Source organism: Nitrosospira briensis C-128 (assembly GCF_000619905.2).
GTDB lineage: Bacteria > Pseudomonadota > Gammaproteobacteria > Burkholderiales > Nitrosomonadaceae > Nitrosospira > Nitrosospira briensis.
The window spans coordinates 2765280-2995965 of the sequence record NZ_CP012371.1 but is presented as its reverse complement, the minus strand read 5'-3'; the positions used below and the strand labels follow the sequence as shown (position 1 = coordinate 2995965).

Sequence of the window (230686 nt, the reverse complement as noted above, 5' to 3'; positions counted from 1 at the left end):
TTGGCGCGGTGCTGCAAGCGGAGATCGGAACGGGACCTACGCCCCTCTTGACCACCACCAGTAACGCGGCGGGTGGCGTAGCACGAAGCTGGGCGAAAATTGATGATCTTACGCAAGAAGTAAACAATGCACGCATTTACGATGGCGTGCATTACCGCAATTCTGGAGAAGTGGGCACTGCCATGGGCCGGCAGATCGGCGAACTGGCCGTAACGAAGTATTTGCAGCCGCTCAAGTAGAGCGGTCAGGACGAATACCGATTAGGCGGCGGCGTCCTGCGGAAGGAAGTAACGCCGCCTGACATGCAATCCCCAGGCTACACTACAGCCTACAGCCCAGGTTGCAGTAGCGGGTGCCCATGCCCTGCATCAGGGCTTGCAATTTCAACCTAAATCCGGCAGTTGGACGGGGTGAAGTGTACGGTTTTTGGGGTGCAGGGCAAGGCGCAACGACGCGGAATGCGACCGCGCAGGGCGGAACAGTGCCTTCCGCAGGAAGGTGCGACCCCGAAGCTGGATGCGGGCTCCCCTTGCGTGTGAAGCGCGATCGCGGCATCCCCTGCGCTGCCCGATCCCCGCTGCGCGGGGTCCCTCGGGCGACGCTTCGGGGCGCCGTTCCATTCCAAGGAGTTGCAACGCAGCCATGTATCCCAAAAACTGTGCAATTCACCCCGTAGCGCCCTCACCCGGAAGGCGAGCGTCAAATAATATGAAATATTGTTATTAATCATGACGCCGATCTGTTAAATGAGCGGTCAACTACTGGATTTAGGTTCAACACCTCAGCCTATGCGTTCGGCCCATTGAAAGATAAATTTCGTAAACTCGCGCTGGATGCAAACTCCCTGAATCGGCCTAGGCCCTGCCATAAAATAGCAAAGTTTTTTCTTGACATTTTGGCAATAATCCACATCCGGCCACAAGCAATATGCAATCGGTACAATTACCCAAAATTGCCTTGGACAAACCTGCTTGAGTGGTAGCCCCCTGCTCAAGCCGCTGATAAAAAATGTATTTCTGTAAAGATTAAAAAATAGCCAAAAACAGAAACATTGTTACATAAAGACCACTTAGTCATCATGCTCATAGGTTATCAACAAACTTATCCACAGGAAATGTGGACAACAAATTAGCTCGCCACACTACGCCATACCGCTTGGACCCGCTATAGCTCGCGCTGCCGGCTACTAATGCCGGGGAACCAAAGTGAATCATCTCTGACTAACTTATTTATATGCCCTATCTCAGCGTTGAAGATGGAACAAGGCGAGTTTTTTCTATTGCTGATTCTTGTAAGGAGAAAAAAGTGAAAAAACATAACGATCCGGATGGTCCCACTGCCGTTACTGCTTTGCTTGATCATGGGGCGGAAGTTTTTACGAAAAAAAAATTCACGCACTCTCAATCAAAGGCCCGGCAGCATGGAAACGAAATAAAAAATGACCGGCAAGAAAAAATGCTAGCGATCAGATCAAGGGCTGCCCAGGAACAATTGAACCAGGAGTAGCCGTAAACTGGCAAAGCGGCAAGCATAAGCTTTATAACGGCGGCATTACACCGCCGTAAGTCGGGTTGGAACACTGTGCATTCTTGTCTTCTGCAATTTCAGGCAGGAATCCTATTACAACGCGGTGCATACTCCATTGGTCTTCAGTGGAAAAAATCTCTTTCCAGAGGCAGCTCTCTACGATTACATCGGTCAGAACTTCAACTCACGCGGATATTCTTGAACTGCCACGGGTCACTCCTATCCACGTCTTCGCTGAATAGCCATCCTCTATCGCATAGAGGGGTCCAATCGGTATACACACCCAGAATTTCGCCGAGATAAGGTCGCGCGATCTTCAAAACGACCTCATGGTCAATGTCGTCGGGTTCGACCACACCCGCATCCGGATTTTGAAGCACCCAAACCATGCCGGCCAGAACGCCCGCCACAACCTGCAAGCTTGTTGCATTGTTGTGTGGCGCCAGTCGCCGCGCTTCCTGTATCGACAAACGTGAGCCGTACCAGTAGGCGCCCTTGGCGTGACCCATGAGCAGGACGCCAAGTTCATCCATTCCGTCTTCTATTTCATCCCGAAGGATTCGCTTGCTGGACTGCGAGCGCCAGTTCCTGCCTGCCAGTTCGTGGATGGAAAGCACGGCGTCGTCACAAGGAAGGTACGCGTAATGCACCGTTGGACGATAAATTACTTTTTCGTTTTCTTTCAACGTCAGATGATCGGCAATGGAAATGGATTCGCTATGCGTAATCAGAAAACCCTGGTAAGCGCCACCGAATGGAACCCAGCTGCGCACCCGTGTAGCAGCGCCGGGTTGATTAAGGTAAATGGCCGCATCACAGCCAAATCCATGACGTGCGCCGTCTTGGGGCCAATGGCGCTCATGACTTCCCCACCCCAGTTCTGAAGGTTGAAGGCTCTCGCCCACGAACCCCTCGACCGACCAGGTATTGATAAACTCATCGTCACGCTTACACAGGTTGGTAGTCTGGGTATCCCGCTCGGCGATATGGATCGTTTTAATTTCAAGGCGAGAGGCCAACTCGGCCCAATCTCCAGGGTTTACCGGCTTCTTTACTGTCAAGCCGGTATCCGCGGCGATGTTAAGCAACGCCTGTTTGACAAAGGCTGAAGCAAGGCCAGGGTTGGCGCCGTGAGCCACGAGTGCCGTGGGGCCTCCACGCTTTTCGCGTGCAAACGCCAGGGCTTTTTCGCGCAATGCATAATTCGAGCGCATCGATACCGATATCGATTTGTCGGTATAACCACCCAACCACGGCTCAATACAAGTATCAAGGTATAGTGAACCACGCTGCGAGCACAGCTCGATCAAGGCAAGGCTGGAGACGTCCACCGATAGGTTGAGCAGGAAATCTCCCTTGCTCAGCCAAGGCTCGATTACGGCAGGGTAGTTTTCTTCTGTCAGCACATGAAGCGTAAATTCCACGCCGAGTTGCCGCGCAATATCCCGGCCACTCGCATCGGCGGAAATTATCCTGACCTGTTCAGGACGTATTTCGAGATGTTGAAACAATAGCCTGAGCAAGGCTTGTCCTATGCTGCCGAAACCTACCATTATCAACTTACCGTGCAAACGCCCGTATTTTTCATACCCTGTCTTTTCCATGCTAAGATTTTCCTGTGCTTCTTTGAACATATTCTCCCTCTTTCGTTGGCTCCTGCTGGGCAAACATTTCCCATTGGACAAACTCGATAACCGACCAAACAAAATCCCAATCGCGCGCGCTCGCTTTGGCCCTGTTTTGCCTTATTGCCCGGCCCAGCAGGAACTGCACGTCGCAGATTGGGTCAAATTGATATTTTAGCGCTTCGTATTTCTTTTGGAGGAGAGCGGCAAAATGACCAATTGTATCCTGCCACAGCATGAAAATCATACTCATCCGCATGGTCCGGAATGTGGTCATACAGGTATCGTGCACAACGGGCACGTCGATTACCTGCATGACGGGCATCTGCATCACCCGCACGGCAGCCATATCGATGAGCATGTGATAGACATAACCACGGCCAATCCGGAAAGTTGCACGCCCGAACATCAATGCGCAGGCCATGCGCAAGGACATGTACATGGGCCTGGCTGCGGTCATGAAGCCGTGCCACATGGCAAGCATATCGATTATCTGGTCGATGGCCACCTTCATCATCCGCATGATGGTCATTGCGATGACCATGGGGCAGTTACGGTGGCCTGATCGGGGAACCGCTGGGCAAGCCACCCGCGGGTCCACTGGTGGGGCTCATTCGACGATGGGAATTCTATATCGGAACAGGTAAGGCTTTATGAGCCCGCTTCGGCTTCGTTTCGGCGGGTGAAATTTGCCTTGGCGGGCCGTTGCTTTACTTTATTCCCCGGTGGGTAAATCCTGCCCTGCCGATTGCGGCTGATCGCGGCGGGTGAAACCCGCCTTACGGATTGTTGCTGATTGCGGTGAGAATCTGCGGTAGTGAAGCCTGCTCTATGACCGCTGCCTTATCCCTGTGAGTGAATCCTGCTCTACCGATTGCGGCTGATCGGCGGGTGAAACCCGCCCTACTGGGTCGTTGCGGCGGGTTGTTGTTTATCCTCGAGGATAAGTTCCTCCTTGCTGGTTTGTAGGTCGGGCTTCGCCCGACATTGTCATCAACGCAGGGTGAAGCAGCTCAATCTCGTAAATATCCCGGCCTTGTTGCGGCGGTGAATACGCGCTGTAGCTGGAAATGACCGAAGGCTCCAGATAGCCCGTGACCTGCTCGAGATCCGCTAGTCGCAGACCTTGGCGTACAAGGTAAGCAATATAGCTATGCCGGATCGCTTCGGCGGTAATTTGCTGGGGGTCAGGTAAACCCGAATCGACTGCTGCACAGACTAATGCGGCGGAAAGATCGATGTGCGTCCCTGGGTCATCCGGGTTCCATACCGGATGACCTCCTGACTGCATGAGCGACGATTTAATGGGATTGCTTAGAGGAATGACTCTGGGCGACCTTCCTGCAAGATTGATGGCTGCGGCATCCGGATCGATCTGGTCCGGCGTCAATGATGCAGCTTCGTCGATGGTCAATCCGCTGAGCAATAAGCCAATCAGTTGTTTTCCCTTTAGATTGGCAGCGTTGAGCAAAATTCTTAACTGATGACTGGAAAGCTCCCGGCACCCCGGACCTGCCAGGGCATTGTTTGTTTTTTGCCCCAGCTGACCCGCCACGGTGCCCAGCGCGGCATGAGGATGTTCGATTAATGGGGCAGCGGGAGCCGGATGTCCCTGCACGCCAAAAACCGCAACAAGCGGCTGTTGTTCTTTTTTTTGCGTTGCCAAATATTCGAAAACCCATACGCCGAAGAGCCCTAGCAATAGTGAGCCCACAATGGCTATCAAAGCATCCCGGCTATAATTGGGCCTGAGCGGTTCCACCGGTTCAAAAGCCCTGCTAATGACCGTTACCTGGGGATATTTATCTTTGCGGCCGGTTTTGACTTGCACCAACCGCTCCTGCGCGTCCCGGTAAAGCGTCTCCAAACCTTCCAGATCGGTTTTCAAGGCGTCGTGCTCAGCAAATTTGGACGTGAATGCCGATGCTTCCCGTTTATGCTCGCTCAATTGAGCACGAATTTCTCTAACAGTTTGTTGTGCGGCCGCAAATGCCATCTCGGCATCATTCAATGCGACGCTTGCACCATATTTACGTTTATTATTGACCGCCGCCTCCAGTTCCTTGATTTGTTCCGGAATGGATTTCAAATCGGGTTGCAGATTTAAATACTCCCGCGTAAATTTTTTATCGAGTTCCGCCAGCTTTTCGCGCAAGTCCTGCAAACGCGATTCAAGATCGACCAGGCTGCCCTTCTCATCATCGGGCACCACCGCCTTTCCCCGGGCAATGGCGGTCTGGATGGAATTCAGGTTGGCCCTCGCCTTCACTTCATCTTCACTGGCCTTGTTGAGAGAATCGTTCAGGCCTTTAAGGCGGGCTGCTGCTTCATTTTCTTCACGTTCCGTGGAAGAGATATCGTGATTCTTTCGGAAAGCCTCCAATTCCAGTCGGGTAGAGCTGACCTTATCAGCCAGGCGCTTTACCTCGTCCTCCACAATATGTTCGGTATCGGTTGTCAATCTTTTGACTTCTTCAGTCCGCGCATCCAGGTACACATCTATCCACGTATTAATGAGCAGCGGCAAGAACTTGGCATCCGGTCCTTCTGCCTTTATCTCAACGAGATTGGTTTCAGCGATGGGTTCGACATTCAACAGATTCTGAATATCGGGCGCAGTCAGCCGTTGCAGAGACTTGCCTGCTGACGAAGCCTTGAGTCGCGACACAGTCTCTGCAGCAAGCTCATGCCGCAGAAAAATCTGTCGTTGAATAGCGACATGCTGAATATCCGCCTCGCTGCTTTCACGGTCTATCGCAGTCATCGCCGAGGTCAGCAATGTCGCGCCGCTACCGTAAATGGCCGGTCGGCTGTAAACATAAGCCAGGCTTATCGCGATGCTGATTAGAAATACCAGGCCGAAGATGCTGAATCTGCGGGATCGGTACCAGGGATGCTCATCCGTGTCGGCAGCGGCACGGAAATCAGGAGTAAAGCGCGAATCGATTCTGTTTTTCATAAACCGGGTTACATCCAAAAATTGGATACAGAGAACGCAATCCGGATTTCAATGGATAGGCAAAATAATAGCCGGATATGTTCAGGAATAGCAATCAGGTAAAGATTCGGTAAACCCATCTCACGCTGCAAGCAAAAGACGTGCTAACGCTATATTGAGGTCAGGAAAAGTAAAATTCATCTTATTGTTTCCTGGCGGCGCGTGTCCATCAATCAAAATTACGAAGAGAGGGTCAACAGATCAAACGACACATTGCAACCTCATTACTTTCATGTCAGGCGTTCTCATCAGTTCCGCGAAAACGCGAACTTATAAAATCTTGTGCCACAAATGCAGCTTCCGTTCGGTTCCGCACGAACGAAACCCGATCCGTTCCCGGACAATGTGCGCAATTCGAAAGATGAAGCTTTTCATATTACTGTAAAAGTTTCGTTTTAAGCTGAAGACGTAGCTGGAGCGGTATACGCTTTTCGAAAGCGGGCAAAAAAATATTGGAAGCCCTAAAACGCCCTTCGTCCTTTTTGGCGAACAACCGCTTCGGAAACTTATTATGGTTTATTCAGCTTTTTATTTACTCCCTTCAGGGGCGCACAATGAAAAAACATGATGATCAGGATGTGTTCGGCATAGCTTCTGCATTGTTCGATCACAGGTCGGCAGCCTTCCGACAAAAGATGTTCAGGCATTTCCAGTCGAGTGGCCACCAGCATTGGATAAGTATCGAAAAAATACCGGAAAGGAAAAAACACGAGAGCGCCATACTGCATAAAGAAAGCGCTTGACTGAAGCCTGCTGGTGATCCCGCATCTTGACCTGAATTCGGGCATTCCCGTCATGACTACGCTGCCGGCGAGCTATACCGCCGGCAAGGCGGATGCACTTGAAACCTCGGATTATGCGATGATTCCGTGATTGGAAAATCTGGATGAGTCACGGGACACTCCCGGTCTTTCTTTTTTACATTTATATTTATTTAATCCAATGCCCTACCCCAAGGCATCGATGCCCGCAGTGTTCGTGGGCCACGGCAATCCGATGAATGCGATCTCCCGCAACCGGTATACCGAAGCGTGGTCTGCTATCGGCGCCTCGCTAATCCCCAGACCCAAAGCTGTTCTCTGCATCTCGGCACACTGGTACGTGCCGAAAACAGCAATCACGGCCATGGCGCATCCGCGGACTATTCACGACTTTGGCGGTTTTCCCCCCGAGCTTCATCAAGTTCAGTATCCCGCGCCGGGATCCCTCGAGTTCGCGGCGGAAGTCGCGGATTTGCTGATGCCAGTTGCGGTCATGGACACCAGCTGGGGTCTTGATCACGGCGCCTGGTCGGTTCTCATGCATATTTTTCCCGATGCCGATATTCCCGTCGTTCAGTTGAGCATAGATGAAACCCGGGAAGCAGCCTGGCATTATGACACGGCCCGACGCCTGACATCGTTGCGCGATCAGGGGGTGCTTATCCTGGGCAGCGGGAATATCGTACATAATCTGCACGCATATGCATGGGGAAAGCACAATGTAGAACCATACGATTGGGCTGTCCGGTTTGAGAATGTCATACGTGAGTCGTTAAGCTCAGGCGATGTCGATTCGCTCATAGCGTATGAAGAACTTGGGCAGGACGCATTGTTATCGGTACCCACCCCGGAGCATTATCTTCCTTTTCTCTACGTCCTTGCACAACGCCGGAAAGATGAGAAAATCAGTTTCCCGGTGGAAGGATTCGATGGCGGCTCAATTTCCATGTTGGCCGTAAAGATCGGCTAACCAGGATGTTTCATAAATTCGCGTGATGATTGCGCAGGATTTTGTTTTGTAGGGAGATTTTGTGAAAGAGTGGCGTAGTTATTCATACGCCCGACTGAACGGAATTTTCATACGAAACAAAAGACCAGCAAGGACGCGCGTCAAATTATGAAACATCCGGGTTAAGATCAGCTGGATCGTGATATGACAATACCATCGGTTTCAGGTTTTCAAAGGCGGCCGTAATGGTATGCCGCTGTCTTTTCCTGTCGGCGCACGCGCTCTCGTATCGCGTCTTCATACTCCGCAAATCCCTTGAGTGCGTGGGATTGCGTTGATCCTTGCGTAGCCTCCAGCAGTGCATGCGCCCCAAGCTGCGCGGATTCAATCGCCAATTCAATTCCCATCCCGCTGAGCGGATCTGGCGCATAAGCAGCATCACCAACAGCGATCCAGCCTTCTCCCGACATCCTGTCGAATACCTTGGCGCCAGCCATACGGCCGGATATTTGTATATTTCCTGAAGTGGTCGACAATAGAGGTGCGAGCAGCCGAGTGTTGCAAAGCTCACGGACAAAAAATTCCTTCAGGGAGGCAGGCCTTTTTTTAACCTCATCGCGATCAGTACAAAAACCGGTGAAGTAAGTGCCGTCCCCGGCGGGCAATGCGTACCACCAGCCGTTGTCCGTGCCCTCGACATAAAGCGTATTTCCGTGTGATTGGACTGACCCGCTACCCGGCGTTCGTAAAAATGTCATCAAGGCAATTCCCGATGGTTCGGCTACGGGTGATCTATCGACAAACTGTGCGGCTACGCGGCCAGTAGCAAGGATCAGAAAACTGGCGGATGCATGACTTTCGGCCTCATCAGCGGTGGTTCCGGCCGAGCGCATCAGGAGATGCCACTGATCTCTGCTGCGCTCAATACGCATAACTTTGGCATCGTCAATGATGGACACACCCGCCGTGCAAGCCAGATGACGCAGTGCTCGGTCGAAAAGCGGGCGCGCTACCGCGACACCGGCACCCCATGGGTTAAACATTGCGTTAAATGTAATGGGCTCGGGCGTACCCCATAATGATATCGTCTCATGGACTTCTACCCCGAGCGACGCCTTCTGGAAAAAATCGGGGCTATAGCGTTCAATAAGGTGACGCGCGTGGCCAGACACGAGTTCGATGCCGCCAGCGGCATAACCGCCCCAATGTATAAGACTCACGCGCGCGCCGCCGCGCGCGAGCATGAGCGCGCATATCGCACCAGCCGGTCCGCCGCCGACGACAACGATATCCATACTCCGGCTACGCCCGGGCATGCGCTGCAACGCTGGTTGCCGCACTTGAGAACCCAGGTTCAACGATCAACCTGTTATCCACGAAAGGAGCTGTAGCTGTATTGAAAATCATCATTAGATACATACTGGAAAAGACGATTTAACGTCTGCATCGAGAACAAGGATTTGCTCTGACGCATCAATTGCGCAAGCGTATACTCATACTGTACTAACGTGATTTTATATGGAAGAATTCATTAGAGGAGCAGGCTTCCCTTCCAGGAGACAGGATATGTTTCCCCTTCGGTGAGGATCGTACTGGGCCGCAGCAGAATACCGCGTCAAATTTCAACCTGCCATTATGAAAGAGGATATCGACCATGAGTCCGGATAAGAGAATGCAAAATCATCGCGTCATGTTGAGCCGCCGCATGATATTGAAAGCATCGGCTGCAATATTCGCCACAGGCATATTGCCATCGGCCACTGCGGTTTTTGCGCAACCAGCTCTGAACCGGACACAAGATCAGATCCTTGGCCCCTTTTATCCCATCATGAGCAAGCCCGATCGCAGCGGAGACCTGACTCGGGTACCGGGCGGGTCGGGCCGTGCAAAGGGGCAGCCTCTTATTGTTACCGGATGTGTGCGAAATCCTGCAGGCAAGCCCGTGGCAGGCGCGGAGATCGAAATATGGCAGGCCAATGCTTTCGGCCGCTATGCGCATCCCGACGATACGAACCCGGCACCGCTCGATCCGAACTTCCAGGGTTTCGGGGCGGTAACCACCGGTGCCGATGGCCTCTATCAGTTCAAGACAATCAAACCGATACATTATCCCGCGGGAATCACCGGAATCAGGCCGGCGCATATTCATTTCGACGTTAAAGGCCGCCACGACGTCCTCGTAACGCAGATGTACTTCGAAGGCGATCCATACAACGACAAGGATCCATACCTCCAGAGCACTCCCGACCCCGAAGCGTTGATCGTAAAGCTGCGCTCACCGACAACAGAGGAACCTGAGTTCATGGTCGCGGTATTCGATATTGTATTCAGAGGTTGATGTCGCTAGCCGATTACGGATACCCGAGCCTCGGCCGGTTGTATAGCAAAGAAATCAATCGTAAGTCTTACGTATGCATGACCTTGAGAATTTCAATGATTATTGCAATCCATAGGACGTGAAATACCTCGGTCATCTTTCGACGCACGATCCTTTTTATACCTACCTTCGTAACGATATTGTTCCTCTGCTGGGCGTCGGCATGAATTCTCCCGACTTCCGTGTATATCGGCTACCGGCTTCCAATCACGTCTACCTCTACGAAGACCGCCACAGCCACACCCGTATTATCGGAAAATTTTTTGGCGGCGTCGCCGGCTTTGGGTCGGAGGCCGCCTTTCATCGAATGGAACGGGAATTCAATAACCTGAATTATCTCCGAAGCATTGGCTTTAATGGCTATCCGCATTACGTCGCGCGCCCCTTGGGGCGAAACGCCGATCTGAATAAGGTTTTGGTAGAAGAATTCTGCTACGGCACGCCGCTTGCGGACTTCATCGTCAAGGCGATTCGCGAAAACGCTCGAGATATTCTTTTTCAAAAACTTGCTGCACTCGCTTATTTTCTCGCCACGCTGCACAACCGAACCGCGCAGGATAGTAAAGTAGATTTCAACAAAGACGGTGTATATTTTGATCGCATTATGGAACAATTGACCAATGCCCAACGAGTTGGACGGGACGAGGCTTTGGAGTTTTACCGGTTCAAGGACCGGTGGCGGGAGAAAGCCTGTATGTGGGAAGACCAGCAGGTTCTTGTTCACAGCGATGTCACCCCAGCTAATATTCTCTTTGGCGACGGCCCCTGGGTGATCGTTATCGATCTGGAACGGATGAAGTCGGCGGACAGGGTTTTTGATCTTGGGAGGGTGGTCGGAGAACTCCAACATTTCTTCATGCAGAGAACCGGTGATAAATGGCTGGCCGAGCCGTTTATCGGACACTTTTTATGGGAGTATGCCTGTCACTTCCCTGATCGGGACGCCGCTTTCGGCGCTATCACACGGCGTACCCCTTTTTATTCGGGGCTCACCCTTCTGCGCATTGCCCGTAATGCATGGATCGATAAAAAATATAGCCGGCGATTACTGGATGAAGCCAGAAAAACGTTGAGGTAACTTACGATGATAAAAGGCATTTTATTTGATCTTTACGGCACGCTGATCGATATCGAGACCGATGAGTCGATGGAGGAAATCTACCGCGCGATTGCTCACTATCTGACCTACCAGGGCGTATATTTGCACCGCTGGGAAGTAAGGGACCGCTACTATCAAATCATGAAGCAACAGAAGGAAGCGCGCGGCGAGGAATATCCGGAAATTGATGTGGAAGCTATATGGAACGAGTTACTCATACAAGAAGGCATCCGATCAGGGTCCATCCGGGGGCAGGTAGCCAAGGTTATTTCCCATATTTACCGCGGCATATCCTGCAGTCGCCTTCAGCTATATCCCAACGTCAAGCAAGTGCTGAATGAATTGCGGATGAATTATCGCCTGGCGCTCATCTCCGATGCCCAGTCTTGTTTTGCGCTGCCTGAAATCCGTGCCGTGGGGCTGGAAGGCTACTTCGAGTCTACCGTTATCTCCAGCCATTATGGTTTCAGAAAACCTGACTCCCGTCTTTTTCAACGAACTCTCGGCAACATGAACCTCAAGCCGGCAGAAGTGATCTGGGTGGGCAATGACATGTTCCGGGACATCCATGGAGCGAAGTTGCTCGGCATCAAGAATATCTTCATTGATTCCAACCAGGGCGCAAAATCCTATAAGGATGTGACTCCGGACTACCGTGCCCAGCAATTCACGGACGTTCTAAAGGGCGTGGCAATGCTGAGGTAAGCAGCGCTACTATTAGCCTGGATACCTGAACTTCAATCGGTTAACGAAAGGTGCTGAAAGTGTAAAATCGCTGTCACTCGGTATGAAAACACTACAGCTGTGTTCCGCACCCTCATCGTTTATCTTGAGATTGGCGAATATTGCTTTATCCACAGGTCGTGTCACCCCAATCTGGGACGTTTCTGTGTTTAGCTTATAACCGACCGGTAAAATCCTCCGGGGTTCCGTGCCTTCGAATTTTGAGACGGCACCCCGCGTGAGAAAAGAATGCCGTACTTCCGGCCGCACCCGGGATTGTGAAGAACCGGTCTTTGTCCATTTGACATTCAGCAGAAACTCTTCATTGCGCGGCAAGGGATAGCTCGGGGAAGCCCAGCAGCTGAGCCCTTCCCGCTTTTGCATGCAGGCAGACCATTCCTCCACAGCCTTCATGGCGACCGGATGCCCGACAGCTGCCTTCTGCATGAAAAACTCGGCTGCCTGGGATGAATCCACCGCTGAATTCTTCGAACAGTAGCCGCTCTTCCACTGCATGAATCGCTCTTCGTTCAAGACCAGGCCCGATGAGCCTGCCCCGGAGTTCGCACCGGTGCTCGTTCCGCCATCGTCAAGGGTGAAGAGACCATATGAAAGACCTAACGAGCCATCATCCGCGGATCGACGCGCGCGCTTGATTGCGGTCAATGCTTGCTCGAAATTGGAGGAACATAATTCGGCGTATAGCGACCGGTCTCTCAGCCGAGCGTCGATTCGGGCATATTCGCTGTAGAACCCATTCGTAAGAATATTATGACAGGCGCTTCCAGCGGACGCGCTTCCCGGCAAGATGAAGACAGTAAACGAAATGGATAAAATGAAGGCAATGACGGCATTCCGGTTTTTCATGATGTTCCTCCACGGCAGTACGCATAGTATAGCTAAGATGGGCCTCCTGGATAAGATAGGAACCGTCGACCCCGGAGTCGTTTTTATGGCCGGCTCAATCAAGAAAGCAGGTCGCTTCCTTTTTTCGCACTCGTTATATGATGTTTCTTGCTCCATGGGGAAGAAATCCATAGAGTTGCAGCGAATTGCAAGCACTTTAATACTCCGCTTTGTTAGCCATCACACAGAAAAGCGCTTTGCTCTTATGCTCAACTTACAAGCGGAAGCCCCGCCATTATTCCATGGTTGGCAAGATGACCGGAAGAGTCACGTATCATCTACAGGAACGTTTTCATCTCCAGAGTGGCCTCCGCATTTTTGATACTCGATGATAAAGTTCCTTTCCTGCTCAACCGTAATATGACGAGTCGCAACCCATGGCTCATCGTTTTGCTTTACGCCGCCTTTTCAACGCTATGGATTGTCGTTGCGGGCTATTTGATCTCGCTCTCCCTCGATGATCCAGTTTTGCGGAGCCGTGCCTATCTCGCGAAAGAACTGATTCTTGTCGCGATCAGTAGCGTCATGTTTTATCTGCTGCTTAAGTGGGGGCGAGGCACCGCCACTCCTTTAGGCGTACCCGTACCTGATCCCGGAAACGTCTCGCCAAATCGGTTATTGCTGATATTTTTTTCGCTGGCCATGGTCGCACCCTTGGTCAGCATCGGCATCGTCAAGGTATATGAGCCACAAATAGAGCGGGATGCATACGCAGATCTCCAAACTATCGTTGACCTTAAAGCAGAACAGATCGAGCTCTGGCTCTCCGAGCGGCATGGCGATGCAGAAACCTTAGCGATGAGCCAGGCGCTCATCGAGCGGATAGTGAATCTGAAGCACGATACGAATGAGCATTTGCAACAGCTGATCCGCAACCGGCTGGAAGCGGTTCGGCAGGCTTATAGCTACGAGTCTGTGCTGCTGATGGATACGAGAGGCCAATCTCTCCTGACGTTAGGAGAATCGCATAAACTGGCCCCCATTACCAAGAGGCTGGTGTCTACTGCGTTGCAGACCCGCCAGATACAGAGCAGTGACCTGTTTCTGGACGAAAGTGGAGAAGCCCGGCTGGATATGGTGGTGCCTCTGGTTCACGATACGATAAGCGACGAGGCTGTGGCGGTGGTCATTTTGCGTGCGGATCTCGGGCAATTTCTGGTCCCGCTGGTCGAAAAATGGCCGGGCCACAGCCGCAGCGCGGAAACATTGTTAGTCCGCAAAGAAGGTGAAAATATCACCTATCTGAATAAATTGCACTACCCCGGCGGCTCCGGGGCGACTGCGCCGCAACGCCAATCGTTAGCCGCAAGAGAGGACTTGCCTGGCGCCACTGCAGCACGAGAAGGCCAGCGTGGGACGGCGAGTGGAACCGACTATCGCGGCGAGCCGGTCGTTGCAGTCTATCGGCCAATTTCCGGCTCTGGCTGGCAGCTGCTCGCAAAAATCGATCATAGCGAAGTACTTGCCCAATTATGGACCCTGGTGTTCTGGGTCAGCGTGGTAATCCTGATCGCGATGGCTACAGTAGGCGTAATGCTGTTTCTGCTCTGGCGTCAGCAGCAGCGCGCTCATCAACTGGCGTTGATTGTCCGTACCGCCGAGCAAGACCGCCTCCTCAAGTATTTTTATGAATTGCCATTTATCGGTATGGCAATCATCTCTCCCGATACCAGGCGCTGGCTGCGATTCAACAACCAGTTATGCGAAATGCTCGGTTATTCCCGCGAGGAGCTTGCCGAAAAGAATCTGGTTGAGTTGACATATCCGGCGGACATGGAAAAAGACATTGCCGATCTGGAACGTGTCCTGCGGGGAGAGTCGGGAGGCTATGCGACGAACAAACGCTTCATCCGCAAGGATGGTTCGATTGTGATGGCCAACATGGATGTCAAATGCGTGCACAGAAATAATGGCGAAGTCCATTATGTTGTCACCATGATCCGCGATGTCACGGAGCAGGAGCGGCAAAAGACTGAAATTCTTGCGGCACGAAGTCAGTTGCAAGCCACGCTGGATGCCATACCCGACCTGCTATTCGAGCTCGATCTCGACGGTTGCTGCCATGCCTACCATTCCGCTCGCACTTACCTGCCCGGTTCTCCTGTTGAAGATCTGCTTGGCAAGAAAATTTCAGATGTCCTTCCGCCGGGCGCGGCCGATATTGTCCTGTCAGCATTGCTGGAGGCCCAGAAAAAAGGACTGTCCTCCGGCAAGCAAGTGGAACTGGAGCTTTCAGGAGAAAAAGGCAAGTTGTGGTTCGAACTCTCCGTTTCCCGAAAGCAGTTGAGTGCCGAGCTGGAGCCTCGCTTCATTGTTCTCGCGCGCGACATCACCGAACGCAAGGCATCCGAACAGCGCATCATGCAACTCGCTCACTACGATCCTCTCACTGCGCTTCCCAACCGCGTGTTATTAGCGGACCGGATGAAGGTCGCGATTAAACGTGCCGAACGGCGTTCTGGCCGACTCGCTGTGCTATTCGTGGATCTCGACCGTTTCAAGCCGATCAACGATTCGCTTGGGCACGATATTGGCGATCATTTGTTGAAAGCCGTCGCAGAACGCATGCAAGCTTCAGTGCGTAGCGTTGATACGGTAAGTCGGGTCGGGGGCGATGAATTCGTTGTTCTATTGAGTGAGATTGAAACGGCAGAGGATGCGGCACGTGTTGCGCAAAAGCTTATTTCTGGATTATCGCAGCCATATCTGATCGAAGCGCATGAGTTGCTGCTGACTGCAAGTATCGGCATTTGCATCTATCCGGATAATGGCAAGGAATCCAATATGCTATTACGTAACGCAGATGCCTCGATGTACACCGCTAAGGAGGCCGGCCGGAACCGTTATCAATTCTACTCACATGACATGACGGCGCGGGCAATCGAGCGACTCAGTCTCGAACACGATCTGCGAGGCGCAGCTGAACGCGGTGAACTATTTTTGGTGTATCAGCCGCAAATCGAGCTTGCGACAGAGCGAATAATCGGCGCAGAGGTACTGATGCGCTGGCAGCATCCTACGCGCGGGCTCGTTTCGCCGATTCGATTCATTCCGGTCGCAGAGGACAGCGGCTTGATTCTCGCGATCGGAGAATGGGCGCTGCGCGAATCCTGCCGGCAGGCCCGGATATGGCGCGACCGGGGGTTACTGGATATATGTATCTCGGTCAACGTTTCGGCGGTCCAAATCCGGCAAACCGATTTCGTAACCACCGTTGAGCGTGCGCTCAGGGATATAGGATTATCGCACGGCAACCTGGAGCTGGAACTCACCGAAAGCGTAGTGATGCAGGGGGTGGAACCCACCCTGGGAAAATTACGGGAACTGGACGCGCTTGGGGTAAAGGTCGCGATCGATGACTTTGGCACCGGCTACTCGAGCCTCTCATACCTGCGGCAGTTTACGGTCGCCAGATTGAAGATCGATCAGTCCTTCGTAAGGGATTTGCCGGGCAATATCGACGCTGAAGCCATCGCAGCGGCGATTGTGGCCATGGGTCTCAGCCTCGGCTTGCGCATTATTGCCGAGGGCGTGGAGACCGAAGCGCAGGCGGAATTTCTGCAAAGCGTCTTATGCAAGGAAGGCCAGGGTTACCTGTATGCCTGGCCGATGGCAGCTGACGAGTTTGAAGCATGGGTAGCGGCGTGGCAGAGCCGAACGGACAGGAAGTCGCACGTAGTCTGAATCGAAGAAGCAAAGGCGCATTGAAATCCACCAGGATCAGTCGAGTGGCCCGTATTGCGGCTTGGTTGCTCTTGCTTAATCCTTCCCTTCCCGATTCTCGGTCTTCTCCTTTTTGATTGGATTCTGCAGTGTATAACCCTCTTCATTTGCCTTGTAGCCGCCATAAGCCCCTACGCCTGCCGCTGCCAGCAGCCAGCAGCCTGACAGCATGGGTACAGTCAGAAAAAGCGTTACCAGATAAAACAATCTCCGTACTTTCATTAGCGATCTCCTGAGTTAAAAATGCTGATTTTGTGGTCCCGCTTAAAGCCGTGTATCGCTAAAATCATAAGTGAATAAGCGTTGAAGTCTGTGCGGTTGCAAACGTTTGTCATCGTGTATGCGCAGTATACTAGAATATAAACGGGTCCTTATTACCCTTCCTATAATCCTGTTACCGCCACCATCGCGTACGAAGCGCCGCCGACTCGACCATATAGCTATGATATGCGAAAGACGATTTCATGATTCCAGATGAAACGAGGGTCGGGTCATGGCGGTCTTACTCCATCATGAATCTTGTCAATGACAGGCGCAAGCCGGAACGATTACGCAAACCGCACGCAGAAGCTGTAGCCCCTGCGACCCTATCGAAAAGTTCCCAAAGGAGAACGGTTATGAAAGTATCCGAGCTTAAAGATGAATTGCTCGATTACTGGGCGGCGAAAGCAAATGGTGCAACGGACGTGCACGTAATTGATTCGTACTGCGTCATCAATCATGTTCGCTGGGAACCGTCGCGCAACTGGTCGCAAGGTGGACCCATTATAGAAAGAGAGGGCATAAACCTCAGCCATAGCCTGGAAGCCGGTTCGGAGCACTGCACTGCCTATATGAGATCCGGAAGAAACCGGCAAAAGGGACTCACGCCCTTGATCGCCGCCATGCGGTGCTATGTCGATTTCAAGTTCGGCGAGGAAGTTGAGGAGTAATGCCCGAACTGTGATTCAGAAGATCGGGGCAGCTCGAAGCAGGGATGCTGTGCGACACGTGCGCATGATGCGATAACATATGGCAAACGTAAAACTGAAAGAACATTTGCGCGAGGCGTCGCAGTCTACGCGAATTCTGGCCGCCCAGGCATTTTCACGAGCGGCGGGGGCTCCGCTCGTGCACGGTAACAGCATCCGCCTCCTCAAGGATGCAAGCGAGAATTATCCCGCGTGGCTTGAAGCGATTCGTTCGGCGGAAAAGAATGTCCACTTCGAGAATTATATTATTCGTGACGATAATATTGGCCAGCAGTTTGCCGATGCGCTGATCGCAAAAGCAAAAGAAGGCCGCCGGGTAAGAGTTCTATACGACTGGATGGGTGCCCTGACCGAAACGTCGGGCAGCTTCTGGCGGCGCCTCAGCGATGGCGGTGTCGAGGTGCGCTGTTTCAATCCACCACGCTTCAACAGCCCGTTGGGCTGGGTAAGCCGGCTTCACCGAAAGTCGCTGTCCGTGGACAATCGTGTCGCATTTGTCAGCGGATTATGCGTCGGGCAGATGTGGGAAGGTTATCCCGAACGCGACATTCCGCCGTGGCGCGATACGGGCATCGCAGTGCGCGGGCCGGTCGTGGCCGATGTGGTACAGTCATTTTCCCGCGCCTGGGCTGAGGCTGGACCCGAAATCCCGGCCGACGAGCTGCCGGACCAGAAGTCAATTCCTATGGAAGGCACGGTCGACATGAGGGTGCTTGGCCACGTCGCCGCCACCGCTGGATTATACCGTCTCGAACAGCTGATAACGGTGTTGGCGCAAAAAACGCTCTGGCTTACCGATGCCTACTTTGTGGGCACTACAAGCTACGTGCAGGCGCTGAGAGGCGCGGCGATGGATGGCGTGGATGTCCGTTTGCTGGTGCCGGGATCGAGTGGCGACCTCAAGTTCTTGCGGCCGATATCACGTGCGGGTTATCGTCCTTTGCTGGAAGCCGGAGTGCGTGTATTTGAGTGGAATGGATCGATGTTGCATGCCAAGACAGCCGTCGCGGACGGCCGCTGGGCGCGCGTCGGATCAAGTAACCTCAATCTGGCCAGTTGGCTCGGCAATTGGGAATTGGATGTTGCCGTGGAAAACCTGGGATTCGCGCATGAGATGGAGCAGATGTATCTTCAGGATCTGGACAACGCTACAGAAATCGTACTCAGTGAAAAGGACCGTGTCCGTCCTGTGGCGGAACCCGAACCTCTCCCCAGGTTTCAACGCATGGTTACGGGTAGTAGTGGCAAGAGCGGAAGTGCGGGAAGGCTTACTGCTGGTGCGATCCGGGTCAGTAACACCGTCGGAGCAGCCATTACCAACCGCCTTGTCCTCGGCGCGGCCGAGGCGAAAATCATGCTTTCTGGCGGCGCTGCGTTACTGCTTCTGGCCGTACTTGCATTGGTAGAGCCGCTGCTGCTGGTGATTCCTTTCGCGCTGATCGCTGGCTGGTTCGGTATTTCGCTGCTGATCCAGGCGTACCAGCTACACAAAAGCGGAAAAAACGGTAGCGCATCCGATGTGCTATCCAACAGAATGAAGGACAACGTAGTCGAGATTCCGGGCTTGCGCCGCGAATCCGCTGTCGAGCCGCCGCCTCAAAAACCGCGCGACGCGCAAGAGGAACCTTGAAGCAAGCTTACCGGGAATCCAGCAGACAGACCAATCCATTCATTCTCATTTTCTTAAAAGACAATTCCGCCTTCCAGTCTTTCATTCCTTCATAATGAAAAACCGCATCCACCAACCGGTGCAATGAGATTGCGACGTTACATTATCGACTAACGGTTTTCACCCGCTCTCGTCTGATTATTTCATCGATCAATGTCTGGAATTGCTCTCGCGCCTCTTGCTTGACGAACACATCCCCCACCATTGGAGGAACCCATACGCCAGGAACTAAAACCGCACGATAGATGATGCGTGTTTGCCCTCGTTCTGGCAGCAGTTCCGTAGTCTCCTCCATTTTCCGCATATTGCCGCTGATCATGCGTTCGTGGATTCTCTCGAAGGGGACCAGCTTTATTTCTCGGACGGATTCGAATGAGAAGACAATGAAACCGTATTTCGTGATACTTTTTTGCGCAACATGACAATGATTGCCTGTTCTGCCGGTGATTCTACTGGATAGAATACCGGGATTAAACTGGGGTATGTTTTCGAAATCGGTCAGTACCGCCCATACCTTCTGGGGCGCGACCGGAACGACAAAATTGACGTCAATGGTGATCTGGTCGCCATCATTCCGCACGTCGACCCTGATATTTTTATCGTGGGGCTCGAGCGCCTGCTTGACCGGATGCAAAGCCTGTACTTTTTCCCTCCCGGGCTGCGTCTCCTCTTGCGCCCAAGCTGAATCTCCAAGAACCAGATTCAAGAGAATGGCGGCGAAAGTACCTTGGAATTTATTCATCGTTCAGAACCCGTAGTTCTGCGTTAGCGTTTATTATTCGCCGATTTTTGCAAAGGAACAATATTTTTTTGTGATGAGAATGAGCGAGAATATTGACCGTAGGGTACGGCATACCGGTTTGCCCCGCTATGAATTTTTCCGGCTTCGCTTCCGTGGCCTACAATAGCAAAACGACGGGCTCTAAAATTAGCCATAAGCACACCGCCAATCTCAGGAGGTCCCATGAGTCTATTCCACCCCGGCATCGACCAAGCACTGCCGTCCGACGCCAGCACCGCCATATCAGAGGCATCAAGAACGGTACAAAGCCCTCTTACCCTGGTCATGACCATTCGCTCACCTGAGGATTTCCAGGTTCTTCATAAGCGAATAAAAGAAATTCAATCGGCCCCGCCAGAACAAAATCCCATCTGGGTTGCGCTCGATAAACTCAAGATCGTACATTTCGCGCGTTTTGTGTTCCTCGAAAATAATACCAAGCTGGCGATAATTACGACGTACGATGGCTCGTTCGACGACTACCTTAATGAGTTCATCGACGAGATTGGCGACGTGTTCAACGTGCTTCTCCAGCACATGAAGGATGCGCCGCACTTACCTGTTCAACGCAATCGCGGTGCTTTCCGGGACTATATAAAAGCCAACGATCTGGGCGGCATCGCGCCTTTCTACAGCGCCTACCCACAGGCAACAGTGCTGGATATCCAGGCTGCGCTCAGTCAGACCTGAGCGCAGCCCTGCCAACCCTCTATTTACAACACCCTTTACAATGACAATGCCTGACTTGCCATACGAAGACATCCAGGGTTTCATCCTCCGCACTTATGCGATGCCGATCCTGCGCGTAATTGCCTTGAAGGTAGAGCAAGCGGAACCTGCCAGGCGATTTTTGGGGGGACTGGTCAATGGAAGTAACGGAGCCCCCGCCGGTGCCGCCGATGTCGCGCCCAAGCTCGCTACCGCCACGGATTGGACGGTAAAACCGCAGTATTGCCTCAATGTCGGGCTCACCTACACAGGCCTTGCCGCGCTTGGGCTTCCCGCTTGTTCGCTTGCATCTTTTCCGGAGGAATTCGTGGCAGGGGCGGTGGGCCGTGCCGAACGGGTGGGAGATACAGGAGAAAGCAGCCCGGTGCATTGGAAGGACCCATTCGCCAGCCCCGATCTCCATATCCTGCTGCTCCTCTTCGCCCAGACGGAGGATGTGCTGGCGCAGGTCACCGCCCAGCTCAGGGCGGCTTATTCGCACGGCGCAATGTCCGAGCTTTCCGTACATGAAGCCCGCGGCCTGCCTGAAAGCAAGGCACACTTCGGGTATCGCGACGGTTTCGCACAGCCATCTATCGATGGCGGGCTTCCCTCGGCGATGCCGGACGTACTTCCAAAAGCGCCGGCTGGAGAATTCATTTTCGGCTACCCCAGCCAGTACGCTGACTTTACCTATCCGGTGCCGGTCCCTGCCGCGCTTGGTCAAAACGGGAGCTTTGCGGCGTTTCGCATTCTGGCCCAGGACTGCCACGGCTTCGAACAGTTTCTGGCAGACGCTGCCCGTCAAACCGGACTCGACCCGGAGTTGATAGCCGCCAAGCTCTGCGGCCGCTGGCGAAATGGCGTTCCGCTTTCCCTTTCGCCTCATTCCGCCGACGAACAAATCCCCATGGAGCAGCGCAACAGTTTCGACTACGTACCCAGCGACAGTGTACCGGATGCATTCGATGATGCTCGCGGCTACCGCTGCCCGCTGGGATCGCATATCCGCCGCATGAATCCGCGCAGCTCCGTGGTGGCCGGAAACAGCGGCCTCAAGCATCGCATTATCCGCCGCGGCCTTCCCTATGGCCCCCCTTATGACCCGGCCAATCCCGATGATGGAATCGAGCGCGGGTTACTGGGTCTGTTTATCGGCGTAAGCCTCAAGGATCAGTTCGAATTTCTGATGTCCGACTGGAGCAATAAGGGAAGCTTTGCGCCAGGCTTGCGCAATACAAAAGATCCCGTCATCGGGAACAATTCGGCATCAGACGCAACTTTTCTCATTCCCACGGAAAATAAGAAGCCTCCCGTCGAGCTTACCGGACTTTCCCGTTTTGTCACCTGCCGTGGCGCAGCTTATTGTTTCCTCCCCAGCGCCACCGCACTTCGTTATATTTCCGCTTTACCCGACATGCCGCTTTCCTGACAGGACAAACAGCCTTTATCTGTGCATTGGAAAAAAAGCTCGCGAGGGCCTGAAACTTGGCCTATACCCTATTTCAGGCAGTTTCGGCAGTAGCGATGATCCAACGCGAATAAGCGGGCCGACTCGCTATAGCTAGGCGATTTGCTCAATGACCTGATGTGTCCAACATTAAGGGAAGATAGGCTGGAAAGGCTGCCCCGAGAGCGATCAATAAGGGCCATATGATATGAAACCCTATATCGTTCAGAGTTTCTCCAGAAACTCCTGGAGGACAACGGCTTCATTGCACTCTTCGTCCTTGGCGCCATACATCAGTGTGACCTTTCCTTTTTTTACCTGTTCTTTGAGCAGCGCGACCTGTTTATCGTTTTCCTTGAGTTCCGCCCGATAACGCGTCTTGAACTCGGTCCACTTGTCGTGGTCATGAGCAAACCACTTTCGAAGATCGGTGCTTGGCGCAATTTCCTTTAACCAGATATCGACACTTGCTTTCTCTTTTGTCAACCCTCGAGGCCAAAGCCTGTCGACCAGGATGCGCACCCCATCTTCTTTCTCCGGCGGTTCATAAACGCGTTTTATGTCGATATTCATCTGTGGCTCTTCTCCGCAATAGTCTGCCGATAACTCACCGGCATGGCGCTGCCGTTACCGACTTAAATCGTAATAACGTCTGGATAAGCAAGGTATGATATCGTTCAAGCACAGCTTTGGTTCCAGCTAACCAGAAAGGCAGCAATGCAACGCTCCATTTCTGGTACGACGCACAGATGAGAGGCCATGCATGCAGGGCTGGACGACAGTCGTCGCCGCGGATCTCATGTTATCTCATACTCATGTCGGTCTCAAGAACCAAGGCTGTTCTACTCCAGGCCTTACCGTGAAGAGGTATGCGTTTTGATTGGATGACATCAATGATGGAAACAAAGGTTCACTGTAGTTCGCCATTGCCCAGGCGCTGGCTTGATAGACGGTATTGAAGGGGTAAAATAATCTGGCAAGGAGGAGAAATGCTGAAAACTGGATTTGCCGTGGAAACGGTTGCGCTGGCATTGCTGTATGTTGCGTTTTGCACGCCCGTCAAAGCCGAACTCATCGGTGAGGTGGACACCGCCTTTCGATGGATGGGAAAGGATGACCGGGTGGTCATGGAAGCGTATGACGACCCCAAGGTTCACGGCATAACCTGTTATGTTTCGCGTGCGAGGACGGGAGGTCTAAAAGGTACGGTGGGTCTGGCAGAGGATAGAGCCGAGGCGTCCATTGCGTGCCGACAAGTAACAGAGTCGATCCATTTTCCCGAGAAAATCCCCAGGCAGGAAGATGTATTCACCGAACGCATGTCTATTTTATTCAAGCGCCTGCATATCGTGCGCGTCGTCGATTCCAAGCGCAACACGCTTATTTACCTGACCTATTCCGATAAATTGATTGAAGGCAGTCCGCAAAACAGTATTACCGCTGTTCCCGTAGCACGCAATAATCCCATTCCGGTCAAGTAGGGTTCCGGGGGTTGGCAATAATTCCGGATTGTGAGCAGACGCATTAAAAACTGCCCCGGGAAAGTACTACGGGAGTAATTGCCGAGTTCAATACCCCCCACGCCACGACCGGCATCTTCAGAGAATTACCGCTTCGATCTCACACCAATAAGAATGAGACGCGTTACCATACGTGCGCTACCGTACGGACTCATCATTAATTCATGCATAGCATTGCGTATTGATGCCGCGCACACCCAAACAAAACCAGGCGGCAAATATAAAAACCGGTGCGCGCGAACCAGCTGAGCGGTTGAGAAAGCGATCACAATCCATAATTTATTATTTTAAAGGAGGCACTCCATGAATACAGTTCTTCGTACGCGATCCACCCTGGCCATTGTTGCGTTAATAGCCGGCACGCTGGCTGGGGGCATAGGATTCGCGACCGCTGGCGAAATCAAGGTCAATCTTAGCGGCGATCAGGAAGTCCCCCCTGTCCAGACCTCCGCATCCGGCAGCGGCACGATAACGGTCGAGGACGACAGATCTGTCAACGGCAAGATAACCACTTCCAATTTAAAGGGCACAGGCGCACATATCCATGAGGGAGCGGTTGGCAAAAATGGGCCGGATATCATCACGCTCAAGAAGAGTTCCGATAACGAATGGTCCGTTCCCGGTGACGCAAAGTTGACCGACGCCCAATATGATGCCTACAAGGCGGGAAACCTCTATGTTAACGTTCATAGCGACGCGAACAAGAGCGGGGAGATACGTGGGCAATTGAAACGTGACCTGGGTACCGGCTCCCGCTAATCGATCCGGGATTGTTGGATTGCCCTGTCAGCAGGCAGGGTAATCATTGAGATATGCCTAGGGGAGAGAGACTCACCATGACAAAATATTTTCAAACCGGATCGTATAGAACCGGCCGGCCCCATGGGCATGAGCCATACCCCGGCAAGCCGGTACAGGATCCCCCTCGCCCCATCGATCCCGATAAACCACGAGAAGATCCCCAACCATTCGACCCGGATAAGCCGGTAGATCCTCGACCGTATGATCCCGACCCGACGCCGGGAGACCCGATCGTCGATCCTGCGGATGAGCCTCTACTCCAGGCATAACGCTGAATAGTCTTCAGCGTTATGCCTGGCTCGCATCTGAGCAAGCAATGCCGGCAGGCGTCCGGTTCTTTTCTCAGCAAGGCTGAGAGCGGCAATCGAAGCGTTTCAAACAAATTGAAGCACCTCAAACAAATCGAAGTGCCCCAAGCAAACACAAATCCGACCTTCATTTCAATGTGATGCCCTCCCGGCTCTTGTCAACTTGAGCTGTCGTGACCAGGCTGGCATGATTACCCCATGCATTGCGGATATATGACAACACCAGCGCAACCTCACCATCATGCAGGGTCTGGGCGAATGGCGGCATGCCGTAAGGACGTGGGTTGCCCATGGTGGCCGGAGGATAGCCGCCATTGAGAACACTGCGAATTGCGTTGATCGGGGGCGTCATTGTGACACTCCGGTTGCCCGCCAGAGGTGGGTATACACCTGGAGCGCCCTGACCCGAAGCGCCATGGCAATCCTGGCAGTACTTCTCATAAATCGTGGCACCTTGCCGAAACCAGGCCTGTACCTGTTCTGTCATGGCTGGACCGTTATTGACGGCAAGTGAATTGCTCTCGGGTAATGACTGTAGATAAACGGCCATCGCACGCGCATCCTCTTTTGTCAGATGCTGGAGGCTTTCCATGACAACCTCCGCCATGGGACCCGAGGTGGTCGCTTGCGGCGAAACACCCGTTGTGAGCAGTTGGATGATTTCGTCGATACGCCAATGGGTGAACCCTGCTTCCACGCGTGAGGTAAGGGACGGCGCATACCAGTTTGACCCCATGATCTGCCCGCCTCCCAGCGCATCATCGCCAGCCGTAGCGCCCAGCGGATTGCGTTCCGCATGGCAGGCGTTGCAATGGCCTAGCCCCTGCACCAGGTAGGCGCCCCGATTCCACTCGGCGCTTTTTCCAGGCTCAGGTTGATAGACACCGGGCTTGAAGTATACGGCCCGCCAGACACTCAACAACAATTGATAGTTGTAGGGAAACTTGATCTGGCTCGGCGGGTTGCGTTGCGCGACGGGTGCAAGCGTCTGCAGATGAGCGAAAATCGAATCGGAATCCTCGCGCGTAATTTTTGTATACTCGGTATAAGGAAATGCAGGGTATAAAGGCCGTCCATCGCGTGACTTCCCCTCATGCAGCGCTTTCCAGAAATCTTCTTCGCTCCAGTGCCCGATACCGGTTTCCTTATCCGGGGTGATATTAGTCGTAATGAATGTACCGAAGGGTGTGGAAAGGCTGCGGCCCCCTGCGTAAGCCGACCCACTCTGGGCCGTATGGCACCCCATGCAATTACCTGCGCGCGCAAGGTAGGCCCCACGGCTCAGCGATTGCTCGGTGAATATCGTCTTCGGGGCATTTGCTGCCTTTCCTGGAGGCGACGCGCCGATCAATGTAAACGAGGTACCCATAGCAGCGAGACCCGCCAGGCCGACGAGTAAGGCTATTACAACAGCGATCCTCCGTTTCATTGAATGGTAGCGCTTTGAACGATGCTGCCGCAACGCCTTGCCATTTCAACCGGAAGCGTAGCAGCCGGGCCACTATTCTCCGGAACGGACTGGGCAGCCAACCATGCCGCGACTGCATTCGTCTCCTCCGGAGTAAGCCGCTTTGCGATTTCCGACATGCAATCCGCAGTCTGCCCACGTATCAGCCCCCCATTCTGCCAAGCGCCGAACTGGGCAATCATGTAAATGCGCGGAAGACCCAGCAAACCCGGAATAAAAGGCGCCGTACCCATCAGTTCGTTACCGTGGCATTGAACGCAGGCAGGAATTTGCCGTGCAGGGTCTCCCTGATGGATAAGCTGCCGGGCGAGCTTGATTTCGGCCGGTGACGCAGCCATGCGCTCGGGTGGCGGGAAAGGCTGTTTAAGCGCCGAAAAATAGGCAGCCATTTCCAGCAGATACTGGTCGGTCATATTTGCAAGCAGCAGGGTCATGGGACGGTAATAACGCAGCCCATCCCGGAAACTGCGCAACTGGTTAAAAAGATAGCCTTTTGGCTTGCCTGCGATACGTGGATAGTAGGCATCCCGCCCTACCCTGTCTTCGAGGCCGTGGCAGGCAACGCAGGGCTTAACCCGCTCCGCCATGGTATCGGGCACGTCAACCGGTGCAGGGGTGGGGGTGGGGACTGCTTCCGCGGCATTGGCGAGCCCGGCAGCAAATAAGAATGTCGCTAAAATAAGTCGTCTCATGAACCGCTGTATGCTGACCTCTGGAATTTCACTGATGAGACTATGACAGTCTGCCAAAGTTGCCGCAAGGGCTGAGGCTCAGTTTGTCCAGAAATGCGGGTAGCTCAGGCAAGCGGGCTCAGGCCCGTCCTATCGCTGCTTGAGACGTTTTCTCTGTATCGGGAATCCGATGCGGGCGGGAAATTCGCTACAGCCGAGCCTGCTCGCGACGTCTGCTCCGGCAAGTTTTTGAGGGATTTAATCCAGACTATCGTGTTTGTTAAATGGTAGGGAATAAGCGGGTCAGGCACAATAATTTTGGAGGTTTTATAGTAATACCTAACCAGTTCGAGCCTGCCCCGGCACATTCGAATCCTGGTCATTTTTTGTTGGGGCAGAAACCTGTCTAGCATGGCAGACATTGAGTATGTCATCAAAACAACGCTGCCGTTGCTTGCGTCGAAACGACGGTCGTCAATGATGAGGAACCATAACCGGGCTCAAGCCCGGCGGCTGCTAGCGCGGCTCAACCGCGGGAAATATTTGAGTACCGGAATGATGTTTCTGGCTCCATGAGATGATGGCAGACAGTACAGGCTTCAGACTCTCGCCCTTCTCGGTCAGGGAATATTCGTAACGTACCGGCTTCTGCTGATAGGCTCGACGCGTGATAAGGCCTGCGGCTTCCAATCTTTTCAGCCTGTCGGCAAGGATATTTGAAGCGATTTTTTCGGCTGACGATATCAATTCCAGATAGCGGCTCTTGCCTAAAATCAAATCCCGGATAATAAGCAGCGTCCATTTATCACCAAAAATATCCAGCGCATGGGTGATGGGGCAGCACGACCTTTCAAAAGCGACTTTTCCTTCCACCGTCTTGTCATCTTTCATAACTTGCCTGCAGGAAAAATTGGCGAGTCAATAATATAGTATAGTTACTTGCATTTTGCAATACTGTAGGATAAGCTTCGTTAGCTTGCTTATTGCAAGCAATATTGGAGGATAAAATGTCAAACCAATTATCTCGTAGCCAGCGCCAGGCACCCATCCATGAATCCCTTCAGCCGTTATTAATACATGGTTTGAAAGGCATCGAAAAGGAAAGCCTCCGAATCAACCGGGAGGGATCCATATCACTATCCTCTCATCCGATCGAGCTAGGTGCCGCGTTGACTCATCCGCACATAACAACCGATTATTCCGAGGCTTTGCTTGAGTTGATCACACCGGCATTACCGGATGGAAAGGAAACGTTGGATTTTTTGACGGACTTGCATAAATACATCTGCGCAAACATTAATGATGGCGAATTATTGCTGGCAGCAAGTATGCCTGTTGGCGCCCTGCAAGACTCGGCGATTCCTATCGCGAGATATGGCTCCTCCAACGTAGGAATGATGAAGCACATATATCGCCGTGGTTTAGGTTACCGCTATGGTCGTTGCATGCAGGTGATCGCCGGGATCCATTTTAATTACTCGCTTCCTGAACAATTCTGGCCGGAATATCAGCAGTTCAAGAAGCATACGGGTGACCTGCAATCATTCATCACCAACGCTTATATGGAAATGATCAGGAACCTGCAACGCTACGGCTGGCTCATCCTTTATTTGTTCGGATCTTCTCCGGCGGTCAATAAAAGTTTCGTCGACAGCCGTCACTCTACTTTTTCCCATACCTTGGAGAAATTTGACGAAACCTCATATTACAAACCTTTTGCAACTTCGCTGAGGATGAGCGAGATTGGATATGTAAATCCGGTTCAGGCAATGTTTCATATTTCCTTTAATAGTCTCGATGAATATATAAGGGATCTGGCCAACGCGACAACGATATCCTATCTGGATTACGAAAAAATCGGGGTGAAGACAGGCAGTCAATATCGGCAGTTGAACACTAATTTCCTGCAAATCGAGAATGAATATTACACCTCAGTACGGCCGAAACAGCCTACTAGGCCCAATGAAAGACCACTCAAGGCCTTGGGAAGCAGAGGGATCGAATATATTGAAATGCGATCCCTCGATATTGATATTTTTGAACCTGCAGGAATTTCGATCGAAACGACGCGGTTTCTTGAAGCGCTCAGCCTGCATTGTTTATTTCGTGGAAACTCGGGCCATGGCTTGAAGCAGCATGAGGAGGTTAACAATAATGCGTTATCCGTCGCCAACCAGGGAAGATATCCAGCGCTGAAGCTATCCGACAACGGACGGGCGGTCTCCCTGCAAGATTGGGCGTTGAGCCTGTGCGAAGAAATGCAGGAGGTTTGCGAGGTTCTGGATAAAGGGAATGACCATAAACCGTATACCCAGGCATTACGCAAACAGATGGAAGTTGTTCGTCACTCCGAGCTGACTTCTTCAGCGAGAATACTGTCGGTAATGCGGGACCAGAAGCTATCGATTACTGAACTGGTGTTGCAAAAATCGGATGAATACACACATTATTTTCAGAATGCAACACTGGAGACCTCGGTAAAGAAAAGCTTAGATTTCCAGGTCGAAGCGTCGCTGGAACAGCAGAAACGACTGGATACAATGAGCGAGATCCCGTTCGAGAGGTATCTGAATAACTATTTTTCTGGAGATGCCACTGCGAATGAAACCGGTTTGCAAGATTCTAAAAAAATATCTGATTCAGGATTGGAACAGCTGCTGGATGAATCGCGGGCAGGTCAAAAAAGCAAAGCAAGAACCGAAATAGCGCGACGGACGGGCTGAAGCCGCCGTTGCAAGCAGAACGCAGAGAAAGATTTACGCCAAGCGTACCCAGGAGTTTCCCGGTCACCCCTCGTTTGAAATAGCGCCTCGTGAAATTCCTTCTTCTATGACCTCGGCAATTGGTATGAATGGATTTCTTACCCTGCTCTACAAGGAGCTACTACGATTCTGGAAAGTCGGATTCCAGACTGTATTTGCGCCTATGCTGTCTACCTTGCTTTATCTGCTGATTTTTCCCATGCGCTGGAAGAACGTGTGCAGGCTTATCCCGGCGTAACCTACACCGTTTTCCTGATTCCGGGACTGGTGATAATGGCTATGCTGCAAAACGCATTCGCCAATTCCTCATCCACCCTGATTCAATCTGACGGTCTCCGGCAATCACATCTTCATGCTGCTATCGCCGCTTTCCTATCAGGAAATATTCATGGCCTATGTACTGGCATCGGTGGTTCGCGGCCTATTGGTTGGACTGGGTATCCACGTGATGACGCTGGGATTTTTTGAACTTCCCCTGTATTCGTTTCCATGGGTATTCATATTTGCCTTGATGGGCACCGCGTTGCTGGGTGCCTTAGGCATTATTGCGGGGATATGGGCAGAAAAATTCGAGCAACTTGCCGCGCTGTAAAACTTCGTCGTCCTGCCGCTGACATTTTTATCGGGGGTATCTATACGATTCCCTCATTGCCGCCATTCTGGCAAGGATTGTCATATCTGAATCCATTTTTCTACATAGTAGACGGGTTTCGCTACGGCTTCTTCCGCACCTCGGATGTACAACCCTACCTCAGCCTCGGGACACTGACAGCATGTTTCCTGGCGGTATCGTGGCTGACATTGCGGATTCTGAAGACAGGATACAAAATCCGGCAATGATCCGTCGGTGGTTTTGCTTGCCTGCTACAAGTCGGGATCGGTCTATCGAATTATGGGATTGGCTGAGGGATAGCGCGGTCGATCAAAAGCTGTATTCCCTGCATTGTGCAGTCGTGTCTCATAACTGTCCGCAGAGAAAATTATAGGTAAATAAAATAAGCAATAGTGACTTGCAGTTCGCAACACATTAGGATAAGCTTTCGTTACTGGTTAATTGCAAGTTGATGCGGCATAAATAACTTTGGAGCACTGATGGTAATACTTTATCAGTTGGAACGTACGTGGGGTATTCCGAATCTCAGCCATTTCTGCTGCAAAACAGAAACTTATCTAAGAATGGCGGACATTGAATATGCTGTTAAAGCGACGCTTCCGTTATTTGCGCCGAAAGGTAAAGTGCCTTATATCGAAGATGGCGATCTCAAATTAGCGGATTCGCGTTTTATCGTACGACATCTTAAAACCCAATATAAAGATCTGGATGCGGACCTGACCTCGGCAGAATCGGCACTATCGCTGGCGATGCAGCGGCTGCTTGAAGAACACCTGTTCTGGGCGACAATGTATTCGAGATGGCAGTATACGGACGCAAATTGGCAAGTGAACAAGAAAGCAATTTTTAGTGTCTTGCCCCCCGTTATTCGCGATGTGGCGGCAATCTATTATCGCCGCAGGATCCAGCGCCAGATTTTGGGGCATGGGACGGGGCGGCATAATGCCGGAGAGATTTTTGAGCTCGGTATGCAGGATATTGATGCGTTGTCGGCATGCCTCGGGAACAAAAAATATTTCCTGGGAGATAAACCTACCAGCCTGGATGCCAGCGCCTTCGGATTTCTGATCAATACCTTCGGCTGCCCGATCGAGTCACCACTGAAGGAATATGGCTTGACGAAGGATAACTTGAGAAATTATGTCGAGCGAATCAAGCTGCAATATTTCCCCGACTTGCAGCCGGCTTAGCATTACGTTGGAGCATGGGGGAAGAAACAACTCCACCCCCACCTTACACAAGATACTTTGCCATCGGCGAGATAACGGCGCCAGTGGACAGCTCCGCCGTTCATGACCCCTCTCCCGACTCGATTCCATTTCCAACTCGCACAAGCCGGCCCTTGCGCCTGCGGATAAGCGTTATTCTGCTATTCTGAATCATGAACAACACGATTCCTGCAGATGGAGGCATGAATGTTCGGCTCAAATATACTGGAAGTGGCAATCGGTATCATTTTCGTTTACTTGCTCCTGAGCCTCATATGCACGGCCCTTAATGAGGGGATCGCGTCGCTCATCGACAAGCGGGGAAGAAACCTCATGGGAGGAATTAAAAATCTTCTCAACGATCCCGAGTTCACCGGGCTGGCGCAGCAAGTCTACAACCACGGACTGATAGGCGGCATTTCGCAGTATGCTTCCAACCCGAACAAAGTGACCCGCTTGCCCTCCTATATGTCCGGGCAGAACTTCTCGCTGGCGTTGCTGGATATTCTTGGCGCACGCGGCGTTATCGCCAGCAAGTACGGCGATCTGCTTGCAGCTGCCGAAAGCGCGGACGACGCCTATGGAAAAGCTCTCGAAGCGGCAGCCGGAACGCCTGGCAATCCCCAGCTCGCCGAAACTGCCAATCAGGCGAAGGCCGCTCAGGAGCAAGCCCAGGCAGCGCTGGAGAATATCGCGAACCAGGCAAAGGCGGCATACGATAAAGCCATGCAGTCCGCCAAAAGTGCCCCGGAAGATGCCAGCCTTGCCAACATCGCAACACAGGCGAAAAATGGGGCCGACACGATAAACGCCGCGATTAAAATGCTCGATGCGCGGCGCGCCGCAATCGCATCCGCCAAAAACCCCAGGGAAGCGAGACTGCTCCTGACAGCAGGCACTACTTTGAAAGAAGCGCTGGCCTTCGCCCGTACTTTCGCGGCCCAGTCTCCCGATCCATTGGGCAATATTCAGGAAGGTCTGAAAAGGCTGCCCGAAGGAGACACAAAAGAAACCCTTCTTGTCCTTGTAGACAAAACGCGGCGCGAAGTCGCTGCTGTCGAACACCAGGCGGAAGCGTTTCGGAAAAATCTCGAAGGCTGGTTCAACAATGCCATGGAAAGGGTGGGCGGCTGGTACAAGCGCTGGACCCAGCGTGTGTTGCTTTTTCTGGCGGCCGCCGTCGTTATTGTTTCCAATGCGGATACGGTCATGCTCATTCAGCGGCTTTCGACGGATAGCGCCTTGCGCGCGTCACTGGTCGCTGCGGCGCAAGATGCCGTGAAGACCCAGCCCGCCTTGGAACTGTCCACCCATCCCATGGAAGGGACCACATCTCAGCCCGCGAAATCGCCACCTGTCGAAGCAAAAAATAACAATCCGGGCTTGCAAGCGGTTCTTAAAACAGCAGAGAGCATCAAGTTGCCGGTAGGATGGTCATCTGACGCCAACGACGCGGGATATTTTCGAAGCCCCGAGCGGACGTGGAATTACGCAGGCTGGGTGTTTTACAAGCTGTTCGGCCTGCTGGTTTCCATTCTTGCCGTATCGATGGGCGCTCCCTTCTGGTTCGATACATTAAGCAAATTCGTCAATTTGCGTAGCGCCGGGACTCCGCCTGGCGAAACCAGCAAAAGTGCCCGCCAGCCCACCCTGTAAATCTCAGGAAATATGATTTTTGGATTATTACGCGATGCGATACAAAACAAGCGATGAGAGATCGGAGGCTTTCCATGCCCATACTCATTATCGTCGAGGAACCGGATGATTGGCCTCTGGAGATTCCGGATGTAACAATCGTATCGGCGCGAACATATCTGACTGATTCAGGTTTTGCTGTAAACCCTGGTGCCGGCCACACCCACCGTTCCCTGAATCGCTCTACCAGAGTTTTCAACCTTTGCAAATCCTACCATTACCAGAGCTCGGGCTATTATGTTTCGCTGCTTGCAGAGGCACGTGGCCATAAACCACTACCCAACGTCGGGGCGATCGAGGACTTGCAATCCCAAAACCTGGTGCGCCACCTTACCGAGGATCTGAGCGCCTTGATTCAGCGTATGCTCGCGCCGCTGACAATGAACGATCTCGAACTCAGCATCTATTTCGGCCGCACCATGGATAGTCGTTATAACAGGCTCAGCCACCAGCTTTTCAATCTGCTACAGGTACCGCTCCTGTCCGTCCGCTTCGAGCGCCATCGCAACCAATGGAGCCTGCGCAGCGTACGGGCGATTGCCGCAAGCGATATACCCGCCTGCCACCAGGAGTTTGCAGGGTTTACGGCGACTGAATACTTCAAGGTCAAGGGTCGCAAGCCATGGTCGAAGAAACACATTTCTCGCTTCGATCTCGCAATTCTTCACGATCCGGATAACCCGGAGCCCCCTTCCAATGCAAAAGCATTGCAGAAATTCAAGGATGCCGCCGAGAAAATGAGCATGCGGGTGAAATTTATTACCCGCGCCGACATCAGCCGGTTGCCTCAATTCGACGCGCTGTTCATCCGCGACACAACCTTTGTCAATCACTATACTTATTACTTCTCGCGGCTGGCATCCGCAGAAAGACTGGTGGTGATCGACGATCCCGAATCCATCCTCAAATGCAACAATAAGGTCTATCTGGCCGAACTCCTCGCTCGGCACAATATACAAACCCCCAAAACGTTGTTGGTGCACCGGGGCAATATCGCCCGCATCATCCCTGAGCTCGGTCTTCCCTGCATACTGAAGCAACCGGACAGTTCATTCTCGCGCGGGGTGGTAAAAATCGAAACAGAAGCCGAACTGCTGCCCCGGATAACCGAGCTGCTGGCCAAATCGGTACTCGTTATTGCCCAGGAATGGCTGCCTACCGAATTCGACTGGCGGATCGGCATACTCGACCGGAAGCCATTATTCGTGGCCAAATATTACTTTCCCCCCGGATACTGGCAGGTCATCAAGCGCGACGCGCAGAAACGCAAAATAAGCGAAGGTCCCACCCAGGCCATCCCGCTGAACGAAGCACCGCAAGAAGTAGTCGGAATTGCACTCAAATCGGCTAATCTCATCGGTGATGGCCTCTATGGCGTGGATATCAAGCAATCCAGTAACCGCTGCTATGTGATCGAAGTCAACGACAATCCCAATGTGGACGCCGGCAACGAAGATGCCGTGCTCAAGGATGCACTCTACCGCGAAGTGATGGGTGTTTTTCTGAAGCGTGTCGAAGCCCGAAAACGAGGCTATAAAAGCGCCAGCGGCGTAACCTGACGAGAATTTTTACGATTTTCCTGGAGCCTGGCCGCGTAGCCGGGTTGCGGGATCACGCGGCGCTAATCCAGACTGCTCAAGCTCCGATCAGAGTCAGACAGCCGTGCCCGATCGTGAGGCTGATCAAAGTCCAGGATCGGCCCAGCCGGCACAATACCGTTGGGATTGATAGTTGGATGGCTGCGGTAATAGTGCGCCTTGATGTGCTGCATGTTCACCGTCTCTGCAATGTTGGGCCACTGGTATAGCTCGCGGGTGAAACCCCAGAGATTCGGATAATCCGTCAGGCGCCTGAGATTACATTTAAAGTGGCCATGGTAGACCGAATCGAAGCGAATCAGCGTGGTGAAAAGCCGCCAGTCGGCTTCCGTGAGGCGACCGCCCACAAGATAGCGCTGATGTGACAGACGCTGATCGAGGTCGTCCAGGCATGCGAATAAAACCCCGACGGCATTCTCGTAGACCTGCTGATCGGTGGCAAAGCCGGCCTTATAAACCCCATTGTTGACATCGTGATAGACGCGGCCGTTAGTCTCGTCGATTTGCGTCAACAGCGCTGCCGGCGCAAAATCTTCTCTTATGGCGCCAACGCCATCAAAGGCGAATTCAGCATGCGGATAATCTCGCCTGATTCGTTGTTGACGATAGTGTTCCGCTGCAAATCCCACAGCACCGGCACAGTCACCCTGCCGCTATATTCCGGATCGGCGCGCAGGTAGACTTCATAAAGATGGCGCGCATTGCCGACCGGATCAGGCACCACGCCGGGAGCCTGCTCGAACGTCCAGCCGTGATCACCCATGTATGGATTGACTATGGAGATGCTTATCGCGTCGCCCAAGCCTTTCAGCGCGCGAAAAATCAGTGTGCGATGCGCCCATGGACAGGCCAGCGAAATATAGAGGTGGTAGCGGCCCGCCTCGGCGGGAAATCCGCCCTCACCACTTGGGCCGGGACTGCCATCCGGCGTGATCCAGTTGCGAAACTGGGCATTCGTGCGAACAAAACTGCCACCCGTCGATTTGGTGTCGTACCATTCGTCCACCCATTTACCTTTGATGAGCAAACCCATCTTGTACCTCCTCCATTTCGCCGATTTGATGTGTAGCAGTGTAACGTAAGAGAAGATGGTTTGCGAAGGGCTGGAAGATCAGCCGGCAGTACGTCGATGTTCACCTCCAGGTGCTGAAAAATGGACCAACAAGGCTTGACGCGGTACGCGTCGCTCCATGGTATGTTGCCCTGTATTTGAAGCGCAGCGAGAAAACGAAACAACGAGATCTTTCAGACTTGAGAAAGAAGGAATTGCTGATACTGGATAAGGAAAATAAACTATGGCTGGGTTTCGCACAAAAGAAAAATGCAAGAAAGGTAAAGTGATTTAATTGATTATCGAGTATCACGCGGCGCGGTTCGCGTATTACTGTCGAGAATCCGATGGCCTGGACAATCGAGGTGAACGGATTAACGGAGGTTTCCATTAGAATTAATTCTAATGGAAACGACGGATTGATTTTGGTAGCACAATAATAGAAAGGTATCAATATCGTGAAGTAGGTCGGGCTGCGCCCGATGCCAGTTTACGATCGTCGGGCGCAGCCCGACCTACTTCTGGCACCAACCTCCTGGTCGGATTAACGCAGCGTAAGTCGCGAAGGCACGTAAACAGCTGGGCACATTCGCCATCCATGAAGACGACAACAGCGCAATATCTGATTCTATTGTGTTGAGGGATAAGATGGTTCCAACTTGACTGCGGAGCGTAAAAAGCTCGCTCATATGGCTTCGCCGGTCCAGTCGACAAGCAAGGCGGCGATTCCGCACACAGCGCCGATAAGGCAAACCGCTATCCATCCGCCCCAAGCCCAGGCGATTCCCGCAGTGGCCGCGCCAGCCGCCCCGCCGAGGAAGAAAAGACCCACGAAAAGGCCGTTGAGCCGGCCGAGCGCCTCCGGCTGGAGAAGATTGATGACCCGGCGGCCGAGGTTGTGGTCACCGATGACGCCGATATCGAGCAAAACCGCACCCGCACCCATGAGAAGAAGGGACAGGAGCGGCGGCTCGGCATGCGACGACCCGGCCCATCCCGCAAGCGCGAAGGCCACCACTATCAGGAGATGGGATGCGATCGTTCCCGATTGCGTCCAGCCGAGATCGCCCGCTCGTCCGACAAGCGGCGTCGCCGCGGCGCCGACCGCGCCGACGAGTGCGAACAAAGCGATTTCACCTTGGTCGAGTTCGAACGGCGGTTGCATCAGCCTGAGTGCGACAGCAGTCCAGAATAGGCTGAATGCGGCCATGGTCAAGCCCGCCGTGAGCGCTCGGCGCCGCAGCACAGGCTCCGCGCGCAATAGATGCCAAAGCGAGGCGATCAGCATTGGATAAGTCGAGCGTGCCGTCGGCCGACGCTTGGGCAGGCGCGCAGCAAGCGTGAATGTGAGCATCGCCAGGGCGAAAGCGCTCACACCGTAAAAAACGCGCCATCCAAAGGCGTCGGTAATGACGCTCGCAAGCGGCCTCGACAGTACAATGCCAATCATCAGCCCACCCATGACGTCTCCGATAACGCGGCCGCGTTGCTCCGGCGGCACCATGGACGCGGCAACGGGGACCAGAATGTGGATAGCGGAACACGCAGCCCCAAGAATGAAAAGAATCGCCAGCAGCAAAGTCGCGTTTGGAGCGAAGGCGGTTGCAATCGCGCTTATTGCCGCGCATCCGAGCATCCGGACGATCAGCTTGCGATTTTCCAGGAGATCGGCCAGCGGAACCAAAAGGAAGAGGCCAACGGCGTAGCCGAGCAAGGTTGCCATAGAGACGAGCCCGCCGCTTGCATCGGTGAGACCAAGCGATGGACCGATCAGGCCGATCAAGGTCTGCGGAGCGTAGAGATTGGTGACGATGACCCCTACCGACGTCGCGAAGAGTGCCGTGAGGGGCCCGGTAAGCAGTATTTCTCCTCTGGTCGAGGGATGGACGGCAGTCTCGCGCGGCGTTATGGGCATAGAGGCTGTTATTCTGATGGACGGTCACGGTTTGCCAAAACCAGCCCTGGCAAGATCTGATACGGTTCGCCGCTGCGTGTCGGATGAACGCTATCAGGCAGGTACAGTTGGGGAAGGCTTCAATCGATTTTTGGCTCCGGCACGGATTCCCGGCCGTAATCGAAGTCAAGCCTCGCCTTCCGCACCCCCTGCGCGACGTCGACTGTTCTTAATTTCAATGAAGCTGTTTCCCGCCAATCGACAGCTTCCTGTTCAATTCTTCACCGCTGGTAATCATGTTAATTCTGCAACATGAATGTTTCATACTCCAGGCGGTTGAATTTATGCGAAAGGATAAAGAGGCTGAGAAACGCGGACAGCGTTACCGAGGCGGCAAATCCATAACCGAAAGTTTCCGCGCCAAGGTGCAATGTGGCAAAGGTGAACAGCAGGTTCGTGATAAAGAAACACGCAGTGATGATCAGCACCTCGCGGCGGGCGTCGAGATAGAACAGCACGTTGAGTATCGCCATCAACAGCACCTGCACACTGACTGCAACGACATCGATATAGAATAAATGTATATATAATGGGGAAATGCCCACCGCATGCAGCAGCTCCCTGCCCCATAACAGGCACAGCACGACCGTCAGGCCCTGCACTTTGAAAATCTCGTAGATTCCCTGCCGGGCAGCGTAAACCATCCGGTCCCGCCTATATTCAATATGCATAAGCGTATCGCCTTCACGGACTGCGCGGTAAAAACGCTCATGCTGCTGTGCGAAATCAGCCTCCATGCTCACCAGAAATACGGCCATGCCGGGCAAAATGAACAGATAAGCCAGAAAAATGGGGAGATCGTAAATGATGGAAGCACGCAAGGGTCCGATGACTGCCTCGGAAGTATGCGGCACAAACCAGAATATGAACTTGTCGACCCAGACGGCCAGATAATAAAGGGTACCGACAGCAAATAAACTATAGAAACTCCTGCGTTGGTTGAGAAAATCAAACTTGAGCAGCGTGCTTCCGGGATATTCGCGGACAATGTGGTGCAGGAATGAAAACAACAGGTAGGCATGGCCGGTCAGCACGCCCAGCAATAGCCCATTCAGTTCCCAGGGCGATGCCGCAAGCGCTACGGCGATGCCGAGCAAATAACCTTTACCCAATGTCTGGACTATGCGGCGATAGGCCTTCATTCCCGATAGAAAAATAAGCGTGATCCACGCGCCGCTGAGTACGACAAAATTGCTCAGTAATAACAAATTCTGGAAAAATGGTCCGGTAAAAAACCAGAAAATGGCAGGCGCAGCCCACAGAAAGCCGCCCACCATGGTAATCGAAAGAACGCCAAACAAGTTGGGTAGCACCTCAGCCTGGGCGCTTGCATAAGCCCGATCGGCGACAAAGCGCGTAAACATCAACTGCATGCCACCGGTCCAGATTAATGAAGTCGCCATAAGGTAGGTTACGCAGATCTGGAAGGCATTGACTTCCCGCTGGGCAACCCCCAGCGCGACGGCAAGAATGCCGATCATCATGATGCTCAGAATAGATAATACCCACGGGCCGCCGCTGACCAAACCCGCATAGCCGTAAGCGCGCAATACCGACCAATAGCTGTCGCGCTCCAGCATTTTGCGAATTTCAAGACCGATACCGCCCATATTCAAGCCACTTTCACAGGTTTAGCTGAATCCGTCACGGAATCCAATGCTTTCACATAAAGATTCCGATAGGATGAGAACATCAGCTTGTCATCATAATAGCGCTTCACGCGCTCAAGCCCAGCCTGTTGCGCCGCGTGCCATCTGGCGGTGTCATTGAGCAGTTCGAGCGCCGCTTTCGCCGTTCCCTCGGGGTCGGCGATGAAAACCACACTTCCCGCCGCGCCGAGGGCGCGGTCTTCCTCGCTGTTTCCCTCAATAAGCTCGCGGCATGAACCTACATCGGTGGCGATACACGGAACACCGCTGGCAAACGCCTCCAGTACGACCAGGGGCAACGCTTCGCTGATCGAGGTCAATACCATCAGACCCAACTGCGGAAGAATTTCAAGTACGTTTTGAAAACCCATGAACCTGATGTGATTTTGTAAACCGAGGCTCGATGCCAGTTCCTTGCACTCATTCACATAGGATGGATCTTCATCTTCCGGGCCGGCAATCCATCCTTCCGCATCGGGCCGCTCATTGACCAGCATGCGCAGTGTCCGAATAAATGTCTTGATGTCCTTGATGGGCACCACACGGCCGATCAATCCCAGCACCGGCGGAATTTTTTCAGGCCGTTTTTCAAACGCAACCCGGTAGCGCTGCAGATCGATTCCGTTGGTAATGACGAGCGTTTTTTCCGCCGCCGCCCCATCCGCAATCTGCCTCAGGCGATTGCCTTCGTACAGGCTGACGATGGGCGATGCTTGCGCGTAGGCCATGCGGCCGATCTGTTCATAAAATCGTATCCAGAGGCCACGGATATATCCCATTTCATCATGCAGGGTGTTACATACGTCGTCATTGTGATCCTGAATCCATGTGGCTTGCGCCAAATCGATTTTCCGTTCCTTTGTATAGATACCGTGTTCCGTCAGCACGAAGGGAATATTGCGGCGCAGGCGAATCATCGCACCCAGCAATCCCGCATACCCTGTCGAGATGGCGTGTACAGCGCGCACTGGCGGCAGCCCGGCCGCAATATCCGCCAGTACGAACAGAGGCGCGTGCATGGCGCGTATCGCCCAGAAATAGGCAACAAACGAGGGTTCCGTGCAGCGCTCGCGGTACTGCCGGGTGATGTAATCCCATGAAGCTTCGCTATAGAGAAAATCCTCGTGACTGATGCCACCGGCGGAACCCAGGCGGGAAAACGCTTTTGTCATTTTCTCGACTGGCATTGTCGACGACTGGCGCATGTGCGCATGCAGCTCGTCCATTTCCGAGAAAGCCCTGCGATCGCCTTTCCGCGCATTCGGTTTAAGCGGTTTATCCTGGTGCAGCAAATAATGCGTTTCAACGTGCGTTACGTTGGGCGGGAATTGGTACTGCGCGGGACCATACATTTTCCTTTCGCCACCGATAAAAATAACGGCAAATTTGATTTCCGGCAAACCAGTGATGATCTGGTGCACCCATGAGGATACGCCACCCCGAACGTATGGGTAGGTACCCTCCAGTAACAGGGCGATATCGGCCACCGGATCTGCCACTGATCCTGCTCCTGCCGACGTCCCGGCTGCCTTGGCTCGAACGATGTCATTCATTTGTTCCACCACGCCCTTACCAAAGCCAGTTCGTGCCCTCTCTCGCCGGGCCGCGTCAGCGTCGATAAATAAACCTTCACTTCCGGGAATCTTCGCTCATTGAAAGCTATTTCGGCAAGCCACGGTAGGATTTTCTGCTCATCCGTTCCGCCAGCTCGCGCGTTGGCAAACGCTTTCCCAGCGAGCACGAGATCGCCCGATTCCAGCAAAATACGCCCGTATAAAAGCCAGCTATCCGCATCGGACATAACGGATGCGCCAGGTTTATCCGCAATATCCGGCACAGTTGGTGCACCAGGCGATGATGCATCGCCTGGTGAGGCAAATACAACTTCCATATGGTGCCGTGCGGTTTGCAGCCAATGCTGCTTCACGGCACCTTGTACCAGACGGTGATATACCAGCTCCCAACATAAAGCAGCAATCGTTTTATGGCAGGCATTGCGCATGCGCACCGGAACGTCCGGCAGTGTTTCAGTCAGGGCCGAAATATGATCGGTCAGTTTTTTTTCGCTGCTGTCTCTCATGGCGTAAGCCAGCAATCGCACATCATCGACGGGATCGCAGGTCGCCTTCGACCAGATGGTCATGGCTTCGCGCGGCGCCATATGCCGCGTCGCCATCACCGCCTTCAGCCGCTTCAACGGCCGTCCGGCAAAATGCACAATCTGGCGCAAGGCGCCTTGGCTGTAGGGCGGTATCGGGAAAATGACAGGGGGCGAAAACGGCAGTTCAGGTAATGCAACAATCTTTATATTGTGGGAAGAACGGCTGCGCGGACGTTGTAAAGCGCTGGTGATGCTCCACAGTACACCAAGCGCACCGAGGACCGGCAAAATCCATATAAAGGCAACCAGAAAACCCAAGCTTCTTCTGGCGGGCAGCTTGTAACGGCGCGGCAGCAATTGCCAGAAACCCCGCGCAAGAAAATAGGATGAAACAGAGTGGGATAACACCGCCGCCAACACTATCCAGTTCGCTGCCCAATTTGCTATCCAGGCACTTGCACTCAACCAGAGCAGCAAACCAGCCAGTACCTCGGCTGACACCCCCCATCGCATGGGCAGCCGATACATCAGTGCGGCTCCAGAGAACGAATCGTTTGCGGATCGATGTCGCCAATGGCTATCAGGTCGCTGGTTACTCGTGCAAGAATATCATCCGCCCGCTGCATCCATGCTCGCGCGTTCACGGTATCGGTCAAGGGCAGCAGAAGCCAGATGACCGGATTTTCCTTGTCTTTAGCCATGCACATCAGGTCGACAGCACGGACTGAAGACGGCAGTTGCCCATAAACGCTCATGATATCGCCGGGAGCGCCAGACAACCGCAGGAGCGTTGCATCGAGCTTGAATCTTAAAAAATCCTGATGCACACGCTCGAACGAAGCAATAAAGCGTCCGACAGAAGAATTGGCTGTGCCAAAACGAAGATGGTCGACGCCGTGCGCCGCAAGCACCGCAATAAGTCTTAAATTATTTTCTTGAAAAGCGAAGAACGGCATGGATCTCACCACCAGCAGCGCGTGAATTTCGCCGGTTGAATCAGCCAGAGGAATAGCGGCCAGTAACTGGTCCTGATCCATGGCATATTCGTTTATCAGGTTGACTGCCGCCAGCTCGCCGCTCTCAAGCGCGTGCGTCACCACAGAGTCATCGTCATTTATCGAAAAATTTCCGCCGATGCACGCCAGAATTCTGCCCGTATCGATCCGGTCCGCTGCTATCCCCACGATGCATGCTTGCGTCAGGGCACCGTATTCCGCTATGAACTCGATAAGCCGCTGTAACGAAGATGGGCTCAATCCATCAATGGCATCGAGCGTCGATTGCAGGTTCATGATGCCTTCACGCAGCGAAAATCCGCTGTTGGCGACAGTCTGCTCCAGACGATCATGCGACAGGCGTAATAACTGATAACTGCGCGTGAATTCCTCCAGACGTTCGGCGCGATATTGATAGGCACCCTCCAGCCGGTGTAACCGGCGTCCCCACATATCGCGAAACTCTCCCGCCACCATCGCAACGACTACAATGCCAATTGCCCATGGCAATGGAAAACCGGTCGCAATTTGCCACTGCTGATTGATAGCCACGCCTAATATTGCCAATATGAGCAAAGCACTGACAAAACCATAGACGAATCCATACCGTAACCCTGCCAGCAAAGGAGCGAGAAGCGGCCACGGAAACCCGCCATTCAGCCGGAAAGGATCATGCTGCTGGGTAATGAACGACGCCGCGATCACAATCGCGGTTAGTACAAATGTCTCGAACCAGCCACCCCAGGCCGAGACGGACGTATTGACATTGATGACCTCAATGCCTTCCAGCCAAGGTTTTTTCATGGTTTGGCAGGCTCCTTATCCGGGCTGGGCGTCATCTGCAATTCACGGATTTTTGCCAGGGTTTCACGACATACCTCCAATTCGGTATTTAAAGAACTTTGATTAGGCGCTGCTTCCCCCGCGAGCCATCGATTGGCCCGATCAACGTCATCTATGGATAACGGCAATATTTTCGGGGAAGAAGGACCGCCTGGCTGCTGCTCCAGATGAGTGGAAATTGCGGATAATTGAGCAGAAACCGCCGGATGATCCTTATTTTTCACCGCATCGGCGAATGCCTCCCATGCTGGCGTTTGCAGCCGCTCGCGCTCGCGCCGCAGTGCAAAATAACGCGCGTTATCCAGCGTTTTTGTAAAACCCCAGCGCTCGCGCATCGATTGCCATTTTTCCAGGTTATCCGCATTGCCGGACTGCGCCAGTGGATCTTTCAGTCCACGAAAGTATTCGGCCAGGCGTGGGGGATATTCCACCGCGGTTTGGGCGAAACGCTGTGAAGCGAACATTTGCAAGGTGCTGAAGCGGACCTGGTTTGCGTTGGCGAGGCAACCCGACCATTCCATATTATCGGCTAATATCAATGTCCACAAAAAATCCCGAGGCCTCGTTTCCAACGATCCCAAATACCGCGCCGCTGCCTGAACGGGTTTGCCCAATATTTGCTCCGCCGCTGCCAGGGCTTCGGTCAACGGCGGGTTTACCACCGATTGATTCCCGGATGGGTTACGGTACGGCCGAACGATGGCCTCAAGCAACACCTGATCGACTTTTTTGTCGGACAATAGCAGCCAGATCATTGCCTCGGTAACTTCAGGGTCAGGACCTCGCAGCCGCAAGAGCTCCCGCAACGACTGACGCGCCGCGTCTCGATCTCCGCTTGCCATTTTCCGCATGGATCGGAAATACCAGTAATCCGGTGCCTGCGCTACTGAAGGAAGTGATTCGGCCAGGGAGAGCCAATGATCGAGCTCTTCCAGATTTTTTCGCTTCCATGAAAAACGCATGAGCCGCTGCAAATCTTCTATACGCCGTAGCCGATCCCATCCATAACGCGCAAGTTGCTCGCTTTTTTTATCGTCGCGATGGCGTACCGCCAGACGTTGCAGGTGATCGAGTATCTCCACGTCGTTTGGCCGAAGCGCCAATGCCTTTTCGTAGGCTTTGCTTGCATGGGTATCCTGGCCCAACTGCGTAGAGACTCTAGCCAGTAATAACCAGTACGCTTCGGCATACGCTGGATCAGGAGATTTGATTCCATGAAGCAGCAGATCGAAGCTTTTTTGTGTTTCCCCCGCTTCTTCATATACCCGAGCCAGCGCCAATTGTTGCTGTCCATCTCGCGTATCGGGCATTTCCTCATACACTTTGAGCGCCGCACGAGGCTTGCCCTGGAGAATCAATAAATCCGCCAATGCTTTCATTGTCGGCGGAGGATTATCAAAGCGCTCCGCATGCCGCCGCAATTGCTGTTCCACATGCGAGGGCTGCGCAATGCTGAGACCGGCCTTGACGTAAGCCGCCGCTTCGTCCGCGGTCAGCCTGCGGCGCGACATGGCAGCCTCGAGCAATTTTACCAGCGCATCGTAATCCGGTTTCGCCTGCGCAAGTGCAAATGCTCGCGTCTCCGCCTCGTTATCGGCCTTACGAAGCGCGAAAGACAGCCATAGAGCCAGCGCATCGTCTGGTTGTCCATTCCAGTCATAAATATGGGCAAGCAACCGGTGGCGATCGCTGCCGAGCACCAAGGATGATCGCAGCACTGCCGCGCGAGAGAGACTTTCACCCAACAAACCCATCGAAATTTGCAATCGTATAACACGTTCGGCCAGCGCGAGGTCTCCCGGCAATAATTCGCTCGATTTTTTCAGCCAGGCCAATGCATGTTCGCGATCCTCGAGCGGCTCGGCAATATTGGCGCCCAGCAACAAAAGTTCCGCATCGCCCTTGACACTGTCAGGGCCGGAAGTACCGCCGTTCAGCACTTGCACTGCGGCCTTCAACGCCTCGCGATCGATACCCGCCTGAAGATAGGCGCGCAAGCAGGATCTCGCAATTTCCTTTTTCTTCGCCGAGATTCGTTCAATCACAAACGCTTTGCACAGATTGCGGGCGGCCAGCCTGGGTTGATTGGCCGCTATACGCTGTTTTGCGGCGAAAACAAGCCAACGCGCTTTCCTTTCGCCAGATTCATTTCGCCGGACAGGCAGTTGCTCGAAGATTTCGGCCAATACCGAGGGCTCCCCAAACTGCTCCGCCAATACTACCACCTGGTCCAGTTCGTCGTCATTATGCGAAATGCGTAAAAGTGAAGGGATGAGTTCAGCGATGCGGGATCGCAACGACGCTTCGACATCCTTGGCGGGATGCCGGTAAAGCTGCTGCAGCGACAGTTTTAGCTCCGCCATGCGGATTTCATAGGTGAGGTTCGATTCCGGAGCGTGTCGCAAAGGATCGATAGCAAGAACAGCCTCGTCAGTCATGCCCGCCTCTGTCAGCACCTGAACGAACGACAAACGCAACGGAGCGTTCCCGGGATCCGACTGGACAAGAACGCGAAGGTAAGCCACTGACAAGGCGTCTTTTGCCGAGAGATTGGCCGGGTCCCTGAATGCAGGCTGCCGTGGAAACAAAACCCAGAAGGCAATCAGCAATACCGCGCTCAGGAACATTAGCGCAGGTGCGTTTAGCAAGGATTCTCGCTGCGTTTCAACACTCAAGCTGAAATTCCCCGGATGCGTTGTCTGCGGGTACCGCATATATGGAATGCGGGCCTTCACGGCGAGGGGTCAAGGGCTTGCCACCCATGCTCAGCGCGCACGATATCGGCACGCTGACAGCCAGCTCCCCGCGTGCTTCAAACAATAGCGTAGCTGAACCATCGGAATTGACATGCCAGGATTTCAGCGGCGCACTGGCATCTATCAGCCGCAAGGCTGAGCTCGCATCCCGCTTGCTGCGCCTCTGGCTGAGGACGGCATAATTGCGCGCCAGATAAATATAGCGGTCCGCATTTCGTTCGGAATACCCAACAATATCAGCCGAGATTTCCGGTTTCATTTCGGAGACAGGTAATCGTACCGTCCTGAGCGCATCTCCAAAGAGCATCCAATCGCCTTCAAGATCGCGCGCAATGCTTGCTGTTTGAAAAGCCCTGCCACGCTGGACGTATTCATCAACCCAGATGCCAAGCACCTTCTCTTTACGCTGCTCATCGGCCAACTGATCCAGAAGCTCCGCCCCTCGTGCGTGCAATAGCGCATCAGCATTGATCGATATGGATGAAGCACGCAACCGGCGCCCAAGATCGAGTTGCCGGTTCCAATCGCTGACCCTGCCGAAATTCAGCGCTTCCCCATACCAGAGTTGCGCGAATAACGGCTCGGCGGTCAATGGCGTCAACACTTGCGTGCCCCATTCGGTCGGACGCAGCGCCGGGGAAAGATCAGCGAAAGATAATGACCCGCTCTGCCAGCGCAGGCCGCCTCCACCATAATTGGGCAGGTTTTCTTTTTTTGCGGCTGCCAAGGCTGCCGGTCCCGGCTTGCCATCGCCAGACCAGATAAGCAACAGCGGCGAGCTGGGCGCTATCGATTGCAGGAAGGGGATGGTACCCACGGTTTCGCGCGTTATATCCGCCGCATAACCTTCCATGAACACGCTATAGCGGTAAGGCTGCTGATCGGCATCTGTCTTCCCCTCGAACACACCCCAATAAAAAGGATGGCTGTAGGTGTGGCTCGCCAATCGAACCTGCGGCATGGCAGCCAACTGTCGCAATTTGCTACGCTGATCTTCACTGCTCACTTCTGCTTCTATTACACCCAGCGTTACCGGCGCACTGTTTTTTTCGATCCACGCCCGAAGCCGGCCGATTGCTTCAACGCCATACTCGTCTTTAGCAAACAGACGGTCGCCGCGCACTTCGATAATACCGAGACGGCGCCCGTTTTCGGTGGTCATATCAAACACAGGCTGTACCGGCAGGCGCAATGCAGCCTGAAAAAAAGAAAAAGGGTCCAGCAGCCATTCATGGCGGCCCGATGCGTTCTCAGTTAAAATGTGAGGGTGTAATGCGTATCCTCCCCATGTGCCGACTGAGACCGGATGAAACAGCTGCTCTCCGTCGCTCAACGTCAACCACGCCTGGTTACGATCGCGAACGCGAACGCCGGGCGTACCGCTTCCCACCACCGGCGCTGCGCTCGGCCGGCCCAGGTGCTCGTTGACGTCGCCGAGTTTGAGCATGCTGGTGGTGGGTTGCAGCTCCCCCTGATAGCCGATCAGATCGCGGCAGGCAACACCCGCCGGCAAATGACCCATGAATACCACCGGCAAACCGGCATCCACTTCTGTTTTCAAACGTGCGCACACGTTCTCATAGCGGCCCGTACCGTCCGCGCCATCTTCGCCCAGCCATGCGACGACGCCGGCATAACGGCCCACGAGCGGTTCGATGGGCAAAGGAAGTTGATCGACGTACCAATAGTCCAGCGCTAGGCCAAGATATTCCAGGGGCATGGCCGCATGCTTGAATAGCTCATGATCCATCTGTTGCGCGGGCGTGCCGTTAATGACTGCGAGTAATTTGCGCGGAGACAGGCGCAGGCGGCCCTGCCCCAGCCAAGTCAGGTCGCCATTGGCGACCCACGGCATGAACCCGAGCTTGACAATTTGACGCGCCGTTTTTTCAGCATCAACCCAATTGCCCGGCTCGACGTAATCAAGCACGGTAATCGGTACGTTAAATTCATTTTGCGCACGCTTGAGCTGGTTGAGAAGCCATTCCCGATTTTCTTCCTTGGTCGGCGCATGCTTGCCAGTCACAGGATCAAAGCCGTGAAAAAGAGATTCGGCAACCATGCCGTCCGCGTATTGACTGGCGCGGTCCAGTACTTCAAAGCCCCGATTGAGTATCAGCTTGCAGCCGGGAAAACGGCGCTTTACCTCCGCAAGCAACGCAACCAGTCCTTTTTCCTGTTCCTCGCGTTGCTTGCCTTCGCTCGTCACAATCAGATAGCTATCGACGGTATCGAGGAAAAACGCGCGGTACCCATCCTGCCATAGACGACCAAAATGGTGCTCCAGCAAATATTCGTGCCAAGCGGGATCGTTCATATTCATCACCAGGCTATCCCATGCCGGGTTGACGCCAATCGACCATTTTGTTTTGATGCGCTCCATGTCCTCGCTATTGCGTGCAATTTCGCCGAATGAAACATAAGCAAATATCAGCGAATCCAGATTCAGCAATGCTGTTTTCTCATGCGGCAGAATCTGGCTCGGTTGTACGACAATTTGGTCAAAGTGGCGCAAATCCTCGACGGGCGGCCGACTGCCATAGTAAAACGCAATATCGCGCTGCTCGAGCACATCAGCGAATACCGCGGATGTCATTAACAGAAACGGCAGCAAAAACTGCCAGATGCAGAAACGGAAAGATAATATTTCGCTGTTGAGCATTTAAGTCCCTTTGCTAGCGTCAGGGGAACAGTAAAAACGAAACAGAGCTGATCTGCAATAGCCGATCTGTTCCACTCTGCTAGCAGCTTTGATGCCGGCTGAGCCTTGACAACACTGGATTTGATGTAGCAGTTAGCAAAACTTGTTGAGATATCCTTGCAGATCCGGATACCCCTTGCTGGATGGGCTCCTGGCATTCCCCGACGGGAATGATTTGATGGTGTTGCCTTGGCGATCAAATTGCCGGGTACTTTCGCCTGGCAATCCCGCCAGCAATGACGCCCGTGCGGTATGGCAACAAGTATTTACCGGTTCGCTGCCCGTAAAAAGGACCCATGGCGATACCAGGTGCCTGGGCAGTAGATCCCACTTGGCCATTCGCGCCACTTCATAGCGGGACTCGGTTGCATGATGATGAAAAACCCCCATAAAGTTGTCCCGTTCATTAGCTTAGTGAATAAGGTAGCGGCGTGATCTCCAGCGATGGGCCAGCCAGCGATTTCCAGTGAACCGCTGCGGCCTCGACACTACTTGTCTGAATGACCGCCAGCACGTCGAAGCCGCCATCAGGGGAAGGTGATGCGTTGACTATCATGCCGATGGATTGTTCCCCCATATCAGCGCCGAATAGCTCGTCTCCGGCCTCAACCGGGTTTTCAGATATCCCCGGCCGGATATTCGCCAGATACATGCGACGTTTGATTTTACCTAAATATTGACTGCGAGCCACGATTTCCTGACCAGGATAGCAACCTTTTTGAAAACTCACGCCGCCGATGGCCTCCAGATTTGCCATTTGCGGCACGAACTGCTCCTGAGTGGCGGGTGTAATGATGGGAATACCGGCTTTGATTTCCAGCCAATCCCAACAGGGTGCGCCCACCGGTACGGCGTCCCTGCTCAGACCTTCCCATATTGCGGGGGCCTTTTCCGGCACGATGGCCAGTTCAAATCGATTTTGCGCAAGGCGAATTATGCTCACTGATTCGCCATGAATCACTCCAAGATGGGAAGCGGGAACCTCACCCAGATTTTTCCGCACCAACGCCTCGGCATGGTTTCCCGCCACACCCAAGCACACCAGATCATCGCTGGCATCGGCAAGCTTTACTTTAGCGCGCAACACGTACATGGCCAGACGCTTCTGTATGCCGGGCCGCACTACCGCGGGCAACTGCATGACGTAACCACCGCCATTGCCGATACTCTGGCTCCAGATCAGGAAACTCGCCAGCAACCTGCCTTTCGGATTGCAATAACCTCCATAGAGCGCAGCGGAAGCATTGACCTGCTTTACGTCGCAACTCAACTGCCCTTGCAGGAAGGATTGCGCATCCTCTCCCGAGAAGTGGATCAGGCCAAAGTGCGAAAGATCGCTTAATACCGTAGCAGACCGGGCACTCTCAAGTTCGGCCGCGTTGTCGCCAAAGCCGACGACGCGGTCATCCTGGATAATGGCGCCATGGTTGCGCAGATATGCTTGCCAGATTAGGTTCATGCAGAACGATTTATGGCTGTGGAAAGTGTTAATTATAAAGCATACGCTCCGGATGAGCGGCAAATCGCCAGGAATGAGATAATTCGATCATGGCTGACTTCATGCCTTCGCCTCTTCCCCCGCTGCTGGTTGTCCGGCTCAAACCTTCCAGGCGCCTTGCCGCGATGCTGAGTGTCGCCCATTTCGCGGCGATCGGCCTGCTATGGCCGCTGATATTACCCATATCGGCCAAACTCGCGGGATCCGCCATGCTGGTCGTCAGCCTTGTTTTCTACTTGAGGCGTCACGCTTTGTTACGCTCGCCGGATTCGGTGATGAATATCGAATTATCGGAAGAAATGATTTGCATGCTTGAAACACGATGCGGCGACCGCATCGTTTGCACACTGCTCGGCAGCAGCTTTGTCGCGCCTTATCTGACGTTACTCGAACTGAAGCCGCTAAAACGCCAGGAACCCACCAAATTACCTCCCCCTTCAACTTGCCCGAGACGACGGCAAAGATTTTTCGCGCGCAGTATAGTGATTCTACCGGACGGAGTAGATGCGGAGCAGTTCAGGCAGTTGCGAGTGCTGTTGCGGTGGAAGTGGAAAGATCCTACGGAAAAAAACCCGGCAGGCCCGGGTTGAAGCTTACCGTTCTAATATGTAGCAAGCATGCTGTATTCAACCGAATACCAAGCCATGGTCCCCAACGGCTGGGTACTCGTCAACTGTTGGCGCTGCCATCAAGCCCGCGTTCCGGAAAATGCCCGCTGCTTGATAAGGCAGAAGCTACGGCTTGAGTCATTCCAAACAAGCGGGCTAAGCGTCATCCGATGTGCTGGTTTAAAATCCAGCGGACTAGAAAAAAACCAGCGAGGCGCTGCCGCTCAGACGTGTTACCGTATAAAAGTCTCGTTGTCCGCTAATCGGTATGATCGAGAACTTGTGTATAGTCGTTATACCGAAAGTTTTGACGGGTATCGTCTGCTCTCCCGGTATCTGCACATGCGGCAGCAGGATGCTGAAAGTAGTCCCACCGGTATCGACAGTCATGCGGATGGTTACGCTGACAAGAATGCCGACCTCAGTCTCGACACTACGAATCTCATCCCCGCTGAAGCTGAGCGTCTGCTGCCGGTCCTGGTAGGTGAAACGCGGCTTTCCATCAAAACTGGTGGTCGAGTATGTAACATGGAGATGCTTACCGCTGAGTTGATACTGGTTTGGAATCTGGATGACGGGCTGATCCGGTTGCATGGATAACTCCTTCATTAAAATTAACCCCGCTCGAGACGACGACAATAGGCCGCGTTAAAGGAGGATTAGCTGATCAATATGCAACGTAAAGGCGTTGGCTGGAGATGCCGGCTTTGCCGACTCCCATTGACAATATAGATCACGACATTCAAAAAGCAAGGAACGAAAGCAGATCAACGAATCGAGAATGCGCCGGTGATTCAGGTAACGCCGGTAGGTACAGTATCACTTTCAATTGCTCTGGATCTGCTCGAAAATTCCACCCTTGGCGAAGTGCATTTTCTGTGCCTTCTGCCAGTCGCCAAAAATATCGTCGACGGTGAACAGCGCCAGGCGAGGGAACCGATCCAATGGCTCACTGTGTCGGGGCTCACGTACTGATGGATGGTGCGCAGTTCGTGTCGCACATGCGCGTGGATGTATAGCAACTCGATTGCGACTGGTTTGTTTTCTCCGGTCATAAGGTATTCGGTCCGGCAGGCATCGGTGCGCTGTTCGGCAAAAACAAGTTACGCAACACTTCTCCTCCGTGGCAAGGCGGCGGGAACATGTCAACTACCAGATTAGGTTGAATAACATGAATTTTCAGCAATTGCGCATCATCCACGAAACAGTTCGGCAGAACTACAATCTCACCGAAGCGGCAAACGCCCTGTTTACTTCGCAATCCGGCGTCAGCAAGCATATAAAAGACCTGGAAGATGAACTGGGCGTCGAGCTGTTCATACGCAAGGGGAAACGGCTGCTCGGATTGACCGATCCGGGGAAGGAACTGGTGAAGATAGTCGAACGCATCCTGCTTGATGCCAAGAACGTCAAGCGTCTAGCTGAGCAATTCAGCAACCGGAAGCAGGGGCGGCTAACCATTGCAACTACGCATACTCAGGCACAGTATGCCTTGCCACCGGTGGTGACCCAATTCAAAAAGGCATTTCCTCAGGTGCATCTCGTCCTGCATCAGGCCAGCCCCGGCGAGATCGTATCGATGTTGCTCGACGGCCATGCAGATATCGGCATTGCCACGGAGGCGCTGGAGAGCGTCTCGGAGCTGGCGTCCTTTCCCTATTACTCATGGCATCACGCTGTCATCGTGCCGCACGGACATCCCTTGGAATCTGTCCATCTCCTTACCCTTGAAGCGATTGCCGAATTTCCTGTTATCACATACCACGAGGGTTTCACGGGGCGGACAGGGATCGACCAGACATTCGCAAAGGCAGGTCTGGTACTCGATATCGCCATGTCGGCACTGGACGCCGATGTCATCAAGACTTACGTCGAACTCGGGCTGGGGGTGGGCATTGTCGCCTCCATGGCATTCAACCCCACGCGGGATACGAAGCTCAACCTGCTCGATAGTTCGCACCTGTTCGAGAAAAATACGACCAATATTTCCATCCGGCGCGGCCACTACCTGCGCGGCTATGCTTACCGCTTCATCGAGCTGTGCCTGCCATCGCTGACGGAAGCGGCTATCCGCACAGGCGTCAAGCCCGAGGTGGACATAGAGCTGGGCACCTGAATTGAACCGCTTGCTTCCTACTCCCGGTCTCCGTTACATAACTTCGACCAGAACCTTTACTCTGGTTATTTCATTCATGCAGTATGGCGCAGTGCAAGGTAGGGCATGCGCCAAAACAAATTACATGTCGCCCCCCAGAAACCCGCCGCTCTGATGATTCCATAGCCGCGCGTAGAGGCCATTGAGCGCTATGAGGCTTTGATGGTGGCCTTCTTCTACAATACGACCCTTATCGATCACGATCAGGCGATCCATTGCCGCGATAGTCGACAAGCGATGTGCGATTGCGATCACTGTCTTACCCTGCATCAATCGATACAAGCTGGACTGGATGGCGAGTTCCACTTCAGAGTCCAGGGCGCTGGTCGCTTCATCGAGCAGGAGGATCGGCGCATCTTTCAGCATGGCACGCGCTATCGCAATCCGCTGGCGTTGACCACCCGAAAGCTTTATTCCCCGCTCGCCCACATGTGCGTCATAGCCTTTACGCCCCATGGGGTCGGTCAGCCCGGCTATAAAATCGTGTGCTTCGGCTCTTTTCGCAGCGGCTATCATATTCTCATCGCTCGCATCGGGTAGGCCATATGAAATGTTGTCCCTCACCGAGCGATGCATGAGCGCAGTATCCTGCGTGACCATGCCGATATTGGCGCGCAAACTGTTTTGGGTAACATATTTGATGTCCTGGTCATCGATCAGTATGCGCCCCTGCTCGATATCATAAAATCTGAGCAGCAGGTTTACGAGGGTGGATTTACCTGCGCCTGAACGTCCAACCAGTCCAATCTTTTCGCCTGGCCTGATATGCAGCGAGAGGCGATCTATCACGGGTGTATCTCCTCCATAACAGAAGAGCACCTCCTCAAACCTGATATCGGCATTACTGATGCGCAGCGGTTTTGCATCGGGATAATCGGTTACCAGATGCGCGCGGGATAAGGTATTGATGCCGTCTCGCACAGTGCCGACATGTTCGAATAGCGCCGCCATTTCCCACATGACCCAATGCGACATGCCGTTGAGCCGTAGCGACATTGCACCGACGACAGCAACCGCGCCGACGCCTATTTCACCCTTTGTCCATAACAGCAACGCCACGCCAACCGCACCGATGATAAGCGCCGCGCCCATGATCTGATTAACCGTCTCGAAGCTGCTGATCAATCGCATCTGGCTATGCACCGTTTTCAGGAACTCCTGCATCGCCGATTTTGCGTAACTCGCTTCCCTGCCCGCATGTGAGAAGAGCTTGACCGTGGCAATATTGGTGTAAGCGTCACTGATGCGCCCCGTCATGAGAGAACGTGCATCGGCTTGGGATTGAGAAACCCGGCTCATACGCGGAACAAAAAACCACAATGTGAAAATGTAGAGAATTAACCACGCCATAAAAGGCAGTAACATCCAGACATTAAAATTACCGACCACCGCAACCAGCGTAAAAAAGTAAATCGTTACATAAACGAGGATATCTCCCAGGATAAAGCAGACGTCACGCAGTGCGAGAGCGGTTTGCATGACCTTGGCCGCTACGCGGCCAGCAAATTCATCCTGATAAAAGTTCATGCTCTGATTGAGCATCAGCCGATGGAAATTCCAGCGTAGCCGCATCGGAAAATTCCCCCCCAGCACCTGGTGCTTAATGAGATTTTGCAATCCGACCAATATGGGGCTTGCCGCCAATATCCCGGCAAACAGAAGAAGCGTGTACCGTTCCTGTTGCCATAGCAGAGAAGGCGGAATTTCACTGAGCCAGTCAACCACCTTCCCCAGTATCGCAAACAATATTGCTTCGAACGCGCCTATGGATGCGGTAAGCAGGGTCATGGCGACAAGATACCGCCTTACGCCATCTGTCGCTTCCCATACGAAAGATGAAAAGCGTTTTGGCGGAATCCTGTCCTGGGAATCGGGATAGGGATAAATCAGTTTCTCAAAGTAACTAAACATTTAAAATCATCCCATAACAGCTTTAACAACAAGCCTCTGGTCGCTAAAACGCATTAAATTTGATATTCGGCTGATGCATCGCTACATTAAAATACGGTGATGACCATCGCAGCCTGAAGCTGAAACAAAATATACAATAGCACCGATTCTCCGATGCAATATCCGATCAACGATCGCGGCACCGCCCAACCAGGCTGGATGGCATGCGATCAAGGAAGTGGAACCTGGAGCATACATGCCTGGTGCCTATGCACATCTCACGCTCGTCAATCTGATCAGGGAACCGGTCCGGCTCGAAAGTCGCGGTTTAACGCCTGAGGCAATCGTTCCGGTACTGGATTACTTCCGCTTTTGCGAGCTTGGCGCGGTCAGCCCGGATTATCCCTATCTGGATATCGCTCATCCCGATGCCTGTCAGTGGGCAGATCGAATGCATTACCAAAAAACCGGCGATATGATCAAAGCAGGAATTGATCTTATTAGAAAGCTGGAAGGCGCATCGCAGCAGAAGACATTTGCCTGGCTACTGGGATATACGAGCCATGTCGTGGCGGATGTGACGATTCATCCCGTCATCGAACTGAAAGTAGGCGAATATCAAAAAAACAAGGGCAAGCACAGAATCTGCGAGATGCATCAGGATGCCTACATATTTCAGCGATTGAATATCGGTGAAATAGGTTTGGGCGAGCATCTGGATTCGGGAATCTGGGGATGCTGCGATAAACCCGACAGCGGAAAGCTCGATCCGATCATCGTTAGGACTTGGCAGCGCATGCTCGAGACCTGCTATTCCAACCCATATCAAAGTAATCCTCCGATCATCGACAATTGGCACGGCGCATTCAAGTTCATCGTTGACAAAGCGGAAGAAGGCGGTGCACTTCCCCCTTTTGCGCGACATGTTGCCGCCAATCTCGGCTTGACCTATCCGGCGATAGCTGATCTCGACAATCAATATCTGAAGAGTCTGACCACCCCTCTCGGACCGATGAATTATGATCAGATATTCGAACGGGCGATGGAAAATGTCCTTACCGCCTGGGCATATATTGCCAGTGCCGTGTTCACGAAAGATGACACGTACCAGACGGCATCGGTCAACTGGAATCTGGATACCGGAAGAGACGTTGACGGCAACTATGTTTATTGGAAGAGCCACGCATGACCAGAATCACTGTTGCCAACGCCATTGGCGTTATGATCACGATTGGTTTCCTGGCGGCCTGCACCTCCAGTCAGCGAGGCCCCGATAGTGAGGAAATGTACGTCAAAGCCTCTGCACTGACAAAACTATCGGCTGCGGTAGAGTCGACGGTGCGTTACAAGAACCCACCACCTGACCTTGGCGACAGTGAATTGCTGGAACTCGCCACCCGACATGATCCGGTGCTGCTGGAAAATTTCCGGGGCTATAAGCTCAGGGTGCTGCGGCAGGAACGCCACTCGGTTGTGCTCATATGCGATGCGACCGGTACCCGTGCGCTTCTGGAAGACGCAGGCTGTTCCGGCCCGATGGATCGCGAACGCTGGATGGGAAAGACGGAGCCATGCGAGTTCTCGATCGATACTGAACAGATTTGTGGCGGAAATTGATATTCATATTTATTTATGCCACGCCAGGGCCTAGCCTAAGGCAATGAACCAATTGATATTCCCTGTGTCGCATAAGCTTTCTCTTTTGCTAACACTGGGACGAACAATGCAAGATATTATTTTTGGTTTGCTTTGGCTTTGTCGGTGTAGATTCGATTTAAACCATGAAGGAGATAAATCATGAACTACGTTGATGGATTCGTTGTCGCAGTGCCTACGGTCAACCGGGAAACCTACCGGGAGCATGCCGCAAAGGCTGCCATAGTATTCAAGGAGTACGGCGCGCTGAACGTCGTCGAGTGCTGGGGCAATGACGTGCCTGAGGGCAAGCTGACGTCCTTTCCGATGGCGGTCAAGTGCCAGGCGGACGAGACGGTGGTGTTCTCGTGGGTGACGTGGCCCTCGCGCCAAGTGCGCGATGAAGCCTGGAAGAAGGTGATGGTCGACCCGCGAATGCAGCCTGAGGCCAACTCAATGCCATTTGACGGCAAGCGCCTGATCTATGGTGGATTCGAAGTGATGGTAGAGGCGTGACATAGCCGTTTGTATTAAGCGCTCTCTGCTACTTTAAGAACGACAATAACCGTGATAAGTATGGTTTGACCTGCTCCCCGTAATTAGTACATGGTGCAGTAGAATCCTACGTCATGAAGCTAATGAAAGGGGCAGGTCCACTACCGCTTTACTACCGTATCCTTTGCTTCCGGCAGTAGCTCCGGATAATCCCGGCTGTAGTGCAGACCACGGCTCTCATGCCGCAGCATGGCGCTTTGCACGATAAGGTCAGCGGTATCCACCAGGTTGCGTAGTTCCAGCAGATCGCTGGTTACACGGAAATTTGCGTAATACTCGTTGATTTCTTCATGTAGAAGACCGATTCGATTTTGTGCGCGTTGCAGACGCTTGGTAGTGCGGACAATGCCGACGTAGCTCCACATGAAACGCCGCAATTCGTCCCAATTGTGGGAGATGACGATCTCTTCATCTGCATTGGTAACACGGCTTTCGTCCCATTGCGGCAACTCAACGGCGGGCGCTGGTGTCTGCCCGATAATATCATTGGCTGCCGCCTGGCCGAACACCAGGCACTCCAGCAGCGAGTTGCTTGCCAGCCGATTGGCGCCATGCAGACCGGTATGGGCAGTTTCGCCGATCGCATAAAGATTATCCATGTCGGTTTTGCCTTTCCGGTCGGTGAAGACGCCACCACAGGTGTAGTGAGCGGCGGGCACAACAGGAATCGGTTGCACGGTGATATCGATGCCGAATTCCAGGCAGCGCTTATAAATGTTGGGGAAGTGCTCTTTCAGGAATTTGGCCGGCTTGTGGGATATATCGAGATAAACGCAATCGAGTCCGCGTTTTTTCATTTCGAAATCGATTGCGCGGGCGACAATATCCCGCGGCGCAAGCTCCGCGCGTTGATCGTGCCAGGGCATGAACCGCGAGCCATCGGGAAGCTTCAGCAAACCGCCTTCGCCACGTACCGCCTCACTGATGAGAAATGATTTGGCATGAGGGTGATAAAGGCAGGTGGGGTGGAACTGGATAAATTCCATATTGGCAACGCGGCAGCCAGCGCGCCAACCCATGGCGATGCCATCGCCGGTAGCGGTGTCGGGATTGGTGGTGTAGAGATAAACCTTGCCGGCACCACCAGTCGCCAATACCGTGTTATTGGCACCGATGGTGTAGACCTGTCCGGCTGCGCTGTCCAGCGCATAGGCGCCATAGCAGCGGTTGCCGTTATGATCTGCGCGGCCCAGTTTCGCGCTGGTAATGAGATCGATCGCGACATGGTGCTCAAGCACGGTGATATTGGGATGGGTACGTGCCTTCTCGATCAGGGTCAACTGCACGGCCTGCCCCGTCGCATCCGCCGCGTGGATCACGCGCCGTACGCTGTGACCGCCCTCCCGGGTCAAATGATACCCGGTCCCGCTGCCCTGATTTCGAGTGAACGGAACGCCTTGGCTGATGAGCCACTGGACGGCCCGGGGTCCTTCTTCCACCACGTATCGCGTAACGGCTTCGTTACAGAGTCCCGCGCCTGCGATAAGCGTGTCCCTTATGTGGGCTTCTGGCGAATCTTCCTCCGACAAAACCGCGGCAATCCCCCCCTGCGCCCACCCACTGGCGCCGTCCAGTAGCGCACGTTTGGTAATGAGGCCCACCTTGTTGGTTTGCGCCAGATTCAGCGCCAGAGTGAGGCCAGCCAGACCGCTGCCGATGATCAGAGTGTCGAAATTGAGCTGTGGCAATTGAGCAATTGAGTATTCTTGTTTTAATTCCAATGAATGCAATAATAACAGACCTGCCGCCAGTCTTTATACGCATTATGCCACCATGCTTTGCGGCAGGGCAGCGACATGCCGACTTCACCCAAGCTTCCGCACCGACGAATGGGAAAGTTGGAACGGGCTCCTATAGCAAACATCGGAAAGGACGCCCCACTGAGGATTATTTTATATGGCACGCATGGCTGACGAACCCCTGTTCGATTTGCAGGGTGCTGTGATGAATTGCATACTGGACTTCGAGTGTATTTCTGATCTCGTCCATGAATGTGTCGCCAGGATAACCCTCAGGCATTACCAGGTGAACGGTCAATGCGCTTTCTGTCGTGCTGAGACCCCATACGTGCAAATCGTGTACATCCGTTACGCCGGGTTGGCGCCGTAGATAGGCGTCGATAGCGGCGATATCGATGTGCGCCGGTACCGCGCTTAATATCAACTGCACTGAATCACGAAACAAGCCCCAGGTACCATAGATGACCACGGTGATGATGATCAGGCTGATGACGGGATCGAGCCAGAACCAACCCGTTAAAACTATTGCTATGCCTGAAACCACTACGCTTGCGGAAACCGCAGCATCCGCCGCCATGTGCAGGTACGCACCCCGGATATTCAGATCGTCCTTGCTTTCCTTCAAGAACAGCCACGCGGATAAGCCGTTGATGATCACACCTGCAGTTGCAACCACGGTTAGGGTCAGGCCGGATATGACGGGAGGCTGCGAGAAACGGTGAACCGCCTCCCAGGCAATCGCACCGCAGGCCACAAGAAGCAGCGTGGCATTAGCCAGCGCAGCCAGAATGGAAGTACTGCGCAATCCATAAGTGTAGCGTTCGCTGGCCGCTTTACGCGACAGAATGGCGGCGCCCCAGGCGAGTACAAGGCCGAGCACATCCGATAAATTGTGACCTGCATCGGCCACTAAAGCCGTGGAGTTGGCGGCAAAGCCATAGCCGAACTCAACCATTACGAACGTTATATTTAAAACGATGGCAATCGCAAATATGCGTCCGTTGTCATGCGGGTTCGCGTGCCGATGACCGCCATGCCCAACCGGTGAAGGCGATCCGGAAGAAGTATGCTCATGCTTGTGGTCGGAGTAATTTCCCATCATGCTCCGCTTGGATGAGAAGGATATGTGTCGGCATATCGCCGGGCCGGCATTAATACTGCCCGACCTGATATTACTCCCATCCGATATGCGCCGGGCTTACTCATGAAGCGTTGATCGAAACAGGTTGGGCCTCCGAATGACCGATTAAGTGAACTCACGCAAATGTGCACACTCGCTGCTCCCTTCCCCCGATTTTAAACCCGGATAATTCATTAAAGACACGAGATGATGGCAAGACAGGTTGCGAGACAGTTTTTGTCGGTTGAGAGAAGTCCATAGCTGACCTATGGACGCCGCACAGGTAGCGAAAATGGCCGCAAACTGACCGCCAGCACTCGCCTAGGCTCGCAGAGCCGCTTAATGAATTATCTGGGTTAATAGCAAAGGCTATGTCTGCTATCGTACAGAACACACCGCGCCGCGCGTGCATATTATCTTCCTGCACCGATTTTCGCCTTGGCCACATGGAAGCCGCTTGACGAGCAAAAAAGGAGATGTCTTACCATGCCTACCGATAATAGCCACGACATGCAAGCATGCATCGATGCATGCAGCCATTGCCACCAGATCTGCCTGCAAACCGCCATGAATCATTGCCTTGAATCAGGCGGAAAACATTTGGAGCCCGAGCATTTCCGACTCATGATAAACTGCGCCGAAATTTGCCAGACGTCGCTTAATTTCATGCTGAGCGGTTCCAGGCTGAGCAATCATGTCTGTGGCGTCTGCGCCACAATTTGCGATGCTTGCGCGGAAAGTTGCGAAAAACTGGATGGGATGGAAGAATGCGCCCGCGCCTGCCGCAAATGCGCGGAAAGCTGCCGAAGCATGGCAAGCTAGCAGCCTGTCGGACTTGAAGAATCGCAGCGAAAAAGTGACTGGGTGAGAACAGATTTTACGGATTTTGAAGGCCAATAGTTATTCTATTGGCCGAAAAAGCAGCGAAATATGAACCAGCCAGACCCTTTTGCAGCCGATTTCCTTCAAGTCCGACAGGCTGCCAGAGTCACTGATTCTCGCAACCCTCACTTTCACATCGGCGGAATGCCGGGTTGAAGTAGCACTGTGAGCAGCAAGTACCCCGGGGTTGTGCTTGATGCGATGCAGATTGACATCGAGCGCAGTATTTGAACCACGACCCTTGTTTGGTTATGTCGTTTTTATGCAGTACCTGGGCAAGAGTGAGGACACCGATAAAGTGAAACCCGGCAATTGAAGCAGCCTTTCCATTCCCTTCGGTCCCTCAATTTAACTTTTGAACTGTTATTGAGTTCGTTTCTTATATTATAAAACTGTTCGGAATTGCGCCATGAACTCTGCCATATCGAATAACCATATTTTCAGCTGAACTAATTTATATTATGCGTTGTCTGTTCACACAGGCCACCGATAGTGTGTCTGCGCGTAATACCCAGATGGACCCTTGAACGAGTATACTTGACTGGGCTGCCTCGTAATGCAGCAGTCACAAGTATAAAAAACACAAATTCAGGGATTAGGTGGCATGGGTGACCGGGAAATCGATCAGCAGCTGGTGGAGCGCGCGCAACAGGGAGACAAACGCGCGTTCGATCTGCTGGTGATCAAGTATCAACGCAAACTCGCACGATTGCTATCGCAATTTATCCGCGACTCTGCGGAAGTGGAGGATGTGACCCAGGAAGCCTTTATAAAAGCTTATCGCGCGTTACCGTCGTTCCGTGGAGACAGCGCGTTTTATACCTGGTTGTACAGGATTGGTATTAATACGGCAAAAAATTTTTTGGTGGCTCAAGGTCGGCGTGCGCCGACGACCACCGCCGGCTTCGATAACGAAGATGCAGAAGGCTTTGAGGAGGGCAGTCATTTACGGGAGATGAACACGCCGGAAAGCGAACTGACAAGCAAGCAGATCGCGCAGACGGTTAATCAGACCCTGGAGGAACTGCCTGAAGAATTGCGTACGGCAATTACGCTGAGAGAAATTGAGGGGCTGAGTTATGATGAAATTGCTGTCATCATGAATTGTCCCATCGGTACGGTCCGGTCGCGAATATTTCGTGCCCGGGAAGCGATAGCGGAAAAACTACGGCCCCTGCTGGGGACCGGCAAAGATAAGAGGTGGTAGCATGCAAGATAAAATATCAGCGTTGATGGACGGCGAGCTGGATCCTGAAGAGGCAACGGTAGTCGTCGATCAATTCAGAAAAATGGATGGCTTACGCGAGCAATGGGCGCTTTATCATCTGATCAGCGATTCGCTGGGACAATCCGATGTGAAACCTTTCGATATCACACGTCGCGTCGGTGCAAGGTTGGCTTCCGAACCGGATATACGGGCTGTGCTCGCACCGCGCTCGTCGATGAAACATAGGCCGATCGCCTACGCTGCCGCTGCCTCGATCGCGGCAGTAGCCGTCGCAGGATGGATGAGCCTGCAAACGATGCAACCTCCGGAGGTGGCACGGCAAAATCTGGCGGAGAACAATCCGGTTCCTGCAACCGCTATTCCGGCGGTTCCGGCAGCGGTGTCGGCCCCAGCGCAAATTAATGATTACCTCCTTGCGCACCGGGAATTTTCGCCGAGTACCTCGGTGCATGGCGTAGCGCCTTATATGCGTACGTCCGCGGAATCGCACCAAAATTTTGCCAGATGACACGGGTCGCGCTGGCTACCCTATTGCTGTTATGCGCCAACGTTCAACCTGTATTTGCACAACATCCATCCAGTTCCTCCCCAGAGGCACTAAACTGGCTGCAAAAGATCGCTGCCGCGCCTCGCCAGTATAACTACGTCGGCACTTTCATTTATTCATCCGGCGACCACATCGAGACCTCTCGCATCATCCATTTCGTGAATGAGGACGGCGAGCAGGAAAGAAGCGAAGTGCTGGATGGCGCACCCCGGGAAATCATCCGTAATAATGATGAGATGAGGTGCTATTTGCCGGAAAGCAAGACCGTTGTCACTGAAAAGCGCTGGCTTCGGAAGGTTTTTCCGGCACTGCTGCCTCAGCCCCTGAATAATCTGGATGAGAGCTATATTGTCAAAAAAGGTGGGCAGGAACGCGTCAGCGATTACCTTTGCCAGGTAATCGAACTGGAACCCAGGGACGACAAGCGCTATGGTCAGAAACTATGGGTGGATATCCATACCGGCCTGCTACTTAAAGCCGCGGTAATGGATAAGGGCCACGTCGTCGAACAGTTTGTTTTTACCGCCTTGAAAATTGGCGGCAATATAGATAAAGAACTGTTGAAATCCAAATATGCCAAGAAAGCTGCCGAGTGGCGCACCACCAATCTCGTATCGTCCACGGTGGGCCGTGGCAAACTCGGCTGGCAGGTAAAGGATCCGCCTCCGGGATTCAAAAAGATCATCGAAATGAAGCGTCATCTCTCAGGAAAACCTGCGCCCGTGGGACATATCGCGTTGTCGGATGGTCTTGCCGCGGTATCCGTGTTCATCGAGCCAGTTTCCGAGGATTCCCCCCCGCCGAATGACGGGCTTTATCACAGCCGTGGTGCAATCAACATCTATAGCCGCACGGTGGCGGATAACGTCGTAACAACGGTAGGTGAAGTTCCGCCGGCCACCGTCATGCAAATCGGAAACTCGGTAAGCAGAAAGGCCGATTAGAAGCGGGGATGGAATCTCAACACCGCTTGAGTTGTATTCTGACGCACGCTGATAACGAACCACGAACCGGAAAAATGTGCTCGGAGGTCTTCGCCCAGGTTACCTGTCATCAAGCTCAGGTATGGATAACAGCTGTGGTGAGTAAAAATGCCCCGCCTATACCGTTTGATTCCTGAGCCTGTTACGAAACCGTTTCTGGCGCGCCAGACTGAAAAGTTCGGTATGATAGTCTTGCAGAAGCTCAGCTATTATCTCGAACGGATGGTTTATTCGCTTTTATCCTATGGAAGACAGAGAATGATACGCAAATTTATTCTGATGACGCTGATTGGATTGTCAACTGCCGTTTTCGCACAGACCCGGGAATTACCCGATTTTACCGGTCTCGTCGAAAAAGAAGGCCCTTCCGTGGTGAATATCAGCACGGTGCAAGCGCCCAGCATGATTTCCAATCGGGATTTTCAGGGAATGCCTAATATTCCCGAGGATGACCCATTTTTTGAATTTTTTCGCCGGCACATGCAGCCCTATGGCGGCGCACCCAGGGACTTCGAATCGAAATCGCTCGGTTCGGGTTTCATCATCAGTTCCGATGGCTATATCCTGACCAATGCGCACCTGGTGGATGCTGCCGATGAAATTACGGTAAAGCTTACCGACAAGCGCGAATTCCGCGCCAAGCTGATTGGCGCCGACCGGAAAACCGATATCGCGCTTCTCAAAATCGAAGCCAGCGGCTTGCCCAAGGTAACTCAAGGCGATCCGGGCAAATTGAAAGTCGGCGAATGGGTAGTGGCAATCGGCTCGCCCTTCGGCTTTGAAAACAGCGTGACCGCCGGTATCGTCAGCGCCAAGGGTCGCTCCCTGGCACAGGAAAATTTCGTACCTTTCATTCAGACGGATGTGGCGATCAATCCCGGCAATTCGGGTGGGCCATTATTCAACATGAATGGTGAAGTGGTAGGTATCAACTCCCAGATTTACAGCCGTACCGGTGGCTTCATGGGCTTGTCATTTGCCATTCCCATCGACGTAGCCACGAATATTTCAAACCAGTTGATCGCCACAGGCAAGGTGAGCCGTGGCCGGATTGGCGTACTGATCCAGGAAGTAACCAAGGAACTCGCGGAATCCTTCGGATTGCCGAAACCTGACGGCGCGCTGGTCGCTTCCGTACAAAAGGGCGGCCCCGCAGATAAAGCGGGAATGGAAGCGAGAGACGTCATTTTGAAGTTCGACGGTAAACCCGTGACGGCTGCAGGTGATTTACCGCGCATTGTAGGCGCCACCAAGCCAGGGGCGAAGGTGCCGGTGCAGGTTTGGCGTAACGGCGCTACCAAGGAAATGACGGTGACGGTAGACGAAACGCCACCAGATGAAAAACCGGTGGGCCGGGGCGGTAAACGGGGTAAAGCGCCGGATACATCCAATCGTATCGGGCTCAGCTTGAGCGAGCTCAGCGCAGACCAGAAAAAACAGCTGGAAGTGGACAACGGTCTGCTGGTGGAAGACATGGTGCCAGGCATCGCCAGCCACGCCGGCGTTCGTCCCGGCGATGTGATTCTCAGCATTAATAATCAGGATGTTACCACTGTTGAGCAATTCAATCAGCTGCTCAACAAAACCGGAAAAGGGCGTAACATCGCACTCCTGGTCAGGCGTGGCGATACCGCAACTTTCATTACGATGAAGCTCAATGGCAACGACAGCAAATAACCCGGCCGCTTCCGATACCCGTCGCGATCCATTTGAGCTGGTGGTATATAGCCGGGAGAATTGCCATCTCTGCCAGGATATGATCGCCGCCCTGCGTGAATTGCAAGTGCAGCTTTCTTTTCACCTTGAAGTGGTGGATGTGGATGGTGATGAAGCGCTACGGTCGCGTTTCGGCTTGAAGGTTCCGGTACTGGTAGCGGAGGGGGAGGAAATTTGTCACTATCACCTCGATCCTGTTGCGCTTGATGCTTATTTCGCCAAAATTCGCCAGCAGTCTATCGGACTTGAAGAACCACAGCGAAAAAGTCACCGGATGACGACAGACTTTAAAGGCCAATAGTTATTCCATTGGCCGAAAAGCGGCGAAATATGGACCGGCCAGACGCTTTTGCAGCCGATTTCCTTTAAGTCCGACAGGCTGCTAGAATGCGTATTCTTGAATAATCGGGGTTGCCGGGTCCTCGCAGGACGTGCGAGGATCGATACCATACATTTTCAAGAGGGCACAGTAGTGCCCTTTTTAGTTGTTTATAATCCCGCCATTCCGATCATCATCCTCTTTGATTCCATCCCCGACTCCCTGACCGCTGATGCAGCACATTCGTAATTTTTCCATCATTGCCCATATCGACCATGGTAAATCCACCCTCGCCGATCGCATCATCCATTTGTGCGGCGGCCTGTCGGACCGTGAAATGGAGCAGCAGGTACTGGATTCCATGGACCTGGAGCGCGAGCGCGGAATTACGATCAAGGCGCAGACAGCCGCGCTGGAGTACAAATCGCGTGACGGTACTCATTATCTTCTGAACCTGATCGACACACCGGGGCACGTCGATTTTTCCTACGAAGTATCGCGGTCGCTGGCAGCCTGTGAAGGCGCGCTACTGGTGGTGGATGCTTCGCAAGGCGTAGAAGCCCAGACCGTTGCAAATTGCTACACTGCCATCGAGCAGGGGGTGGAAGTCGTGCCGGTACTGAACAAGATCGATCTACCTGCAGCCGAACCAGCGCGCGTCATTGAAGAGATAGAGGATATTATCGGCATCGACGCCCAGGATGCGCTGCATTGCAGCGCCAAGACCGGAGAGGGCGTACTGGATATCCTCGAAGCGGTTATTGCACGTATCCCACCACCCAAAGGTGATCCTGCTGCGCCGCTGAAGGCCCTGATCATTGATTCCTGGTTCGATAACTATGTTGGCGTAGTGATGCTGGTGCGGGTACTGGATGGGATACTCAAACCCAGAGACAGGATATTGCTGATGGCCAGCAAGACTGTCCATCTATGCGAGCAGGTCGGCGTATTCACGCCAAAGTCAAAAAACCGGGAATCTCTCGGTGCGGGCGAGGTCGGCTTTATTATTTCCGGCATCAAGGAATTGAAATCGGCCAAGGTGGGAGACACGGTAACTTTGGCGGAACGTCCCGCCAGCCAGCCGCTGCTTGGCTTCAAGGAGATAAAACCCCAGGTATTTGCCGGCCTTTATCCGGTGGAATCGAACCAGTACGAGGCTTTACGCGACGCATTGGAAAAATTGAAGCTCAATGATTCATCGTTGCAGTATGAGCCAGAAACATCGCAAGCCCTGGGTTTTGGTTTCCGCTGCGGTTTTCTCGGCCTGCTGCATCTCGATATCGTGCAAGAAAGGCTGGAACGGGAATACGGCATGGATCTCATTACCACCGCCCCGACAGTCGTATATCAGATAGTGATGCGCGACGGCTCCATAACTGAAATCGAGAACCCGTCAAAACTGCCTGATCTGTCGAAAATAGAGGAAATCCGCGAGCCGATCATCACTGCTACCATCCTCGTTCCACAAGAGTATGTGGGTGCGGTCATTACGCTTTGCATCAGCAAGCGCGGAACACAGAAAAACATGCAATACATGGGCAGGCAGGTGATGCTCACCTACGAAATGCCGCTGAATGAAGTCGTGATGGATTTTTTCGATAAGTTAAAATCCACAAGCCGCGGGTATGCCTCGCTGGATTACGAGTTCAAGGAATTTCGAACTTCCGATCTGGTCAAGCTGGACATTCTCATTAACGGCGAAAAGGTGGATGCGCTGTCACTCATTGTGCATCGCGCCAGCAGCCAGTACCGGGGACGGGAACTCGCGCAGAAAATGCGCGAATTGATTCCTCGGCAAATGTTCGATATTGCGGTACAAGCCGCCATCGGTGCGCATATCATCGCGAGAGAAAGTATCAAGGCGTTGCGCAAGAATGTGCTTGCCAAGTGCTATGGCGGGGACATCAGCCGCAAACGCAAGCTGCTCGAAAAACAGAAGGCCGGAAAAAAACGAATGAAGCAGGTCGGGAATGTCGAGATTCCCCAGGAAGCCTTTCTGGCTATTCTGCAAGTGGGCGACAAATAGCAAACAATGGGCATCCGTATTGAAAAGGCCTGTATACGCCAGCCGGAGCAGTTTTTGCCTTCAATACGGCGCCAAATACTACCACTCGGGGACGCAGAATGAACTTTCCTCTCATCATGCTGATACTGCTGATAGCAACCGGCGGTATCTCGTTGCTCGATCGCTTCGCGCTGCGCCGCCACCGCGCGCCGGAAGCGCAAGGACCTTGGTGGGTGGAGTATCCCAAAAGCTTTTTTCCCGTGATCCTGGTCGTCTTCTGTCTACGATCGTTTCTGGTGGAGCCTTTCAAAATCCCATCCGGCTCGATGATTCCAACCCTGTTGGTAGGGGATTTCATACTGGTGAACAAATATACTTATGGCATCCGGTTGCCAGTCGTCAATCTCAAATTATTGGACGTAAAAGAGCCGCAACGTGGCGAAGTAATGGTGTTCCGCTACCCGGAGAACCCCTCGATGGACTACATCAAACGCATCATCGGGGTTCCGGGCGATACCGTCACCTATCACCACAAGAGGCTCGCTGTAAATGATATTCCAGTTAAAACGCAGCCGGACGGGGAATATACTTATGTGGAATCCGGCCTGAATTACGTTTACAGCCGTCGGTTCAGCGAATCAGTGGGAGATCACAGTTATAGGATTCTCATCAATTCAGAAGTTCCCCCCATACAGCTTGCCGGCGTGCGTCCGTTCCCCCACCATGAGAATTGCAGCTACAATGACAATGGTTTCACTTGCAAGGTGCCTGAAGGCAATTACTTCACCATGGGCGACAACCGGGACAGCAGCAGCGATAGCCGGTACTGGGGATTTGTTCCGGAGCGCAATATTGTCGGCAAGGCATTCATGATCTGGTGGAATTTCAATGATCTCAAGCGTATCGGGTTATCGATTGACTAGCCGGGGCCAGGGCGAATCACGGCGCGTAAGTTGTGCCATACGATAACGCAGCGGCAGTGCGGTCATCATCCGGATCAAGGATTGCATAAAACTTGCAGGATATGAACAGTGATGCGCTCTGCCGGAAAATCGGCTACATCTTTAACCGGCCGGAACTGCTGCGCCAGGCACTGACTCATCGCAGCCATAGCCTTCCGCACAATGAGCGCCTCGAATTTCTCGGCGATAGCGTACTCAACTGTGCCGTCGCAGGATTGATATTCAGGCATTTCCCGGATCTTACGGAAGGTAATTTATCGCGGGTCCGGGCCAACCTGGTCAATCAGCAAGCGCTGGCCGAACGAGCCCAGATGCTTGAATTGGGAAAGCTGATCAGATTTGGCGATGGAGAACTCAAAAGCGGCGGAGAGCGGCGCCCTTCTATTCTCGCCGACACATTGGAGGCGGTACTCGGCGCGATATACCTCGACGGAGGCTTTGCGCAAGCCGAGAAAGTCATCACAGCGCTTTTCACCCCCTTACTGAAAGGACTGGATGCGCAAACGCTGGGAAAAGACCCTAAAACGCTTCTGCAGGAATATCTTCAGAGCCTCAGGCTGGCGCTGCCGCAATATTCTGTTATCGCTACGACCGGCGAAGCTCACCAGCAGCAATTCAAAGTGGAATGCATGATTGTAAAACCTGACATTCGCACGGTGGGAGAAGGTACCTCCCGGCGGAGCGCGGAGCAGGAAGCAGCGAAACAAGCCTATGAGCAGCTTCATTCGCGCCGTTAAGCAAACTGCGGATAGCGCAGGAAATTCCTTATGTTTTTTTTGCGCTGCACGCTCGCCCATCACCGGCTCTCCGTTTCCCTTTAACCATTTCCCGCATGAATATCGACCTCGACCATACTACCGATCCCAACCATAGCAGTGGCTATGTCGCTATCGTGGGACGCCCCAACGTCGGCAAGTCGACGCTGTTGAATAGCCTCGTCAGGCAAAAGATCAGTATCACATCAAGAAAATCACAAACCACGCGCCATCGCATCAACGGCATTCTTACCGACGCACGGTCCCAGTTTATTTTTGTCGATACTCCCGGCTTTCAGACTCGGCATACGAATCGTCTGAATAGCGCAATGAATCGTATCGTTACCCAAAGCCTGCGCGATGTGGATGCGGTGATATTCGTTATTGAGGCGATGCGTTTTGATGATCGCGACAAAATGGTCGTTAAGCTTCTGCCTGAAGACCGGCCGGTGATTCTTGCTGTCAATAAGGTAGATCGGATGATCGACAAATCGCAGATGCTTCCCTTTCTCGAAAAAATGTCAAAGGAGTTCCCTTTCGCCGCAATCGTTCCGGTAAGTGCTGAGCGAGGAACACAGCTATCGGCACTCGTAGACACGGTTCGGCCCTATTTGCCGCAAAACCCGCCATTGTTCAGTGAAGATGAGGCAACCGACCGCGATGAAAGATTCATCGCCGCCGAGCTGGTTCGTGAAAAATTGTTCAGGCTGCTGGGTGAGGAAATTCCTTATTCAACCAGCGTCGTCATCGATCAATTCAAGATGGAGGGAGAACTGCGCAAAATTGACGCCTCCATCATCGTGGACAAGGCCAATCAGAAAGCGATCATCATTGGCAAGGGCGGGGAAAAGCTCAAGCTGATCGGCACCACCGCGCGCAAGGATATGGAGGAGAATTTCGGTGGTAAAGTATATCTCAAGATCTGGGTAAAAGTTAAAAGTGGCTGGGCCGACGACGCGCGGGTTTTGAAAACCCTGGGGTATGCGTAAACCCGGTTGACGAACAATGATCCTAAATCCGGTAGTTGACCGCTCATTTAATAGATCAGTGTTATGATTAATAACAATATTTCATATTATTTGGCACTTACCTTCCGGGTGAGGGCCGCTACAGGGTGAATTGCACGGTTTTTGCGGCACATGGCAGCGTTGCAACTCCTTGGAATGGAACGGCGCCCCGAAGCGTCGCCCGAGGGGACCCCGCGAAGCGGGGATCGGGCAGCGCAGGGGATCCCGCGATCGCGTTCCACACGCAAGGGGGTGCCCACATCCCGCTTCGGGGTCGCACCTTCCTGCGGAAGGCACTGCTCCGCCCTGCGCGGTCACATTCCGCGTCGTTGCGCCTTGCCCTGCACCCAAAAACCGTACACTTCACCCCGTCCAACTACCGGATCTAGGATGATCGCGGATAAACAGCGTCAGGACGCCCAGCCCGCATTCGTGCTGCATACTTACCCGTACCTTGAAACCAGTCTCGTGGTGGAGGCCTTCACACGCAATTTCGGGCGGGTGCCACTGGTGGCAAAGGGGGCCAAGCGTCCTAAATCCGCCTTCAGAGGTCTATTGCGGGCTTTTCAGCCGCTGCAGCTCAGTTGGGGTGGAAAAACAGAACTGCGCACGCTGCATAAAGCCGAATGGCAAGCAGGCCAGATGCCGCTGCAGGGGACAGGCCTGATCTGCGGTTTTTATCTCAATGAGTTGCTGGTGCGCCTGTTGCACCGTAACGATCCGCATGAACAGCTATTCATATATTACCAGGAGGCGCTGTCCGCGCTGAGCAACGGGAAAGATTACATTCCCATACTGCGGCGCTTTGAACAACGCCTGCTGCAAGAGCTCGGCTATGCCCTGACACTTGATCACGACGTCGCCTCCGGCAATCCCATCGATGCGAATAAAGATTACTGCTATGAAATCGAGCGCGGGCCGGTACCGTCGAATGGGCATCGCTGCGATCAGGGTTTGCAATTGGGCGGTAAAACGCTTCTGGACATGGAGCGGGGCGATTATTCCGACACGCTGACACGGCAACAGAGCAAAGCACTGATGCGCTATATACTCAATCACTATCTCGGCGACAAACCGCTCCATACGCGCCAATTGCTGAAAGACCTTCAACAACTATGATATGTTACTTGGATAATCGCTCCTGCTTGCGCCAAACTCAACGCATGTGAACGCTTGAAACCAGCAAGCCGGAGCGCTCCATACCGAGAAAGCATGAATGATCAACTTGAAGCGGGAAAAAATAGATGCAACCGAATATCGAGGCATTTCTTGATCCAGCGACGGGGACGCTTAGCTATATTGTCTTTGACGAGTCTGGTGGAACCTGCGCAATCATTGATCCCGTGCTGGATTACGACCACAGATCGGGCAGAACGAGTACTTTATCCGCAGACAACCTGATTGCGTTCGTGGAAAACCAGCGATTGACAGTGGAGTGGATTCTCGAGACGCATGTACACGCCGATCATCTGACTTCAGCACATTATCTCAAAAATCAACTGGGCGGAAAAACCGGCATCGGACGTGAGGTGCCAAAAGTGCAACAGATCTTCAAGGAAATATTCAACCTTGGGCCGGAATTCTTGCCGGATGGCAGCCACTTTGACCATCTCCTGGCGGATGACGAAACCTTCGAAATCGGTAAATTGAGCGCAAAGGCAATTTCAACCCCTGGTCATACGCCTGCCGACCTGTCTTATCAGTTCGGCGACGCCATCTTTGTCGGCGACACGCTCTTCATGCCCGATCTCGGTACGGCACGCGCTGATTTCCCCGGAGGGGATGCGCGCCAGCTATTTCGGTCGATACGCAAACTGCTGGAACAGCCGCCGGAGACCCGGTTGTTCATGTGCCACGACTACCCACCCCCCATCCGCCAGGTCCGGTGGGAGACTACCGTCGCTGAACAGCGTGTGCATAACATACATGTGCGCGACGGCATCTCCGAAGACAGTTTTGTCGCCATGCGCGAAGCGCGTGACGCTACGCTCGATATGCCGACGCTGTTGCTTCCATCGGTCCAGGTCAACGTGCGGGCGGGAGAAATGCCGCTGCCGGAAAGGAATGGTGTTTCATATTTGAAAATACCGTTGAACGTAATCTGACAAATTGAGAGTAAACGCCTGCGCAATACGCCTATATCCTTTATCCGTCCTTGGCAATAGTAGCGAATTTGTTCAATGGCTGATTCAGTACCCGTATAGATAGTAGATAGGCCTCATGCGAATAAAAGATACACCGCCAGCAGAACCCCCACCACGGCGATAGATACCGATAGAAATGATGTAAGCCATGGTATGGCCAGTTCGGGCAAGTCCTCCGGTGGAAGAGAACGCACGTAAAGCCTGTGATTATGGAAAGCTCCCAGGATAACTGCGGAACCGGCCAACACAAGAATAACGCCAAGCGCGTCGGAAGACCAATGAGGCGCCGCTGCCAAAATTCCGGTTGAGGATGCCATGAGGTTCAAAAATAACCCGAACCTGGCAACCACAAAACCGAGCGCTGTTATAGTAAGCCCTGTACGCACCCATGCTAGAAGTGTGCGCTCAGCCGCGAAGAAAACTCGTGGATCCGACATTTTTTAGCTCACCCTCTTCCCTGCGGTTTTCCGAACGGTTCAATTTTATAGCGGCTCCTTGGAACCAAGCTATATCTCATACTCCTTTACCACCGTTACCGGAATTGCGCACGAAGCATGTTGTCCTCCCAGTACAGTCTACTATAGTATAGTGAGTTTTTATTTGAGCAGCATCGCCCAGACCTTTGTAAAACGCTGGGCCTGTACAGGTTCATCGGCAACCTTGTTCAGCCCCTGGTTTTTGCCAGCAGCCGGTCAGCGCTGTGCCTGCAAGCAAAGGTTTTTCCTATGCGCTGATCGAGTGATTGGCGTAATACAGTGGCAAAATGCCCAACTGCTGCATGCGCTATCATTTCGGTAACCGCAGGCAGACGGCAATTATTGAGACAAGCAGGAATTATGATAAAACTCGGCGTCAATATTGATCACGTCGCCACGCTCCGGCAGGCGCGACGCACGTCCTACCCCGACCCTGTAGAGGCGGCGTTAATCGCAGAATCTGCCGGAGCGGATGCGATTACGCTACATCTGCGCGAAGACCGCCGCCACATCCAGGACAGGGATGTGGAACGCTTGCGCAGCTCGCTTAAAACCCGCATGAATCTCGAAAGCGCGGTGACCGATGAAATGATCGATTTTGCACTACACATCAGACCCCATGATGTTTGTCTGGTGCCTGAAAGGCGGGAGGAACTGACAACCGAGGGCGGGCTTGATGTACTGCAGCACTTCGATCAAGTGCAACGCGCCTGCCGCAAATTGGCGGAGGCCGGCATCCGCGTATCGCTATTTATCGATGCGGATCATGCGCAAATCGAGGCAGCAGCAAATTCGGGTGCACCGGCTATCGAAATTCATACCGGTCATTACGCCGACGCGCAAAGTGCGGACGAGCAACAGCATGAGCTGGAGCGGATTCGCATCTCGGTAGCGGCAGGCCTGCGGCAAGGGCTGAATGTCAATGCCGGCCATGGATTGCACTATCATAACGTACAGCCCATCGCGGCGATGGCCGATATATCCGAGCTCAATATCGGCCATTCAATCGTGGCCCGCGCCCTGTTTGTTGGTTTTGAACAGGCTGTACGGGAGATGAAAAAGCTGATGATCGAAGCGCGCAAATGATTTATGGAATCGGAACCGATCTGGTCGAGCCATCACGTATTGCGCGATTACTGGAAAAATATGGCGAGCGTTTTGCCAAAAGATTGCTGACAAATGACGAATGGCCTGACTATATCAGGAGCGGCCAGCCTGCCATGTTTCTGGCCAAGCGTTTCGCCGCCAAGGAAGCTCTTTCCAAAGCGATCGGCACCGGTATGCGCTATCCAGTAAGCTTGAACCATATCGGGATCACCCATGACAACCTTGGCAAACCGTACTTTATCTTCCATCCGGCATTGAGCGCGCTCTTCACGAACAGAGGCATTACCAGCCATCATCTTTCGATTAGCGACGAGTTAAATCTTGCCTGTGCTTTTGTCATTCTGGAAAAATAGCGGCCACTTTATAATATAAATTTCTTGTATGTCTCAAGAAGTTTGTCAAAACACAAGATGTGGCAGCACGAACATCTCCTGCACCTTATCTTCCTGAAATTTTGAACTCATAGAGACACGTTATGTCGCTCGGCCCTGTCATGCTCGATATCGAAGGCACGCAACTTACTGCCGACGACAAGATAAAACTCAGGCACCCTCTGGTCGGTGGCGTGATCTTATTCACGCGCAATTACTCATCGTTCATGCAGCTTAAGGAGCTAACCGCCGAGATTCATGCACTTCGAACTCCACCATTATTGATTGCAGTCGATCATGAGGGCGGCAGGGTACAACGTTTCAGGAAGGATTTCACGAGGCTGCCCCCCATGCGCGAACTGGGTGCAATCTGGGACGTGCACCCCGGCCAGGCCCGGCATCTGGCGCAGCAGGCGGGTTACGTATTGGCGGCAGAACTGCGCGCAGCGGGCGTGGATTTCAGCTTTACTCCGGTACTGGACATGGATTATGGGCAAAGCTGCGTCATCGGTGACCGTTCCTTTCATCGTAAACCGCAGGCGATCGTCGATTTGGCGCATAGCCTTATGTCCGGTCTGAAATCCGGCGGCATGACGGCGGTGGGAAAGCACTTCCCGGGGCACGGCTATATTCAGGCGGATTCCCATATCGAAATGCCGGTCGACGAACGTTCTTACGCGGAAATCGAAGCAAATGACCTGGTCCCATTTCGCAAAATGATCGATTTCGGCCTTGCGGGCATCATGCCGTCGCATGTGGTTTATCCGAAGGTGGATATGCGCCCGGCAGGCTTTTCCGAGGTCTGGCTGAAAAATATTCTCCGCGGAGAACTTGGCTTTGAAGGATGCATTTTCAGCGATGATTTGAGCATGAAAGGCGCAACAGTTATCGGAGATGTGGAGCAACGCGCACAAACAGCACTAGCGGCGGGTTGCGATATGGTCCTGGTATGCAATGATCCGGAGGCAGCGAATATATTACTGGCGGAATTACGATATGACATTGCAGCCACCAGTATTATTCGCCTCGCGCGCATGCGTGGAAGGCCCCACCCCGATTCGATCGTAAAACTGCGTGAGAACGCCAGCTTTGTTAAGGCAGTCGAGCAGATCTCAGGCATCGGAATTCACAACGGAGAATTGCCGCTCGCATAACGTATCAGGTTCCCCCTCCTTCTCCACCACGCCGGCAGGCCATCTCGGTAGAGTCATGGTAGGCGTATCTGCTGGTGTGCCTTCAATCCTCAAATAGAATATTGCGTGCGCCCGCATAGCGAGTGCGCTGGAATTTTCCGCGCCTGGTTGAAAAAGCGGCAAATGCAACTATATTGATTGTTAAGTGCTGGTTCAATCCTTCAGCATTGGTACAACATCAACAATATGGAGGCATTATGGCTATAACCCGTTATGAACCCTGGAGCCTGTTGCATCAATTACATAGAGAGCTGGACCGCGCGCGCGAAGGCGGGGAAGGCGAAGGATCGACTGCTACCGCCGAATGGGCGCCCGCGGTCGATATCAAGGAGGACCCTGATAAATTCATTCTCCAGGCGGACCTTCCAGGAGTTAAACCGGAAGAAATCGATATCAGCATGGAAGATGGTGTCCTGACTATCAAGGGCGAAAAGAAAACCGAAGCCAAAACTGAAAAAGAAGGATACAAGCGGGTTGAGCGTACTTATGGCTCATTTTACCGACGCTTCAGCTTACCCGATACCGCAAACCCAGACGCGATATCGGCAAAATCAAATCACGGGGTGCTGGAAATCGTCATCCCCAAACGTGAAGCTGTCCAACCAAAGAAGATCAGCGTAACCTCTGCCGAGTGAGCGATTTCACGGAGTCTTCGGACTCCGTTTTTTTTGATCTACCTGATCCAGGTTTATGGCTGACGGTTGATGCGCACGCGATAGGTCAACGTGGCCTTGCCGTTTGCTGGAACTGATACTTTCCATTCCGCGACGCCGGATGCTCTCTTGATATGAGGTTGCGATTCTGAAACCATCGCCCAGTCACCTGGTACGGGTTCTCGTACAACTACTGTAACCGATTCTTTTTTTGCACTCTTCAATATAATTTGAAAAGCAGCTTCGACTACGCCATCATGGCGCCCTTCCCCACCCGATCTTTTGAAGTCGGTCTGCTTTTTATCAGCAGTCACATCAAATGCTTCGCCCAATTTCAAGCGGATAGATCCATTTCCCGGCGTATGGTCGATCTGATCTTCGCCCACGAATTGCGCGTTACCCTGCGAATCTTTTTTATAAACCCGTACCGTTCCCCTGGGTAGCGGAAGACCAAGATTGTCGCCGGTATTTTGAAACTCAAGAAATACGCCAACCTTCGGTATCTGGCCGAGGTCCGCACTCTGGCTGAAGTAATAATAATCCGCTCCGGACAGCAGAAATTGCTTCGTGACGGAAATATGATTCGCAGACATCAACGCTACCTGCTTGGTCTGAGCCTCCGCCAACGTCGTGGATCGCGGGAGCGTATAGAGATGATAATCAAGCAGCGACTCCGGCTTCATCTGCATGGCATCCGCCGCTTCCGCCATCATGCCCATCACTTTACGCTGCATTAGGGGCCGCTGACGGGCCCGGTTCAGATCACCCGCCACGAGTTGCAGCCGGGCATTCGGATAAGCCATTCCACTTTGATTGATCAGCGTAACCCAACCGTTGAAGTCGAGATGATCCTCACGATCGCTCAATTCCGCCATGTAGTCAGCGCGCCAGGAGAGGCCCGACGTTAAATAGGAGAGTTCAAGGTTCTGTTCGCCCTGAACAGCATTGATGAGCGAGATCACCAGGGTCGGCTTATCGCGCAAGCCCTCTGGTAAACCTGGAAACGCCAGTCTGCCCGGATTGCCCGCCTCGATACGATCGCCGAACTTGAGTACTGCCCCATTATTTGCTGCGAGCACTATAGCCGTTTCTCTGGTTTCAGCACCCGTCACGGGGTTGATGCGGATAGCAATTACTTCCTTCCCGACATACTTCTCCAGTAATTTTTCCGGCGTCAACAGATCGGAATCAAAATTCTGCTCCAGTAGCCGAAATCCGGTGGAGTGCGTCAGATTACGCAGCTGCGCCGTTTCAGGGCGTATCTGACCGGAGATGTCACGCCAGGCCAGCTTGTTGAAATCCAGGCCGAGCTTGACCCGGCGCGTATCTTTCACCAGCGCCAGATCGTCATTGTAAATGGTAACAGCCATGCCCTTTTGTTCAGCAGCAGTGATGACTTTCTCATCACTGGCGCCTCCGGAAGCCGCGACAGCACCGAAGGAAGCCATCGCCAGGCTCACGGTGACAATTCCCGTTACAAATATTTTCAGCATTTCATCCTTGATTCGGTTCTCTTACTCAGCAGGCTCTGTAGTGGACTTATTTCCGGTGCCGGAATACCCCTGCGCAACGCGATAATATACACGCCGCAGTGGCTTACCGTCCCGAATGATCGCCAACTCCTTTACCGGCCCCGGTTGAACGAGCGCGGGTGTAATATCATCCACGCCTGCGATATCATGTTCGAGCTGATGAGGCTTCATGCCCACCAGTATAATCGGCCGGGTCGTCGGTGGCTCGGATGGATACCAGAAATCGTACATGGCGGCGTTCTGGCCGAACATGTTGCGCGAGCGTATGTCCATCGGCTCCTCTTTATTATAGAAAGACAAGGCGCTGGCGACCGACCACCGGCTCATTCCCACCACGATAGGCTCTTGCCCGCCCTGCTGTCGAACCGCGGCTACAACCCGCTCGACCTCCTCTGTTGCCTCTCGCCAGAAGTAGTGTTGATTAAAAACCGCGTACGGAACGCCGGGTACGCCGAGCACAACATAGTGAAGTGCGAATGCGTAGAGAAACAAACAAACACCGATGGCCGGTTTCCACGCCGCTCTGACACGGTTTGCCAAACCTTGCCTACTATCGGTTTGTCCTATCATCCACGCCATCGTGGGCAGCGCCGCAAGCCATACCGGCGCCGTCCAGTGAAACTTTGGCGCTCCAAACAGACTGAGCCAAAAAAATGCGGCGAGCGGCACGACGGTGAATACACGTATGAACAGGCGCCGCCTATGCATGTGCAGATTGTCGGCGCCATTTTTGCCCAATAATGCCAAGCCCGCAGCCAGCATGCCCACGGGCGTTAAAACCAGCAAAATGTGGACAAACAACAATTGCAACGAAAATTGGCTGCCTATCCCCGTAGCCCGCTGCGATTGAAATCGGATCGATGCCCAGTCGTGCTGGAAATTCCAGATGATCACGGGGGAAAACAGCAGTAGCGCAAGTGCGGCGGCCAGATAGGCATGCGGACGGCGCAGCCAGCGGCGCGAAGCGGGGTCCAGGATCACAAACAGCAGCGCCGCCGGACCCAGCAGGCCCAGCGTGTATTTCGACAGGATGCCCAGGCCGAATGCAATACCCATGCCCAGCCAGGCCGAACGCTCATCGGCTATCAATGCGCGTTCCATGTAGTAGAGCGTGGCAGCCCAGGCGGCCAGCAGCGGCGCATCCGGCGTCATGAGTGCGGCAGGAACAAAGCCAAGCGGCAACACCGCCAGCAGCATCACTGCGCGCATAGCGGTCGACTTATCGTACAGATTGCGCGCCAGCGCATACAAATAAGCCATCGTTATCAGGCCACAGCAAAACGAGCCGATCCGGACTCCGAACTCGCTGTTGCCGAAGATCGCGGTGCCAAGCCAGATCAGCCAGGCCACCATGGGCGGGTGATCATAAAAGCTCAGGTCCATGTGCTCGGCATAGGCCCAGTAGTAAGCTTCGTCGGGAATCAGTTCGGCTGTGCCCAGATAGATCAGGCGCAACAGGACGGCAAAGGCAACGATTCCAATCGATGCGACCCGCCAGCGCACTTCCGGCGAGGGCGGATTCACGCTGACGGGAAATACGTAGAATGCGGTGCCGAAGTAGTTGATGACGGCCGTTGCGGCGATGGCCGGGAAGATGGCCAGAAACGGGGGCAGGTGCCAGCCATCGATCAGCAGGGCCAGTACGCCGCCGCGCATCAGTAACGCAAACATGCCTACGGTGAGGGCGCGGCCCAATTGATTCCACCGCAGGTCGCCTGCATGATCGCGGAATGATCTTCCGGAATGGAGTGAGTAATTCACCGCTGCGGCGGTGAAGAAGCTCATGATGTGCGCCAGGGCGAGCCCGGAACCACGGCTCATGAGGAATTGAAACAACAGCGCGTCTATGGCGACGCTCAACAATCCGACTGCGGCAAAGCGGCCGGCGGCACCGACCGGGACGGTACCGCCGGCCAGGGTCATGAGGCGTTGCAGGTAGGCCCACTGCGGGCGGACTGATAATCTGGAGGTGCCGTGGGTGCGATGGGTGCCATGACGAACGCGGATGGGCACTTCCACGACCCTGAGTTTGCCTTGGCCGGCCATGAGCAGTTCGAGCAGGAGTTCATGGCCGTGTGCGGGTTCGGCAATGGTGGCGGCCAGTTCCCGCCGGAAGGCGAAATATCCCGAGGTGGCGTCGTTTACGTCGCAGAGGGGGCGGGCAAGCCAGTTGGCGAGGCGCGAGAGCCATCGGCGCGGCAGGGGCTCTCCTTCGGTGCTGCCGCCCGCTACGTAGCGACTGCCGATGGCGATGTCGCAGCTTCCTGCCAGTATGGGGGCAATCAGGGCGGGCAACCGTTCCGGCGGGTAGCTCAGGCCTGCATCCATCACGACGATGATATTCCCGCGTGCCGCTGCCGCGCCGGCCAGGATGGACCGGGTGAGACCGGGTTTTTCCCGACGTTCGATCAGCCGTACATTCGCCCGTTTTTCCCAGGCACGCACTTTGGCGGGCGTGCCGTCGCTCGAGTTGTCGTCAACAACAATGATCTCGACGTCCTCCGCCGGCAGGTCAAGCTCGTACAGGCGCGTCAGCAAGGGGTCGATGTTGTCGGCCTCGTTGAACGTCGGGATCACTATGGAAACTTGAGAGACGCTGGCTATAGCTGTATCAGGCAACTCAGGCGGCGTTGAGGGGGCGGGAGGCAAAGACGGGAAATCAGTTGTGTCAGACAAAATTGGTCAAGATGCACGTAACTGTTATTTTTCTACGAGGTGCGCGGTGTTTCTTGTTTCAATGACGAAAACGATAGTTTCACCACGATAGTTTCACGGCACGCGGAAGCGTAGCACAATTCATAGCGGCGCGCCTCGAAGACGCTGATAATGCAGAACAGGCGGCTAAAAACCGCGGATGCAGGCGTTTCCCCCCGTATCCTTCACCTCGGCTGGTTTCGCCGTAGCGGAAACAAGATTTCGTGCATACACATCTTACGGTATGCTAGTATTAATGCGGTTTAATTTTTTTTCAATCCACGCGGGGGACACTGATGAAAAATATACTGAAATCGTTACTGCTATTATCTGCAACGTTATTCTTTTCTTCTCAGGCTGCGGCGGGGGAGGATGGCTATTTCAAAGGCGTAGGCATCAAGCTCGGGCATGGCGCCATGAACGCCGTAACAGGCGTGGCGGAAGTTCCGAGAAATATGCTGTATGAGTCCAATGACAAAGGCATCGGCTATGGACTCACCACCGGATTGTTCAAGGGTATTGGGTATGGGGTGGGCCGTACCGCTGCCGGCTTTATAGATCTTGCCACGTTCTTCATTCCGAGCAAACCGATAATCGCACCTGGCTATGTGTGGGAAAACTTCACGACCGAACCAACCCACTTCCGGCCATGGAGGTAGAAATTATATAATTTCGAAGCAGACTTGTTCGCCCGTCTGTCATTTTATAAAAAGGGAGCCTGGACTCCCTTTTTATTTGCCCATCCGGAATCAATTCGGTTACCGAATGATAGTTCCATACCTGATTCAGTATCGCAAGAATAATAAACCGCGGCAGAAAATACGCCGAAAGCGTTAATTTTTGGAATGCCGTGCACATATCCCTCAGCGGTATGCTAGTATTAAACTTGATTTAATTTGTTAATCCACTTAGGGAGGTATCGATGAAAAATATGTTGAAACCGCTGCTACTGCTGTCTGCTCTGTTGTTCTTTTCACCTCAGGGCGCGATGGCCGATACTTACGTCGAAAACGTAGGTGATAAACTCGCTCACGGCGTTGCGAATACCATAACAGGCATAGGGGAAGTTCCGAAGAACATGATAATGACGACCAATGAGAAGGGTATTGGTTACGGACTTACCGCTGGATTGGCGTCGGGAATCATATATGGAATTGGCCGTACATTGACGGGCGTTGTAGATCTGGTGACCTTCATTATTCCGACCAAGCCTATCATTTACCCCGATTTTATCTGGAAGGAATTCGACACCAAGCAAACCCACTTCCATCCGGAATGGAAGCTACAAAAATAATACGTTTTGCCTACAGGCGTATCCATTTGCCATTTCATAAAAAGGGAGCCATCGCTCCCTTTTTATATGCTGGGATCAATGCGATTAGCATGAACAGCACAATTGCACATACGGCAGCCCCGATGTTCTACGGAAGCATCCTTGCATATCAGCGGACTCTGCCGCATATCCCCACCCTCTGAGTTCGCCCACGAACTACTCTTGGACGATGAATATAGCCAAAGGCAGGAAATTTCCTGTTTGAAGCATAATCCTAAATCCAGTAGGTGACCACTCATTTTTCAGCTCATTTGTAAACTAAAAGCGATGACCGAAAAGGATTTTTTGTACCCATGAGCTTTACCTCTTCGGTGAACTCGCTATGGGGCGGATTCGGGATAATGTTTTCAACAGGCATTGCCACTACACCTCAGCGGTATGCTAGTATTACGCGGGATTTAATTTGTTCCACTTTTGGGGGGTATCGATGAAACGTATACTGAAACCGTTGTTGCTGCTATCCGCATTGTTATTCTTTTCGCCTCAGGCGGCGGTCGCCGCCAGCTATGCTGCGGATGCCGGCGACAAGCTTGCGCACGGCATGGCGAACCTGGTAACAGGCATAGGAGAAGTTCCAAAGAATATGGTAATGACGACCAATGAAAAAGGCATAGGTTATGGACTTACGACCGGGGTGTTTTCCGGAATCGTATCCGGGATTGGCCGATCGTTGACCGGCATCGTCGATCTGGTGACGTTCTACGTTCCGACCGAGCCGATAATCACACCTGGCTATGTCTGGCAGGACTTTGACACCAAGGAAACGCGCTTCGACAGCAAATGGAAGTCCAAAGACTACTAGCTTTGGACACAAGCCTATCCGTCTACCATTTCAAAAAGGGAGCCATTGGCTCCCTTTTTTTTGTATATTGGAATCAATGCGGGTAGCATGATTAATTCGCTACGGATGTATGTGCCGCCTATATAACAATTGCGATTGACTCCTCTGGAGGCAGGCAGTGATGAATCATAATATTCTTGCACGCCGGCCCGGCGATTTAGACGTTGGCTGGGCTCAGCGTGTCATTAACAAACATCATTCCCGTACAATCGTATCGAACGTGAATATTGTTTCTGTCGATATCGGCACGACCACGCGAATTCGTCTCGCAATTGAGCACAATGGACCTGCAGCACTGCCTAGACAGTGGTTCGTAAAACTGCCGTCGCTGACGTGGCGCGCACGAATGATCACCGCTTTGCCAAGATTGTTACATACAGAGGTGCGCTTCTATAATGAAGCCGCTCAAGCCATACCCATCGCGATACCCGGTCTATTGGCGGCACAGAGCATGCTGGGGAAAGGATCGACGCTGGTTCTGAGCGACGTAACAGAATCCGGCGCGATTGCCGGGCATACCGGCGATGCCCTGACGGCGGCACAGGCTACGCTCGTTATTGAACAGCTTGCCCGCATTCATGCTCATTTCTGGGGAAAAGCCGATCTCGCGCGAACTTATCACTGGCTGGCGGCACCGGTACGTCGCCTGGAAGATCATCTGGGCACCGCCCTGGCTGTTCCATTGATGAAGCGAGGATTGCATCGGGCTGGAAAGCTCATCCCTTCGGCTCTTTATCCACTGGCCGTTCGCTATGCGCGAAATCGCCACCAGGTAATGCGTTTTCTTTCTAACGCGCCGCAAACACTCGTTCATCATGATTGCCATCCCGGCAATCTATTCTGGAACCAGTCTCGACCTGGCCTTCTTGATTGGCAGCTTGTACGCTTCGGGGAAGGTATAGGGGACGTTGCCTATTTTCTTGCGACTGCGCTTGATCCGGAAATCCGGCGAGCTCACGAGATGAAGCTTTTGTCGGTTTATATACAGGGGCTCAGAGATAACGGAATCACAGGCATCGATAACGCTGGTCTATTGCAGAGATATCGCGCCCACCTTATCTATCCCTTTGAAGCAATGGTTGTGTCACTCGCCGTCGGTGGAATGATAAAGCTGGAAGCCAATCAAGAACTCATCCGCCGGACAGTGGCTGCTGTAGATGACCTCGCTGTCTTTTCCGCCATTCCGATATGATGCGGCAGCTTTCAGGAAATCCGGCAGATTGACAGGTATTGTGCCGCACCGTAAGTCGGCACAATTCTCCGTCAATCTCCATGTGCATTACTCTTATTTCCAACGAGAGAATCAGCACCTCGTAGCGCCTAAAATTGTGCCCGCTATCGATGCGCCTTGCCAGGCTGTACCGTACCCGGTACATGTGTTCAAGCTGCACGCATTTTGTAAATTGCGTTACACTGTACGGCTTCCGATCCCACCTTCAGCTCGTCTTTCAATCATAGGTGTTCGCTTCAGGAAAACATCATGAACGATATTCTCAAAGCCAGGCTTGACGCAATTGACGCTGATTGTGAAAGCACCGCGAAAATGGAACTCGACACGCTGTCCGAGGCTGCTCTCCATGACAATAACAATACAAAAAACAGCGTGCCGTCTCCGCAGGCGATCGAGGCTGTCTGGCTCAAGCTCATCGTCAGGAAAGAACATGAGTTTATCGATGAAATCGCCCAGACTCTGAAGCCAAAATCCGCTGGTGGATCTACTATCCAGTCTGTTGTTCCGGATAAGGAATTTGTGTCTACCGTTGAGGCAATGGTGGACGCCATGTTCGCGGAGGATCGGTATGTGGATCGAATGCGGGATTTCTATCACCTGGCGGCCAGAAAGGCGCCTGTGGATGAGCCCGCCTCCCCCAGGCAGGCAAAACGGCCGGACCTCATCGATACCGCATACCGAACCGGCATCCAGAATGCGCTACGCCGATCACGGCAAACCGTCCTTAGGGAATTCGACTTGTATAAACCGCTCAAGGCACCGGAAAATACCGGTTTCCTATCGGAGTGGCGCCATTACTCCACCTTGAGCCCATGGAGATCCCTCGGCGCAATCGTAATGTTGAGTTTAATGTCCTATCTTATCGCTTTTATCATCGCAAGCGACTCATTCCGTGGATTGCTCGAACGCTTTGGCTGGTCCCCCGGAACCGGACTTTAGCACTCGGCATCGAGTGAGTCGAAGAAGTCGGCGCTCTACTCACATTGAATTTAAATCCATGATGGCATCGATAACCATACCGGTACCTGCTGCTATCAAAAGAATGTCCGCCGCGACACGCACATAGCGGTAACCCGGCCCAGGCGCGCCCAATTGCCTGATCAGGTGAGGCGGGAGATCATAAAACACCACATTCCGGGGCAAGGCGCGTCCCACTCCCCATTTTCTTGCTTGTCCGGGCGGCATGCAACCGTTGTACTTCTTGGCCAAGCCTGGCGGACAGCGGCCGCTCTGAAAGCGGGGACCATAGTAATCGAGGATAACAGCGCGTTGCCTCGAGTCAAAACTACCCGGCAGAACTCGCATTCCGTGAGATCGATAATTCTGATTCTTGCCCTTGTTCCAATTTTTTTCCTTTTGATGGCGATGTTGATTCGCCTTATGATCGCCTCCCCCCTTCTCGGCAAATACGGGCATGGAGATGCAGAATATCGAAAGCGCCATGGCCGAAACAAAAAACTTCAAAAGTGCTTTATACATGATCTGTACCTTGGAAATTATGAGCTTGGCCGGGGAGTATCAAGCTGATCCAGCAACCACCCGTCCAGCTTTGGACGCAATTCATCAAGTGAACAATAACCCGTGTTGAGCAGGCGGTAATCCGCCCCGCTCTGCCCGATTACAGTGGGAAAGCCATGCACACCCCACTGACTTGCCTTCTGGAAATGTTCAAGCGTCAGGCGCTTCGCGATATCGGACTCGAACGCCTGCCCGAACTGCTGGGCATCTATTCCCACCCTCGCGGCGAGTTGTGACAGCACAATGGGGTTCGTCACATCCTGTTGCTCGACGTAGAACGCGGATTGCACCATCTTGAAAAAAGAAAAGATCGCTTCGCGGTTGATCAAGGATACGGCAACCACTCCGCGGCTGGCGGGTTCGGTGTCGTAAACAAACCCTTCCGGCATCGCACCTTCGAACCGGAATGGCTGCGCAGTCCGTTGCTGCACAGCACGCCAATGGTGGAGTATCTGTTCACGTTGCGTCGGGAGCATCGGTTGTTTCGCCCCTGGCCGCAAACCACCCAGTAATAGCTCTACCTCAAACCGGCCACCATACTCACGCTGAATCACTTCGATTACCGGAGAGAAACCCCAGCACCATGAACACATGGGGTCAGCGACATACCAGAGCTTTCTTTCACTCATACCGGACGAGATTCTTCCATTCTTGTCGTGCAAAATGGGAGATAGTCAGCCTGCGTCATGCTTGGCCACCTATGGATAAGTTGTGCAGGCTGAGCTCAGCCGGTGCATCAACCAGCCCCGATATGCTTCGTGAAATTATGCAGCGGCGCGCGAAGCTTTCTTGCGTTCGTGCTCCTGCAGGAAACGCTTGCGAATGCGAATGGTCTTGGGGGTAATCTCCACCAATTCATCATCGGCGATGAATTCAATCGCGGACTCGAGAGTGAGCTGGATCGGCGGCGTCAGGGTCACGGCCTCGTCAGTTCCGGATGCGCGAATGTTGGTCAACTGCTTGCCCTTTATCGGGTTGACGACAAGATCATTATCGCGGCTGTGAATGCCGATCACCATTCCTTCATACAGGCGATCCCCTGGACTGACAAACATGCGCCCGCGCTCCTGCAATTTCCAAAGCGCATACGCTACGGCTTCACCCTGCTCTGCGGAAATCAGTACGCCGTTCCGGCGTGCGGCTATTTCCGGCCGCATCGGTGCGTATTCGTCGAATACATGGCTCATCAGGCCTGTACCTCGCGTCATGGTCATGAAGTCGGATTGGAAGCCGATCAAACCCCGCGCAGGAATACGGTAATCCAGCCTCACACGTCCGCGCTCATCCGAGACCATGTCCTGCAAATCGCCGCGGCGCGCGCCCAGCGCCTCCATTACTCCACCTTGATGCGTCTCTTCAACATCGACGGTGAGCATTTCGAACGGCTCGCACTTGACACCGTCAATTTCACGAATCACTACGTGCGGACGCGATACGGCAAGCTCATAGCCTTCACGACGCATGCTTTCCAGCAAAATGGTCAGGTGCAGCTCGCCCCGCCCGGAAACTAGAAACGAATCGGTATCGTCCGTTTCCTCCAGCTTCATCGCGACATTGGTCAGCAGTTCCTTTTCAAGGCGCTCGCGCAATTGACGGCTGGTGACAAACTTGCCTTCCTTCCCGGCAAAAGGCGATGTATTCACCTGGAAGTTCATCGTCAGCGTGGGCTCGTCCACCGCACGCATCGGCAGCGCCTCGGGCCGGTCAATATCGGCCAGCGTCGCCCCGATACTGAGTTCCTCGACACCATTGATCAGAACGATGTCGCCCGCCATGGCTTCTTCCAACTGGACTCGCTCGATACCGCGAAAACCCAGCACCTGGTTGACCCTGACCTTCTTCGGCGCATTCGATCCGTCCAGCACCAACACATCCTGGGCGGGCCTGAGCCGTCCACGGCTGATGCGGCCAATACCGATACGCCCAACGAAACTTGAATAATCAAGCGCAGCAATCTGCAGTTGCAGCGGTTCGTCGGGATTGCCTTCGGGCGCTGGGACGTGCTTGAGTATGGTATCAAAAAGCGGACGCATATCGGCACTGGTCTGCTTCAGGTCCAGCATGGCATAGCCGTTGAGCGCTGAGGCGTAAACCACTGGAAAATCCAGCTGATCTTCATTCGCGCCCAGCTTGTCGAACAAGTCAAAAGTATGATTCACCACCCAGTCGGGGCGCGCACCGGGACGGTCGACCTTATTGACGACGACTATGGGGCGAAGCCCCAGCGCCAGCGCTTTCTTTGTGACAAAACGGGTCTGCGGCATGGGGCCTTCGACCGCATCGACCAGCAGCAGCACGCCATCCACCATGGATAGCACCCGCTCCACCTCACCGCCAAAATCGGCATGGCCGGGTGTATCGACGATATTGATGTGCACGCCCTGGTAATCCACGGCACAATTCTTGGCGAGGATCGTGATGCCGCGCTCGCGCTCGATATCGCTTGAATCCATTACCCGATCGGCAATATGCTGATGCGCGGCAAAAGAGCCTGCCTGGTGCAGCAATTTATCCACCATAGTGGTCTTGCCGTGATCGACGTGGGCGATAATAGCGATATTTCGTATGGAACGGGACATTGGTAAATCCTCAGTCGGAACGACAAAAGGGCAGCATTATATCAGATAGCCAAGGAACTCGCCTGTATCATTGTACGGCCGAATCCCTTCACCGTCACTTCGCAAAACGAAGACCGGAGGTGGCTTATAAAAAAGGATTGCCTCTGATGGTAACAGACAAAACCCCGGAAGAACCGGGGTTTTGTCTGACAATGCTGCCCTGCCGCGACCATTTCGTGCCTGACTTCCACTGTCTTTGTTTGTCCTGGACAGCTGTCCTTGGCATCTTTCAGGCAGGCGTTTCTCTTCTTTTCTTACTTGGCTGCAGGCTTGTCGTCTTGCCGAATCTGGGTGGGGCCGGTGATCGAAATATCCTTGCGGATTACGCGCATGTCAATGAGGCTGTCGACTTTCGACAAATCATCCGTCGACCTGAACGCACCCGCTTTTGAGCGATAATCAATGATCGCCTTGGCTCTGGGAGCGGTGATACCTGGAAGAGTCCGAAGCTCGGCCTCGGTAGCGGTGTTGATGTTAACAACCGCGTGGGCGCCGGTAAACGGTAACACGGTGACAAGCATCGTGACAATGGTGATAAGTAATTTTCGCATGGATTTTCCTTTAGATTAAAAAAAGAACAACACTTAACTCTTCATCAAAATGCTATGAAAGGCTGGCGTTTGGGGGGAAACAATGAATGAAAAAAAGTCCCCGACGGAGAATATCAGCAATTCGCGCTTTCCTTGCTTAATTTTTCTCTGAAAGATACGAAAAGCATCATATTGCCATCTTCGAAACTCAAGCATATCCCGCGCCATGACAATAAACACCGACTAATATCACCTTTACAGGACCTCGCTGGAAATCGTCGTTCCCGGTAATGCTGCTTGCGAATAACTGTAGCGATCACTGAGAAGTAAATCTTGAGCTCGTTCGTAAGCAGACTCATTATACCGTGACGTGCAAGAAACCAGTGAAGTACCCTACCCTGGAACAAGGAAATCGCTGCCCCAGGATCGAGACAGGAACCCCGGGTCAGGCTTCGAGCTGGCGATCCACGGAATCCCGAGCGTTGCTGGTACGTCGGTGATAGACGATCTGCTTCAAACGCTCCAGATCGTTCAGCTTTACACGCCTATACCGGCTGCTGATGAGGCCGTCATCCTGAAACCGTGCAAATATACGGCAAACGGTCTCCTCCGCGATTCCCAGATGGTTTCCTATATCGCTGCGCGACATGCTCAGGTCGAATTCGGTAGCCGAACAATGGCGCCGTGCGAACTGCTGAGACAGGCTGAGCAAGAACGTAGCCAGACGCTCTTCAGCATTATGCTTGCCCAGCAATAGCAGCAATTCATGGCTGTGATGGATTTCCGCGCTCATGATTTTGAGAATTTCGTGCTGAATGGCGGGATCCGTACTTGCCAGCTCTTCAAAGCGATCGATGGAAACTTCACAAACAGAGGTAATTCCCGTCGCCTGGGCTTCACAGTTATGTTGCCGGCTCTCGATGGCGTTCAAACCCAGCAATTCTCCTACTATGTGAAAACCGATAACCTGCACCTGCCCGTCCTCGGTGCTGACGCTGGTTTTGACTGATCCGCCGCGGATGACATACATGTATTCCATCGGCTGCCCCATGCGATACAAAACATCTCCGCGTTTAAACACGTGCTTTCTTTTGACGACTCGCTCAAGCAAAGATGCGTCACCCGTCTTCAACCAAAGGGACATGCATAACTTATAAGCGCCACAATCCCTGCAATCCAGGGGAACGTCAACCGGGTTATCAGTAGCGGGTGATATATTCGACGAGCATTTGGTCATGTTAGCTCCGCTGAAAATTTTACAATCCGTCCGGGCAGCTTTCGCCCAGGCGGTTTTGACCGCCAAGTGCGGCCTCCGGTAAATCGGTCAGTTTATATCTGCCGCTTACGACCATGGCGGCAAGCAGGTCCAGGGTCTGGTTCTGCAACAGCTTCACGATCTCCTGCTTGATTGGCCACCATTTGACATGCATCGGACAGGGCGTTTTATCACTGCAAACCTTGAGTCCCAGCACGCAGCCATCGGTGAATCCGGGACCCTCGGTAAGGATGGCGATCTGCATCAGATTAATTTGGTCGCTATTTTCCCTCAGGCAAAAGCCTCCTTGTTTTCCGCGGAAAGAATAAAGCAGGTTGCCGCGGGACAAGTCTTGCAGAATCTTGGCAAGATAGGTTGGGGACGACCTCAGGTGGTCGGCAATGGTGCGATTCAGTACGGCCACGCCACGGGGTTGCGTTGCCATATAAATAAGGGCCTGAATGGCATACTGAGTTGTGCGGGATAAAATCATCGCGAGATCACAAAAAAACTGTCATGTAACAACCCTGGATAAAATCCTGCAATTGTTACACGAGCCAGTAGACGAATATGAACAGGCCCAGCCAGACCACGTCCACAAAGTGCCAGTACCAGGCAACACCTTCAAAGCCGAAATGATTCTCCGGCGTGAAATGACCCAACAGTACGCGGCAATAGATGACGAACAGCATAATGGAACCCAGCGTCACGTGGAAGCCGTGGAAACCCGTCAGCATGAAAAAGGTTGCGCCATAGGCGCCGCTCGTCATCTTGAGGTTGAGGTCGGAGTAGGCATGGCCGTATTCATAAGCCTGCAGGCCGACAAAGAGAAACCCCAGGGCAAAGGTGAGGAACAATCCCAGTTTGAGCTGGCCGCGCTTATTCAGCTTGAGCGCCCAGTGCGCCCAAGTGACCGTCACCCCCGAGGTCAACAGCAGGACGGTATTGATTGCCGGCAGGCCCCACGGGCCCATGGGGAGGAATTTCTCGGTGATGCCGGGACCGGCTGTCGGCCAATCCGCCGTGAAATTCGGCCACAGTATTTTATGTTCGAGATCGCCCAGGTCGGGAATGGAATGCGCCCGCATGTAGTACAACGCGCCAAAGAAGGCGCCAAAAAACATGACTTCGGAAAGAATGAACCAGCTCATCCCCCAGCGGAAAGACGCATCCACCTGCTTATTGAACTTGCCGCTCTCGCTTTCGCGCGCCACGGTGCGAAACCAGCCGAACAGCATGTAGAAGAGTATGGCAAAGCCCAATGTCAGCATCCCATAGCCCGCTGGCATCTTATTGACCGAGAATGCGGCGCCAAACCCCATGAATAGCAGCGCTATCGCCCCGGTCATGGGCCAGGTCGATGGCGCTGGAACGTAATAGTGACTTCCTTCCTGGCTCATGCTCTTTCTCCTGCTTGTAATTTACCGGTTATTTGCCGAAGTCCGATCAACAACGGTAAGCTTGCCATAAGTAATACGCCACCGGTAGGACCAGAGAGTAAGCAAGTACGAACAACGCTGTTCTGATCGATGCCAACTTTCTCTCGATGTCCACGTTTTCCGGGATATCCATGTCGTCGGACATATTCATATGCTTTGACATATCGCTCTCCTGTCTCGGCTGTTACTTAATGACGGGCGGAACTACGAAGGTATGATAGGGCGCGGGAGACGGCAAAGTCCATTCCAGCGTTTTCGCACCTTCCCAAGGTTTTACCGGCGCTTTTGCACCCCCGCGGATGCACTTCAGCACTACGTAAAGGAACAGCAATTGCGTGGAGCCGAAACCAAATGCGCCTATGCTGGAAATCATGTTGAAATCGGCGAATTGGAGCGCGTAGTCAGGAATACGACGCGGCATGCCCGCCAACCCCAGGAAATGCTGCACAAAGAATGTGAGGTTGAAAAAGAACATGGATAGCCAGAAATGCCATTTGCCCAGCGTCTCGTCATACATGTGTCCGGTCCATTTCGGCAGCCAGTAGTAAGTCCCGGCAAATATGGCAAAGAGTGAGCCCGATACCAGCACATAGTGGAAATGCGCAATGACATAGTAGGTATCCTGCACCTGGACATCGATCGGCACTATCGCGCACACAACTCCGCTGAATCCGCCAATAACGAACAGGAAGATGAACCCGATAGAAAACAGCATGGGTGTCTCGAAGGTCATGGAACCGCGCCACATGGTGGCGGTCCAGTTGAATACTTTCACGCCGGTCGGAACCGCGATCAGCATGGTGCCATACATGAAAAACAACTGTCCCGTTACCGGCATGCCGGCAGTGAACATGTGGTGAGCCCAGACGATGCAGGACAGGATGGCGATCGAGGCGGTGGCATACACCATCGAGGAATAGCCGAATAATGGCTTGCGCGCAAAGGCCGGGATAATTTCCGAGACGATGCCGAACGATGGCAGGATCATGATATAGACTTCGGGATGGCCGAAGAACCAGAAGATATGCTGGAACAATACCGGATCACCGCCGCCGGCTGCATTGAAGAAGTTGGTGCCGAAGTTGCGGTCCGTCAGCAGCATGGTGACCACTCCCGCCAGCACCGGCATCACCAGAACCAGAAGATAGGCGGTGATGAGCCAGGTCCATACGAACATCGGCATTTTCATCAATGTCATGCCCGGCGCCCGCATGTTGAGGATGGTCGTAATGATGTTGATTGACCCCATGATGGACGAAGCGCCAAGGATATGAATGGCGAAAATCATCATATCCATGCCTATGCCCATCTGCACCGACAGCGGCGGATAAAATGTCCAGCCACCGGCAGCCGCGCCGCCGGGCACGAAGAACGAGGTAATCAGCAGCAAAGCTGCCGGGGGCAATAGCCAGAAACTCCAGTTGTTCATACGTGCAAAAGCCATGTCGGGCGCCCCGATCATCATCGGTATCTGCCAATTGGCGAAACCGACGAACGCCGGCATGATGGCCCCGAACACCATCACCAGACCATGCATGGTCGTCAACTGGTTAAAGAACTCCGGATTGACGACTTGTATGCCGGGCTGGAAGAGCTCGGCGCGGATAGTCAGCGCCATCACGCCCCCGGTCAGGAACATCAGAAAACTGAACCACAGATACATCGTACCGATGTCCTTGTGGTTGGTCGTAGTCAGCCAGCGCATCATACCGGTGGGATGGTGGTCGTGCGCGTGTGCAATATCGTCTTGTACTGCCGCCATAATTGTCTCCTTGATGCTGGTTTTTTAAAACGTACTGTTGATGGAAAGCGGCCGGCACATCAAGCCGCGGGAGTGATCGCCACAGGCATGCACAATGTCGCTATCGCAACGGTCGCGGTTGCAATGTCGTGGCATGCGCGCCATGGTGTCCCCCTTGATGCTATTTTCTGAACTGGTTGATTTCCGATGGCTGCACCACGTCTCCTGCGGTATTCCCCCAGGCATTACGTTCGTAGGTGACCACCGCCGCGATTTGTACATCCGACAGGTGCTTGAACCTAAATCCGGTAGTTGACCGCTCATTTAATAGACCAGTACTATGATTAATAACAATATTTCATATTATTTGACGTTCACCTTCCAGCTGAGGGCGCTACGGGGTGAATTGCACAGTTTTTGAGGCACATGGCTGCGTTGCAACTCCTTGGAATGGAACGACCATTCCGCGTCGTTGCGCCTTGCCCTGCACCTCAAAAGCCGTACACTTCACCCCGCCCAACTACCGGATTTAGGTTGAATGCAGCCATTGCCGTGCCGGCCTTGCCATTCATGACAATGTCGACATGGCCGGCCTTGGGACCGTTGGCGATCTTCGAGCCGTCCAGCGCGGCAAAGGTCCCGGGTATGCCCTGGCCATTGGCCTGATGGCAGGCAACACAGTTGGCGGCATAGACTTTCTCGCCTTCGGCTTTCAGTTCGTCCGCCGTAAATACTTTGTTCACGTCCTCGGTCGCCGCAGCGGTCTTGCTTTTCTGTTCAGCCACCCACTGGGCATATTTCTCCGGCGTCACCGCTTGGACTACGATCGGCATGAAGCCGTGCTCCTTGCCGCAGAGTTCGGCGCATTGGCCGCGATAGGTGCCAGGCTTTTCAATGGTGAACCAGACGTCGCGTATGAAGCCGGGGATGGCGTCCTGCTTTACGCCCAGGGCAGGTACCCACCAGGCGTGCAGTACGTCGTTGGCGGTGAGCAGTACGCGTATCTTCTTGCCGGTGGGCACAACCAGCGGGTTGTCCACTTCCAGCAGGTAGTTCTCACCCTTGGGCGCGGTGTTTTCGATCTGGTCGCGGGGGGTGGACAGGCTGCTCAGGAAACTGATGCCTTCTCCTTCGCCCGTCAGGTAGTCATAACCCCATTTCCACTGGTAACCGGTGCTCTTGATGGTGATCTCGGAACTGGAGGTGTCCTTCATGTCGATGATGGTCTTGGTGGATGGATAGGCCATGCCAACCAGGATGAGAAACGGGATGCCGGTCCAGATGATCTCGACCGTGGTGCTGTGATGGAAGTTGGCCGCCGGGTAGTTCAAGGATTTGCGGTGCTTGAGTATGGAATACAACATGACCCCGAACACGCCCACGAATATCACCAGGCATATCCATAAAACCAGCGTGTGAAGATCATATATCTGCTGGGCTATCGGCGTTTGCGGCTCGGGCAAGTTTAACTGGTAAGGATCCGCCGCTGCCGCCATTCCCAGCCCGGAATACAATGCGGTCGCCACAATCCCAACTATGGTTGCTGCTGCTTTGCTACTCATATCTCCCCCACCTGGTCGCTGATTGCCAATGATGAAAGTCCTTGTCCAAGCCAGAGATAAAACTTTGATAATTATCGGTTTTATGAGCTTCTTCCGGAAATGAATCCAAGATCGCTCCGGTTGAACATTAAAGATAATCGGACTTTCTTATCCGGTATCAAATCGTATTGCGCAACGCGCATTGAAACCTTGATAAATGTCAACTTTCATGAAGGTTTCCAGAAAAAAAACAGGCTTAGCCCGGATATTTCATAAATTTGCGTGATGATTGCGCAGGATTTTGTTTTGTAGGGAAATTTTGTGAAAGAGTGGCGTAGTTATTCATACGTCCGACTGAGCGAAATTTACATACGAAACAAAAGACCAGCGAGGGCGCGCGTCAATTTATGAAACATCCGGGTTAGGATCATCGCGTGACTGATCTAGCGCCATGGCGCTATGGTGTCAACAAGGGCGCGCGCACGAGCAGCTTGATTGCCGCATCAAGCGCAATTCTTGCCGGATGGCTAAGCTCGATGAGCGTAGCCATTAGCGACGCGTAACTTCATGGATGAATGCTGAGCCCGGTGACTTTACGGATGAGCCCTGGGTCTTGGGTGCTGAAGCGGAAAACTCTTTTCAGCTTTTTTTGTATATTCGACTACGGATATTTCCGTTAATCCCTTCAGGTTGACCTCTTCAAAAGAGTCCCTGCTTATGTTCGAGCCGCCAGGGACCTGCGGGACTGTCGCGGCACAAGCCGAATACCAGGGATGGCGGGAGCGAAGGAACGGTAAAGCGCAAATCAAGAAACGATACGCAAACACCATTTCCTGTGAACTCGATCTGGTTGAGCGCAGGAAATGCTGCGAACCGGCGAAACGGTGCAAAAATATCCTGCGTCCATGCTTCATGGGCGAGATGGCGCTGGGAATCCGTATCACCAAATCGCCCACGTCGTATCCATTTCGCGGCTGAGGCTGGCTGATAGCCTGCGGCAATCCTCTCCCACATACCCAATATCCCACTTGCTGGATCGGGCGGCTTGCGGCTATGGGTTCGCCATAGATCGATCAAAGCAACCTGATAGTCATCGCCATGGCTGACGATGACCTTCCAGTTAAAAGGCGACAGCGGTTGAGGAAAAGCATGGACTTCGGCTTCGAACAATCCGCTATTTTCAGCGTAAGCCTCGCCCACCTTGACTGCGTGAGAATGCAGAATGCCCTGAAACCCTACGTAGCCTCCTAAAACCAGGAGGGCGATCACGGCTGGACGCCGCCCCTGAGGTCGGAGCATGGCCGCCGCGAGGCCGATTGCAATAATTGCGGTGAAATAGGGGTCGATTATAAACGTGAATGGAATCGCGAAACGATGACTGGAAAAGGGTGCCAGCAGCATCGTGCCGTAGGCGGTAAATACGTCGCCCGCGATATGAATGGCTATGCCCAGAGCGGCCGTACTATAGATCGCCCGCCACGAGTAGCGTTGACGCAAGATAAGGGAAAGCAGCCAGGCTAGCAGCAATGCCCAGGCCGGCAAGAGTACGATCGAGTGAGTAACGCCCCGGTGCAGGGTTACGTAGGTGAGCGGATCAAACAGGCGCAATACAAAATCGCAATCGGGAAACGCGGCGGCCACGAACCCGACCGTCGTACGCACGCCTGACGTCAATTCACCCGGGGCCGGCCTCATCGGCGCGGTTGCCCGCGCCAGCAGTGCGCCGCTTAAAGCATGGGTCAGCGTGTCCATGCCGCTTCAGCAGCGATGAGAGCGATGCGTGCGTTTGGGTTCGGGCCCAAGGTGCCTCAGGTACTTCAGGTACCTTGTGGCGCTTTTTCGCTGCCCCCTCTTTCTTCCATGCTGCGCCCGGTAAATACGAGGCGATCCAGGTTCTCGGCCATCGAGAGGCACCCGTTGAGAAACCGGCTGGTTCTGGCTGCACCGGGAGAGTTATCGCTCATCCAATGGATGAACGTGGCCAGATAAATCGTGGTGAGCCCGGTCTCTTCCAGGGCGCGCCGGAAATAAGTGGCATCCCGGCCCGCCGCCTCGCGCATCCATTGAACCGTACGGCTGATACGCATCAGTGCGGGGAGCTGAATATGGATGTGCCCCGGCTCCAGTTTGCCGTAGATCATCTGCCGGGTTGTCTTGCGATAAGGATACAGCGCGCCCAGCCATGTCATGATCAAGCGGTGAAGTCGCCGGCGCGGCGTCAGATATATAAAATCGGAAGCCTGCGCGGCTTTGAGCATGGCGCTATCGGCTCGCTCGAACCAGGCATCGACAATGTCCTCTTTCTCGCGAAAATGCGCACGCACATCGTCCAGGCTGATTCCCAGCACAGCTGCCACATCATGCAGGCGCACGGCTTCCCATGATTTCTGCTCGCCGAGCCCAACCGCGGCACCGACAATCTGATCGGATGTTGCCATATTTCCTCCGATGAGTTATTGATTCGGAATGGAAAAATATTTCAGCTCAATCTGGCTTAAAGTGTAAAACACATCCATCGCATTATCAATACCGGCGGCTCGTATGACGAGCGTGATCTGAGATGCCAACGGGATAGCCTGGTTACATCAGGCTTACATCAAGCGGCTAGGTAAATCAGATGTGCAAGGTGTAATCTGTAATCATTAACCCCTTGCTCATAGCCGGCATGACCGCCCGGCCTGTGCTTCAGCGGAAACATGCTTTTGCTGTTATCCGGTTATCTTCGATCGTCTCCCTACTGCAAATTCAGTCGAACCTTAACGTATAAAGCACATCTATTGCATTATCAACACCCGCTCGTGTGACGAGATTGATTCTGGGGGTCAATGTATAGGTAAGTTTGGTTACGCCGACCACGGCAGTCAGTCCTTGTTCATAACTGATATAAGCTCGCTTCGAAAGCCGTTTACCGACAATGCCGACCTGTCCCATCAAGGTATCGCTTCCCGCCTGTTTTATGGTTAGCTCATCCACGCCGATCGCCTGGCTGATCTTGTCCGTGATACCCCCCGATTGCCCGCCCAGAATAGACGCGGCTGCGGCGAGCAGCAATGATGCATCGGCCTTTCCTCCAGGGGCGCGGCCCAGCGCGATCCATGAAAGTTTCTCGAGATCGGGTACAAGCGGGGTGGATACCAGCCGTACTTTAGGTTGACGCACGCTTCCGGTCACTTCGACGCCGGCCTCTACCGCCAGCCCTTTGCGCACAGCAAGTACATTCAGCGCAGGATCGTCAATCGGCCCCTTGAAATCAACGATACCCCGCTCGACCGCCAGACGCTGGCCATAAGCTTCGAAACTGGTATCGCGCGCAGCGATGGTGCCAATGGCTCGCAATCGATGCCCCGGCTCGCCGCGCAGGCTCAACTGGCCAGCCAGTCTTCCCTCGAGACCCGAGGCACGGATATAGAATTGATCGCCCAGATCGAGGTTGGCCTCCATATCGACCCGCAGGCCCTTCCGGTCGGGCTGATGGTCAGAGGACGCTCCTCCCGTAACGATGACATCATCCGGCAAGTGCGGGTTACCAGCGGTTGGCTGGGCAATCAACCCCGCGTTTGCGGCAAGGCTGCCCTTCAAGGTGAGCATGTTGTTTTCCAGGCTGGCGCGGCCATTTCCCGAAGCAATGATCCAGCGATCCGGCCGCTGTGCCAACGGCACGAGGTCGGCGATAATTTCCAGATTACCGCGCTGCCCCTTTAAATCCATTACGCCCGATGCGCTCAGACTGCCCGGCCCTTTGGCAAGCTTCAGGTTCTTGAGCAACCGGTCATTGGGCGGGGGCACGTGAGGGGCGGTAAAATTCAGAACATCCATACGTAAGGATTCCTGGTCGAAGCTCGCTGACAGTTTTCCCTGCTCAAGCCGCACCCCCTGCTCCAGCAGCGCCAACGCCAGATCGTCGCCGTGTATCTGCCCGTCCAGACGCGGGCTGCCGAAAGTGCCGACGACATCCGCTCGCAAGGCAAGCCGCCCCCCCGTTCGTATATTGTCATCGAACGCCGGACCAGCCCAGGAAATATCGTCCATATCGACGAGTAGATTTCCCGTAAGGGTTGCAGCGGGCAGTACCGTCCAGTTCATGGCAGACTCGGCGGATCTTGTGACAGGCATGGAGACTGAGGCACTCGCCTCACCCAGGCGCTTTCCTCTCGCTTTGAATTCTCCCGTCAATCTCCCGTCCACGGCCTGGGCAGCGAGCTGAAGCGTCTGCAAACCCAGTGGCAGCGGCGAGTCGCCCCCCGGTAATATCCAGTCGCCGCTTTCACGTGCAACGCTAAGGCTCCCCGTCAGCCGCGCCCCCGATGCGATGTCCCATCTGCCGCCCAGCCGAAGTGCTTCATTATCTTTCGGCCCGTTCTCGACTGCATCGGTGCCAAGGCGCAGTCCAATCCCGGTAAAATTACCCCTGCTACTCCATATTTGGGGCGTCCACTCAATTCCATCGATCTGCGCGGTTCCGCCGGCAACGATAAACTTTGCTGCGCCAAACGATACGTGCCTGGCGCTCATGCCCAGCGGCGCCATACCCGCCAATTGAAAGGAAAATCGACCGGTTCCCGACAGTTCGGATAATTCTCCCAACCATTGCGCGTTTTGCCACTGCTGAGCCGGTTTGTTCAATTCGCCCGCTGCTCGCAGCGCCAGGCTCTGGTGCTCATTCAAGCGAGCGGCCACCCGCACTTCGTGCCACGATCTTTTACCTTCCACTTCCAGCGTCAGGTTTTGCAACAGTGTTTTTTTCTTCGTTGCATAATCCGCAGCCGTTATCGTTAATGCGACGACGTCGCCATGCAGGCTGCCATCGACCGCTACACTGCCAAAATGGTGCTCGCCTGGAAGCGCAAGATTATTCCCTTTTGCATTGAACGTCATATCCGGCCATTGAAAACCATGTCCTGAAAAATCGGCAGAACCACTCTCCAGGACCGCCCTGGCAGCAAGGGAACCGCTGAGTCCGTGCCCCATCTGTACAAGAGCCGGTGCGGCAAGCTCGAATTGCAACTGGTCGCCTTTGCGGCCGAAGCCGCCGCGCGCGGTGAGGTGATTGCTACCGAGCCGCACCTCGACCTCGCCCCTGGCTCTGCCGAAACCCGCAATCTCAACTCGGCCATGGCCGCTCACGGACTGTTTCGCCACATGACTATTCCCCATCTTGAAACGTATCGCGCCTGCCGGGCCGCTTGCTGTTCCGCCCGCTGTCCCGGGCTCCAGCTCGCCGGCCAGCGCCAGCGTTGCGTTGAGGCTGGTTTGCGGCGCCTGTGCAAATGCGGAAACATCGAAATTCTGGAGCTTGCCTTCGAAATTAAATACCCGTGGACCGCTTAACCCAAGCTGGCCTTGACCTGCAAGTTGGGACCGGCCATGGCTGAGGCTCATCTTGTCCAGTGTCAAGACATCACCTGCCCGTACCATATGGGCGTCCAGGCGCGACGCCTTGTCGCGAAGCGAGAGAGAAGCGTTTTGATTCTGCGTGTCGCCGCTGAGCTTTACATTGCCATTCAGGCTCGCCGGGCGCAGGCGTGTATCAAGCTTGGCAGGATCGATACGGTTAATTATCAGATCCGCTGATCCTGTCGCCTCCTCTAGCTGCCAGGCAAGGCTGCCTGAAACGGTTCCCCCGCCTAACGCCACCAGCATCAAATCGTTGAACTGGAGTAATTCGGCAGACACTATCGGTTGCGCACGCGCTTCAAGCACAGGTAAGCCGCCCTGATCAAGCGGTTTGGGCGCACTGTTCTCCACCGAAACGCCACCTTCGAGCTGCCCGGCAACGACCTCGTGCAGGTTTGCCTGCACCGTGAGACTCGCTGTCGGCGCACCGGCGGAAAAAACATGCGGATCAAGTCCGCTCGCAGACAAGCTCAGCCCGGCGATAAAAACAGGACCATAAGGCTGCAGTTGCGCTTCGCCCTGTCCTGTCAACCCGGCGCCGCTCCCTTTCGCTGTCATGTCGAGCCGCTCCAGGTTGCCTTTGACGATGACTGAAATACGCGAACCAGTGGTTTCAAACGCCGAGAAATCGGAATTCGCAAGCTCGGCCAGTTCAGCTTCGGCATGCAGATCGAATGGCCTGATACCGTCCAGCTGGCCCGACGCGATCAATCTGCCGAATTCGAGGTTGGTGCGCAACCCGGATAACCGATGCCTCCGGCCGTTGCTTTCCAACTCCGCCGTGAGCTCTGCCGCGACAAATACCGGCCTGTCGCCCTCTTCATTCATTACGCGTAACGTGCCGATATCGAGTTTATGCAAAGACAGCGAAAAAGGCAGCTCCAGGCTTGCGGGCAAGGATTTTGGTTGCGAAGAGGGTGACGAAACAATCTCCACTTCTTTCACCGACAGTGCTGTAATCATCACATGGCCCGAGCGCAACTCACCGGGTTGCCAGTTCAGTTTTACATCTCTTGCAATGACAAGCAGATCGTCACTCGCAAAGCGAATGGTCCGCGCGCTAATCGATCCCGAAAGCGCTCCATCCAGTTCTTCAAACGAGAGATTGTCGCCGCTGATATGCGAGACTGCCGATGCGAGCGACTTCAGCCCGGATGTGCTTGTCGATAGCCAGATGCCGATGCCCGCAGCCAGGGTAACGAGGGCAACAAGCGCTAGCGCCGCCCATTGCCATCGCCATTTTTTCATGGCGGATTTTTTGGTCTGGCCTTCATCCGGAAAGTTTGGCATGGCGTTTTCTTAAAATGCCACGGCAATCGAAAAATGCAGGCGCAATTTGCCGTCACGTTGCCCGCGCGCAAGATCGAGCGCCAGCGGTCCAACGGGGCTGCGCCAGCGGACACCTCCTCCGTATCCAACTGCAAGGTCAAGCTGGCGTACACTGTCGGCAGCATCACCGACATCGGTAAATACGGCGGCGCCCCACTCACGCGTGAACCAGTGGTTGTATTCAATCGTACCGGTGGCCAGGGTTCGGCCGCCCACTATGGCTTCACCTTCGCGTACACCCAGATGCTGGAATGCATAACCGCGCACGGACTGGATGCCACCGGCGCGGAACAGGTATTCCTGAGGGATACCAAAGCGCGATGGAGCAAACGTATACCCCAGCTCGCCGCGCAGCAACAGCACATCGCGTTTCCCGATGGGGTACCAGAACTGATGCCTTATATAGGTGCGCAGGAAATTTTGATCGGATAGCGCCTGCTTGCTTCCGCCTCCGATACGCACTTCCGTTACCATCCCATCCCGTGGAAACAAAGGATCGTCCACCGAACGATAGCGCAACTGCCCGTCCAGTACCAAAGTCTCGTTTATCTGATGCAGCCCCCCCTTGGGCGCCCGGTCTTCCCGTTGCCAGTTAAGCGCAAAGCGGGTTTCCGTTTTGTCATACAGTTGATTACGGCTTATGCCTACCTTCTCACGTACGGTTTCCAGTTCCTGAATAAAAGTCCTTTCGGCACCTGCTCCCAGAGAAAACCAGCGGCCGGCCTGGTCCCGCACGCTTTCGACGGTAGTGGATAGTGTCTGGCGCTTTTGTTCCAGGCGCAATCCGCCATTCAGCAGCAGCGCACGGTCCAGAAAATTATTGTTGGTGTAATTGATCTCGCCTCGCCCGCCGGTATTGGAGCTGTAGCCCGCCCCAACCGAGACGCGCTGCGACTGAGCCTCCGATAAAACCACCTCCACCGGTGCTGCCTGATGCGTCACTGCATCAGGTTTAATGTTGACGGCTGCTGAGTTGAACTGGGGCAGATTTTGCAGTTTCGTCTGGAATGAGAGTAATTGGTCTCGCCGATAAGAATCGCCCGCTTTGAATGGAGCCAGCCCGGTGATCAGCGTTGGATCATAGCGGCTGAGTCCCTTGATCTCCAGGTTTCCAAAGCGGAAAGCAGGACCGGAGTCCACTATCACCAATAGCCGCGCCTTGTGAGAATCGGAATCCACCTCCGCCTTGCTTTCTTCTATCTCTGCTGCGGCATAATCCTCCGCCGCCACACTGGACAAGAGTATTGCCTTGGCTTCTTCCCAGGCTGGCGAGCGAAATGGCTGACCCGCGCCCAGGGGCCAGGCAGCTCGCAGCTTTTCGATACGCGCGCGCCGCCCGGGCTCATCAATTGCCAGATCTCCCTTGAATTCGATATCGACTTCTGTAACGAGGGTGCGGGGTCCCGGTATGACTTCCAGCACCGGGATTGTCCCGGGAATGGTATGGGGCATCGCGGAATGCAGGGTCATAGTCGGCGTGTAGTAGCCTTCGGTCGCGAGCAACTCGCTTATCTGCTTCCGTGCGCGGCGCATGAAAGTCGCGCGGTCGGTTTCATCGACCAGTTGCGTCATCGGTAGCTGAAAATGCGTTTTCAGCAAATCGCGCAACGGCTCCGGTGCTGAAATGGTGACTGCCGGCGGCGTGTTTTTGGCATCGGATTGCTGTGCATTGGCGATGCCGCCATTTCCCAGCGTAAAAAGGATGAGCACCAGAAGGCGTGCTGATATCCGTATTTGCGCCGGGTGGATATGAGAAAGGGATTTCGCAACAGACATGAACGAGACAGGCTGTTTGAATACGCTACCGGAACCCGCTAAAAATAATAAGTGAATCCGGACGATGAGTTGAGAGAGCGGCGTATGCCCCAACAGCCGTTTATCGAGCTGGGAGCCAGAAATACCATTGATTTTTATGCAATTTCGCCTATGCTTCTGTTTGGCGGTCCAGGCGGACCAACAAAGTAGAACCCATTTCGTGTTTCGCCGTCAAGCCGAGCGGTCGTGAACCGGTCATTGCGCGCGGCGTTTCAGCTGAAGAAATAAAATGCAGTTTCAATCCTGTGCGACTTATGCGGAAACGACTTTTTTCGCGCATACCATGCATGGCCAGGCGCGAACCTTCGCCCGCCATGCTGAACAAACCCTTTGCTGAATTGTCTCTAAGCACAAGCACTTTGCAATAAGGATGGTATGGATAAGATAAAACCGATGGGAAATCCCATAGACAAGAAAACACAAATCAATTTCTGGTACGTCATCATTGCGATACTCGGCATCCTGGTTGTACAGAATTGGTACACGAAATACACAAAGGTCGAGCCGATCCCTTACAGCCGCTTTCATGAATTGCTCGATCAGGACAAGATCGCGGAGATCGCGATCACCGAGAATCATATTTACGGCTCACTCAAGAATGAAGGCGCCGATGGGTTAAAGAATTTCGTTACCACGCGCGTAGAGTCCGAACTGGCTGATAAGCTGGATAAGCACAACGTTATCTATACCGGAGTGGTTCAGAGCACGTGGGTTCGTGACCTGCTGTCCTGGCTGCTGCCGATGGCGATTTTTGTCGGGATCTGGTTATTTATCATTCGACGCATGAATCCGGGGGGTATGAGCGGCGGCCTGATGTCGATCGGCAAAAGCCGTGCCAAGGTATTCGTGGAGACAGAAACCAAAGTCACCTTCGCGGATGTCGCCGGCGTCGATGAAGCAAAAGAAGAACTGGTCGAGATCATCAATTTCCTGAAGGACCCCAAAGAGTATGGCCGCCTTGGCGGACGCGTGCCCAAAGGTATCCTGCTGATCGGTCCGCCCGGTACCGGCAAGACGCTCCTCGCCCGCGCCGTCGCGGGCGAGGCGGGTGTCCCGTTCTTTTCCATCTCCGGATCCGAATTCGTCGAGATGTTCGTCGGGGTCGGCGCCGCGCGGGTGCGCGATCTGTTCGAGCAGGCACGACAAATGGCGCCCGCCATTATATTTATTGATGAGCTGGATTCACTGGGGCGGGCTCGTGGCGCATATGGGATGGGTGGGCACGACGAAAAAGAACAGACACTGAATCAGCTACTGGCTGAGCTCGATGGTTTCGATCCGAAAAGCGGCGTAGTATTGCTGGCCGCAACCAACCGGCCCGAGATCCTCGATCCCGCGTTATTGCGGGCCGGGCGGTTCGACCGCCAGGTGCTGGTGGACCGGCCGGACAAATTGGGCCGTGAGCAGATTCTCGCCGTTCACCTGAAAAAAGTGGCGCTCGATACCGACGTCAAGCCTGAGCAGATCGCAGCATTGACGCCAGGATTCACCGGAGCGGATCTGGCGAATCTGGTCAATGAAGCGGCGCTGCTTGCAACCCGGCGTTCCGGTACCTCAGTCACGATGGATGATTTCAATAACGCCATTGAGCGGGTCGTCGCGGGCCTCGAAAAACGCAACCGTCTGCTTAACCCGGAAGAGCGGCGCGTCGTCGCATTCCACGAGTTAGGCCATGCCCTGGTAGCCCTGGCTTTGCCGGGCACTGACGAGGTGCATAAAATTTCGATCATTCCCCGGGGCGTCGGCGCACTGGGCTATACGATCCAGCGTCCGACAGAAGACCGGTTTCTGATGAGGCAAGCCGAGCTGGAAAACAAGATGGCGGTACTGCTGGGCGGCCGCGCGGCAGAGCAAGTGGTATTCAGCGAGATATCGACCGGTGCATCCGACGATCTTATCCGTGCGACCGATCTTGCCCGCGCGATGGTGTTGCGCTACGGGATGAGCGATGCCCTGGGCCACGTCGCCTATGACCGCGAACGGTCGACTTACCTTCAGCCCGGTGTACCGATGCCTCAAAGCCGGGACTACAGCGAGGAAACCGCAAATGCGGTCGATAGCGCCGTGCGCGCGCTTGTCGATCATGCGCTGGAGCGCGCTATCGGCGTTCTAATGGTCAACCGTGCGCTGCTTGACCGGGCCGCGGAGGAACTGCTCAAGACCGAAACCCTGAACGAGCCCCAGATAGAAGTGTTGAAGCGCGAGATAATCGCTCAGGCCGCGCATCCGGTGAAAGCCTGATATGAAGAAGAGGCGATAAGCACGGCGGCGTGCGCCCGAGTTCTTCATTTGCCAGCCCTTATCTTTTCTTAAAAATATTTTCTATGCGAACGCTGATTCGTGTATACTCGCCGCTTCGATGAAAAGCCCCTACTGTCTTTCCGGGTTTTTGTCGGTTCATCGTTCCTGACCTCTCTTCGATTTTCAAGCCTCCAACGGAAATTGTGCGGTACCGTGGTTAGCGGCGATGTCTTATATGTACGCTTGCGCCAACGGTATTTTGCCCATCAATTTCGGCAACCTTTTCTGTTTGCGCGCGTTAAAGCGCCTCTATGAGTCCAGGTTTCTGGCCGAGACAAGCGCAAAAGAAACTGCTCCTTGCATGTCAATGACTGCAAGCAGCAAACTTTTGATCATGCTCCGTTTGGCCTCGAACCTCGAATTCTCATGAGGTGCATATTTTTTCATTTAATAGGAAAAAAACAACGTGTCTTTTGAAAATCTGAATCTACACCCGCTTATCCTCAAAGCTATCATCGACTCAGGCTACACCACGCCCACTGCCATCCAGGAGCAGGCCATTCCCGAATTACTGGTTGGCCACGACATCATGGCTTCCGCCCAGACGGGTACCGGCAAAACCGCTGCATTCATGTTGCCGGCGCTGCATCGCCTTGCCACGCCATCCAGCGTACACAGCCGTGGACCGCGCGTACTGGTCCTGACGCCGACGCGCGAACTCGCGCTTCAGGTGTCCGAATCCGCTGCCAAATACGGTAAGCATCTCCCCCGCGTCCGGGTCGTAAGCATTCTTGGCGGCATGCCATACCCGCTGCAAAATAAACTGCTTTCACAACCGGTAGATATTCTGGTAGCAACGCCTGGCCGCTTGATCGATCACATCCAACGTGGCCGCATTGATTTTTCGCGCCTGGAAATGCTGGTGCTGGACGAAGCCGACCGTATGCTGGACATGGGTTTTATCGATGATGTCGAAAGAATCGCTTCCGCCACACCCGCAACTCGCCAGACGCTGCTTTTTTCAGCCACGCTGGATAGCGCGATAGACAATGTTGCGGCACGGCTGCTGAAATCCCCCAAACGCATCCAGGTTGCGGCACAGCAGGCTCGACTCGACAATATCGAGCAACGGCTGCATTATGTCGACGACCTTTCTCACAAGAATCGGCTGCTGGATCATCTTTTACGTGATCTGGCCTTGAAACAGGCCATCGTCTTCACTGCCACCAAACGCGATGCAGATACGCTTGCCGACAATCTTTCCGCCCAGGGCCATGAAGCCGCCGCCTTGCATGGCGACATGAATCAGCGTGATCGCACGCGTACGCTGAGCAAGCTTCGCGGTGGCGCACTACGGGTGCTGGTGGCAACCGATGTAGCAGCACGTGGAATCGACGTGGTGGGCATCACTCACGTCATCAATTTCGATCTGCCAAAATTTGCCGAAGACTATGTGCATCGTATTGGCCGCACCGGCCGTGCCGGCGCATCAGGGATCGCGGTATCATTTGCTTCGGGCAAAGACGGCATTACTCTGAAAAAGATCGAACGCTTCACCGGCCAGCGAATCGAATCGCACGTGGTGCCGGGTCTTGAGCCCCGGTTCAAGCCGCGCACCGGAACAGGTGGCGCGCCCAGCGTCGCCCATAAACGCAATCGCACGTGGTCGAATGACGGCGGCCGCTCCAGCACCGCAAATAGTACCAACGGGAACTGGGATAATAGCCGCAGCCGTTCGTTTGGCGATAATCGCACCGGTACGCGAGGTAATGCAGCAGGAAATACATTCAGGAATAGCAGCGCTCCCGGATCTCACTTCAGAACCAAGTAACAGACACGTTTATAATGTGAAAATGGCCCGGATTCAGCGGTTTCGACGCTGAATCCGGGCCATTTGCATTAACTGGTACAGTTCCCCGGATATGCCATATCCAGTTGCCAGAGTATGGCAGCGTAGCATGAATGAATCGTTCTCTTATTCCGGTTGGTTACGCATGAAATCGGCAGTCTGATAGAAAGCCTTGGCAAGACTTTTGCACAATTCCTCGTCCAACCCGACATCCGCCATCGCACGATTCATGCAGTCCAACCACTGGTCACGCTCCGGAGCGGCTATCGGAAAAGGCTTATGACGGGTTCGCAGGCGCGGCTCGCCATGTTTTTCGGTATACAAGGATGGGCCGCCTGTCCAACCGGATAGAAACATGAACAACTTGTCTCTCGAACTGCCCAAATCCTGCGGATGAAGTTTACGTATGCCGTAATAGTCCGGGTCCTCATCCATCAGATCGTAAAAACGGTCTACCAGGCGACGGATAGCTGTTTCACCACCCATCAGTTCATAAGCTTCTACAAGATGCACTTCACTCTCCTATCTTATTCTTCAACCATCAGTCGCTATACAAGCGCTACGACAAGCGCGCAACGCGCGGCTCCGGCCGTTCCAGTTTCTCCGGCAGGGGCTCGCGTTTTCCAAGCATGTGCAGGATACAGTAAACGCCGGCGGCAGCAAGCAGATGCTTTGCCGTATGACCGCTTATCACATGACCGAGATCATAAATTTCCTGATCCTCGAGTTCCGCAAGCTTGGCAAAGCCATAGAGCGCAAGCGCCACGTAAATATCAGCTCCGCGGGTATATCTCGACTGGAAAAAAATGGCAAGCAGGATAACCGTCAGCAATGAATAGAACTGTACGAAGACGTAAAAGTTCAGATTGCCGATGCCACGCTGTTCACTCCAATGCCAGTGCACCACCGTTCCTGCTCCAATCGCGACCAGCACAGGCAGCAACCGCGAGCCCAGCTTTGGATTGATGCGCTCGTTGAGCGTTGCGGCGAGCAGTGCGGTTATACCGATGGCAATCGGTAGCCGGTCCCACATCAGGCGGTCGTTATCGGGCATCAGGTGATAATAGCCCGAGCCAAAGCAAGCCATTGCCACACTCAGGAAAAGAATCAGGTAAGGCCAGCGTTCGGACGGCTCGACGAATGCCCCCGCTGCCCCCCACCCGCAAGGGTCCAGCAGGAACCGCAAACCTGCTACGCCGACAAACAGAAAGGCAACGCCGGACGTGACATCACAAAAATTCGGTATGCCGAAAAAGTAGCGCGCATCGGCAAACTGATGATATGCCTGGGGCTGGGGAATAGGCGGCACAATCGCTGCAATCAGGAACATCCCGGCCGAAAGAATGCCCAGCCACCACAACCGGGAACGCATCCGACCCTCCATGTCCCTTCTCCCGAGTTATATCAGCGCTTCACCGCCGCATTTGCGCGACGGCCTCCTCCACCCGTTCCACTGCAATGACCTCGATGCCGGAAATTGCCTGCTTCGGCTTGTTGGCCTTGGGAACGATGGCCTGCACAAAACCCAGCTTCGCGGCTTCCTTCAGCCGCTCCTGGCCGCGCTGGACCGGACGTATCTCTCCCGCCAACCCGACTTCACCGAACACCACCGTTTTTTCCGGCAGCGGCTTGTTCTTGAGTGAAGAAACAATAGCCAGCAATACCGCCAGATCCGCACCCGGCTCCGTAATTTTCACACCACCCACCGCATTGACGAACACATCCTGATCGAAGCACGCAATGCCTGCATGGCGGTGCAATACCGCCAGCAACATCGCCAGACGGTTCTGTTCCAGCCCCACGCTGAGCCTCCTGGCATTAGGCGCATGGGCCTCATCCACCAGCGCCTGAATTTCCACCAGCAGAGGGCGCGTGCCTTCCTGCGTCACCATGATGCACGAACCGGGCACCTGTCCCCCGTGGTGGGAAAGAAACAGGGCCGAAGGATTGCTCACCTCGCGCAAACCCTTTTCGCTCATGGCGAACACGCCGAGTTCGTTCACCGCGCCGAAGCGGTTCTTGAAAGCTCGAATCAGGCGAAAACTGGAATGGGTGTCGCCCTCGAAGTAGAGTACCGTGTCCACCATGTGCTCCAGCACGCGCGGTCCCGCCAGGGCCCCTTCCTTGGTGACATGGCCCACCAGAATGATGCACGTGCCGCTGGCCTTCGCTAATCGTGTCAATTGAGCGGCACACTCGCGCACCTGCGCGACCGAACCCGGCGCCGATTGCAGCGCGTCGGAATAAATCGTCTGGATGGAATCGATTACCGCGACATCCGGTTTGCGTTCCGCCAGTGCTATCTGGATTTTTTCCAACCGTATTTCTGCCAGAAAATGTATCGCCTTGGCATCCAGGGTCATGCGTTGTGCCCGTAGCGCCACCTGCTGCGCCGACTCCTCGCCGCTCACATACAATACGTTACTCGTAGCGGATATTTGCGACATATGACATAGTGCTTGCAGCAACAGCGTGGATTTGCCGATTCCCGGATCTCCCCCCAGCAGCACCACGCCGCCATGCACCAGGCCGCCACCCAATACCCGGTCAAATTCGGCCATGCCGGTGGAGTAACGCTGCTCTTCCCCCGTCTTCACCTCGCTCAAGCTTTGCACCTGTCCTGTTTCGGATACCGGTGTAAAACGGGTCACGGTTTTTTCGGCGATTGCCTCGACCAGCGTGTTCCATGCCTGACAATGCGGGCACTGTCCCTGCCATTTCAAGGTCTGGCCGCCGCATTCGGTGCAGGAATAAGTGGATTTGGGTTTAGCCATCAGAAAATTATTTTCGGCAGGATAGCTCCGCAGTCGTTGCGGATAAATCCTGTCATTTCACAATTTCGGAAAATACGTTTTGAATAAATGAATTGATTTATAAATGCCATGGTCTATATATAGCAATTGCGCTGATATTACAAAAATTATTCGATGAAGGACGCCTTACCGTCTTCATCAGCTGTCAGGCAAACCCAAGCGTTACGTGCGGATTCTGCCAAGCAAAACCACATGGTCCCGTGGGCGGTATCAACGGTGCGCTAATTGGCGCTATATAATCCATTGGTCGTCAATAACAACAGCACTGTTTTTTTATAGCCGGGGTTTCCTGATGAGCACGTCCACCAACGATAGCCCCTCGAACACCTCGATCCCCGGCGCGTACTCGCCGCTCAAGTTACAGACGTTCAGATTTTTTTGGCTCGCATCGCTCGGTTCCAATATCGGTACCTGGATCAATGCGGTAGCCTCCGGCTGGGTGATGACCGACCTTTCCCCTTCGCCGGTGATGGTGTCCCTCGTACAGGCAGCGGCATCATTGCCGATGGTACTGTTCGCGCTGGTTGCGGGTGCGCTCACCGATATCGTCGACCGGCGCCGCTATTTGCTCGCAACACAAATATGGATGGCGCTTGCAGCTGCCACGCTGGCTTTCCTGTCCGGCATCGATCAGCTCGATGCATTGTATCTGTTGATCCTGACCTTCGCCATGGGCATCGGGGCATCCATGGCAACACCTGCAATGAACGTCACCGGCCCCGAACTCGTTCCCAGAAACCTGCTGCCGCAAGCTGTTGCCCTGAGTTCACTGTCGATGAACCTCTCGCGCTCCATCGGCCCCGCCATTGGCGGCCTGATGCTGTCCCAACTGGGCGCATGGGCAGCCTATAGCCTTAACGCAATCTCGTTTATCGGCATGATACTGATGCTGTGGCACTGGAAACCTCAACCGGATGAGCGCTCTCTGCCGCCTGAGCGCTTTTTCCAGGCGCTGCGTGCGGGATTGCGCTATGCGCGCATGGCATCGCCGTTTCGCGCCGTCCTGATCCGTGCCACCGCTTTCATTGTCTTCACGATTTCCGCATGGGCGCTGCTCCCGCTGATCGCGCGCAATGAGCTTGCGGGCGGTCCGGCAACCTATGGATTCCTCCTGACCTTTGTCGGCATGGGCGCGGTCGGCGCTGTTATCAGTTTACCGAGGCTTCAGGCGCATGTCTCACGCGACCGCCTGGTGCTTGTCGCGAGCATAGTATATGCGCTGACCACGGTAGCCCTGGCGACGATCCGGAGCGAAGCGGTACTGTACGGAGTCATGCTGATTTCCGGCGCCGCCTGGGTCACTGTCCTGTCTTCGCTGCAGGTCGCAGCGCAGATCTCGGTGCCCACCTGGGTTCGAGGCCGTGCATTATCGCTCTACATCATGGTGATCTCCGCCGGAATGGCGCTCGGCAGTCTACTATGGGGATGGTTTGCCTCGGAAGCCGGCATTCCTGCGGCCCTGGTGGCGTCGGCTGCGGGCGCCGTGGCGGCAGCACTGGCTACCCGCGGATTCAGCCTGGGAGCACGGGAAGCGCCTGACCTGGCGCCATCCGATCATTGGGCGCCGCACCCGCCCGCCGCGGAGGTACTGGATCGGCGCCGAGGCCCGGTCCTGGTGACTATCGAATACGAGGTTGCGCTAGACCAGCGCGTGGCCTTCCTGGATGCGATGCAACCGCTCGGCGCGTTACGCCGCCGCGATGGCGCGTTTGCCTGGGGCATCTTTGAGGATATTACGCTGCCCGGCCGCTATGTCGAGCTCTTCCAGCATGACTCGTGGCTCGATCATTTGCGTCAGCATACGCGTGTCACGCGCGAGGATCAGCGTGTTCAGGAAAATGCCCTCCGTTTTCACACAGGCGGCAAACCCCCAAGGGTTACTCATTTTGTCGGCGGTGCGCCAGTGACGCTCACGGACAGTTCAGTTGCAGCGAGCCCATAAAATGGCGGGCTTGCCTTGCTGGCAACCTGCCGGGCTTGAAGAATCGCAGCGAAAAAGTGACTGGGTGAGGGCAGATTTTGCGGATTTTGAAGGCCAATACCAATTCTATTGGTCGAAAAAGCGGCAAAATATGAACCGCCCAGACATTTTGCGCTTTTGCAGCCGATTTTCTTCAAGCCCGACAGGCTGCCAGGTTCACCACGCTTCGTTTTTGCCAATGCAGTTGCATTCACCGCAGCCGTGCTCCTGCCCTTATTTTCGTTATCCACAAGGAGAACAAATCATGATAGATATACGTCGCGCCCAGGATCGCGGTCATGCCAATCTTGGCTGGCTGAATTCCTGGCACAGTTTTTCTTTTGGGGATTACTACGACCCCAAACATACGCAGTTTCGTACGTTGCGCGTAATCAACGATGATACCGTCGAGCCAGCGCGCGGTTTTGGCACGCATGGGCACCGCGATATGGAAATCGTCAGCTATGTGCTGGAGGGCGCGCTTGCGCACAAGGACAGCATGGGCACCGGCTCCATTATTCGCCCGGGCAGCGTGCAGCGCATGAGCGCGGGCACGGGTGTGCAACATAGCGAGTTCAATCCCTCCCAGAGCGAAAAAGCCCATTTTCTGCAAATCTGGTTCTTGCCCAACAAGACAGGAATTTCTCCCGGCTATGAGGAAAAATATTTTGACGACACAGAAAAGCGCGGGAGATTACGATTGATTGCTTCGCCGGATAGCGCTGATGGGTCCGTAAAGATTCACGCCGATGCGAAGTTATTCGCCGCGCTGGTGGACGACGGAGAACGGGTTGAACAAATTATCGAACCGGGTGGCTATGTTTATGTTCACGTCGCGCGCGGCGAGGTATCGCTGAACGGTACCCGCTTGCATGCAGGTGACGGCGCCAGCCTTACGGATGAAAGTCACCTGGTTCTCGATCAAGGCCAAAAGGCGGAGGTGCTTGTTTTCGAGCTGGCATAAACCAAGGATGGCGGATGGCCGACACTGAGGGTGAGTCCAGCTGCATTCTTCCCTCGACCAGCAGAATCCGCCCAAAGCATTGCTGGCGCTGATCAAACAAGCCGGGTATCAGGCTGCCACCGGATTACCAGGCTCGGTTCTCCTACTGTCGCCTGGAAGTCGGAATTCACACCGATTCCCGGTACGCATACGAGATGTTCACCACTGAATATCAGCGGCAGCATTTCCCGCTCCCATGGTGGGAGCGATGCCTCGCGTAAAAGATTCTTGAGGCTGCGGCGCGGGCGCTTGCGATCCGGACGCAGACGCTCCCCACCATGGCGCGGACGGATCGTGACCGGATGTTCGGAGAGTTTTTGCAGATCGATCCCCATGCCGCTATCGTGCGTGAATATAAGCGTACCACCAAGCTCGGCAATGACCAGTTGCTTTTCTCCATGCCAAGGCACCTGCCAATCCACGGCCGGCAAATCATCAGGCCCTGGCATATCCCGGTTGCGCATGTGAACCGCGCCTTTGAAGCAGCGAACTTCGGCATTGCCGAAAATCACCCGCAGTTTTGAGTCTGGGCCGGACGACAGCAGTTGCCGCAGAATTTCTTCGAGCTTTATTGTACTGGGGAGTATTGCGCCCTGCTGCGCCAGGGTGTAGCGCAACAGATTTCTGGCGCGAGGAAAACTCAGTTTCCGCAAATCTTCAATGTGAAGTTTTCCAGGGACGACACATTCCCTGCTGTCGGCCTCGGCTAATTCATCCAGCAGAGTGGATGCCTCCGCCATATGTCGGCTTGCGCGCAGGAAAGTCGTGCGATAAGAAGGAAAACGCTTCTCCAGTAGAGGGAAAAACTCATGACGCAGGAAATTCCGATCGAAAGATACATCTTCGTTGCTCTCATCGGTGACCCACTGCAATCCATTCTCCCTGGCATAATCTTCGATCTCGCGTCGGGACACGTCAAGTAATGGCCTGAGTATTCGCGGCCTGTCATCCTGCGGCCCCGACTTCTCGTCACCGGCTTCTGATCCTTGTTTACCATTTCCCTGCGCCAGATTCCTGACGACCGGCATCGCCCCCAAGCCCTTCACACCCGCTCCGCGCAGCAACTGCAGCAGCAGGGTTTCAGCCTGATCGTCCAGATGCTGAGCCAGCACCACGTAATCTGCTTTGATTTTTTCGAATATCCGGTAGCGCTCGTCACGAGCGAGCGCCTCCAGGCTGACGCCGGGTTCCCGCCTGATTTTCAGCTTGGCAATTTCGAGCGGAATGTTTCTGGATCGGCATAGATCCCGGCAGAATTCGCTCCACCTGTCTGTGTTGGGGCTAATGCCGTGGTTGACGTGAATGGCCGAGAGCGAAAACTGCATTTCAATCGATGCCGGCACCAGCAAATCCAGCAGCACGACTGAATCCACTCCGCCGCTCAATGCGATAGCCAGATGATCGCCGCACTGAATCTGCTCACGCAGCACATTCTCAGTTCTGCGTGAAATGCTATTTGATTTTGACTTCCTTGAATTTGCCATATCCCATCAGCCGCTCAAAACGTTTCTCCAGCAATAATTCCGTGGAGTAGCCTTGTAACTCCTTGAGCGATTCCTGCAATGATTTTCTGGCGGACTGCATGGTAGCCAGATAATCGCGATGCGCTCCGCCTGGCGGCTCACTGATGATCTTGTCAATCAACCCCAGGGTTTTGAGGCGATGAGCGGTAATGCCCATGATCTCGGCAGCTTCCGGCGCCTTGTCCGCGCTCTTCCATAAAATGGAGGCGCAACCTTCAGGAGAGATGACGGAGTATGTTGCATATTGCAGCATCTGCACCACATCCCCCACCGCCACTGCCAGCGCCCCGCCAGAACCGCCCTCGCCGATAACCGTGCAGATCACCGGTACTTTCAGTTCCGCCAGTACAAAAAGATTTCGTCCAATAGCCTCTGACTGGCCGCGCTCTTCCGCACCAATGCCTGGTGACGCACCCGGCGTATCGATGAAGGTGATTAAAGGCACACTGAATTTTTCCGCCAGGCGCATCAGGCGCAATGCCTTGCGATAGCCTTCAGGCTGGGGCATGCCGAAGTTGCGATGAATTTTTTCCTTGGTGTCACGTCCTTTTTGCTGTCCGATAACCATTACCGATTGCCCATTAAACCGTGCTAATCCGCCGATGATGGCGTAGTCATCGGCAAAACTCCGGTCTCCGTGAAGCTCTTCGAAATCGGTGAATAGATGCTGGATATAGTCAAGCGTATTAGGACGCTGTGGATGCCGCGCGACCTGTGAAATCTGCCAAGGTGTAAGCTTCGCATAGATGCTGTTGGTCAGCGATTGACTCTTTTTCTGCAGACGCAGGATTTCAGCCGAGATATCCACCGCTGAATCGTCCTGTGCAAAACGCAGTTCTTCAATTTTTGCTTCAAGCTCAGCAATGGACTGCTCGAAATCCAGGAAAGTAATTTTCATGCAACACGGGCGTAAATTTAAAAACGCAATGATACAGGATCATGCGTCACCCAAAAAACGCATTCCGGGTAAAGAGTAAAAATGGATGCAATGCGGGCGTTACCTGCACCGGTTTCTAACGAACCTTCAGGGTAGTTGCGTCTCATTTTCAAGGCCGGTGTATCAACAGCGGCGTCGCCTTTTTGCTGTAAGCTGTTGGAGATATCATCCCAGATAATCCATTAGGACGCGAGATGATGGCGAGGCAGGTTGCGAGACAGTTTTGCCGGTTGAGAGAAGTCCATAGCCTGGTCCATGGACGCCGCGCAGGTAGCAAAGATGGCGGCGAAAATGGCCGCAAACTAACCGCCAGCACTCGCGTAGGCTCGCAGAGCCGCCTAATGAATTATCTGGGATCATATATAGATTCGGCCGCCGTCGAGCCGAGAGATCTTCATCCATTGCCGTGATATATGCCAAAACCCGAGCGTCAAGATATTTCAGCCTGACAATGACAATGCTTTTCGCATCCGCTGCTTTTCTGCCGGTAAGCAGGATAGCGCATGCAAAGGATTACACGGTCCAAACAAACGGCCCGACATCGCCGTTTTCTCTCAGCGGTTACGCGGAAGCCTACTATGACTTCGATGTCAATAATCTTGTCGGTAAAAAGCCGTCGTTTCTGGTCAGCTATAGCAAAAACGATCAGCTTGCACTAAATCTGGCTTTAATCAAGGGCTCGTATATGACAAACAATGCCCGGGCCAACCTCGCATTCGCCGCGGGTAGCTACGTGACTGCGAATTACGCAGCCGAACCCGGTTTTTTAAAACACGTCTACCTTGCAAATGTCGGCATAAAACTATCCTCAGATAAAAACCTGTGGCTGGATGCCGGCATTCTTCCCTCTCATATTGGTTTTCAAAGCCCGATAGGCAAGGATAATTGGACATTAACCAGAAGTATCAGCGCGGAAAATACGCCCTATTTCGAAACAGGCGCCAGAATCAGCTACACGTCGGAAAACGAAAAATGGTATTTGAGTGCGGTAGTTGTGGATGGGTGGCAGCGCATTCAACCTGTGGCGGGTAATACTACCCCCGCATTCGGTACACAAATCACTTATAAGCTTTCGCCAAGAATAACCTTGAATAGCAGTACATTTATCGGCAACGACAAATCTGACAGTGCCAGGCTCATGCGGTATTTCCACAATTTTTATGGAACCTTAAAACTGAATGACAAGCTTACCGCGATGGTCGGCTTTGATATCGGTACCGAGCAGAAGCACAAGAACTCTTCCGGTATGAATACATGGTTCAATCCAGAGATCATGCTGAGATATACCCCTTCGGCAAAAACCGCTATTGCGGCCAGAGCGGAATACTATGATGACAAGCATGGCGTAATCATCCCATCCAGCACAACCAAAGGTTTTAAAATACTGGGCCTCTCGATCAATTTTGATTACAAAATAGCCAATAACATATTATGGCGCGTCGAGGCCAGGACATTGCGCAGCAATGACAACATTTTTACCAGGGATGACGGTAGCACGTCAGCCAACAGCATATTTACGACAACATCGCTGGCGGTCAGCTTCTGATTAATTTACGCCTGCCGAACCCTTGCCGAAACTCCGCTGATTCAATAAGCATATTCTTTCGGATGGTCAGGAGTAATCCGTTATTCATAAAGGATAATAGGAACCTTTCCGGAAACACACCAGTATATTCGGCGGACCCTATCAAACTCCATTGCCAAAAACGTGTAAAATAGAGGGTTTTTCAAATCCTTTTCAGGCATATCACCTTGATCACCACAGCCAATATTACCATTCAATTCGGGGCCAAGCCCCTGTTCGAGAATGTCTCGGTCAAATTCGGCGACGGAAACCGCTACGGCCTGATCGGCGCCAACGGCAGCGGCAAATCCACTTTCATGAAAATCCTCGGGGGCGACCTCGAGCCGACTTCCGGCAATGTCAGCGTTGACTCCGGCGAACGTGTAGGCAAATTGCGCCAGGATCAGTTCGCTTTCGAGAACTGCCTGGTAATCGACACGGTAATGATGGGGCACGATGAATTATGGCGCGTAAAGCAGGAGCGCGACGCGATCTATGCCAATCCGGACGCCACCGAAGCGGAGTACATGCATGCGGCGGATCTTGAAGCGCGATTTGCCGAGCTGGACGGGTATTCGGCCGAAGCGCGTGCCGGAGAATTATTGATGGGAGTGGGTATCCCGTTGTCCCAGCACACGGGTCCGATGAACGCGATAGCCCCCGGATTCAAATTACGCATATTGCTGGCACAGGCATTGTTTGCCGATCCCGACATCCTGCTGCTGGACGAGCCGACCAACAACCTCGATATCAACACTATCCGCTGGCTTGAAGATGTCATCAACGCCAGCAAGAGTACCATCGTCATCATCTCTCATGACCGCCATTTTCTCAACAGCGTCTGCACTCACATGGCCGATCTGGATTACGGGGAGATCCGCATCTACCCCGGAAACTACGACGACTATATGACCGCGTCCACCCAGGTGCGGGAGCGCATGCTGACCGACAACGCAAAGAAGAAAACCCAGATTGCCGAATTGCAGTCATTCGTCAGCCGCTTTTCCGCCAACGCCTCCAAGGCACGGCAGGCCACCAGCCGTGCGCGCCAGATCGAGAAGATAAAACTGGAAGATGTAAAACCTTCCAGTCGGCAGTACCCCTACATCCGCATTGATGTGGACGAGCGTGAAAAACTGCATCGTCTGGCGGTGTCGGTGCAAAGCATCGACAAGCGGTTTCCCGGCATGGAAAAACCAATACTTCACAAATTCAGCCTCAACGTCGAGGCGGGCGAGAAAATCGCCATCATCGGCCCCAACGGTATCGGCAAGACCACGCTGCTGCGCTGTCTGGCCGGGGACCTGGCGCCCGATGCGGGAGAGGTGAAGTGGACAGAGAAGGCTCGCCCCGGTTACTTTGGCCAGGATCATGCCGCCGACTTCGAAACAGATATGTCGCTCACAGACTGGATGACGCAATGGCGGCGCCAGAGCGATGATGATCAGGCTGTGCGCAGCGTGCTTGGAAGACTGCTGTTTTCCGGCGATGAAGTAAGAAAATCGGTGACGGTAATTTCAGGAGGCGAGGAAGGGCGGATGTTGTTCGGTAAGCTCATGTTGCAAAAAAACAATGTGCTGCTCATGGACGAACCGACCAACCATCTCGACATGGAATCCATCGAATCCCTCAATGCCGCATTGGAAAAATATACGGGCACGTTGATCTTTGTCTCCCATGACCGTGAATTCGTATCCTCGCTGGCAACGCATATCATCGAAATGAAGCCGGATGGAATCAACGATTTCAAGGGCAGCTATGAAGATTATTTGAGGGGAAGTCAGGTCGCCGTACCAGACAACGCCGGCTCCCGGAGCGGTAACCCTGCATCCAAGGAAAAAATCCGCGCTTCATCCCGATGACCTGTTGTCCGCGCCAGGCAGCGCGGCGCGGTAACGCTCCCAGTCGAAGCAGGAGCCCGGATCCGTCTTTCGGCCGGGCGCGATATCCGAATGCCCGGCAATACCGGTAATGGGATATCTGCTTTGAAGCGTTCGGGTGAGTGCTGCCAGAGCCTCGTATTGGAGATCGGTAAAAGGCGTCGTATCGCTGCCCTCAAGCTCTACACCGATGGAAAAATCGTTACAGCGACTCGTGCCCTGCCAGCAGGATTCACCCGCATGCCAGGCCCGTTTTTCGCAGGAAACAAACTGGATGGTCTCGCCCTCACGCCGGATGAGAAAATGCGCGGAAACCTTAAGGCCGCGAAGGGCATGATAATAAGGATGCGCTTCGGGGTCGATCCTGTTGGTGAATAATTCAATCACGCCATCCCCGCCAAATTCTTCCGGCGGCAGGCTGATGTTATGGATCACCAGCAGGCTTATCGCGCATCCGGCGGGACGTTCGTCGCAATTAGGGGAAAGAATGAAACGTGCCCCGTCCAGATAGCCTGCCGCATCGATTCGCATCCGATGGCTGCCTTTAAACGCCGCTCTCACGCCTTGACCTTGCTCACTGGCCACTGGTCGGGGCAGGTGGTTCTACGGCTGCAAGTGCAACCGGCGATGTTCATCGCTACAAAAAAACTTGCCTTCTGAAGTGATACTTTCACTTCTGGGCAAATGTACGCCGCAATGAACGCAGCGCACCATGTCCTCGCCTTCGATTGACGACGACGCTTTATTCGCCTCTTCTCGCTGCTTTTTAATTGCGCGCTGATAACCTCTTATCACCCAGATGAAAAATACAACGATAAGGGCAAAAAATAACAGTCTACCCAACGCGTGATCTCCGCTTCAGTATCAAGATTTGTCGTGTATGCCAGTGAAAGGCATGTCGTCACATTCTACCGTTTGGGTGATCCTGCGCAAGCTTCATAGAATATGGAGGCCATGCCTGATTCCGCTTTATCCGGCTTCTTCCGAAGCTTTCATTTCCGTGAAAGCAGACGCGCGGATCGCCAACCCTGCAGAGGTGGATTATAAGTGTCTAAGCGCCGCTGTCGGCGCCATGATCATTAAGCGACGTCAGACGTTGCCATCGCTGTGTGGCACAGCTCGTTTAGCGTTCTCTCAGGTCTCAGACACGAGCGCCGGAGGATACCAAGGAGTCGGGAACAGGAGCAGAACCTGATCCCGCAGCAAATGTACTATCGGCCTCGATCGAGAAACCCGATTTCGCGTCAGGGGCTTACTTTACATAACCCCTGTGAATCGCTCCGTTCAGGCGAGATAAAAATTGAAAAGACAAAAGAATTGAACGAATGGTCGGGGTGAGAGGATTCGAACCTCCGACTCCTGCGTCCCGAACGCAGTACTCTACCAGGCTGAGCTACACCCCGAATTAGTTGTTTTAAAACACTTATTTTTGTTATACGCAACTTGCGTCAACTTCTCAAGCCCGTGGGCAGCAATTGTACGCAGGAAGAGATATCCCGGCAATCCGGAACTGCTCGGAAAACGCTCAAAATTGAACAAAAACCCGATCAATGATCCCGATGCGGAAACCGCCTAGTAATTTCGCGCCACTGCAAATATGCTCAGTTGTAGTAAGGACTCCTTATAGTTGGAATCAGGCAGCGACGAAATCGTTTTGGACGCCATCTCGGATTCGGATTGTGCCCGCTGCCTGGCGTAATCCAGTGCGCCGGTTTGCTGGATAACCTCCAGGACCGGCTGGAAGCCACCCTCGCCGCCCTGCTCTATGGCATTGCGTATTATTGCCGCCTGCGCACTTGATCCTGTTCTCATGGCGTAAATAAGCGGCAGCGTAGGCTTGCCTTCCGCCAGATCGTCTCCCAGATTTTTGCCCGTTTCATGGTAATCCCCCGAGTAGTCGAGCATGTCATCGGTTAATTGAAACGCGGTGCCGAGATGCATGCCATAGGCGGCCATCGCCTCCTCCTCCGCCGGCGTGGCATTGCCGAGGATCGCGCCGAGCCGGGTCGCTGCTTCGAACAGCTTCGCGGTCTTATAACGGATCACTCGCAGGTAATTTTCCTCGTCGACATCCGGATCGCGACAGTTGAGCAATTGCAATACTTCGCCTTCGGCAATGGTGTTGGTCGCATCTGCCAATACCTGCATGATGCGCATATTGTCCACTTCCACCATCATCTGGAACGCACGAGAATAAAGAAAATCCCCCACCAATACGCTGGCGGCATTCCCGAACAAAGCATTTGCTGTTGCCTTGCTTCGCCGCAACTCGGAAGCATCCACGACATCGTCGTGCAACAATGTCGCGGTATGTATGAACTCCACGACTGCCGCAAGATTGTAGTGGTACCGCCCCGCATAGCGAAATGCATTGGCGGAGAGAATCACAAGTGCGGGCCGCAAGCGTTTTCCGCCGCTGTTGATGATGTATTCGCTTACCTGACGGATAAGCTCCACATCGGAGTAGAGTTTCTCTCGAATAACTGCATCTACCGCGCCCATATCCTGGGCGATAAGACTTCTGATACGTTCAATTGACACTGAGGTTCCTGCAAAAAAGATGCCATGGTAGAAACGTCCCTGCCACCGTGTCAAGTTCAACAGCGGGTGCATCCCGACATTTTGGCACAAAACTGATTCGCAACAGGCCTTTGACCTGAAGCGAGCGACTATGTATAATTCGCGCTCACCTCTTTCAGGTCACTCTCGTACGAGAGCATAGGAATCCAATAATATGTATGCAATCATAAAAACCGGCGGAAAGCAGTATCGCGTTGAGGCCGGGCTAAAACTCAAAATAGAACAGGTACCGGCAGATATCGGGAGTGAACTCCTGATCGACCAGGTCTTGATGGTTTCCGATGGGGACAATGTTTCGGTGGGCAAACCCTTGCTGGATGGCGCTTCGGTCAAAGCCACGGTGCTGGAGCAAGGCAGACACGCCAAGGTGCGCATTTTCAAGCTGCGCCGGCGCAAACACTACCAGAAACATCAAGGACACCGGCAGAATTACACCGAGATCCAGATTACTGGCATTTCGGTCTAGGAGAGTTTACCATGGCACATAAGAAAGCAGGCGGCAGTTCCAGAAACGGTCGTGATTCGAATTCCAAACGCCTGGGGGTAAAAACTTTTGGCGGCGAATTGATTCCGGCTGGAAGTATCATCATTCGTCAGCGCGGCACGAGAGTTCATGCCGGTGAGAATGTTGGCATGGGCAAGGACCACACGTTGTTCGCCAAGATCGACGGCAAGGTCAATTTCGGCGTCAAGGGCTCGCCACAACGTAAAGTAGTGAGCGTCGTACCGGTCTAGTATTACTGATCTCCGCTTAAAGAGCCCTGTCATACCGATAGGGCTTTTTTGTTTGTACCGCCGATAACAGGCAAGATCATCCATGAAATATATAGACGAAGCAATAATCCATACCATCGCGGGCAAAGGAGGCGACGGCGTAGCCAGTTTCCGCCGCGAAAAATTCATTCCTAAAGGCGGCCCTTCGGGCGGCGACGGCGGACGCGGCGGCAGCATTTTCGCCATTGCCGACCGCAACATCAATACCCTGGTGGATTACCGTTTTGCGCATACGCATCGCGCCAAAAAAGGGGAAAACGGACGCGGCTCGGATTGCTACGGGAAAGGGGCCGACGACATTATATTACGCATGCCGGTAGGCACCGTTATCACAGACACCAACACCGGAGAAGTAATCGCCGACCTGAAGCAAAACGAGCAGAAAGTTTTGCTGGCCAAAGGGGGTAAGGGTGGGCTAGGGAACCTGCATTTCAAATCCAGCATAAATCGCACACCCCGCCAGTTTACGCTGGGCGAACCCGGGGAGGAGTTCGACCTCAAGCTGGAACTCAAGGTTCTGGCGGATGTAGGGCTTCTAGGCATGCCCAATGCCGGCAAATCTACGCTGATCCGCGCAGTTTCGGCCGCTCGCCCTAAAGTAGCGGATTATCCTTTCACTACGTTGCATCCAAACCTGGGCTTGGTACGCGTGGACCAGAACCGCAGCTTCGTGATGGCGGATATTCCCGGCCTGATAGAGGGGGCAGCGGAAGGTGCGGGATTAGGTCACCGCTTCCTTAAACATCTCACCCGTACCCGTCTGTTGCTGCATGTTGTGGACGTAGCGCCGCTGGATGAAAACGTTGATCCCGTGCGTGAAGCCAAAGCCATCGTGAACGAACTCAGCCAATACGACGAATCCCTGTATCAAAAGCCGCGTTGGCTGGTACTCAACAAGGTTGACCTGCTACCGGAAGATGAGCGGGAAAAAACATGCAAAAAATTCGTACGCAACCTCGGCTGGAAAGGAGAGACCTTTATTGTTTCAGCGCTGGCCGGTGAAGGCTGCAAAGAGCTGACCTACGCCATCATGAATTATCTGGAGCAGGAAGCGGGAATTGAAAATCAGGAGCCTGCACCAACTGACGCGCATCATCCGGAATCTCCGGAATCTTAGGTCGCGGGCTTTTCTTTAAACCCAGATAATCCATTAGGACGCGAGATGATGGCGAGGCAGGTTGCGAGACAGTTTTGCCGGTTGAGAGTAGTCCATAGCTTGGTCTATGGACGCCGCGCAGGTAGCGAAAATGGCCGAAAACCGACCGCCAGCACTCGGGTAGGCTCGCAGAGCCGCCTAATGAATTATCTGGGTGAAAGGGAAATGACGAAGCTGCATGCTATCTACCTCATCCTTTGGCCTGGCGCATGCATATAATCCGGCGACCACAACGTAGAATCAGATATGGAATCCATTTTAAAACAATCGCGGCGCATCGTCATCAAGGTTGGCAGCAGCCTCGTCACTAACCAGGGGCAAGGGCTCGATCATACAGCCCTTGCGGGCTGGGCGGAGCAAATTGCCAAGCTCAAGGAAATGGGCAAGGAGGTCGTACTGGTTTCTTCCGGCGCGATAGCGGAAGGCATGCGGCGCCTGAAATGGAAAAAACGTCCCCATGCATTGCATGAACTGCAAGCGGCTGCCGCAGTCGGGCAAATGGGGCTGGTGCAGGCCTATGAACACTGTTTTCGCACCCATGGGATCCAGGCTGCGCAAATACTGCTCACTCACGAGGATTTATCCGACCGGAAACGCTACCTCAATGCGCGCTCGACACTGATCACGCTATTAAGCATGAACGTCATCCCGGTTATCAACGAAAATGACACGGTGGCGACCGACGAGATCCGCTTTGGCGATAACGATACGCTTGCTGCACTGGTAACCAATCTGATTGAAGCCGATGTGCTCGTGATTCTTACGGATCAGGGCGGATTATTTACGGCCGACCCGCGCAAGGATGCGCACGCAAAGCTCGTGGAAGAAGCCAGGGCTGGAGACCCTGCCATTGAATCGATGGCCGGCGGGGCGGGCAGCGACATAGGACGCGGGGGCATGCTGACGAAGGTAATAGCAGCGAAGCGCGCGGCGCGCAGCGGTGCTCACACCATCATCGCATCGGGTCATGAGGCTGATGTCCTGATTCGTCTCGCAAAGGGAGAAGCCGTTGGCACGCAACTAATGGCGGAAACCCTGACCCTGGCGGCGCGCAAACAATGGCTTGCAGACCACCTGCAAATTCGCGGAAATATCATGCTGGATGAGGGCGCCGTGGAAGCACTTGCAGTGGGTGGCAAAAGTCTTTTACCGATAGGCGTTACAAATGTCATTGGTACCTTCGAGCGCGGCGAACTGGTAGGCTGCCTCGATCCCATCGGACGGGAAATTGCGCGAGGACTCATTAATTACAACGCTGCGGAAACCCGGAGAATTCTGCGGCGCGCAAGTAGCGAAATCGAGACTGTTCTGGGTTATTTAGGTGAACCGGAACTCATCCATAGAGATAATATGGTCCTGCTTTAATATCGTAGAATATTGCCTTGTTCACTCTGAGAAATGTTCAATGAAGCTTACGAAAATAGACGATAATTTTTCCGCCAGCCCACAGATCAGTGTTGAGGATTTGCTTGATATTAAAGCGGCTGGTTTCAGAAGTGTAATCTGTAATCGACCGGATACCGAGGACGGTGGCGCCCATCCGGATCACAACCTACTTGAGTCAGCGGCAAAAGAAGCAGGCCTCGAATTTGCCTACCTTCCGGTTGTGCCGGGACAAATAAATGACGCCCAAGTTGCTCGGTTCAAGCTGGCGATTGATGAACTGCCCGGCCCCATACTTGGTTATTGCCGCTTGGGGATTCGCTCTAAAGTGCTTTATGAGCGTGCGCAGTGAAAATCACGACCTGATCTGCTAGTCTCGAAGAAATTTTCACCTGACCAGCAAAAGTACGCTTCCGCCTAATATCGTACCGCTCGCGGGTGGATTCCTGCTTTCAATGCCTGGATAGCTTCATCCGCATCCCTCACCATATCGAATCCAAGCGGACAGAAAAAATATCTGTAGAGCGCGCGCTGGGCATAGTTCTGGTTAAGTGTTTCTAGATCGGCCCATTTCGACCTTCCCGCTCGCGTCCAGGTATGGTCATTTCGGCCATAGGCGTAAGTTCTTTTTTCGGCGGTTTGGCAACGTATTCCTTCGTAGCTCACGTTCATCCCACCAGCCGATGATGTGATCACGAGGGTGTAGCGCACTACGCCATCCTCTCCAACCGTGATGGACAAGGCATCGACATAGTGAAGATTTGTGCTGACGGGACCCGCATCGAATTGCAGCAGATTTTCCGTCTCCGGATAGGGAGGCAATTGCGCCTGAAGTTCGACCCAGGGCCTCTCATGATCGAATTCATATTCGAATTTCTGTTGCTGGGCGTAAACTGCAACCGGCAAGAAGCATAGCAGCAGCAAGACTCTTTTCATTATGCGGTCAAGTCCTTGATCAACGATTCGCGTACCGCTGCTGGCACCGGCTCAGCCGTAATCTCGTAAGCGTTGTGATCGATGCCCATGCTCAGGGACACACCCTGATGTAGCGCTTTTATCATTTCCCCGGTGAGCTCAAAACGCAGAAAATGCACCGCGGATGTCTTCTCTTCGTTTTCACGCTCCATATCTTCATCAGCGATGGCGTAAACCGGATCACAGCCATTTATCCTGACCCATACCTTATCTTCTATACCGATCAGTTTCGCCAGCCTGGCGGCGCGCTCGACCGGATCAGGATATTCGATCATCATGGTTGCTTTCCAGTTGGCGCCATCCGGAACCAGAGGACCATACGCATCCAGCTCGGCAAGTATGCCGTCTTCATCAAAAATCTTCTCTGCCCGCAGCATTTCCTGGATTTGATACCGCACCGTCAACTCGTCCTCAAAAATAAGCGTGATATTCTCACCCAGATGAACCTTGCGGTTTTTTTTATGCGTCATTACGCGAGCGCGGAACTCCTGCCTCACTTTAGCGTAGGTTTCCAGGGTCATCAGACTACCAGGAGTAATCGAAGGCATGAATTATTATTCCATTGCATTAAAAAAATAGGCCGTTTTTGGTATCGTTCCCGGCTCCTCGCGGTACTCTTGCGCACTGTCTTGTGTCTCGCCTGCACTCTCCATTCTCGAACTGGAATAACAGGAGCGAAGCAAGAAGGCCGATTGCTCAACCAACTGTTCAGTCAAGCCCGTAAGCAATCCGGATCAGCGTCAACGGATGCTGCTTCTGCGCCTTGGTGTCACCCATACCCTGCTCAATATGCCGGGCGGCAATGGCGCAGTCGGAACTGATGTAATCGGGCGTGGAAGCCCCCATTTGCTTGAATACCGGTTTGCCGATTTTCATGGAATCGGCGAAGTGTTCACTTTTTACTCCCCAGGTCCCATCATGGCCGGAGCATCGTTCGACGACGCTTACTTTCGTATCGGGAACCATTTGCAGCATTTCCCTGGTTTTCTGCCCGATGTTCTGTACGCGCAAATGGCAGGGAATGTGATACGAAACATTACCCAGCGGCTGCTTAAAATCGGTTTTCAGCAAACCGTCCCGGTTGCGCAACATCAGGTATTCAAATGGATCGAACATTGCTGCGGCTACCGCTTTCACATCCTCATCCTCGGGAAACATGAGCGGCAGTTCCTGCTTGTACATAAGCGTGCAAGAAGGTACAGGTGCAAGTATTGCGTACCCCTCCTTCGCAAGTTTCGCCAAAGGGGGAATATTCCTGATTTTAAGCGCTTTCACCGCATCCAGATCGCCCAGTTCCAGCTTCGGCATTCCGCAACAGGCTTCTTTTTCCACCAGGCGCGTGGGAATCTGGTTGTGGTCAAGCACCTTCAATAAATCATGCCCTATGCCGGGCTCATTGTAATTGACATAACACGTGGCATAAATCGCAACCTTCCCCGATGTCCTGTCACCGTCGCGGACTTCATGAGATTGATTGATCCTCGCATTCGGTCGAAATTTATGGCTGTCATAATCCGGCAGTTTCCGCTCGGCGTGAATACCCAGTACGTTATCCATCAACTTGCGGGCGACCGGCGTCTTGTTTACCGCGTTTACCGCCTGAGCCACTACCGGAATGGCGGCCAGTTTACCCATGAGATCCGTGCTCGAAAGCAATTCATCACGGAAGCGAACGTCGCCTTTTTTGTGCTTGACAGCCTTTGCACGCAGCATCAGGTGAGGAAAATCGACATTCCATGGGTGCGGTGGCACATAGGGGCATTTCGCCATGAAACACATATCGCAGAGATAACAGCGATCCACTACCTTCCAGAAGTTCTGTTTCTCCACCCCATCGAGTTCACCGGTGCTTCCCTCGTCTATAAGATCAAACAAGCTCGGAAATGCCGTGCATAGACTGACGCAGCGACGGCAACCATGACAAATGTCGAAGACGCGCTCCATTTCACTGAATAGCTTCGGCTCGTCATAAAAATCCGGATTTTCCCAGTCGAGCGGATGACGCGTGGGGCGCTCCAGACTGCCTTCTCGAGTGGTCATGGTGATATGAAAATGTATAAGGATAAAACAAATGGAACTTAGAACGGAGCGTCAGAGCGGAACAACCGACCGGATCGAATGCTGGCACTCGACCCGGTCCATTCCTGTCTTGCAACGACTCAATCAGCCAGATTATCCAGGACCTTCTGGAAGCGATTGGCGTGAGAGCGCTCAGCCTTGCCCAGCGTCTCGAACCAGTCGGCGATTTCATCGAAACCTTCGTCGCGAGCAGATTTGGCCATGCCGGGATACATATCTGTATATTCATGCGTCTCGCCCGCTATCGCCGTTTGCAGGTTGGCGCGGGATGAGCCGAAAGGCATACCTGTAGCCGGATCGCCGCAAGCCTCCAGATACTCCAGATGTCCATGGGCATGCCCGGTTTCCCCTTCCGCCGTCGTGCGGAAGATGTTTGCCACATCATCCTGACCTTCAACAGCCGCTTTGCTTGCAAAATAGAGATAACGGCGATTGGCCTGAGATTCTCCGGCAAAGGCAGCTTTCAAGTTTTCTTCAGTTTTCGATCCTTTAAGTTCCATGTTTCCCCTCCTCTTATTTAAGTACCAATAATCAAACTGATCATATCCACGGACCATTCGGCCTGGATGCTCGAATCATATGAATTCAAGCGGCCCAAAACCAGGCCAAAACTTAACCCTGAGAGACTATCGAAGGGCCTTCACCTTGTCAACCGGTCGCTTGCATACGGTTTATGCTTGTGTGCGCCCGGTTGCGTCTGACGTGATCAATCGCACTGAACAATACAAAAAATGGCCTGCATTCACTTAAGCCGGATGGAGATGGTGATAAATAAAAAACGATAAACCGAGTCTATGCATACAGAATTCCGCTCGATCAACCTCTTTACTCAGGTAACCAGATTCTGCGGCTTTCCGGCCACCCAGGCTTCGATATTGTCGATTAGCTGATCGGCGAGAAAGTGCATTGCCTCAGCCGAGGCCCAGGCAATATGTGGTGTAAGAATGAAATTGGGACGACACAGGTCGAGCAATGGATTGCCCTCCCTGGGTGGCTCGACGGTGAGTACGTCGAAGCCAGCGCCTGCAATAATGTCTTCTTCCAGGGCCTGAACCAACGCCGCCTCATCGACGAGTCCACCCCGCGCGGTGTTGATCAGCAACGCGCTGCGCTTCATCTTGCGCAATTCATCAATGCCGATCATGTTGCGCGTAGCCGGCGACAAGGGGCAATGCAACGAGAGTATGTCCGACTCGGCGAGTACCTGATCGAAAGGGGTGAGCAGCACATCTTTTTTCTTGGTGGACGGATGGTACCCAAACAGAACGCGCATGCCGAACCCACGCGCGATTGCAGCAGTACCGCGCCCGATAGCGCCTTCTCCGATAATGCCCATGGTCGAGCCGAACAATTCGCTTATATTATGCGTAAACAGACAGAACTGTTCCGATTTCTGCCACGCCCCCTGCTCAATCTCCTGCCGGTACGCCAGCAAGTTGCGGCGTAACGCAAGCACCATCGCGAATACGTGCTCCGGCACGGTATGAATCGCATAATTACGGATATTCGCCACCGCGATACCACGCCTGCGGCAGGCTGCAATATCGATGGCGTCATATCCCGTTGCGGCAATCGCTATCATCTTCAGCCTGGGCAATTCCGCAAGGATCTCGTCGCTCAATCCCAATTTGTTGATGATGGCCACAGTCGCACGCTGCAGGTGCGGCACGATCTGATCAGAAGTCGTTTGCGCGTATTCCTCGTATGTATGCTCAAAATTTGGCCGGCGCACCCTCACCTTGAGTGAATCCCGCTCCGGAAAAACGATGTGATGGCTCATGTGTATTTTTCTGCCTTTATTCAACCTGGAGAATCCAGATAATTCCGGTGTATGCGCTCAGACGACAACTGAACCGGCAAATCTGATTGAACACCGGGCGCGGAACGAAAACTATGGCCTGCCAACGGTGGCATAGCGATACAGAAGAACTTTGCTTTGCCGAACCAGACGAGATGCCGACTATCATCGCCGTGGGCACGCTGATTGGCCATGTTACTCCCGATTCATTGAGGCAGAAAACAGACTTGCCGAAATAATCATCAGCCCGCCGATCCATTCCCTGGGCGTCATCGCCTCATCAGTCAGGAAATAGGCTGCAATCGCCGCCACCACCAATTCGAACAGCATGATTACGATGGCCTGATTCGCGGGCGTGTGTGCCAGGCCGTATTGCACAACCAAACTCAGGGCGAACACGACCAATCCGACGCCCAACAGGAGCAGATACGTATCTGTGGAAATGTCGCTCATTACGGGCAGGTCGACCAGAAACAGGCTATAACCGAATGCTACCAGCGCGACGCCGCTCCACACCGCCACCGATTTTACCTGAACACTGTGGTATTGGTCTTTGCGGCTCAGCACATTCGAGAGTGCAAACATGAAGCCGGCCGATAATCCCATCCAGTCACCATAAGAGGAAGGCAACGAGAAGCCGTTTTCCGGCTGCCACAGCATGACTATCGCACCCGCCAACGAAAATGCGATAACCAGATAGCCGTGCAAACTCAACATTTCATTCAGCAGAACACGTGAGAACACGATGGTCCATAACGGCGCGAGATAGAATAAAAGCAGGACACGCATGACTTCGCCGTGAATGACACCGAGTACGTATGCGAGATTGGTCCAGCCTGCAAACAGGCCAATCCAGAACAATAAATGCGGCTCGCCGCCGAGCACTTGCGATCTGTGCAAACTTTTCCGAAATATAACCAGCCCCAGCAGTAAGGCAATTGCGTAAGTAATAGAGGTCGCGATGGCCCCGCTTATCCGGGCTTGTTCCAGCAATCGATAGGGATACCACAGCAAGCCCCAGATACTTGCTCCTATGAGCAGCGCCGCCACGGGAAAATCATTCTGTTTTGTTTTGTTCATTTTGGTTGGTCGCGAGACGCCCGCCCTTTATAATCCTGCTTCGATCAACAAACTTAACCATGGAGGTAGCAGATTGCTGTTCAGAGCCTGCCCCAGCCTATCAAATTGAATCCCAATCTCGACCGCCTCCAACCTTATCCCTTCCAGAAGCTCAACAAGCTGTTTGAAGGAATCGAGCGAAACACGGCTCTTTCTCCCATCAGCCTGCATATAGGCGAACCCAAACATACCACACCGGATTTTATTCGCCAGGCGCTGGTGGAGAATCTCGCGGGGATGGCTTTCTACCCCACCACGCTTGGCACCCGATCGCTACGGGCAAGCATAGCCGCCTGGCTGATAAAGCGTTATCACGTGCCTGCCGTCGATCCCGACACACAGGTCATTCCGATTAACGGGAGCCGCGAAGCACTGTTTTCTTTTGCCCAGGCGGTGATCAACCCATCGCTGCCGGAAGCCATTGTAGTTTGTCCGAACCCCTTTTATCAGATATACGAAGGGGCGGCTTTGCTGGCGGGTGCAACCCCGTATTTCCTGAATACGTTGCCGGAAAATAATTTTGCACTCGACTATGCGCAACTGTCGGGCGATATCTGGTCGCGCACGCAACTGGTATACGTCTGCTCCCCTGGTAACCCTACGGGCAGGGTAATGTCGATGGATGAGTGGAAGCACCTATTCGAGCTTTCCGATCGCTATGGCTTTGTTATTGCGTCGGATGAGTGTTATTCCGAGATCTATTTCGATGAGGCTTCTCCACCGCTTGGCGCACTCGAGGCTGCCCAACGTCTTGGCCGCACCGGCTTCCCCAGGCTGGTTATATTCAGCAGTCTGTCGAAAAGGTCCAATGTGCCGGGTATGCGCTCAGGTTTCGTAGCGGGAGATGCGGCGTTACTAGCAAAATTTTTGCTCTATCGTACCTACCACGGCAGTGCAATGAATCCGGCGGTGCAGGCGGCGAGCGAGGCCGCCTGGAGCGACGAGTTTCATGTTGTCGAGAACCGCCGCCTGTACCGGGAAAAATTCGATGCGGTTACCGGATCGCTACGGGGAACGCTGCAGGTTTCCATGCCGGATGCCGCATTTTATTTATGGGTGAAAACACCGTGCAGCGATGTCGAGTTCGCCCGGCGGCTTTATCGCGATTATAATGTAACAGTTTTACCCGGCAGCTATCTGGGACGATACGCGCATGGGGTCAACCCTGGCGAAAATTTCGTTCGTATCGCCCTTGTTGCCCCACTGGAAGAATGCATTGAAGCAACTGGACGCATAAAAATGCTGGTAGCTGACTTGCAGCGCGAGCGCGGCGGAAAATTTGAATCGATAAAAATATCTAAAGTAGATTAAGGAAAATCATGGATCAGCTCCAAAGTACCATTGAAGAAGCATTCGAACGCCGCGCCGAGATTACACCACGTAATGTCGAAGCCAAACTCAAGGAATCAGTTGCCCAGGTACTTGAAATGCTCGACAGCGGTAAACTGCGGGTGGCGGAGAAAATAAACGGCGAATGGAATACGCATCAATGGATCAAAAAAGCGGTACTGCTTTCTTTTCGCATAGAAGACAATAGCTTCATCAAGGGTGGCTTCTCCAACTATTTCGATAAAGTGCCCTCCAAGTTCGCAGATTACAGTTCAAAGGACTTCCGTAATGGAGGGTTCCGCGTGGTGCCGCCGGCGACAGTAAGAAAAGGCTCGTTTATTGCCGGTAACGTGGTGTTAATGCCTTCGTATGTCAATATTGGCGCTTACGTCGATGAAGGCGCGATGGTCGATACCTGGGCCACGGTTGGGTCCTGTGCTCAGATCGGCAAGAATGTACATCTGTCCGGCGGCGTGGGGATAGGCGGCGTACTTGAACCGGTGCAGGCCAACCCGACTATCATCGAGGATAATTGCTTTATCGGTGCACGCTCGGAAATCGTCGAAGGCGTGATTGTCGGAGAAAATTCCGTCATTTCCATGGGTGTATACATAGGCCAGAGCACCAAGATCTATAATCGGGAAAGCGGCGAGATAAGCTATGGCCGTGTTCCACCGGGATCGGTGGTTGTTTCGGGTAATCTTCCCTCCGCGGATGGGAAATACAGCCTTTATTGCGCGGTCATCGTTAAACAGGTAGATGCGAAAACCCGCGCAAAAACGGGTATCAATGAGCTTCTGCGCGGAATATAGGTCGGAAAATTTATTCGCCACACCGATTGCGCAATTCACGCATGTTACGCATCGGCGAATAAAATATGTATTTCGTCGTTCGGGTTGAACGGGAAACCGGCCTGAATCAGCAATAACACGCTTTGCATGTTGCTGAAAGCCGGCTTCCGCCTGTATGCGCTCGTATCGCCTGCCTCGATCAACAGTAAAAAATCAGTAGGTAATACTCAATCTCCGGCGCATCCATAAGCCAGTTTCTATTCAGGAATATCCCATGCACAATGACACAATCGCGCTCGCAAAGGCGCTAATTGCCCGCCGCTCCCTGACGCCGTTCGATAATGGTTGCCAGGAAATCCTGATCAGCCGCCTGGAACCGATCGGCTTCCACATTGAAAGAATTCGCTGCGGCGAAGTGGACAATTTGTGGGCACGGCGCGGAACCGGTTCTCCGCTATTGTGTTTCGCCGGACACACTGATGTGGTGCCGACTGGCCCGCTCGACAAATGGGAAAGCGACCCTTTCAAACCTGAAATCCGGGATGGCAAGCTTTACGGTCGAGGCGCGGCCGACATGAAGGGATCACTCGCGGCATTCGTTACCGCAATTGAGGCTTTTGTTGCCGAACACCCGAATCATGGCGGTTCTATTGCGTTGCTTGTCACCTCGGACGAAGAAGGGGTCGCAACCGATGGCACCGTCAGGGTGGTGGAGGCCCTCAAAGCCCGTAATGAGCTGATCGATTACTGTATTGTCGGCGAACCCACCTGCGTGGACAAATTGGGCGATACCATCAAAAATGGCAGACGCGGTTCTCTATCCGGGACATTGACAGTGAGAGGCATACAAGGCCATATTGCTTATCCTCATCTGGCAAAAAATCCGATACACCTTGCCGCCCCCGCGATTGCGGAACTTGCACAGACCCAATGGGACGAAGGCAACGAATATTTCCCGCCCACCACATGGCAGATTTCCAACATGAATGGTGGTACGGGTGCTACCAACGTCATTCCCGGCGAAGTCACCCTGTTGTTCAATTTCCGTTTCTCGACCGCCAGTACGGTTGAATCGCTAAAAGCCAGGGTGCATGAAATCCTGAACCGGCAAAACCTCGATTATCACTTGGTATGGGAGCTCTCCGGCAAGCCCTACCTCACCCCCAGGGGCGACCTCGTGGAAGCAGTGAGCTGCGCTATCAGAACCCTGACACGAATCGAGCCGCAGCTCTCCACTTCCGGTGGGACCTCCGATGGGCGTTTCATCGCGGACATCTGCCCGGAAGTAGTGGAGATGGGGCCGCGTAATGCCACCATTCACAAACTCAACGAATATGTGGAAGTAGAGGACCTGAAACAGCTGCCGCAAATTTATCGGCTGACGCTTGAGAATTTGTTGCTTAAATAATCCTCCCTCTACCTGAACCGCAAGCTTCCGGCAAATGGAGGGAGCGTCGCAAAACCCGTCAAGAATGGATAAGATAGGCTGCAGCCTGTAGCAGCCTATAACGTTCATCACATCAAATAAAATCTATGTACCGTGAAGCAAAAACCCAACTTCAAACCGTCCGCGACCTGCTGCGCTTCGCGGTAAGCCGCTTTAACGACGCCGGTCTTTTCTTCGGCCATGGCTCAGCCTCGGCATATGATGAGGCGGTATATCTGGTTTTGCACACTCTGCACTTGCCGCTCGATCAACTGGAACCATTTCTGGATGCTCGCCTCACCTCGGTCGAGCTGGATCAGGTATTGGGCATACTCAAGCGTCGCGCAACCGAAAAAATCCCGGCTGCTTATCTCACTAACGAAGCCTGGCTAGGCGATTTCAGTTTTTATGTGGATGAACGTGCGATCGTGCCGCGCTCCTTCATTGCCGAATTGCTGCAAGAGCAACTCGCGCCGTGGATAGAAGAACCGGGCAACATCCATTCCGCGCTTGATCTTTGTACCGGATCGGGATGCCTTGCCGTGCTGCTTGCCCACGCTTTCGAAAATGCCGCGATAGATGCTGCGGACATTTCACATGAGGCGCTGCAAGTTGCCCAAAAGAACGTATCGGATTACGACCTGGAACATAGAATCAGTCTTGTCCGGTCTGATCTATTTGCTGCATTGGCAGGACGCCGTTACGATCTCATCATCAGCAATCCGCCTTATGTCAGCGCGAAATCAATGGCCACTCTTCCCGAGGAATATCGCCATGAACCGCGCAGCGCACTGGCGAGCGGCGAAGATGGTCTGGAAGCAACCCGGGCAATATTGCTCCAGGCGGCCGATTACCTGACAGACCGGGGAATTCTGATTGTCGAGATCGGGCATAATCGTCAAGCGCTGGAACAGGCCTTTCCTCTGACGCCTTTCACCTGGCTCGAAACCAGCGCCGGGGATGAGTTTGTTTTTCTTCTGAGGCGTGACCAGCTTCCTGAATAGTTACCCTGGGGTTGCGTTGAACGGTGGTTTACATACACCGCAAGTACGGTTGGGGTGATCACCAACGCCCATGTTTCCTATATTTCCATATTACGATATTTTGTAGCGGACTCCGGATGGACCGTAAATGATGAGGTGAGGTGCTGTTTCCTTATTGGCTGATAGCCACCAGCTCCAGCAGACGCTTTATTTCCACCTCATCCAGCTCGATCCATTTTCCTCGCTTCAGACGCGGCGGCAGGTTAATTGGACCAAAACGTACGCGCATCAGGCGGCTCACTGTCATCCCCACTTTCTCGAACATACGGCGCACTTCGCGATTCCTGCCTTCCTTCAATATCACGCGATACCAGTGGTTGGAACCCTCTCCGCCTTGATCCGACAAATGTTCGAATTTTGCCAGACCATCTTCCAACTCAACGCCCGTGGTCAGCAGTTCCGTTACTTCAGGCGTCAGGCGCCCCATGATCCGCACCGCATACTCGCGCTCGACTTCAAAGCGCGGATGCATCAAACGATTAGCCAATTCGCCATCTGTCGTAAAGATCAGCAGCCCGCTGGTGTTGTAATCCAGCCTGCCAATGGCTATCCATTTGGAAGACCGCATTTGCGGCAGTTTTTCGAAGACTGATGGGCGGCCTTGTGGATCGTCGCGACTGACTATCTCCCCTTCCGGCTTGTGATAAAGCATGACTCGGGGCAACCGTTCAGGGGACTTGAGATGAATCACGCGCTTGCCCACCCGAACAATATCCTCAGGCCCCGCGCGGTCGCCGATAGTCGCGACCTTTCCATTGATGGTGGTCTGCCCGGCAGCGATCAACTCCTCCATTTCACGCCTTGATCCCAACCCTGCCTGCGCCAGCAACTTATGCAGTTTTTGCGTGATGGGCGGTGCCGAGGCAGAAATCGGTTCAACCCCCGCTACCGTCGCAGCTATTTTTTTCTTTGCCGGCCTGAGCGGGCTGTGCGCCGGCGATCTCGACGGCCTGGACGATTTTGGCGGCTTCGGCAACCTGGCTGTCATCTTGGTCTCAACTTTCTGTTTGTGGTCTATCACGACTTACACTTCGGCACTTGGATGCCATTGGGGAAGAGGGCGTCATTCCATTATTTCACTTTACTTTATAGCCTTACGATTATGTTGACAGCAGCGGGGCAGATCGGTGAAAACAGCATTGCGGCACAACCATTAACGGGTAACGCACCCTTACCTGCTTGGACCAGGACTCCCAGGTCAAACCTGAAATAACAATCCTGGATGTTTTCTTGCCGAAACTAGATCTCTCTACGCTCAATCACTGCTTGCGCCAGCGTACCGCTATCCACGTGTTCCAACTCGCCGCCAACCGGCAACCCGCGTGCAATACGTGTGACCTTCAGATCTTTGTTATGCAGCAGTTCGCTAATATAATGAGCGGTCGCCTCCCCTTCCACCGTGAAATTGGTGGCCAGCACAACTTCCCGCACTACGCCATCCTGAGTCCGCCTCAGCAGCCGATCAAGATGAATCTCCTTGGGTCCGATGCCATCCAATGGCGAAAGCCTCCCCATCAGTACAAAATACAGGCCTTTGTAGCAGTGCGCCTGCTCCATCATCAGCAGATCGGCAGGCATTTCGACCACGCATAGCAATGCGGCGTCGCGCCGCTGAGAACGGCATAATTCGCATATCACTTCTTCTGTGAAGTTATTGCATTTCTCACAATGCCTGATATGTTGCAACGCATAATCGAGCGAACCGGCGAGGCGCCGCGCACCCTCATGATCGCGTTGCAACAAGTGATAAGCCATGCGCTGTGCTGACCGAGGGCCTACCCCGGGAAGACAGCGCAAGGCGTCGATCAGGTCCTCGAGGCTGGTTGGCGTTTTCACTTAGGAGAAATGGTAAAAAGCTCCAAAAAAAAACATAGAACCTATGGAAGTAAGTCGACATAACGAATCAATCCGTCAGTCACAGTCACGTATTTTCGGTATAAAGCTAAAATGGTAGCTTCATCCCCGGCGGCAGCGGCAGTCCGGAGGTGAAACCAGCCATTTTTTCCTGAGTGGTGGATTCCACTCGTCGCACAGCATCGTTTACCGCAGCAGCAATCAGGTCTTCCAGCATATCCTTATCGTCACCGATGAGGCTGCTGTCGATATTGACCCGCTTCACATCATAACGACAGGTCATTACCACCTTGACCATGCCCGCGCCGGATTGGCCTTCGACTTCTATCGAAGCCAATTTCTCCTGCATGTTTTTCATGTTCTCCTGCATCTGCTGAGCCTGTTTCATCAGATTGCCCAAGCCGCCTTTCATCATTTTTTACCTCCGCTATTGAATAGGTTTGATCGAAGAAACGATCAGTTTTGCATCGAAATGCTCCACCAGTTCCCGTACAAACGGGTCGGACTCGATAGCTGCAACGGCCTGCGATTGCTTCTCCTGCTTTTCACGATTACCAAGTTCCGCGGGTGTCAAGCCGGTGATCGTTCCTATGGAAAACTTCAGCCGGACCGGCTTTTCCAAATGCTCCCTCAGAGCAGTTTGCATCCTTTCCTGGTAAGCCTTATCAAGCAGGTGTTTATGCGTTTCGAGCACGCAGAATTCGATTTCGTTCGGCGAAACATTCTTCACTTCGCAGTGCTGGGCCAGCATTTTAGCTAAACCGCTCAGCTTTAACTGATTTACCATCACTCTCCAGCCATCGCTGAATGCGCTTGAGCTTATATCAAGATCCGGCTTGATAACCGCTGTTTCGACGGTAATTGACGGCAATGGGCGTTTAGTTTCCGCACCGGTACCGCTACTTTGGGCTTTTACCTCAGCTTTGGCTGCAGTTTTGTCCTGGCCTCCCACTGAAGCCGCTGTCATATCGTCGGGTATGAAAGCTAGCATTCGCATCAGCGTCATGGTGAAGCCGGCGTACTCATCCGGTGCCCGGCTCAGGTCGTCACGGCCATTTATGGCAATCTGATAAAACAACTGAATATCTTCCGGCAAAAAGACTTTGGCCAGCGCGAAAATTTGTTCGCGCTCCGGTGCATCCTCGCCGATAGCCGACGGCACGATTTGCGCCAGCGCAAGACGGTGCAGCAGCGTTGCCATATCCTGCAGCGCGGTGTCAAGCGACAGGCTGCGGGTTTCCATCGCATCGGCTATCGCCAGCATCTTTGCTCCGTCTTTTTGCGACAATGCATCCAGCAAGTCATAAAGATAACGCTGGTCAATAGCGCCGAGCATGTCGCGCACTCCGGCTTCTTCGATCTTCCCTTCGCCAAAAGCAATCGCCTGATCCAGTATGCTCAAGGCGTCACGCATGCTGCCCTGCGCCGAACGCGCAAGCAATTGTAACGACGTTTCATCGCAGCTTATATGCTCCTGCTCAAGCACATGCTTGAGATGCACAGCGATCAGCGGCAGCGGAATCTGCTTCAGGTTGAATTGCAGGCAACGAGACAGAACCGTTACAGGAATCTTCTGGGGGTCGGTAGTGGCGAGTATGAACTTGACGTGCTCCGGCGGTTCTTCCAGCGTCTTCAGCATGGCATTGAAAGCCGATTTGGAGAGCATGTGTACTTCGTCAATAATGTAAACCTTGTAGCGAGCCACCGTAGGGGCGTAAAGTGCGTTCTCCAGCAGTTCGCGCATCTTTTCGACTTGCGTATTGGAGGCCGCATCCATTTCAATCAGATCGATGAAGCGCCCGCCATCAATCTCGGTGCAGGCGGAACATACGCCGCAAGGCGTCGACGAGACGCCTGTCTGGCAGTTGAGCGCCTTGGCTAAAATACGTGCGATAGTAGTCTTGCCGATACCTCGGGTTCCTGTAAACAGATAGGCATGATGCAAGCGTTTTTGCTCAAGCGCGTTGGTAAGCGCCCTGACCACGTGATCCTGCCCGGTCAGCTCGGAAAAGTTCTTCGGTCGCCATTTGCGGGCAAGAACCTGAGTCTGGGACATGATATCGAGAGATGACTATTTAGGCTGGTTATAGAGCGGAAAGAATTGGGGACTTTTCTGTTTACAACACGGTGAAGGGAAATCGGCTCGACGCTCGTTCCCTCCACCTGTGCAAACAAAAAAGGGTGGCGAGCCTAACCCCCGGCACTTGCAGAAAATAGCTGTGGCTGCTTCCTTCCGGACCTGACCAGATTCACTACTATGCAATGCGGGGAGGCCCGCCATAAAGCTGGAATTCAATAGTGAGGATTCACAACGCTACGCTATCCATCAATTGTACTATTGTGCACTGAGTTACGTCTTGCGTCTACCGGCACAATAACCAACCAAGCTCGCGTTCCGATGGGAATTGATATTGAGACAAATAATTCTACGTATGCTGACGAGTCTGACAGAACAGACCGGAAAAATTTTCCACCATTGCATGGTGTGAAAATACAGTCAGGACGCGGCCCTACGATGAATTTGATGAGACTGACAGCACAGCATCGGCGGGCCATACGGCGCAAAGAACTCCGCCCTCTACGAAACGCAGAGGGCGGAGCGGTAAAGCTACAGTACAGATTTAAACAACGTTATCCAGAATGGATCTGCTTTGACTATTCCATTGCACATCCAGAAGGTTTGAGAAGCGTGCGATGATCTGCACAGCAAGGCCACCAGCAAACAGCGCTGCCCATGCCAAGACTACGAAACCCCAATGCAACGGCGCACTGAAGAGTTCTTCCATGAACCAGAAGGCATGACCCCACTCGTTAAGACCCACGTTCGGCAGACTCATCACCGGTCCGCTGATAGCCATTACCAAAGGAAACGAAGTTCCCTTGTTGTAGAGAGGCAACCGCGTATTTGCGTACAGGTAAGTCGCTATCCCCATGATGATGTACATCGGAAATGAGCCATAAAAAAGCGGGATATGGCTGGGCGTGAAGCTCGTATCGCGAATGATCACCTGATGCCATGAGGCGTCTTGCTCGGTGAAGAAACTTGACCCGAAATAAACAGCGAACAGATATACGCCGAGCCACATGAGGAAATAAAAATAGCGCTTTATTTCCTGTTTCACCGTTAGGCTGGCCAGTTGCGCCTCGCTATCACGCGTCTTCCATATCCAACCCCAGACAACAAGCGCTACGACCGGCCACAGCATCATTTGAAAACGCCATAGTCCCATCCAGATTTGCTCGAACTCCGGTTCCATCGAGTCCATCCCATGCGAGTAGGCATAAGTGCGTTGGAACCAGACCCAGAAAATGGCAATCCCCAGTATAGGCAAAAGGCCCATTTTGTAATACTTGGAGTCGTACCACTCAGACATATCGTAGCGAGCACTGCTCACCTTCGTTTGATGTGTAACTAATTTTTCTGGCGTAGTTGTAGACATTACCAACTCCTATTTTGTAAGTTAATTAAGAATTTCCGGACCAGAAACGCGGGGAGTCCAAATTAAAAACAAAAACTACCAGTTTTGCTTGGACTGAATAAATTTCAATATGGTTCCAAGGTATTTTCCGCAGCGACCAAGGTTTCGCTTGATGCCATCGTAACCATTGCAAGCTCCTTTAAAAAAATATTTAAACTACCAGTCCAAATTAGACAAATGTAATTCTCGATAGTTCGCAGCGTGCTGCTTATAACGATCGAATAATCCGCTTTCTTCTGTAAAGTAATGATTTCAAACGATGATGTAAGCATTCGCAAACTCCTGTTTCAAACAATCAAGAACTTCCTGTTTCCCAAAGGATCTACCAGTCCTTGTTGGACTCAGCCTCTACAGTTTAGTTCCCCTAATCACGTCGAGGGTATTTCACTGCAGTCTTGCGCATATTACGATAGTTGCACTGAAGGGGATAAACGAACAATCGGCTTGAATGGCCCCAGCGAGTCTTGTTGAGCTGGAACTATAAAGAAAGCATTCCTGCCCATATAGCTCATATTCTTCGAAAAACCGGCACCAAAAACAAACCCCGCCGATCAGGCGGGGTTTGTCCATGCGACTTACCTGATATCAATCAGCTAACTTTGCTTATTATTGTTTCTACGCTTTACCATACCGCCCATCAACAGCAGTCCGGCTACCAGCATGGCATAAGTCTCCGGTTCCGGAATGGTTGGCACTTGTGTCAGGGTAAAGGTGGAGGTGTTGCCGGCACCGGGATCGAACGGGCTTATATTAAAGGTCGCGTCGGCCACACCGCCGGCCGCTAAATTCCCGGTAAAGTTAAGATTACGTGGACCGCTTGAGCCATCGAGCGTAAAGTCACCAAACGTTGACTGATTATGGGCAGTAAATACAACGCCATTACCCTGGTTTGGTTCGGTAATACTGTAATGAAAGTCTGTCCACGCCTGTCCAGTATTATTGGTAACCGCCTCGGTCACGGCGTAGGGGTTTCCCCCCGTACCATTCTCATGGGCAACCGTGAATGTCAATGAGATTGGATTGATACTGCTGAAGGTCTTGGCAAGATCCAAGGTATGATCCCCAATAATACCCGAGTCAAACGTTCCCCCGGATGTGTCGGTGGCCGTAATATTTGTATCACACCACCTGCGGTTGCGGTAGAGATGGAACCTCCAAGGACCAAAGCGGCTATGAGTGCTTTTGACATTGTATTCATTTTTCTCTCCTGGGATGATAAGCTATTAATATGGCGGGTATTCTCATGTAAAGCCGTGGTAATTCGAATCCCCAGCAAAGCTGTTTTATTTTGAAAGGGAGTCAATTACATCTTTAGCATCTACCATGCCAATTAAAAAAGAGTTAATAAATACAAAGACTTGAGCAGGATTCGCCGTAGAGGCGGAGCTCAGGATTTCGTCGTTGTTAAGCAACACGTTATTTTTTCTTTTAACTCAGGTACTTGAAAAAAATCATATTAGTTGTGTCGTTGTTTGATGACGGACTTTTTTCCAATATTTTCAATAGTTTGAATCTAAAACAATTAAAGCTGTCTCAAGTTGGAGACATAGTTCTTTATCACTATATCGGGACCTCTCCCTGAAAAATCACGATAGTTCACCCACAAAATACCTGCTTAAGCCGCACGGGAATTAGCGAACTGGGTGAAGACAGATTTTTGAGAAACGCCAATACAATAATTTTCTATCGGCTGAAAAAGCGGCGAAATATGAACCGGCCAGACGCTTTTGCAGCCGATTTCCTTAGGGATGCCGTGAAAAGGGTTGTTTAACCGAAACCTGGGGGAGACGCGACGCCCCGCCATACGGGGGGTTTGGCTTTTCTGGCGATTGCTCAATGAGTGATTGCAGAGAAGTCTGCATCGCTCCACACATGGGAGCCATACAGCACAAAGCCCCAGCTTGGGTTTGGGGCTAAACGCTTTGATTTTGGTTGCGGGGGCAGGATTTGAACCTACGACCTTCGGGTTATGAGCCCGACGAGCTGCCAGACTGCTCCACCCCGCGTCAGAGGAATACGATTATATCAACCTACCCATAGTAAGGCAAGGTCAAATCTTATTGATCCGTAACTTGGACTGCGAACCGCCGGAGATAGCCTGGTTTTACGAAAAAGTTTTCTTTTCTTGACTTAAGCTACTAAAGTTTGGCCTATATGTCGTTAAGGGTAAAAAAATGTCCAAATATGGTCGTTCGAATTAAGCAACCCTCAAGCCCAACCCGGAGCACCGCGTCAGTCAGTATTATATTGCGCGCTATTTCTCCCTAAATTCCCATCCGCTACAAGCCGATATTTTCCGAAATGAATCATTTCATGTTTCTTATGAGAGTTAGCGCACAGATAGCGACGCAAAATAGCAGCAAAATTTGCGCGTTTAAGGCCTGAGAATTTGCCATTGATCAAACTCGCCATCGATCAGCCAGGTTACAAAGATAGTCGGCCAATTGAATATTCAAGCAATATGATCACTGAAACCGACATTCATAATGCAAAAATCCTGATCGTTGACGACCAGGAATCAAATATCCAGCTCCTGCAAAGCGTGTTAAGCACTGCAAACTATACTTCCATCAGTTCGACGATGGATCCCTATAAGGTTTATGAATTGCATCGGCAAAATCGTTATGACTTGATTTTGCTTGATCTCAAAATGCCCGGCATGGATGGATTTCAGGTGCTGGAAGCCTTGAAGGAGATCGAAGCGGACGGATACCTCTCCGTACTGGTCATTACCGCTAATCCTGACTGTAAGCTCCGCGCGCTCCAATCCGGGGCAAGAGATTTCGTCAGCAAACCGTTTGATATGGCCGAGGTACTTGCCCGGGTTCACAATCTGCTGGAAGTGCGCTTGTTGCATCAGCGGTCGCGCAGTTATGCTAAAACACAGGAATTCATGGCGCTGCATGACCCTTTGACTGGGCTTTCCAACAGGCGTCTTCTGGTGGAGAGAGTCTCCCAGGCAATCATCCATGCAAAAAGATATGACAGCATTATGGCGGTTATATATCTGGATCTGGATGGTTTCAGGCAGATCAATAACACCTTGGGTCACGACGTCGGCGATTTGCTTCTAAAATTGGTTGCAGCACGCTTGGTGGCGGCTGTACGCCAGGAAGATACTGTAGCGCGACTCGGTGGTGATGAATTTGTGGTCGCAATGCCGCATGTCAGTAACGTCAACGGTGTAGCACTTGCAGCAGAAAAAATTATCAAAGTGCTGTCGCAACCCTATAGTATTCAGGGGAATAATGTTTGGGTCACGGCGAGTGCGGGTATCGGTCTTTACCCGTTCAATGGCAAAGATGTCAATACGCTTTTGAAAAATGCGGACGCAGCTCTGCTGGACGCCAAGCAGGCAAACAAGAATACCTATCGAATTTCGGAGCGAGCATATATGTGATGGCCAATTCTGTTTCGCGTAAACTCACGAGCTCGATTCGAGTTTGGCAAAGTATTTCCGTGTCAACAATATAAATTCGTCAGGAAAGAATATAGCGGAATATGGATATCGAGTTTGCTGTACCCGTTCCGCTCCGTGTTTACCCCAGACAGACGTGCTGATAGGCTCGACATTTCTGGGTGGGGATGGCAAAGGTCAGTTACGGAGAAATAGTTACTTTTTACCATTACCATCTACAGAACGATGGAGTATCTTAGGCAAATTCGAAAAAAATCGATTAATTGCCAGTGAATAGGGAACAGAAAATGATTAGTACTCCCGACATTCTTAACGCTAAAATCCTGATTGTCGATGATCAGGAAGCTAATGTCCGGCTGCTTGAGCAAATGCTGAGCGACGCACGTTATACCTGTATTGCCTCGACAATGAATCCACGCGAGGTATCCGGGCTCTATCGCCAGAACCGTTATGATCTGATTCTTCTCGATCTGCAAATGCCGGGCATGGATGGCTTTCAGGTGTTGGAAGCCCTGAAGCAAATTGAACCGAAAGGCTATTTGCCAGTACTTGTAATCACTGCCCAGCCAGGTCATAAGTTGCGAGCGCTTCAGGCCGGCGCGAAAGATTTTGTCAGCAAGCCATTCGATCTGGTTGAAGTCCAGACACGTATCCACAACATGCTGGAAGTACGCCTGTTATATAAACAACTCGAGGATTATAATAAAAAGCTGGAACAAACCGTGGCGGAGCGAACTACGGAACTACGCGAGAGCGAAGCGCGCTTTCGCCGGTTGACCGAACTGGCGTCTGACTGGTACTGGGAACAAGACGAGAAAGGACGCTTTACCAAGGTTTATGGACCCGTCCTTGATATGCTCGGGATCGGGGTTGATAAACTGATGGGTGAGCATAGGGAAGATAGTGGAACGCGCTGGAATGAATCCGAGTATGCCGCATTCAAGGAAAATATCACGGCACGACGGCCTTTTATCGATTTTGTCTACAGCCGCACTAAAGCCGATGGCGCCAAACAATATCTGATGGTTAGCGGAGAACCGATGTTCGACTCGTCTGGCCGCTTCACCGGTTATCGCGGAATAGGTAAAGATGTTACCGACAGCATGCGGTCAAAACAAAATTGATAACCTTTGTTCCGATTCCCGAATGAATCCAGGGTTTACCAGTAGCTGGATCGGTGGAGTTAGCGCAGCGTAATCAACCGGTGTCAGGTCAGCCAACTGTTATCAGGTCAAATTACGCCGCCAAAGCTCCGCTTACTGGATGAGTAATCCGACAAAAATAATCGGGATAGGGAGGCAGCGAAAACCCTTTGCTCTACCTCCACCGAACTGTTCAAACGTTCCCTATAAGTCTACTAGGGGCGATTTCACCCCCCGCGGTTATTTTTCCCACCCCCAGAAAACGTTTAGTCTGATCGTACAATCGAATCTTTTGTCCCTCGGATAAACCATCCTGCGAGAAATAGTCGCAGATCACCCGTCCTTGAAGCAAAGATGCCGCCGCTGCGGCATCCAGTGTAGCGGTCGCCAGGTCCCGCATGAGAATATCGACCGGAAGCAGACAGCAGTCTCGCTGCGGCAGCGGCATAGCTTCAAGCACATCCAACGTATAAGCTTGCGATAAGTCAAAATTATCAACAATGCTTCGGCGCAAGCGGGTGAGATATGCCCCACCGCATCCTAGCGCCTTGCCTATATCTTCAGCCAGCGTGCGGATGTAAGTACCCGAACCGCACTTGACCAGGATGCGTAAACCATTCCCCTCGAAGGCCTCGATATGCAACTCATGAATAATGGCTTCACGTGGTTGCCGCTCGATTTCCAACCCTTCCCTTGCGTAAGCATACATGGGTTTCCCTTGATGTTTCAGGGCACTATACATCGGCGGCACCTGCATGATCGTGCCGATAAATCTTTTCAGCACTGCCTCGATCTGCTGCGGCGCCAACTTCAAATCCCCGGGTTCTATTTCGCTTGCAACTGAAATTTCACCTTCGGCATCGCCGGTAGTACTGATATAGCCCAGCCTCAACGTCGCTTCGTAGGCCTTGTTCGCCCCAAGCAATGCCGACGAAAACTTTGTAGCCTCCCCGAAGCAAATGGGTAACAGGCCGGTTGCCATCGGGTCAAGCGTGCCTGTGTGACCGGCCTTATGCGCTGCAAAGATGCGTTTGGCTATCTGCAACGCTTGATTGGACGAAATGTGGGCTGGCTTGTCGAGCAGCAGGACGCCGCTGATGTGACGCTTGACGTATGCAGGCTTTAAAACACGGTTCAATATAAAGGTGATCTATACCTGATCGGACACAGATCAGGTATCATCCGGTTCGTTCGCCGGCGCCTCTTGCGCTACGGCCTCATCTATCAGTTGGGATAAACGCACACCGCGCTCGACCGACTCGTCATAAATGAAATGAAGTTGCGGGATTACTCGAAGCTTCAATCGATGCATCAAGTGGTTGCGTAAAAATCCAGATGCGTTTTCCAATCCTTTGCCGGTGAGGAAATTGTCGCTTTCGCTGCGCAGCGTCGTGTAAAAAACTTTGGCATGCGCGTAATCCTGGCTCACCTCGACACCAGTCAAGGTGATCATGCCAATACGGGGATCGTTGAGGTCGTTGCGAATCAGGTCGGCGAGTTCACGCTGAATCTGGTCGGCTATCCGCAGCGCGCGGGAATAATCTTTAGGCATGATGATCCCATCCGGTGCGGCAGTTACAAGCTACGTGCAACTTCGACGATTTCGTAGGTTTCCAGCTGATCACCCACCTGGATGTCATTAAAGTTCTTCAGTGATAAACCACATTCAAAACCCGCTCTCACCTCTTTCACGTCGTCCTTGAAACGCTTCAGCGAATCAAGCTCGCCTGTGTGGATGAGTTCGCCATTGCGTATCAGCCTGGTTAGCGACCCGCGCTTGATGACGCCCTCCAGCACCAGGCAACCCGCCACTGCGCCCACTTTAGAGATACGAAACACCTGGCGTATCTCTACCAGGCCCGTAACGTTCTCCTTGCGGTCAGGGGTCATCATGCCCGATAGCGCTGCCCTGATTTCGTCCACAGCCTCGTAAATAATACCGTAGTAGCGCACATCCACTCCGGTAGAACCGATGAGCTTGCGCGCCACCGTATCTGCGCGGCTATTGAAGCCAATCACAACGGCTTTGGAAGCGAGCGCCAGATTAATGTCGGATTCGGTAATCGCTCCCACACCGCTGTGGATAATATTAACTCTGACCTCGTCGGTGGAAAGCCCTTGCAGTGCATGCGTCAGCGCTTCGTAAGAACCCTGCACATCGGCTTTGATGATAAGCGCGAGTACTTTGACCTCACCCTTCTGCTCAAATACATTTTCCAGTTTGGCCGCCTGTTGTCTGGCAAGCTTTACGTCGCGGAATTTGCCTTGGCGGAAAAGTGCGATTTCGCGAGCTTTGCGCTCATCCGTCAGCACCACTACCGTTTCGCCAGCGACAGGAACTTCTGACAAGCCTTGAATTTCCACCGGAATGGAAGGTCCGGCCTGGTCCACCGGCCGGCCGCTTTCGTCGAGCATTGCGCGCACTCGGCCAAACACGGCGCCTGCCAGCAATATATCACCACGCTTTAAAGTGCCCGACTGAACGAGTATTGTTGCCACCGGGCCACGGCCTTTATCCAGGCGCGACTCGATGACGATACCTTTGGCGGGTCCGTCCGTTACGGCCCCGAGTTCCAGCACTTCAGCCTGGAGCAGTACGCTTTCGAGCAATGAATCGATGCCTTGGCCGGTCTTGGCGGAAACCTCGACGAACATCGTATCGCCACCCCAATCTTCCGGGACGACACCCTGCGTTACCAGTTCCTGCCTGATACGTTCTGGATTAGCGTCGGGTTTATCTACTTTTGTTATTCCTACCACGATCGGCACTTTGGCGGCCTTGGCATGGTGTATCGCCTCGATCGTCTGAGGCATTACGCCGTCATCCGCCGCTACAACCAATATAACCAGATCGGTAACTTTTGCGCCGCGGGCACGCATGGCGGTAAAAGCTTCATGGCCAGGCGTATCCAGAAACGTGACCATGCCTCTTTCAGTTTCCACATGATAGGCACCAATGTGCTGAGTAATGCCGCCAGCTTCTCCGCTTGCCACACGTGTACGACGTATGTAATCGAGAAGCGAAGTCTTGCCGTGATCGACGTGTCCCATAACGGTAACTACCGGCGCACGCGGCTCCGTTTTCGATCCCGCTCCGGGTAGTTCCGTGTCCGCCAGAAAGGCTTCGGGGCTATCCAGCGCCGCATATTTGGCGACATGGCCCAGCTCTTCCACCACGATCATGGCAGTTTCCTGGTCCAGCATTTGATTGATAGTTACCATATTCCCCATTTTCATCAGGGTCTTGATAACTTCTGCGGCTTTAATCGACATCTTCTGCGCGAGCGCCCCGACCGAAATGGTCTCAGGTACCATTACCTCATGGACAATCGGTTCGGTGGGTACGGAAAAGCTGTGAGCGCCCTGGTCTTCCGTGGTCGCTTTACCGTGTCTATCTCTGCGCGTACGCCAACCCTTGACGCTGGATAAATCGCTCCGTGTCTTGAGTCCTCCACGTTTCTCGACCCTGTCGTCTTTCCAGACCACTTGCTTGGCCTGCTTCTTTTTCTTTTCGGCCTTCGCCGCCTTCTCTTCCGGCTTGACTACCGGCTTATGCAATGTTCCTTCGGTTAGAGCAGGCTGGGCCGCCTCAACCGCAGGCGCCACCGATGGGGTACCGACAGGCGCAGCAGGTATGGGCTCGGGAGTAGCAGCGGGTTCGCCCTGGATTGCGGCAACCGGCTCAACTTCCTCGATATTAACTGCCGGCTTTTGCCGTTGTTTCTTTTCCCTCAGTTCCGCAGTCTGCCGTGCGATCAATTCAGCCTGTGTTCTCGCTTCCTCTTGCCGCAAGGCCTGCTGTGCCGCATCCACCACCGGCGTGAGAACCGGCGCAGTCGTAACGGGAGCGGAAGTGACAGCGGGTTCCACCGCCTTTGTCTCGGTCGTTAAATCACCCTTCACAAACACACGCTTCTTGCGCACCTCTACCTGGATACTCCGGGCTTTGCCGGTGCTGTCCGACTTCTTGATCTCGGAAGTCTGCCGACGCGGAAGAGAAATCTTGCCCTTGTCCTCATTGGCACCGTGGATTTTGCGCAAATAGTCGAGAAGCTGGGTTTTATCGCTTTCGGTCAAACTATCCTCAGTCAGATGCTTGCGGATACCGGCGGCCCGGAGTTGCTCCAGCAGCACTGCAGGAAGCACACCCAGTTCACTAGCGAATTGTTCTACGTTCATTTGAGACATTGATAACCTTTAATAACCTATGCCCTGTCTGCCGAGGCAAACCAAGGCGCGCGCGCCGCCATGATTAACTGCCTGGCTCGTTCAGCATCCATCTCGACCATTTCAATCAGGTCATCCACAGCCAGATCGGCGAGATCCTCCTGAGTATTCACTCCTTTGGCCGCCAATTCACGCGCTGTCTGACTGTCCATACCCTCCAGCGAAAGCAGGTCTTCTGCTATATTCTCCACTTTTTCCTCGCTGAAGATCGCCTCCGTCAAAAGAGCATTACGAGCTCGAGTGCGGAGTTCGTTGACCGTTTGCTCGTCAAATGCCTCGATTTCCAGCATTTCGTTGAGTGGCACATAAGCCACTTCTTCCAGCGTGGTAAAACCTTCCTGCACGAGAATATCCGCCACTTCCTCATCCACATCAAGTTTTTCCATGAAGAGGTGCCGAAGTACGGAAAATTCCTCTTCATTTTTTGCCTGTGACTCTTCCATCGTCATGATGTTGAGCTCCCAACCCGTCAACTCAGACGCAAGCCGTACATTCTGGCCTCCACGTCCAATAGCCTGGGCAAGGTTATCCTCATCCACCACGATGTCCATGCTGTGCTTTTCCTCATCCACCAGGATGCTGCTGATTTCTGCAGGCGCCAGCGCATTGATCACGAATGTAGCGGGATCGTCGGACCACAAAATGATGTCCACTCTTTCTCCGGCCAGTTCGCCAGTCACCGCCTGCACCCTCGAACCCCGCATACCTACGCAGGTACCGATCGGGTCAACGCGCTGATCGTGAGATTTGACCGCAATCTTGGCACGTGAGCCCGGATCCCTCGCTGCAACCTTGATCTCCAGCAGACCTTCCTCGATTTCCGGCACTTCCAGTTCGAACAGTTTTACAAGAAACTCCGGTGCAATCCGTGACAATATCAACTGCGGACCGCGGGCGGTCCGGTCGATCTTGTATAAATAGGCGCGCACTCTGTCGCCGACACGCAGATTTTCCTTCGGGATCATCTGATCGCGGGGCAGTGCCGCCTCAACCCTGCCGGACTCGATGATCGCATTGCCGCGTTCCATCCGCTTGATGGTCCCGGTAACCATGTATTCTTTACGTTCCAGAAAATCGCTCAGAATCTGCTCGCGCTCAGCGTCGCGAATTTTCTGGAATATCACCTGCTTCGCTGCTTGAGCGCCGATACGCCCAAACTCCACCGGCTCCAATACTTCCTCGATGAATTCATCCAATTCGATTTCAGGATTGCGCTGCAATGCTTCGCTCAACGGAATTTGACGGGCAGGCTCTTCCACAGCATCGTCCGCTACCACCTGCCAGCGGCGCAACGACTGATAATCGCCTGTCTGGTGATCGATCGACACACGCACATCAGCGTCTTCGTGAAAACGCTTTTTTGTAGCGGATGCCAGCGCCAATTCAAGCGCGATAAAAACAATGTCTTTCTCGACATTCTTTTCGCGCGCCAGCGCATCCACCAAAAGTAAAACTTCGCGCGTCATGTTACCTCCAGCCAATCTCTCTCGAATAATTACAATTTTGGAACCAGACGAACCTTCTCGAGATTGTTTAGATCCAGATCGAGCATTTTTCCGTCTACTTCCAGCTTTAATATCCCGTCGTTCACTTCACGCAAAATTCCGACGAAATTTCTTTGACCCTGTAACGCCACGCGTAGCCTCAGTTTAACCGACTCACCCGCAAAGCGGATGAAATCAGCGACCTTTTTCAGCGGCCTGTCCAGGCCGGGCGATGAAACTTCCAGTCGATCGTAATCGATGTTCTCAACCGCAAACAAGCGGCTCAGATGATTGCTGACGGCCCCGCAATCATCTACGGTAATACCGTCGGGTTTGTCAATAAACACACGCAACATCTTCCCTCGCGAGGACCGCTCCACTTCGACGAGCTCATAGCCCAGCCCGGTCAAGGTCGATTCAAGCAATTCATACAGATCCATAGTGCCGGCACAAACAAAAAATGGGCTAGAAAGAGCCCATAGTCATTGCTATTTTAGCAAAATTTTATACTTAATGAAATAGATCCCTGTTTGCATTATAACTGGTTGCGTCAGGGAATATCTGTTTCCGTTTAGCGCTTATTCAGCGGTTCCATACATATTATGAATTTATGAATGATACAATTTCACCGATCTCCCAAATAAAAAACTCATTGGAGGCATTCCGTGGCCGCGATCAAATCCATTCTGAATGAAACGCGCATTTTTCCGCCGGACCCGGCATTTGTCCAACAAGCTAATGTATCCGGCATTGCAGCTTATCACGCCCTCTGCGCCGAAGCCGAAAAAGACCTTCCCGCGTTCTGGGGCAAACTGGCGCGCGAACACATATTGTGGCATAAACCGTTCACTCGCGTATTGGATGAAACGAATCATCCCTTCTTCAAATGGTTTGATGATGGCGAGCTGAACGTCTCGTTCAACTGCCTGGACCGGCACCTGGCAACCCAACCGGACAAGATCGCGATTATTTTCGAGGCGGATGACGGCACAATCACCCGTTCCACATACCGTGATCTTCACCGTCGCGTTTGCCAGTTTGCCAATGGTCTGCGATCTCTTGGCATCAAGAAAGGCGATCGTGTCATTATCTATATGCCGATGAGTATCGAAGCCGTAGTGGCAATGCAAAGCTGTGCCCGCATTGGTGCGACGCATTCGGTGGTATTTGGCGGTTTCTCCTCCAAAAGCATTCATGAGCGCATTCTTGACGCCGGTGCAGTGGCTGTCATTACCGCCGACGAACAACGGCGGGGCGGCAAAGTCAACCATTTGAAAGCCGCGGTGGATGCAGCGCTTGCCATGGGTAACACCGACTCCGTGAAATCGGTCATTGTGTATAAGCGCAGTGATGACAACCTGCAACTGCAAGAACGTGATATCTGGTGGCACGAATTGATCAGGGACCAGAGCGACGCCTGCGAGCCGGAATGGGTCAATGCCGAGCACCCGCTATTCACGCTCTATACCTCTGGTTCCACCGGCAAACCAAAAGGCGTGCAACACTCTTCAGCAGGTTACCTGCTGGGCGCAATCACAAGCATGGAATGGATTTTCGATTACAAACCCACTGATATTTTCTGGTGTACCGCCGATGTGGGCTGGGTTACGGGACATAGCTACGTTACCTATGGTCCGCTGGCCGTGGGCGCCACCCAGGTCATCTTCGAGGGGGTTCCCACTTATCCCGACGCAGGCCGCTTCTGGAAAATAATTCAGGACCATAAAGTCACCTCATTTTATACAGCGCCCACCGCGATCCGGTCGCTTATCAAACTGGGTCCCGACCTGCCCGGAAAATATGATCTTTCCTCTTTGCGCCTGCTCGGTTCGGTAGGCGAGCCGATCAACCCGGAAGCGTGGATGTGGTATTACACCGTTGTTGGCCAGTCCCGCTGTCCCGTTGTGGACACTTGGTGGCAGACCGAAACGGGTTGCCACATGATTGCCCCCATGCCCGGTGCGGTGCCGCTCAAGCCCGGTTCCTGCACACTCCCGTTGCCCGGCATCATGGCGGCCATTGTGGATGAGGCAGGTCACGATCTGCCTGACGGCAAGGGCGGGTTTCTTGTCATCAAACGCCCGTTTCCGCCACAGGCACGTACTTTATGGGGCGACCCGGAGCGCTTCAAGCAAACCTATTTTCCCGAAGAACTTGGCGGCAAGTACTATCTGGCCGGCGACTCCGCCAACCGCGATCTGGATGGCTATTTCTGGATCATGGGGCGTACCGACGACGTATTGAACGTTGCCGGTCACCGTTTAGGCACCATGGAAATCGAATCCGCGCTGGTGGCCAGCCCCCTTGTCGCAGAAGCTGCAGTGGTAGGCAAACCCGATGAAATCAGGGGCGAGGCCATCGTCGCATTCGTGGTGCTCAAGGGCGAGCGCCCGGAGGGCGAGAATGCCCACAATATTGCAATGGAATTGCGTGACTGGGTATCGAAAGAAATCGGTCCTATTGCCAAACCCGATGAAATCCGCTTCGGCGATAATCTCCCGAAAACCCGTTCAGGCAAGATCATGCGGCGCTTGCTGCGCACCCTGGCCAAAGGCGAGGAAATAACGCAGGATATTTCTACGCTGGAAAACCCTGCAATACTTGAACAATTGAAGCACCCGATAGCATAGAGGGTTGGATAGCTTGACAATGCAATTAGATGGCTCGACAGCTTGACGAATAATCACTTTCATACCCAGACAGAAGCATCGGCTGAGACCCCGCCGCTGTCCGTCCGCCTGCCTCGGGTCACCGACTACGACCATGGTATCAGCACTATCGACGCGGACTATTTCCGCACGGGGCTGGCCGCGATTCACCTGATTGTCGAGGCAGGAAAAGCGGCACTGGTGGATACCGGAACATCATCTTCCGTCGCCGGCCTGATGAAAATCCTGCACCAAAAGAATATCGCCCCGGCGGATGTAGCGTACGTGTTCCTGACCCACATACATCTGGATCACGCCGGAGGTGCGGGAGAATTCATGCATCGTTTTCCCAATGCGAAACTGGTGGTACACCCCCGCGGTGCGCGACACATGGCCGACCCCGCCAGGCTGGTTGCAAGCGCAATGGAAGTGTATGGAGAAGCGGAATTCAAACGTGTCTATGGGGTTATCCGTCCAGTGGAGGCAAATCGCATCGTTGAGGCACCCGATGGATTCAACCTGGATTTCAACGGCAGGCCGTTACTTTTTCTTGATACGCCAGGCCACGCACGTCATCACTACTGCATCTTCGATAAGCAAAGCCAGTCGTTTTTTACCGGCGACACGTTCGGCATCTCCTATCGCGAATTCGACGTGGACGGCATGGAGTTCGTGTTTCCAACCACTACGCCGGTGCAGTTCGATCCGATAGCCGCGCATGCCTCGCTGGAACGGCTCATGACCTACAACCCTTCTTATGCTTTTCTTACACACTACGGCCGCATCGGCCATTTGCCGCGCCATGTGGCCGAGATGCACGATTTGATCGATGCCCATGTGTCGATAGCCCGGAAATTGCACGATGCGCCCAACAGGCATTCCGCACTAGTGGAGGAACTTGGAGAGTTGCTGTTACAGCGGGTTATCGCACACGGCTGCAAATTGCCGGAGGAAGAAATTCGTTCCCTGTTAAACCTGGATGTTGGGCTGAATGCGCAGGGACTGGAATACTGGCTGGATCATGCGGGAGGAAGCAGTTGAAGTCGATACAGTATCGCAAGCCGCAGGATGTCTTTGGTAAAGGAAATCCAGAAATCTGAAGCTGAATATTTCTCAGGCCGTTTCCATCTGCCTTACTCTCTCAAAAAAACATACCGCCGCCGCTGCCGCCACGTTCAATGATTCCGTTCCACCGGGCATGGGAATGCTGATTTCGTCAGTGATTACTTGCAGCATCGCATCAGACAAGCCCACGCCCTCGTTACCGAACACCAGTGCGATCGGCCCCGTCAATTCGGTCTGGTAGAGACTGTTTTTTGCTCTCAGGCTGGTAGCAATTACCTTGCCGCTAAATGCACGCACCACTTCCGGTAGATTGGATTGTTCGTGAATATGCAGAAAAAAGTGCGCACCCATCGCGGCGCGCAGCGTCTTGGGTGACCACGCATCCGTGCAATCATTGGATAAGTAAATATCCGTCGCTCCTGCGGCGGCGGCAGAGCGCAGTATGGAGCCGACGTTTCCAGCGTCTTGTATGGCTTCGAGCAATACGCAAAAACCTTCATTTCCTCCACGCTTGTTTTGATTCCTTGCAGTTTTACGTATGAGGATGGTTTCGGCCGAGGGGATGCGTGCCAGCGCCATGATACCGGTTGGCGTCTTGACTGGAGAAACCTCGCGAAACAGCGAATCGCTCAGCATAACCAAGCTCAAGCTTTCCCTGGATTTCCATTCCTCCAGTAAGCGTTTTATTTCCGCGCTTTCCCCACCCGACTCGCTCATGATGAGGACTTCCGGCTGTCCCAGTGCAACACGATAGGCAGAGACCAGATGTACGCCATCGAGCAGTGTCAAGCCGGCTGCTCTGCGCTGCTGTGCAGACCCGGCCAGTTTGATCATTTTCTTGAAGAATGGATTATCGCGGGAACTGATAAATTTCATGATTAGACTGCGAATAGCTTCAGCGGCTATTTGTATCAACCACCCCCACTTCAGCCTCATCCGCTTTTCCGAATGGTTCCATCGGAATCGTCTGGTATCTGACTTCCAGAATTTCCAGTTCTTCAGTCCCACCCGGCGCGTGCAATGTCACCACATCCCCTTCCCGCGCCTTGATCAATGCGCGTGCCATGGGTGAAATCCAGCTGATGTAGGCTTTGGAAGTATCGATCTCATCCACGCCTACGATAGCAACTGTTTTTTCGTCGCCTTTTTCATTGGCGAACGTAACGGTTGCGCCGAAAAAAATACGGGTTTCGTCATCTCTTGGGGCGGCCGGGTCTACTATTTCCGCCATATCCAGGCGTTTGGTCAGAAAACGTATACGCCGGTCGATTTCGCGCAGGCGCTTCTTGCCGTAAATATAGTCGGCATTCTCCGAACGGTCGCCATTGCTGGCGGCCCATGATACTGTAACGGTCACATGGGGACGCTCTTTATTCATCAGCCATTGAAACTCGTCCATCAGCCGTGCATGGCCGCCGGGGGTGATATAGTTTCTACTACCGGCAGGTAAAGAAGATGGGGTGTCGATAACCTCTTCCTCAAGGTCATCAGCCGGTTCTGTTTCCTTGGTAAACGCTTTGCTCATATTCTGATGTCGCGCCCGAAAATATTGATGTTTAAAACAGCTGACCTTCAGGCTCAGGCCCGCTATTATTGGATCGTTACAGCGCCGTAATAATCCTAAATCCGGTAGTTGGACGGGGTGAAGTGTACGGTTTTTGGGGTGCAGGGCAAGGCGCAACGACGCGGAATGGTCGTTCCATTCCAAGAAGTTGCAACGCAGCCATGTGCCGCAAAAACTGTGCAATTCACCCCGTAGCGCCCTCACCCGGAAGGTGAGCGTCAAAATAATATGAAATATTGTTATTAATCATAACACTGATCTATCAAATGAGCGGTCAACTACCGGATTTAGGATAATATCCGCTCTCAAGTAAACCAGCTTATCCTGGCTACTCCATCTATGAATAACAGCCCGTCTGTTTGGCACCGTCTCGCTGCAGCACCGCATCATGGCCTGTTTCTGGCTGGAGCTCTGCAAGGTGTGTCACACTGTTATGGTAGGTACTCGATCTCGCTGGGCGCCATGATATTGCGCTGGCAATCGGATACTTCGCGAATATGGTGCTGGGCATGGCTTCGCGTGTCACGCTTGGGCATTCGGGAAACTTGCTGGCGCTGGACAAATTTACCTGGCTGCTGTTTATCGCGTTTCAGGCCGTAGTTTTGCTGCGGATATTTCCCGATCTTTTGCCTGACACTTTCGGTACAGCTACCATGACTCTATACCTCCTGGCGGGGCTGTCCTGGCTGATCTGCTTCACACTCTGGGCAGTTCGCCATGTTCCCCTCTACTGGCGACTGCGGATCGATGATAAACCGGGCTGATCACTCGTCGAGTGACAACGATATCACGCGGCATCATGGTCATTAATTATTTCCGGCAATCCGCCGCGCTTCTTGGGTAGCGCCCAGCAGTCCGATTTTTGGATTCATGACCACATGCACCGGGATATCCTCCATCAACGAGGAAAAACGCCCTTTGTCGCGAAACGCTTTCATGAAACCGCCTTCTCTCAGCTTATCGATGATCCGGGGAGCAATACCGCCCGCCACATACACACCATTACGGCACAAGCCCGCTAGTGCCAGATTCCCGGCATAAGCACCATAGATCTCGACAAATAAATCCATCGCTCTCATTGCGATGGGATGCTTGTGATTGAAAGCCAGGTCTGATATTTGCGCCGCGCCATCGGGCTTCAGCCGCACCTGCACCAGCGCCGGCGTGCTATTCAAGTCCGTCTGCAGAAAATTGAAAGTATTGGTCAATCCCGGTCCTGATAGTATCCGCTCGATCGATACATGGCCAAATTTCTTCCGCAAATATTGGAGCAGGCGATCCTGCAATTCATCCGCGGGAGCAAAATCCATGTGGCCTGCTTCACTGGACAAAGGTATATAGCGGCCGTCTTGCCATATGAGCCACGCCACACCCATGCCCGTGCCTGCACCAAGCGTAACCCGAAGCTCCATAGCAGAAGGCTTCCCTGCCTGCAGTGTTGCCAGGTCACTCTCGGGCAGGGTTTCAATACCCAATGCCACGGTTTTAAAATCGTTGATGAGCTTAACCACAGGAATGGAAAATTCTTTGGTGATAGCTGCGCTATCCATCACCCAGGGCAAGTTGGTGAGATTCGCCACCTGTTGCGTGATCGGTCCCGCCACCGCAAAACAGGCGCTTACGGGGTTGGAGCCAATGCCCAGCGCCATTGTCTCCCGCAAGAACTCCCTCAGCATATCGGAAAAACAGGCGTATTCCTGACTGGCATAACGGCGTTCGCAGCATACCTGAGCGTCACCGTCCTTCAGTTCAGTTGCCTGTAGCAATGTCTTGGTTCCGCCAATATCACCGCTGATGTAATATCCAGTCACGATTTTCTCCAACGTTGGACAGGGTCCTGACGATAAAACAGCGCCAACTGCTCATATACCCCAGGAAAATGTAGCTTTACCGACAAGGGTATTTCAAAAAATGCCTCGCTCATTACTGCGAAGAACTCCGCGGGATCCTCGGCCGCATAAGGATCCACTTCTATCGCCTCATCCGCATCGACGCGTCTGCAAAAATCTGCATAAGCTTCATTGAAAGCTTCGCTCCATGCCTGCTGGCTCATATCCGCATGCAATGGCGGGAATCCGTTGGCATCTCCGTTCAGCATGTCGAGTTTGTGCGCAAACTCGTGTATTACGACGTTGTACCCCAACTCAGCTTCAGCAGCAGAAACATCTTCCCAGGAAAGAATCAGGGGCCCGCCGAGCCACGATTCGCCCGATACGGCCTCGGCCGCATGATGCACTACGCCATCTTCGTCCACATACTCATAGTTGCGGATGAATTCGCCGGGATAAACGATAATTTCGACCCAGCCATCGTAGTAATCCAGGTCGAGATTCAGGATCAGAATGCAAGCCTGCGCTGCGATCAGCACATGCATTTCATCGGTGACGACCAACCGGTGCGCGCCACTTATCTGCTTTGAATGAAGAAACAGGGTGGCGTATTCACGCAATCGCTCTAACTCAGCCGTATCAAGGCCGCGCAAAAATCTCAGGCGCGTTACGGCCTGCTGCCAGGTATCATCAGGTATGGATTCATTTTTAAGGATACGGCGACGATACCAGGCTTTGAAGTTCGAAAGCATAGAGATTCGGAATCAGCCATCGCCGGGTTCCAGCACAGGGGTTTCCACTTCTGGAGCTTCCAGTTCCACCGCATCGATCCGGGCAAAGCGCTGGCTGATCTTGCGGCTCGAAACATGTACCTCTTCCACATCCTGGTTAGCCTGGCGAATATGATCGGCAAGCTTCTTCATGCGCTCGTCGAATCGGGCAAAATCCTTGCCGAGCCTGGAGAGTTCATCCTTGATGATATGCACCTGCTCGCGAGTTTCGATATCTTTCAACACCGCGCGCGCAGTATTCAGCACCGCCATCAAGGTCGTCGGTGAGACTATCCATACCTGCTTCTGCATGGCGTAATCGACCACATCGTAGTGATAAGCATGGATTTCGGCAAAAACGGCCTCCGCCGGCACAAACATCACTGCGCCATCACAGGTTTCCGGCGGCAGAATATATTTGCCGGCGATATCATCCACATGCTTCTTCACGTCCGCCTTGAATTGCTTTTGGGCCAATGCCCGGCTGGCTTCATCCGCATGGCGGTCAAACATGCGATGGAAGTTTTCAAGGGGAAATTTTGAGTCCACCGCCACCATGCCGGTCGGTGGAGGAAGCCTCAACACGCAGTCGGCACGGCTACCGTTGGAAAGCGTGTGCTGCATCGTATAGGCGGCAGCAGGCAGAATATTGCGAACCAGCGCTTCCAGTTGCACCTCGCCGAATGCGCCGCGGGAACGTTTGTCACCCAAAAGTTCCTGCAGGCTCACCATATTGGTGGTGAGGCTATCTATTTTTTTCTGCGCCTCATCAATAGTCGCAAGCCGCGTCATGACGCTGGTAAAAGTCTCGTTAGTCTTTTTGAACCCTTCGTCAAGACGCTCGGTAACATGGCCGCTGATCTGGTCCAATCGCGACTCTACCGTGCCGCGCAACTGCTCGGAGGTTTTACCGAGCGCCTCCGATAATCGGTCTCCCTGCTTCGCCAATCCCTCGTGCAGGTCCTTGAGCATGTCGCGGTGTTTGTCTTCCATCGACTTCGCCTGATGCCCCAACAGTTCGCGCACCATTGTCGAAAGCATGCTGAGCCTGATCACCAGAAAAGCCATGGTGACAAGCAATATGGCGGCGGAAGCAATAATCAGCAGGGGTCCGGGCATGATGTTGTAGAGTATACCGGAGAAAATAGGACAACTGGACATATGGAAAATATGTCCAGGGCGCCACAGGAGAAATTCGCCTCATTGAAAGGCAATCCGGCATCTACAGCGCTTAATCAATCAGATCAAGGGCGCAGTTCTGGTTTGTCCTTTTTTGCAACAGAGCCAAATTTCTTAATGTCTCCGGCTCCAGAAGTCTGACTTAGGCCAACGGCATTCGTGCTGATAAAATTTATTGCGTGTTTCAAGGTAGCTGTTGAAATGGTTTGTTATATCAAGCTGGTAGGATGCAAATGTGTCTATCGTATTTCGAGTCAAGTTATTTGCAATAAGACTGGCCGCTTGACACGCGGTGGAAATTGCAAAACCAATACCCATTGATGATATCGGGTCAAACGCGCTGACCGCATCGCCAACCGCGATAAAATTTTTGCACGACGAGAAATCCGTTATCTGTGACGCAGCATTGCGAACCCAAGGCTTATTTGAGCATATTGACGCGCCCTTAACCCGCATCTTGACGTGATTCGTTTGCTGTAACAATGCTGCCCAGTTATCGCCTTGATGCAGTCGATGATGCGATACGATATCGGCATCGGAGAACAAAGTTACCACCATCGTATTATTGGGTAATAAAGCGCTATACCACCACCCCAGTTCGGCTGCCTCAATTAAATATTCATGGGCGAGCATCGTTTGCGGGTCATGGTTAAAAAAAGTTCCTACGCCCACCAGATTATCCAATTTCCTTGGGGCAGCGCCTACCCGTTTACATATGCTTGCGTTTCGGCCGGTTGCATCCACCAAAAACTTTGCCTCGACATAAAATACACCTTGCGTAGGATGCTTGAGTTGGATTCGCCAACCGCCATTATCGAGTTTATCAACTGACATACACCTGGTTCGTGGAAATATGCGTCCCCCTCGATGAACAACCTGTTCAACCAATTTAAAATCGAATCGTTCACGATCCAATTGAAAACTGGCCTGCTCGGTCGTGAATATTGAATCACGGCAATTAGGCCTATCACTGCCCCAATACGATGTGCCACTGTAAGAGGGAATAAAACTCCCCTCGTCAAATTCATCTTTGTCAATTATCAAATAATCCATCAGGCTGAAAATGCTCGCCGAAACCTGCTCTCCCACGCGAACCTGGTTGAAATCAGACTGCTCAACCAATATAACATCAGAGCTTGAGTAATTAAGGAGAGCAAGTGCGGCGGAGGCCCCAGCAGGGCCTCCGCCGAATATCAGCGTATCGGTTTGATGAACAATGCCGTCCACCGCCCGTTAACGCCTACTGCGCGTACCGGAGCGAGGCATGCCTAAACCACCACTGGCAACTTCAATGGGTTTAAATGCGCGTTGTTCGAGAAACTCCACCATTTTTGCAGCACGCAGGCTCTTGGCTTTAATTACGTCTTTCTTTTTTTCGATATAAAAAACGGGAATCTGGGTCTCGTTGTCTTCTGGATTTCCGCTTATAAGGCCCACACCCACGTCTTGATAAGAGAACAGCTCGTGGTTGCGCTCTGTTTCTGTGAAGTATGGGAAGCCTGTGTCTTGCGGGTTGGAATCCCGAATAAATGCCAATGCCGACCAATGCTCCACCATTTGCACAAACGTATTAATGCCGCGCGCGTAATTCATTTGCTGCCCTGCAGGCATATGAGATTTAGCCTGGCCTTCGGCGGTAAGATCGCCGGTTAATACATCCCAGGGGCTTTGTGGTGGCCACCAATACGTATAGTAGGTTGGAGGCATTGGTACTTTCTGCTCTGATTTATTCACGTTGGGGTCTGTAAAATTTACGTACTGGACCGTACACTGAAAAAAATCAGCTTGCCATGGGCACGCCATTCTTTTGGTTAAATCACCGGGCTCACAGCCACCCCCTTCGCACTCATCCCGCGAAGGTGACAAACCCGTTTGGTTGTATCCATTTTTACCTTTTTGATCCTGGATAACATAAGGCGCAGAGTAGATATTCTTGTTTTGCAAGCTCCAGGTCACTTCTATACCCGGGCACATCGGCAGCCCAACGCAATTACCCACGCCGGCTTCATCCATTACATCAACGTTGTAAGGCTTGAAAACAGGATCACTTACAAAATTTCCATTGGCCCATTGGCTCAGTAAAAAATACTGGGTTTCGTTAAGCGCTAAAAATTTTTCTATGATGTCATTACTCACCGAATTACTGCCGGAGTTCAACGGCATTTGTGGAAAATGCCCTCCCACAGTTTCTTTAAACAATATTTGCTGCGGTTGATCGGAAGACGGGTTCTGCTTATCGTCTGGCTGCCGAAAAAACGAGAAATAGTGTTGGCGATTGGCTTTATTCGCGTCGCTGCTGTCAGAAAAGTCAAAAACATTGGATGAAAACGCCATCATGGATTGAACATTAGCCACCCATTGATAGCGTCCGGTGCGTTGGATAATCGGCAATATGTCACGCTGATAATTCGCCTGGAACGATTCACAAAAAGCACCGTTGACGTACATCTCCGGAACTAGGTTAAAGCACCGAACGCCTACATCAAACATCGTGTCGCTCAGCGTAGAAATATTTACAATCTCCGGCGCGAAATCCGGTGAACCAACAATTACCCACGCCTGTAATTCTTGTGCGGGCGATCCGTCGTTAAAGGTGATTTTGCAATAAACCGGCCCATCCGCGATATCGTCGTGCCATGTGTCTGACCCACCATAACTGGTAAGAGGCGCATTGCCACCGGCGTTGCCATATGCGCCCAACACGATCAGGCGACCTGCATCGTCTGTGATCAAGTTGCCCAGCGTGGTTACGTGATTACCGTAAAGAACGACTTCCGACGGGTACGTCGCCGGATAGCCGTCTGGTACAGAGCCTTTATCAAAACCAATCGTTTGACGCGCTCCCGACACGCTTCGCGGCCCTGGGTCCACAATCAGCTTTCTGCGATCATCATCTTTCACATTAGGGTTACGTAATGCGACGCCACGACTTTGATAACTGTTATTTTCACCATAAAGCAAATTTCCTTTCAATTCTGCATATTGGTACCAAGCGGCTTTTTTATTGGCCAGATGTACCGTCCACTCGATGGACTCGACATTAGCGGAATTCAATGTCAATTCGCTGCCATCGGCCTGGTACACTTTAAAAGGCTGACCTTGCCTGCGTACCTGGCCAACGTCGTCTTTAAAATGGACAATAGTGCCTTGCTTATTGCCGTATTGATCCGCTTCAAAAGGCAAACCACCGATCGATTCTGGTGATAGACAAAACTGACCTTTGCTACTCCCTAAACGTGCTACCCCAATCGAGGGGTGTATCCTGCATTGCATGACAGCATCTCCATTTTGTATAAATGAATAAAACCACTCTACCAATAAAACCCCATTAGCTAGATCCAGCTAACGTGCATTAGCCCAATTATGCTTTTCAACTTGCCCTGCTCTATGGTTGAGTTTATTGAACGCTTCCCGAAGCGTTGAGGCTGGAGGTCGCTGTATTTGCCCCTGCCCTGATGCGAATTGAGATTCCCATGTTCGTTTCCTTTTGTCTTTTTGTTAATGTTCTTTATCACGTCTCGCGGGCCTTGACATTTTTTTGACCCCAAGAGTTGGTCGAGTTTAGTTGCTTTCCTTGAGCGTCAAATCGAGAATAAGAAGCAATAAACAGCTTCTATTTGACCATTTGACCTGCTCACGGGAATTAAATAGAAGGCATTCGTATCGATCCTGGCCTGCGTGATGCACGCAGAAGCGGGCTTCATGGGCAAGCTTTGGGAAACGCTGTTGACTCAAGATGACGAGCGGAGGGGTATGGGCAAAAAATAACGACAAGTGGCGATCGCATTGGATGCTGGAAAGGGTATCCAGAATGTGGTGCACGAATCAGGAACGAGACCGGAGTAATACCCTCTCCGAATGACCCGGCAAAGGATCAGATTTCACTTGAGAACACGGACACAGCTGCCTCATCGCACCGGGATCTCGGCGAGCTTAAACCCCTCCGTAAGTGAATAATCCACTTATCAAAGGTGCTTATGCATATTAGACCCGCACACTCCGTTTGTTATATAGACCGGTGATAAAGATGGAGGATTGGCGGGAACTCGAAAATTATCTCGCGCGCGTCTCGAAGGATCGGATTATCGCGGCGGTGGCAGAAGCGGCGTCGGTTGACGGTTCGAACGGTATTTCGCAAAAAGACTGGCCGTACGCTCGGGCGTATTATCCGGTATCCTGCCGAACGTCGCAGATGTCTCTATTCAATTGCTTGGCTTCCATGAGCAGAGCAGATCCGATAAGGGACAATGGCTTGGCTGAAACGAGAAAGTCGCAAAAGAGAAACCGCTTCCTTGTGGCTCAGGATCAAGCCTGCTTAAACACTCTTGCGGCATGCGACATCAATCCGAGCAAACCCAAACCGGTTGGCAGCGTTGCATAGATCTCGGGCTCGGACACAGCGGTGAGCAATTGGTCGCAGTTCCCGGATGTTGGGCACGACGCGCCCCACTCCAACCCATCAAATTAGCGGGTAATTATTGCGCCGATTTGTTACCTCATGCCCATGGGATAATATCGCTCGCTTTCCATCTGGTGCCTTTGCCATTTGTTCTGACGTTGCTTGACGCGATCCTGATAGCTGCTGACTTCTGCCGTATCTTCCTTTTTTTCCGCCCGCTCCTTCCTGGCTTTTCTACCGACCCGGCGTCTCTCTTCCGTCGCTTTCCGTGCTTCGTCCGACCTCGAATCCTTCGGCCTCACCTCTTCCGAAGCCGAGTCCCATGGCCTCGATTCCCATGGTTTGGATACCGACGGCTTCGGATCCCATGGTCTCGCCTCCCATGGCTTCGGGTCACCATTTTGCTGCCCTCGCTGTTTTACCTGATTCTTGTCCGGTTCCTGCTGTCCCGACCGGCTGTCCTCAAATGCTGTGGCAGGCTGCGGAACCAGCATCATGAAGGCAATAAATGCTGTGCACTGAACACACAAAATTTTCATAATTGAGCTACTCCCCTGCTATTGATTCACTTCGTTATTCATGACCCGCATTATGAGCGCGGCAACCATCCTTATCTATTAAACTCTTACTACAACGGCAGATTCTCTTGCGGAGGATAGAAAATTCTCAAGCCATCCGTTTGTGCCCAGGGCGTTATCACATGTACCTTCCGGCCCTGCGTATTGATGATATCTTCAACCCGCGCCCCACGCACGGTAAGCGCATCGGCGATCAACGAACGGTGGCAGCGCCACGGAACCGCTTCGGCACACATCAGTGCGCACCGTTCCTTCTCGGCAAGTTCCATCACATCCTGCACATTCGAGGCGAATTCCGGCGTTTGCATGTAATCAGCATATCCGCGAAAAGACGCATTGCGCCAGGCCCCGTTGATCGAATCCTTATGCGCATGCCGCAGCCCGCCCAGCCCCGGCATATGCGTATATTTGATACCTGCTACTTTCAGGGAGCCGGGCAGCGTTTCCTTATTGAACTGCGGATTATGCCGGGACCGCGGCACAGTGCGCACATCAAGGATATGCGTGACCTCGTTCGCTTTCAATATACCAACGAATTCGTCCAATGGGTGCGTGGAATGCCCGATTGTGCATATCAAAGGCTCGGATGCTGATTGCTGTCTACTCATGGCGCTAGCTTCTTCCCCGCTCGCTGTTATCTTCTATCGGTACGTAGGCACCAGAAACACTCAACCATGAAAAACATCGAAGGACAATGAAAGCAAGTCCAGCACTTACGCCAACGTTCTCCTCTTATACACGAAGCAATTACAGAGAGCGGACGAGACTCTCTCCAAGGCATCCCCGCGTGCCTCATCCATACCCTATTGTGGCGCCTTTCCTGCCGGAGGTGCTGAAATGCACCCGAAGCGGGATGCGTTGAGTTCCACATCGGCACGCTCCCAAGCCTTTTTGAAACGCGCCTCGATATGCGCCGCCTGATCATCCTTGTTTTGCAAGCGGAGCGCTTGCAACAAGCCATAAAATGCCCATCCATTGTTACGATTTCGTCTCAGGTCTTCCCAATACACCGTTTCCGCTTCGGCTGGGCGCCCTGATTCGAGCAGGATAGCGCCCAGTGCCAACCTTGGTGGAGACTGCCATTCCGACGGTTCCGTATAAGCCAGGCTATCCTCAAGGCGGACCGCCCGTTCAAGATGCGCGATAGCGGTATCGAACTGTCCGCGGGCAGAGGCAATCTCCCCTGCGAGCACTTCAGGGCCGATACTTAAAACTGCGCGCGCGGTATTGAGCGAGAAGAGCGGCCAATCCAGCGATCCATTCTTCATGATCTCAAGCAACGCGCCCAACTCCTGCTCGGCTTGCTGCAACTGCCTTGTCGCGACAAACGCGAGGCCGCGTGCGTAATGCCAGCCACCCTTCAAAAACGCATTCGTCGACGGTGGCGCGGGCTCCTGGAGAATCTCATTCCATTTTCCGAACCTCGCATACGCCCAGTACGGCACAATCCGGAACACCGCTGTCGCCGGCACCCCCGCTAAAGCCGTATCGTTGACGGTTCCCGCTACCTTCCGTGCCGATTCGATCGCCAACCGGCTTTGGCCATCCGCCGTTGCCGCGAACCACAGAAAGTGAATATTATGGGGGGTGTACATTATCGGGTACATCCCTTGTGCATGGCGATGGGCTAGATACGCCTCATCCGCTGCCATGGCGAGTTGATTGCTCTTTATTGAGTCCGCATATCGGCCCACCCGCTGATAGATGTGTGACGGCATATGTACCACGTGCCCGGCAGCCGGCATCAGTGTAAGCAGCGTATCCGCCGCTTTTTCCGCCCGCTCGGGCGTGCTGGTCGATTCGACGAGATGGATATAAAAATGTGCTGCGCCTGGGTGGTTTGGATTGCGCTGCAAGACAGATTCGATCAGTGCTACGATTTCAGCAGTTCCCTCAAGCGGATAGCCGTCGCGCATCCAGTAACCCCATGAGTTGAGGTCCATCATCGACTCGACATAGAGCGTTGCGATATCGAGATCGTTTGCGAATCGCTCATGCACATCCCGCATCGCGTTTGCATAAGCTTTATCGTTCGCCTTCCGCTGCTCGGGGTTGCCGCTATAGCGCTTCTCGAGCGCGCTGACAAGCGCCCGTTCGCGGGGCGATGCTTTCGAACGAAGCGCGGCGGCTTTTCGCACGAGCTCCAGGGCGAGCGCTTCGCTCTCGGGTGCCATCGCTGCATTGATGTTGGGGCCGAGCACGAGCGCCTGCCCCCAATACGCCATTGCCAGCGAAGGATCGAGCCGCGCCGCTTCCCGGAAAGAGCGGCCCGCCTCGGCATGGTTGAATGCGTAGGACAGGTTCAATCCCTGGTTGATATACTTCTGCGCCAGCTTGTTTCGTGTACTGACCGGAAAGGTATGCGAGCCAAGGTTCAGCAGCCTCGGCGCGGCTTTATCATCAGTGTCCGGCTGATCCCGCTGTTCGTGATGCTTATGAACGGACCCCGATGACACAGATGCCGAACCTGGTTCTTCCGCTTGGGCAAACGCGGCAATGCCCCCAGTCGTCACCACCAATCCCAACGTGATTAAACGAAGAATAAAATGAACTTGCATAAACGTTACCCCCTGGTAATCGTTGGTTCAGCAATTGGCAGCGCAACATCGGTTATTTAAGACATTATGTACCGGTAGTAACACTATAGACGAAAAATCGGGCTGCTCATGGGACGGACGGTGCCGAGATAAGTTTGACATGAAATGTCAGGCAAGCCGCTCGCTGCTGTAGACCCGCACGCGAATTGCGATCACGGCAGTGAACGCAAGTTTTTCAGGCATGCCAAACCGAAATGAATGAAGGCCAGCGCCGTCAGCACTGGTGCGAACAGGTTTAGAATCGGTATAAATTGTACCAGGCCGGTCAGGAGCCCCAAGCCCCACAGTAACGACCGCCGGGAGGAAAATATCGCGCGCATTTCGTCCTGGCTGGCGTGCTCCGCCAAGGCGTCATAACGGAACAGGCGCTGGTTCAAATACGCCGTGGCGACAAATGGTATGACCAGGCCTGCCCCGATCAACCACAAAGGAAGCGTGATCAGCCAAATAGCGGCGAATATTCCGAGGGCAATCAGCGCATTGAGCAAGCTGCCGGCGAAACCGCCACCGTTTTTGCGTTCAAGATGCGGGCAGTCACGATCAGCCACCAGACGAATCAGGGCGGGCATCGCAAATAAGGCGGTGATCACCAGCGCGGTAATGAAAACGAGCGGCACAAACAGAATCAGATGTGCGATTGCCTGAATCCCGTAGGCGACCCACCTTGGTTCGACGCCTTCGAGCCAGGTTTGAATGCCGATCGCCGTGAGGCCGCTCGCAATCCATCCCGAGAACGTACTCCAGAATGCGACGCCTAACAGGAACCACAACAGGCTAGCCGCCAGGATGGGCCAGATGACGATCCACAAAACCTGAAACTGGAATAAATCGCGGAACGCGCGCGAAAGCGCTTCGAATACCGAGGTCACGCGTTCTCCTTCTCAGGTCTTATTCGGTGTCAATGCAGCCCTTAATTTTCGCCGAACCTTTACAACGATTGGATCGCCGTGATGTTATGTCCAGGCCACCTCGGGCCTGCGCACATCAATCTGTGAATTCACCCATCAACCGTGAATTTCAAAACGTAACGTCGCCGAGACGTTCCAACAAGTATTCGCTATAACGTACGCCAGGTCATTGAATTCCACTTTCGCAACCCGGGTCCCAGTCGTATGCAAAGGAGTTGTACCAGGTAGTATGCTCCCAGATTTCCTCGCACACCTCGCCGCAGATTTTTCGTTCGAACCCGCACATGCCACCCAGTTTAAAGCGTGCCATATACGCACCGGCGGCATCGCCTCCCTTGAGTTCGAGGATAACCTGCCCGCTCTGCTCAGAAACGTCCAGGGAGCGCATATTAGTGAGATCTTTATAGAATTTCTCGGGAATGACAAATTGTTTACTGTCTATGAAGATAAGGAATGTTTCAGTAACAAACTTTGGTATACCACCATCCACGCCCCATGTGCCCGCGTCAGCCTCAGGGCATTCTCCGCTTTTGCATTGGCGCTCGCGGAATGTGACAGCAACCTTTTGGCCCGAGGGCAGCAAATACGTTTTCTCGTGCGAAAACGGCATGATCCCGGTTTGTGCAAGCGCACAAAAAGACCATACAGCGGAGCCGAGCAATAGCATTTTGAAGAAACTCAACATAGGAAAGCGACCATTAATTCTTGTTATCAACTGAGCCCTGTTCACGCCGCTGGCAACTTGGCGGACTTAAAGGAAATCGGCTGCAAAAGCGTCTGGCCGGTTCATAGTTCACCGCTTTTTCGGCCAATAGAATAACTATTGACCTTCCAAATCCCTCAAAATCCGCCCTCATCCAGTCACTTTTCGCTGCGATTATTCAAGTCCGACAGGCTGCTAGGCTATTTCCAGGAATATTTTTTCGGTTTCCGACGCAATCTTCAGTTTTTCGAATAGCCGATTAAAGGCCCATCGGCTTTCACCGATGAAATTGTCGGTTTTCGTCTCACCGACCAATATGCATCCTTCCGTGTTTGCGGCCGTATTTCCGCTATGTATCCTGACGCCTTCATAGTTCGGCACATTCAGAAGAAGCGGAAGCTGTTTTTGAAACCGCTGTGAGAAATTGATGATCACTTCATAGCGGCCGGATGGTATGGCTGTCTTTCCGGCAATTTTGACCGGCCTGACTTTATCTTCAAGGGTGTAGCACTCAAACACGCCATTTACCGATAGCTCGCCAATCGTGCTCTCTTCAGAGAAATCTGTCCTTTTAATTTGCAACTCCATTTTTGGCTGTCCTTGTATTCTGGGATATCATGGAAATGGAACATCAAGTGTAACGGACGATTCTGATGATCGATGCTGAAATTTTTATAAAAATATCCTTTGCCGAATATTAAACCTAAATCCGGTAGTTGATCGCTCATTTAATATATCAGTGTTATGATTAATAACAATATTTCATATTATTTGACGCTCACCTTCCGGGTGAGGGCGCTACGGGGAGAATTGCACAGTTTCTGGGGCACATGGCTGCGTTGCAACTCCTTGGAATGGAACAACCATTCCGCGTCGTTGCGCCTTGCCCTGCACCCCAAAAACCGTACACTTCACCCCGTCCAACTACCGGATTTAGGTTAAAGGATAGAAGAACTTGTTTCCCTGCGCCAGGTAGTGCCCTGAGGTCCATCCTCCAGGATAACGCCGGCGTCCAGTAATTCCCTGCGAATACGATCGGCTTCGCTATAATTTCTGTTTGCCCGGGCAATGAGGCGTTGCTGAATCAGTTGCTCGATACGTTCCGGCGTGAATACAGAATCACCTGCAAGTCCGTCGTCCTGAAAATATTGCTGTGAATTCTGTTGCAATAATCCCAACACGCCGCCCAGCGCTCTCATCAGCGCCGTGTCCCGTGGTGATCCGGTTTTGTTGACCTCGTTCGCGAGATCGAACAGCACCGCTATCGCATCGGACGTATTGAAGTCATCATCCATCGCTTCCCTGAAACGGCGTGCATGAGGTGCCTGCCAGTCTATGGGGGCCGCAGCGTCACCGGCTTCATTTCCTTTCAGCGCAGTGTAAAGCCGATCAAGCGCGCGCTTGGCATCGTCAAGATGCTGATCCGAATAGTTCAGCGGGCTGCGGTAATGCGCCCGAAGAATGAAGAAACGCACCACTTCCGGTTGATAGCGAGCAAGAATCTCGCGTACGGTAAAAAAATTGCCCAGCGACTTGGACATCTTTTCATCATTGACACGCACGAAGCCGTTATGCATCCAGTAATTCACGAAAGGATGGTCATGCGCGCCTTCGCTTTGCGCAATCTCGTTTTCATGATGAGGAAACTGCAAGTCCTGGCCACCCCCATGTATGTCAAAGTGTTCGCCGAGATAACGTTCTGCCATTGCCGAGCATTCGATATGCCAGCCGGGACGCCCACTGCCCCAGGGCGAATCCCATTGCGGCTCGCCGGCTTTGGCGGCTTTCCATAATACGAAATCCAGCGGATCCTCTTTGTATGGATCGATTATTACGCGTTCCCCCGCACGCAAATCATCCAGCGATTTTCCGGAAAGCTTTCCGTAGCCGGGAAATTTGTGCACCGCATAATAAACATCGCCGTTGGGCGCCGCGTAGGCAAGGTTTTTTTCCATCAGAATTCGAATCATGCCAATCATATCTTCCACATGCCGAGTGGCTCGCGGTTCACATGTAGGCGGCGCGACACCGAGCGCAGCGGCGTCTTCTTCCATAGCCCGGATAAAACGATCGGTCAACGCATCGATGGATTCGCTGTTTTCCTGAGCCCGTTTGATAATTTTATCGTCAACATCGGTTATATTGCGTACGTATGTCACATCGAAACCGCTCGCTCGAAGCCAGCCCTGTACCATATCGAATACCACCATCATGCGAGCGTGACCAAGATGGCAATAGTCGTAGACCGTCATGCCGCAGACATATATTTTGACCTTGCCGGGAACGAGGGGAACAAAGTCCTGTTTTTCCCTGGCAAGCGAGTTATGGATTTTGAGCATCTGGCAAGATTGTGAATTAGACAGGCTTCTTGGTAGAATCCCGGAGATTCCGGGACAACCCAACAAAAATCGGAGCAGTATAGCACAATGAAAATGCTGGATTTTCCCCTCATAAACGCATTAATGGCAGTTGCCGTGCTGCTGCTGTCGAATCCCGCTGCGCTTGCCGATGAGAACGATACAGTTGCCAAACTCTACAAGCAGGGCAATTTCGCCAAGGCGCTGGAGCAAGCAGATGCTTACCTCGCCCTCAAGCCAAAGGATGCACAGATGCGCTTCCAGAAAGGCCTGATACTGACTGAACAAAATAAGACCGCGGACGCCATCGGTATATTCTCTTCACTCGCAGAAGAATACCCGGATCTGCCGGAGCCATACAATAACCTCGCGGTGCTCTATGCCGGCCAGGGCCAGTATGACAAAGCCAAGGGTGCGCTCGAAGCGGCGATACGCACCCACCCCAGCTATGCGACTGCGCATGAGAATCTGGGGGACGTATATGCAAAGATGGCAAGTCAGGCATATGGCAAGGCATTGCAACTGGACAAGGGTAACGCCGCTGCGCAAACCAAGCTTGCGATGATCAAGGACTTGTTTACAGGGAGACCTAAAGAAATACAAACTGCATCTTCCCCATCTGTTTCCTCTGCGCCGGCAACTGGCGCTCCCGCAATAGCCATGGAGAAAGTTCCGGAAAAAAGAGGGGAAAAAACTGTAGAAAAGTCGGAAAAACCAACAGCCGGGAAGACCGCCTCTGCGGAACAATCGGGGCCGAAAGTCCAACCCGCTGTTCCGGACGAATCGGATGAGGTTATCAAGACGATAGAGGCCTGGGCCAAAGCCTGGTCCGATAAGAATGTCGCGGCCTATCTGGCATTCTACGCGAGCAGTTTCCGTCCTCAGGGCGGTTCGTCGCATGCGGCATGGGAAAAAACCCGCCGAGAACGCATCGGAAAACCAAAATCTATCCAGGTCGCCATTACCAACCCCAAAGTAAACTTGATCGATACCACGCACGCAAGGGTAAGTTTCAAGCAATCGTACCACTCCGATGCAATCAGGAGTAATACAACCAAGACACTTGAGCTGGTCAAGACAGGGGAAAAATGGCTGATACAGCAGGAGCGAGCCGGGCGATGAGATCGGCCGGTCCGGCTTTCCCCAAGCACATTCGATCAGGTACAACCACGGCTACCGCCGGCGTCATAGTCGCGTTTGGTTTCCTGGCCTTTGGCGCATTGGCGAGCGATCACTCGGCCTTGCCGGAACTATCGATCACCGGCCCGGAAACCATGCTGGTCAAAAGCATGCAGGAAATTGCGGAGAGCCGTATGGATTCCGCTTTAAGCGGAGTCGAGCAAGTGCTCAAGACCAATCCGAATTTTCGGCTTGCTCACCTGATTAAAGGTGACCTGCTACTGGCTCGTTCTCGCCCGATCAGTAATATTGGTGATACTGCCGGGGTCTCGCAGCAGAACATTGCCGATTTACGCGATGAAGCACGAGCCCGGCTGCTGCGTCACCAGGAACCCGTTCCACCTAACATGGCGCCGAAATATCTTGTGCAAATGCCGCCGGAACAAAAATATGCAATTGTTGCCGACACTGGGAAATCCCGGCTGTACATTTATCAGAATGTAGGTGGCCAACCTCGTTACCTTGCCGATTATTACATCAGCAGCGGCAAGAATGGAACTCAGAAACTGAAGGAAGGAGACAAGAAAACTCCGGTCGGTGTATATTTTGTTACCGCCAATGTGCCTCGCGAGAAACTCACCGATTTTTATGGAGGGGGCGCATTTCCCCTCAATTACCCCAACGAATGGGACAAGCGGCATGGACGAAGTGGTTTTGGCATCTGGCTCCACGGCACGCCATCGGACACCTATAGTCGGCCACCCCGTGCCAGCGATGGTTGCGTCGTGCTGGCCAATCAGGATTTACGTAGCGTAGGTGCGGCGCTGCAAGTCGGGATAACACCCGTGATTATCAGCAACGAAGTAGAATGGGTAAAATCCGGTGCCGAAACTGCTTTGCGCAGCAAACTGGTACAACATCTGGAAAAGTGGCGGCGCGATTGGGAAGGTGGAAACACCGAGGCGTATATCGGCCATTACGGCCGGGATTTTTTCAGCGGTGGTCAGAGCCTGGCTGAATGGTCGCGGCACAAGCGCCAAGTTAATACTGCCAAGAATTGGATCAAAGTGAAAATCAGCAATATCGGCATCTTTCTTTATCCTGGACGAGACGATCTGGTGGTGGTCAATTTCGATCAGGAATATTCCAGCAGCAACCTTTCCAACAAAATGAAGAAACGTCAGTACTGGATGAGGGAGCAAAAAAATGGTCCCTGGAAGATCATTTATGAAGGCACAGCCTAGTTTCGGAACCGATCAAACATTTTTATCGACTACTTTGCGTTTACACCTATGCATATTATCAAGCTTCTTGCTGCTTTCTCGCTTCTGTTCAGCACGACTGCTCACGCAGCTAATCCCCAGGTTGAAATAAAGACCAATTTTGGTAATATAATATTGGAGCTTTACCCCGATAAGGCGCCTAAAACCGTAGATAATTTTCTGCGTTACGTGAAAGACGGTCACTATAAGGGCACTGTATTTCATCGTGTAATTCCCGGGTTCATGATTCAGGGCGGCGGATTCGACAAGGCCTTCGAGCAGAAACCGGCGAGACAGCCCATCGAGAATGAGGCGGCCAACGGCCTGAAAAATGAGATTGGAACGATTGCCATGGCCCGCACCTCGGACCCGCACTCGGCCTCTGCCCAATTCTTCATTAACGTAGCCAATAACGGGTTCCTCAATTACACTGCACCGACTCAGCAAGGCTATGGTTACACCGTGTTCGGCAAAGTTATCCAGGGGATGGAGGTGGTCAATAAGATTGCCGGTACGCCGACGGGCTCTGGAGGACCATTCCCAAGCGACGTACCTAAAAAAACAGTAATTATCGATGAAATCAAACTTGTCACAGAGGGGCCGGCTGCCGGCACCACTTTGCCTGGAAAATAAGGACAAACATGATCAAACTCCACACCAATCACGGCGATATCACTCTCGAACTGGACAGCGAAAAGGCGCCGCTGACCGTTCAGAATTTTATAGACTATGTGAACAGCGGCTTTTATGACAATACGATATTCCATAGGGTGATCGACGATTTCATGATTCAGGGAGGCGGATTCGAACCGGGCATGAACCAGAAGCAGGTTCGCGCCCCGATTCAGAACGAGGCTGCCAACGGCCTCAAGAATGATAAATATACAGTTGCCATGGCACGCACATCCGACGTACATTCCGCTACAGCACAGTTTTTTATAAATGTCAAGGACAATGGTTTTCTTAATTACACGTCGCCTACTTCCCAGGGTTTCGGCTATTGCGTGTTTGGCAAGGTAGTGGAAGGCCAGGATGTGGTGGACAGGATCAAGAAGGTAAAGACAGGCACCCGAAATGGTCATCAGGATGTGCCATCGGAAGATGTGATATTGCTGAAAGCGGAAGTGGTTGAAAATAAGTAGTCGCTATTTATATTCCGGGTCATCCGTTAAGGGCTTTGAAAGTCAGCTACGCTCGCTATCAGTACCATGATGACGAGTTTTTATTAAACTTTTGAGCCGGAATAGCGCCTTTTATCCAAGCTCGGGCGCGCTGCCAGGTAATACTGCTGTGTGAGGTATGTACCACCCGTACCGTGAGAGGTTGTTTGTGTAGGGAAAATAAAATATTTCATCAATGGGAAAAATCATGTCCACTTTTCGAATTCTTACAGCAATATCGATCAGTCTTTGGTTAGCTGCGCTAACGGGATGTGCAACCACCACCTCGGGTGGTGCGGTCGGCGCGAACCGCTCTCAACTGATGCTGATATCTTCAGAGCAACTGGAGCAAACGGCCGCACAAGGTTATACCAAGCTGAAATCGGACGCAACGCAACAAGGTGCGTTGAACAAGGATCCGAAACTGCTGCAGCGGGTGCAGGCAATAGCCCGCCGTATCGAACCGCAGACTGGTGTATTCCGCAAGGATGCCCCCGGGTGGAAGTGGGAGGTCAATATCATAGACAGCAAGGAACTCAATGCCTTTTGCATGCCTGGCGGCAAGATCATGTTTTATTCCGGACTGATCAATCAGCTTCAACTCAACGATGCGGAAATTGCAGTGGTGATGGGGCATGAAATCGCCCACGCCTTGCGTGAACATTCACGTGAGCAGGTGTCGCAGGCAATCGCGGCGCAGACCGCGATGGGTCTGGGCGCCGCGGCATTTGGGCTCAGCCAGAATGCCACCACTCTCGCCAACGTCGGTTATCAGGCCCTGGTCGCAACGCATTTTAGCCGTACCGACGAGGCCGAGGCAGACCGCATCGGGCTGGAATTGACCGCACGTGCAGGCTATAACCCGCGCGCCGGTGTTACGTTGTGGCAAAAAATGATGAATGCCAACAGTGGCGGCCAGCTTCCCGAATTCCTGAGCAGCCATCCTACGGACTCGAGCCGAGTCCAGCAGATTGAATCGTTGTTACCGAGCGTCATGCCCCTCTATGAAGCCACGCTTCACTGAAGCTGAACCGTCTCGTTGGTCCAGTGGAAGATTATGCGTTTAATCCTCTTGCAAGATCAGCCTGGATATCCTTTACCGCTTCGAGTCCCACCGCGATGCGCAATAAACCTTCGGTGATCCCGGCGGCATCCCGACTTTCCTGACTGATACGGGCATGAGTGGTGGTGGCGGGATGGGTGAGCGTACTCTTGGCATCCCCCAGGTTGGCGGTGATCGAAATCAATCGAACGGAGTCCACTACCCGCCATGCCGCTTCTCTTCCATTTTTCAACTCGAATGAAACGATTCCACCACCGGTTTTCTGTTGGCGTCTGGCAAGCTCGTGCTGGGGGTGTGAGGGCAAACCCGGGTAGTGAACCCGCGCCACACCGGGCTGCGCTTCCAGCCAGCAAGCGATCTGCATGGCATTTGCAGAATGCGCATCCATGCGCAGCTTCAGGGTTTCCATTCCCTTTAAAATAACCCAGGCGTTGAAAGGGCTCAAACTCGGCCCCGCGGTACGCAGAAAGCCAAAAATTCCGCCTTCCATCACCAGGTCGCGCTTCCCCAGTACGGCGCCACCTAAAACTCTACCCTGCCCTTCGAGATACTTGGTGGCGGAGTGAACCACAAGATCGGCGCCCAGATCCAGCGGTCGCTGCAGCGCGGGCGAACAAAAGCAATTATCGACCGCAAGCCATGCGCCGGCTTTTTTTGCCACGTGTGCGAGTGCGGCGATGTCCGAGACTTCAGTCAACGGATTTGACGGCGTTTCGATAAACATGAGTTTTGTGGTGGGTTTTACCGCCGCTTCCCAGGCTGCGACATCGGTGGCGGAAACAAACGTCGTTTCGATATTGAAGCGCTTGAGGATATTATTGAACAGACTCACGGTTGCACCGAAAAGACTGCGCGACGCGATGACATGATCGCCGGCGGAGAGCAGCCCCATCACGCAGGCAAGTATGGCTGACATCCCCGAAGAAGTGGCAACACATGCTTCTGCGCCTTCAAGCGCGGCAAGCCGCTCTTCGAAAGCCGTAACCGTGGGGTTGGTGAATCGCGAGTAAATATTTCCGGATTCCGCACCCGAAAAGCGCGCCGCAGCCTGGGCTGCGCTGTCAAATACAAAACTCGAAGTCAGGTACAAGGCCTCCGAGTGTTCATTGAATTGACTACGGTGAATACCGGTGTGTAACGCCAGGGTTTCCAGCTCAAAATCATCAGACATGCTTAACTCCCAAAAAAAACCCGTTCAGCATTCGCTAAAACGGGTTTCCCGCTTTAGCCGAATTTATAATGCGCCCGCAAGCTGAATATCAAATCGGCGCTACAGTCAAATTACGCCCGATAACTGTTTTTGTCAAATCTCCATTAATCGATCGCCACCAGGTTCAAATCCAGCTGCGTACTGGACCGTGAGCGAGACAAGGGCGCGCCGCCATCACGCTGCGCCTCCAGTAAAGCGAGATACTCCGGCGTAACATCGCCGGTGATGTAGCGCCCATCGAAACAGGACGTTTCATAATGCGTAATCGATGGATTGACGCGGCATACATCTTTGACGAGCGAATCGAGATCCTGATAAACGAGGTGGTCGGCACCGATCTCGTGGCAGATCTCGTCTTCATTCCGCCCGGTAGCGATGAGCTCGCGGCGCGTCGGCATATCAATTCCATAAACGTTGGGAAATCTCACCGGTGGCGCGGCCGAAGCAAAAAATACCTTATGGGCGCCGGCCTCCTGCGCCATTTGCACAATTTCGAGGCTGGTGGTGCCACGCACAATCGAATCGTCTACCAGCAGTACATTTTTACCGCGAAATTCCACACTCATTGCATTGAGTTTTTGTCGAACGGATTTGCGCCTCTGCTGCTGGCCCGGCATGATAAAAGTACGCCCGATATAGCGGTTCTTTACGAAACCTTCGCGAAAGCTCACGCCAAGGCGATTAGCGAGCTGCAAAGCACTGGGGCGACTGGAGTCCGGGATCGGAATCACCACATCGATATCCAGATGACGCATGGTTGCGGCGATCTTGTCAGCCAGGCTCTCGCCCATGTTAAGACGCGTTTCATATACTGAGATACCATCCATGACGGAATCCGGGCGCGCCATATAGACATACTCGAAAATACACGGATTCTGCGTGGGATTGGCGGCACATTGCTTATTGTGGAAATTACCGTTCTCGTCGATAAAAATTGCTTCGCCGGGGGCGACATCGCGCACCAGCTTAAACCCTAATGTATCGAGCGCCACACTTTCGGACGCCACCAGGTATTCCATCCCATGCTCGGTTTCAGCAGAGCCGAACACCAATGGACGGATGCCGTAAGGGTCGCGAAAAGCGAGCAATCCATAACCCGAGATCATTGCCACCACTGCATAAGCACCTCGACAGCGCCGATGTACGCCGGACACTGCGTCAAAAATAGCGGCAAGGTCGAGCTGGTGGTTTTTCGTACTTCTTTGCAACTCATGGGCGAGTACGTTGAGAAGCACTTCCGAATCGGAACTGGTATTGACGTGGCGCAAATCTTCACGAAACAACTCATCATTGAGTTGGGCTGCATTCGTGAGATTGCCGTTGTGCCCAAGTACGATTCCGAACGGGGAGTTCACATAGAACGGCTGTGCCTCAGCCGACGATTCAGCGGAGCCAGCGGTGGGATATCTCACATGACCAATGCCCATGTTACCAAGCAAAGCACGCATGTTGCGGGTACGGAACACATCGCGGACCAGGCCGCCACCCTTGTGCATGTGGAAAGTATTACCTTGGGCAGTAACGATGCCGGCTGCATCCTGTCCGCGGTGCTGGAGTACCAGCAAGCCGTCGTACAGCAACTGGTTGACGGCTGTTTGTGCGACTAAGCCCAGAATTCCACACATGACCACACTCCGCAAAGATGGCTTTGATTTTGATTAAAACTGTACAAAAGGTTTATCCGGATATGGACGAATGGAATTGCCGAGCGCTGTATTATACCGACAGGCTGCTAGTCACTGTCCGCGCTTTAATTTCACATAATTGATACGCGTGGACAAATCTGGCGGCAACCATGGTATTACCAACATTGCCGCTGTCTCCAGCGGTTTGCTGAGCAAGGCCTTTTGCCAGAACGGCTCTTGCGGCAGCGCAGTGAATCCCGCTGCCAGCACAACCAATAACACTACCAGCAACCCTCGTATAAAACCGAACAACGAACCAAAAAAACGATCTGCAAACCCCAATCCCACACTTTTTACCAACGCTGAGACCAGCATGGCGATCAGGCTCATCGCCAGCAGCACCGACAGGAATAATGCAGCGAATGCCAGCAACATACGCAATGTTTCGCCGGCGATACCGGATGGCAGCATGGGCGCGAACCCTGCTGAAAATGAGTTTGCCACCATGAATGCGACGATCCAGCCCGCCAGCGACAATGATTCGCGCACCACGCCTCGTATCACACTCAGCAAAATGGATACAACAAGTATGGCAAGAACGCAGTAATCGAAAATAGTCATTCGTAAACAGGAACGAAATTACAGAAGGGCAATTTTCCTGTGCGGTAATGGTTCCATCATCCTACTTCTCCGCGACTACGCCATCGAATCCAAGTTTCTTCAGTTTCTCACGCGTACGCTCCGCCTCCTCACGCGTATCAAACGGTCCTACCCGAACACGCGTTATCTCGCCCTTTTCAGTGCCGCTGTCGACCTTCAGTGTTTCCGTATAGGCCTTGGACCTGCTGTCCTTCGATGTCACGCTCTGCAGCTGCTGCCTAGCTTTGCCCGGATCGGAAAAAGCGCCCAATTGCACTACGAATACAGTAGCGGCAGTGGCAGGAACGGTAGCTTTTGCATTTCCCGTTCCCGATTCACCTTTGGAATCCATGCTGTTCGCCGCCGGTTTCTCTATCGATTCATTCGCGGCTTGGGCAGGCTTTACTGATGGCTCGGAGACTACCGGCTCTTCCTGACCTATTCCGGTTTCCAATTTTTCTGGAACAGTCCTGGCCGGTGCTTCTGTACGAAGGGCGACCTCGGGTGCGAGCTCTTCCACCGAGTCTTCAGATGGTATGCGAATGTCAATTTCGTGACTTCTCTGCTCCGGTTTGCTATCGAGCACCATCGGCAGAATGACAACCGCAGTGACCACCAGTGTAATTGCGCCGACGAGACGTCTTCTGGCGCGTTTCCTTAGCTGAATCTCTTCTTCGCTGACGGTCTTTGCCATTCGTCTCTGTTTGATTCTAACCGTGCTCAACCGCGTTCCGGTACCGCAACACTTCGGCCACGGTATGGAATGAGCCAAAAACACAGATTCTATCATTTACGGTTGCGTGCTCACAGGCAAATGCATATGCTGCGGCCGGGTCCGGAAAACTCTGAATTGTCTCCTCACCCACACCTGCCTCCTTCAGAGCCCGCGCCACGTCACCAGCTGCAGCCCCACGTGGCATATCGATGCTCGCTGTCAGCCATACATCGACTTTTGCCGCAAGTGCCCGCGCCACACCGGCAATATCCTTATCTTTGAGCATTGCAAATACCGCATAAGTCTTTTGATGGCGGCCCATGCTGTCGAGGCCGGTAGCCAAGGCGCGCGCGGCGCCCGGATTGTGTGCCACATCCAGTACCGTCACAGGACGGCCGGGTAACACCTGAAACCGGCCTGGCCAGACAACTTCCAATAGTCCCTGGCGTACATCGCCCATGGTAATCGGCAAGCTATCCTTTACCGCATCCAGCGCAGCAAGACAGGCGCTGGCGTTGCGCAACTGATAAGCGCCCCGCAATGCCGGGTAGGGCAGCGAATGACGCTTGCCCCCATTTCCCCAGAAACTCCATCCGGTTGCGCTGGTCGAGTAACCGAAGTGCTCGCCGATGTGCATCAAATTCGCGCCAATCGCTTCTGCGTGAAGCCGTACGGTCTCGGGAATATCCGGTTCCGAGCAAATAGCAGTCTTTCCGTTTCTGAAAATTCCGGCCTTCTCAAATCCAATTTCCTCCCGAGTGGTACCCAGATAATCCATATGATCGAAGTCAACACTGGTGATAACCGCACAATCAGCATCAAAAATATTGACTGCGTCCAACCGGCCGCCCAGTCCCACTTCCATGATCGCGACTTCCACTTCGGCCTGTTTGAATAGTTGCATTGCGGCCAGTGTGCCAAACTCAAAATAGGTCAGAGGAATACCGCTGTCAAGCCGGGCCGATTCCACTATTTGAAAAGCATTACATAACTCGTCATCGCTGGCTTCCTTTCGGTTCACCCGCACGCGCTCGTTATAACGCAGCAAGTGCGGAGAAGTGTAACAGCCAACGCGATACCCGGCGCGGGTAAGAATCGCCTCCATCATGGCACATGTCGACCCTTTGCCGTTAGTGCCCCCGACCGTGATGATGGGAAAGGAACATGCAAGATTCAAGCCCGCCTTCACCCGATTTATCCTGTCCAGTCCCATCTCGATGGACTTCGGATGGATACGTTCAAGCCAGTTCAGCCAATCGGAAAGCGTTCTGGATTTTGTATCGGGTTTGCTCATTACTATCTTGCGCCACCCGGCATGAACATCATGACGACATGATCAGGTGAGCCAAAGATCAAGTTGCCGGCGGAGAAACGCGCATCAGCAGCGAACATAGGTTGGCAACCTTATCGCGCATGAGCCGGCGATCTACAATCATGTCTATAGCACCGTGTTCCAGCAGGAATTCGGCACGTTGAAACCCTTCCGGCAGGGTTTGCCGCACAGTCTGCTCGATAACGCGCGGCCCTGCGAATCCGATCAATGCTCCTGGCTCGGCGATTACCACGTCACCGATGAAGGCAAAACTGGCCGACACCCCACCCATGGTGGGGTCTGTCAATACCGAGATGAAAGGTAGCCGCTCCTGGCTCAGTTGAGTCAGAACCGCTGTTGTTTTAGCCATCTGCATCAATGACAGCAAGCCTTCCTGCATGCGCGCGCCGCCACTGGCGGCGAAGCATACAAAAGCCACATGTTGCTCGACGCATGTTTGCACCGCACGCACGAAGCGCTCACCTACCGCCGAGCCCATCGAGCCCCCCATGAAACCGAATTCGAATGCCGCTGCAACCAGGGGTACGGTTTTGACGCTGCCCTGCATGACCACGAGGGCGTCATTTTCATCCGTATCTCTTTTCGCTTCCGATAACCTGTCGATATAACGCTTGTTATCCTTGAATTTAAGCGGGTCAAGCGATTGCACTTCCGCGCCGATCTCATGACGGCCTTCGGCATCCAGGAATAAATCAAGACGCACCCGGGCAGAAATGCGGTTGTGATGATTGCACTTGGGGCAGACATTTAGATTGTTACCCAGATCAGAGTAATAAAGCACTGCTTCGCAAGATGCGCACTTGCTCCACAATCCCTCAGGCACGGCCTTTTTTTCGCCGCTTACCTTGCGTTTTATTTTTGGGGGAAGAAGTTTCTGGAACCAGCTCATAAATTAGTTTAAATGATGGATGATGCGTGTTCAGCGCTGGCTTCGTCGATGGCGGCACGGAGATTTTTTACCAAGCCGTATACGTTCGTTAATAAATTCTCCCTGGTTGAATTTTCTATTTCTTCAATGATGCGGCTACCTATCACGACAGCGTCGGCAAGGCCCGCCACGGCTTTGGCCGTTGCGCCGTCGCGTATGCCGAAACCGACGCCAATGGGAATGGAGATGCGGGTGCGCAACTGAACCAGTTTGTTGGCGACATCGCGGAGATCGAGACTTAATGCACCGGTTACGCCTTTTAGCGAAACATAATATATGTATCCCCGCGCCAGCTCCGCTACCCGCTCGACGCGCACTTGCGGAGTAGTGGGGGAAAGCAGGAAAATCGCATCTATTTGCTGGCGTTCAAGATTGCTTACCCATTCCCGGGACTCTTCCGGTGGATAATCCACTACCAGCACGCCATCTATCCCGCATTTTTTTGCTCCCACCGCGAATTTCTCGTAGCCCATCGATTCTATCGGGTTGGCATAACCCATCAGTACAACCGGTGTGTATGTATCGGTTTTCCTGAATTCCTCCACCATTGTCAGCACATCCTTCAGACCTACACCATGCTTGAGCGCGCGCTCCGAAGACCGCTGTATGGTCGGCCCGTCCGCCATGGGGTCCGAAAACGGGACGCCCAGTTCGATGATGTCGGCGCCTGCCTTTACCAGCTCATGCATCAATGGAACCATCATCGCGGGCTCGGGGTCGCCAGCAGTGATGAAAGGAATCAGTGCTTTTCTTTTTTTCTGGAGCAGGTTGCCGAATACGGTAGCGATACGAGACATGTATGATGATTTCAGAAGGTTATATTGGAAGCCTGCGCTACAGTGGCCATATCTTTGTCCCCACGTCCGGACAGGTTCACCAGCAGCAGCTTATCCTTGCCAAGCGAGGGCGCGAGCTGGGCGGCATAAGCCAGCGCATGACTGGATTCCAGCGCCGGTATGATGCCTTCGTAATGACACAGTGAATGGAACGCCTCCAGCGCCTGGTCGTCGGTAATGGCGATATATTCAGCACGATTGCTGTCCTTGAGCCAGGCGTGCTCGGGGCCGACGCCAGGATAATCCAGCCCGGCTGAAATAGAGTGGGTCTCGACAATCTGACCGTTCTCATCCTGGATCAGATAGGTGCGATTTCCGTGCAATACGCCGGATCTTCCCATCGTCAGGGAAGCCGCATGCTGCCCACTCTCAATTCCGCGTCCCGCCGCTTCCACGCCGACCATCCTTACATTACTTTCTATATAAGGATAAAAAAGGCCGATAGCATTTGACCCGCCACCCACGCAGGCAATCAACGCATCCGGCTGCCGCCCGTATTCCTCTTGCATCTGTACAATTGCTTCACGCCCGATTATTGCCTGGAAGTCGCGTACCATCATCGGATAGGGATGCGGTCCCGCTACGGTGCCAATAATATAGAATGTATCTTCGATGTTGGTTACCCAGTCGCGCATGGCTTCATTCAGGGCGTCCTTCAATGTTCGCGAACCTGATTCGACCGGTATGACTGTTGCTCCCAGGAGCTTCATCCGATAAACATTGGCGGCCTGGCGTTCCACATCGACGGAGCCCATGTAAACGACACATTCCATGCCATAGCGCGCGGCGACTGTAGCGCTGGCTACACCGTGCTGGCCCGCGCCGGTCTCGGCGATCACGCGCGATTTCCCCATGCGCCTGGCCAGGAGCGCCTGCCCGATAGCATTGTTGATCTTGTGCGCCCCGGTATGATTCAGGTCTTCACGCTTCAGCAGAATCTGCGCACCTCCCAGATGTGCCGACCATCTTCTGGCATGATAGATGGGGCTGGGCCGCCCCACATAATGCTTTAACTCGTAAGCAAATTCCGCCTGAAAGTCGGTATCACTACGATAATGCTCGTACTGAACGCGCAAATCTTCCAGCGCTGCAATAAGTGTTTCAGCGACAAAAATGCCGCCATATGGACCAAAATGTCCATGGCTATCCGGAAGATCATAAACTTTCACTGGTTCGAACTCCTCGCATGAAAGCGGAAATTTTTTCCACGTCCTTGATACCTTTGGCGCTTTCCACGCCACTTGATACATCTACTGCCCAAGGCTGTGCCTGCTGGATCGCACTGGCAACATTACCCGAGTGCAGTCCTCCCGAAAGAATCAGGGGCAGCGGCAATTCCCGAGGAATCAGACGCCAGTCAAATGCATGGCCTGTGCCGCCCGGCTCACCTTCGACATAGGTATCCAGCAACAATCCGCTGGCCCCGGTATAACGGGTGGCGTATTGTAGCAAATCTACGCTCGCCCTGACTCGCATCGCCTTTATATAAGGCTGCGAAAATTGCCGACAAAACCCGGGGTCTTCATTGCCATGAAATTGCAGCAAATTCAGGCTGGCTACAGAAAATGTTTCTTCCACCCAATCCGGATCAGGATCGACATAGACACCCACCGCTGTAATGAATGGCGGTAGCGCGGCAATAATTTCCTGCGCTTTTGCCGGTGTCACATAACGCGCACTTTTCTTCCAGAATACAAACCCAATGGCGTTGGCACCAAAACGCACTGCTGCCAGCGCATCCTCCACACGCGTTATACCGCAAATTTTTACTTTGGTAGACATACTTGTAATTTCTTCTTTCCCTTTCGCTGAGTTTTGTTCGCCACCATCGGGTCCGCGACCCAGACGGCTAGCGGGGCCTGCTCGTCCTTGGCAATACCGCGGCAAGCGGTGGTTCGACAAAAGACGGCAACTTCCATTTGGCATCATAGGTAATACCCGCCAGGTATAATCCGGCAGCGGAAAAAGTCGGCGCCGCATCGCTACGCTTACCGCTTTCAAGCAGCGCGCCTATCCATTCAGGTGGATATTTGCGCTTTCCCACATATATCAGGCAACCGACGATATTGCGCACCATGTGATGCAAAAACGCATTGGCGCGCAGTTCGAATGCGATGGTGTCGCCCAACCGGATAATTTCCAGTTTCGTCAGAGTGCGTACGGGAGATTTTGCCTGGCATTCTGCCGCCCTGAAAGCGCTGAAATCATGCTCTCCCAGCAGCGTCTGCGCGGCGGCCTGCATGGGTTCAATATCAAGAGTCTGATGAAACCAGCCGATATTGCCTTGGTAAAGCCCTGGGCGCGCCGGATGATTCAATAGGAGATAGAGGTAACAGCGCTCGATGGCACAGTAGCGCGCATGGAAATCGTCCGCAATCTCGGATGCCCATAATATTGCGATGCTATCCGGTAATAGCGCGTTAGCCCCGCGAACCCAAGCTCCCATGGGCCGCTCTGCCTGCGTATCGAAATGCACTACCTGATACGCGGCGTGAACGCCGGCATCGGTGCGTCCGGCGGTTACTACTCGAACATCCCTGCATGCGATTCTGGATAACGCGGCTTCCACCGCATCCTGGACCGAACCGCCCGATCGCTGGCTTTGCCAGCCACAAAAACTGCTGCCATCGTACTCCAGCACCAATGCAATTCTCACCGCACGGACACCTGTGCGCCTATTTTTATCGTAGCGCCCACATGCCACTTGAACAGAGATTCATTAAGCAAATTTTGCGGAAGAAGCAGAAGAATTGAACATATGAATGAAAAGGGCAGTCCGGTAATAATCCAGCTTGTTTATGAGTTATTCCTGGTTTCGTCAAGCGACCTGTGCTTTGCTGCAGCACCCTCCTTCATTGCATAGAGCCCACGCTGGGCACTTGGCTCTTTTCCGCCTGCCTCGTCGCCCACGATCCCACCGATATTGTTTCTGATGTATGCGCTCCCATTCCCGCTTTCTTCACCTTTGAAAGCTTTAAAGTCTCACGGGAAAGCTCCTGGGCCGGAATAATATCTACCTCAACAGCGGGTTCAATCCTTCCACCGACCGTTTGCTTCAGTTCCTCGGTCGCTCCTTCTCTATCCGCAAACCTCCGCCGGTACCAATTCGCGGTCTGTGCTTTCACCTCCCGATTGGCTTCTGCTTGGGTTATCGCACCGATTTCACTATTGTCCGGTATCCTTAATATAGGTCCTGTCTTGAGCTGATTCATATTATTGCCGAAGAAAGCGTCGCAATTTGCGCGATGCAACGCGACCAGCATCTGATTCAAGCTCACCCCAGCGGGAAAAACGATATTTTTCGCTATTCTGACTAAAGTATCGCCCTGCTTTACCGGACCATAGGCAGTATGAGTCTTGCTGGCGGAATTGGACTCATCCTGTATTGGCAACTTCTCATCCTGCTTGACTGACGCATCTGATTTGCCAACGACCGATTCAGAGGGCGGATGCGCATCAATTTCGGACGGACTGGGCAGCACGGTATATTCGCGCAGTAATCGTCCCGTCGACCAATTCAGCTCAACCAACATATTGAGAAACGGTTCGGCAATGGGTTGCGGAGACATAATCCTGACGTAGGGCTGCCCGTCGGAGCGGGTTTCAATACTCGCATTAAATGTCGAAAGGACAGAAGAATAATCGATGTTGGCTTGGCGATACGTTTCTTGTGAGGCAAGACGCGCCATTAGAGAAGGTTTCTCTTCTTTCTTTACCGCAACCAGCTCGATTTCTGCTTTAAAGGAGTGTCCCTGAGCCGAATTGACGGTCAGCCTGCCCAAGCCAACTGCATATCCGGCCACCGGCAAAAAAATTGCAAATAAAAACAAACATGCTTTAGAAGTAAACTTCCGCACAGCCGTACACTCTTGAGGAGGATATATGGATAAATATCACGGGGCCGGCATTAATATTTGGCTGAAGCTTGTCTATTGTTAGTCTATTACTAACCCTCCCGCCAAGTTATACCCGAACCTCGTTTACAGGGAAGAAAATAAGTATTGCTGCGAAACGTTATCGGCATCAAACCACCAAGCGAATACCGTGAGCAGGATCGTTGAGATGATTTTCTATCGGAAAAACAGGAAAATCGCTTAAGCATGGAATTAATATAAGCCCCATTTTGCACGACTCGCATAACCCGGATGTTTCATAAATTTGCGTGCCCTCGCTGGTCTTTTGTTTCGTATGAAAATTTCGCTCAGTCGGGCGTATGAATAACTACGCCACTCTTTCACAAAATCTCCCTACAAAACAAAATCCTGCGCAATCATCACGCGAATTTATGAAACATCCGGGCTAAATCAAATTTCTTCCCGAATGAGGCAAAAGACGGTTCCGCCGAGTCTCAGGCTTGAACCAGAATTCTCAGCATCCTGCGCAAAGGTTCCGCCGCGCCCCACAATAACTGATCTCCCACCGTAAACGCCGAGAGATATTCTCCTCCCATGGCAAGCTTGCGCAGCCTCCCCACTGGAATCGTCAGTCTTCCGGTAACCGCAGCCGGGGTCAACTCTTGCAAGGTGCTCTCGCGCTCGTTCGGGATAACCCGTACCCAACTGTTGGATGCAGCAAGAATATCCTCTATCTCATCCAGCGGGACGTCCTTCTTGAGCTTGATGGTCAGCGCCTGGCTGTGGCATCGCATTGCACCGACGCGAACACAAATACCATCGACAGGTATCACCTGATCAGCGCGCCCCAGGATCTTGTTCGTCTCGGACTGGCCTTTCCATTCTTCTCTGGTCTGTCCGTTGCCCAGATCCTTGTCTATCCAGGGAATGAGGCTGCCTGCCAGCGGCACGCCGAAATTCGCGGTGGGAAAATTCCCATTGCGCAATGTCCCCGCAACCTCCCTGTCAATGTCAAGTATGCCCGCGGCCGGGTCGTCCAGCAAATTTTTCGCCACACGATGCGCTTCACCCATTTGCAGCAATAATTCCCGCATGTTCTGCGCGCCCGCGCCGGATGCGGCCTGATAAGTCATGGCGCTCATCCATTCCACCAGGTCTTCTTCGAATAATGCGCCCACAGCCATCAGCATCAAGCTGACGGTGCAATTGCCACCGATGTAATTTTTGACATCGTCGTGCAGCGCCTGCTCGATAACCGGCAGATTGACGGGGTCGAGTATGATGATTGCGTCGTCCACCATGCGCAATGTGGAGGCCGCATCGATCCAGTAACCCCGCCAGCCCGCTTCACGCAGTTTGGGGAAGATCGCGCTGGTGTAGTCTCCACCCTGGCAGGAAACAAGGATGTCCATCGACTTAAGCTGGTTTATATCATGCGCATCCTCGAGCAACGGCGTTTCCTGGCCGATATCCGGACCTTTACCGCCTTTCTGGGAAGTGGAAAAGAAAGTCGGCTCCACCAATGCAAAATCATTTTCTTCCCGCATGCGCTGCATGAGCACCGACCCTACCATGCCCCGCCAGCCAATAAACCCAACTCGTTTCATTGATCGCCTCTCTCCAGGAAACTGAACCTGGTCTCTTTCAACCATTTACCTATATATTTGCCAGGACCGCATCGCCCATTGACGCCGTGCCGACCTTTTTCGTTCCCGCCTCGTAGATGTCTTCAGTGCGATACCCCTGAGCCAGGACTTTCTTTACCGCACTCTCAATGCGGGAGGCAGCCGCTTCCTGGTCGAACGTATAGCGCAGCATCATCGCCACCGACAATATTGTTGCCAGGGGATTCGCCACGTCTTTGCCGGCAATGTCGGGAGCGGAACCATGTATGGGCTCATAAAGGCCCTTGTTTCTGTCGTCCAGCGAGGCCGATGGCAGCATGCCGATCGAACCGGTCAGCATGGAAGCTTCATCCGACAGGATATCGCCGAACATGTTGCCCGTCACCATCACATCGAACTGCCGAGGATTGCGCACCAACTGCATAGCGGCATTATCCACCAGCATGTGCGAGAGTTCCACGTCCGGATAATCTTTCGCTGTCTCGGTCACCACGTCGCGCCATAGTTGGGTGCATTCGAGCACATTCATCTTGTCCACCGAGCAAAGGCTGCGACGACGTTTACGCGCCGCCTGAAAAGCCACCCGGGCAATTCTGCGAATCTCGGTTTCGCTGTAGATCATGGTATTGTAACCAACACGCTGGCCGTCGCGACATTCAATGCCCCGCGGCTCGCCGAAATAGATATCGCCCGTCAATTCACGCACGATGAGAATATCCAGGCCCGCCACCACTTCGGGTTTTAGCGTCGAAGCATTGGCAAGCTCAGGATACAGTATCGCGGGGCGCAGGTTGGCAAACAGATTCAGCGCCTTTCGAATACTGAGCAAACCCCGTTCCGGCCGCAGGTGACGCGGCAGCGTGTCAAATTGGGGACCTCCAACGGCACCCAGGATCACGGCATCCGCACCGGCCACAAGATTGCGTGTCGCTTCCGGAAACGGCTCACCAGTTGCTTCTACGGCACAACCACCCAATAAACCCGGTTCCAGCTCAAACTTTAACCCGTCGCTTCTTAATGCTTCCAGCACTCGCACAGCCTGGGCGATAATTTCCGGGCCGATACCGTCTCCAGCCAGGATTGCAATTTTCATAAAATCCTTCGTTTAAACCGGAAGAAAAATTATCCTAAATCCGGTAGTTGGACGGGGGGAAGTGTACGGTTTTTGGGGTACAGGGCAAGGCGCAACGACGCGGAATGGTCATTCCATTCCAAGGAGTTGCAACGCAGCCATGTGCCGCAAAAACCGTACACTTCCCCCCGTAGCGGCCTCACCCACAAGGTGAGCGTCAAATAATATTTGATATTGTTATTAATCATGACACTGATCTATTAAATGAGCGGTCAACTACCGGATTCAGGATCATGTAAACAACCAGGGCTGTGCAGCCCGGTGCTTCTCTTCAAAGGCCTTGATCTTGTCCATATGTTGCAAAGTCAGACCAATTTCATCCAGGCCATTCAATAAAGTATGTTTACGGAAGGGATCGATATCGAAAGAGAAGGATTTACCGCTGGGCGTCGTTACCGATTGATGCTGCAAGTCAACCCGCAACCGATAGCCGGCAGTGGCCTCTACCTCCGAGAACAACTGATCCACGTCAGCCGTATCGAGCACAATGGGAAGCAGGCCGATCTTGAAACAGTTGTTGAAAAAAATATCAGCGAAACTGGGCGCGATGACCACTTGAAAGCCATAGTCCTGAAGCGCCCACGGCGCGTGTTCGCGGCTCGAACCACAGCCGAAATTTGAGCGCGCAAGCAGTATTTGCGCACCCTGGTAGCGCGCCAGGTTGAGTATGAAATCCGGATTGGGCTTGCGCCGGGCGGCATCCATACCCGGTTCGCCGTGATCCAGATAACGCCACTCGTCAAACAGGTTCTGCCCGAAACCAGACCGTTTGATGGATTTCAGAAATTGCTTGGGAATGATGGCGTCGGTATCGACATTAGCGCGATCAAGCGGCGCCACCAATCCGTCGCAGAAAACAAATTTTTTCACGAGCCAATAACTCTATCTATTGCGCCTGTTTTTGTATCGCTTCACCACCACTCTGGAGATCCTTACCGAAGCCTTGCATGGTATTACATGCAGACAGACCGAAGACAGCGATCAAGGCAACCATCATTGAAAACGTTCTCATTGCAACTCCCGTTTTGTAGTAAAAAAAGAACCCGTTTTTATTGCCCCGGAATTTTAATATATTTCCCGTACATCGACAAAATGTCCCGCTACCGCAGCGGCTGCCGCCATGGCCGGGCTCACCAGATGAGTGCGCCCCCCCGACCCCTGCCGGCCCTCGAAATTGCGATTGGAAGTAGAAGCACAACGCTCGCCAGATTCAAGCCGGTCATCGTTCATCGCGAGGCACATCGAGCAACCCGGTTCCCGCCATTCAAAGCCGGCGTCAAGAAATATCCGGTCCAGCCCTTCCTGTTCCGCCTGCCGCTTTACCAGGCCCGAACCCGGCACCACCATCGCAAGCTTGATGCTCGCGGCAATACGCCTCCCTTTCACCACCTTCGCCGCAGCCCGCAGATCTTCAATGCGCGCATTTGTGCAGGAACCGATGAATATCTTATCCGGACGAATTTCGCTGATCGGGGTGTTGGGAGCAAGTCCCATATACTTCAGCGCATGCTCCATATCGTGGCGCTTCACGCTATCGGTAATTCGCGAAGGATCAGGCACCTTTCCGTCGATAGCCGCCACCATTTCGGGAGACGTTCCCCAGGTTATCTGTGGCTTGATCTGTGCCGCATCCAGCGATATCGTCTTGTCGAAGCTTGCACCGTCGTCGCTTTTCAGCGTGCGCCAGTAAACCACGGCTCTGTCCCACAAATCACCTTTTGGTGCAAAAGGCCGCCCCCTGAGATAGTCGATAGTAGTATCGTCCACCCCTACCATGCCTGCGCGCGCCCCCGCCTCGATAGCCATGTTGCAAAGCGTCATCCGTGCCTCCATGGAGAGTTCGCATATGGCGCTGCCGGCGAATTCGATTGCATAGCCCGTGCCGCCCGCCGTACCGATCTCACCAATAAGGGCAAGCGCGATATCCTTGGCTGTAATGCCATGACCAAGGTCGCCCTCGATTGCAACCCGCATCGTTTTTGCTTTTTTCAAAAGCAGACACTGTGTCGCGAGCACGTGCTCCACCTCCGAAGTGCCGATACCAAAGGCAAGACAGGCAAATGCACCGTGCGTACTGGTATGCGAATCACCGCATACCACCGTCATGCCGGGCAACGTGGCGCCCTGCTCCGGGCCTATTACGTGAACAATACCCTGGCGCAGGTCATTCATTCTGAATTCGGTGATGCCCAGTTCCTCGCAATTCTGGTCAAGGGTCTCTACCTGGAGACGCGAGATCGGGTCGCTGATGCCGTGGTCACGCCGGGTGGTGGGCACGTTATGATCGGCTACTGCCAGGATCGAATCCAGCCGCCAGGGCTTGCGTCCAGCCAGCTTCAATCCTTCGAATGCCTGCGGACTGGTGACTTCGTGCACAAGGTGACGGTCGATATAGAGCAAAGTCATGCCATCCGGCTTATCGGATTCCTCATGTACCACATGGCTCTGCCAGAGTTTGTCGTATAGCGTTTGCATTTCTCAGAATTCGGATTTAGGTTTAATCGAACCTCGATTCCGGTGGAATCTGAAATTATCCCATAACGGGACAGCAAGAAACAGTGACATGAGCGTTGTACCTCATTTTCCGTTACTGCTCAACGTCCATCTTCCACATTACCAATGTCAACCCAAGCAGAACAGCGGCTGCGCTCACGGTAAATGTAAGGCCCGGCCCGAGCGATTCCCAGGCATAGCCGCTGAATATTCCGCCAATCGTGCCACCGATGCCGAATGTAAGGCTGGTGTAGAGCGCTTGCCCCTTGCCTTGATGGCGCCCACGAAAGAGTCGATGCACGAACATCATGGCCGTGGCGTGGTGAGCACCGTAGGTCGCAGCATGAAGTATTTGCGCCAATAATATGATGGCCGGCCAGTCCACTCCCCAGCCGATCATCAGGAAACGCACTATCGCGCAGCTCAGGCTGAAAACCATGATCTGCTTAAGGCCGAAACGGTGCATCAACTGGGGCATCAGGAAAAAAATGCCTATTTCACAAATTACGCCGATAGCCCATAACCAACCGACCATGCTCTTGCTATAACCGTTTTCCACCAGATAAATGGAATAGAAAGTGTAATAGGGGCCATGCGCAAGCGCCATCAACAAACAGGCACCGAAAAACGCCAGCACTTCCGGACGCTTGAATATTTGTCGAATGGAGTGACTATCGGCAGCATGGACCACTATCTCGCCCTCCGGGATCTGGCGCGAAAAGATGACAATGCCCAGCTTGAATCCGAGCACTGCCCACAATAGTGCAGCAATATTTGTTGAATCAAGCAGATAGCCGACGCTTGTCACCGCAAAAATAAATCCCACTGAACCCCAGACTCGAATACGCCCATACTTTGCGGTGCTTTCACCAAGATAGGAAAGCGTGGTTGCTTCGATCAAGGGCAAAGAGGCGCTCCAGAAAAAACTTAGCAGCGCCATGGTTACGAATAGCCACGTAAACGACTCGCCGAAAAAAACCGCGCAATAACTTATCAATCCCGTAATTGCCGCCGATCGTACGATCAGCAACCGCTTGCCGGTATGATCGGCAAGCCAGCCCCAGGCAGCCGGCGCAAAAATACGCGTCACATGCAAGAGGGACATGAGTATGCCAATCTGAAAAGCACTGAACGAAAGGGATTTCAGGTAGAGGCTCCAGTAAGGAGCAAAAGCACCGATGAAAGCGAAATGGAAGAAATAAAAGCCGGAAAGGCGCCAGTAAGGGATTGGTTGCATCTGGCAGAGTTTAACAGCCTACGACGGGCAACATACTGAGCGTCAGGACCCAGGTGATCTGGTAACTATGCGAATAGTTGCCCATATATTAATGGTGTTCGAATTTATTAATGATGGAACTGAAGTAGCTGAAGATGAAGCATTTGAAGCATCAGGTTTTTATAGCAGCAGAGTATCTCGACCAGGCACAGTGAGACAGCGAATAAACATTTAATTGCGCATTCAACTGCCGGGGAGGCTGATCCCGCGGATACATTGGGCATTGAAGTTCTCTCAGAGATCACCTCGGACCAAGCGTATCCAACGAAACAAGCAGGTTCTGGATAGGTCAATCGCTGCTGAAACGAATTGCACAAGGACCAGGCATACGCTTACCAGGTCCACACTGCCCTGCCGGATAAATTCATAACGGCATTGGAGCAAGCCATTACCACGACCACGGATTATCTTGCTGAAAACCCAATGAGCATACATGGGGAAGAAGAATTGCAACGCTTCTACTTCGATGCGCTGCATTCAAAAGGTAGTGCAAGCCACAGGCCGTGTGATTCGTACCCACCTGGATCAAGGCGTCATTAACCTTATTGACGACAGGCTTACACGACCCGAGGTTCTTCGTTTATTACCGGATTGGTGGAAAGTCGAGCGATATAAAACAAAGAGGCAAGATAACCTTGCCTCTTTGACTCCAACTCAAGAAATCAAGCCGTTGCGCGATTCAGCGCCTTCGTCTTTGCCTATTATTTAGGCGTATGGTCACCATGGTCTCGTTTTTTACATGATCAGTGCCGATCCGCGCCACAGGTATTATTCTTTCGTTGTTTTTTGAGCCGGCGTCGTATAGTCCTTGGTGGACTTTGTGTCCGCGTAGCTTGTGTCAGTGTATGTCTTTGTTCCATAGTAGGCGTTAATGGTATTCTGCCAGCTCGGATCCGCCATATCGGGCCAGTTGTCCTTATCGAATCCCGGAGCGGAGTCGAGGCGTTTCTTATCCACATCGAGTATGAAACGCTTGTTCTCCGTATCCAGCTTCAACGCACTCCAGGGCACAGCAAAAAGCTTGTCGCCCATACCCATGAATCCGCCAAAAGACAATACCGCGTAAGCGATTTTGCCATTGTTCATATCCAGCATGATTTCCTTGATGTCGCCCAGATCCTCGTCTTTCCGATTGTAGACGTCCTCTCCAATGAGCGTATCGGCACCCATCAACCGAGGTCCGGGACCTTCTTTTTCGCCATCGCTTTTGTACATACCGTAAGTATCACGATCTTCATAACTCATGGTTATCTCCTGTAAAAGTGGTTTAATTCCAGGCTTTCGGTTTCGTTTTGCTTCTTAACGAGAACCTTCCTGATTTCATTCCTGACCGCTTCGATTAGCTTAAACCCAGATAATTCATTAGGTGGCTCTACGAGCCTACCCGAATGCTGGCGGTCAGTTTGCGGCCATTTTCGCCGCCATTTTGCTACCCTGCGCGGCGTCCATAGATCAAGCTATGGACTTCTCTCAACCGGCAAAACTGTCTCGCAACCTGCCTCGCCATCATCTCGCGTCCTAATGGATTATCTGGGTTAAAAAGCGATTCAGACGGGTACAGAATGCGTGAACTCCTAAAACGGGTCAGTGCGGTAACGTACAAAGATAGCCGTTGTCTGACACACCCATGAATATTCACCAACGGCAATCAGTACTGCCCACCAGCAACCGCGCCCCTATGTCTGGCAGCGCACAGAATGCATATCGGTGTTTATAGAAAATGCACAGCAGAGTTAACGAGAATTGATGAGAATTCGCATGCGTAACACATCTGCATAAAGAGGTTCACGAGTTCACGAATACCATTCCTCATAAACAATTTTAAGAGAATAGCATCGCTTTTTTGTTTAACCAGCTTTCAATCCGCGTCGATAACGACTTCAAAAAGACGAGATAACCCATGCCTGAAACTTTCAGCCAACACATCGGATCTTCGCTATCGCTCGAGCGGCCCGGGCGGTATGACGAGGTGCACAATCAGACCCTGAGGCTTGCTGAAATGCCTACCATAGGTGATCAGACAATCCAGTCCATGCCTGACTCTGGAGCATTTATTTTAACGCCGTCCATGCGTTTAGCTCGCACTGCTCCAGACGCGTCGGCATTTCTCCACACACCCGATTTACCGATGGATGATGGGGTGGGCACATGATTGCGCCTGAGCGTTTGAATCGAATCTCGACCCCCACGCTCATGCCGGGTCCGGCTCCGGCGATAGCAGGAGACGTACTCCTGGGCCTCACACGCATGCCTAAGAGGCTGCCCCCGAAGCTGCTCTACGATGCCCAGGGTTCGGCTCTATTTGAAAAAATTACCTGCTTGCCCGAGTATTACCCGACGCGAACGGAAGCCGCCATACTGATGACCCATGCCGACGAAATATGCGGCCGGCTCGGCCAGAACGTGTCCGTCAGTGAACTCGGCGCAGGGACGGCGACCAAGACGCGCATTTTGTTGCGTTCATTGTTGCGACAGCAATGCAGCGTGAATTACTTTCCGCTTGATGTATCCGACGCGGCCCTGCAGTTGGCCAAAGATGAAGTGGAAAGAGAAATGGGCGCAGTGAACGTGCATCCACAAATTGGAGATTTCGAAGACCTCGGGTTTCTGAAACGACAGCCCTCGCCGCGTCTGGTCTTGTATATCGGCTCGAGTATCGGCAATCTGGAACATGGCGAAGCCATTGCGCTGCTCCGAAATGTAGCACAGCACCTATCGAGCGGAGATCAGCTACTGCTTGGGGTAGATCTCGTCAAGGACGCGAATGTCATGCACGCGGCGTATAATGACAGCGCTGGAATAACCGCTTCGTTCAACAAGAATCTTCTCGTGAGAATCAACCGCGAACTTGGCGGCCAATTCGAACCGGATTCTTTTAGCCACGTATCTTTTTGGAACCGCAAAGCATCCCGCATCGAATTGCATCTGGAAAGCACACGTCCCCAATCAGTCAGAGTCGACGCGCTGGATACCACGTTGCAGTTCTATCAAGGTGAGCGCATCCATACGGAAAACAGCTATAAGTATACAGTTGAGCGCCTGAAAGACCTGCTCCAGCGCGGCGGCTTCGAGGTGGAACATACCTGGACCGATCCTCATTGCTGGTTCGCGGTAAGCTTGGGCGTGATAATATAAACGGCATTTTTTGGCTGTTTCCCGTTAGCGCTGTAATAAGCGCTCCGCAGTATAGCGATCAGCAAAATCAGCGTAATAAACTAGCGATGAACTTCATGATGACACCCGGCAAAAGCCGGGCAGCGAAATTGTGCGCCAATCAAGGCCGGCATTGACCATGACCATGAGGAAAATTGATGTTTGAGTGGGTGACGAGTCCCGAATCGTGGGTGGCATTGTTGACTTTAACTGCGCTGGAAATTGTTTTAGGCATAGACAACATTATTTTCATTTCGATTCTTGTCGGTCGTCTTCCTGAAGCTCAGCGTAATTTCGCAAGAAGAATGGGGCTTGGCCTGGCAATGCTTACCCGTCTTGGCTTACTGTTTTCCATTACATGGGTAATGGGTTTGACCGAACCGTGGTTTACCGTACTTGGCAATTCGGTTTCCGGCCGGGATATCGTGCTGATCGGGGGTGGGATGTTCCTGCTGTTCAAAGCGACGCATGAAATCCATAACAGCCTCGAGGGCGCAGGGGATAACGCCAAAAACATCGCCGTTACCAGCATGGGCATGGTGCTGATACAGATTGCCATCCTGGACATTGTGTTTTCGCTGGATTCGGTCATTACCGCTGTCGGGCTGGTGGAACATGTCACATTGATGGCCATTGCCATCATTCTGGCAGTGCTGGTAATGTTGATGGCGGCAAAGCCCATCGGTGATTTTGTGGAGGATCACCCGACCATCAAGATTCTTGCTCTTTCGTTCTTGATACTGGTAGGAATGACGCTCATCGTCGAGGGTTTCGATGTCCATATCCCGAAGAGCTATATTTATTTCGCGATGGCATTTTCAGTCGGTGTGGAGTTTCTCAACCTTCGAATGCGTAAAAAAACTGCGGAGACGATAAAATTGCACAGGCAGATAGATAACATCGAGTGATTGCCGAGTCTGATATGTAAGTATCGCGTATCGTTTGATCCCTATATTTTCTGCGTTTCCGTTTACGCCATCTGTTGATGTGATAACTGACCTGGCCAAATCATGTTGAATCCGGCTAGTCATTCCCTTCAGCGCAATCCATTCAAGCTCCTCGGCTTGACTGCATTAAACCCAGATAATCCATTAGGACGCGAGATGATGGCGAGGCAGGTTGCGAGACAGTTTTGCCGGTTGAGAGAAGTCCATAGCCTGGTCTATGGACGCCGCGCAGGTAGCAAAAATGGCGGCGAAAATGGCCGCAAACTGACCGCCAGCACTCGCGTAGGCTCGCAGAGCCGCCTAATGAATTATCTGGGTTAAACCCCTCCCGCTGATGCTCGATTGGCAAAACGGCCAACCGTTTTCTTCCCGCTTCGGCGACATCTATTTCTCAAGAGATTCCGGCGTGGCGGAAAAACGCCACGTTTTTCTGGAAGGCAACCGCCTGGCTGAGCGTTTTGCATCATTGCCAAGTGGGGATGGATTTGCCGTCGGCGAGACAGGGTTCGGCACGGGATTGAGTTTTTTATGTACGTGGCAGTTATTCGACGAAGTTATCCCATCCCCATCCAGATGCAGCCTGGATTTTTTCAGCGTCGAAAAATATCCGCTCACTGAGCGGGAACTGAACGACGCATTGGCACAATGGCCGGCGCTGCAAGGCTATGCCAACGAACTTATCAAGCGCTGGCGGCGCCGCGTGCCTGGCTGGAACCGGTGGAGTTTCGGCGAAGGCCGGGTACGCCTCACGCTGGTAGTGGACGACGTCGCCAAAGCGCTACCTGAAATCTGCGGCAGTATCGACGCATGGTTTCTGGATGGCTTTTCACCCGCCCGTAATCCCGAAATGTGGACTCAGCAGGTATTCCAGGGCATCGTGCAGGCCTCCCGGCCGGGTGCGACGTTAGCCACCTATACCTGCGCCGGCCATGTACGGCGCGGCCTGGAGCAAGCTGGGTTCCAGATAAGCAAATCACCCGGCTTCGGCCTGAAACGTGAAATGCTGCAAGGCCGCCTTCCTGGGTCGCCCCCCGTGCGATCCATTCCGGCAACAGCCATCGTCATCGGCGGAGGTGTGGCCGGTTGTGCCGCTGCTTCAGCGCTGGCGATGCGCGGCATCTCCGTTAAGCTGATCGAGCGATCGCCTGCGCTGGCCACAGGAGCGTCAGGCAACCCCAGCGGCATACTGCACACCCGTCTGGCTGCAGGCATGAGCTCTCTGCAACGCTTCGTCCTAGCCTCCTATGGGCATGCTCTCGCCCTGTTCGATGAAAAGCTGCCCATAGATGGCATCGTCCGCGCCGAATGCGGAGAGCTGCAACTGGCATTTTCAGCGGAAGAAGCCAAACGTATCGACAAACTGGCGGCACTCGATTGGCCGCCACATGTATTGCGGCGCGTAGATGCGGCTGAAGCATCCATGCTGGCAGGCATCGAGCTGGCATGTGGAGGGCTGTGGTTTCCCGCTGGAGGCTGGGTGGCTCCACCGCGGATGTGCGCGGCATTGGCGTCGAACCCAGCCATCGCTCACTTCACCGCCCATCGCGTCGAATCATTGACAGCGGTGGATGCCGGCTGGCGTGTGGAAGGGAAAAACCAGTGTGAACAGGCCTGGTGCCATGAGGCTCAGCTAGTGGTCGTTTGCACTGGATATGAGGTGAAATCATTCGCCCCGTTGGCAAGCTTGCCGCTGACGCCGGTACGGGGGCAAATCACTGCGTTGCCCGCGACATCGCATAGCCGTAATCTGCGAACCATCGTTTGTACCGGCGGCTACCTGCTCCCCTCAATTGCAGGCGTACATATGATGGGTGCGACGCACAGCTTCAATGATGAAGCAATTGATTTGCGCATAGCCGACCATGCCAAAAATTTATCCCGATTGACAGAAATATCCACAGTATTAGCCAGATCGATGAATACAGATTCGCTGGATATTGGGCAACTGGACGGCCGTGCATCGGTAAGAGCCTCTCTCCCCGGCGCAATGCCGCTGGTGGGAAAATTGTCGCCTGGGCTATATACCAGCCTGGGCCATGGGACTCGCGGCCTGATCAGCGCAGGACTTTCCGCCGAATTGATCGCGTCGGCATCCTGTGAACAGTTGCTGCCCCTGCCATTGGCTGTGGTTAATGCGCTTTCTCCTGTCGCAAAGCGTGCAAGGGAGGCTTCAAGCTATAGGGTCAGCCCAGCGATCGGGATAGGCTCACCGGGAATCTGAATAATCTACGTTGGGCTTGCGGCTGGCGACAGCGTGAGGTGTACTTTGGTCCAATGGGCAACGTACCTTAAAACCCGTAAAATACGCATATCTCTCCCGGACAGCTTCACTTGCATGGCATCTGGACAGTTCCCCTGACCTTGCACCAGGAACCAGGATCTGATCTCAGCCATTCCGCCCGATCTGCGACGGGAGAGCAGTACTAACCCCGCTTACAGAGGAGCCTTATGAAAGCTAAACCCAAGCGTGAATCGCCGCAAGCCGCACAAACCCTTCAGGCAGCACAACCGCTTATACCGATCAGTTACTGGACGAGCGCTGCCATTGGCATTACAGCCTACGTATTTGAAGAGTCCGAAGCCGCCATACGCCAGTCCGGCCTGGTGCCTGAATGGGTGAGTTATCCGGCAGAACGCGCAGGCAACGGAATTGCTGTACCGGCACATCATCTTTTCCCCAATTACCTGAAGCTTCTGAGGCTGGAAAGCGGGCAATTACGCCTCATAATCGACGTCCGCGCCGTACTGAAAAAAGATATGAGCTTCCAGTGCTTTCTTGGAGGCTTGCTGGCAGATACCAACCTTACTTTAGTCAAGAAAGAATCTGCATGAGCCGGACACAACTATAAATCAAATACGCATTCGAGTTAATTCAAGCGCTTGAAAAAAGGGGTCAGGCTTTTTGCCTGACCCTTTTGATATGAAGATTCGACAGATTCGAACCTGCGATCCGCGATTTATGGCCGGCGAGCGTCCGCTGCCTTGCCTTTCAATTATCTATACAGACTCAACAACCACCAGCTAAAGCCGATAATTGTTGAGTTGTTCATTCTTTCAACGTCATCCTGATTCTCGCCTGCGCGTCCGCCTTATTAAGGGCCGAAATCTGCCGCCCGAACGCATCGCGAGTTTTTCTGTCCGCCTGGGCGCTCTTGATGCTGCGCTCGCAGCGCCATCGCTTGCCGGTCTTCGTAACGACCAATCGCATTTCGCTGCGGTCATGGGGAATGTGGCAGTGGTAGCAATAAATGGAAGTAGGCATGGTTGAATATGAAAGGTTATTGGAGGTTCCGCGCTAAGGCTGCCCACCACTAGTTCAAAAAAATCAGGGCATTAGGCGAATGCCTAATCCCTTGTTATGGCTCTTGGGACTCAGACCACGAACACCTTGGTTCGCACCCAGCTCGGATGATATATAATAGCTATTATATATCAATAACTTATATAATAGCAAATGTGCTATGGATTTTCGGATGATACATGTATAAGCCATTGATATTTAAATATTCCCATTCCGAGTTCTGTTGCCCTTTTCCTGATCCTCCTCGTCTTATTCCTCGATTGCCTCCCGCCGTGCTTTGGCGAAACCAAAATTTCGTTTTTCCTGTCTAGCAGCCTGTCGGACTTGAAGAATCGCAGCGAAAAAGTGACTGGGTGTGGGCAGATTTTAAGGATTTTGAAGGCCAACAGTTATTCTATTGGCCGAAAAAGCCGCGAAATATGAACCAGCCAGACGCTTTTGCAGCCGATTTCCTTTAAGTCCGACAGACTGCGCTAGGATCATATATTCGTTTTGGGAAAATGATCGGATATGCTGCGGGAACGTTCATCGCCTCGCCATTCGCCGGCGAGTCATTACGATACCCAATAAACCAATGCCAAAGAGCGCGAAGGTAGCGGGTTCGGGCACGGCCGTAGCGGGCAACTCCGGTAAGGATGGAAAGAGAGTTGCTTGGTTGAATAGTCCAGCGCTTCCAATCGTCACATATCCCGAGGCAACGAAATCCGAAGAGGAATTACTTTTTAACCAGTTTATGGCCCAAGCTGAACCTTGCATGCTGAATTCATAGGTTTTCCCGTTGACGACAAAATCTTCCATGAAGGAAAAACCGTTGAATACCCCATCCTTGAACTGTATGGACGGGCTGCCTGTTACATTTATATCACCAAATTCGAATCCCAGCGGTTTGCTTCCCAATACAATGTTGAAAATATCGTGGTTCGAGACACCGGCGATCGATGCAAGCGCGATGTTAACGATATCGGTGCCGCTTGCTGGTATGAGGCTTTTATCGAACAATACCTGGCCACCCACGCTACCTGCCGCACAGCCGCTGCATGTGCTGGTTTGTTGAAAACCCAGGCTATTACCTAAACCGGTTACAGTGGAAACCCCGCCCGAGAAATCGGCTATCGTATAGATGGGCGCCGCCCGAGCAGGCGATATGGCTATCAAAAGAATCCCGAAAACAGCAGTGGCGCTAACCAATTTGTTCATTTTTTTCTTCCGTGGGTTGTTAAATCAGTAGATCAAGGCTCATCATACAGACCTCATGCCGGATAACTATTGGACTGAAGTACAGATAGCGCAACTGGAAAGTTTCAACCCGTTGTCAGTTAGAATCAATGTCGTGCTCCTTCTCTCATACCGCCCGTATTCTTGGCGCCCATTTGCGGACCATTTTTCCCTTAGCAAGATAGATTTCGATTCTCATGGACGGCATATGACAATCTGCAGAGCCACAGAGCCCCAGAGCGGGGAAAGCAACTCTGGGAATCCATGTGTCGACAGCTGAGTTCGGGTCCGCGGGTATGGTGCGCTTCGTTCAAGAGGACCGGATCATGAGCAAGATCAGATATTGGGATTCGCCATCCCCGGCTGGTTGATCCTAATGACGTGAGTCGGTGTCGCTGCAATGTGGCGGAACGGAATACATCGGGGAATGGTGTGGGGCGTGGGTAGAGAATTCCTATTGGCAACTGCCCTGAACTTGGTAATAGCGCTCGAGGTGTTCATGACCAGATTGATCATAATGATCAAATAAATTATAATGATTAAAATCAGGAGGAGAATTGCAATGGATACGATTGCGGCTGCCGATGCAAAAACCAATTTCGGTGCTCTGCTCGATAAGGCACAACGCGAACCCGTGACGATTTCCAAGAACGGTCGCGCCGTTGCTGTCGTCATGTCGGCCACAGCCTTCGAGGACCATCAGCGGCTTAGGCTCGAATTCTTGCGCCAGGAAGTGCGCAAAGGCCTTGATGAGGCAGAACGAGGGAGCGTCATATCAGGCGAGCAGGCCTTTGCGGAACTCGATAAAGAGCTTTTGATTAATGCCTCGCCTTGAGTTCACCGCAAAAGCCGTTGAAGATTTACGAGAGATTGGCCGCTATACGAAACAGGCTTGGGGTATCGCTCAGGCACGCCATTACCGGGAAGAACTCGAACTTGCTCTGATAAAATTGAGCCTGTCGCCGCGCATCGGGCTTGAGCGGGACGAGATAGCGCCGGAAGTGCGCTCCTTTACCGTCGCTTCCCATATTGCTTTCTACCTTCCTCAGAAAGATGGGATTACTGTTCTGCGGTTATTGCATCCGAACATGGATGTCGAACGCGCTTTTGATCTCCGCACTGAAAAATCACAGGAGCGCGAGTGATAATTTCCAGTATGTGTCTTGAGACACCTGCCAGGAAAGCGTCGATGATATCAAGCACACTTTCGAACACCGGAGCGAGATCAAAAGCCCCAATAAGCTTATTCTCATACAACATTGCCCGGGTATGCGCCCCTGGCGGCCTGTCGGACTTAAAGGAAATCGGTTGCAAAAGCGTCTGGCTGGTTCATATTTCGCTGCGATTATTCAAGTCCGACAGGCTGCTGGATAATCGTACTGCAAGAAGGGCAATTCAGTCAGATCGAAGGCCAACTTGAAAGCATCAAACCCGCCGAAGCGGGTCTGTATGCGACTATCCTGCAAAGTGCAGGGTTATATCTTGAGTTGTAACAATCCATGCACTGCGAACCAGTGCCGGAGCTCAACGACAGCGGGGATACCGACTAAACGTTGTGCTTCATGTTTCTGCGCCGTACCATAGCACCCATCAGCCCAAGCCCTGCAAGCAGCATGGCGTAGGTTTCCGGTTCAGGAATCGGGCTAACCGTCGGCGTCTGGGTAATGGTAAAGGTGTAAGTGTTGCCAGTACCCGGGTCGAACGGTTTCAGGCTGAAACTCGCATTCGCTGTCTCTCCTACCGCCAGGGTTCCGGTAAAGTTAAGGTCGCGTGGCCCACTCGAATTGAAGGGAGAGGGTTGATTCACGGAAGGTGAGTCGAGCGTGAAACCACCCAGGGTTGATGAGTTGAAGCTGGTGAAAACCACGCCGTTTCCTGGGATATTCGTGGGTTGCGCAATGCTGAGGTGAAAGTCGCTAAAAGCAGTTGACGTATTGTTGGTGATCGACTCGATAATGTTATAAGAACCGCCATTGCCAACAGAGTGAGCAACGGTGAAGGTCAACGTAATCGGATTGACACTGTCAAATACTTTGGAAAAATCAAGGCCTTTGTCATCGGTGGAACTGGCAAGGAAGGAAAAGGAGCCCAAGCCGGATCCGCTCGCGGTGATGTCAGTTATGACAGCAGATGCGGAGGCAGTGGAAATTGATCCACCAAAGATCAGGGCCGCGATAACTGATTTTGTTCGTATGTTCATTTGCTTCTCCATGAAGAATTAAGACAATCACCATCCCGGGCGAACCCAGGGTACGTTCCTGACTCCCTCGGATCAGTTGCAGTAATTCTGCGCTTTAATCAAAGAATTAAAATAGCCCAACTGGTTCTAGCATATAGCTCTGTTGAGCTACGCCGAGCGTTCTGCCATCGATATTCTTTATGGAATAAAGTTGCACGCAGCTCTGCTGGAGACTACTGGGCGCGGTAGTGGAGATAAAGAGCAAATAGCATTGGGCTTCTGGATATTGCCGTGAAGATTTGCTACGAACGGGATGGTAAGGATGAAAAAAACAGGCTGACGAACTGGATATCATCGTTGATCTGGATTATTGACATACCTGTTGACGGAAGAAGAACGGTGCAGGGCGGAAACGCAATTGGGAGTATCTGCTCAAAGCGGCGCCGCGTGAGGGAGAGCCTATCGAGGCAGATGAACAGCTTTGGAAGGATGGGATGCTGAAGCTATGGCAAGGATCGAAGCACGAAAAAGAATCTCGACCTGAGCTAGAATCAGGGATCTGTGGATTTAACAGTCCTTAAACTATAGTCAAAACGCTAATCCAGCAATTTCTTGGTTTGCTCATGGAAATACAAAGAAAAAATGGGTTAGAGCAGCGTAGCTCTAACCCATTGATTTTATGGCGCGCCCGGCAGGATTCGAACCCACGACCCCTTGGTTCGTAGCCAAGTACTCTATCCAACTGAGCTACGGGCGCTGAAGCTGATCATTTGCGCGGAAGATTGGCGATTCGCGTCGCCATATTTCCATTTCCGTTCCATTTACGTGCGTGAACTGATTTATTATACCAGAGCGGTATACCCTCAGGTCAAAGCTATTTTTTACTGACCCCGAGTTTGATGAGTCGCAAACCCATTCGGGGTTGGCTCCTGAAACGCTCGGGGCTTATATAAACTAAATACAGCAGCCATCAAGCGATAGCCGATAACAAATACGCCAGTAATCTCATTTAACAGTATGTTGTGCCTGATCACGCTCGTGCTAAAGTATCGGAACGAACGCTGCCTGACCCCAAGGTTTTTGAACCGCTACGAATAAAAGGATATCTTTATGCAATTCATCATCTCTGGAAGTCACGGAACCGACGATCCGACAATGGCAACCCTGCCTTTCATGGCTGCAAAAGCCGCACGGGAGCAAGGGCATGACGTAATTCTATTTCTGTGGAATGAAGCCGTGACGCTTGCGCGCCCTGGGATAGGCGATCACATAACGGGCGTAAATTTGCCGCCGTTAAAAGATATTTTAGTGGCCATACAAACGGCAGGTATCCCCATCTGGGTGTGCGGTGCTTGTGCTGTTGCGCGAAAGATTGGTGAGCCCGATCTTGTATCCGGCGCGCTGATCAAAAACATGGGAGACTATATCAAGGCGGTGGCCGAGCGTGATAAGTGTATCGCTTTCTGATGTTATACACCCGGTGGCAACGCAACCCATCCTGACAAAACTAAGACTCAGGAATGAGCACCGCCGCACCAGTTAACTTCCCTTCACGCAGCCTCGTTAATGCTGTATTCGCCTGGCTGAGCGGCAACAATTCCGTAGTTACCCTGATTGGAACTTCTGGCGCCAGCGCTAGAAATTCTTCGGCATCTCGACGGGTGAGATTGGCGACTGAGACCAAACGCTTTTCACGCCATAGAATATCGTAGGGAAAACTGGGGATGTCGCTCATATGGATACCCCCACATACGACAATTCCACCCGGACGAACCGCTCGCAATGCGGCAGGCACCAGCGCGCCGACCGGTGCAAAAATGATAGCCGCATCGAGCGCTTCGGGCGGCATCATGTCCGAGTTGCCTGTCCACGCAGCGCCCATCCTCCCGGCAAAATCCTGCGCCACAATATCCCCAGAACGTGTGAATGCAAACAATTTCCGTCGCTGATGAGCCAGAATCTGGGCCACGATATGGGCGGCGGCGCCAAATCCATAAATTCCGACCCGTTCCGCATCTTCCGTCATCCTGAGTGCACGGTAACCAATGAGTCCGGCACACATCAGGGGGGCCGCTTCGACATCGCTATAAACGCCGGGTATACGAAAACAATAACGCGCGTCGGCGACAGTGTACTCGGCATACCCGCCATCGATCTGATAACCCGTGAATTTGGCGGTAGTACATAAATTCTCCTGTCCGCTGCGGCAGTACCGGCAATGGCCGCAGGTCCATCCCAGCCAGGGGATGCCGATCCGTTCACCGATAGAAAAATTATGGACATTCGTTCCGCAAGCCACCACTCGACCGATAATTTCATGGCCCGGAATAATGGGGAGCTTTGGATCGGGCAGTTCGCCGTCAACCACATGTAAATCAGTGCGGCAAACAGCGCAGGCTGCAATCTTGACCAGCAGCTCATCAGAGCCTGGTTGTGGGCGAGGCATGCTGCGCATCTGAACCGGTTGACCGGGCCCTTCTAGAACCATTGCATGCATGGAAACGTTTAGCGTAGACATGTCAGCATCAGGGTATCGATTGATGAACCTCCATTGAGCCGCGCCATTACCGAACCAACTGAGCCTCGCCGGTTGGTGGTAAAAGTACAAGCATGCAGCCGATAAAACCTGCGCTGGAATAGTTACTCAGCACCGCGGCACAATTACTCATACTATTCTTCCCTCTAATGTCGGGAGCGAGGATACAACGTGGCACTCCATTTTTTAGACTAGCAGCAAAAAAGATGGTAAACAAGAATAAAGCAGTTGCAGATACTACCGCGACGATTGAATTGTATATACAGGTGAGGTGACGATCCAACTCATGGGACAATCATTAGAAATATGTACATATCACGCCATCTGAAAGCGCGTTAGATAATAAAACTAGAGGGCGGAGGGTAACAGATGAGCGCTCGCGGCAAACGAAGCAAATTGGGCGTTTTCCACCCAAGTGCATATATGTCTCAAGCGAGCGAAGTGAAAATTTTCACTACCGGTAGCTTCAACGGTAGTGATGGCCGCGCTCATTCTAGCGCCCTCGCCCGATAGTATCAGCGACCGGAGAAGCTCTGGCAAACCGTAAAAATTGAGCGCATGCCTATAATGGCGGAGAGAGAGGGATTCGAACCCTCGATAAGCTTTTTGAGCCTATACTCCCTTAGCAGGGGAGCGCCTTCGACCACTCGGCCATCTCTCCACAAAGCACAAAGCAAAAAACGTAAAGCCACACTAGGATAGCGGTTTACAACTCTACGGTCAAACGCCGGGGCGTGTATTTGACGCCATGAATTGCATACCCGGTTGCTCGAACGGTTATGGCGCCTGATCCAGTTCAAACACCTTATGCAGCACGCGTACGGCGAGCTCCATGTATTTCTCATCCACCACCACCGAGATTTTTATTTCAGAGGTGGAAATCATCTGGATATTGATTCCTTCTTCCGCCAGGGCTCGAAACATTCTGCTGGCGATACCGACATGCGAGCGCATTCCGACACCCACTGCCGATACCTTGGCTATTCTTTCGCCGCCGACGACACCACGCGCGCCGATATGGGCCTGAACCTGGTTCTCCAGGATATTCATGGTTCTGGCAAATTCGTTGCGGTTTATCGTAAACGAAAAATCCGTCAGGCCGTCGTGGCCGACGTTCTGGATGATCATATCCACATCGATATTGGCATCCGCGACCGGGCCGAGAATCTGATAAGCAATTCCGGGGCGGTCCGGCACACCCAGCACGGTAATCTTGGCTTCATCCCGATTAAATGCGATACCGGAAATAATCGCATGCTCCATGTTCTTTTCTTCCTCGAGAGTAATCAGTGTGCCCTCCCCTTCTTCCTCGAAGCTGGACAACACCCGTAAATTAACCTTGTATTTACCTGCGAATTCGACGGCACGAATTTGCAATACCTTCGAGCCCAGGCTCGCCATTTCAAGCATTTCCTCGAAAGTAATGGTCTTGAGCCTGCGAGCTTCAGGCACGATGCGCGGATCGGTGGTATAAACGCCATCCACATCGGTATAAATCTGGCATTCATCGGCCTCAAGTGCTGCCGCTAGTGCAACCGCCGTCGTATCGGACCCGCCGCGGCCCAAAGTGGTGATACTGCCGGCTTCATCCACGCCCTGAAACCCGGCCACCGCCACCACATACCCTGCATCGAGATCCCTGCGTATTTTATCCTCATCGATTTTCAATATCCGCGCTTTAGTATGGGCGTTGTCGGTAAGTATTCTCACCTGTGTCCCGGTATAGCTCTTTGCTTTGATGCCCATATCCATCAGCGCCATCGAAAGCAGCGCGACAGAAACCTGCTCTCCGGTCGACACCATGACATCCAGTTCACGCGGATCGGGATGCGACTGGAATTCCCTGGCTAAAGCAATAAGACGATTGGTTTCCCCGCTCATTGCTGAAACCACAACCACGACCTGGTGGCCACGGGATTGAAACTTCGCTATGCGCCGCGCGACGTTCTTGATGCGCTCAGTGCTGCCGACCGATGTACCGCCATATTTTTGAATAATAAGTGTCACGATTACCCGGCTTCTATGTTTGGAATAACGAACCTTGCCGCAAGCAAAACCGGATTATATGCCGGATCAATTTACAGCCGGTGATGACAAGAGTTTGCCTCAGAGAATATAGTTTTTTATTTCGTGGATTTTACCTCATTACCGGAAAGAAAACTTGGAACAATTCCAGATAGGCGGAAGCAAGCGCCAATTTCTTCCGTTCAGTCGTGGGAACTCGCAACGCGATCGCCGTTTACGACGGTGACTCCGTTCATTTACGCTATGCAGGTCAGTTGGAATTTGCACCGCTACTTATGGTGAGCCCGACAGCAATTCCCTAATGAAGACAGGGGATTAGCCATTCGCTCCATCGTATCCCCTTCCTTTCGCACCTCTCATCTCCGCGAAGCGCCATACGCTTGCGCCGAGAGTAACCCAAGGCTCCCCAAACATGCCAAAATGATAAGTATGAAGGTCCGACAAAGCCTGGCAAGGAGAAAAACCGACGCACTTAATACTTGCATAGAATAAAAAAACGAATTAAATTTATGTATGTGCAATAATTCTATAACATAACCTCAACAATAACCTTTTACCATAACCTGTGAGAGCCGACCCATGAAACTCTTCGAAGAAATATCCAATCCTCGTGAAATCCGCCGCAAATTGGGTCTTAACCAGCATGACTTCTGGAGCAAAGTCGGTGTCACTCAAAGTGGAGGCTCCCGTTACGAAAGCGGGCGGAATATGCCCCGGCCGGTAAGAGAGCTCGTGCGACTCGTACATATGGAGCATATCGATCTCACCAAAATCAAAAAGGATGATCTGGCCGTGGCTGCGTTGCTGAAAAGCCAGAATCCCGATTTGTACAAGAGTCTGAAGAAAGCAGCCAAGGCAAAGTAACGGTCAATATACTCGTCAAGGTACAGCCATCACGGTCCGGTTTGGTTAATATCATTGAATATCGATGTGAGAATCGGGAAGGCGAGAATTGGAATTCACGGATTCAGCTTGACAGCGAGTCCGAGGGCGCGGATTTTCGTCGAAAATGACTCCATCCACGCCTGACCGATGTTTGTGAGCCTCGGTGCTTCCGGCTGCAGGGACGGGCGTGCAAGCCCATATAGCAATACCCCTTTGAGCAGCCCTCCTCCTTGCAGGAATTTCTCTATAAATGTTAGATAGGCGTCCGATTCCAGCTGAGTCGGCGGCAAGCCATCGATTTGAAACACGCAGGTTTGCAGCCAGGTAGGGCATAAAGACGCAGCCAGCTCCAGGTTTTCACGAACCTGCTTCAGGCTCATACTGGTATTGTTGATGGAGCGCCTCCCCTCCCGGGTAACACTATCCAGCTTGAACCAGACCTCGCCGTTGAGCGCTGCCATGCGGCGCAAGCCCGCCTGTACGCCAGGCCGCTCGATCAGGCTGCCATTGGTGATCAACACCAGCTTAAGCGCCTCGGGCAGGTCGTAATCGGCTTTCACGCGTCCGATCAGTTCCACCGCCTGTTCAAACTCCCGGGCACTGGTGGGTTCGCCATTGCCGGAAAATGCGATGTCGTTGATGCGCCGCGCTTCCGGCGGTACTTGTGCCTGCATGAAGTTGCCATGCAGGATTTCATGCAGGAACGTGCGCAATTCCGCCTCGAGCTTGGCCAGATCAATTACCGGCGCCGTTCCGCGTTTGAGTTCAGGAACCTGGCAATAAATGCAGCGCCAGTTGCATGCATTGTTGGGATTGAGATTGATGCCTATCGAAACGCCTCCGGCGCGCCGCGACACCACGGGATAGACGTAGGTCATCCCCGCGACATCGCGGCTGTGGTCCTCGACATGCAATCGTTTGGAAGTTCGCTGCAATGTTACAATTCCGATAATCCTAAATCCGGTAGTTGGACGGAGAGAAGTGTACTGTTTTTGGGGTGCAGGGCAAGGCGCAACGACGCGGAATGCGGCAGCGCAGGGCGGAGCAGTGCCTTCCGCAGGAAGGTGCGACCCCGAAGCGGGATGCGGGCGCCCCCTTGGTGTGGAACGCGATCGCGGCATCATCCCCTGCGCTGCCCGATCCCCGCTGTGCGGGGCCCCTCGGGCGACGCTCCGGGGCGCCGTTCCATTCCAAGAAGTTGCAACGCAGCCATGTGCCCCAGAAACTGTGCAATTCTCCCCGTAGCGCCCTCACCCGGAAGGTGAGCGTCAAATAATATGAAATATTGTCATTAATCACAGCACTAACCTATTAAATGAGCGGTCAACTACCGGATTTAGGATAATGTTAATTACACGCAGGCTGGAATTCGATGCCGGCCATCGCATACCTTCCCATAATAGCAAATGCCGTCACTTGCACGGGCATCGCTACGCTATTGAAATTACCCTGTCCGGGGACATTATCACTGAGGCGGGCGTCGCCGAACAAGGGATGGTAATGGATTATTCCGAGGTAAAGCGCATTGCCAACACCGTGCTGGTGGACAAATGGGATCATGCATTCCTGGTATATTCCGAAGACGTAAAGTTATTGCAATTTCTTCAATCGCTGGAAGATCATAAAACAGTCGTGCTGGATACGCCACCCACGGCGGAAAATCTCGTGCTCACCGCATTCCGGATACTGGATGCGGCTTATCAGGATACCTATGGCAACCACCTGAGACTGGAGCAGGTGCGCTTGTTTGAAACGCCCAATTGCTGGGCAGATGCCACGCGAGCCCAGGTATTGAAGATGCGCTGAATAAGTCTTGCGGCCTCGACATTTGCTTTATGCCATCTTTTTGTTACCATGCAAAATGAAAAATTCTGCAAACAAGTCTTTTTACCGTGAGCCTTCTTCCATGCTAAATCAGCCCGTTCCCGATTTTGAGCTTCCTTCCACCAGCAATAAGGTATTCCGCCTGTCCGAGGTGTCCGGAAAAAACCTCGTAATTTATTTTTATCCGAAAGACAACACGCCAGGATGCACCACAGAGGGTCAGCAGTTCCGCGACGCTTATGGCGAATTTGAAAAACTGGGCTGCGATATTGTAGGTATCTCGCGAGACAGTATCAAGTCGCATGAAAATTTCAAGGCGAAGATGGAATTCCCTTTCGAATTGCTGAGCGACAGCGACGAAATCGCTTGCAAGCTGTTCGACGTCATCAAGATGAAAAATATGTACGGCAAACAGGTTCGTGGCATAGAGCGGAGCACATTCGTCATCGATGCAAACGGGATCCTGCGGGCGGAATGGCGGAAAGTCAAAATTGATGGCCATGTCGAGGAAGTACTGGAATTCGTGAAGAACCTGGGCAGAGAAAGTCATGAGTCCTAGAAAACCGGCTTCATCTACAGTTTCTCCCGTTACCAAAATCACCCGTTTGCGAACCAACCCCAAGTTGTTCGTACTCGACAGCAATGTGCTGATGCATGATCCCACCAGCCTGTTCCGTTTCCAGGAACACGATATTTATATCCCCATGGTAATCCTTGAGGAGCTCGACAATAACAAGAAAGGAATGTCGGAGGTGGCGCGTAACGCGCGCCAGACCAGTCGTTTTCTGGATGAGATCGTCAGCAGTGCGGTAACCGATATTGATCAAGGTATTTCATTGCAGCCGCACGGCAGCAAGAGCGCAACCGGACGACTGTTCCTCCAGACGCAGGCGATCACTAGCGTTTTGCCCATGCGGTTGGCCAGCGGCAGCGCCGATAACCAGATCATCGGCGTCGTGAAATTTTTGCACGAAACCTATCCGGATCGTAGCGTTGCGCTGGTGTCCAAAGACATCAACATGCGTATCAAGGCGCGGGCGCTGGGGTTGGCGGCAGAGGATTACTTCAACGACAAGGTCCTGGAAGACACCGATCTCCTCTTTTCCGGGATACAGGAATTACCCACGGATTTCTGGGACAAACACGGCAAGGAAATGGAATCGTGGCAGCAATCCGGCCATACGTTTTACCGCGTCAAAGGCCCGCTATGCGCCAGCTTTATCGTCAATCAGTTCGTTTATCTGGAGCATGACAAACCGTTCTATGCCAAAGTCACCGAGCACAGCGGCAAAACCGCCGTTCTGCAGACGCTCAAGGACTACACCCACCAGAAAAATAACACGTGGGGGATCACCGCACGCAATCGTGAGCAAAATTTTGCGCTCAATTTGCTGATGAACCCGGAAGTGGATTTTGTCACGCTACTGGGGCAGGCGGGGACGGGCAAGACTTTGCTTACACTCGCCGCGGGCCTGATGCAGACGCTCGAGCACAAGGTTTATTCTGAAATTATCATGACGCGCGTCACGGTGCCGGTAGGTGAGGATATCGGCTTTCTGCCGGGAACCGAAGAAGAAAAGATGACGCCGTGGATGGGCGCGCTGGAAGATAACTTGGATGTCCTCAACAAAACGGACAGCAGCACGGGAGAATGGGGCCGCGCCGCCACGCTCGATCTGATCCGCTCACGCATCAAGATCAAGTCGCTCAACTTCATGCGTGGGCGAACCTTCATCAATAAGTTTCTGATAATTGATGAGGCGCAGAATCTTACGCCCAAGCAGATGAAAACGCTCATCACCCGCGCCGGGCCGGCGACCAAAGTGGTATGCCTGGGCAATATTGCCCAGATAGATACACCTTATTTGTCCGAAGGAAGCTCGGGATTGACTTATGTGGTGGATCGATTCAAGGGATGGAGCCACAGCGGCCACGTAACGCTACAGCGCGGTGAACGTTCCAGGTTGGCCGATTATGCGACTGAGGTCTTGTAACTGGCAAGCATGTATAGCTTGGCTTGATTAAGGCTCGGAATAAGCCAGCCTGTACCTCTGTGTCCCCTCGGATTACCGATGCAGTTTCTGAATGAAATCCAGGCGTGCCCGCAGACGTTATTCAGCGGCTCTCAATAGTGCCCGGATTTGGCGCAGCTCTCAAACCGGGTATATTCCCCAAGGAAGGTGAGATCGACTTTGCCGATCGGGCCGTTCCGTTGCTTGCCTATGATGATTTCAGCGATTCCCTTGTCTTGCGTATCCGGGTTATAGACTTCATCCCGATAGATAAAAAGAATCAGGTCCGCATCCTGTTCAATGGCCCCGGATTCGCGCAGGTCGGACATGATGGGGCGCTTGTTCGGGCGCTGCTCAAGGCTGCGGTTCAATTGCGACAGCGCGACGACAGGTACTTGCAATTCTTTTGCCAATGCCTTCAGCGAACGGGAAATCTCGGAAATTTCAGTGGCCCGATTCTCGCCTTGACCGGCTGAGGACATCAGCTGCAAATAATCGACCACGATTAATCCCAGTTCACCATGCTGGCGATGAAGCCGGCGCGCCCGCGCTCTAACCTCCAGCGCATTCAGTGCCGCGCTTTCATCGATGAAAAGTGGCGCCTCGCTCAGCTTGCCCAGCGCATGCGTCAGCTTGGACCAATCCTCATCCTGCAAGCGGCCGGTGCGAACCTTGTGCTGATCCAGGCGTCCTACCGAGCCCAGCATGCGCATTGCCAGCTGCGCTCCCCCCATTTCCATACTGAATACGGCGACGGGTTTTTCCAGTACCAGCGAAACATGCTCGGCAATGTTGAGCGAAAAGGCGGTTTTGCCCATGGAGGGTCTACCCGCGACAATAACCAGGTCACCCGGTTGAAAGCCGGAAGTCTTCTGATCGAGGTCATGGAATCCGGTAGCGATTCCGGTCACATCGCTGGGATTATCCTGATTGTAAAGTGTCTCGATACGCTCCACGACCTGCTTGAGGAGCGGTTGAATATCGATAAAACCCTGCTTTCCCCGCGCCCCTGCCTCGGCAATCTCGAACACCTTGGCTTCAGCTTCATCCAGCAGGGTCGCAGCGGAGCGCCCTGCGGGACTATACGCGGAGTCCGAGATCTCCGAGCCGACCTGAGCCAGTCTGCGCATCACTGCCCGTTCGCGCACGATTTCCGCATAACGCCGAATATTGGCTGCGGAGGGCGTATTTTGAACGATCACACCTACATAGGCCAATCCACCTACGTTTTGCAGCTCAGCTGATATTTCAAGCGACTCGGCGACGGTCACCACGTCCGCGGGTTTGCTATGCTCCACCAGTTTGCAAATGTGGCGATAAATGAGCCGATGGTCCTGCCGGTAAAAATCTTCTTCAGTGATGACGTCAGCCACCTTATCCCAGGCATAATTATCAAGCATCAACCCGCCCAGTACAGACTGCTCCGCCTCAACCGAATGTGGCGGCATTTTGTAGGATTCAAGCAACTGATCGTTGGTGGCTGCGGTGCGGAATTGAGCCATGGGATCCGGGTGGCGTTACGGGGAAGGGGAAGATTTTACCATCCGTACGATATGGATATACGGAAAAACGAGAAAAGGGCTATAAACAGCCCTTGGGATACCTCTGAAGGAATCCGCTGTCGAGTCCCTGGTTGTCAACGCTGAGTTGGCAACCAGGACTTGAAATCAAAGGATCATTCAGGGGTATTCAGAACCATCCTGCAGGAGTACCCTGGCGCGGATGGGCGTACTTTCAGGAAGTAGTTTCGCCCAAAACGGAGACAACAATATTTGCCAGTACTTCACTATGCAATGCAATCGTGACGGGATGGTCTCCCACCTGCTTCAATGAACCTTGCGGCATGCGTATCATTGCCCGTTCAATCTCGAAGCCCTGGGCTTTCAATGCCTCCTCGATATCAGCATTGGTAACTGAACCGAACAGTTTGCCGTCAACGCCGGCCTTCTGGCTAATCTGCACCATTAATCCGTCCAGTTTTTCCGCACGCGCCTGAGCAGCAGCTAGGACGTCCGCGTGGGTTTTTTCCAATTCCGCGCGCTTCACCTCGAACTCGGCAATGGCTGCCTGCGTCGCCCGCTTTGCCTTGCCTTGCGGAATAAGGAAATTCCGTGCATACCCGTTTTTGACTTTGACAACGTCACCCAACTGGCCGAGATTGAGAATCTTTTCCATCAGTATGATCTGCATATCGTCGCTCCTCAGTGCAAATCGGTGTAAGGAAGCAACGCGAGAAAGCGCGCGCGCTCAATAGCAATACTTAGCTGGCGCTGATAACGCGACTTGGTACCGGTAATGCGGGCCGGAATGATCCTGCCGTTTTCATTGATGAAATCTTTCAATAACTCGACATCCTTATAATCCACGGTTTTAATGCCTTCCGCGGTAAACCGGCAGAATTTCCTGCGCTTGAACAACGGGCGGTTGGCCTTTTTGTCCTTGTCCTTGTCTTTACCATCTTTACGTCTTGAAATAAAACGAGCCATGATTTTTCCTGTCTTGAAATGAGGGCCTGAATAATTTAAATAAGGTCAACTTTGTTCACATGCAGCACCAGCTGCAAGCTCATCCGGCTTTTTTTTGCCAGAAAACCCGCGAGTTTCACTAGCGTATCGGGCGCTATGCCCGCAATGGCTTCAGCCATCTGTGCTAGCGCCACTGCCGAAATTTCGCACTCCACCTGGCGCGGCTTATCTGCTTCGATCTGGCGGGAGACGTGGCTAATCTTGAATTCCGTCACCGCCACCCCCGCCGGTGTGTAACGCAAACTACCGATTTCGATAATCTTTCCGCAAATTACAGTCTGGTTGCAGTTCAATTATTGCCGGGCCTACGTCGCGAGAGTGGTTTCTTTAAGCTCCTCCGCTGCGGGGGCGGCTGACCTTGGTTTTTCTTCGCGCATCATTGGCGAAGGCGTCGTTACCGGCCCGCCCATTTTAGTGGTGAGATGCCGCAATATCGCGTCGTTGAATTTAAATGAATGATCCAGTTCGTCCAGTGTTTCCTGATCACATTCAATGTTCATCAGCACGTAATGCGCCTTGTGAACCTTCTGGATCAGGTAGGTGAGCTGGCGGCGCCCCCAATCTTCCAGGCGGTGAACCTGTCCGTTTCTCGCAGTAACGATTCCGCGGTAACGCTCGATCATCGCGGGAACCTGCTCGCTCTGGTCAGGATGGACGATAAAAACGATCTCGTAATGTCGCATGCAATCTCCTCATGGATAGAGCCTCCCGCGATGCGAACACGGTGAGGCAAGGGTTGAAAAACCGGGTACTATACTGAACCGGGAAAGAAATATCAATTGGCAAAGGCATTTAAACAGGCATCAATGAAGCTCGGATAGTCTCACGCAGGCGCGGCAGCGGCTTTTATAGCGGGCCGCCCGGCGGCTTCCTGCGCAGCGCGCTGCCGGCGAGTCTCGAAGAAGCATATGCCGGCGCTGACAGAAACGTTGAGGCTTTCCACGCTGCCCAGCATGGGGATGGCAACAAGGCGATCACAGACCTCGCGCGTCAGCCGGCGCATACCTTTCCCTTCCGCGCCAAGCACCCAGGCAACAGGCCCCTCCAGCTTCACAGAGTTGAGATCGATGTCCGAATCGGCCGTTGCGCCGATTATCGATATACCGCGCTGTTTCAGCTCCCGCAACGTGCGAGCCAGATTAGTCACGGAAACATACGGCACGGCATCGGCTGCACCACTCGCTACCTTATGCACCGTGGCGGTGAGCCCGACGGCACGGTCCTTCGGCGCGATCACGGCATGAACGCCAAAGGCATCCGCCACCCGCAGGCAGGCGCCCAGATTGTGCGGGTCCTGTATGCCGTCCAGCACCAGAAGCAACGCAGGTTCAGTCAGCGTGTCCAGCACATCGTCTATATCCACATAACTGCGAGAGGCGTCTATATTCGCCGCCACGCCCTGATGGCGCGCACCACCGGCCATCGCCGCAAGCCTGGTGTTATCACATGAGATCAACCGGACCTCCTGGGTTTCGGCAAGCTTCGCCAAGTCACGCGCGCGCTGGTCCCGGCGCTCGGCATCGAGAAAAATTTCCTTGATGCTGGCAGGATTTTGCCGCAGCCGGCTGGTAATAGCGTGGAAGCCGAATATAAGGCGTATATGGGACATCTATAAATAGGTCAATTGAGTAAGTGGATGGGTCAGGAATGTAGCGACTCCGGCTGATCGGAGCCCAATCTATCCTGCGCTCCGGGTTAACGCTGAGTTAACTCTGATCTCCCGTATCGCGCGAACTGGCTCCGGCCAGGACAAAATCGATCTTGCTCGACTCCAGGTCGACTCGCACCAGCTTGACGCTGAGCCGGTCGCCGAGGCGATAACGCTTGCCGCTGCGCTCACCCAGCAACATGTGCTTGCCGGCATCGAAATGGAAATAGTCGCTGGGCAATTCCGAAATATGCACAAGCCCTTCCACATAAATACCATCCAGCGCCACGAAAAGGCCAAAGCCGGTTACGCCGCTGATCACGCCTTCAAAGCGCTCGCCTATTCTATCCTGCATGTAATAGCATTTAAGCCACAACTCTACATCGCGACTGGCATCGTCTGCACGGCGCTCTGTCTGTGAGCAATGCACACCCAGTTCATGCCAATCGCCGGGAGAATACGTTCCGCCATTCAATACTGTCTTGATTGCACGATGCACCAGCAGATCGGGATAGCGCCGGATAGGTGAAGTGAAATGGGTATATGACTCGTATGCAAGCCCGAAATGGCCAATGTTGTCCGGGCTGTAAACCGCCTGGCGCAAGGATCGCAACATCACTGTCTGCAAGAGCTGTGCATCCGGCCTATCCTTGATCTTGGTCAGCGTCCTGGCGTAATTTTTAGCGCTCGGCTCGTCGCCGCCGCTTAGCTGCACACCGAATTCCTTGAGGAAATCACGCAGGGCAAGCAGTTTTTCCGGGGTAGGGCCTTCGTGGATACGATAGAGCGTGGGTTGCTTATGTTTCTGCAAGAAATCCGAGGCACATACGTTCGCCGCCAGCATACATTCTTCGATCAACCGATGGGCATCGTTACGCTTCACGGGAAGAATGCATTCGATTTTTCCCTGATCGTTGAAAATCATCTGGGTTTCAATCGTTTCAAAATCGATCGCGCCGCGCTTGCCTCGTGCCTTGAACAATACCTTGAATAGTTTGTAGAGCAACTGAATGTGCGGGAGAAGGCTCTTGTATTGCTGGGCATCCTCACCCTTGGGATTTTCCAGCATCGCCGCTACCTTGGTATAGGTCAACCGTGCCTGCGAAAACATTACCGCAGGATAAAAACGATACTCCTGAAAATCGCCCGCTGCATCAATGCTCATCTCGCATACCATGCACAAACGCTCCACCTGCGGGTTAAGCGAACATAGACCGTTTGAAAGCACTTCCGGCAACATCGGAATAACGCGGCGCGGGAAATAAACCGAGTTGCCTCGATTCAAAGCCTCGCGATCGAGCGCATCCGTGGGACAAACGTAGTGGCTGACATCCGCAATGGCTACATATAGCTTGTAACTTTTCCCGTCGCGCTCGCAATACACCGCGTCGTCAAAATCGCGTGCGGTTTCCCCATCTATCGTCACCAGCGGTAAATGACGAATATCCTCCCTACCGGCCAGATCCGCTTCCAGCACGCTATCGGGGAATCTGACTGAACGCGCTTCCACTTCTGGTGGAAACTGATGGGGCAAATCGTGTTTCCGGAGAGCAATTTCGATCTCCATGCCGGGGGCGGTATACTCACCCAGAATCTCGACGATGCGGCCGATGGGCTGCGCGTTCTTGCTGGGCTGCTGGATGATTTCGACCATCACCACCTGGCCCGCCCTGGCGTTCATGGATTCTTCCGGCGGGATCAGAATATCCTGGCTGATGCGCCTGTTCTCCGCCTCCACGAACAAAATTCCGTGATCGGCGTGCAAGCGGCCAACCAGTTGAGTGACGGCACGCTCCAGCACCTCCACAATAGTGCCTTCCCTGCGTCCACGCCTATCCACCCCAATTTCGCGCACCATCACACGATCGCCATGCAGCGCCTTGTGCATTTCCTTGGCGCTCAAAAACAGATCCGGACTACGATCGTCGGGTACCAGGAAGCCGAAACCATCCGCATGCCCCTGGATCCTCCCCTTGATAAGATCGAGCTTGTCCACCACGCAGATATCGCCCTTCCGGTTACGCATAATCTGACCCTCGCGTAACATCGCGGAAACACGGCGACTGAAAATTTCGTTTTCTTCTTCCGTAATTTCCAGCAGGCTCTGCAATGCTTTCTCATTCACGGGAACGCCATGCTCTTCCAGAATCTGGAGCATGAATTCGCGGCTCGGCAGCGGATGACCGTATTGAAGCTTCTCGCGTTCGAGATGAGGATCAAGATCGCGGAGTTTGCGTTTCTTCTTAATTGACAAAGCAATGGTTTCCTATAAAATTGCGACCTCTGCCCCGCACCCTGTATCGTAAGTCCCACTCCGGACAGGATGCGAGCATTGCCCAGATGGCGGAATTGGTAGACGCACTAGGTTCAGGTCCTAGCGGTGGCAACACTGTGGAGGTTCGAGTCCTCTTCTGGGCACCAGGTTATATTCTTCAAGACCCTCTCTCCAGCGTGTTCATTGCCTATCAGGCATGTTACGCCTATCACTTCACTTGATTCAACTATTGCGGTATTGGTATTCAATCCACTCCATTTGCCGCCTGCTCCGTCATTTTTCCGTCAGGAATTTCATTGCGGCGTATATCAGGAAACAGGGCAAAGGGCGGTACGTTGAAATAGACAAGGAAGACATTCGGAAGCACGCTACTTCTGACTCAAAAACAGAAACGCTAAATAAACGGCGATGCCGAGGTCTTGATTATAGCAGCGAGTATCGCCACTTCTCGAACAAGCGCTGAACTTGCCGGAACTGTGTCGTCTGACGAAATCATTGCAAGCGGTGAATCGCCACTCGCAAACACCAGCAGTGTGACAGAAATGCATCAGTCTTGAAATAGTTCTCTTGTATGTATCCTGTATCGGCCCTGTATTTCTTATGATAAGCGGGTTGATCAGGCTTCTATCAGCCGAACTGTGCCGGATCAAGTAATTTCTAGCTGTAAAATCTTACAGCTATCCATGAACGCCAATCCATTGTCTCATAGCGTACTTACTTGCCATTCAATAGATGGCCGAATCATGGCTCTTTAACAGAAGAAAATCTATGCCATCCAGGGCTTTAACCGGACTTCAATCTCTAAAGCCAGCGAATGGAGCCTGTCGGAATATTCATAGCCGGACTTAGCGCGAAATTGCAATTGGTGATGACATAACCCGATTTTGCCGCCGCGCGCCGCAAAGCACCATTCCTCGAGTTCCTTGTCCTGAATATTCCGTCCACTATTTCATATCGTCAAAGGACAGCCGCAATGCCACTAAAAACCAGATCCTGCGTCTTTCTTATGACGATTGCAAAACAGGCCTAATTTTTGCCGTAGGAAACCCTGCGAGAGAAAACGGAAAAGGGCAATCTTATTCCTTTCAATTCACATTGGAATAAAGTGAAGCAGATTTTCGTCGTTAACTATATAGCGGCTCACTCGAAATCAGTGTCTATCGCACATGGCAAAAATTTTTCCATCCTTTATGAGCGATATGCATATGCATGGCTTATTTCCCCCACACTCATCGATAAGCGACGCCCCCGAAGCGGACCGATTTGCGCAGGAAGCACATTCCGGCCCTTGCTTTCCAACCTTTGGCAAAAGCTTCTTCATCATGAAATCGGCAGCCAGAAAGACGAGCAAACGGGACTCGAGCGGGCTGACCTGGCTTCTCCTGTCAGTTGACCAGCGAAGAAATCCCATAAGTAATGGATTGCGAGTGACGTTACTTCTGGGCCCTTCCAAATGAACGACGTCGTGGCCGCTTTCAACGAATATTTCGAAATTATCCATGTCGATTCTCCGGAATTGCTACGTGAGGTATTTCGCCTGCGCTATCAAGTGTTATGCATTGAGCAGCGTCTTCCCGGTTTTGACGTGTCCTGTTATCCGGAAGGGTACGAACGCGACAGCTATGATGACCATTCATCTCATATTCTTCTACAGCACCGTTCCTCTGGTGATTATGTAGGAACAGCACGTCTGATATTGCCTGATCCGGTGAATGTGGAAAAACCATTTCCCATCGAGCAGCATACCCGATTTGATCCGGCACTTATTGATGTCGATGCGTTACCGCGACGTAATACAGCCGAAATATCGCGCCTGCTTATCGTGCGACGGCTTCGCCAACGCAGAGGTGACAGCGAGAAAAAACCTCAAAGAGAGCTTGTTGAAGGGAATAAACGGCGCTTTCCTCATCCCATCCTGGCGCTTGTTGTTGGCATCATACAAATGTCCGCTCAACACAATATCACACACTGTCTTTCGGTAATGGATCCTTCATTGAACAGATTGTTAGCTCCCTATGGACTGCAGTTTGATGCCATCGGACCATTAACAGACTATCACGGCCCACGTCGACCCTACATCATTGACTTGATCAAAATGCTGGAAACCATTTATGTAAACAATAGTGAGATATGGGAATTGATCACGAATTACGGCAGCGTCCGGTTAGGGCCTCTAAAGCATACCTGCGAAACATCATCGCTGGAAATGTCAATAGCGAGACTTTAGAGTAGAGACGTAGAGATCACTTAGAAGTCAATCACTTCTATCACAACCCGGTGCGTTTCTCAATTGCGCCCACTCTTTCATTCCGCCAGCTATCTCAACGGTGGGGGCTTCAGCCCGGCCGTGGTGCGCGATGGCATAAATGACAGATAAATAATTTAAACCGTGACAATTAAAAAAAATACCGGTCGCCTTATCCTGTTCTTATATCTGCTGCTCAGCATGCTGTGCACTATAAGCATTGCTCGGGCAACGGATCACTATGAGATCGTGACTCACCCCGGAGTCAGCGAGAAAACGATTTCCAGGAGCACCCTGCGCGCCATCTTCGGAATGCGCCTCCACGAGTGGCCGGACGGCACGGCCATACGGATATTCGTAATGCCAGACGACGCGCCTCTACACGCCACCTTTGCTAAAGAGGCACTGAATGTCTTTCCCTACCAGCTTCGCGCCGCCTGGGATCGATTGGTATTTTCGGGAACCGGTCAAGCCCCCAATACAGTAAGTTCTCCTCAGGAAATGCTTGCCAAGGTCGCCAGCACGCCTGGAGCAATTGGTTATTTAACTAAATCCAGGATGGACGGTAGTGTCAATGTACTCCATATCAAATAGCCGCTCTCACAACCGTTTCCTGATGGCTATCAGGCTCGCTGTCGTGCCGTGCGTGCTGTGGAGCTATGCTGTGCAAGCTGAAAAGTTGCCGCAAAATCTGCAAATACACGGCTTTGCAAGCCAGAGCTGGTTGAAGAGCTCCGGCAACAACAACGTTTTCGGAAAAAGCGCTTCCGATGACGGCAGCTTTGACTTCAGGGAGTTGGGATTGAACGCTTCGATGAGGCCACTACCCAAGCTGCAGTTTTCGGCACAGATGCTGTCGCGCTGGGCGGGCAAAGGCAGCCCCGGCAATATCCGGCTGGATTACGGTTTTCTCGATTACACAATGTTCTCCGGCGAGACCAATCAGCTGGGAATACGCCTGGGCAGGATGAAAAACCCAATCGGCTTCTATAACGATACCCGCGACGTACCCTTCACGCGGCCAAGCATACTGCTGCCACAATCCATTTATTTCGACCGCACGCGCAAGCTGGCATTAGCCGCAGATGGCGCACATCTATACGGCGAACAACGCTCAGATATCGGAAATATTTCATTTCAGCTAGGGGTGGCACGCCCATTAGTCAGAGGTGCGGAAGCAGAGGTAGCCTTGTTGGGTTCGGACAGACCCGGCAGATTCGTGGCGGAAATGTCTTATACCGGCCGTGTCGTTTACGAGCTCGACGAAGGTAGATTTCGCTTAGCATTCAGTGGATCGCAACTCAATATAGGGTATAGCCCGACAGCAAGTGATCCAGTTCAAGCCGGTTCTATCCGCTTTACGCCGCTCGTTTTCTCAGCTCAATACAATGCCGAGCGTTGGAGCCTCACTTCCGAATATGCCCTACGCCATTTCGAATTCAAGAACTTCGGTGTAGCGCCACTCACATTGGATTTCTACGGGGAAAGCTATTACTTTCAAGGTGCATATCGTTTCACTCCTGAATGGGAGGCCGTAATTCGATACGACGTGCTTTATACCGACAGGAACGATCGTAGTGGAAACAAATGGGCTGCGGCTTCCGGACGCCCTGCACATAACCGCTTCGCCAAGGATATAACAGTTGGCCTGCGCTGGAATGTCACACCTGAGTTCATGCTGCGCGCCGAATATCACCGGGTCAACGGTACGGGTTGGCTCTCCACTCTTGACAATCCTGTGCCTGGCGATCTGTCCCAGAACTGGAATCTCTTTTCAATCCTCGGTTCCTATAGGTTCTAGCGATAACTTGATGGAGCATAATTTCCATATGAACAAGGCTCAGCCCGACGGCACGGCACGCTGCGCGCCGCCTGGGTTTCTGAGCCTGAAATGGAAAGTTCTGCTGCTGAGCAGTTTGATATTGGTCTTTATCGTAGTTTCATTCACTGGAATCACTTATTTGAGCCTGATGAGCGATTTTGAGTCTCAAAGACGCGCGCAGCACAAGCGTTATGCCAGTGAAGTTGAAGGTTTGATAGATCAGATCTCGAAAGATCTGCATCAGCTTGCTGAATTGCTTCCTTTCCTGGAAGGAATGGGACCAGACCTGCTGGCGGCCAATGGAAAAAATATCGCCGAAACATTCGATCCATATTGGGCATCATTGCAGCTTAATAAGGGTATCGAACTGATACGTTTTTACGATAACTCCGATCAGTTATTGGCAAGCTGGGGTATTCCGGAATCCGACACTCATGAAGGCGTAATGCTGAATTGGATTCGTGAAGTGAAAGTGCGAGAACAGCCTATCAGCTCTCTGAACTGCCAGAAAGAATGCACCCAGTTCGTGGTGGTACCTCTGCTGGTGGAGGGCAAGAGTGTCGGCGTTGTCATCATCGGTGCGCCTCTGATCGATGCCGTCCTGGGATTCAAGAATGTTTCCGGCGCTGATATCGGCTTGCTTATCAGAGAGCACGACAGTGACAGGAAGGGCGCCGAGATGATAATTCCCGGCTGGAATGTTCGGATTGCCGCACACAGCAAAGAAATGAATACTGCAATTCTCACTAAAGTCGCGGCGCAGTATCCCGACTTCAGCCACCTGGAAAACGGCGTTCAGATTGCTTGGGATAACCAATATCTGCAAATCAAACCGCTTTCCGTGAACAAAATAGATGAGCTCGATAAGGCCCAGTTTATTGTCGTCACTGATATTACCTCCACCATGCATACCATCCAAAGTTCAACACAGCAGAACATAATCATCGGGGTGGTGGGGCTTATGCTTTCCGAGCTGTTATTATTTTTCATTCTCAGCAGGCCATTATCGCGGCTCAAACATATCGCCTTCACTTTGCCACTTCTGGCCCGGAGCAGCTTCAAGAATTTCAGGTCGGAGCTTCATACCGACGGCCAGAAACCATGGCTGAAAGATGAAATTGGCATGCTCGACGAAACAGCTGTGGCCCTATCCTATCAACTGGAGAAACTTGAAGACCAAGTCGCCGATCGGACTCAGATATTGGCGAGGAAAATGAATGAATTAAGCAAGGAACGGGATTTCATCACAAATCTGCTCGACATCGCGCAAGTCATTGTAATGACGCAAAACGCCAGCGGCGAAATTCTCACACTAAATGCTTACGGCGAAACGCTTATCCAATATATGGAAAAGGAGCTGCAGGGAACACCGTTCATCAATCTCCTCACGTCCGATGGAGATATGCGCGATCTTCCCGCCTACCTTGAGGAGGTACGCTCTGACCAAAGAGACCAATTGCGTCATGAAGCCAACGTCCTGTGCAGGGATAAATCGACACGGCATATTCTCTGGTTGCATTCCCGCCTGACTCGACATACCGAGAATGACCCGGCAATGCTCTCGGTAGGGCTCGATATGACCGAGCATAAACGCACAGAAAGCCGACTGGCATGGCTGGCCGACCATGATCCCCTCACCAACTTATATAACCGGCGCCGTTTTCAGGAAGAACTGGAGCAAATGCTGAATCTGGCAGCACGCTATGAACATTCGGGCGCGCTGCTATTCTTTGACCTGGATCAGTTCAAGTATATAAACGATACGAGCGGACACCAGGCGGGCGATGCTTTGCTGAAAATGATCGCGCACATGTTGCATGGCAGCGTACGCAGCGTAGACATACTCGGGCGTCTGGGCGGCGATGAGTTTGCAGTGATACTGCCTCAAACCACGGCAGAGGGAGCAATAGAAGTCGCAAAAAATGTTCTTGTTTGCCTGAATCAGGGAAAGATCACCATAAACGGCCGAAGCCATAAGGCGTCGGCCAGCGTTGGTATTGCAGTTTTTCCCGAGCATGGAAATAACGTCCACGACCTATTGGCGGCGGCGGATCTCGCCATGTATCAGGCCAAAGAAGCGGGACGAGGCGGTTGGCATCTGTTTTCAAACGAGGAAAAGACCCGGGAGCGCATGCATACCCTCGTATATTGGAAAGAAAAGATCGAGTATGCGCTTTTGAATGAACGATTCTTGTTCTATTTCCAGCCCATCATGCATATCGCGAACAAGACCGTTGACCATTACGAAGTGCTGCTACGCATGCTTGACGATAATGGAACCGTGCTTGCTCCTCAATATTTTATACCGGCAGCAGAGCAAACCGGCCTTATCCATGCCATCGATCATATGGTTTTACGGAAATCCATTGCTCAAGCGGCGGAAATTCAACACAACGGGCTGCGTGTCCGTTTTTCGATAAACCTTTCAGCTCATGCATTTCATGATCCCGAATTGCTATCGATCCTGGAGGAAGCTTTCACTCAATATGACGCGGATCCTTCAAACTTCATGTTTGAGATAACCGAGACGGCGGCGTTAGAAGATTTGTCCGCAGCGCGAGAGCTCATGGAAACGATTAGAAAACTCGGCTGCAGCTTTACACTGGATGATTTCGGCGTCGGCTTCTCTTCGTTCTATTACATACGGCAGCTTCCCATCGATGTGGTGAAAATCGACGGTTCGTTTATACGCAATCTGGCGGATAGCCCCGACGACCAGATACTGGTAAAAGCGCTATGCGATGTGGCACGGGGATTCGGGAAGAAAACAACGGCCGAGTTCGTGGAGAACGCAGCGACTTTGTCCCTTCTGGAGAAAATGCATATAGATTACGCGCAAGGCTTTTTCATAGGAACGCCGATCCCCGCGCATGATTCACCGTTCAAGGAATTTTTATAGGCGTAGCTTGCATTCTTTCGTGTTCAGCCTCGCTTCGAGAAATACAACGCTGGAGCAACGGCAAAGGATCAAGCAGTGGCCGGTTCAGGGCACATGCAGAGCATTACGAGCGCCGGATCCGATAGACAGGATTATTGCTGGATCGTGGGGCGATGAAGAGAAACAGCTGACCCGCGTAACCCATCTCAAGCTTCTTCAGGGTCGGGGTTTTCCGTCAATTCCGGTTTTAACTCGGCGTTGGTTGAACTGGCTTCTTCAAAATCGATTTTACCGGGAATTTTTGGCGTTTCGCACGTTACATCCGCATTTTGCGCGCGATGGCGCAAGGCGTGATCCATCAGCACCAGTGCCAGCATTGCCTCCGCGATGGGTGTGGCACGAATACCTACACAGGGATCGTGCCTGCCATGAGTTTCCACCAGGGCCGGATTCCCGGCCTTATCCACCGAGCGTCGTCCCAGGCGGATGCTGGAGGTCGGTTTGACGGCGATATTCACAACGATTTCCTGGCCGGTAGAAATCCCGCCCACTATACCACCCGAATTGTTGCTCAAGAATCCGCCGGGAGTAATCTCGTCAGAGTGTTCGGTTCCCCTCTGGGCCACGGCGGCAAACCCGGCGCCGATTTCGACACCTTTTACCGCATTGATGCTCATCATGGCGTAAGCGATTTCCGCATCCAGGCGATCATATACTGGCTCTCCCCAGCCTACCGGCACACCTTCCGCCACGACACAGATCTTCGCACCGACGGAGTCGCCGGATTTGCGCAGCTTATCCATGAATTCTTCCAGGCTGGGTACCCGATCGGGATCAGCGGCAAAAAATGGATTTTGCCCAACCTCATCCCATCGTTTGAACGGAATTTCCAGGGGGCCCAACTGCGCCATGAATCCGCGTATTACCGTGCCATATCTCGTGTACAGCCATTTCCTTGCAATCGCCCCTGCCGCAACCCTTACCGCAGTTTCGCGGGCAGAGGCGCGTCCACCGCCTCGGTAATCGCGTATCCCGTATTTTTGCCAATAAACGTAGTCCGCATGCCCTGGCCGAAAGGTATCCATGATTTTGCTGTAATCCTTGCTGCGCTGGTCCTCGTTTCGAATCAGCAACGCAATCGGGGTACCCGTGGTCTTGCCCTCGAACACCCCGGAGAGAATCTCGACTGTGTCCGATTCCCGCCGCTGGGTCACGTGGCGTGAGGTACCAGGCTTGCGCCGGTCCAGATCCTGCTGGATATGCTCGGCGGATAACTCCATCCCTGGCGGGCAGCCGTCGACGACGCAACCTATCGCGGGACCATGCGATTCGCCAAAAGAAGTAACGCAAAAAAGCTTGCCAAGGGTATTGCCGGACATTTTATTTTCTCGCCAGATCGACGCTTCGAGTTTAACATATCCCTCGTATTTCGCCATTTTCACCCGCATAATTCGATCATGGAAAAACCTGATCCCGACAAGATAACAGGCCCTGGTGGTTTGACCTTGCGCCAGATTCATACACAGGTAAAGCTAAGCACAACTCGTGATCAACGGGAAATCGCTCAGGATAAATCCGCGCAATCGCTCACCCGGTGGCAACGATTTATCCGCTATGCCTGGACCAGGAAAAGAGGAAAAACATGAGGGCCGTGCTGATGAGTGCGCCAGGTGCACCGGATGTGCTGATATCGGCCGATATACCCATACCCACACTCACCGATACATCCAGCGTGCTGGTAAAATTGCACGCTGCGGGCGTAAACCCGATAGACGCCAAGGTGCGCAAGCTCAACATTTATTACCCGGATAAACTGCCTTCGATTCTGGGCGGCGATGGTGCAGGAGTGGTAGAAGCGGTAGGTAGCTCAGTCAGTCGCGTGCGCCCGGGGGATGAAGTGTTTTTTTTTCACAACGGCCTGGGCGGCGCACCGGGAACCTATGCCGAATACACGGTTGTGCAGGAAGATTATCTCGCATTGAAACCGGAGAATCTGACCATGCTGGAGGCTGCCGCGGTACCGGTGGCACTGATTACGGCATGGGAAGCATTGATAGACCGCGGCGATCTGAGGGAAGACCAGTCAGCGCTGATTCATGCGGGTGCAGGCGGCGTCGGCCATATTGCGATACAGCTAGCTCACCTTTGTAACGCACGTGTTGCCACTACCATTTCGAGTCCGCAGAAGGCCGAGTTTGTGCGATCGCTAGGTGCCGATCTGGCGATAGACTATACCCGGCAGGATTTTGGTGAAGTGGCGTTAAACTGGACGGCTGGGCTGGGCGTGGGATTGGTATTGGATACGGTGGGTGGCGAAACTTTTTGCAAATCGTTCGCCGCAGCCCGCGTGTACGGCAGCGTAGTAACACTGCTCTCGACTACTTGCGACATCGCGCACACCAATATCGCACGGCTACGCAACCTGAGCATCGGTTACGTACAGATAACCACCCCGCTTTACTTCGGCTTGCACCTGGCACGTGTCGCGCAGACGCGCATACTCGAGCGCGGCGCAAAACTGATTGAGCAAGGCCTGCTCAAGGTTCATATTGATCAGGTGCTACCGCTGGACCAGGCAGCTGAAGCACACCGGCGCATTGAAGCGGGGCATACCCACGGCAAGATAGTACTGCAGATTGTTTGAACAACCAGCAGATTCAGCCAGAGATGCATTGACCTAGCTATGAACGCGCTCCGGGAGTTTACTGGAGAACCTGTTCAGGGATTTCCGAGCATCTCGACCCCCCATGCCACCCCAAAGCCGGTGACGTCGCTTCCTACAGCGCCCAATCCACTTTTGCTATTGCTGGCGGATAGATCCATGTGCAGCCAGGGTACATCGTCCACGAACCGGTTGAGGAAGCGGGCGGCGAGAATATGATCGGCCTCTCCCTCCAACGAGCACTGCTTGATATCGGCAATTTTGCTTTCCAGTTCCGCATCGTAGTCGGCATCCATCGGAAATGCCCAGATTCGCTCGCCCGTCGCTTTTCCGGCGGTTAATGCTTTCTGTACCAGATCCTCCCGATTACTGAAAACGCCACTATAATGCGATCCGAGTGCGACGTGCATGCTCCCGGTCAGTGTCGCAAAATCGATCATCACATCAGGCTTCTGTCTTGCCGCCAGAGTCAGCGTGTCCGCCAGGACCAGCCGTCCTTCTGCATCGGTATGGATAATCTCGACAGTGGTGCCATTCAGG

At 53.0% G+C, this 230686-nt stretch carries 209 protein-coding genes, 5 tRNA genes, 1 other RNA gene and 2 pseudogenes (2 of these 217 only partly in view); 95 read left to right on the top strand and 122 right to left on the bottom strand.

All coding sequences use genetic code 11. From position 1 onward, the window contains the following. Positions 1-239 carry the end of a vanadium-dependent haloperoxidase gene (locus tag F822_RS13680; protein ID WP_025040155.1) on the top strand. Its footprint begins 1000 nt before the window's first position, so 239 of the gene's 1239 nt are visible here — the last part of the coding sequence; its start codon lies beyond the left edge, outside the window; its stop codon occupies positions 237-239. Between the two features lie 994 nt (positions 240-1233). Then, positions 1234-1506, top strand: a complete 273-nt coding sequence (locus tag F822_RS13675; protein WP_156304430.1) for a hypothetical protein — start codon at positions 1234-1236, stop codon at positions 1504-1506. A 200-nt stretch (positions 1507-1706) separates the two neighbouring features. Here the strand turns inward: F822_RS13675 and F822_RS13670 are convergent, their stop codons facing one another. From F822_RS13670 to F822_RS13660, 3 genes are all read right to left on the bottom strand, one after another. Continuing rightward, positions 1707-3131 (bottom strand): homospermidine synthase, encoded by a 1425-nt coding sequence (locus F822_RS13670; protein ID WP_025040157.1) that lies wholly within the window; start codon positions 3129-3131, stop codon positions 1707-1709. Between the two features lies 1 nt (position 3132). Beyond that, positions 3133-3696: a hypothetical protein gene (locus F822_RS15475; RefSeq protein WP_025040158.1), complete on the bottom strand. Its 564-nt coding sequence runs from the start codon at positions 3694-3696 to the stop codon at positions 3133-3135. Between the two features lie 387 nt (positions 3697-4083). Next, positions 4084-6111 carry a GumC family protein gene (locus F822_RS13660; RefSeq protein WP_025040159.1) on the bottom strand — a complete coding sequence of 676 codons (2028 nt, stop codon included), beginning with the start codon at positions 6109-6111 and terminating at the stop codon, positions 4084-4086. Between the two features lie 593 nt (positions 6112-6704). Between F822_RS13660 and F822_RS15470 the strand changes: the two genes are divergently transcribed. Beyond that, positions 6705-6893, top strand: coding sequence for a hypothetical protein (locus F822_RS15470; RefSeq protein WP_156304429.1), 189 nt, complete (start codon positions 6705-6707; stop codon positions 6891-6893). Positions 6894-7092: 199 nt separating this feature from the next. Continuing rightward, positions 7093-7881, top strand: a complete 789-nt coding sequence (gene ygiD / locus F822_RS13650) for a 4,5-DOPA-extradiol-dioxygenase (protein WP_331458267.1) — start codon at positions 7093-7095, stop codon at positions 7879-7881. 209 nt (positions 7882-8090) lie between these two features. On the opposite strand, the gene F822_RS13645 is transcribed toward ygiD, so the two are convergent. Further along, positions 8091-9200, bottom strand: a complete 1110-nt coding sequence (locus tag F822_RS13645) for an NAD(P)/FAD-dependent oxidoreductase (protein WP_197272829.1) — start codon at positions 9198-9200, stop codon at positions 8091-8093. Positions 9201-9532: 332 nt separating this feature from the next. On the opposite strand from F822_RS13645, the gene F822_RS13640 reads away from it, so the two are divergent. The 3 genes from F822_RS13640 (at position 9533) to F822_RS13630 (ending at position 12041) form a co-directional block, all read left to right on the top strand. Then, positions 9533-10198 carry a dioxygenase family protein gene (locus F822_RS13640; RefSeq protein WP_025040163.1) on the top strand — a complete coding sequence of 222 codons (666 nt, stop codon included), beginning with the start codon at positions 9533-9535 and terminating at the stop codon, positions 10196-10198. A gap of 118 nt (positions 10199-10316) precedes the next feature. Beyond that, entirely contained in the window at positions 10317-11315 is a 999-nt protein-coding gene (locus F822_RS13635; protein WP_025040164.1) for an aminoglycoside phosphotransferase family protein, read from the top strand. 6 nt (positions 11316-11321) lie between these two features. Beyond that, positions 11322-12041 (top strand): HAD family hydrolase, encoded by a 720-nt coding sequence (locus tag F822_RS13630; RefSeq protein ID WP_025040165.1) that lies wholly within the window; start codon positions 11322-11324, stop codon positions 12039-12041. A 12-nt stretch (positions 12042-12053) separates the two neighbouring features. On the opposite strand, the gene F822_RS13625 is transcribed toward F822_RS13630, so the two are convergent. Further along, the gene (locus F822_RS13625; protein ID WP_025040166.1) at positions 12054-12926 is read right to left on the bottom strand and encodes a hypothetical protein; all 873 of its coding nucleotides are present in this window, start codon (positions 12924-12926) and stop codon (positions 12054-12056) included. 342 nt (positions 12927-13268) lie between these two features. On the opposite strand from F822_RS13625, the gene F822_RS13615 reads away from it, so the two are divergent. Beyond that, positions 13269-16649, top strand: a complete 3381-nt coding sequence (locus tag F822_RS13615; RefSeq protein WP_231623523.1) for a bifunctional diguanylate cyclase/phosphodiesterase — start codon at positions 13269-13271, stop codon at positions 16647-16649. A gap of 75 nt (positions 16650-16724) precedes the next feature. On the opposite strand, the gene F822_RS13610 is transcribed toward F822_RS13615, so the two are convergent. After that, the gene (locus tag F822_RS13610) at positions 16725-16910 is read right to left on the bottom strand and encodes a hypothetical protein (protein WP_025040169.1); all 186 of its coding nucleotides are present in this window, start codon (positions 16908-16910) and stop codon (positions 16725-16727) included. 395 nt (positions 16911-17305) lie between these two features. On the opposite strand from F822_RS13610, the gene F822_RS13605 reads away from it, so the two are divergent. Continuing rightward, entirely contained in the window at positions 17306-17620 is a 315-nt protein-coding gene (locus F822_RS13605; RefSeq protein WP_025040170.1) for a phage protein NinX family protein, read from the top strand. Positions 17621-17699: 79 nt separating this feature from the next. Then, positions 17700-19289: a phospholipase D-like domain-containing protein gene (locus tag F822_RS13600; protein WP_025040171.1), complete on the top strand. Its 1590-nt coding sequence runs from the start codon at positions 17700-17702 to the stop codon at positions 19287-19289. A 142-nt stretch (positions 19290-19431) separates the two neighbouring features. Here F822_RS13600 and F822_RS13595 read toward each other — a convergent pair whose 3' ends face one another. Both F822_RS13595 and F822_RS15465 read right to left on the bottom strand, forming a co-directional pair. Continuing rightward, positions 19432-20070 (bottom strand): SRPBCC family protein, encoded by a 639-nt coding sequence (locus F822_RS13595; protein WP_025040172.1) that lies wholly within the window; start codon positions 20068-20070, stop codon positions 19432-19434. Positions 20071-20093: 23 nt separating this feature from the next. Continuing rightward, the gene (locus F822_RS15465) at positions 20094-20294 is read right to left on the bottom strand and encodes a hypothetical protein (RefSeq protein ID WP_156304427.1); all 201 of its coding nucleotides are present in this window, start codon (positions 20292-20294) and stop codon (positions 20094-20096) included. Here F822_RS15465 and F822_RS13590 point away from each other — a divergent pair. Further along, positions 20293-20799 carry a hypothetical protein gene (locus tag F822_RS13590; protein ID WP_025040173.1) on the top strand — a complete coding sequence of 169 codons (507 nt, stop codon included), beginning with the start codon at positions 20293-20295 and terminating at the stop codon, positions 20797-20799. The genes F822_RS15465 and F822_RS13590 overlap by 2 nt on opposite strands. A gap of 40 nt (positions 20800-20839) precedes the next feature. Continuing rightward, entirely contained in the window at positions 20840-22249 is a 1410-nt protein-coding gene (locus F822_RS13585) for a Dyp-type peroxidase (protein WP_025040174.1), read from the top strand. Positions 22250-22492: 243 nt separating this feature from the next. On the opposite strand, the gene F822_RS13580 is transcribed toward F822_RS13585, so the two are convergent. Continuing rightward, complete coding sequence (locus F822_RS13580; RefSeq protein ID WP_025040175.1) at positions 22493-22840, bottom strand: DUF488 domain-containing protein; 348 nt, start codon at positions 22838-22840, stop codon at positions 22493-22495. Between the two features lie 416 nt (positions 22841-23256). Here F822_RS13580 and F822_RS13575 point away from each other — a divergent pair, with 416 nt between their 5' ends. The 3 genes from F822_RS13575 to F822_RS15460 all read left to right on the top strand — a co-directional run bounded on the left by F822_RS13575 (position 23257) and on the right by F822_RS15460 (position 24857). Then, on the top strand, positions 23257-23748 hold the full coding sequence (locus F822_RS13575; RefSeq protein WP_025040176.1) for a CreA family protein: 492 nt from the start codon (positions 23257-23259) through the stop codon (positions 23746-23748). Between the two features lie 342 nt (positions 23749-24090). Beyond that, positions 24091-24546 (top strand): CHRD domain-containing protein, encoded by a 456-nt coding sequence (locus F822_RS13570; RefSeq protein WP_025040177.1) that lies wholly within the window; start codon positions 24091-24093, stop codon positions 24544-24546. Between the two features lie 77 nt (positions 24547-24623). Beyond that, positions 24624-24857, top strand: a complete 234-nt coding sequence (locus F822_RS15460; RefSeq protein WP_143002879.1) for a hypothetical protein — start codon at positions 24624-24626, stop codon at positions 24855-24857. Between the two features lie 166 nt (positions 24858-25023). Here F822_RS15460 and F822_RS13565 read toward each other — a convergent pair whose 3' ends face one another. From F822_RS13565 to F822_RS13555, 3 genes are all read right to left on the bottom strand, one after another. After that, positions 25024-26325, bottom strand: a complete 1302-nt coding sequence (locus tag F822_RS13565; RefSeq protein WP_025040178.1) for a c-type cytochrome — start codon at positions 26323-26325, stop codon at positions 25024-25026. Beyond that, positions 26322-27056, bottom strand: coding sequence for a c-type cytochrome (locus tag F822_RS13560; protein ID WP_025040179.1), 735 nt, complete (start codon positions 27054-27056; stop codon positions 26322-26324). The genes F822_RS13565 and F822_RS13560 overlap by 4 nt, the downstream gene beginning before the upstream one ends. A gap of 495 nt (positions 27057-27551) precedes the next feature. Continuing rightward, positions 27552-27926, bottom strand: a complete 375-nt coding sequence (locus F822_RS13555) for a winged helix-turn-helix transcriptional regulator (RefSeq protein WP_025040180.1) — start codon at positions 27924-27926, stop codon at positions 27552-27554. 104 nt (positions 27927-28030) lie between these two features. Between F822_RS13555 and gshA the strand changes: the two genes are divergently transcribed. The 5 genes and pseudogenes from gshA (at position 28031) to F822_RS13530 (ending at position 34872) form a co-directional block, all read left to right on the top strand. Then, on the top strand, positions 28031-29758 hold the full coding sequence (gene gshA / locus F822_RS13550; RefSeq protein ID WP_156304426.1) for a glutamate--cysteine ligase: 1728 nt from the start codon (positions 28031-28033) through the stop codon (positions 29756-29758). 124 nt (positions 29759-29882) lie between these two features. Beyond that, a pseudogene (locus F822_RS13545) lies at positions 29883-30637 on the top strand (ABC transporter permease). A 252-nt stretch (positions 30638-30889) separates the two neighbouring features. Then, complete coding sequence (locus F822_RS13540; RefSeq protein WP_025040183.1) at positions 30890-31600, top strand: glutathione S-transferase family protein; 711 nt, start codon at positions 30890-30892, stop codon at positions 31598-31600. Between the two features lie 225 nt (positions 31601-31825). Beyond that, on the top strand, positions 31826-33274 hold the full coding sequence (locus tag F822_RS13535) for a hypothetical protein (RefSeq protein WP_025040184.1): 1449 nt from the start codon (positions 31826-31828) through the stop codon (positions 33272-33274). Positions 33275-33348: 74 nt separating this feature from the next. After that, positions 33349-34872, top strand: coding sequence for a RimK family ATP-grasp domain-containing protein (locus tag F822_RS13530; RefSeq protein ID WP_025040185.1), 1524 nt, complete (start codon positions 33349-33351; stop codon positions 34870-34872). Positions 34873-34934: 62 nt separating this feature from the next. On the opposite strand, the gene F822_RS15935 is transcribed toward F822_RS13530, so the two are convergent. The 11 genes from F822_RS15935 to ygfZ all read right to left on the bottom strand — a co-directional run bounded on the left by F822_RS15935 (position 34935) and on the right by ygfZ (position 50420). Beyond that, the gene (locus F822_RS15935; protein WP_331458266.1) at positions 34935-35423 is read right to left on the bottom strand and encodes a glutathione S-transferase C-terminal domain-containing protein; all 489 of its coding nucleotides are present in this window, start codon (positions 35421-35423) and stop codon (positions 34935-34937) included. 26 nt (positions 35424-35449) lie between these two features. Further along, positions 35450-35944, bottom strand: a complete 495-nt coding sequence (locus tag F822_RS15930) for a glutathione S-transferase family protein (RefSeq protein WP_331458265.1) — start codon at positions 35942-35944, stop codon at positions 35450-35452. Positions 35945-36647: 703 nt separating this feature from the next. Next, complete coding sequence (locus F822_RS13515) at positions 36648-37877, bottom strand: MFS transporter (RefSeq protein ID WP_082204653.1); 1230 nt, start codon at positions 37875-37877, stop codon at positions 36648-36650. A gap of 278 nt (positions 37878-38155) precedes the next feature. Next, positions 38156-39526, bottom strand: coding sequence for an exopolysaccharide Pel transporter PelG (gene pelG, locus F822_RS13510; RefSeq protein WP_025040188.1), 1371 nt, complete (start codon positions 39524-39526; stop codon positions 38156-38158). A gap of 2 nt (positions 39527-39528) precedes the next feature. Further along, a complete protein-coding gene (gene pelF / locus F822_RS13505) occupies positions 39529-41118 on the bottom strand; it encodes a GT4 family glycosyltransferase PelF (RefSeq protein WP_025040189.1) in 1590 nt (529 codons plus the stop codon). Beyond that, positions 41115-42194: a hypothetical protein gene (locus F822_RS13500; RefSeq protein WP_025040190.1), complete on the bottom strand. Its 1080-nt coding sequence runs from the start codon at positions 42192-42194 to the stop codon at positions 41115-41117. The genes pelF and F822_RS13500 overlap by 4 nt, the downstream gene beginning before the upstream one ends. Then, the gene (locus F822_RS13495; RefSeq protein ID WP_025040191.1) at positions 42194-43465 is read right to left on the bottom strand and encodes a hypothetical protein; all 1272 of its coding nucleotides are present in this window, start codon (positions 43463-43465) and stop codon (positions 42194-42196) included. Before F822_RS13495 ends, F822_RS13500 begins: the two co-directional genes overlap by 1 nt. Next, positions 43462-46179, bottom strand: coding sequence for a tetratricopeptide repeat protein (locus F822_RS13490; protein ID WP_025040192.1), 2718 nt, complete (start codon positions 46177-46179; stop codon positions 43462-43464). Before F822_RS13490 ends, F822_RS13495 begins: the two co-directional genes overlap by 4 nt. Then, complete coding sequence (locus F822_RS13485; RefSeq protein WP_025040193.1) at positions 46169-48922, bottom strand: endo alpha-1,4 polygalactosaminidase; 2754 nt, start codon at positions 48920-48922, stop codon at positions 46169-46171. The genes F822_RS13490 and F822_RS13485 overlap by 11 nt, the downstream gene beginning before the upstream one ends. A gap of 132 nt (positions 48923-49054) precedes the next feature. Further along, the gene (locus F822_RS13480) at positions 49055-49351 is read right to left on the bottom strand and encodes a hypothetical protein (protein ID WP_025040194.1); all 297 of its coding nucleotides are present in this window, start codon (positions 49349-49351) and stop codon (positions 49055-49057) included. A 16-nt stretch (positions 49352-49367) separates the two neighbouring features. Next, on the bottom strand, positions 49368-50420 hold the full coding sequence (ygfZ, locus tag F822_RS13475) for a CAF17-like 4Fe-4S cluster assembly/insertion protein YgfZ (RefSeq protein WP_025040195.1): 1053 nt from the start codon (positions 50418-50420) through the stop codon (positions 49368-49370). An 89-nt stretch (positions 50421-50509) separates the two neighbouring features. On the opposite strand from ygfZ, the gene F822_RS13470 reads away from it, so the two are divergent. After that, on the top strand, positions 50510-51049 hold the full coding sequence (locus F822_RS13470; RefSeq protein ID WP_025040196.1) for a protein YgfX: 540 nt from the start codon (positions 50510-50512) through the stop codon (positions 51047-51049). A 213-nt stretch (positions 51050-51262) separates the two neighbouring features. Here F822_RS13470 and F822_RS13465 read toward each other — a convergent pair whose 3' ends face one another. Further along, positions 51263-51661 carry a hypothetical protein gene (locus F822_RS13465; protein WP_025040197.1) on the bottom strand — a complete coding sequence of 133 codons (399 nt, stop codon included), beginning with the start codon at positions 51659-51661 and terminating at the stop codon, positions 51263-51265. A gap of 350 nt (positions 51662-52011) precedes the next feature. Here F822_RS13465 and F822_RS14995 point away from each other — a divergent pair. Both F822_RS14995 and F822_RS13455 read left to right on the top strand, forming a co-directional pair. Beyond that, positions 52012-52212, top strand: a pseudogene (locus F822_RS14995) (aminotransferase class V-fold PLP-dependent enzyme); the annotation flags it as partial. Positions 52213-52238: 26 nt separating this feature from the next. Beyond that, complete coding sequence (locus F822_RS13455; protein WP_025040199.1) at positions 52239-53183, top strand: CysB family HTH-type transcriptional regulator; 945 nt, start codon at positions 52239-52241, stop codon at positions 53181-53183. A 120-nt stretch (positions 53184-53303) separates the two neighbouring features. Here F822_RS13455 and F822_RS13450 read toward each other — a convergent pair whose 3' ends face one another. Then, positions 53304-55133, bottom strand: a complete 1830-nt coding sequence (locus tag F822_RS13450) for an ABC transporter ATP-binding protein (RefSeq protein ID WP_025040200.1) — start codon at positions 55131-55133, stop codon at positions 53304-53306. A 235-nt stretch (positions 55134-55368) separates the two neighbouring features. Here F822_RS13450 and F822_RS13445 point away from each other — a divergent pair, with 235 nt between their 5' ends. The 3 genes from F822_RS13445 (at position 55369) to F822_RS13435 (ending at position 57263) form a co-directional block, all read left to right on the top strand. Then, positions 55369-56301, top strand: a complete 933-nt coding sequence (locus F822_RS13445) for a zinc dependent phospholipase C family protein (RefSeq protein WP_025040201.1) — start codon at positions 55369-55371, stop codon at positions 56299-56301. Further along, a complete protein-coding gene (locus F822_RS13440; protein ID WP_025040202.1) occupies positions 56298-56729 on the top strand; it encodes a hypothetical protein in 432 nt (143 codons plus the stop codon). Before F822_RS13445 ends, F822_RS13440 begins: the two co-directional genes overlap by 4 nt. 180 nt (positions 56730-56909) lie before the next feature. Then, positions 56910-57263, top strand: a complete 354-nt coding sequence (locus tag F822_RS13435) for a DUF1428 domain-containing protein (RefSeq protein WP_025040203.1) — start codon at positions 56910-56912, stop codon at positions 57261-57263. A 140-nt stretch (positions 57264-57403) separates the two neighbouring features. On the opposite strand, the gene nadB is transcribed toward F822_RS13435, so the two are convergent. After that, positions 57404-58990, bottom strand: a complete 1587-nt coding sequence (gene nadB, locus F822_RS13430; RefSeq protein ID WP_025040204.1) for an L-aspartate oxidase — start codon at positions 58988-58990, stop codon at positions 57404-57406. 199 nt (positions 58991-59189) lie between these two features. Further along, entirely contained in the window at positions 59190-60143 is a 954-nt protein-coding gene (locus F822_RS13425; protein ID WP_231623522.1) for a cation diffusion facilitator family transporter, read from the bottom strand. Between the two features lie 504 nt (positions 60144-60647). On the opposite strand from F822_RS13425, the gene F822_RS13420 reads away from it, so the two are divergent. The 12 genes from F822_RS13420 to F822_RS13365 all read left to right on the top strand — a co-directional run bounded on the left by F822_RS13420 (position 60648) and on the right by F822_RS13365 (position 72670). Further along, positions 60648-60983: a four-helix bundle copper-binding protein gene (locus tag F822_RS13420; protein WP_025040206.1), complete on the top strand. Its 336-nt coding sequence runs from the start codon at positions 60648-60650 to the stop codon at positions 60981-60983. Positions 60984-61647: 664 nt separating this feature from the next. Next, positions 61648-62250: an RNA polymerase sigma factor RpoE gene (rpoE, locus tag F822_RS13415; RefSeq protein WP_025040207.1), complete on the top strand. Its 603-nt coding sequence runs from the start codon at positions 61648-61650 to the stop codon at positions 62248-62250. A gap of 1 nt (position 62251) precedes the next feature. Then, positions 62252-62779 carry a sigma-E factor negative regulatory protein gene (locus tag F822_RS13410; RefSeq protein WP_025040208.1) on the top strand — a complete coding sequence of 176 codons (528 nt, stop codon included), beginning with the start codon at positions 62252-62254 and terminating at the stop codon, positions 62777-62779. Beyond that, complete coding sequence (locus F822_RS13405; RefSeq protein ID WP_025040209.1) at positions 62776-63762, top strand: MucB/RseB C-terminal domain-containing protein; 987 nt, start codon at positions 62776-62778, stop codon at positions 63760-63762. The genes F822_RS13410 and F822_RS13405 overlap by 4 nt, the downstream gene beginning before the upstream one ends. A gap of 297 nt (positions 63763-64059) precedes the next feature. After that, on the top strand, positions 64060-65478 hold the full coding sequence (locus F822_RS13400) for a DegQ family serine endoprotease (protein ID WP_025040210.1): 1419 nt from the start codon (positions 64060-64062) through the stop codon (positions 65476-65478). Then, on the top strand, positions 65459-65818 hold the full coding sequence (locus F822_RS13395) for a glutaredoxin family protein (protein ID WP_025040211.1): 360 nt from the start codon (positions 65459-65461) through the stop codon (positions 65816-65818). The genes F822_RS13400 and F822_RS13395 overlap by 20 nt, the downstream gene beginning before the upstream one ends. Before the next feature lie 247 nt (positions 65819-66065). Beyond that, positions 66066-67862 (top strand): translation elongation factor 4, encoded by a 1797-nt coding sequence (lepA, locus tag F822_RS13390; RefSeq protein ID WP_176752772.1) that lies wholly within the window; start codon positions 66066-66068, stop codon positions 67860-67862. A 98-nt stretch (positions 67863-67960) separates the two neighbouring features. Continuing rightward, positions 67961-68764 (top strand): signal peptidase I, encoded by an 804-nt coding sequence (gene lepB / locus F822_RS13385; protein ID WP_025040213.1) that lies wholly within the window; start codon positions 67961-67963, stop codon positions 68762-68764. Positions 68765-68865: 101 nt separating this feature from the next. Next, the gene (gene rnc, locus F822_RS13380; protein ID WP_025040214.1) at positions 68866-69540 is read left to right on the top strand and encodes a ribonuclease III; all 675 of its coding nucleotides are present in this window, start codon (positions 68866-68868) and stop codon (positions 69538-69540) included. A 95-nt stretch (positions 69541-69635) separates the two neighbouring features. After that, on the top strand, positions 69636-70547 hold the full coding sequence (gene era, locus F822_RS13375; protein WP_025040215.1) for a GTPase Era: 912 nt from the start codon (positions 69636-69638) through the stop codon (positions 70545-70547). Between the two features lie 408 nt (positions 70548-70955). Beyond that, on the top strand, positions 70956-71684 hold the full coding sequence (recO, locus tag F822_RS13370) for a DNA repair protein RecO (RefSeq protein ID WP_025040216.1): 729 nt from the start codon (positions 70956-70958) through the stop codon (positions 71682-71684). Positions 71685-71809: 125 nt separating this feature from the next. Then, entirely contained in the window at positions 71810-72670 is an 861-nt protein-coding gene (locus F822_RS13365; RefSeq protein ID WP_025040217.1) for an MBL fold metallo-hydrolase, read from the top strand. Between the two features lie 113 nt (positions 72671-72783). On the opposite strand, the gene F822_RS13360 is transcribed toward F822_RS13365, so the two are convergent. After that, positions 72784-73146 (bottom strand): YidH family protein, encoded by a 363-nt coding sequence (locus tag F822_RS13360; RefSeq protein WP_025040218.1) that lies wholly within the window; start codon positions 73144-73146, stop codon positions 72784-72786. Between the two features lie 399 nt (positions 73147-73545). On the opposite strand from F822_RS13360, the gene pdxJ reads away from it, so the two are divergent. The 4 genes from pdxJ to F822_RS13340 all read left to right on the top strand — a co-directional run bounded on the left by pdxJ (position 73546) and on the right by F822_RS13340 (position 76491). Beyond that, the gene (gene pdxJ, locus F822_RS13355; RefSeq protein WP_025040219.1) at positions 73546-74271 is read left to right on the top strand and encodes a pyridoxine 5'-phosphate synthase; all 726 of its coding nucleotides are present in this window, start codon (positions 73546-73548) and stop codon (positions 74269-74271) included. Next, on the top strand, positions 74268-74645 hold the full coding sequence (acpS, locus tag F822_RS13350; protein WP_025040220.1) for a holo-ACP synthase: 378 nt from the start codon (positions 74268-74270) through the stop codon (positions 74643-74645). The genes pdxJ and acpS overlap by 4 nt, the downstream gene beginning before the upstream one ends. Positions 74646-74767: 122 nt before the next feature. Next, positions 74768-75817, top strand: coding sequence for a beta-N-acetylhexosaminidase (gene nagZ, locus F822_RS13345; protein ID WP_025040221.1), 1050 nt, complete (start codon positions 74768-74770; stop codon positions 75815-75817). 236 nt (positions 75818-76053) lie between these two features. Next, complete coding sequence (locus F822_RS13340; RefSeq protein WP_025040222.1) at positions 76054-76491, top strand: Hsp20/alpha crystallin family protein; 438 nt, start codon at positions 76054-76056, stop codon at positions 76489-76491. A 53-nt stretch (positions 76492-76544) separates the two neighbouring features. On the opposite strand, the gene F822_RS13335 is transcribed toward F822_RS13340, so the two are convergent. Both F822_RS13335 and F822_RS13330 read right to left on the bottom strand, forming a co-directional pair. Beyond that, a complete protein-coding gene (locus tag F822_RS13335) occupies positions 76545-78002 on the bottom strand; it encodes a DUF4139 domain-containing protein (protein ID WP_025040223.1) in 1458 nt (485 codons plus the stop codon). Between the two features lie 21 nt (positions 78003-78023). After that, positions 78024-80660 carry a glycosyltransferase family 39 protein gene (locus F822_RS13330; RefSeq protein WP_231623521.1) on the bottom strand — a complete coding sequence of 879 codons (2637 nt, stop codon included), beginning with the start codon at positions 80658-80660 and terminating at the stop codon, positions 78024-78026. Positions 80661-81031: 371 nt separating this feature from the next. Between F822_RS13330 and F822_RS13325 the strand changes: the two genes are divergently transcribed. From F822_RS13325 to F822_RS13300, 5 genes are all read left to right on the top strand, one after another. Continuing rightward, complete coding sequence (locus F822_RS13325; RefSeq protein ID WP_025042245.1) at positions 81032-81394, top strand: exosortase system-associated protein, TIGR04073 family; 363 nt, start codon at positions 81032-81034, stop codon at positions 81392-81394. Positions 81395-81657: 263 nt separating this feature from the next. Further along, complete coding sequence (locus F822_RS13320) at positions 81658-82029, top strand: exosortase system-associated protein, TIGR04073 family (RefSeq protein WP_025042244.1); 372 nt, start codon at positions 81658-81660, stop codon at positions 82027-82029. 466 nt (positions 82030-82495) lie between these two features. Beyond that, on the top strand, positions 82496-82870 hold the full coding sequence (locus tag F822_RS13310) for an exosortase system-associated protein, TIGR04073 family (protein ID WP_025042242.1): 375 nt from the start codon (positions 82496-82498) through the stop codon (positions 82868-82870). 160 nt (positions 82871-83030) lie between these two features. Next, on the top strand, positions 83031-84101 hold the full coding sequence (locus F822_RS13305; protein ID WP_025042241.1) for an aminoglycoside phosphotransferase family protein: 1071 nt from the start codon (positions 83031-83033) through the stop codon (positions 84099-84101). Between the two features lie 288 nt (positions 84102-84389). Then, the gene (locus F822_RS13300) at positions 84390-85079 is read left to right on the top strand and encodes a hypothetical protein (RefSeq protein WP_025042240.1); all 690 of its coding nucleotides are present in this window, start codon (positions 84390-84392) and stop codon (positions 85077-85079) included. A 39-nt stretch (positions 85080-85118) separates the two neighbouring features. Here F822_RS13300 and F822_RS13295 read toward each other — a convergent pair whose 3' ends face one another. The 10 genes from F822_RS13295 to coxB form a co-directional block, all read right to left on the bottom strand. Then, a complete protein-coding gene (locus F822_RS13295) occupies positions 85119-85619 on the bottom strand; it encodes an RcnB family protein (protein ID WP_025042239.1) in 501 nt (166 codons plus the stop codon). A gap of 17 nt (positions 85620-85636) precedes the next feature. Further along, entirely contained in the window at positions 85637-86287 is a 651-nt protein-coding gene (locus F822_RS13290) for a DsbA family protein (protein ID WP_025042238.1), read from the bottom strand. Between the two features lie 135 nt (positions 86288-86422). After that, the gene (gene typA / locus F822_RS13285; RefSeq protein WP_025042237.1) at positions 86423-88237 is read right to left on the bottom strand and encodes a translational GTPase TypA; all 1815 of its coding nucleotides are present in this window, start codon (positions 88235-88237) and stop codon (positions 86423-86425) included. 293 nt (positions 88238-88530) lie between these two features. After that, a complete protein-coding gene (locus F822_RS13280; RefSeq protein ID WP_025042236.1) occupies positions 88531-88827 on the bottom strand; it encodes a ComEA family DNA-binding protein in 297 nt (98 codons plus the stop codon). A gap of 424 nt (positions 88828-89251) precedes the next feature. Beyond that, positions 89252-89950 (bottom strand): helix-turn-helix domain-containing protein, encoded by a 699-nt coding sequence (locus tag F822_RS13275; RefSeq protein ID WP_231623520.1) that lies wholly within the window; start codon positions 89948-89950, stop codon positions 89252-89254. Between the two features lie 112 nt (positions 89951-90062). Continuing rightward, the gene (locus F822_RS13270) at positions 90063-90554 is read right to left on the bottom strand and encodes an RrF2 family transcriptional regulator (protein ID WP_025042234.1); all 492 of its coding nucleotides are present in this window, start codon (positions 90552-90554) and stop codon (positions 90063-90065) included. Between the two features lie 55 nt (positions 90555-90609). Continuing rightward, complete coding sequence (locus tag F822_RS13265) at positions 90610-91461, bottom strand: cytochrome c oxidase subunit 3 (RefSeq protein ID WP_053111354.1); 852 nt, start codon at positions 91459-91461, stop codon at positions 90610-90612. Between the two features lie 46 nt (positions 91462-91507). Further along, a complete protein-coding gene (locus F822_RS15455) occupies positions 91508-91663 on the bottom strand; it encodes a hypothetical protein (protein ID WP_156304425.1) in 156 nt (51 codons plus the stop codon). Positions 91664-91684: 21 nt separating this feature from the next. After that, complete coding sequence (gene ctaD / locus F822_RS13260; RefSeq protein WP_025042267.1) at positions 91685-93262, bottom strand: cytochrome c oxidase subunit I; 1578 nt, start codon at positions 93260-93262, stop codon at positions 91685-91687. Positions 93263-93732: 470 nt separating this feature from the next. Beyond that, complete coding sequence (gene coxB, locus F822_RS13255; protein WP_082204651.1) at positions 93733-94803, bottom strand: cytochrome c oxidase subunit II; 1071 nt, start codon at positions 94801-94803, stop codon at positions 93733-93735. Between the two features lie 413 nt (positions 94804-95216). Between coxB and F822_RS15895 the strand changes: the two genes are divergently transcribed. Further along, complete coding sequence (locus tag F822_RS15895; RefSeq protein ID WP_269430513.1) at positions 95217-95345, top strand: hypothetical protein; 129 nt, start codon at positions 95217-95219, stop codon at positions 95343-95345. A 136-nt stretch (positions 95346-95481) separates the two neighbouring features. Here the strand turns inward: F822_RS15895 and F822_RS13250 are convergent, their stop codons facing one another. The 5 genes from F822_RS13250 to F822_RS13230 all read right to left on the bottom strand — a co-directional run bounded on the left by F822_RS13250 (position 95482) and on the right by F822_RS13230 (position 103636). Continuing rightward, complete coding sequence (locus F822_RS13250; RefSeq protein WP_025041513.1) at positions 95482-96534, bottom strand: metal-dependent hydrolase; 1053 nt, start codon at positions 96532-96534, stop codon at positions 95482-95484. A gap of 65 nt (positions 96535-96599) precedes the next feature. Further along, a complete protein-coding gene (locus tag F822_RS13245; protein WP_025041514.1) occupies positions 96600-97220 on the bottom strand; it encodes a TetR/AcrR family transcriptional regulator in 621 nt (206 codons plus the stop codon). A gap of 307 nt (positions 97221-97527) precedes the next feature. After that, positions 97528-101466 carry a translocation/assembly module TamB domain-containing protein gene (locus F822_RS13240; protein ID WP_025041515.1) on the bottom strand — a complete coding sequence of 1313 codons (3939 nt, stop codon included), beginning with the start codon at positions 101464-101466 and terminating at the stop codon, positions 97528-97530. 9 nt (positions 101467-101475) lie between these two features. Then, positions 101476-103281 carry an autotransporter assembly complex protein TamA gene (locus F822_RS13235; RefSeq protein WP_025041516.1) on the bottom strand — a complete coding sequence of 602 codons (1806 nt, stop codon included), beginning with the start codon at positions 103279-103281 and terminating at the stop codon, positions 101476-101478. A gap of 148 nt (positions 103282-103429) precedes the next feature. Then, on the bottom strand, positions 103430-103636 hold the full coding sequence (locus F822_RS13230; protein ID WP_025041517.1) for a hypothetical protein: 207 nt from the start codon (positions 103634-103636) through the stop codon (positions 103430-103432). Positions 103637-103725: 89 nt separating this feature from the next. On the opposite strand from F822_RS13230, the gene ftsH reads away from it, so the two are divergent. Continuing rightward, on the top strand, positions 103726-105561 hold the full coding sequence (gene ftsH / locus F822_RS13225) for an ATP-dependent zinc metalloprotease FtsH (protein WP_025041518.1): 1836 nt from the start codon (positions 103726-103728) through the stop codon (positions 105559-105561). A gap of 466 nt (positions 105562-106027) precedes the next feature. After that, complete coding sequence (locus F822_RS13215; RefSeq protein WP_025041520.1) at positions 106028-107392, top strand: DEAD/DEAH box helicase; 1365 nt, start codon at positions 106028-106030, stop codon at positions 107390-107392. A 144-nt stretch (positions 107393-107536) separates the two neighbouring features. Here the strand turns inward: F822_RS13215 and F822_RS13210 are convergent, their stop codons facing one another. The 3 genes from F822_RS13210 to radA form a co-directional block, all read right to left on the bottom strand. Next, complete coding sequence (locus tag F822_RS13210) at positions 107537-107896, bottom strand: group II truncated hemoglobin (protein WP_051536731.1); 360 nt, start codon at positions 107894-107896, stop codon at positions 107537-107539. A 73-nt stretch (positions 107897-107969) separates the two neighbouring features. Next, complete coding sequence (locus F822_RS13205; RefSeq protein WP_036576277.1) at positions 107970-108782, bottom strand: hypothetical protein; 813 nt, start codon at positions 108780-108782, stop codon at positions 107970-107972. 40 nt (positions 108783-108822) lie between these two features. After that, positions 108823-110184 carry a DNA repair protein RadA gene (gene radA / locus F822_RS13200; protein ID WP_025041523.1) on the bottom strand — a complete coding sequence of 454 codons (1362 nt, stop codon included), beginning with the start codon at positions 110182-110184 and terminating at the stop codon, positions 108823-108825. Positions 110185-110515: 331 nt separating this feature from the next. On the opposite strand from radA, the gene F822_RS13195 reads away from it, so the two are divergent. Beyond that, on the top strand, positions 110516-112165 hold the full coding sequence (locus F822_RS13195) for an MFS transporter (protein WP_036576280.1): 1650 nt from the start codon (positions 110516-110518) through the stop codon (positions 112163-112165). Between the two features lie 283 nt (positions 112166-112448). Further along, a complete protein-coding gene (locus F822_RS13185; protein WP_025041525.1) occupies positions 112449-113147 on the top strand; it encodes a pirin family protein in 699 nt (232 codons plus the stop codon). 92 nt (positions 113148-113239) lie between these two features. Here the strand turns inward: F822_RS13185 and tilS are convergent, their stop codons facing one another. Beyond that, entirely contained in the window at positions 113240-114670 is a 1431-nt protein-coding gene (tilS, locus tag F822_RS13180) for a tRNA lysidine(34) synthetase TilS (protein ID WP_025041526.1), read from the bottom strand. Next, positions 114639-115607: an acetyl-CoA carboxylase carboxyltransferase subunit alpha gene (locus tag F822_RS13175; RefSeq protein WP_025041527.1), complete on the bottom strand. Its 969-nt coding sequence runs from the start codon at positions 115605-115607 to the stop codon at positions 114639-114641. Before F822_RS13175 ends, tilS begins: the two co-directional genes overlap by 32 nt. 490 nt (positions 115608-116097) lie before the next feature. Between F822_RS13175 and F822_RS13165 the strand changes: the two genes are divergently transcribed. Both F822_RS13165 and F822_RS13160 read left to right on the top strand, forming a co-directional pair. After that, complete coding sequence (locus F822_RS13165) at positions 116098-117192, top strand: porin (RefSeq protein WP_025041529.1); 1095 nt, start codon at positions 116098-116100, stop codon at positions 117190-117192. A gap of 206 nt (positions 117193-117398) precedes the next feature. Next, entirely contained in the window at positions 117399-119072 is a 1674-nt protein-coding gene (locus F822_RS13160) for an ABC-F family ATPase (RefSeq protein WP_025041530.1), read from the top strand. Here F822_RS13160 and ampD read toward each other — a convergent pair. The 4 genes from ampD to ispB form a co-directional block, all read right to left on the bottom strand. Continuing rightward, positions 119061-119621 (bottom strand): 1,6-anhydro-N-acetylmuramyl-L-alanine amidase AmpD, encoded by a 561-nt coding sequence (gene ampD, locus F822_RS13155; protein WP_025041531.1) that lies wholly within the window; start codon positions 119619-119621, stop codon positions 119061-119063. The genes F822_RS13160 and ampD overlap by 12 nt on opposite strands. Before the next feature lie 72 nt (positions 119622-119693). Then, positions 119694-119933, bottom strand: coding sequence for a PP0621 family protein (locus tag F822_RS15890; protein ID WP_025041532.1), 240 nt, complete (start codon positions 119931-119933; stop codon positions 119694-119696). 483 nt (positions 119934-120416) lie between these two features. Then, positions 120417-120493, bottom strand: a tRNA-Pro gene (locus tag F822_RS13145). Positions 120494-120662: 169 nt separating this feature from the next. After that, on the bottom strand, positions 120663-121631 hold the full coding sequence (gene ispB / locus F822_RS13140) for an octaprenyl diphosphate synthase (protein WP_025041533.1): 969 nt from the start codon (positions 121629-121631) through the stop codon (positions 120663-120665). Positions 121632-121824: 193 nt separating this feature from the next. Between ispB and rplU the strand changes: the two genes are divergently transcribed. The 5 genes from rplU (at position 121825) to F822_RS13115 (ending at position 125335) form a co-directional block, all read left to right on the top strand. Beyond that, a complete protein-coding gene (gene rplU / locus F822_RS13135; RefSeq protein ID WP_025041534.1) occupies positions 121825-122136 on the top strand; it encodes a 50S ribosomal protein L21 in 312 nt (103 codons plus the stop codon). A gap of 11 nt (positions 122137-122147) precedes the next feature. Next, entirely contained in the window at positions 122148-122405 is a 258-nt protein-coding gene (gene rpmA, locus F822_RS13130) for a 50S ribosomal protein L27 (RefSeq protein ID WP_025041535.1), read from the top strand. Positions 122406-122487: 82 nt separating this feature from the next. Continuing rightward, on the top strand, positions 122488-123561 hold the full coding sequence (cgtA, locus tag F822_RS13125; RefSeq protein WP_025041536.1) for an Obg family GTPase CgtA: 1074 nt from the start codon (positions 122488-122490) through the stop codon (positions 123559-123561). 285 nt (positions 123562-123846) lie between these two features. Continuing rightward, positions 123847-124965: a glutamate 5-kinase gene (gene proB / locus F822_RS13120; protein WP_025041537.1), complete on the top strand. Its 1119-nt coding sequence runs from the start codon at positions 123847-123849 to the stop codon at positions 124963-124965. Between the two features lie 40 nt (positions 124966-125005). Next, the gene (locus F822_RS13115) at positions 125006-125335 is read left to right on the top strand and encodes a protein tyrosine phosphatase family protein (protein WP_025041538.1); all 330 of its coding nucleotides are present in this window, start codon (positions 125006-125008) and stop codon (positions 125333-125335) included. Between the two features lie 65 nt (positions 125336-125400). On the opposite strand, the gene F822_RS13110 is transcribed toward F822_RS13115, so the two are convergent. The 6 genes from F822_RS13110 to F822_RS13085 all read right to left on the bottom strand — a co-directional run bounded on the left by F822_RS13110 (position 125401) and on the right by F822_RS13085 (position 130915). Next, a complete protein-coding gene (locus tag F822_RS13110; RefSeq protein WP_025041539.1) occupies positions 125401-125919 on the bottom strand; it encodes a CNP1-like family protein in 519 nt (172 codons plus the stop codon). Further along, positions 125919-126506: a DUF3501 family protein gene (locus F822_RS13105; protein WP_025041540.1), complete on the bottom strand. Its 588-nt coding sequence runs from the start codon at positions 126504-126506 to the stop codon at positions 125919-125921. Before F822_RS13105 ends, F822_RS13110 begins: the two co-directional genes overlap by 1 nt. A gap of 160 nt (positions 126507-126666) precedes the next feature. Continuing rightward, the gene (locus F822_RS13100) at positions 126667-127998 is read right to left on the bottom strand and encodes a heterodisulfide reductase-related iron-sulfur binding cluster (RefSeq protein ID WP_025041541.1); all 1332 of its coding nucleotides are present in this window, start codon (positions 127996-127998) and stop codon (positions 126667-126669) included. 119 nt (positions 127999-128117) lie between these two features. Beyond that, a complete protein-coding gene (locus F822_RS13095; protein ID WP_025041542.1) occupies positions 128118-128537 on the bottom strand; it encodes a rubrerythrin family protein in 420 nt (139 codons plus the stop codon). Between the two features lie 329 nt (positions 128538-128866). After that, the gene (locus tag F822_RS13090) at positions 128867-129817 is read right to left on the bottom strand and encodes a D-2-hydroxyacid dehydrogenase (RefSeq protein ID WP_025041543.1); all 951 of its coding nucleotides are present in this window, start codon (positions 129815-129817) and stop codon (positions 128867-128869) included. Positions 129818-130030: 213 nt separating this feature from the next. After that, positions 130031-130915, bottom strand: a complete 885-nt coding sequence (locus F822_RS13085) for a DMT family transporter (protein ID WP_025041544.1) — start codon at positions 130913-130915, stop codon at positions 130031-130033. A 105-nt stretch (positions 130916-131020) separates the two neighbouring features. Here F822_RS13085 and dapC point away from each other — a divergent pair, with 105 nt between their 5' ends. From dapC to prmB, 4 genes are all read left to right on the top strand, one after another. Next, positions 131021-132265: a succinyldiaminopimelate transaminase gene (dapC, locus tag F822_RS13080; protein ID WP_025041545.1), complete on the top strand. Its 1245-nt coding sequence runs from the start codon at positions 131021-131023 to the stop codon at positions 132263-132265. 8 nt (positions 132266-132273) lie between these two features. Next, on the top strand, positions 132274-133095 hold the full coding sequence (dapD, locus tag F822_RS13075; RefSeq protein WP_025041546.1) for a 2,3,4,5-tetrahydropyridine-2,6-dicarboxylate N-succinyltransferase: 822 nt from the start codon (positions 132274-132276) through the stop codon (positions 133093-133095). A 253-nt stretch (positions 133096-133348) separates the two neighbouring features. Further along, entirely contained in the window at positions 133349-134482 is a 1134-nt protein-coding gene (gene dapE / locus F822_RS13070) for a succinyl-diaminopimelate desuccinylase (RefSeq protein ID WP_025041547.1), read from the top strand. Positions 134483-134607: 125 nt separating this feature from the next. Beyond that, a complete protein-coding gene (prmB, locus tag F822_RS13065) occupies positions 134608-135504 on the top strand; it encodes a 50S ribosomal protein L3 N(5)-glutamine methyltransferase (protein WP_025041548.1) in 897 nt (298 codons plus the stop codon). A 151-nt stretch (positions 135505-135655) separates the two neighbouring features. On the opposite strand, the gene rluB is transcribed toward prmB, so the two are convergent. The 8 genes from rluB to F822_RS13025 all read right to left on the bottom strand — a co-directional run bounded on the left by rluB (position 135656) and on the right by F822_RS13025 (position 142882). Then, positions 135656-136531 (bottom strand): 23S rRNA pseudouridine(2605) synthase RluB, encoded by an 876-nt coding sequence (gene rluB, locus F822_RS13060; RefSeq protein WP_025041549.1) that lies wholly within the window; start codon positions 136529-136531, stop codon positions 135656-135658. A 251-nt stretch (positions 136532-136782) separates the two neighbouring features. After that, entirely contained in the window at positions 136783-137379 is a 597-nt protein-coding gene (gene recR / locus F822_RS13055; protein ID WP_025041550.1) for a recombination mediator RecR, read from the bottom strand. Positions 137380-137485: 106 nt separating this feature from the next. Then, complete coding sequence (locus F822_RS13050; protein ID WP_197272916.1) at positions 137486-137809, bottom strand: YbaB/EbfC family nucleoid-associated protein; 324 nt, start codon at positions 137807-137809, stop codon at positions 137486-137488. Positions 137810-137824: 15 nt separating this feature from the next. Continuing rightward, positions 137825-139453 carry a DNA polymerase III subunit gamma/tau gene (gene dnaX, locus F822_RS13045; protein ID WP_025041552.1) on the bottom strand — a complete coding sequence of 543 codons (1629 nt, stop codon included), beginning with the start codon at positions 139451-139453 and terminating at the stop codon, positions 137825-137827. A 124-nt stretch (positions 139454-139577) separates the two neighbouring features. Continuing rightward, an RNA gene (gene ffs / locus F822_RS14985) (signal recognition particle sRNA small type) lies at positions 139578-139676 on the bottom strand. Positions 139677-140018: 342 nt separating this feature from the next. After that, positions 140019-140837: a methane monooxygenase/ammonia monooxygenase subunit C gene (locus tag F822_RS13040; protein ID WP_025041553.1), complete on the bottom strand. Its 819-nt coding sequence runs from the start codon at positions 140835-140837 to the stop codon at positions 140019-140021. A 632-nt stretch (positions 140838-141469) separates the two neighbouring features. After that, positions 141470-141928 (bottom strand): PEP-CTERM sorting domain-containing protein, encoded by a 459-nt coding sequence (locus F822_RS15450; protein ID WP_231623518.1) that lies wholly within the window; start codon positions 141926-141928, stop codon positions 141470-141472. Between the two features lie 877 nt (positions 141929-142805). Next, positions 142806-142882 (bottom strand) — tRNA-Met (locus F822_RS13025). Between the two features lie 455 nt (positions 142883-143337). Here F822_RS13025 and F822_RS13020 point away from each other — a divergent pair. Continuing rightward, on the top strand, positions 143338-144276 hold the full coding sequence (locus F822_RS13020; protein ID WP_025041555.1) for a GGDEF domain-containing response regulator: 939 nt from the start codon (positions 143338-143340) through the stop codon (positions 144274-144276). A gap of 305 nt (positions 144277-144581) precedes the next feature. Next, positions 144582-145418 (top strand): response regulator, encoded by an 837-nt coding sequence (locus F822_RS13015; protein WP_025041556.1) that lies wholly within the window; start codon positions 144582-144584, stop codon positions 145416-145418. Positions 145419-145629: 211 nt separating this feature from the next. Here F822_RS13015 and truB read toward each other — a convergent pair whose 3' ends face one another. From truB to rimP, 5 genes are read right to left on the bottom strand one after another with little or no spacing between them, the layout of a single operon-like run. Then, on the bottom strand, positions 145630-146574 hold the full coding sequence (gene truB / locus F822_RS13010) for a tRNA pseudouridine(55) synthase TruB (RefSeq protein ID WP_051536727.1): 945 nt from the start codon (positions 146572-146574) through the stop codon (positions 145630-145632). Positions 146575-146607: 33 nt separating this feature from the next. Beyond that, complete coding sequence (gene rbfA, locus F822_RS13005; protein WP_025041558.1) at positions 146608-146988, bottom strand: 30S ribosome-binding factor RbfA; 381 nt, start codon at positions 146986-146988, stop codon at positions 146608-146610. A gap of 23 nt (positions 146989-147011) precedes the next feature. Further along, positions 147012-149624, bottom strand: a complete 2613-nt coding sequence (gene infB / locus F822_RS13000; RefSeq protein WP_025041559.1) for a translation initiation factor IF-2 — start codon at positions 149622-149624, stop codon at positions 147012-147014. 17 nt (positions 149625-149641) lie between these two features. After that, the gene (nusA, locus tag F822_RS12995) at positions 149642-151129 is read right to left on the bottom strand and encodes a transcription termination factor NusA (protein ID WP_025041560.1); all 1488 of its coding nucleotides are present in this window, start codon (positions 151127-151129) and stop codon (positions 149642-149644) included. A 29-nt stretch (positions 151130-151158) separates the two neighbouring features. Continuing rightward, positions 151159-151587, bottom strand: a complete 429-nt coding sequence (gene rimP / locus F822_RS12990; protein ID WP_025041561.1) for a ribosome maturation factor RimP — start codon at positions 151585-151587, stop codon at positions 151159-151161. Positions 151588-151812: 225 nt separating this feature from the next. On the opposite strand from rimP, the gene acs reads away from it, so the two are divergent. Beyond that, entirely contained in the window at positions 151813-153777 is a 1965-nt protein-coding gene (gene acs, locus F822_RS12985) for an acetate--CoA ligase (RefSeq protein ID WP_025041562.1), read from the top strand. Positions 153778-153873: 96 nt separating this feature from the next. Then, positions 153874-154836: an MBL fold metallo-hydrolase gene (locus tag F822_RS12980; protein ID WP_051536732.1), complete on the top strand. Its 963-nt coding sequence runs from the start codon at positions 153874-153876 to the stop codon at positions 154834-154836. 72 nt (positions 154837-154908) lie between these two features. Here the strand turns inward: F822_RS12980 and F822_RS12975 are convergent, their stop codons facing one another. Together F822_RS12975 and greB are read right to left on the bottom strand one after the other, a co-directional pair. Further along, a complete protein-coding gene (locus F822_RS12975) occupies positions 154909-155736 on the bottom strand; it encodes a TrmH family RNA methyltransferase (RefSeq protein WP_025041564.1) in 828 nt (275 codons plus the stop codon). A gap of 19 nt (positions 155737-155755) precedes the next feature. After that, entirely contained in the window at positions 155756-156385 is a 630-nt protein-coding gene (greB, locus tag F822_RS12970) for a transcription elongation factor GreB (RefSeq protein WP_025041565.1), read from the bottom strand. Positions 156386-156891: 506 nt separating this feature from the next. Here greB and F822_RS12965 point away from each other — a divergent pair. Continuing rightward, the gene (locus F822_RS12965) at positions 156892-157188 is read left to right on the top strand and encodes an NnrS family protein (RefSeq protein ID WP_331458285.1); all 297 of its coding nucleotides are present in this window, start codon (positions 156892-156894) and stop codon (positions 157186-157188) included. A 42-nt stretch (positions 157189-157230) separates the two neighbouring features. Here F822_RS12965 and glk read toward each other — a convergent pair whose 3' ends face one another. The 12 genes from glk to cysS all read right to left on the bottom strand — a co-directional run bounded on the left by glk (position 157231) and on the right by cysS (position 171726). Next, the gene (gene glk / locus F822_RS12960) at positions 157231-158235 is read right to left on the bottom strand and encodes a glucokinase (RefSeq protein WP_025041567.1); all 1005 of its coding nucleotides are present in this window, start codon (positions 158233-158235) and stop codon (positions 157231-157233) included. Beyond that, positions 158232-159005 (bottom strand): M90 family metallopeptidase, encoded by a 774-nt coding sequence (locus F822_RS12955; protein ID WP_025041568.1) that lies wholly within the window; start codon positions 159003-159005, stop codon positions 158232-158234. Before F822_RS12955 ends, glk begins: the two co-directional genes overlap by 4 nt. A gap of 12 nt (positions 159006-159017) precedes the next feature. Beyond that, on the bottom strand, positions 159018-160142 hold the full coding sequence (locus F822_RS12950; protein WP_025041569.1) for a DNA recombination protein RmuC: 1125 nt from the start codon (positions 160140-160142) through the stop codon (positions 159018-159020). A 174-nt stretch (positions 160143-160316) separates the two neighbouring features. Further along, the gene (gene lodB / locus F822_RS12945) at positions 160317-161429 is read right to left on the bottom strand and encodes a lysine-epsilon-oxidase maturase LodB (protein ID WP_025041570.1); all 1113 of its coding nucleotides are present in this window, start codon (positions 161427-161429) and stop codon (positions 160317-160319) included. A gap of 6 nt (positions 161430-161435) precedes the next feature. Next, positions 161436-163475: a CTQ-dependent lysine 6-oxidase LodA gene (gene lodA, locus F822_RS12940; protein WP_025041571.1), complete on the bottom strand. Its 2040-nt coding sequence runs from the start codon at positions 163473-163475 to the stop codon at positions 161436-161438. 1218 nt (positions 163476-164693) lie between these two features. Then, entirely contained in the window at positions 164694-165140 is a 447-nt protein-coding gene (locus tag F822_RS12925; protein WP_025041574.1) for a hypothetical protein, read from the bottom strand. 89 nt (positions 165141-165229) lie between these two features. Then, positions 165230-165787 (bottom strand): DUF488 domain-containing protein, encoded by a 558-nt coding sequence (locus tag F822_RS12920; RefSeq protein WP_036576282.1) that lies wholly within the window; start codon positions 165785-165787, stop codon positions 165230-165232. 195 nt (positions 165788-165982) lie between these two features. Beyond that, the gene (locus F822_RS12915) at positions 165983-167737 is read right to left on the bottom strand and encodes a hypothetical protein (RefSeq protein WP_025041576.1); all 1755 of its coding nucleotides are present in this window, start codon (positions 167735-167737) and stop codon (positions 165983-165985) included. Between the two features lie 191 nt (positions 167738-167928). Beyond that, positions 167929-168645 carry an EI24 domain-containing protein gene (locus tag F822_RS12910; protein WP_025041577.1) on the bottom strand — a complete coding sequence of 239 codons (717 nt, stop codon included), beginning with the start codon at positions 168643-168645 and terminating at the stop codon, positions 167929-167931. 205 nt (positions 168646-168850) lie between these two features. Next, positions 168851-169369, bottom strand: coding sequence for a hypothetical protein (locus F822_RS12905; protein ID WP_025041578.1), 519 nt, complete (start codon positions 169367-169369; stop codon positions 168851-168853). A gap of 213 nt (positions 169370-169582) precedes the next feature. Further along, entirely contained in the window at positions 169583-169975 is a 393-nt protein-coding gene (locus F822_RS12900) for a DUF5675 family protein (RefSeq protein WP_025041579.1), read from the bottom strand. A 350-nt stretch (positions 169976-170325) separates the two neighbouring features. Continuing rightward, positions 170326-171726, bottom strand: a complete 1401-nt coding sequence (cysS, locus tag F822_RS12895; RefSeq protein WP_025041580.1) for a cysteine--tRNA ligase — start codon at positions 171724-171726, stop codon at positions 170326-170328. 87 nt (positions 171727-171813) lie between these two features. On the opposite strand from cysS, the gene F822_RS12890 reads away from it, so the two are divergent. The 5 genes from F822_RS12890 to F822_RS12870 all read left to right on the top strand — a co-directional run bounded on the left by F822_RS12890 (position 171814) and on the right by F822_RS12870 (position 176309). Next, entirely contained in the window at positions 171814-172866 is a 1053-nt protein-coding gene (locus tag F822_RS12890) for a nuclear transport factor 2 family protein (protein WP_025041581.1), read from the top strand. Then, positions 172833-174107 carry a L,D-transpeptidase family protein gene (locus F822_RS12885; RefSeq protein ID WP_231623516.1) on the top strand — a complete coding sequence of 425 codons (1275 nt, stop codon included), beginning with the start codon at positions 172833-172835 and terminating at the stop codon, positions 174105-174107. Before F822_RS12890 ends, F822_RS12885 begins: the two co-directional genes overlap by 34 nt. 48 nt (positions 174108-174155) lie before the next feature. Then, the gene (locus F822_RS12880) at positions 174156-174758 is read left to right on the top strand and encodes a peptidylprolyl isomerase (RefSeq protein WP_025041583.1); all 603 of its coding nucleotides are present in this window, start codon (positions 174156-174158) and stop codon (positions 174756-174758) included. An 8-nt stretch (positions 174759-174766) separates the two neighbouring features. Further along, complete coding sequence (locus F822_RS12875; protein WP_025041584.1) at positions 174767-175267, top strand: peptidylprolyl isomerase; 501 nt, start codon at positions 174767-174769, stop codon at positions 175265-175267. A gap of 226 nt (positions 175268-175493) precedes the next feature. Next, positions 175494-176309 carry a M48 family metallopeptidase gene (locus F822_RS12870; RefSeq protein ID WP_197272827.1) on the top strand — a complete coding sequence of 272 codons (816 nt, stop codon included), beginning with the start codon at positions 175494-175496 and terminating at the stop codon, positions 176307-176309. Positions 176310-176340: 31 nt separating this feature from the next. Here F822_RS12870 and F822_RS12865 read toward each other — a convergent pair whose 3' ends face one another. The 17 genes from F822_RS12865 to F822_RS12785 form a co-directional block, all read right to left on the bottom strand. Then, complete coding sequence (locus tag F822_RS12865) at positions 176341-177519, bottom strand: O-succinylhomoserine sulfhydrylase (protein ID WP_025041586.1); 1179 nt, start codon at positions 177517-177519, stop codon at positions 176341-176343. Between the two features lie 143 nt (positions 177520-177662). Next, on the bottom strand, positions 177663-179183 hold the full coding sequence (purF, locus tag F822_RS12860; protein ID WP_025041587.1) for an amidophosphoribosyltransferase: 1521 nt from the start codon (positions 179181-179183) through the stop codon (positions 177663-177665). Between the two features lie 111 nt (positions 179184-179294). Continuing rightward, positions 179295-179804 (bottom strand): CvpA family protein, encoded by a 510-nt coding sequence (locus F822_RS12855; RefSeq protein WP_025041588.1) that lies wholly within the window; start codon positions 179802-179804, stop codon positions 179295-179297. 61 nt (positions 179805-179865) lie between these two features. Beyond that, complete coding sequence (locus F822_RS12850) at positions 179866-180516, bottom strand: SPOR domain-containing protein (protein WP_025041589.1); 651 nt, start codon at positions 180514-180516, stop codon at positions 179866-179868. A 16-nt stretch (positions 180517-180532) separates the two neighbouring features. Beyond that, positions 180533-181831 (bottom strand): bifunctional tetrahydrofolate synthase/dihydrofolate synthase, encoded by a 1299-nt coding sequence (gene folC, locus F822_RS12845; RefSeq protein ID WP_025041590.1) that lies wholly within the window; start codon positions 181829-181831, stop codon positions 180533-180535. A gap of 58 nt (positions 181832-181889) precedes the next feature. Further along, a complete protein-coding gene (accD, locus tag F822_RS12840) occupies positions 181890-182759 on the bottom strand; it encodes an acetyl-CoA carboxylase, carboxyltransferase subunit beta (RefSeq protein ID WP_025041591.1) in 870 nt (289 codons plus the stop codon). 8 nt (positions 182760-182767) lie between these two features. Then, positions 182768-183595, bottom strand: coding sequence for a tryptophan synthase subunit alpha (gene trpA, locus F822_RS12835; protein WP_036576290.1), 828 nt, complete (start codon positions 183593-183595; stop codon positions 182768-182770). 11 nt (positions 183596-183606) lie between these two features. Next, positions 183607-184803: a tryptophan synthase subunit beta gene (gene trpB, locus F822_RS12830; protein ID WP_025041592.1), complete on the bottom strand. Its 1197-nt coding sequence runs from the start codon at positions 184801-184803 to the stop codon at positions 183607-183609. Next, entirely contained in the window at positions 184790-185416 is a 627-nt protein-coding gene (locus tag F822_RS12825) for a phosphoribosylanthranilate isomerase (RefSeq protein ID WP_025041593.1), read from the bottom strand. Before F822_RS12825 ends, trpB begins: the two co-directional genes overlap by 14 nt. Before the next feature lie 67 nt (positions 185417-185483). Beyond that, on the bottom strand, positions 185484-186290 hold the full coding sequence (truA, locus tag F822_RS12820) for a tRNA pseudouridine(38-40) synthase TruA (protein WP_025041594.1): 807 nt from the start codon (positions 186288-186290) through the stop codon (positions 185484-185486). A gap of 196 nt (positions 186291-186486) precedes the next feature. After that, a complete protein-coding gene (locus F822_RS12815) occupies positions 186487-187437 on the bottom strand; it encodes a type IV pilus assembly protein FimV (protein WP_156304424.1) in 951 nt (316 codons plus the stop codon). A gap of 545 nt (positions 187438-187982) precedes the next feature. Next, a complete protein-coding gene (gene asd / locus F822_RS12810) occupies positions 187983-189095 on the bottom strand; it encodes an aspartate-semialdehyde dehydrogenase (protein WP_025041596.1) in 1113 nt (370 codons plus the stop codon). A 49-nt stretch (positions 189096-189144) separates the two neighbouring features. Then, entirely contained in the window at positions 189145-190206 is a 1062-nt protein-coding gene (leuB, locus tag F822_RS12805) for a 3-isopropylmalate dehydrogenase (protein WP_025041597.1), read from the bottom strand. Between the two features lie 270 nt (positions 190207-190476). Further along, entirely contained in the window at positions 190477-191115 is a 639-nt protein-coding gene (leuD, locus tag F822_RS12800; RefSeq protein WP_025041598.1) for a 3-isopropylmalate dehydratase small subunit, read from the bottom strand. A gap of 16 nt (positions 191116-191131) precedes the next feature. Further along, positions 191132-191257 (bottom strand): entericidin A/B family lipoprotein, encoded by a 126-nt coding sequence (locus F822_RS12795; RefSeq protein ID WP_025041599.1) that lies wholly within the window; start codon positions 191255-191257, stop codon positions 191132-191134. A gap of 53 nt (positions 191258-191310) precedes the next feature. Next, positions 191311-192720 carry a 3-isopropylmalate dehydratase large subunit gene (leuC, locus tag F822_RS12790; RefSeq protein WP_025041600.1) on the bottom strand — a complete coding sequence of 470 codons (1410 nt, stop codon included), beginning with the start codon at positions 192718-192720 and terminating at the stop codon, positions 191311-191313. Between the two features lie 112 nt (positions 192721-192832). Beyond that, complete coding sequence (locus tag F822_RS12785) at positions 192833-193975, bottom strand: MFS transporter (protein ID WP_025041601.1); 1143 nt, start codon at positions 193973-193975, stop codon at positions 192833-192835. A gap of 472 nt (positions 193976-194447) precedes the next feature. Between F822_RS12785 and F822_RS14975 the strand changes: the two genes are divergently transcribed. Then, the gene (locus tag F822_RS14975; protein ID WP_082204649.1) at positions 194448-194723 is read left to right on the top strand and encodes a helicase C-terminal domain-containing protein; all 276 of its coding nucleotides are present in this window, start codon (positions 194448-194450) and stop codon (positions 194721-194723) included. A 59-nt stretch (positions 194724-194782) separates the two neighbouring features. Here the strand turns inward: F822_RS14975 and F822_RS12780 are convergent, their stop codons facing one another. Continuing rightward, entirely contained in the window at positions 194783-195259 is a 477-nt protein-coding gene (locus tag F822_RS12780; RefSeq protein ID WP_025041602.1) for a PRC-barrel domain-containing protein, read from the bottom strand. 655 nt (positions 195260-195914) lie between these two features. Here F822_RS12780 and F822_RS12775 point away from each other — a divergent pair. The 6 genes from F822_RS12775 (at position 195915) to F822_RS12750 (ending at position 200946) form a co-directional block, all read left to right on the top strand. Further along, positions 195915-196166 carry a hypothetical protein gene (locus F822_RS12775; protein WP_025041603.1) on the top strand — a complete coding sequence of 84 codons (252 nt, stop codon included), beginning with the start codon at positions 195915-195917 and terminating at the stop codon, positions 196164-196166. Beyond that, positions 196163-197149, top strand: coding sequence for an L-histidine N(alpha)-methyltransferase (egtD, locus tag F822_RS12770; protein WP_025041604.1), 987 nt, complete (start codon positions 196163-196165; stop codon positions 197147-197149). Before F822_RS12775 ends, egtD begins: the two co-directional genes overlap by 4 nt. Positions 197150-197325: 176 nt before the next feature. Continuing rightward, the gene (locus tag F822_RS12765) at positions 197326-198075 is read left to right on the top strand and encodes a TerC family protein (RefSeq protein ID WP_025041605.1); all 750 of its coding nucleotides are present in this window, start codon (positions 197326-197328) and stop codon (positions 198073-198075) included. 102 nt (positions 198076-198177) lie between these two features. Then, positions 198178-198435 carry a hypothetical protein gene (locus tag F822_RS15645; RefSeq protein ID WP_025041606.1) on the top strand — a complete coding sequence of 86 codons (258 nt, stop codon included), beginning with the start codon at positions 198178-198180 and terminating at the stop codon, positions 198433-198435. A gap of 13 nt (positions 198436-198448) precedes the next feature. After that, a complete protein-coding gene (mnmC, locus tag F822_RS12755) occupies positions 198449-200335 on the top strand; it encodes a bifunctional tRNA (5-methylaminomethyl-2-thiouridine)(34)-methyltransferase MnmC2/FAD-dependent 5-carboxymethylaminomethyl-2-thiouridine(34) oxidoreductase MnmC1 (protein WP_025041607.1) in 1887 nt (628 codons plus the stop codon). Between the two features lie 227 nt (positions 200336-200562). After that, positions 200563-200946: a hypothetical protein gene (locus F822_RS12750; protein WP_025041608.1), complete on the top strand. Its 384-nt coding sequence runs from the start codon at positions 200563-200565 to the stop codon at positions 200944-200946. Positions 200947-201160: 214 nt separating this feature from the next. On the opposite strand, the gene F822_RS12745 is transcribed toward F822_RS12750, so the two are convergent. Then, positions 201161-201376 carry a hypothetical protein gene (locus F822_RS12745; RefSeq protein WP_025041609.1) on the bottom strand — a complete coding sequence of 72 codons (216 nt, stop codon included), beginning with the start codon at positions 201374-201376 and terminating at the stop codon, positions 201161-201163. 564 nt (positions 201377-201940) lie between these two features. After that, positions 201941-202612: a PEP-CTERM sorting domain-containing protein gene (locus tag F822_RS12740; protein WP_025041610.1), complete on the bottom strand. Its 672-nt coding sequence runs from the start codon at positions 202610-202612 to the stop codon at positions 201941-201943. 580 nt (positions 202613-203192) lie between these two features. Here F822_RS12740 and F822_RS12735 point away from each other — a divergent pair. Together F822_RS12735 and F822_RS12730 are read left to right on the top strand one after the other, a co-directional pair. Then, positions 203193-203465 (top strand): type II toxin-antitoxin system Phd/YefM family antitoxin, encoded by a 273-nt coding sequence (locus F822_RS12735; RefSeq protein ID WP_025041611.1) that lies wholly within the window; start codon positions 203193-203195, stop codon positions 203463-203465. Beyond that, on the top strand, positions 203452-203775 hold the full coding sequence (locus F822_RS12730) for a type II toxin-antitoxin system RelE/ParE family toxin (protein ID WP_025041612.1): 324 nt from the start codon (positions 203452-203454) through the stop codon (positions 203773-203775). The genes F822_RS12735 and F822_RS12730 overlap by 14 nt, the downstream gene beginning before the upstream one ends. Positions 203776-204176: 401 nt before the next feature. On the opposite strand, the gene F822_RS12725 is transcribed toward F822_RS12730, so the two are convergent. Both F822_RS12725 and F822_RS12720 read right to left on the bottom strand, forming a co-directional pair. Then, entirely contained in the window at positions 204177-204830 is a 654-nt protein-coding gene (locus tag F822_RS12725) for a PEP-CTERM sorting domain-containing protein (RefSeq protein WP_025041613.1), read from the bottom strand. Positions 204831-205489: 659 nt separating this feature from the next. Then, positions 205490-205566 (bottom strand) — tRNA-Arg (locus F822_RS12720). Between the two features lie 353 nt (positions 205567-205919). Between F822_RS12720 and F822_RS12715 the strand changes: the two genes are divergently transcribed. Continuing rightward, positions 205920-206276 carry a DsrE family protein gene (locus F822_RS12715; RefSeq protein WP_025041614.1) on the top strand — a complete coding sequence of 119 codons (357 nt, stop codon included), beginning with the start codon at positions 205920-205922 and terminating at the stop codon, positions 206274-206276. 40 nt (positions 206277-206316) lie between these two features. Here F822_RS12715 and F822_RS12710 read toward each other — a convergent pair whose 3' ends face one another. From F822_RS12710 to F822_RS12700, 3 genes are all read right to left on the bottom strand, one after another. Beyond that, positions 206317-207327: a zinc-dependent alcohol dehydrogenase family protein gene (locus tag F822_RS12710; protein WP_082204648.1), complete on the bottom strand. Its 1011-nt coding sequence runs from the start codon at positions 207325-207327 to the stop codon at positions 206317-206319. A gap of 586 nt (positions 207328-207913) precedes the next feature. Then, positions 207914-208006: transfer RNA gene (locus F822_RS12705), tRNA-Ser, on the bottom strand. 116 nt (positions 208007-208122) lie between these two features. Next, positions 208123-209352 carry an aspartate kinase gene (locus F822_RS12700; protein ID WP_025041616.1) on the bottom strand — a complete coding sequence of 410 codons (1230 nt, stop codon included), beginning with the start codon at positions 209350-209352 and terminating at the stop codon, positions 208123-208125. A gap of 597 nt (positions 209353-209949) precedes the next feature. Between F822_RS12700 and F822_RS12695 the strand changes: the two genes are divergently transcribed. Continuing rightward, positions 209950-210234: a helix-turn-helix domain-containing protein gene (locus tag F822_RS12695; protein WP_025041617.1), complete on the top strand. Its 285-nt coding sequence runs from the start codon at positions 209950-209952 to the stop codon at positions 210232-210234. 95 nt (positions 210235-210329) lie between these two features. On the opposite strand, the gene F822_RS12690 is transcribed toward F822_RS12695, so the two are convergent. After that, entirely contained in the window at positions 210330-211190 is an 861-nt protein-coding gene (locus F822_RS12690; protein WP_025041618.1) for a radical SAM protein, read from the bottom strand. Positions 211191-211222: 32 nt separating this feature from the next. Here F822_RS12690 and F822_RS12685 point away from each other — a divergent pair, with 32 nt between their 5' ends. From F822_RS12685 to F822_RS12670, 4 genes are all read left to right on the top strand, one after another. Then, positions 211223-211531 carry a hypothetical protein gene (locus F822_RS12685; RefSeq protein WP_156304421.1) on the top strand — a complete coding sequence of 103 codons (309 nt, stop codon included), beginning with the start codon at positions 211223-211225 and terminating at the stop codon, positions 211529-211531. 68 nt (positions 211532-211599) lie between these two features. Next, a complete protein-coding gene (queD, locus tag F822_RS12680; protein ID WP_025041620.1) occupies positions 211600-212061 on the top strand; it encodes a 6-carboxytetrahydropterin synthase QueD in 462 nt (153 codons plus the stop codon). Positions 212062-212161: 100 nt separating this feature from the next. After that, complete coding sequence (locus F822_RS12675; protein ID WP_025041621.1) at positions 212162-212638, top strand: peroxiredoxin; 477 nt, start codon at positions 212162-212164, stop codon at positions 212636-212638. Then, on the top strand, positions 212628-214073 hold the full coding sequence (locus F822_RS12670) for a PhoH family protein (RefSeq protein ID WP_025041622.1): 1446 nt from the start codon (positions 212628-212630) through the stop codon (positions 214071-214073). Before F822_RS12675 ends, F822_RS12670 begins: the two co-directional genes overlap by 11 nt. Positions 214074-214204: 131 nt before the next feature. Here the strand turns inward: F822_RS12670 and dnaB are convergent, their stop codons facing one another. The 7 genes from dnaB to rnr form a co-directional block, all read right to left on the bottom strand. After that, positions 214205-215593, bottom strand: coding sequence for a replicative DNA helicase (gene dnaB, locus F822_RS12665; RefSeq protein ID WP_025041623.1), 1389 nt, complete (start codon positions 215591-215593; stop codon positions 214205-214207). A 232-nt stretch (positions 215594-215825) separates the two neighbouring features. Next, positions 215826-216281, bottom strand: a complete 456-nt coding sequence (rplI, locus tag F822_RS12660) for a 50S ribosomal protein L9 (RefSeq protein WP_025041624.1) — start codon at positions 216279-216281, stop codon at positions 215826-215828. 11 nt (positions 216282-216292) lie between these two features. After that, on the bottom strand, positions 216293-216577 hold the full coding sequence (gene rpsR, locus F822_RS12655) for a 30S ribosomal protein S18 (protein ID WP_025041625.1): 285 nt from the start codon (positions 216575-216577) through the stop codon (positions 216293-216295). Between the two features lie 35 nt (positions 216578-216612). Further along, complete coding sequence (priB, locus tag F822_RS12650; RefSeq protein ID WP_025041626.1) at positions 216613-216909, bottom strand: primosomal replication protein N; 297 nt, start codon at positions 216907-216909, stop codon at positions 216613-216615. 12 nt (positions 216910-216921) lie between these two features. After that, on the bottom strand, positions 216922-217299 hold the full coding sequence (rpsF, locus tag F822_RS12645; protein WP_025041627.1) for a 30S ribosomal protein S6: 378 nt from the start codon (positions 217297-217299) through the stop codon (positions 216922-216924). Between the two features lie 140 nt (positions 217300-217439). Next, entirely contained in the window at positions 217440-218225 is a 786-nt protein-coding gene (gene rlmB, locus F822_RS12640; protein WP_025041628.1) for a 23S rRNA (guanosine(2251)-2'-O)-methyltransferase RlmB, read from the bottom strand. 97 nt (positions 218226-218322) lie between these two features. Then, positions 218323-220518: a ribonuclease R gene (rnr, locus tag F822_RS12635; RefSeq protein ID WP_025041629.1), complete on the bottom strand. Its 2196-nt coding sequence runs from the start codon at positions 220516-220518 to the stop codon at positions 218323-218325. An 80-nt stretch (positions 220519-220598) separates the two neighbouring features. Between rnr and F822_RS12630 the strand changes: the two genes are divergently transcribed. The 5 genes from F822_RS12630 to F822_RS12605 all read left to right on the top strand — a co-directional run bounded on the left by F822_RS12630 (position 220599) and on the right by F822_RS12605 (position 227505). Next, positions 220599-220685 (top strand) — tRNA-Leu (locus F822_RS12630). A gap of 1307 nt (positions 220686-221992) precedes the next feature. Next, positions 221993-222766, top strand: coding sequence for a PEP-CTERM/exosortase system-associated acyltransferase (locus F822_RS12620; RefSeq protein WP_025041631.1), 774 nt, complete (start codon positions 221993-221995; stop codon positions 222764-222766). Positions 222767-222928: 162 nt separating this feature from the next. Then, a complete protein-coding gene (locus F822_RS12615) occupies positions 222929-223378 on the top strand; it encodes a type 2 periplasmic-binding domain-containing protein (protein WP_231623515.1) in 450 nt (149 codons plus the stop codon). Then, positions 223359-224585: a putative porin gene (locus F822_RS12610; RefSeq protein ID WP_025041633.1), complete on the top strand. Its 1227-nt coding sequence runs from the start codon at positions 223359-223361 to the stop codon at positions 224583-224585. The genes F822_RS12615 and F822_RS12610 overlap by 20 nt, the downstream gene beginning before the upstream one ends. A gap of 28 nt (positions 224586-224613) precedes the next feature. Continuing rightward, the gene (locus F822_RS12605; RefSeq protein WP_051536730.1) at positions 224614-227505 is read left to right on the top strand and encodes a bifunctional diguanylate cyclase/phosphodiesterase; all 2892 of its coding nucleotides are present in this window, start codon (positions 224614-224616) and stop codon (positions 227503-227505) included. Between the two features lie 185 nt (positions 227506-227690). Here F822_RS12605 and aroC read toward each other — a convergent pair whose 3' ends face one another. Beyond that, positions 227691-228863, bottom strand: a complete 1173-nt coding sequence (gene aroC / locus F822_RS12600; protein ID WP_025041635.1) for a chorismate synthase — start codon at positions 228861-228863, stop codon at positions 227691-227693. A 78-nt stretch (positions 228864-228941) separates the two neighbouring features. Here aroC and F822_RS14970 point away from each other — a divergent pair, with 78 nt between their 5' ends. Together F822_RS14970 and F822_RS12595 are read left to right on the top strand one after the other, a co-directional pair. Beyond that, positions 228942-229130 (top strand): hypothetical protein, encoded by a 189-nt coding sequence (locus tag F822_RS14970; protein WP_082204647.1) that lies wholly within the window; start codon positions 228942-228944, stop codon positions 229128-229130. A gap of 11 nt (positions 229131-229141) precedes the next feature. Next, a complete protein-coding gene (locus F822_RS12595) occupies positions 229142-230128 on the top strand; it encodes a zinc-dependent alcohol dehydrogenase family protein (RefSeq protein ID WP_231623514.1) in 987 nt (328 codons plus the stop codon). 74 nt (positions 230129-230202) lie between these two features. Here F822_RS12595 and F822_RS12590 read toward each other — a convergent pair whose 3' ends face one another. Then, positions 230203-230686, bottom strand: the 3' portion of a protein-coding gene (locus F822_RS12590) for a M17 family metallopeptidase (protein ID WP_025041637.1). The gene runs 986 nt beyond the window's last position; the window shows 484 of its 1470 coding nt (coding positions 987-1470); its start codon lies off the right edge, out of view — the gene reads right to left on this strand; it ends in the stop codon at positions 230203-230205.

Coding starts and splice junctions, on each gene's coding strand:
- radA (WP_025041523.1), bottom strand. CDS start 110,184: ATGGCTAAACCCAAATCCACTTATTCCTGCACCGAATGCGGCGGCCAG.
- F822_RS13320 (WP_025042244.1), top strand. CDS start 81,658: ATGAAAAATATGTTGAAACCGCTGCTACTGCTGTCTGCTCTGTTGTTC.
- ctaD (WP_025042267.1), bottom strand. CDS start 93,262: ATGGCGGCAGTACAAGACGATATTGCACACGCGCACGACCACCATCCC.
- F822_RS13280 (WP_025042236.1), bottom strand. CDS start 88,827: ATGCGAAAATTACTTATCACCATTGTCACGATGCTTGTCACCGTGTTA.
- lepB (WP_025040213.1), top strand. CDS start 67,961: ATGAACTTTCCTCTCATCATGCTGATACTGCTGATAGCAACCGGCGGT.
- F822_RS13325 (WP_025042245.1), top strand. CDS start 81,032: ATGAAAAATATACTGAAATCGTTACTGCTATTATCTGCAACGTTATTC.
- F822_RS12775 (WP_025041603.1), top strand. CDS start 195,915: ATGCCTGAAACTTTCAGCCAACACATCGGATCTTCGCTATCGCTCGAG.
- rplU (WP_025041534.1), top strand. CDS start 121,825: ATGTATGCAATCATAAAAACCGGCGGAAAGCAGTATCGCGTTGAGGCC.
- pelG (WP_025040188.1), bottom strand. CDS start 39,526: ATGGGCGGTATCGGTCTTGAAATTCGCAAAATGCTGGAGCGCGACAGC.
- F822_RS13395 (WP_025040211.1), top strand. CDS start 65,459: ATGGCAACGACAGCAAATAACCCGGCCGCTTCCGATACCCGTCGCGAT.
- F822_RS12855 (WP_025041588.1), bottom strand. CDS start 179,804: ATGACTATTTTCGATTACTGCGTTCTTGCCATACTTGTTGTATCCATT.
- F822_RS13530 (WP_025040185.1), top strand. CDS start 33,349: ATGCCCATACTCATTATCGTCGAGGAACCGGATGATTGGCCTCTGGAG.
- F822_RS12675 (WP_025041621.1), top strand. CDS start 212,162: ATGCTAAATCAGCCCGTTCCCGATTTTGAGCTTCCTTCCACCAGCAAT.
- rplI (WP_025041624.1), bottom strand. CDS start 216,281: ATGCAGATCATACTGATGGAAAAGATTCTCAATCTCGGCCAGTTGGGT.
- rpsF (WP_025041627.1), bottom strand. CDS start 217,299: ATGCGACATTACGAGATCGTTTTTATCGTCCATCCTGACCAGAGCGAG.
- F822_RS13585 (WP_025040174.1), top strand. CDS start 20,840: ATGACAATGCCTGACTTGCCATACGAAGACATCCAGGGTTTCATCCTC.
- F822_RS13485 (WP_025040193.1), bottom strand. CDS start 48,922: ATGCTCAACAGCGAAATATTATCTTTCCGTTTCTGCATCTGGCAGTTT.
- dnaX (WP_025041552.1), bottom strand. CDS start 139,453: ATGTCCCAGACTCAGGTTCTTGCCCGCAAATGGCGACCGAAGAACTTT.
- F822_RS13185 (WP_025041525.1), top strand. CDS start 112,449: ATGATAGATATACGTCGCGCCCAGGATCGCGGTCATGCCAATCTTGGC.
- F822_RS12795 (WP_025041599.1), bottom strand. CDS start 191,257: ATGAGAACGTTTTCAATGATGGTTGCCTTGATCGCTGTCTTCGGTCTG.
- F822_RS13305 (WP_025042241.1), top strand. CDS start 83,031: ATGAATCATAATATTCTTGCACGCCGGCCCGGCGATTTAGACGTTGGC.
- F822_RS15645 (WP_025041606.1), top strand. CDS start 198,178: ATGTTGAATCCGGCTAGTCATTCCCTTCAGCGCAATCCATTCAAGCTC.
- lodA (WP_025041571.1), bottom strand. CDS start 163,475: ATGCAATGCAGGATACACCCCTCGATTGGGGTAGCACGTTTAGGGAGT.
- F822_RS12890 (WP_025041581.1), top strand. CDS start 171,814: ATGAAAATGCTGGATTTTCCCCTCATAAACGCATTAATGGCAGTTGCC.
- F822_RS13230 (WP_025041517.1), bottom strand. CDS start 103,636: ATGGCGGGCGAAGGTTCGCGCCTGGCCATGCATGGTATGCGCGAAAAA.
- aroC (WP_025041635.1), bottom strand. CDS start 228,863: ATGTCCGGCAATACCCTTGGCAAGCTTTTTTGCGTTACTTCTTTTGGC.
- ygiD (WP_331458267.1), top strand. CDS start 7,093: ATGCCCTACCCCAAGGCATCGATGCCCGCAGTGTTCGTGGGCCACGGC.
- F822_RS13495 (WP_025040191.1), bottom strand. CDS start 43,465: ATGAAAAAACCTTGGCTGGAAGGCATTGAGGTCATCAATGTCAATACG.
- prmB (WP_025041548.1), top strand. CDS start 134,608: ATGTACCGTGAAGCAAAAACCCAACTTCAAACCGTCCGCGACCTGCTG.
- F822_RS13340 (WP_025040222.1), top strand. CDS start 76,054: ATGGCTATAACCCGTTATGAACCCTGGAGCCTGTTGCATCAATTACAT.
- F822_RS13640 (WP_025040163.1), top strand. CDS start 9,533: ATGCAAAATCATCGCGTCATGTTGAGCCGCCGCATGATATTGAAAGCA.
- leuC (WP_025041600.1), bottom strand. CDS start 192,720: ATGCAAACGCTATACGACAAACTCTGGCAGAGCCATGTGGTACATGAG.
- rlmB (WP_025041628.1), bottom strand. CDS start 218,225: ATGTCCCATATACGCCTTATATTCGGCTTCCACGCTATTACCAGCCGG.
- F822_RS13105 (WP_025041540.1), bottom strand. CDS start 126,506: ATGCCTTCGATTACTCCTGGTAGTCTGATGACCCTGGAAACCTACGCT.
- proB (WP_025041537.1), top strand. CDS start 123,847: ATGGAATCCATTTTAAAACAATCGCGGCGCATCGTCATCAAGGTTGGC.
- F822_RS13360 (WP_025040218.1), bottom strand. CDS start 73,146: ATGTCGGATCCACGAGTTTTCTTCGCGGCTGAGCGCACACTTCTAGCA.
- F822_RS13245 (WP_025041514.1), bottom strand. CDS start 97,220: ATGGCAACATCCGATCAGATTGTCGGTGCCGCGGTTGGGCTCGGCGAG.
- F822_RS13020 (WP_025041555.1), top strand. CDS start 143,338: ATGATCACTGAAACCGACATTCATAATGCAAAAATCCTGATCGTTGAC.
- F822_RS13500 (WP_025040190.1), bottom strand. CDS start 42,194: ATGTATCGGCTGCCCATGCGATGGGGGGTGTCAGCCGAGGTACTGGCT.
- F822_RS12880 (WP_025041583.1), top strand. CDS start 174,156: ATGCATATTATCAAGCTTCTTGCTGCTTTCTCGCTTCTGTTCAGCACG.
- F822_RS13570 (WP_025040177.1), top strand. CDS start 24,091: ATGAATACAGTTCTTCGTACGCGATCCACCCTGGCCATTGTTGCGTTA.
- F822_RS13660 (WP_025040159.1), bottom strand. CDS start 6,111: ATGAAAAACAGAATCGATTCGCGCTTTACTCCTGATTTCCGTGCCGCT.
- F822_RS13670 (WP_025040157.1), bottom strand. CDS start 3,131: ATGGAAAAGACAGGGTATGAAAAATACGGGCGTTTGCACGGTAAGTTG.
- era (WP_025040215.1), top strand. CDS start 69,636: ATGAATATCGACCTCGACCATACTACCGATCCCAACCATAGCAGTGGC.
- F822_RS13450 (WP_025040200.1), bottom strand. CDS start 55,133: ATGTTTAGTTACTTTGAGAAACTGATTTATCCCTATCCCGATTCCCAG.
- F822_RS13175 (WP_025041527.1), bottom strand. CDS start 115,607: ATGAAAATTACTTTCCTGGATTTCGAGCAGTCCATTGCTGAGCTTGAA.
- F822_RS12730 (WP_025041612.1), top strand. CDS start 203,452: ATGCCTCGCCTTGAGTTCACCGCAAAAGCCGTTGAAGATTTACGAGAG.
- F822_RS13165 (WP_025041529.1), top strand. CDS start 116,098: ATGACAATGCTTTTCGCATCCGCTGCTTTTCTGCCGGTAAGCAGGATA.
- F822_RS13590 (WP_025040173.1), top strand. CDS start 20,293: ATGAGTCTATTCCACCCCGGCATCGACCAAGCACTGCCGTCCGACGCC.
- acpS (WP_025040220.1), top strand. CDS start 74,268: ATGATTTATGGAATCGGAACCGATCTGGTCGAGCCATCACGTATTGCG.
- F822_RS13470 (WP_025040196.1), top strand. CDS start 50,510: ATGGCTGACTTCATGCCTTCGCCTCTTCCCCCGCTGCTGGTTGTCCGG.
- F822_RS12605 (WP_051536730.1), top strand. CDS start 224,614: ATGAACAAGGCTCAGCCCGACGGCACGGCACGCTGCGCGCCGCCTGGG.
- mnmC (WP_025041607.1), top strand. CDS start 198,449: ATGCTCGATTGGCAAAACGGCCAACCGTTTTCTTCCCGCTTCGGCGAC.
- F822_RS12745 (WP_025041609.1), bottom strand. CDS start 201,376: ATGCCTACTTCCATTTATTGCTACCACTGCCACATTCCCCATGACCGC.
- ampD (WP_025041531.1), bottom strand. CDS start 119,621: ATGCGAATCGATGCGGCAGGCTATCTGGACGGGGCACGTTTCATTCTT.
- F822_RS13625 (WP_025040166.1), bottom strand. CDS start 12,926: ATGAAAAACCGGAATGCCGTCATTGCCTTCATTTTATCCATTTCGTTT.
- F822_RS12915 (WP_025041576.1), bottom strand. CDS start 167,737: ATGCAAGTTCATTTTATTCTTCGTTTAATCACGTTGGGATTGGTGGTG.
- F822_RS15930 (WP_331458265.1), bottom strand. CDS start 35,944: ATGGGTTTGCTCATCAAAGGTAAATGGGTGGACGAATGGTACGACACC.
- rpsR (WP_025041625.1), bottom strand. CDS start 216,577: ATGGCTCGTTTTATTTCAAGACGTAAAGATGGTAAAGACAAGGACAAG.
- dnaB (WP_025041623.1), bottom strand. CDS start 215,593: ATGGCTCAATTCCGCACCGCAGCCACCAACGATCAGTTGCTTGAATCC.
- F822_RS12875 (WP_025041584.1), top strand. CDS start 174,767: ATGATCAAACTCCACACCAATCACGGCGATATCACTCTCGAACTGGAC.
- cysS (WP_025041580.1), bottom strand. CDS start 171,726: ATGCTCAAAATCCATAACTCGCTTGCCAGGGAAAAACAGGACTTTGTT.
- cgtA (WP_025041536.1), top strand. CDS start 122,488: ATGAAATATATAGACGAAGCAATAATCCATACCATCGCGGGCAAAGGA.
- folC (WP_025041590.1), bottom strand. CDS start 181,831: ATGAGCAAACCCGATACAAAATCCAGAACGCTTTCCGATTGGCTGAAC.
- F822_RS13210 (WP_051536731.1), bottom strand. CDS start 107,896: ATGGGTGGTGAAACAGCTATCCGTCGCCTGGTAGACCGTTTTTACGAT.
- F822_RS13425 (WP_231623522.1), bottom strand. CDS start 60,143: ATGATGGGAAATTACTCCGACCACAAGCATGAGCATACTTCTTCCGGA.
- F822_RS12885 (WP_231623516.1), top strand. CDS start 172,833: ATGGCTGATACAGCAGGAGCGAGCCGGGCGATGAGATCGGCCGGTCCG.
- F822_RS13115 (WP_025041538.1), top strand. CDS start 125,006: ATGAAGCTTACGAAAATAGACGATAATTTTTCCGCCAGCCCACAGATC.
- rpoE (WP_025040207.1), top strand. CDS start 61,648: ATGGGTGACCGGGAAATCGATCAGCAGCTGGTGGAGCGCGCGCAACAG.
- F822_RS12920 (WP_036576282.1), bottom strand. CDS start 165,787: ATGAGTAGACAGCAATCAGCATCCGAGCCTTTGATATGCACAATCGGG.
- rpmA (WP_025041535.1), top strand. CDS start 122,148: ATGGCACATAAGAAAGCAGGCGGCAGTTCCAGAAACGGTCGTGATTCG.
- F822_RS13240 (WP_025041515.1), bottom strand. CDS start 101,466: ATGCCAAACTTTCCGGATGAAGGCCAGACCAAAAAATCCGCCATGAAA.
- F822_RS13205 (WP_036576277.1), bottom strand. CDS start 108,782: ATGCGTTCCCGGTTGTGGTGGCTGGGCATTCTTTCGGCCGGGATGTTC.
- F822_RS13300 (WP_025042240.1), top strand. CDS start 84,390: ATGAACGATATTCTCAAAGCCAGGCTTGACGCAATTGACGCTGATTGT.
- tilS (WP_025041526.1), bottom strand. CDS start 114,670: ATGGCAAATTCAAGGAAGTCAAAATCAAATAGCATTTCACGCAGAACT.
- F822_RS13600 (WP_025040171.1), top strand. CDS start 17,700: ATGGCAAACGTAAAACTGAAAGAACATTTGCGCGAGGCGTCGCAGTCT.
- F822_RS13335 (WP_025040223.1), bottom strand. CDS start 78,002: ATGCTGAAAATATTTGTAACGGGAATTGTCACCGTGAGCCTGGCGATG.
- F822_RS12925 (WP_025041574.1), bottom strand. CDS start 165,140: ATGAAAATTTTGTGTGTTCAGTGCACAGCATTTATTGCCTTCATGATG.
- F822_RS15470 (WP_156304429.1), top strand. CDS start 6,705: ATGAAAAAACATGATGATCAGGATGTGTTCGGCATAGCTTCTGCATTG.
- F822_RS13250 (WP_025041513.1), bottom strand. CDS start 96,534: ATGGACACGCTGACCCATGCTTTAAGCGGCGCACTGCTGGCGCGGGCA.
- F822_RS15465 (WP_156304427.1), bottom strand. CDS start 20,294: ATGGGACCTCCTGAGATTGGCGGTGTGCTTATGGCTAATTTTAGAGCC.
- F822_RS13455 (WP_025040199.1), top strand. CDS start 52,239: ATGAATTTTCAGCAATTGCGCATCATCCACGAAACAGTTCGGCAGAAC.
- F822_RS12715 (WP_025041614.1), top strand. CDS start 205,920: ATGCAATTCATCATCTCTGGAAGTCACGGAACCGACGATCCGACAATG.
- recO (WP_025040216.1), top strand. CDS start 70,956: ATGATCGCGGATAAACAGCGTCAGGACGCCCAGCCCGCATTCGTGCTG.
- F822_RS13235 (WP_025041516.1), bottom strand. CDS start 103,281: ATGTCTGTTGCGAAATCCCTTTCTCATATCCACCCGGCGCAAATACGG.
- F822_RS13195 (WP_036576280.1), top strand. CDS start 110,516: ATGAGCACGTCCACCAACGATAGCCCCTCGAACACCTCGATCCCCGGC.
- rimP (WP_025041561.1), bottom strand. CDS start 151,587: ATGGATCTGTATGAATTGCTTGAATCGACCTTGACCGGGCTGGGCTAT.
- F822_RS13535 (WP_025040184.1), top strand. CDS start 31,826: ATGTTCGGCTCAAATATACTGGAAGTGGCAATCGGTATCATTTTCGTT.
- F822_RS12725 (WP_025041613.1), bottom strand. CDS start 204,830: ATGAACATACGAACAAAATCAGTTATCGCGGCCCTGATCTTTGGTGGA.
- F822_RS13410 (WP_025040208.1), top strand. CDS start 62,252: ATGCAAGATAAAATATCAGCGTTGATGGACGGCGAGCTGGATCCTGAA.
- F822_RS13015 (WP_025041556.1), top strand. CDS start 144,582: ATGATTAGTACTCCCGACATTCTTAACGCTAAAATCCTGATTGTCGAT.
- F822_RS12850 (WP_025041589.1), bottom strand. CDS start 180,516: ATGGCAAAGACCGTCAGCGAAGAAGAGATTCAGCTAAGGAAACGCGCC.
- F822_RS12670 (WP_025041622.1), top strand. CDS start 212,628: ATGAGTCCTAGAAAACCGGCTTCATCTACAGTTTCTCCCGTTACCAAA.
- dapE (WP_025041547.1), top strand. CDS start 133,349: ATGCACAATGACACAATCGCGCTCGCAAAGGCGCTAATTGCCCGCCGC.
- F822_RS13275 (WP_231623520.1), bottom strand. CDS start 89,950: ATGTCCCTTTGGTTGAAGACGGGTGACGCATCTTTGCTTGAGCGAGTC.
- nusA (WP_025041560.1), bottom strand. CDS start 151,129: ATGACGCGCGAAGTTTTACTTTTGGTGGATGCGCTGGCGCGCGAAAAG.
- F822_RS15455 (WP_156304425.1), bottom strand. CDS start 91,663: ATGTCAAAGCATATGAATATGTCCGACGACATGGATATCCCGGAAAAC.
- F822_RS12785 (WP_025041601.1), bottom strand. CDS start 193,975: ATGCAACCAATCCCTTACTGGCGCCTTTCCGGCTTTTATTTCTTCCAT.
- rnc (WP_025040214.1), top strand. CDS start 68,866: ATGAACAGTGATGCGCTCTGCCGGAAAATCGGCTACATCTTTAACCGG.
- leuB (WP_025041597.1), bottom strand. CDS start 190,206: ATGAAAATTGCAATCCTGGCTGGAGACGGTATCGGCCCGGAAATTATC.
- F822_RS14975 (WP_082204649.1), top strand. CDS start 194,448: ATGGGGAAGAAGAATTGCAACGCTTCTACTTCGATGCGCTGCATTCAA.
- F822_RS13095 (WP_025041542.1), bottom strand. CDS start 128,537: ATGGAACTTAAAGGATCGAAAACTGAAGAAAACTTGAAAGCTGCCTTT.
- F822_RS12870 (WP_197272827.1), top strand. CDS start 175,494: ATGTCCACTTTTCGAATTCTTACAGCAATATCGATCAGTCTTTGGTTA.
- F822_RS13435 (WP_025040203.1), top strand. CDS start 56,910: ATGAACTACGTTGATGGATTCGTTGTCGCAGTGCCTACGGTCAACCGG.
- F822_RS12740 (WP_025041610.1), bottom strand. CDS start 202,612: ATGAACAAATTGGTTAGCGCCACTGCTGTTTTCGGGATTCTTTTGATA.
- pdxJ (WP_025040219.1), top strand. CDS start 73,546: ATGATAAAACTCGGCGTCAATATTGATCACGTCGCCACGCTCCGGCAG.
- nagZ (WP_025040221.1), top strand. CDS start 74,768: ATGTCGCTCGGCCCTGTCATGCTCGATATCGAAGGCACGCAACTTACT.
- dapD (WP_025041546.1), top strand. CDS start 132,274: ATGGATCAGCTCCAAAGTACCATTGAAGAAGCATTCGAACGCCGCGCC.
- F822_RS12710 (WP_082204648.1), bottom strand. CDS start 207,327: ATGTCTACGCTAAACGTTTCCATGCATGCAATGGTTCTAGAAGGGCCC.
- F822_RS13480 (WP_025040194.1), bottom strand. CDS start 49,351: ATGGGGGTTTTTCATCATCATGCAACCGAGTCCCGCTATGAAGTGGCG.
- F822_RS13420 (WP_025040206.1), top strand. CDS start 60,648: ATGCCTACCGATAATAGCCACGACATGCAAGCATGCATCGATGCATGC.
- F822_RS13440 (WP_025040202.1), top strand. CDS start 56,298: ATGACCAGAATCACTGTTGCCAACGCCATTGGCGTTATGATCACGATT.
- F822_RS13040 (WP_025041553.1), bottom strand. CDS start 140,837: ATGTCTACAACTACGCCAGAAAAATTAGTTACACATCAAACGAAGGTG.
- F822_RS12955 (WP_025041568.1), bottom strand. CDS start 159,005: ATGCTTTCGAACTTCAAAGCCTGGTATCGTCGCCGTATCCTTAAAAAT.
- F822_RS13050 (WP_197272916.1), bottom strand. CDS start 137,809: ATGAAAGGCGGCTTGGGCAATCTGATGAAACAGGCTCAGCAGATGCAG.
- F822_RS12825 (WP_025041593.1), bottom strand. CDS start 185,416: ATGTCTACCAAAGTAAAAATTTGCGGTATAACGCGTGTGGAGGATGCG.
- F822_RS15475 (WP_025040158.1), bottom strand. CDS start 3,696: ATGGTCATCGCAATGACCATCATGCGGATGATGAAGGTGGCCATCGAC.
- infB (WP_025041559.1), bottom strand. CDS start 149,624: ATGTCTCAAATGAACGTAGAACAATTCGCTAGTGAACTGGGTGTGCTT.
- F822_RS13290 (WP_025042238.1), bottom strand. CDS start 86,287: ATGAGTGAAAGAAAGCTCTGGTATGTCGCTGACCCCATGTGTTCATGG.
- F822_RS13580 (WP_025040175.1), bottom strand. CDS start 22,840: ATGAATATCGACATAAAACGCGTTTATGAACCGCCGGAGAAAGAAGAT.
- F822_RS13555 (WP_025040180.1), bottom strand. CDS start 27,926: ATGAAAGATGACAAGACGGTGGAAGGAAAAGTCGCTTTTGAAAGGTCG.
- trpA (WP_036576290.1), bottom strand. CDS start 183,595: ATGTCTCGTATCGCTACCGTATTCGGCAACCTGCTCCAGAAAAAAAGA.
- F822_RS14970 (WP_082204647.1), top strand. CDS start 228,942: ATGGAAAAACCTGATCCCGACAAGATAACAGGCCCTGGTGGTTTGACC.
- F822_RS12620 (WP_025041631.1), top strand. CDS start 221,993: ATGAACGACGTCGTGGCCGCTTTCAACGAATATTTCGAAATTATCCAT.
- purF (WP_025041587.1), bottom strand. CDS start 179,183: ATGTGTGGAATTCTGGGCTTAGTCGCACAAACAGCCGTCAACCAGTTG.
- coxB (WP_082204651.1), bottom strand. CDS start 94,803: ATGAGTAGCAAAGCAGCAGCAACCATAGTTGGGATTGTGGCGACCGCA.
- egtD (WP_025041604.1), top strand. CDS start 196,163: ATGATTGCGCCTGAGCGTTTGAATCGAATCTCGACCCCCACGCTCATG.
- greB (WP_025041565.1), bottom strand. CDS start 156,385: ATGAGCAAAGCGTTTACCAAGGAAACAGAACCGGCTGATGACCTTGAG.
- F822_RS13630 (WP_025040165.1), top strand. CDS start 11,322: ATGATAAAAGGCATTTTATTTGATCTTTACGGCACGCTGATCGATATC.
- F822_RS12735 (WP_025041611.1), top strand. CDS start 203,193: ATGGATACGATTGCGGCTGCCGATGCAAAAACCAATTTCGGTGCTCTG.
- typA (WP_025042237.1), bottom strand. CDS start 88,237: ATGTCCCGTTCCATACGAAATATCGCTATTATCGCCCACGTCGATCAC.
- F822_RS13085 (WP_025041544.1), bottom strand. CDS start 130,915: ATGAACAAAACAAAACAGAATGATTTTCCCGTGGCGGCGCTGCTCATA.
- F822_RS13515 (WP_082204653.1), bottom strand. CDS start 37,877: ATGCCCATAACGCCGCGCGAGACTGCCGTCCATCCCTCGACCAGAGGA.
- asd (WP_025041596.1), bottom strand. CDS start 189,095: ATGAAACGAGTTGGGTTTATTGGCTGGCGGGGCATGGTAGGGTCGGTG.
- F822_RS13365 (WP_025040217.1), top strand. CDS start 71,810: ATGCAACCGAATATCGAGGCATTTCTTGATCCAGCGACGGGGACGCTT.
- F822_RS13560 (WP_025040179.1), bottom strand. CDS start 27,056: ATGAGACGACTTATTTTAGCGACATTCTTATTTGCTGCCGGGCTCGCC.
- F822_RS13540 (WP_025040183.1), top strand. CDS start 30,890: ATGGTAATACTTTATCAGTTGGAACGTACGTGGGGTATTCCGAATCTC.
- F822_RS12905 (WP_025041578.1), bottom strand. CDS start 169,369: ATGTTGAGTTTCTTCAAAATGCTATTGCTCGGCTCCGCTGTATGGTCT.
- F822_RS12865 (WP_025041586.1), bottom strand. CDS start 177,519: ATGTCTGATGATTTTGAGCTGGAAACCCTGGCGTTACACACCGGTATT.
- rbfA (WP_025041558.1), bottom strand. CDS start 146,988: ATGCCTAAAGATTATTCCCGCGCGCTGCGGATAGCCGACCAGATTCAG.
- F822_RS13575 (WP_025040176.1), top strand. CDS start 23,257: ATGCTGAAAACTGGATTTGCCGTGGAAACGGTTGCGCTGGCATTGCTG.
- F822_RS13270 (WP_025042234.1), bottom strand. CDS start 90,554: ATGATTTTATCCCGCACAACTCAGTATGCCATTCAGGCCCTTATTTAT.
- F822_RS13265 (WP_053111354.1), bottom strand. CDS start 91,461: ATGAGCCAGGAAGGAAGTCACTATTACGTTCCAGCGCCATCGACCTGG.
- F822_RS13445 (WP_025040201.1), top strand. CDS start 55,369: ATGCCTGGTGCCTATGCACATCTCACGCTCGTCAATCTGATCAGGGAA.
- F822_RS12595 (WP_231623514.1), top strand. CDS start 229,142: ATGAGTGCGCCAGGTGCACCGGATGTGCTGATATCGGCCGATATACCC.
- F822_RS13565 (WP_025040178.1), bottom strand. CDS start 26,325: ATGAAACGGAGGATCGCTGTTGTAATAGCCTTACTCGTCGGCCTGGCG.
- rluB (WP_025041549.1), bottom strand. CDS start 136,531: ATGACAGCCAGGTTGCCGAAGCCGCCAAAATCGTCCAGGCCGTCGAGA.
- F822_RS12695 (WP_025041617.1), top strand. CDS start 209,950: ATGAAACTCTTCGAAGAAATATCCAATCCTCGTGAAATCCGCCGCAAA.
- accD (WP_025041591.1), bottom strand. CDS start 182,759: ATGAGCTGGTTCCAGAAACTTCTTCCCCCAAAAATAAAACGCAAGGTA.
- F822_RS13465 (WP_025040197.1), bottom strand. CDS start 51,661: ATGCAACCGGATCAGCCCGTCATCCAGATTCCAAACCAGTATCAACTC.
- ygfZ (WP_025040195.1), bottom strand. CDS start 50,420: ATGAACCTAATCTGGCAAGCATATCTGCGCAACCATGGCGCCATTATC.
- F822_RS13100 (WP_025041541.1), bottom strand. CDS start 127,998: ATGACCACTCGAGAAGGCAGTCTGGAGCGCCCCACGCGTCATCCGCTC.
- F822_RS13310 (WP_025042242.1), top strand. CDS start 82,496: ATGAAACGTATACTGAAACCGTTGTTGCTGCTATCCGCATTGTTATTC.
- F822_RS13605 (WP_025040170.1), top strand. CDS start 17,306: ATGAAAGTATCCGAGCTTAAAGATGAATTGCTCGATTACTGGGCGGCG.
- F822_RS13110 (WP_025041539.1), bottom strand. CDS start 125,919: ATGAAAAGAGTCTTGCTGCTGCTATGCTTCTTGCCGGTTGCAGTTTAC.
- F822_RS13400 (WP_025040210.1), top strand. CDS start 64,060: ATGATACGCAAATTTATTCTGATGACGCTGATTGGATTGTCAACTGCC.
- F822_RS13610 (WP_025040169.1), bottom strand. CDS start 16,910: ATGAAAGTACGGAGATTGTTTTATCTGGTAACGCTTTTTCTGACTGTA.
- F822_RS12610 (WP_025041633.1), top strand. CDS start 223,359: ATGTACTCCATATCAAATAGCCGCTCTCACAACCGTTTCCTGATGGCT.
- F822_RS15460 (WP_143002879.1), top strand. CDS start 24,624: ATGACAAAATATTTTCAAACCGGATCGTATAGAACCGGCCGGCCCCAT.
- F822_RS12950 (WP_025041569.1), bottom strand. CDS start 160,142: ATGCCCGGACCCCTGCTGATTATTGCTTCCGCCGCCATATTGCTTGTC.
- F822_RS13295 (WP_025042239.1), bottom strand. CDS start 85,619: ATGTATAAAGCACTTTTGAAGTTTTTTGTTTCGGCCATGGCGCTTTCG.
- F822_RS12900 (WP_025041579.1), bottom strand. CDS start 169,975: ATGGAGTTGCAAATTAAAAGGACAGATTTCTCTGAAGAGAGCACGATT.
- queD (WP_025041620.1), top strand. CDS start 211,600: ATGTTAATTACACGCAGGCTGGAATTCGATGCCGGCCATCGCATACCT.
- F822_RS12780 (WP_025041602.1), bottom strand. CDS start 195,259: ATGAGTTATGAAGATCGTGATACTTACGGTATGTACAAAAGCGATGGC.
- pelF (WP_025040189.1), bottom strand. CDS start 41,118: ATGAATGACATCGTTCGAGCCAAGGCAGCCGGGACGTCGGCAGGAGCA.
- F822_RS13405 (WP_025040209.1), top strand. CDS start 62,776: ATGACACGGGTCGCGCTGGCTACCCTATTGCTGTTATGCGCCAACGTT.
- F822_RS12750 (WP_025041608.1), top strand. CDS start 200,563: ATGAAAGCTAAACCCAAGCGTGAATCGCCGCAAGCCGCACAAACCCTT.
- F822_RS12765 (WP_025041605.1), top strand. CDS start 197,326: ATGTTTGAGTGGGTGACGAGTCCCGAATCGTGGGTGGCATTGTTGACT.
- F822_RS12975 (WP_025041564.1), bottom strand. CDS start 155,736: ATGAAATTTATCAGTTCCCGCGATAATCCATTCTTCAAGAAAATGATC.
- F822_RS13595 (WP_025040172.1), bottom strand. CDS start 20,070: ATGAATAAATTCCAAGGTACTTTCGCCGCCATTCTCTTGAATCTGGTT.
- F822_RS13675 (WP_156304430.1), top strand. CDS start 1,234: ATGCCCTATCTCAGCGTTGAAGATGGAACAAGGCGAGTTTTTTCTATT.
- F822_RS13090 (WP_025041543.1), bottom strand. CDS start 129,817: ATGAGCCATCACATCGTTTTTCCGGAGCGGGATTCACTCAAGGTGAGG.